Origin of the sequence: Burkholderia sp. AU28863 (genome assembly GCF_002223195.1) — a bacterium.
Lineage (GTDB): Bacteria > Pseudomonadota > Gammaproteobacteria > Burkholderiales > Burkholderiaceae > Burkholderia > Burkholderia sola.
The window spans coordinates 1-226,596 of the sequence record NZ_NKFE01000004.1; the positions used below are offsets into that span (position 1 = coordinate 1).

The 226,596-nt window shown below is 67.3% G+C and carries 210 protein-coding genes, 3 tRNA genes and 1 pseudogene (1 of these 214 only partly in view); 96 read left to right on the forward strand and 118 right to left on the reverse strand.

Annotated features, from left to right (window positions below):
• The first annotated feature begins 581 nt into the window (after positions 1–581).
• From CFB81_RS11435 to CFB81_RS11450, 4 genes are all read left to right on the forward strand, one after another.
• Entirely contained in the window at positions 582–1,799 is a 1,218-nt protein-coding gene (locus CFB81_RS11435) for a DUF2863 family protein (protein ID WP_069618183.1), read from the forward strand.
• A gap of 209 nt (positions 1,800–2,008) precedes the next feature.
• Complete coding sequence (locus CFB81_RS11440) at positions 2,009–2,851, forward strand: response regulator transcription factor (protein WP_089435380.1); 843 nt, start codon at positions 2,009–2,011, stop codon at positions 2,849–2,851.
• 76 nt (positions 2,852–2,927) lie between these two features.
• Positions 2,928–3,602: an energy-coupling factor ABC transporter permease gene (locus tag CFB81_RS11445; protein WP_089435381.1), complete on the forward strand. Its 675-nt coding sequence runs from the start codon at positions 2,928–2,930 to the stop codon at positions 3,600–3,602.
• A 139-nt stretch (positions 3,603–3,741) separates the two neighbouring features.
• Positions 3,742–4,398, forward strand: coding sequence for a BspC domain-containing protein (locus tag CFB81_RS11450; RefSeq protein ID WP_069618180.1), 657 nt, complete (start codon positions 3,742–3,744; stop codon positions 4,396–4,398).
• Between the two features lie 84 nt (positions 4,399–4,482).
• Here the strand turns inward: CFB81_RS11450 and CFB81_RS11455 are convergent, their stop codons facing one another.
• Both CFB81_RS11455 and yaaA read right to left on the reverse strand, forming a co-directional pair.
• On the reverse strand, positions 4,483–5,637 hold the full coding sequence (locus tag CFB81_RS11455) for a M14-type cytosolic carboxypeptidase (RefSeq protein ID WP_089435382.1): 1,155 nt from the start codon (positions 5,635–5,637) through the stop codon (positions 4,483–4,485).
• A 139-nt stretch (positions 5,638–5,776) separates the two neighbouring features.
• Positions 5,777–6,559, reverse strand: coding sequence for a peroxide stress protein YaaA (yaaA, locus tag CFB81_RS11460; RefSeq protein ID WP_089435383.1), 783 nt, complete (start codon positions 6,557–6,559; stop codon positions 5,777–5,779).
• Between the two features lie 57 nt (positions 6,560–6,616).
• Between yaaA and CFB81_RS11465 the strand changes: the two genes are divergently transcribed.
• Together CFB81_RS11465 and CFB81_RS11470 are read left to right on the forward strand one after the other, a co-directional pair.
• Positions 6,617–7,114: a putative toxin-antitoxin system toxin component, PIN family gene (locus CFB81_RS11465; protein ID WP_089435384.1), complete on the forward strand. Its 498-nt coding sequence runs from the start codon at positions 6,617–6,619 to the stop codon at positions 7,112–7,114.
• Between the two features lie 28 nt (positions 7,115–7,142).
• On the forward strand, positions 7,143–8,315 hold the full coding sequence (locus CFB81_RS11470) for a pyridoxal phosphate-dependent aminotransferase (RefSeq protein ID WP_069618176.1): 1,173 nt from the start codon (positions 7,143–7,145) through the stop codon (positions 8,313–8,315).
• Positions 8,316–8,354: 39 nt separating this feature from the next.
• Here CFB81_RS11470 and CFB81_RS11475 read toward each other — a convergent pair whose 3' ends face one another.
• Entirely contained in the window at positions 8,355–9,011 is a 657-nt protein-coding gene (locus tag CFB81_RS11475) for a glutathione S-transferase (RefSeq protein ID WP_089435385.1), read from the reverse strand.
• A 203-nt stretch (positions 9,012–9,214) separates the two neighbouring features.
• Here CFB81_RS11475 and CFB81_RS11480 point away from each other — a divergent pair, with 203 nt between their 5' ends.
• Positions 9,215–10,006 (forward strand): oxepin-CoA hydrolase, alternative type, encoded by a 792-nt coding sequence (locus CFB81_RS11480; RefSeq protein ID WP_089435386.1) that lies wholly within the window; start codon positions 9,215–9,217, stop codon positions 10,004–10,006.
• Between the two features lie 222 nt (positions 10,007–10,228).
• Positions 10,229–10,921: a glutathione binding-like protein gene (locus CFB81_RS11485; RefSeq protein WP_089435823.1), complete on the forward strand. Its 693-nt coding sequence runs from the start codon at positions 10,229–10,231 to the stop codon at positions 10,919–10,921.
• A gap of 47 nt (positions 10,922–10,968) precedes the next feature.
• Here the strand turns inward: CFB81_RS11485 and CFB81_RS11490 are convergent, their stop codons facing one another.
• From CFB81_RS11490 to CFB81_RS11625, 28 genes are all read right to left on the reverse strand, one after another.
• On the reverse strand, positions 10,969–11,445 hold the full coding sequence (locus CFB81_RS11490) for a MaoC family dehydratase (protein ID WP_089435387.1): 477 nt from the start codon (positions 11,443–11,445) through the stop codon (positions 10,969–10,971).
• A complete protein-coding gene (locus CFB81_RS11495; RefSeq protein ID WP_069618172.1) occupies positions 11,442–11,903 on the reverse strand; it encodes a MaoC family dehydratase in 462 nt (153 codons plus the stop codon). The genes CFB81_RS11490 and CFB81_RS11495 overlap by 4 nt, the downstream gene beginning before the upstream one ends.
• A 38-nt stretch (positions 11,904–11,941) precedes the next feature.
• A complete protein-coding gene (locus CFB81_RS11500) occupies positions 11,942–13,075 on the reverse strand; it encodes an acyl-CoA dehydrogenase family protein (RefSeq protein WP_089435388.1) in 1,134 nt (377 codons plus the stop codon).
• A 19-nt stretch (positions 13,076–13,094) separates the two neighbouring features.
• Positions 13,095–14,291: an acyl-CoA dehydrogenase family protein gene (locus tag CFB81_RS11505; protein ID WP_089435389.1), complete on the reverse strand. Its 1,197-nt coding sequence runs from the start codon at positions 14,289–14,291 to the stop codon at positions 13,095–13,097.
• 55 nt (positions 14,292–14,346) lie between these two features.
• Positions 14,347–14,769 carry a DUF1178 family protein gene (locus CFB81_RS11510; RefSeq protein ID WP_006750470.1) on the reverse strand — a complete coding sequence of 141 codons (423 nt, stop codon included), beginning with the start codon at positions 14,767–14,769 and terminating at the stop codon, positions 14,347–14,349.
• A 136-nt stretch (positions 14,770–14,905) separates the two neighbouring features.
• Positions 14,906–15,496 carry an NUDIX domain-containing protein gene (locus CFB81_RS11515; RefSeq protein ID WP_089435390.1) on the reverse strand — a complete coding sequence of 197 codons (591 nt, stop codon included), beginning with the start codon at positions 15,494–15,496 and terminating at the stop codon, positions 14,906–14,908.
• A gap of 39 nt (positions 15,497–15,535) precedes the next feature.
• A complete protein-coding gene (locus CFB81_RS11520; protein WP_006484867.1) occupies positions 15,536–15,832 on the reverse strand; it encodes a DUF2818 family protein in 297 nt (98 codons plus the stop codon).
• The gene (nuoN, locus tag CFB81_RS11525) at positions 15,832–17,286 is read right to left on the reverse strand and encodes an NADH-quinone oxidoreductase subunit NuoN (protein WP_069618169.1); all 1,455 of its coding nucleotides are present in this window, start codon (positions 17,284–17,286) and stop codon (positions 15,832–15,834) included. Before nuoN ends, CFB81_RS11520 begins: the two co-directional genes overlap by 1 nt.
• A 39-nt stretch (positions 17,287–17,325) precedes the next feature.
• Positions 17,326–18,816 (reverse strand): NADH-quinone oxidoreductase subunit M, encoded by a 1,491-nt coding sequence (locus CFB81_RS11530; RefSeq protein ID WP_069618168.1) that lies wholly within the window; start codon positions 18,814–18,816, stop codon positions 17,326–17,328.
• A gap of 17 nt (positions 18,817–18,833) precedes the next feature.
• A complete protein-coding gene (nuoL, locus tag CFB81_RS11535) occupies positions 18,834–20,894 on the reverse strand; it encodes an NADH-quinone oxidoreductase subunit L (protein WP_069618167.1) in 2,061 nt (686 codons plus the stop codon).
• A 17-nt stretch (positions 20,895–20,911) separates the two neighbouring features.
• Positions 20,912–21,217 carry an NADH-quinone oxidoreductase subunit NuoK gene (gene nuoK, locus CFB81_RS11540; protein WP_006478272.1) on the reverse strand — a complete coding sequence of 102 codons (306 nt, stop codon included), beginning with the start codon at positions 21,215–21,217 and terminating at the stop codon, positions 20,912–20,914.
• Between the two features lie 18 nt (positions 21,218–21,235).
• The gene (locus tag CFB81_RS11545; RefSeq protein WP_011545812.1) at positions 21,236–21,886 is read right to left on the reverse strand and encodes an NADH-quinone oxidoreductase subunit J; all 651 of its coding nucleotides are present in this window, start codon (positions 21,884–21,886) and stop codon (positions 21,236–21,238) included.
• 112 nt (positions 21,887–21,998) lie between these two features.
• On the reverse strand, positions 21,999–22,487 hold the full coding sequence (gene nuoI / locus CFB81_RS11550; RefSeq protein ID WP_006484869.1) for an NADH-quinone oxidoreductase subunit NuoI: 489 nt from the start codon (positions 22,485–22,487) through the stop codon (positions 21,999–22,001).
• 10 nt (positions 22,488–22,497) lie between these two features.
• Positions 22,498–23,565: an NADH-quinone oxidoreductase subunit NuoH gene (gene nuoH, locus CFB81_RS11555; RefSeq protein WP_069618166.1), complete on the reverse strand. Its 1,068-nt coding sequence runs from the start codon at positions 23,563–23,565 to the stop codon at positions 22,498–22,500.
• The gene (gene nuoG / locus CFB81_RS11560; RefSeq protein ID WP_069618165.1) at positions 23,566–25,896 is read right to left on the reverse strand and encodes an NADH-quinone oxidoreductase subunit NuoG; all 2,331 of its coding nucleotides are present in this window, start codon (positions 25,894–25,896) and stop codon (positions 23,566–23,568) included.
• Between the two features lie 85 nt (positions 25,897–25,981).
• Positions 25,982–27,304: an NADH-quinone oxidoreductase subunit NuoF gene (nuoF, locus tag CFB81_RS11565; protein ID WP_017331620.1), complete on the reverse strand. Its 1,323-nt coding sequence runs from the start codon at positions 27,302–27,304 to the stop codon at positions 25,982–25,984.
• On the reverse strand, positions 27,301–27,786 hold the full coding sequence (gene nuoE / locus CFB81_RS11570) for an NADH-quinone oxidoreductase subunit NuoE (protein ID WP_006478266.1): 486 nt from the start codon (positions 27,784–27,786) through the stop codon (positions 27,301–27,303). The genes nuoF and nuoE overlap by 4 nt, the downstream gene beginning before the upstream one ends.
• A gap of 184 nt (positions 27,787–27,970) precedes the next feature.
• Positions 27,971–29,224, reverse strand: coding sequence for an NADH-quinone oxidoreductase subunit D (locus CFB81_RS11575; protein ID WP_009694120.1), 1,254 nt, complete (start codon positions 29,222–29,224; stop codon positions 27,971–27,973).
• A gap of 9 nt (positions 29,225–29,233) precedes the next feature.
• The gene (locus CFB81_RS11580) at positions 29,234–29,836 is read right to left on the reverse strand and encodes an NADH-quinone oxidoreductase subunit C (protein ID WP_058901654.1); all 603 of its coding nucleotides are present in this window, start codon (positions 29,834–29,836) and stop codon (positions 29,234–29,236) included.
• A gap of 21 nt (positions 29,837–29,857) precedes the next feature.
• Positions 29,858–30,337: an NADH-quinone oxidoreductase subunit B family protein gene (locus CFB81_RS11585; protein WP_006398799.1), complete on the reverse strand. Its 480-nt coding sequence runs from the start codon at positions 30,335–30,337 to the stop codon at positions 29,858–29,860.
• A 62-nt stretch (positions 30,338–30,399) separates the two neighbouring features.
• Positions 30,400–30,759, reverse strand: coding sequence for an NADH-quinone oxidoreductase subunit A (locus CFB81_RS11590; protein ID WP_006398798.1), 360 nt, complete (start codon positions 30,757–30,759; stop codon positions 30,400–30,402).
• 153 nt (positions 30,760–30,912) lie between these two features.
• Positions 30,913–30,997: transfer RNA gene (locus CFB81_RS11595), tRNA-Leu, on the reverse strand.
• 110 nt (positions 30,998–31,107) lie between these two features.
• Positions 31,108–31,485: a preprotein translocase subunit SecG gene (gene secG / locus CFB81_RS11600; RefSeq protein WP_069618163.1), complete on the reverse strand. Its 378-nt coding sequence runs from the start codon at positions 31,483–31,485 to the stop codon at positions 31,108–31,110.
• A 72-nt stretch (positions 31,486–31,557) separates the two neighbouring features.
• Entirely contained in the window at positions 31,558–32,313 is a 756-nt protein-coding gene (gene tpiA / locus CFB81_RS11605) for a triose-phosphate isomerase (protein ID WP_069618162.1), read from the reverse strand.
• A gap of 141 nt (positions 32,314–32,454) precedes the next feature.
• Positions 32,455–33,474, reverse strand: a complete 1,020-nt coding sequence (locus CFB81_RS11610; protein WP_069618161.1) for an NAD(P)H-quinone oxidoreductase — start codon at positions 33,472–33,474, stop codon at positions 32,455–32,457.
• Between the two features lie 147 nt (positions 33,475–33,621).
• Positions 33,622–35,769, reverse strand: a complete 2,148-nt coding sequence (pnp, locus tag CFB81_RS11615; RefSeq protein WP_050016459.1) for a polyribonucleotide nucleotidyltransferase — start codon at positions 35,767–35,769, stop codon at positions 33,622–33,624.
• A gap of 290 nt (positions 35,770–36,059) precedes the next feature.
• The gene (rpsO, locus tag CFB81_RS11620) at positions 36,060–36,329 is read right to left on the reverse strand and encodes a 30S ribosomal protein S15 (protein WP_006398792.1); all 270 of its coding nucleotides are present in this window, start codon (positions 36,327–36,329) and stop codon (positions 36,060–36,062) included.
• Positions 36,330–36,436: 107 nt separating this feature from the next.
• Entirely contained in the window at positions 36,437–37,696 is a 1,260-nt protein-coding gene (locus tag CFB81_RS11625) for a branched-chain amino acid ABC transporter substrate-binding protein (RefSeq protein ID WP_089435392.1), read from the reverse strand.
• A gap of 166 nt (positions 37,697–37,862) precedes the next feature.
• On the opposite strand from CFB81_RS11625, the gene CFB81_RS11630 reads away from it, so the two are divergent.
• The 3 genes from CFB81_RS11630 (at position 37,863) to CFB81_RS11640 (ending at position 40,991) form a co-directional block, all read left to right on the forward strand.
• On the forward strand, positions 37,863–38,375 hold the full coding sequence (locus CFB81_RS11630) for a hypothetical protein (RefSeq protein ID WP_089435393.1): 513 nt from the start codon (positions 37,863–37,865) through the stop codon (positions 38,373–38,375).
• A 382-nt stretch (positions 38,376–38,757) separates the two neighbouring features.
• Positions 38,758–39,399 carry a carbonic anhydrase gene (locus CFB81_RS11635; RefSeq protein ID WP_089435394.1) on the forward strand — a complete coding sequence of 214 codons (642 nt, stop codon included), beginning with the start codon at positions 38,758–38,760 and terminating at the stop codon, positions 39,397–39,399.
• Positions 39,400–39,440: 41 nt separating this feature from the next.
• Positions 39,441–40,991, forward strand: a complete 1,551-nt coding sequence (locus CFB81_RS11640; RefSeq protein ID WP_069618156.1) for a SulP family inorganic anion transporter — start codon at positions 39,441–39,443, stop codon at positions 40,989–40,991.
• A gap of 74 nt (positions 40,992–41,065) precedes the next feature.
• Here CFB81_RS11640 and CFB81_RS11645 read toward each other — a convergent pair whose 3' ends face one another.
• The 6 genes from CFB81_RS11645 to CFB81_RS11675 all read right to left on the reverse strand — a co-directional run bounded on the left by CFB81_RS11645 (position 41,066) and on the right by CFB81_RS11675 (position 48,100).
• Positions 41,066–42,610: a 2-isopropylmalate synthase gene (locus CFB81_RS11645; RefSeq protein WP_069618155.1), complete on the reverse strand. Its 1,545-nt coding sequence runs from the start codon at positions 42,608–42,610 to the stop codon at positions 41,066–41,068.
• A gap of 328 nt (positions 42,611–42,938) precedes the next feature.
• Complete coding sequence (pssA, locus tag CFB81_RS11655) at positions 42,939–43,811, reverse strand: CDP-diacylglycerol--serine O-phosphatidyltransferase (protein WP_089435395.1); 873 nt, start codon at positions 43,809–43,811, stop codon at positions 42,939–42,941.
• Between the two features lie 14 nt (positions 43,812–43,825).
• Positions 43,826–44,470 carry a phosphatidylserine decarboxylase gene (locus CFB81_RS11660; protein ID WP_006478253.1) on the reverse strand — a complete coding sequence of 215 codons (645 nt, stop codon included), beginning with the start codon at positions 44,468–44,470 and terminating at the stop codon, positions 43,826–43,828.
• Positions 44,471–44,610: 140 nt separating this feature from the next.
• The gene (ilvC, locus tag CFB81_RS11665; protein WP_034190794.1) at positions 44,611–45,627 is read right to left on the reverse strand and encodes a ketol-acid reductoisomerase; all 1,017 of its coding nucleotides are present in this window, start codon (positions 45,625–45,627) and stop codon (positions 44,611–44,613) included.
• A 106-nt stretch (positions 45,628–45,733) separates the two neighbouring features.
• Entirely contained in the window at positions 45,734–46,225 is a 492-nt protein-coding gene (gene ilvN / locus CFB81_RS11670) for an acetolactate synthase small subunit (RefSeq protein ID WP_006750445.1), read from the reverse strand.
• A 111-nt stretch (positions 46,226–46,336) separates the two neighbouring features.
• Entirely contained in the window at positions 46,337–48,100 is a 1,764-nt protein-coding gene (locus CFB81_RS11675; protein WP_069618153.1) for an acetolactate synthase 3 catalytic subunit, read from the reverse strand.
• Between the two features lie 355 nt (positions 48,101–48,455).
• Between CFB81_RS11675 and CFB81_RS11680 the strand changes: the two genes are divergently transcribed.
• From CFB81_RS11680 to CFB81_RS11730, 11 genes are all read left to right on the forward strand, one after another.
• Entirely contained in the window at positions 48,456–49,019 is a 564-nt protein-coding gene (locus CFB81_RS11680) for an RNA polymerase sigma factor (protein WP_006491033.1), read from the forward strand.
• Entirely contained in the window at positions 49,016–49,450 is a 435-nt protein-coding gene (locus CFB81_RS11685; RefSeq protein ID WP_089435396.1) for a DUF3619 family protein, read from the forward strand. Before CFB81_RS11680 ends, CFB81_RS11685 begins: the two co-directional genes overlap by 4 nt.
• Before the next feature lie 26 nt (positions 49,451–49,476).
• Entirely contained in the window at positions 49,477–50,238 is a 762-nt protein-coding gene (locus CFB81_RS11690; protein WP_069618151.1) for a DUF3106 domain-containing protein, read from the forward strand.
• Positions 50,239–50,244: 6 nt separating this feature from the next.
• A complete protein-coding gene (locus tag CFB81_RS11695) occupies positions 50,245–50,751 on the forward strand; it encodes an RDD family protein (RefSeq protein WP_069618150.1) in 507 nt (168 codons plus the stop codon).
• Positions 50,752–50,977: 226 nt separating this feature from the next.
• A complete protein-coding gene (locus tag CFB81_RS11700; RefSeq protein ID WP_069618149.1) occupies positions 50,978–51,916 on the forward strand; it encodes a UDP-2,3-diacylglucosamine diphosphatase in 939 nt (312 codons plus the stop codon).
• 28 nt (positions 51,917–51,944) lie between these two features.
• A complete protein-coding gene (locus tag CFB81_RS11705; protein WP_069618148.1) occupies positions 51,945–52,979 on the forward strand; it encodes a glycosyltransferase family 1 protein in 1,035 nt (344 codons plus the stop codon).
• Positions 52,976–53,512: a diacylglycerol kinase gene (locus tag CFB81_RS11710; RefSeq protein WP_089435397.1), complete on the forward strand. Its 537-nt coding sequence runs from the start codon at positions 52,976–52,978 to the stop codon at positions 53,510–53,512. Before CFB81_RS11705 ends, CFB81_RS11710 begins: the two co-directional genes overlap by 4 nt.
• 202 nt (positions 53,513–53,714) lie before the next feature.
• Positions 53,715–54,473, forward strand: a complete 759-nt coding sequence (locus tag CFB81_RS11715) for a TetR/AcrR family transcriptional regulator (protein ID WP_069618146.1) — start codon at positions 53,715–53,717, stop codon at positions 54,471–54,473.
• The gene (locus CFB81_RS11720) at positions 54,470–55,051 is read left to right on the forward strand and encodes a TIGR00730 family Rossman fold protein (protein ID WP_006497020.1); all 582 of its coding nucleotides are present in this window, start codon (positions 54,470–54,472) and stop codon (positions 55,049–55,051) included. The genes CFB81_RS11715 and CFB81_RS11720 overlap by 4 nt, the downstream gene beginning before the upstream one ends.
• A gap of 22 nt (positions 55,052–55,073) precedes the next feature.
• Complete coding sequence (locus tag CFB81_RS11725; RefSeq protein WP_089435398.1) at positions 55,074–55,835, forward strand: SDR family oxidoreductase; 762 nt, start codon at positions 55,074–55,076, stop codon at positions 55,833–55,835.
• Between the two features lie 228 nt (positions 55,836–56,063).
• The gene (locus tag CFB81_RS11730; RefSeq protein WP_089435399.1) at positions 56,064–57,956 is read left to right on the forward strand and encodes a glycosyltransferase family 39 protein; all 1,893 of its coding nucleotides are present in this window, start codon (positions 56,064–56,066) and stop codon (positions 57,954–57,956) included.
• Positions 57,957–58,133: 177 nt separating this feature from the next.
• On the opposite strand, the gene CFB81_RS11735 is transcribed toward CFB81_RS11730, so the two are convergent.
• The 16 genes and pseudogenes from CFB81_RS11735 to CFB81_RS11810 form a co-directional block, all read right to left on the reverse strand.
• Positions 58,134–58,751, reverse strand: a complete 618-nt coding sequence (locus CFB81_RS11735) for a DUF924 family protein (protein ID WP_089435400.1) — start codon at positions 58,749–58,751, stop codon at positions 58,134–58,136.
• Positions 58,748–59,472 (reverse strand): annotated as a pseudogene (locus CFB81_RS11740) (alanyl-tRNA editing protein). Before CFB81_RS11740 ends, CFB81_RS11735 begins: the two are co-directional and overlap by 4 nt.
• Positions 59,473–59,577: 105 nt before the next feature.
• A complete protein-coding gene (locus tag CFB81_RS11745) occupies positions 59,578–59,988 on the reverse strand; it encodes a group II truncated hemoglobin (RefSeq protein ID WP_034207992.1) in 411 nt (136 codons plus the stop codon).
• 43 nt (positions 59,989–60,031) lie between these two features.
• The gene (locus tag CFB81_RS11750; protein WP_143328585.1) at positions 60,032–62,647 is read right to left on the reverse strand and encodes an ABC transporter permease; all 2,616 of its coding nucleotides are present in this window, start codon (positions 62,645–62,647) and stop codon (positions 60,032–60,034) included.
• The gene (locus CFB81_RS11755) at positions 62,644–63,261 is read right to left on the reverse strand and encodes a DUF4126 domain-containing protein (protein WP_069618140.1); all 618 of its coding nucleotides are present in this window, start codon (positions 63,259–63,261) and stop codon (positions 62,644–62,646) included. The genes CFB81_RS11750 and CFB81_RS11755 overlap by 4 nt, the downstream gene beginning before the upstream one ends.
• 217 nt (positions 63,262–63,478) lie before the next feature.
• Positions 63,479–63,799 carry a quaternary ammonium compound efflux SMR transporter SugE gene (sugE, locus tag CFB81_RS11760; protein WP_069618139.1) on the reverse strand — a complete coding sequence of 107 codons (321 nt, stop codon included), beginning with the start codon at positions 63,797–63,799 and terminating at the stop codon, positions 63,479–63,481.
• Between the two features lie 153 nt (positions 63,800–63,952).
• Entirely contained in the window at positions 63,953–64,234 is a 282-nt protein-coding gene (locus CFB81_RS11765) for a DUF333 domain-containing protein (RefSeq protein ID WP_089435825.1), read from the reverse strand.
• A gap of 152 nt (positions 64,235–64,386) precedes the next feature.
• A complete protein-coding gene (gene kdpE, locus CFB81_RS11770; protein WP_069618137.1) occupies positions 64,387–65,085 on the reverse strand; it encodes a two-component system response regulator KdpE in 699 nt (232 codons plus the stop codon).
• Positions 65,078–67,921 (reverse strand): sensor histidine kinase KdpD, encoded by a 2,844-nt coding sequence (locus CFB81_RS11775; RefSeq protein WP_089435401.1) that lies wholly within the window; start codon positions 67,919–67,921, stop codon positions 65,078–65,080. Before CFB81_RS11775 ends, kdpE begins: the two co-directional genes overlap by 8 nt.
• Positions 67,922–68,073: 152 nt before the next feature.
• Entirely contained in the window at positions 68,074–68,655 is a 582-nt protein-coding gene (gene kdpC / locus CFB81_RS11780) for a potassium-transporting ATPase subunit KdpC (protein ID WP_089435402.1), read from the reverse strand.
• 25 nt (positions 68,656–68,680) lie between these two features.
• Positions 68,681–70,765 carry a potassium-transporting ATPase subunit KdpB gene (gene kdpB / locus CFB81_RS11785; protein ID WP_089435403.1) on the reverse strand — a complete coding sequence of 695 codons (2,085 nt, stop codon included), beginning with the start codon at positions 70,763–70,765 and terminating at the stop codon, positions 68,681–68,683.
• A 54-nt stretch (positions 70,766–70,819) separates the two neighbouring features.
• On the reverse strand, positions 70,820–72,625 hold the full coding sequence (gene kdpA, locus CFB81_RS11790) for a potassium-transporting ATPase subunit KdpA (protein WP_089435404.1): 1,806 nt from the start codon (positions 72,623–72,625) through the stop codon (positions 70,820–70,822).
• The gene (gene kdpF / locus CFB81_RS11795; protein ID WP_006752209.1) at positions 72,622–72,714 is read right to left on the reverse strand and encodes a K(+)-transporting ATPase subunit F; all 93 of its coding nucleotides are present in this window, start codon (positions 72,712–72,714) and stop codon (positions 72,622–72,624) included. The genes kdpA and kdpF overlap by 4 nt, the downstream gene beginning before the upstream one ends.
• A gap of 347 nt (positions 72,715–73,061) precedes the next feature.
• The gene (locus CFB81_RS11800) at positions 73,062–74,036 is read right to left on the reverse strand and encodes a quinone oxidoreductase (RefSeq protein WP_089435405.1); all 975 of its coding nucleotides are present in this window, start codon (positions 74,034–74,036) and stop codon (positions 73,062–73,064) included.
• A 657-nt stretch (positions 74,037–74,693) separates the two neighbouring features.
• Positions 74,694–75,086 (reverse strand): methylglyoxal synthase, encoded by a 393-nt coding sequence (locus tag CFB81_RS11805; protein ID WP_006478230.1) that lies wholly within the window; start codon positions 75,084–75,086, stop codon positions 74,694–74,696.
• 52 nt (positions 75,087–75,138) lie between these two features.
• The gene (locus CFB81_RS11810; protein ID WP_089435826.1) at positions 75,139–75,918 is read right to left on the reverse strand and encodes an SDR family oxidoreductase; all 780 of its coding nucleotides are present in this window, start codon (positions 75,916–75,918) and stop codon (positions 75,139–75,141) included.
• A gap of 210 nt (positions 75,919–76,128) precedes the next feature.
• On the opposite strand from CFB81_RS11810, the gene upp reads away from it, so the two are divergent.
• From upp to rng, 9 genes are all read left to right on the forward strand, one after another.
• Positions 76,129–76,779 (forward strand): uracil phosphoribosyltransferase, encoded by a 651-nt coding sequence (gene upp, locus CFB81_RS11815; protein WP_006481871.1) that lies wholly within the window; start codon positions 76,129–76,131, stop codon positions 76,777–76,779.
• A 206-nt stretch (positions 76,780–76,985) separates the two neighbouring features.
• Complete coding sequence (locus CFB81_RS11820) at positions 76,986–77,714, forward strand: YebC/PmpR family DNA-binding transcriptional regulator (RefSeq protein ID WP_006478227.1); 729 nt, start codon at positions 76,986–76,988, stop codon at positions 77,712–77,714.
• Positions 77,715–77,818: 104 nt separating this feature from the next.
• Positions 77,819–79,099 (forward strand): phosphoribosylamine--glycine ligase, encoded by a 1,281-nt coding sequence (gene purD / locus CFB81_RS11825; protein WP_069618129.1) that lies wholly within the window; start codon positions 77,819–77,821, stop codon positions 79,097–79,099.
• Positions 79,100–79,217: 118 nt separating this feature from the next.
• The gene (gene hemF / locus CFB81_RS11830; RefSeq protein ID WP_069618128.1) at positions 79,218–80,141 is read left to right on the forward strand and encodes an oxygen-dependent coproporphyrinogen oxidase; all 924 of its coding nucleotides are present in this window, start codon (positions 79,218–79,220) and stop codon (positions 80,139–80,141) included.
• 8 nt (positions 80,142–80,149) lie between these two features.
• Entirely contained in the window at positions 80,150–80,881 is a 732-nt protein-coding gene (locus tag CFB81_RS11835; RefSeq protein WP_089435406.1) for a nicotinate-nucleotide adenylyltransferase, read from the forward strand.
• A 4-nt stretch (positions 80,882–80,885) separates the two neighbouring features.
• Positions 80,886–81,329: a ribosome silencing factor gene (gene rsfS / locus CFB81_RS11840; RefSeq protein WP_006484266.1), complete on the forward strand. Its 444-nt coding sequence runs from the start codon at positions 80,886–80,888 to the stop codon at positions 81,327–81,329.
• A gap of 18 nt (positions 81,330–81,347) precedes the next feature.
• Positions 81,348–81,818, forward strand: a complete 471-nt coding sequence (gene rlmH, locus CFB81_RS11845) for a 23S rRNA (pseudouridine(1915)-N(3))-methyltransferase RlmH (protein WP_006484265.1) — start codon at positions 81,348–81,350, stop codon at positions 81,816–81,818.
• A gap of 51 nt (positions 81,819–81,869) precedes the next feature.
• Positions 81,870–82,502: a nucleoside triphosphate pyrophosphatase gene (locus CFB81_RS11850; RefSeq protein WP_089435407.1), complete on the forward strand. Its 633-nt coding sequence runs from the start codon at positions 81,870–81,872 to the stop codon at positions 82,500–82,502.
• 8 nt (positions 82,503–82,510) lie between these two features.
• Entirely contained in the window at positions 82,511–83,980 is a 1,470-nt protein-coding gene (gene rng / locus CFB81_RS11855) for a ribonuclease G (RefSeq protein ID WP_050016390.1), read from the forward strand.
• A 79-nt stretch (positions 83,981–84,059) separates the two neighbouring features.
• On the opposite strand, the gene CFB81_RS11860 is transcribed toward rng, so the two are convergent.
• Together CFB81_RS11860 and CFB81_RS11865 are read right to left on the reverse strand one after the other, a co-directional pair.
• Complete coding sequence (locus CFB81_RS11860; RefSeq protein ID WP_089435408.1) at positions 84,060–84,440, reverse strand: DUF1493 family protein; 381 nt, start codon at positions 84,438–84,440, stop codon at positions 84,060–84,062.
• Entirely contained in the window at positions 84,433–84,873 is a 441-nt protein-coding gene (locus CFB81_RS11865) for an STM2901 family protein (RefSeq protein ID WP_089435827.1), read from the reverse strand. The genes CFB81_RS11860 and CFB81_RS11865 overlap by 8 nt, the downstream gene beginning before the upstream one ends.
• Before the next feature lie 270 nt (positions 84,874–85,143).
• Here CFB81_RS11865 and CFB81_RS11870 point away from each other — a divergent pair, with 270 nt between their 5' ends.
• The 5 genes from CFB81_RS11870 (at position 85,144) to CFB81_RS11890 (ending at position 88,709) form a co-directional block, all read left to right on the forward strand.
• The gene (locus CFB81_RS11870) at positions 85,144–85,479 is read left to right on the forward strand and encodes a YggL family protein (protein ID WP_089435409.1); all 336 of its coding nucleotides are present in this window, start codon (positions 85,144–85,146) and stop codon (positions 85,477–85,479) included.
• 111 nt (positions 85,480–85,590) lie between these two features.
• Entirely contained in the window at positions 85,591–85,782 is a 192-nt protein-coding gene (locus CFB81_RS11875; protein WP_143328586.1) for a hypothetical protein, read from the forward strand.
• A gap of 91 nt (positions 85,783–85,873) precedes the next feature.
• Positions 85,874–86,845: a PRC-barrel domain-containing protein gene (locus tag CFB81_RS11880; protein ID WP_089435411.1), complete on the forward strand. Its 972-nt coding sequence runs from the start codon at positions 85,874–85,876 to the stop codon at positions 86,843–86,845.
• Entirely contained in the window at positions 86,842–88,101 is a 1,260-nt protein-coding gene (locus CFB81_RS11885) for an MFS transporter (protein WP_069618121.1), read from the forward strand. Before CFB81_RS11880 ends, CFB81_RS11885 begins: the two co-directional genes overlap by 4 nt.
• Before the next feature lie 41 nt (positions 88,102–88,142).
• Entirely contained in the window at positions 88,143–88,709 is a 567-nt protein-coding gene (locus CFB81_RS11890; RefSeq protein ID WP_069618120.1) for an aromatic acid exporter family protein, read from the forward strand.
• 70 nt (positions 88,710–88,779) lie between these two features.
• Here CFB81_RS11890 and CFB81_RS11895 read toward each other — a convergent pair whose 3' ends face one another.
• Together CFB81_RS11895 and msbA are read right to left on the reverse strand one after the other, a co-directional pair.
• Positions 88,780–89,169 carry an RcnB family protein gene (locus CFB81_RS11895; RefSeq protein ID WP_089435412.1) on the reverse strand — a complete coding sequence of 130 codons (390 nt, stop codon included), beginning with the start codon at positions 89,167–89,169 and terminating at the stop codon, positions 88,780–88,782.
• A gap of 88 nt (positions 89,170–89,257) precedes the next feature.
• Positions 89,258–91,009, reverse strand: a complete 1,752-nt coding sequence (msbA, locus tag CFB81_RS11900; RefSeq protein WP_069618118.1) for a lipid A export permease/ATP-binding protein MsbA — start codon at positions 91,007–91,009, stop codon at positions 89,258–89,260.
• A gap of 224 nt (positions 91,010–91,233) precedes the next feature.
• On the opposite strand from msbA, the gene CFB81_RS11905 reads away from it, so the two are divergent.
• From CFB81_RS11905 to CFB81_RS11915, 3 genes are all read left to right on the forward strand, one after another.
• Complete coding sequence (locus tag CFB81_RS11905; protein ID WP_069618117.1) at positions 91,234–91,986, forward strand: glycosyltransferase family 2 protein; 753 nt, start codon at positions 91,234–91,236, stop codon at positions 91,984–91,986.
• A gap of 120 nt (positions 91,987–92,106) precedes the next feature.
• The gene (locus tag CFB81_RS11910; RefSeq protein ID WP_089435414.1) at positions 92,107–92,949 is read left to right on the forward strand and encodes a glycosyltransferase family 2 protein; all 843 of its coding nucleotides are present in this window, start codon (positions 92,107–92,109) and stop codon (positions 92,947–92,949) included.
• 132 nt (positions 92,950–93,081) lie between these two features.
• Positions 93,082–94,362 (forward strand): O-antigen ligase, encoded by a 1,281-nt coding sequence (locus tag CFB81_RS11915; protein WP_089435415.1) that lies wholly within the window; start codon positions 93,082–93,084, stop codon positions 94,360–94,362.
• A gap of 139 nt (positions 94,363–94,501) precedes the next feature.
• Here the strand turns inward: CFB81_RS11915 and CFB81_RS11920 are convergent, their stop codons facing one another.
• The 3 genes from CFB81_RS11920 to dnaE form a co-directional block, all read right to left on the reverse strand.
• The gene (locus tag CFB81_RS11920) at positions 94,502–95,680 is read right to left on the reverse strand and encodes a glycosyltransferase family 9 protein (RefSeq protein WP_069618114.1); all 1,179 of its coding nucleotides are present in this window, start codon (positions 95,678–95,680) and stop codon (positions 94,502–94,504) included.
• A 150-nt stretch (positions 95,681–95,830) separates the two neighbouring features.
• On the reverse strand, positions 95,831–96,919 hold the full coding sequence (locus tag CFB81_RS11925; RefSeq protein WP_089435416.1) for a glycosyltransferase family 9 protein: 1,089 nt from the start codon (positions 96,917–96,919) through the stop codon (positions 95,831–95,833).
• A 303-nt stretch (positions 96,920–97,222) separates the two neighbouring features.
• Positions 97,223–100,756, reverse strand: a complete 3,534-nt coding sequence (gene dnaE, locus CFB81_RS11930; protein ID WP_069618113.1) for a DNA polymerase III subunit alpha — start codon at positions 100,754–100,756, stop codon at positions 97,223–97,225.
• A 216-nt stretch (positions 100,757–100,972) separates the two neighbouring features.
• On the opposite strand from dnaE, the gene CFB81_RS11935 reads away from it, so the two are divergent.
• The gene (locus tag CFB81_RS11935; RefSeq protein WP_089435417.1) at positions 100,973–101,827 is read left to right on the forward strand and encodes a sulfurtransferase; all 855 of its coding nucleotides are present in this window, start codon (positions 100,973–100,975) and stop codon (positions 101,825–101,827) included.
• 25 nt (positions 101,828–101,852) lie between these two features.
• Complete coding sequence (gene gluQRS, locus CFB81_RS11940) at positions 101,853–102,749, forward strand: tRNA glutamyl-Q(34) synthetase GluQRS (protein ID WP_089435418.1); 897 nt, start codon at positions 101,853–101,855, stop codon at positions 102,747–102,749.
• A gap of 235 nt (positions 102,750–102,984) precedes the next feature.
• Here the strand turns inward: gluQRS and CFB81_RS11945 are convergent, their stop codons facing one another.
• From CFB81_RS11945 to purT, 4 genes are all read right to left on the reverse strand, one after another.
• Positions 102,985–104,544, reverse strand: a complete 1,560-nt coding sequence (locus tag CFB81_RS11945; protein WP_069618110.1) for a DEAD/DEAH box helicase — start codon at positions 104,542–104,544, stop codon at positions 102,985–102,987.
• A gap of 383 nt (positions 104,545–104,927) precedes the next feature.
• Complete coding sequence (locus CFB81_RS11955; protein ID WP_069618109.1) at positions 104,928–105,308, reverse strand: MliC family protein; 381 nt, start codon at positions 105,306–105,308, stop codon at positions 104,928–104,930.
• Between the two features lie 95 nt (positions 105,309–105,403).
• Positions 105,404–105,589 carry a DUF6726 family protein gene (locus CFB81_RS11960; RefSeq protein WP_089435419.1) on the reverse strand — a complete coding sequence of 62 codons (186 nt, stop codon included), beginning with the start codon at positions 105,587–105,589 and terminating at the stop codon, positions 105,404–105,406.
• 18 nt (positions 105,590–105,607) lie between these two features.
• Positions 105,608–106,822, reverse strand: a complete 1,215-nt coding sequence (gene purT, locus CFB81_RS11965) for a formate-dependent phosphoribosylglycinamide formyltransferase (RefSeq protein ID WP_089435420.1) — start codon at positions 106,820–106,822, stop codon at positions 105,608–105,610.
• A 216-nt stretch (positions 106,823–107,038) separates the two neighbouring features.
• Between purT and CFB81_RS11970 the strand changes: the two genes are divergently transcribed.
• On the forward strand, positions 107,039–107,584 hold the full coding sequence (locus CFB81_RS11970; RefSeq protein WP_089435421.1) for an META domain-containing protein: 546 nt from the start codon (positions 107,039–107,041) through the stop codon (positions 107,582–107,584).
• Positions 107,585–107,761: 177 nt separating this feature from the next.
• On the forward strand, positions 107,762–112,288 hold the full coding sequence (locus tag CFB81_RS36525) for a DNA translocase FtsK (RefSeq protein ID WP_089435422.1): 4,527 nt from the start codon (positions 107,762–107,764) through the stop codon (positions 112,286–112,288).
• A 118-nt stretch (positions 112,289–112,406) separates the two neighbouring features.
• Here CFB81_RS36525 and CFB81_RS11980 read toward each other — a convergent pair whose 3' ends face one another.
• Complete coding sequence (locus CFB81_RS11980) at positions 112,407–113,654, reverse strand: lactonase family protein (RefSeq protein WP_089435423.1); 1,248 nt, start codon at positions 113,652–113,654, stop codon at positions 112,407–112,409.
• Positions 113,655–113,820: 166 nt separating this feature from the next.
• Here CFB81_RS11980 and CFB81_RS11990 point away from each other — a divergent pair, with 166 nt between their 5' ends.
• Both CFB81_RS11990 and CFB81_RS11995 read left to right on the forward strand, forming a co-directional pair.
• Positions 113,821–115,650, forward strand: a complete 1,830-nt coding sequence (locus CFB81_RS11990) for a glycoside hydrolase family 15 protein (protein WP_069618103.1) — start codon at positions 113,821–113,823, stop codon at positions 115,648–115,650.
• 213 nt (positions 115,651–115,863) lie between these two features.
• A complete protein-coding gene (locus CFB81_RS11995; RefSeq protein WP_089435424.1) occupies positions 115,864–117,354 on the forward strand; it encodes a polyhydroxyalkanoate depolymerase in 1,491 nt (496 codons plus the stop codon).
• Positions 117,355–117,470: 116 nt separating this feature from the next.
• On the opposite strand, the gene CFB81_RS12000 is transcribed toward CFB81_RS11995, so the two are convergent.
• Positions 117,471–118,103, reverse strand: a complete 633-nt coding sequence (locus CFB81_RS12000) for a TetR family transcriptional regulator (protein ID WP_006478198.1) — start codon at positions 118,101–118,103, stop codon at positions 117,471–117,473.
• A gap of 263 nt (positions 118,104–118,366) precedes the next feature.
• On the opposite strand from CFB81_RS12000, the gene rsxB reads away from it, so the two are divergent.
• On the forward strand, positions 118,367–119,278 hold the full coding sequence (rsxB, locus tag CFB81_RS12005; RefSeq protein ID WP_089435425.1) for an electron transport complex subunit RsxB: 912 nt from the start codon (positions 118,367–118,369) through the stop codon (positions 119,276–119,278).
• Entirely contained in the window at positions 119,275–119,919 is a 645-nt protein-coding gene (gene nth / locus CFB81_RS12010) for an endonuclease III (RefSeq protein ID WP_006478196.1), read from the forward strand. The genes rsxB and nth overlap by 4 nt, the downstream gene beginning before the upstream one ends.
• A 66-nt stretch (positions 119,920–119,985) precedes the next feature.
• On the opposite strand, the gene CFB81_RS12015 is transcribed toward nth, so the two are convergent.
• The gene (locus CFB81_RS12015) at positions 119,986–120,915 is read right to left on the reverse strand and encodes a DMT family transporter (protein ID WP_069618100.1); all 930 of its coding nucleotides are present in this window, start codon (positions 120,913–120,915) and stop codon (positions 119,986–119,988) included.
• Positions 120,916–121,117: 202 nt separating this feature from the next.
• Here CFB81_RS12015 and CFB81_RS12020 point away from each other — a divergent pair, with 202 nt between their 5' ends.
• Complete coding sequence (locus tag CFB81_RS12020; protein WP_371090871.1) at positions 121,118–121,585, forward strand: DUF1841 family protein; 468 nt, start codon at positions 121,118–121,120, stop codon at positions 121,583–121,585.
• 108 nt (positions 121,586–121,693) lie between these two features.
• On the opposite strand, the gene CFB81_RS12025 is transcribed toward CFB81_RS12020, so the two are convergent.
• On the reverse strand, positions 121,694–122,053 hold the full coding sequence (locus CFB81_RS12025; RefSeq protein ID WP_006478193.1) for a cytochrome c: 360 nt from the start codon (positions 122,051–122,053) through the stop codon (positions 121,694–121,696).
• 40 nt (positions 122,054–122,093) lie between these two features.
• Positions 122,094–122,453, reverse strand: a complete 360-nt coding sequence (locus CFB81_RS12030) for a cytochrome c (RefSeq protein ID WP_006478192.1) — start codon at positions 122,451–122,453, stop codon at positions 122,094–122,096.
• A gap of 244 nt (positions 122,454–122,697) precedes the next feature.
• On the opposite strand from CFB81_RS12030, the gene CFB81_RS12035 reads away from it, so the two are divergent.
• The 5 genes from CFB81_RS12035 (at position 122,698) to CFB81_RS12055 (ending at position 127,818) form a co-directional block, all read left to right on the forward strand.
• Positions 122,698–123,540, forward strand: a complete 843-nt coding sequence (locus CFB81_RS12035) for a MoxR family ATPase (protein ID WP_069618099.1) — start codon at positions 122,698–122,700, stop codon at positions 123,538–123,540.
• 21 nt (positions 123,541–123,561) lie between these two features.
• Positions 123,562–124,737 carry a VWA domain-containing protein gene (locus CFB81_RS12040; protein ID WP_050018108.1) on the forward strand — a complete coding sequence of 392 codons (1,176 nt, stop codon included), beginning with the start codon at positions 123,562–123,564 and terminating at the stop codon, positions 124,735–124,737.
• 55 nt (positions 124,738–124,792) lie between these two features.
• Positions 124,793–126,004 carry a benzoate/H(+) symporter BenE family transporter gene (locus CFB81_RS12045; RefSeq protein WP_089435426.1) on the forward strand — a complete coding sequence of 404 codons (1,212 nt, stop codon included), beginning with the start codon at positions 124,793–124,795 and terminating at the stop codon, positions 126,002–126,004.
• Positions 126,005–126,172: 168 nt separating this feature from the next.
• A complete protein-coding gene (gene tal / locus CFB81_RS12050) occupies positions 126,173–127,126 on the forward strand; it encodes a transaldolase (RefSeq protein WP_089435828.1) in 954 nt (317 codons plus the stop codon).
• A 236-nt stretch (positions 127,127–127,362) separates the two neighbouring features.
• Positions 127,363–127,818 carry a VOC family protein gene (locus CFB81_RS12055; protein ID WP_089435427.1) on the forward strand — a complete coding sequence of 152 codons (456 nt, stop codon included), beginning with the start codon at positions 127,363–127,365 and terminating at the stop codon, positions 127,816–127,818.
• Positions 127,819–127,908: 90 nt separating this feature from the next.
• Here CFB81_RS12055 and mctP read toward each other — a convergent pair whose 3' ends face one another.
• From mctP to CFB81_RS12070, 3 genes are all read right to left on the reverse strand, one after another.
• On the reverse strand, positions 127,909–129,459 hold the full coding sequence (mctP, locus tag CFB81_RS12060) for a monocarboxylate uptake permease MctP (protein WP_069618096.1): 1,551 nt from the start codon (positions 129,457–129,459) through the stop codon (positions 127,909–127,911).
• On the reverse strand, positions 129,456–129,698 hold the full coding sequence (locus CFB81_RS12065) for a DUF3311 domain-containing protein (protein ID WP_006490660.1): 243 nt from the start codon (positions 129,696–129,698) through the stop codon (positions 129,456–129,458). Before CFB81_RS12065 ends, mctP begins: the two co-directional genes overlap by 4 nt.
• A gap of 199 nt (positions 129,699–129,897) precedes the next feature.
• Entirely contained in the window at positions 129,898–130,815 is a 918-nt protein-coding gene (locus tag CFB81_RS12070) for a spermidine synthase (protein WP_089435428.1), read from the reverse strand.
• 153 nt (positions 130,816–130,968) lie between these two features.
• Here CFB81_RS12070 and CFB81_RS12075 point away from each other — a divergent pair, with 153 nt between their 5' ends.
• Entirely contained in the window at positions 130,969–131,223 is a 255-nt protein-coding gene (locus CFB81_RS12075) for a hypothetical protein (RefSeq protein WP_089435429.1), read from the forward strand.
• Between the two features lie 410 nt (positions 131,224–131,633).
• On the opposite strand, the gene CFB81_RS12080 is transcribed toward CFB81_RS12075, so the two are convergent.
• The 4 genes from CFB81_RS12080 to CFB81_RS12095 form a co-directional block, all read right to left on the reverse strand.
• Positions 131,634–132,110, reverse strand: a complete 477-nt coding sequence (locus CFB81_RS12080; RefSeq protein ID WP_069618093.1) for a DNA-deoxyinosine glycosylase — start codon at positions 132,108–132,110, stop codon at positions 131,634–131,636.
• Positions 132,110–132,706 (reverse strand): chorismate lyase, encoded by a 597-nt coding sequence (locus CFB81_RS12085; RefSeq protein WP_069618186.1) that lies wholly within the window; start codon positions 132,704–132,706, stop codon positions 132,110–132,112. The genes CFB81_RS12080 and CFB81_RS12085 overlap by 1 nt, the downstream gene beginning before the upstream one ends.
• 8 nt (positions 132,707–132,714) lie before the next feature.
• Complete coding sequence (gene htpG / locus CFB81_RS12090; RefSeq protein ID WP_089435430.1) at positions 132,715–134,613, reverse strand: molecular chaperone HtpG; 1,899 nt, start codon at positions 134,611–134,613, stop codon at positions 132,715–132,717.
• Positions 134,614–134,771: 158 nt separating this feature from the next.
• Positions 134,772–136,232 carry a PLP-dependent aminotransferase family protein gene (locus CFB81_RS12095; RefSeq protein WP_050018117.1) on the reverse strand — a complete coding sequence of 487 codons (1,461 nt, stop codon included), beginning with the start codon at positions 136,230–136,232 and terminating at the stop codon, positions 134,772–134,774.
• A gap of 230 nt (positions 136,233–136,462) precedes the next feature.
• Between CFB81_RS12095 and CFB81_RS12100 the strand changes: the two genes are divergently transcribed.
• The 7 genes from CFB81_RS12100 to CFB81_RS12135 all read left to right on the forward strand — a co-directional run bounded on the left by CFB81_RS12100 (position 136,463) and on the right by CFB81_RS12135 (position 144,819).
• Positions 136,463–137,155, forward strand: coding sequence for a VOC family protein (locus CFB81_RS12100; protein WP_089435431.1), 693 nt, complete (start codon positions 136,463–136,465; stop codon positions 137,153–137,155).
• Between the two features lie 45 nt (positions 137,156–137,200).
• On the forward strand, positions 137,201–138,109 hold the full coding sequence (locus CFB81_RS12105; protein WP_069618088.1) for a DMT family transporter: 909 nt from the start codon (positions 137,201–137,203) through the stop codon (positions 138,107–138,109).
• 165 nt (positions 138,110–138,274) lie between these two features.
• Complete coding sequence (locus tag CFB81_RS12110) at positions 138,275–139,456, forward strand: PLP-dependent aminotransferase family protein (RefSeq protein ID WP_069618087.1); 1,182 nt, start codon at positions 138,275–138,277, stop codon at positions 139,454–139,456.
• Positions 139,457–139,499: 43 nt separating this feature from the next.
• Positions 139,500–139,958 carry a RidA family protein gene (locus CFB81_RS12115; RefSeq protein WP_006478174.1) on the forward strand — a complete coding sequence of 153 codons (459 nt, stop codon included), beginning with the start codon at positions 139,500–139,502 and terminating at the stop codon, positions 139,956–139,958.
• Positions 139,959–139,971: 13 nt separating this feature from the next.
• Positions 139,972–140,856, forward strand: a complete 885-nt coding sequence (locus CFB81_RS12120; protein WP_089435432.1) for a PhzF family phenazine biosynthesis protein — start codon at positions 139,972–139,974, stop codon at positions 140,854–140,856.
• Between the two features lie 216 nt (positions 140,857–141,072).
• A complete protein-coding gene (locus CFB81_RS12130; RefSeq protein ID WP_069618085.1) occupies positions 141,073–143,412 on the forward strand; it encodes an EAL domain-containing protein in 2,340 nt (779 codons plus the stop codon).
• 201 nt (positions 143,413–143,613) lie between these two features.
• Complete coding sequence (locus CFB81_RS12135) at positions 143,614–144,819, forward strand: chromate transporter (protein ID WP_089435433.1); 1,206 nt, start codon at positions 143,614–143,616, stop codon at positions 144,817–144,819.
• Positions 144,820–144,864: 45 nt separating this feature from the next.
• Here the strand turns inward: CFB81_RS12135 and CFB81_RS12140 are convergent, their stop codons facing one another.
• Positions 144,865–145,311, reverse strand: a complete 447-nt coding sequence (locus CFB81_RS12140) for a multidrug/biocide efflux PACE transporter (protein ID WP_069618084.1) — start codon at positions 145,309–145,311, stop codon at positions 144,865–144,867.
• A gap of 112 nt (positions 145,312–145,423) precedes the next feature.
• Between CFB81_RS12140 and CFB81_RS12145 the strand changes: the two genes are divergently transcribed.
• Complete coding sequence (locus CFB81_RS12145; RefSeq protein WP_069618083.1) at positions 145,424–146,308, forward strand: LysR family transcriptional regulator; 885 nt, start codon at positions 145,424–145,426, stop codon at positions 146,306–146,308.
• 50 nt (positions 146,309–146,358) lie between these two features.
• Here the strand turns inward: CFB81_RS12145 and CFB81_RS12150 are convergent, their stop codons facing one another.
• The 5 genes from CFB81_RS12150 to CFB81_RS12170 form a co-directional block, all read right to left on the reverse strand.
• On the reverse strand, positions 146,359–146,817 hold the full coding sequence (locus CFB81_RS12150) for a CopD family protein (protein WP_050017501.1): 459 nt from the start codon (positions 146,815–146,817) through the stop codon (positions 146,359–146,361).
• A gap of 261 nt (positions 146,818–147,078) precedes the next feature.
• A complete protein-coding gene (gene parC / locus CFB81_RS12155; protein ID WP_089435434.1) occupies positions 147,079–149,400 on the reverse strand; it encodes a DNA topoisomerase IV subunit A in 2,322 nt (773 codons plus the stop codon).
• 70 nt (positions 149,401–149,470) lie between these two features.
• Positions 149,471–151,453: a DNA topoisomerase IV subunit B gene (parE, locus tag CFB81_RS12160; protein ID WP_069618081.1), complete on the reverse strand. Its 1,983-nt coding sequence runs from the start codon at positions 151,451–151,453 to the stop codon at positions 149,471–149,473.
• Between the two features lie 220 nt (positions 151,454–151,673).
• A complete protein-coding gene (locus CFB81_RS12165) occupies positions 151,674–153,659 on the reverse strand; it encodes an ATP-binding cassette domain-containing protein (protein WP_176730195.1) in 1,986 nt (661 codons plus the stop codon).
• A 231-nt stretch (positions 153,660–153,890) separates the two neighbouring features.
• Complete coding sequence (locus CFB81_RS12170; protein ID WP_069618079.1) at positions 153,891–154,295, reverse strand: DUF4399 domain-containing protein; 405 nt, start codon at positions 154,293–154,295, stop codon at positions 153,891–153,893.
• Positions 154,296–154,493: 198 nt separating this feature from the next.
• Between CFB81_RS12170 and CFB81_RS12175 the strand changes: the two genes are divergently transcribed.
• Complete coding sequence (locus tag CFB81_RS12175; RefSeq protein WP_006478164.1) at positions 154,494–154,676, forward strand: rubredoxin; 183 nt, start codon at positions 154,494–154,496, stop codon at positions 154,674–154,676.
• Positions 154,677–154,824: 148 nt separating this feature from the next.
• Positions 154,825–154,899 (forward strand) — tRNA-Arg (locus CFB81_RS12180).
• Positions 154,900–154,943: 44 nt separating this feature from the next.
• On the opposite strand, the gene CFB81_RS12185 is transcribed toward CFB81_RS12180, so the two are convergent.
• The 4 genes from CFB81_RS12185 to CFB81_RS12200 form a co-directional block, all read right to left on the reverse strand.
• Entirely contained in the window at positions 154,944–155,660 is a 717-nt protein-coding gene (locus CFB81_RS12185; RefSeq protein WP_089435435.1) for an O-methyltransferase, read from the reverse strand.
• A gap of 107 nt (positions 155,661–155,767) precedes the next feature.
• A complete protein-coding gene (locus tag CFB81_RS12190) occupies positions 155,768–156,064 on the reverse strand; it encodes a 4Fe-4S binding protein (protein ID WP_089435436.1) in 297 nt (98 codons plus the stop codon).
• A gap of 2 nt (positions 156,065–156,066) precedes the next feature.
• Positions 156,067–156,375 (reverse strand): hypothetical protein, encoded by a 309-nt coding sequence (locus CFB81_RS12195; protein WP_069618072.1) that lies wholly within the window; start codon positions 156,373–156,375, stop codon positions 156,067–156,069.
• A 12-nt stretch (positions 156,376–156,387) separates the two neighbouring features.
• The gene (locus CFB81_RS12200; RefSeq protein WP_176730192.1) at positions 156,388–156,969 is read right to left on the reverse strand and encodes an RNA polymerase sigma factor; all 582 of its coding nucleotides are present in this window, start codon (positions 156,967–156,969) and stop codon (positions 156,388–156,390) included.
• 176 nt (positions 156,970–157,145) lie between these two features.
• On the opposite strand from CFB81_RS12200, the gene CFB81_RS12205 reads away from it, so the two are divergent.
• A tRNA-Met gene (locus CFB81_RS12205) sits at positions 157,146–157,222 on the forward strand.
• A 208-nt stretch (positions 157,223–157,430) separates the two neighbouring features.
• Positions 157,431–157,763 carry a hypothetical protein gene (locus tag CFB81_RS12210; RefSeq protein ID WP_089435437.1) on the forward strand — a complete coding sequence of 111 codons (333 nt, stop codon included), beginning with the start codon at positions 157,431–157,433 and terminating at the stop codon, positions 157,761–157,763.
• Positions 157,764–157,823: 60 nt separating this feature from the next.
• Here CFB81_RS12210 and CFB81_RS12215 read toward each other — a convergent pair whose 3' ends face one another.
• Entirely contained in the window at positions 157,824–158,564 is a 741-nt protein-coding gene (locus CFB81_RS12215) for an SDR family NAD(P)-dependent oxidoreductase (protein ID WP_069618069.1), read from the reverse strand.
• 115 nt (positions 158,565–158,679) lie between these two features.
• Here CFB81_RS12215 and CFB81_RS12220 point away from each other — a divergent pair, with 115 nt between their 5' ends.
• Positions 158,680–159,303, forward strand: a complete 624-nt coding sequence (locus CFB81_RS12220; RefSeq protein WP_089435438.1) for a TetR/AcrR family transcriptional regulator — start codon at positions 158,680–158,682, stop codon at positions 159,301–159,303.
• A 21-nt stretch (positions 159,304–159,324) separates the two neighbouring features.
• Here CFB81_RS12220 and eco read toward each other — a convergent pair whose 3' ends face one another.
• On the reverse strand, positions 159,325–159,825 hold the full coding sequence (gene eco, locus CFB81_RS12225; protein WP_089435439.1) for a serine protease inhibitor ecotin: 501 nt from the start codon (positions 159,823–159,825) through the stop codon (positions 159,325–159,327).
• A 143-nt stretch (positions 159,826–159,968) separates the two neighbouring features.
• Between eco and CFB81_RS12230 the strand changes: the two genes are divergently transcribed.
• Positions 159,969–160,283: a hypothetical protein gene (locus tag CFB81_RS12230; protein WP_089435440.1), complete on the forward strand. Its 315-nt coding sequence runs from the start codon at positions 159,969–159,971 to the stop codon at positions 160,281–160,283.
• Between the two features lie 198 nt (positions 160,284–160,481).
• On the opposite strand, the gene CFB81_RS12240 is transcribed toward CFB81_RS12230, so the two are convergent.
• On the reverse strand, positions 160,482–160,883 hold the full coding sequence (locus tag CFB81_RS12240) for a hypothetical protein (protein ID WP_089435442.1): 402 nt from the start codon (positions 160,881–160,883) through the stop codon (positions 160,482–160,484).
• 117 nt (positions 160,884–161,000) lie between these two features.
• On the opposite strand from CFB81_RS12240, the gene CFB81_RS12245 reads away from it, so the two are divergent.
• Together CFB81_RS12245 and CFB81_RS12250 are read left to right on the forward strand one after the other, a co-directional pair.
• Positions 161,001–161,381, forward strand: coding sequence for a DUF5594 family protein (locus tag CFB81_RS12245; protein ID WP_089435443.1), 381 nt, complete (start codon positions 161,001–161,003; stop codon positions 161,379–161,381).
• Between the two features lie 182 nt (positions 161,382–161,563).
• Entirely contained in the window at positions 161,564–162,931 is a 1,368-nt protein-coding gene (locus tag CFB81_RS12250; RefSeq protein ID WP_069618063.1) for an MFS transporter, read from the forward strand.
• A 30-nt stretch (positions 162,932–162,961) separates the two neighbouring features.
• Here the strand turns inward: CFB81_RS12250 and CFB81_RS12255 are convergent, their stop codons facing one another.
• From CFB81_RS12255 to CFB81_RS12265, 3 genes are all read right to left on the reverse strand, one after another.
• Positions 162,962–163,555, reverse strand: a complete 594-nt coding sequence (locus CFB81_RS12255) for an AAA family ATPase (RefSeq protein WP_069618062.1) — start codon at positions 163,553–163,555, stop codon at positions 162,962–162,964.
• On the reverse strand, positions 163,548–164,969 hold the full coding sequence (otsA, locus tag CFB81_RS12260) for an alpha,alpha-trehalose-phosphate synthase (UDP-forming) (protein ID WP_069618061.1): 1,422 nt from the start codon (positions 164,967–164,969) through the stop codon (positions 163,548–163,550). Before otsA ends, CFB81_RS12255 begins: the two co-directional genes overlap by 8 nt.
• A gap of 138 nt (positions 164,970–165,107) precedes the next feature.
• Positions 165,108–165,317, reverse strand: a complete 210-nt coding sequence (locus tag CFB81_RS12265; protein WP_089435444.1) for a hypothetical protein — start codon at positions 165,315–165,317, stop codon at positions 165,108–165,110.
• 288 nt (positions 165,318–165,605) lie between these two features.
• Here CFB81_RS12265 and CFB81_RS12270 point away from each other — a divergent pair, with 288 nt between their 5' ends.
• Together CFB81_RS12270 and CFB81_RS12275 are read left to right on the forward strand one after the other, a co-directional pair.
• Positions 165,606–166,157: a hypothetical protein gene (locus tag CFB81_RS12270; RefSeq protein ID WP_069618059.1), complete on the forward strand. Its 552-nt coding sequence runs from the start codon at positions 165,606–165,608 to the stop codon at positions 166,155–166,157.
• Positions 166,154–166,648, forward strand: a complete 495-nt coding sequence (locus CFB81_RS12275) for a hypothetical protein (RefSeq protein WP_069618058.1) — start codon at positions 166,154–166,156, stop codon at positions 166,646–166,648. Before CFB81_RS12270 ends, CFB81_RS12275 begins: the two co-directional genes overlap by 4 nt.
• Positions 166,649–166,714: 66 nt before the next feature.
• Here the strand turns inward: CFB81_RS12275 and CFB81_RS12280 are convergent, their stop codons facing one another.
• The 8 genes from CFB81_RS12280 to CFB81_RS12315 form a co-directional block, all read right to left on the reverse strand.
• Positions 166,715–167,197, reverse strand: coding sequence for a tetratricopeptide repeat protein (locus tag CFB81_RS12280; RefSeq protein WP_089435445.1), 483 nt, complete (start codon positions 167,195–167,197; stop codon positions 166,715–166,717).
• A gap of 180 nt (positions 167,198–167,377) precedes the next feature.
• Entirely contained in the window at positions 167,378–167,806 is a 429-nt protein-coding gene (locus CFB81_RS12285) for a hypothetical protein (RefSeq protein ID WP_143328588.1), read from the reverse strand.
• Positions 167,806–169,089, reverse strand: coding sequence for a PAAR domain-containing protein (locus CFB81_RS12290; RefSeq protein ID WP_218829341.1), 1,284 nt, complete (start codon positions 169,087–169,089; stop codon positions 167,806–167,808). Before CFB81_RS12290 ends, CFB81_RS12285 begins: the two co-directional genes overlap by 1 nt.
• A gap of 12 nt (positions 169,090–169,101) precedes the next feature.
• On the reverse strand, positions 169,102–169,917 hold the full coding sequence (locus CFB81_RS12295; RefSeq protein WP_089435448.1) for a DcrB-related protein: 816 nt from the start codon (positions 169,915–169,917) through the stop codon (positions 169,102–169,104).
• Positions 169,918–170,014: 97 nt separating this feature from the next.
• On the reverse strand, positions 170,015–170,701 hold the full coding sequence (locus CFB81_RS12300; protein ID WP_256121951.1) for an ankyrin repeat domain-containing protein: 687 nt from the start codon (positions 170,699–170,701) through the stop codon (positions 170,015–170,017).
• 95 nt (positions 170,702–170,796) lie between these two features.
• Positions 170,797–173,796: a type VI secretion system Vgr family protein gene (gene tssI, locus CFB81_RS12305; RefSeq protein ID WP_089435830.1), complete on the reverse strand. Its 3,000-nt coding sequence runs from the start codon at positions 173,794–173,796 to the stop codon at positions 170,797–170,799.
• A 495-nt stretch (positions 173,797–174,291) separates the two neighbouring features.
• Positions 174,292–175,629, reverse strand: coding sequence for an AAA-associated domain-containing protein (locus CFB81_RS12310; RefSeq protein ID WP_006755837.1), 1,338 nt, complete (start codon positions 175,627–175,629; stop codon positions 174,292–174,294).
• A gap of 22 nt (positions 175,630–175,651) precedes the next feature.
• Positions 175,652–177,409: an ABC transporter permease subunit gene (locus tag CFB81_RS12315; RefSeq protein ID WP_069619253.1), complete on the reverse strand. Its 1,758-nt coding sequence runs from the start codon at positions 177,407–177,409 to the stop codon at positions 175,652–175,654.
• A 498-nt stretch (positions 177,410–177,907) separates the two neighbouring features.
• Between CFB81_RS12315 and CFB81_RS12320 the strand changes: the two genes are divergently transcribed.
• Positions 177,908–178,174, forward strand: a complete 267-nt coding sequence (locus CFB81_RS12320; protein ID WP_011545926.1) for a hypothetical protein — start codon at positions 177,908–177,910, stop codon at positions 178,172–178,174.
• 42 nt (positions 178,175–178,216) lie between these two features.
• Here the strand turns inward: CFB81_RS12320 and CFB81_RS12325 are convergent, their stop codons facing one another.
• A complete protein-coding gene (locus CFB81_RS12325) occupies positions 178,217–179,536 on the reverse strand; it encodes an ATP-binding protein (protein WP_089435449.1) in 1,320 nt (439 codons plus the stop codon).
• Positions 179,520–180,245 carry a response regulator gene (locus CFB81_RS12330; RefSeq protein WP_006493394.1) on the reverse strand — a complete coding sequence of 242 codons (726 nt, stop codon included), beginning with the start codon at positions 180,243–180,245 and terminating at the stop codon, positions 179,520–179,522. Before CFB81_RS12330 ends, CFB81_RS12325 begins: the two co-directional genes overlap by 17 nt.
• Before the next feature lie 224 nt (positions 180,246–180,469).
• Between CFB81_RS12330 and CFB81_RS12335 the strand changes: the two genes are divergently transcribed.
• Complete coding sequence (locus CFB81_RS12335) at positions 180,470–181,024, forward strand: periplasmic heavy metal sensor (RefSeq protein WP_089435450.1); 555 nt, start codon at positions 180,470–180,472, stop codon at positions 181,022–181,024.
• A gap of 69 nt (positions 181,025–181,093) precedes the next feature.
• On the opposite strand, the gene CFB81_RS12340 is transcribed toward CFB81_RS12335, so the two are convergent.
• The gene (locus CFB81_RS12340; RefSeq protein ID WP_089435451.1) at positions 181,094–181,798 is read right to left on the reverse strand and encodes a pirin family protein; all 705 of its coding nucleotides are present in this window, start codon (positions 181,796–181,798) and stop codon (positions 181,094–181,096) included.
• 366 nt (positions 181,799–182,164) lie between these two features.
• Between CFB81_RS12340 and CFB81_RS12345 the strand changes: the two genes are divergently transcribed.
• The 4 genes from CFB81_RS12345 to CFB81_RS12360 all read left to right on the forward strand — a co-directional run bounded on the left by CFB81_RS12345 (position 182,165) and on the right by CFB81_RS12360 (position 185,375).
• Positions 182,165–182,947, forward strand: a complete 783-nt coding sequence (locus CFB81_RS12345) for an ABC transporter substrate-binding protein (RefSeq protein WP_027785110.1) — start codon at positions 182,165–182,167, stop codon at positions 182,945–182,947.
• Between the two features lie 230 nt (positions 182,948–183,177).
• Positions 183,178–183,867, forward strand: a complete 690-nt coding sequence (locus tag CFB81_RS12350) for an ABC transporter permease (RefSeq protein WP_006489645.1) — start codon at positions 183,178–183,180, stop codon at positions 183,865–183,867.
• Positions 183,864–184,577 carry an ABC transporter permease gene (locus CFB81_RS12355; protein WP_059576621.1) on the forward strand — a complete coding sequence of 238 codons (714 nt, stop codon included), beginning with the start codon at positions 183,864–183,866 and terminating at the stop codon, positions 184,575–184,577. Before CFB81_RS12350 ends, CFB81_RS12355 begins: the two co-directional genes overlap by 4 nt.
• An 18-nt stretch (positions 184,578–184,595) precedes the next feature.
• Positions 184,596–185,375 carry an ABC transporter ATP-binding protein gene (locus tag CFB81_RS12360; protein WP_069619257.1) on the forward strand — a complete coding sequence of 260 codons (780 nt, stop codon included), beginning with the start codon at positions 184,596–184,598 and terminating at the stop codon, positions 185,373–185,375.
• A 63-nt stretch (positions 185,376–185,438) separates the two neighbouring features.
• Here the strand turns inward: CFB81_RS12360 and CFB81_RS12365 are convergent, their stop codons facing one another.
• Complete coding sequence (locus tag CFB81_RS12365) at positions 185,439–185,936, reverse strand: GNAT family N-acetyltransferase (protein WP_089435452.1); 498 nt, start codon at positions 185,934–185,936, stop codon at positions 185,439–185,441.
• A gap of 142 nt (positions 185,937–186,078) precedes the next feature.
• Between CFB81_RS12365 and CFB81_RS12370 the strand changes: the two genes are divergently transcribed.
• Entirely contained in the window at positions 186,079–187,005 is a 927-nt protein-coding gene (locus CFB81_RS12370; protein WP_084044311.1) for a LysR family transcriptional regulator, read from the forward strand.
• 542 nt (positions 187,006–187,547) lie between these two features.
• On the forward strand, positions 187,548–188,627 hold the full coding sequence (locus CFB81_RS12375) for a porin (RefSeq protein ID WP_089435831.1): 1,080 nt from the start codon (positions 187,548–187,550) through the stop codon (positions 188,625–188,627).
• A gap of 181 nt (positions 188,628–188,808) precedes the next feature.
• Here the strand turns inward: CFB81_RS12375 and CFB81_RS12380 are convergent, their stop codons facing one another.
• A complete protein-coding gene (locus CFB81_RS12380) occupies positions 188,809–189,147 on the reverse strand; it encodes a P-II family nitrogen regulator (RefSeq protein ID WP_006398637.1) in 339 nt (112 codons plus the stop codon).
• 83 nt (positions 189,148–189,230) lie between these two features.
• A complete protein-coding gene (locus tag CFB81_RS12385; RefSeq protein WP_069619261.1) occupies positions 189,231–190,928 on the reverse strand; it encodes an NAD+ synthase in 1,698 nt (565 codons plus the stop codon).
• A 109-nt stretch (positions 190,929–191,037) separates the two neighbouring features.
• Here CFB81_RS12385 and CFB81_RS12390 point away from each other — a divergent pair, with 109 nt between their 5' ends.
• Complete coding sequence (locus tag CFB81_RS12390) at positions 191,038–192,216, forward strand: GNAT family N-acetyltransferase (RefSeq protein ID WP_069619262.1); 1,179 nt, start codon at positions 191,038–191,040, stop codon at positions 192,214–192,216.
• 73 nt (positions 192,217–192,289) lie between these two features.
• Here CFB81_RS12390 and CFB81_RS12395 read toward each other — a convergent pair whose 3' ends face one another.
• A complete protein-coding gene (locus CFB81_RS12395) occupies positions 192,290–194,536 on the reverse strand; it encodes a glycoside hydrolase family 3 C-terminal domain-containing protein (RefSeq protein ID WP_089435453.1) in 2,247 nt (748 codons plus the stop codon).
• Between the two features lie 151 nt (positions 194,537–194,687).
• On the opposite strand from CFB81_RS12395, the gene CFB81_RS12400 reads away from it, so the two are divergent.
• Positions 194,688–195,722 carry an AraC family transcriptional regulator gene (locus tag CFB81_RS12400; protein WP_089435454.1) on the forward strand — a complete coding sequence of 345 codons (1,035 nt, stop codon included), beginning with the start codon at positions 194,688–194,690 and terminating at the stop codon, positions 195,720–195,722.
• A 49-nt stretch (positions 195,723–195,771) separates the two neighbouring features.
• The gene (locus tag CFB81_RS12405; protein WP_089435455.1) at positions 195,772–196,620 is read left to right on the forward strand and encodes a GIY-YIG nuclease family protein; all 849 of its coding nucleotides are present in this window, start codon (positions 195,772–195,774) and stop codon (positions 196,618–196,620) included.
• A 54-nt stretch (positions 196,621–196,674) separates the two neighbouring features.
• On the opposite strand, the gene ppa is transcribed toward CFB81_RS12405, so the two are convergent.
• Entirely contained in the window at positions 196,675–197,202 is a 528-nt protein-coding gene (gene ppa / locus CFB81_RS12410) for an inorganic diphosphatase (protein WP_006489643.1), read from the reverse strand.
• A gap of 341 nt (positions 197,203–197,543) precedes the next feature.
• Here ppa and CFB81_RS12415 point away from each other — a divergent pair, with 341 nt between their 5' ends.
• From CFB81_RS12415 to CFB81_RS12430, 4 genes are all read left to right on the forward strand, one after another.
• Entirely contained in the window at positions 197,544–198,983 is a 1,440-nt protein-coding gene (locus CFB81_RS12415; RefSeq protein ID WP_089435456.1) for an aldehyde dehydrogenase family protein, read from the forward strand.
• Between the two features lie 85 nt (positions 198,984–199,068).
• The gene (locus CFB81_RS12420; RefSeq protein WP_069619267.1) at positions 199,069–199,827 is read left to right on the forward strand and encodes an SDR family oxidoreductase; all 759 of its coding nucleotides are present in this window, start codon (positions 199,069–199,071) and stop codon (positions 199,825–199,827) included.
• Between the two features lie 142 nt (positions 199,828–199,969).
• A complete protein-coding gene (locus tag CFB81_RS12425; RefSeq protein WP_069619268.1) occupies positions 199,970–201,274 on the forward strand; it encodes an MFS transporter in 1,305 nt (434 codons plus the stop codon).
• 43 nt (positions 201,275–201,317) lie between these two features.
• Complete coding sequence (locus CFB81_RS12430) at positions 201,318–201,683, forward strand: DUF4180 domain-containing protein (RefSeq protein WP_069619269.1); 366 nt, start codon at positions 201,318–201,320, stop codon at positions 201,681–201,683.
• A 91-nt stretch (positions 201,684–201,774) separates the two neighbouring features.
• Here the strand turns inward: CFB81_RS12430 and CFB81_RS12435 are convergent, their stop codons facing one another.
• From CFB81_RS12435 to hemC, 3 genes are read right to left on the reverse strand one after another with little or no spacing between them, the layout of a single operon-like run.
• Positions 201,775–202,962 carry a heme biosynthesis protein HemY gene (locus CFB81_RS12435; RefSeq protein ID WP_069619270.1) on the reverse strand — a complete coding sequence of 396 codons (1,188 nt, stop codon included), beginning with the start codon at positions 202,960–202,962 and terminating at the stop codon, positions 201,775–201,777.
• Between the two features lie 2 nt (positions 202,963–202,964).
• On the reverse strand, positions 202,965–204,935 hold the full coding sequence (gene hemDX / locus CFB81_RS12440; RefSeq protein ID WP_089435457.1) for a fused uroporphyrinogen-III synthase HemD/membrane protein HemX: 1,971 nt from the start codon (positions 204,933–204,935) through the stop codon (positions 202,965–202,967).
• Positions 204,935–205,939, reverse strand: coding sequence for a hydroxymethylbilane synthase (hemC, locus tag CFB81_RS12445; protein WP_089435458.1), 1,005 nt, complete (start codon positions 205,937–205,939; stop codon positions 204,935–204,937). The genes hemDX and hemC overlap by 1 nt, the downstream gene beginning before the upstream one ends.
• Before the next feature lie 208 nt (positions 205,940–206,147).
• On the opposite strand from hemC, the gene ppc reads away from it, so the two are divergent.
• Positions 206,148–209,177, forward strand: coding sequence for a phosphoenolpyruvate carboxylase (ppc, locus tag CFB81_RS12450; RefSeq protein ID WP_069619273.1), 3,030 nt, complete (start codon positions 206,148–206,150; stop codon positions 209,175–209,177).
• A 126-nt stretch (positions 209,178–209,303) separates the two neighbouring features.
• Here ppc and CFB81_RS12455 read toward each other — a convergent pair whose 3' ends face one another.
• Positions 209,304–210,056: a class I SAM-dependent methyltransferase gene (locus CFB81_RS12455; RefSeq protein ID WP_089435459.1), complete on the reverse strand. Its 753-nt coding sequence runs from the start codon at positions 210,054–210,056 to the stop codon at positions 209,304–209,306.
• Positions 210,057–210,282: 226 nt separating this feature from the next.
• On the opposite strand from CFB81_RS12455, the gene CFB81_RS12460 reads away from it, so the two are divergent.
• Positions 210,283–211,092 (forward strand): helix-turn-helix transcriptional regulator, encoded by an 810-nt coding sequence (locus tag CFB81_RS12460; protein WP_069620444.1) that lies wholly within the window; start codon positions 210,283–210,285, stop codon positions 211,090–211,092.
• Between the two features lie 7 nt (positions 211,093–211,099).
• Here CFB81_RS12460 and CFB81_RS12465 read toward each other — a convergent pair whose 3' ends face one another.
• A complete protein-coding gene (locus CFB81_RS12465; RefSeq protein ID WP_089435460.1) occupies positions 211,100–212,095 on the reverse strand; it encodes a spore coat protein U domain-containing protein in 996 nt (331 codons plus the stop codon).
• Between the two features lie 299 nt (positions 212,096–212,394).
• On the opposite strand from CFB81_RS12465, the gene CFB81_RS12470 reads away from it, so the two are divergent.
• From CFB81_RS12470 to CFB81_RS12490, 5 genes are all read left to right on the forward strand, one after another.
• Positions 212,395–212,931, forward strand: coding sequence for a spore coat U domain-containing protein (locus CFB81_RS12470; protein WP_069620359.1), 537 nt, complete (start codon positions 212,395–212,397; stop codon positions 212,929–212,931).
• Between the two features lie 6 nt (positions 212,932–212,937).
• The gene (locus CFB81_RS12475; protein ID WP_089435461.1) at positions 212,938–213,648 is read left to right on the forward strand and encodes a molecular chaperone; all 711 of its coding nucleotides are present in this window, start codon (positions 212,938–212,940) and stop codon (positions 213,646–213,648) included.
• A gap of 70 nt (positions 213,649–213,718) precedes the next feature.
• Positions 213,719–216,067 carry a fimbria/pilus outer membrane usher protein gene (locus tag CFB81_RS12480; RefSeq protein WP_089435462.1) on the forward strand — a complete coding sequence of 783 codons (2,349 nt, stop codon included), beginning with the start codon at positions 213,719–213,721 and terminating at the stop codon, positions 216,065–216,067.
• Between the two features lie 89 nt (positions 216,068–216,156).
• Positions 216,157–217,566 (forward strand): argininosuccinate lyase, encoded by a 1,410-nt coding sequence (gene argH / locus CFB81_RS12485; RefSeq protein WP_069620362.1) that lies wholly within the window; start codon positions 216,157–216,159, stop codon positions 217,564–217,566.
• Positions 217,567–217,661: 95 nt separating this feature from the next.
• Positions 217,662–218,345: an HAD family phosphatase gene (locus tag CFB81_RS12490; protein ID WP_089435463.1), complete on the forward strand. Its 684-nt coding sequence runs from the start codon at positions 217,662–217,664 to the stop codon at positions 218,343–218,345.
• An 88-nt stretch (positions 218,346–218,433) separates the two neighbouring features.
• On the opposite strand, the gene CFB81_RS12495 is transcribed toward CFB81_RS12490, so the two are convergent.
• The 5 genes from CFB81_RS12495 to apbC form a co-directional block, all read right to left on the reverse strand.
• A complete protein-coding gene (locus CFB81_RS12495; RefSeq protein ID WP_089435464.1) occupies positions 218,434–219,252 on the reverse strand; it encodes a lysozyme inhibitor LprI family protein in 819 nt (272 codons plus the stop codon).
• Entirely contained in the window at positions 219,252–221,531 is a 2,280-nt protein-coding gene (locus tag CFB81_RS12500) for an arginine/lysine/ornithine decarboxylase (protein ID WP_006497175.1), read from the reverse strand. Before CFB81_RS12500 ends, CFB81_RS12495 begins: the two co-directional genes overlap by 1 nt.
• Before the next feature lie 81 nt (positions 221,532–221,612).
• Positions 221,613–222,182, reverse strand: coding sequence for a dCTP deaminase (gene dcd / locus CFB81_RS12505; protein WP_006398615.1), 570 nt, complete (start codon positions 222,180–222,182; stop codon positions 221,613–221,615).
• 195 nt (positions 222,183–222,377) lie between these two features.
• Positions 222,378–222,914 carry a superoxide dismutase [Cu-Zn] gene (gene sodC, locus CFB81_RS12510; protein ID WP_069620365.1) on the reverse strand — a complete coding sequence of 179 codons (537 nt, stop codon included), beginning with the start codon at positions 222,912–222,914 and terminating at the stop codon, positions 222,378–222,380.
• 133 nt (positions 222,915–223,047) lie between these two features.
• A complete protein-coding gene (gene apbC, locus CFB81_RS12515) occupies positions 223,048–224,139 on the reverse strand; it encodes an iron-sulfur cluster carrier protein ApbC (RefSeq protein WP_089435465.1) in 1,092 nt (363 codons plus the stop codon).
• 354 nt (positions 224,140–224,493) lie between these two features.
• Between apbC and CFB81_RS12520 the strand changes: the two genes are divergently transcribed.
• Both CFB81_RS12520 and metG read left to right on the forward strand, forming a co-directional pair.
• Complete coding sequence (locus CFB81_RS12520) at positions 224,494–225,141, forward strand: OmpA family protein (protein WP_069620367.1); 648 nt, start codon at positions 224,494–224,496, stop codon at positions 225,139–225,141.
• 379 nt (positions 225,142–225,520) lie between these two features.
• Positions 225,521–226,596: the start of a methionine--tRNA ligase gene (metG, locus tag CFB81_RS12535; protein WP_089435466.1), read on the forward strand. Its footprint extends 1,081 nt past the window's final position; 1,076 of the gene's 2,157 nt are visible here — the first part of the coding sequence; the start codon lies at positions 225,521–225,523; the stop codon falls past the right edge of the window.

Consider the following 226,596-nt stretch of genomic DNA (forward strand, 5'->3'; position numbering starts at 1 on the left):
AAACTCTTCAGTTCAAACCTGTTACTGTTTTCGGTTCGGTTAAGAACCGGTCGCTCACTCAAAGCTGACAGGAATATGAATCACTTCATAAACCTGACTTACTTTAGTGTGAGACTCTTGATACTTTTGCTATCTGATCCGAGGATCAGCTCGCTACCATCAAGCGCCCACACTTATCGGCTGTTAATTTTTAAAGAGCATTCTGCGAGGAACTTCGTGTTTCCCGGCAGCGCTGCGTTTTCAGCAGCAGAGAAACGAGATTATGAACCGTGTTTCGCAGTTCGTCAACAACTTTCTGAACGACTTCGTTGCGACTGCCGGGCCATCTTCCTGCGCCGCCATGGCCCGCTACATCCCGAACCCCGACAGCACCGCTTCCCTTCCTCCGCGCCGCGTTTCCGTTAGCGCGAAAGAGGCGTGATTCTAAGCAGCTCACGTCGTGAGTGCAAGGGGTTCGCAGCAACTTTTTTACACACGCCGCAATTCGGCCGTCCGGCCATGCTTGGCCGCGAGACCGCTTATGGTGCAAAGAACGGACTAGAATGTGAGGTTCTTCGCCTCTTTCTATATACGTCTTTAATATGCGCCAGCGAATCGCCAAACGCCTCCCCCCCGATGCCGACAAACTGGTCGGTCTGTCACTTGCGCTCTTCGCGTCGGGCAGCCGCATCGAGGATCGCTTCTGGGAAGCGAAGCTCGATGCGCTGCTCGCCAAGATTGTCCGCAACGGCAATCAGACTACGCTCGACGCCGCGCTCGACCATCTTCAGCAGAATCATCCCGACGCCTACGGCGCGCTCGCCGACATGGCCGAGACGCACAGCGAGTCGATGGTGATCGAACACGACGGCCAACCGTACGATGCGCTGCTGGTCGCCGTCCCGGTTCTCGCCTGGACGCGCTACATGATTCCGTCGGGCCCGCTCAAGGCCGACGTTGCCGACGCGCTGCGAACGCACCTGCAGGCGCACGTACTCGCGAACGGCACCCTCGTCGGGCTCGCACCGTTCCTCTACAGCATCGACCAGTTGCCGCGGCACCACGTCGAAACCTACCGGCTGGCCCAGCAGCTCGCCCATGCGGCAATCGGACAGCACGCCCCGAAGCTGAGCTTGGGGGACCTGCCGGAAACTTCGCCGATCCTGGCCGATCCGCGCTTCCTGCTGGCGGTTGTCGCCGCGCCGGCCGGCGCGCCGCTGTTCCGCTGGCAGGAAGAAGAAAACGGCAGCCGGATCGAGCGCGGCCAGTGCCTCGAACAATGGACGGCCCAAGGCGGCCCGAACCTGTCGATCGCGCTGCCCGGCTGCGAGTTCGAATGCCTGCTTCCGGACGCGTACTACTCGGCTTGTCGCGATGCGGACGAACGCGTACGTCCGCACACCGTCCGAACGGCCATTCGTTATCTATTCGACACACTTGGTGCAGCGCCGCAAGAGCTGCGCGCGGTGGTCGCCGGCTTTGGCGAACGTCGTATCGACGAGTATCGCGTCGGCTTCACGCGACGTGCCAGCAACGACGTGATCTACGGTGTCGTGTGGCCGCTCTACGGCCGTGAAAATGGCGACGTATCGGTCGACAACGCGACGCTCGAAGGCGAAGCGCCGATCGAAGGGCCGCTCGAGGAAATCGTGAGCCTGCTGAAGGAATGCGGCGTAACCGACGTCCGGCGGCACGCGGGCCGCTTCGAACCCGAATACTGCGACGACTGCGGCGTGCCGCTTTACGCCGATCCGCTCGGCGAAATCGTCCATGCGGAAATGCCGGAAGACGCGTCGCCCGCCCAGCCACACTTCCACTGACCGCACCGCAGGTCCGGACAGCCTGCCCCGCTCAAAGCCGCTTTCGGTTCCTGCCGAAGCGGCTTTTTTCATCTCCGATGCCCGGTCGCTCAAAATTTCGAACTTTTCCTAAGCCTTTCAGCCAAGCAGACATCGTGTAAGGTCTTTGTCATTATCGGGGCCAGCTTATCCCCGACGGCAATCAATGACTCACTTCACGGAGGTTGAATATGCGGTTCTTGGTACTTAACTCAGACGCCGAACGGCGTGACGGACTGAAGACCCTGTTGCGGCAGATCGACCGGCACGCCAGCATCAACGATGCGCCTGACGGTTTCCAGGCACGCCGGCTGCTGCGCACCCAGCGTTTCGACCTCGTCGCGATCGACTGGCTGGACGTGGGCCGGATCAGCGAGCTTCAGGCACTCGGCAACGCGTGCTCGCCGACACCGGTCGCCGTCCTGGTCGACGACATCTCGCCCGAAGCCATCCAGCGCTTCTTCAATTACGGCGTCGCGGGCGTGATCCCACATTCCACGAGGCCGCACCTGATCGTGCGTGCGCTCGAGATCGTCCTGCTGGGCGGGCACTACATTCCGCCGATCGCCCTCAGCCTGTTGCCGTCCACGGCGACGACGACGGCCCGCCACGACGCCCATTTCCAGACGCTCGCCGGCTCGCTGCCCCGGCGCCCGCCGAGCGGCCTCCTGTCGCCGCGGCAAGCGCAGATCATGCGGTTCGTCCACATGGGCAGCACGAACAAGATGATTGCGCGTACGCTCGGCATCAGCGAAGGCACCGTGAAGATCCACCTCGCGAGCATCTTCCAGCAGCTCGGCGCCGCGAATCGCGCCGCCGCGGTCGCGATCTACAACGGCTGGCTGTCGCCCCATCTCGAGGTGCTGCTGGCGAACCGCAACCGCGCCCGCAAACCGGTCATCGGAGAACACGGCCCGGCTCCGCTGCGTACACAACGGCATGACCGTCCGTACCCGTTACCCATCGCGAATACCGGCACGCAGGATCTGCCGCTCGCCGCCGAGCCGCCGGCACGATTCCGGCGCGGACGCTAGGCAAACAGTCTCGATATTGCGACGGTCGGGCATGTGCAGGCTCCCACCTTTGATGCTCAACGAGTAATATGGATGCATGGGTTTTCTTTTCACACCGCTTCCGCTCTGGGTTGGCGTCGGTGGCTGGATCGCCGCCATGGCCCTGCTCGCGCTCGCGATCTGGAATCGCCCCTTCGTACGCCTGCAAGACGCTACGCTTCAGCACGTGTGGCTCGCGCTCGTCACAGCGATCGCGGTCCTGTGGGCCTCGAACGCATGGCTCGAAGATGGCATCGTCATGCATCTGCTCGGCGCAACGTTGCTCGTCACGCTATTCGACTGGACACTCGCCCTGGTGGCGATGGGCGCCGTCACGGCGATTGCCGCGGTCATCTTCGACGCGCCGTGGCAAGGCATCGGCCTGACCTATCTGATCTACGGTGCGCTGCCTGTCGGCGTGTCGGCGTTGCTGCAACGCGCCGCGCTCGCCTGGCTGCCGCACAACCTCGCGTCGTTCATCACCGGGCAGGGCTTCCTGTCACCCGCCATCGCGATCGTCGCGGTCGCCGCGGCGGCGGCCGGTGTCCAGCTCGCGCTCGCGGACGGCGTTCCCGTCGTGATTCCCGCCGGCTATCTGCTGAACACCGCGCTGCTCGCGCTCGGCGAAGCCTGGTTCACCGGCATGGCAACGGCCCTCATCGCCGTCTATCGCCCCGCGTGGGTCACGACTTTCGACGTCCGCCGGTACCGCCTCGGGGGCCCGCGCGCCTGAATTTCCTCCGCATCGGTCCGGCGCACACCCATACCGGCGGCAGTTCCGCTGCGCGCGCCGAATGCGTCACCTACTGCCGCACAACTTTTTTACGCTAAGATTGAACTCCTGTTCTTCATCGGGCATCTATACGTGCCCGATGTCTTCTTCGCTCCTCACCAATAACCAGATGGACAGCTCACCTGCCTCGCTCCGGATTTTCCGGGCGCTCGGCAAGCTGGCAGCCTGTATCGCGGGCCTGTCGCTTGCGTTTCCCGCACCGGTATTCGCCGACCTGCTCGACCAGCGTTCCGAACTGATCAACAAATTCGTCAACGAGATGCATGCCGATCCGCTCGCCGCCGATTGTGCAGCGCACGGCAGCTTCATCGCCAGCACGTCGACGGCGTTCGATCGCGTCGACTTCGCGCCGAACGCATTCGACGGCGGCAACGCGACGATCACGCCGTGGAACGACTCGTTCGACCAGGGCAAGCAGCGCGTGAAAGTCGACAACATCGTCACCGTCGACGGGCTCGGGATCCACAGCGACGGCAGCGATCCGACGCCGCTGAAATTCCGTTGCGGCTATGTCGGCCAGCAAATGCTCGCGTTCAGCTGGAACGACCCGGTTCCGCCACTGAAGCCGCGCGTCGAGCGCTCGTCGTCTTCGACGAAGAAGTTCAAGGGCAAGTCGCACCGCGGCAAAGCCAAGGCGAAGGCATCGGGGCGCACCGGCAGCAAGAAGGCCGTCGCGACGAAGAAATCAGGCGGCCAGAAAAAAGCCGTGAAGAAAAAAACCGCGAAGAAGTCCTGATACGGCGGAGCGGCGACGACAGCAGCAAAAAAGGCCGGTGCATCGCAAGATGCGCCGGCCTTTTTCATGCGACGACGGCTGCGCTTACGCGAACGTGTCGACGTGCACCAAGATCGCGGCCAGCATCGCCGCGCCGAGCGCCGCGCTACGCTCGCCGTTCCAGCCGACGCGTTCGTCGGGCAGGTTCGCGTTGTCCTTGAACGGCATTTCGAGCGTCAGCGACAGGCAGCCGAACTGATGACCAATGTACTTCGACGCGAGCTTCAGCGCATCTTCCTTGTACTTGCTCGCCGCGTAGCCATGCTCGGTCTGGAAGTCGGGGCTGGCGACCTTGAACGCGTCGATGAACGCGGCCTGCTCCTTGCCCTGCTGCTCGGTGAAGCTCGGCAGCATCTCCGAGCCGGCGACGAACACGTACGGCAAATCCTCGTCGCCGTGAATGTCGAAGAACATGTCGCAGCCGATCGCGTGGATCGCATCGCGCACGGCCAGCACTTCGGGGCTGCGCTCGGCATCGGGCGCCATCCACTCGCGGTTCAGGTTCGCGCCGGCCGCATTGGTGCGCAGGTTACCGTGCACGCTGCCGTCCGGGTTCATGTTCGGGACGATGTAGAACGTCACGCGATCGTAGAGCTTGCGCGCGACCGGATCGCCCGCCCAGTCGCCCCATCCGGCCAGACGCTTGACCAGCCCTTCGACGAACCACTCGGCCATCGATTCGCCCGGATGCTGGCGCGCGATGATCCACACCTTCTTCTTCAGCGCACCATCGGTTTCCGGCGTGCCGAGCGTCAGCAATGACATCGGACGGCCTTCGACCGTGCGGCCGAGCTCGACGACGCTCGCCTGCGGCAACTGCTGGACCGCGCCGAGAAACGCCGCGTGACGCTCTTCCGAGTACGGTTCGAAATATGCGTAATAGATGCTGTCGAACTCCGGCGTATGGTCGATGGTCATCGTCTTGCCGTCGAACGTCGTCGGCACCCGGAACCAGTCGACGCGATCGTAGCTCGCTACCGCGTGGTAGTTGCGCCAGCCCGACGGATACGCGCATTCGGCTGCGTTCTCGAACGTCATCACGCATCGTTCGCCGCGCGCACCCGTCAAGCGGTAGTAAAACCATTGCGCGAATTCCGAGCGATTGTCGCCGCGCACGCGCAGGCGGATAGCGTCGGCGCTATCGCACGACACGACGTCGATTGCGCCTGCGTCGAAATTACTGGTGATCGAAACGGCCATCTGTTTATCTCCTTTGTCGACCGGCGTTAGCGCTTTAGCGCTTACGGCGGTCCCATGCAAAGCTGTCGACCGAAGCAGGCGGCGTACCGTCCGTCCGGCCTCATGCATGCGCCGACCGTCTCGTGAACGGCCGGCTGGGTCACTCGCCGATGCGCCGGCGATATACGTAAGTCGAATCGTTCGACGCCGCCGCATCGAACGCATAGCCTTCGGTCGCGAATGCCTTCAGCGCCTTCGGGTCGGTGATACGGTTCTCGACGACAAAACGCGCCATCAGCCCGCGCGCGCGTTTCGCATGGAAGCTGATGATCTTGTAGCGGCCGCCCTTCCAGTCCTCGAATACCGGCGTGATGACCCGTGCGGCCAGCAGCTTCGGCTTGACCGACTTGAAGTATTCGGTCGACGCGCAATTGACGAGCACGCGCGCCGCGCCGCTGCGCGTCTCGAGCTGCTCGTTCAGCGCCCGCGTGATGCGGTCGCCCCAGAACGCATACAGATCCTTGCCGCGCGCGTTCGCGAAACGCGTGCCCATCTCGAGCCGGTACGGCTGCAGCAGGTCGAGCGGACGCAGCAGCCCGTACAGGCCCGACAGCACGCGCACGTGCTGCTGCGCATAGTCGAGATCGGTCGGCGACAGCGATTTCGCGTCGAAACCCTCGTAGACATCACCGTTGAACGCCAGCACGGCCTGCTTCGCGTTGGCCGGCGTGAAGGTCGGCGACCAGTCGGCGTAGCGCTGGAAGTTCAGGCGCGCGAGCGGATCGGAGATGTCCATCAGCGCCGCGATGTCCTGCGGCGACAGCTTGCGCAGGCCGTCGATCAGCTCCGACGCGTCGTCGACGAATGCAGGCTTCGTGTAAGACTGGACGTGCGCGGGCGTCTCGTAGTCGAGGGATTTGGCGGGAGAGAGAACGATTATCATAGAGGCTCGCTGGCACGCCGTGCCTTGCGGTCAGACGAAAACCACCGATTGTAACGAATGACCCGCTCTCTCGCCCCGCATGCCGCACATCGCGTCGTGCTCGACTCGAACGTCTGGATCGACATCCTCGTATTCGACGACCCCGCTACGCGCCCGATCCGGGCCGCGCTGGAGCGCGGCACGCTGGCCGCCGTGATCGACGGCCGCTGCCTGACCGAGCTCGAATATGTGCTCGACTATCCGCAGTTCCAGTCGCGCGCGATCGACAAGGCTGCCGCGCTCGCGACCGTTGCCCGGCTCGCAAGCCTCGTCGAACCGTCGCCCGTCGACACCGACGCGCCGCCGCTGCCGAAATGCAAGGACCGCGACGACCAGAAATTCCTCGAACTCGCCCGCGCCGCGCAGGCCGAGTGGCTCGTGTCGAAAGACCGCGCGCTGCTGAAGCTCGCGAAACGCACCGCACGCGACTTCGGATTCCGGATCGCGCAACCCGCGCCGTTCGTGGAAGCCTGCGCACTCGACGCCACGGCGTCCGCCACGGCGACGCCGGCCTGACGCCTCCCACCCGAATTCGACCGTATCGATGAACGCTCCTTCAGATATGCCAACGACTCCCGTTTTCCCGTCGCGCCTGCCGAACGTCGGCACGACGATCTTCACGGTCATGAGCGCGCTTGCCGCCGAAAAAGGCGCGGTGAACCTCGGCCAGGGCTTCCCGGATTTCGATTGCGATCCGCGCATCGTCGATGCGGTCGCAGCCGCGATGCGCAACGGGCACAACCAGTACCCGCCGATGGCCGGCGTCGCGCCGCTGCGCGACGCAATCGCCGACAAGATCGCGCAGGTGTACGGCCGACGCTACGATCCGGGCACCGAAATCACCGTGACGGCCGGCGCGACTCAAGCGTTGCTGACGGCGATCCTGTGCGCGGTGCATCCGGGAGACGAAGTGATCGTCGTCGAGCCGACCTACGACAGCTACCTGCCGTCGATCGAGCTTGCCGGCGGCAAGCCCGTGTTCGTCACGCTGGACGCACCCGACTACACGATCCCGTTCGACCGTCTCGCGGCCGCGATCACGCCGAAGACGCGGATGATCCTGATCAACACGCCGCACAACCCGACGGGCACCGTGTGGCGCGAGGCCGACATGCGCAAGCTCGAGGACATCGTGCGCGGCACCAACGTGCTGATCCTGTCCGACGAGGTCTATGAACACATGGTCTACGACGGCGCGCGCCATGAGAGCGTCGCGCGCTACCCGGAACTCGCCGCGCGCAGCTTCATCGTGTCGAGCTTCGGCAAGACCTATCACGTGACGGGCTGGAAGGTCGGTTACGTCGCGGCGCCCGCGGCGCTGACCGCGGAATTCCGCAAGGTCCATCAGTTCAACGTGTTCACGGTAAACACGCCGATGCAGATCGGGCTCGCCGACTACCTGCGCGACCCGGCGCCGTACCTGTCGCTCGCGGGCTTCTATCAGCGCAAGCGCGACTTCTTCCGGGCCGGCCTCGAGCGCACGCGTTTCAAGCTGTTGCCGTGCACGGGTACGTACTTCCAGTGCGTCGATTACTCGGCGATCAGCGACTTGCCAGAAGCGGAATTCTCGAAGTGGCTCACGTCGGAGATCGGCGTGGCCGCCATTCCGGTGTCGGCGTTCTATCACGAGCCGCACGAATCGGGCGTCGTGCGCTTCTGCTTCGCGAAGCAGGAAAGCACGCTCGCATCCGCGCTCGAACGGCTCGCCCGCCTGTAAGCCCGGCAGGGGCGGCCACGCGCCGCCCGTCAGAAACGCTTACGAACGCACGACGTTCGCCGCTTCGACATACGCCTTGCGCTCGGCTGCCACGCGCTGCGCGGCAGGACGTTCACTCACCGTCTTCGCGTGCGCCTTCCAGTCGATGCCGGCCTCGAGCAGGAAGTCGCGCCCGAAGACGGCCTTCGTCGCCATGCCGATGACCGGCAGATGAACCCACGCGGCAATGTCCGCGAGGCCGAACGATTCCCCGAGCACATACGGCGAAAACCGCGTCATCTGCTTGAAGGCATCGATCGCGCGCGGCAGGCGCTTCTCGACGTGCGCCTTCATCCCGTCGCTCACCTTGCCGCCGAAAAACGCTTCCGTGTACACCTCGCGCGCCATCCATTCGAGATACAGCTCGAGCGTCTCGACGAGTTCGCGCACCTTCGCCGCCGCGAACGGGCTTGGCGGGAAAATGCCCTTATCGGGATAGCGAGCCGCCAGGTATTCGATGATCGCCTGCGACTCGAACAGCGCGCCCTCTTCGGTCTTCAGGAACGGAATCTTGCCGAGCGGCGAATCGGCAAGCTGCGCCGGATCGCTGATCGGCAGACCGCACATCGCTTCCTCGAACGGAATGTCATGCTCGAGCAGGACGAACTTCACCTTGTTGTAATAGTTGGACAACGGAATACCGCACAGCTGTAGCATCGGTGTCTCCTTCGTTGCTGAAGCGCGGCCGCATCGACCGCAGGCCGCATCGGGATTCATCGCGCTGAAAAGCACGTCCGTGCTAGTCTAAAGCAAGTTGTGCGTTCGTCACGACAACATTACCTCCGCTGCGGCGTCGGCTCCGTCCGTCCGCACGACACACGCGGCGTCGCCGCCGCGCCATCCGATGGAGACACGCTCGCATGAGTGCTGAACTGCTGGCCTCGCGTCCGCCCGAGAGCGAATCGACGCTCGTCCTCACGCTGTCCAATCCCGGCGCGCGCAACGCGCTGCATCCCGACATGTACTCGGCCGGCATCGAAGCGCTCGCCACCGCCGAGCGCGATCCGGCGATTCGCGCCGTCGTGCTGACGGGCGCCGATCGTTTCTTCTGCGCAGGCGGCAACCTGAACCGGCTGCTCGAGAATCGCTCGAAGGATCCGTCCTTCCAGGCCGACAGCATTGATCAGCTCGCGGCATGGGTCACGGCGATCCGCGCGTCGACGAAGCCGGTGATCGCGGCCGTCGAAGGCGCGGCGGCCGGAGCGGGCTTCTCGCTCACGCTCGCGTGCGACCTGATCGTCGCCGCACACGATGCGAAATTCGTGATGTCGTATGCGCGCGTCGGCCTGACGCCCGACGGCGGCGGCTCGTGGTTTCTCGCCCGCGCGCTGCCGCGTGCGATCGCGGCCGAGATCCTGTTCGAGGGCAAGCCGGTCGCCGCGGAACGCCTGCATGTGCTCGGCGTCGTCAACCGGCTCGCCGCGCCCGGCACGGCCCTAAGCGACGCACTGGCTTGGGCCGACACGCTCGCCGGCATCTCGCCGAATGCGCTCACGCGCATCAAGTCGCTGCTCGACGACGCGACCGCGCAGCCACTGGACGCGCACCTCGGCACCGAGCGCGATCATTTCGTCGCGTCGCTGCATCATGCGGACGGGCTCGAAGGCATCACTGCCTTTCTCGAGAAGCGCCAGCCGCGCTACAAGCGCTGATCCGCCGCGTCGGCCTTCGAACCGACGCCGCGCCACGCCGCGTCCATCCGATGCGGCCCGTCGACGCCGCGCGCCACGCCGGCAGCGATCTCCGGCCCGGCCGCGCATGCCCGTCGGCACGCGCGTTTCGGTCGCCAGCAGCCGGTGTCGATCCATGCTCTAATGACCGCCTGTCGCGGCGCCGCCGGCGCCGTTTTCGCGCATGCCACACAGGAGTTGACGATGATCGACGTCTATAGCTGGGCGACCCCGAACGGCCACAAGGTGCACATCATGCTCGAGGAAACCGGCCTCGCGTATCGCACGCATCCGGTCGATATCGGTGCCGGCGACCAGTTCGCGCCCGAGTTCCTGAAGATCAGCCCGAACAACAAGATCCCCGCGATCGTCGATCCGGACGGCCCCGGCGGCCAGCCGATCTCGCTGTTCGAATCGGGCGCGATCCTGATCTACCTTGCGGAGAAGACCGGCAAGTTCCTGCCGACCGATCCGGCCGCGCGCTATGCGACGCTCGAGTGGCTGATGTTCCAGATGGGCGGCGTCGGCCCGATGCTCGGCCAGGCGCACCACTTCCGGCTGTATGCGCCGGAGAAGATCGAGTATGCGGTCAACCGCTACACGAACGAAGCGAAGCGCCTGTACAACGTGATGGAAAAGCGGCTCGGCGAATCCGAGTATCTCGCGGGCGACACGTACACGATCGCGGACATCGCGACGTTCCCGTGGACGCGCTCGTGGCAGAACCAGGGCATCGTGCTCGACGCGCTGCCGAACGTGAAGCGCTGGCACGAGGCGATCGCCGCGCGACCAGCCGTGCAGCGCGGCGTCGAGGTGCTCGCGTCGATGCGCAAGGCGCTGCAGGACGACAAGGCACGCGAGGTGTTGTTCGGCGCAACGCAATACGCGAAGCACTGACGAGCGTGCGACGAGCGGAGCGGCATCCGTGCATGCCGCTCCGTGCTTCAGAAGTAATGCAGCGTGATGAACTCCGCCGCGCATACCGGCAGTGGCGCATCGGGACGCTCGACCTGCATCGATACCGACCACGTCACCTGGATGCCACCGCGCGCGGCGTCGGCGGTTTCCTTCACCGCGAACAGCGCGCGCACGCGCGCCCCGACCGGCACCGGCTTCAAAAACCGCACGCGGTTCAGCCCGTAGTTCACGCCCATCTTCTGCTCGAAGCGCATCGCGTCGGTCATCAATGCAGGAATCAGCGACAGCGTCAGGAACCCGTGCGCGATCGGCCCGCCGAACGGCGACTCGCGCCGCGCGCGTTCGGGGTCGACGTGAATCCATTGATGATCGCCGGTCGCGTCGGCGAACCCGTCGACGCGCGGCTGGTCGATCTCGATCCAGCCGCTCGCGAGCGGCTCCGCGCCGACCCGCGCCTGCAATGCCTGCGCCGAGGCGATCAGCGGCAAGGTCACGTCGGTCATGGGTTCGCGCCCCCCGGATGGCGCAGCCCGAAAATCACCTTGGTATGCACGGAGATCACCGTCTCGCCGGCTTGGTTCACGCCGATCCATTCCGTCGACACGATGCCGCGGTCGGGCTTGCTCTCCGACACGCGCTTGTCGTGCACCTTCTGGTACATCGTGATCGTGTCGCCGGCGCGCACCGGCTTCAGCCAGCGGATCGAATCGATGCCCGGCGAGCCCATGCTGGTCGAATCCGGCCCGAGCTTCTGGACCAGCAGGCTCATGAACACCGAGCACGTATGCCAGCCGCTCGCGACGAGCCCGCCGAAATGCGACGCCTTCCCTGCTTCCTCGTCGACATGGAACGGCTGCGGATCGTAGCGCTTCGCGAACGTCTTGATGTCGTCCGCCTCGAACGTGTAGCGGCCCACTTCGGTGGTACTGCCGACCACCAGGTCTTCGTAGCTGATGCCCACTGATTAGTCTCCTTGTCTGGCGCGCTCGCGCGTCGCCGTCATGCTACGTCGGTCTGCGCGAAATCGGGCAGCGCCGCGATGCGGGCGAGGTGATGATCGGTATCGCCGAGCGTCGTCTCGATGATCGACAGCCGCTTGAATAAATGCGCGGCGGCCACTTCGTTGGTCACGCCCATGCCGCCGTGCAGCTGGACCGCCTGCTGGCCGACGAAGCGCGCGGCCGCGCCGACCCGCGCCTTCGCGGCCGACACGGCCTTGCGCCGCGCATCGGCATCGCCGTTCGCGTAGCGCACCGCCGCGAGATAGGTCAGCGAACGCGCCTGCTCCGCATGGATCAGCATGTCGACCATCCGGTGCTGCAGTGCCTGAAAACGCGCGATCGGCACGCCGAACTGCTCGCGTGTCTTCGTGTATTCGACCGTCGCGCGATTCAGTTCGTCGAGCGCGCCGACTGCTTCCGCGCACAGCAGGAAGGTCGCGTAATCGGCGATCTGCTCGAGCGCCGCCGCGTCGCGCGCCCCACCCGTCAGTAGTCGGCCCGGCGTGTCGTTGAACATGATCGTCGCGGCGCGCTGGCCGTCGATGGTCCGGTAGTCGACCACCTTCGCGTTGGCCGCATCGCATTCGACGACGAAGAGACCGATGCCGCCGCCGTCGACCCGCGCAGGCACGATCCACGCGTGCGCCTGGGCGCCGTGCTGAACCACCGACTTGGTGCCGGTCAGCCGGTACGTGCTGCCCTGCCCGCGCGCGTGCGTGTCGAGTTCGTACAGGGCGTATCGCGCGTGTGGTTCGTGGAACGCGACCGCCACGCGCTTGTGCCCCTGCGCGACCGCCTCCAGCAGCGCGGCATCGTCGCCCGCGCCAGAGCCGGCGATCCGCAACGCCTCGACGCCAACCGCCGTGGCCCAGTACGGCTCGACCACGAGCACACGGCCGAGCTCCTGCATTACGACCAGCATGTCGACCGGCCCACCGCCGAAGCCGCCCTGCGCATCCGGCACGGGCAACGCGGTCAAGCCCAGTTCGGTGAATGCGCTCCACTGTGCTTCCGACACGCCGGTATCGCCGTGCACGATCGCCTGGCGCGCGTCGAAGCCGTATTGCTCGCCGAGATACCGGCGCAGCGCGTCGGCGAACTGCTGCTGCTCATCGGTAAAGCTGAAATCCATGGTTGTCTCCGTTCCGTGATCACAGCCCCAGAATCATCTGCGCGATGATGTTCTTCTGGATCTCGTTCGATCCGCCGTAGATCGACGTCTTCCGGTAATTGAAGTAGTACGCGGCGAGCGGCGCCGCATCGTCGTCGCCAGCGATGCTGTGTTCGCGCTCGCCGTCGAGGAACGGCACGTCGAACGGTGCGGCCAGCGGACCGATCGCTTCGACCATCAGCTCGGTGAGCGCCTGCTGCACCTCGGTGCCCTTGATCTTCAGCATCGACGCCTCGGGGCCCGGCCCCTTGCCGCTCGTTTCGCGGCTGACGACGCGCAGCACCGTCACTTCCAGCGCCATCAACTCGACTTCGAGCGCCGCGACCTTCGCGGCAAACACGGGATCGGCGAGCAACGGCTTGCCGTTCTTGCGCTGGTTCGATGCGACGCGCTTCAGGAACGCGAGCTCCCGCTTCGACGCGCCGACGCGCGCGATGCCGGTGCGCTCGTGGCCCAACAGGTATTTCGCGTAGGTCCAGCCGCGGTTTTCGTCGCCGACGAGATTCTCGACGGGCACCTTCACGTCCTCGAAGAACACCTCGTTGACTTCGTGATCCTCGTCGAGCGTGATGATCGGGCGTACCGTGATGCCGGGCGTCTTCATGTCGATCAGCAGGAACGAGATGCCTTCCTGCTTCTTCGCGGCCGGATCGGTGCGCACGAGGCAGAACATCATGTCGGCGTACTGGCCGAGCGTCGTCCATGTCTTCTGGCCGTTAACGACGTAGTAATCGCCGTGACGTTCGGCACGCGTGCGCAGCGATGCCAGGTCCGACCCGGAGCCCGGCTCCGAATAGCCCTGGCACCACCAGTCGGTGCCGTCGAGAATGCGGGGCAGATAGTGGCGCTTCTGTGCTTCGCTGCCGTATTTCATCAGGACCGGCGCGACCATCGACACCCCGAACGGCAGTACGGTGGGCGCCCCGATCCGTGCGCACTCTTCGTCCCAGATGTGCCGCTGCGTCGCGTTCCAGCCCGGGCCGCCGTATTCGACCGGCCAGGCGGGCGCGGACCAGCCGCGCTGGCCCAGAATCCGGTGCCAGCTCGCGAAATCCTCGCGGTCGAGTCGTTTGTGATCGAGTACCTTGGCGCGCAGTGCGTGAGGCAGGTTGGCCTCGAGCCAGGCGCGGACGTCGGCGCGGAACGCGTCGTCGGCGGGGGAGTAATCCAGATCCATGCGCAGTGTCTCCTGTCCGCGACCGTCCGGCCCGGCCAAGGACACACTGCGTACGTCATTGCAGCGGTTCTTTCAGCGCGGCAGGAATCGGCAGCGGCATCACGTCGATGCCTTCTTCGACCAAGGACTGCGCATCCTCCGGCGTCGTGACGCCGCGAATGCTGCGTGCCGGCGCCTCGTTGTAATGAATGCGCCGCGCTTCCTCGGCGAAGCGCTCGCCCACGTTCTCGGTCTTCTCCAGCACCTCGCGCAGTGCGCGCATCACCTGCGCCTGCAGCGCACGCGGATCGGCCGGCTGCGCCTGCGTCGCGCCCGACAGGTTCAGGCGCGGCGCCGACGGCATCCGGTTGATCTCCGTCGTTCCGCATACCGGGCATTCGACCAGCTTGCGGGACAACTGCGCTTCGAATTCATCGGCGGAAGCGAACCAGCCTTCGAACCGATGACCGTGCGGACACTGTAAATCGAGAACCTTCATGCTGAATCAGGGCGTGTGACGAGTGTAGCGCAAAAAGCCGTTTTGTGAACGGTCGTGCTAAATCCGGATCGCGCGGCGCGAACGCACCGCGTCACCGGATTGTAACGCGGCACCCCGCCCGCCGCTGACGCCGTGCTCAGGGCGTGACGACCGGCCCGAGCGGCCACGTGCCGGACAGCACCTTGTCGAGCCACATCGTACCGATGATCGTCTTCACGTCGGAGATCTGGCCCGTGCGCACCCATTCCTGCAGGTCGGCCAGCGTCGCGGTGAAGGTTTCGAGGAATTCGCCTTCGTCGAGCTTGCGCTCGCCGGCCGTGAGCCCGCGCGCGAGGTACAGGTCGATGAATTCGGTCGAATAGGAAATGATCGGATGAATGCGGGCCAGGAACACGTATTCGCGCGCCGTGTAGCCGGTTTCCTCGCCCAGTTCGCGCGCCGCGCACGCAAGCGCGCCTTCGTTCGGGTCGAGTTTGCCGGCCGGGAATTCGGCCATCACCTTGCCGATCGGATAGCGGAACTGGCTCTCCATCAGCACGCGGCCGTCGTCGAACAGCGGAATCACCATCACCGCGCCCGGGTGCTGCACGTATTCGCGCGTGGCCTTCTTGCCGTCCGGCAGACGGACGGTGTCGCGTTTGAGCTTGAGGAACGCGCCTTCGAAGATCGCCTCGCTCTCGAGGCAGGTTTCGGTCAGTGCGGCGTCGTGATTGGGTAGTTCGGCCATCGGCGGCTCCTGAATGAGCACGACGGACGGCCGAAGCCGTCAGCGTCGTTTGACGAGATACTGGAACGTGAAGCCGGGAAACGCGAACACGACGAAGAGACTGAACGTGATCGCGTAAAACTGCCAGCCCTGTTCGAAGCGGTTGCCGGCGCGCGACTCGAGCCAGAAGCCGAGCGCGCCGACGATGAAGTACAGCACGATCAGCTCGCCGATCCGCACCCACGCGTTCTTCTTCGTCGCACCGAACGGCACGACGGCGAAGAGGCGTTGGTTCAGGAACGGCAGGTTGGCGCAGACGAGCGCCAACAGCACGATGAACCAGCCGGCTGCCGACATTACAGCGGCAGCGTGTGACGGATTGCCTGCAGGCAGGCGGTCAGCAGCGGGCTCGGGATGAGGCCGAGCACGACGACGGCCAGGCCGTTCAGCACGAGGATCGTGCGCTTGCAGAAATCGCCCGAGATCGGCGTCGAGTCCTGCGGCGCATCGAAGTACATCAGCTTCACGATGCGCAGGTAGTAAAACGCGCCGAACAGCGACGTGATCACGGCCAGTACGGCCAGCCACGTGAGACCCGCGTTGACGGTCGCCTCGAGCACGGCGAGCTTCGCGTAGAAGCCGACGGTCGGCGGGATGCCGGCCAGCGAGAACATCATGACCATCATCACGAACGCGAACACCGGGCTGCGCTTGTTGAGGCCCTTGAAGTCGTCGATCGTTTCCGCCTCGAAATCGCGGCGCGCGAGCAGCATCACCACGCCGAACGAGCCGAGCGTCGTGATCAGGTAGACGATCGCGTAGAACATCGCCGAGCTGTACGCGTTCGCCGGTGCCGTCGCGTCGCCCTTCACGATGCCGGCGAGCAGGCCGAGCAGCACGAAGCCCATGTTCGAGATCGCCGAGTACGCGAGCATCCGCTTGATGTTGCGCTGGACGATACCGGTGATGTTGCCGACGATCAGCGACAGCGCGGCGAGGATCACGAGCGCGGTCTGCCAGTTCTGCGCGAGCGGCAGCAGGCCCATCACCAGGAAGCGCAGGCCCCACGCGAACGCGGCCACCTTCGGGCCGCCGCCGACGAACAGCGTCATCGCGGTCGGTGCGCCCTGGTAGACGTCCGGCACCCACATGTGGAACGGCACGGCGCCCAGCTTGAACGCGATACCGGCGACGATGAAGACCACGCCGAACATCAGCACGGCCGCGTCGGTGTTGCCGCCGACCGCCTTGTACACCTCGCCGAGTTCGAGCGAGCCGGTCGCGCCATAGAGCATCGAGATGCCGTACAGCACGAAGCCCGACGCGAGCGCGCCCAGCACGTAGTACTTCATCGCGGCTTCGCTCGACTGGGCGGCGTCGCGGCGCAGCGCGATGACCGCATACAGCGACAGCGACATCAGTTCGAGGCCGAGGTACAGCGTCAGGAAGTTGTTGCCCGACACCATGACCAGCTGACCGAGCAGCGAGAACATGCCGAGCAGGAACACGTCGCCGCGGAACATGTCGCGATCTTCGAGGTACTTGCGCGAATAGACGAGCGACACCGCGAAACCGAACGACACGACGGCCTTCATCGTGCTCGCGAACGAGTCGACGACGACCATCTTCGAGAAGAAGTAGTACTGCTGCGGGTCGAGCGCCTGGACCGAGAACCACACGCCGGCGACGACCGACGAGACGACCGCGATCAGATAGGTCAGGCGGCGGCCGGACGCACCGGTAAAGGTGTCGTTCAGCCATGCGACGACGATGGCGGCCAGCACCAGCGCGTCAGGCAACAGGACATTCATAGGGGCGTTTTGCATGATCTTGAGTTCCTCCGCTCGCGATTACTGGGCCAGCGGCAGCTTCGACTGCGCGACGTGGGAGAGGAGGTTTTCGACGGAAACGTGCATCACGTCGGTGAAAGGCTTCGGATACAGGCCCATCAGCAGCGTGAACGCGGCGAGCACGGCCAGCATCAGGAATTCGCGACGGCCGATGTCCTTCAGCTTGGCGACGTGATCGTTCGCGACCGCGCCGAAGTACACGCGCTTGTACATCCACAGCGTGTAGGCCGCGCCGAGGATCAGCGTGAAGGCCGCGCCGAAGGCGATCCAGAAGTTGTACTGGACGGCCGCGAGAATCACCATGAACTCGCCGACGAAACCCGACGTACCCGGCAGGCCGCAGTTGGCCATCGAGAACAGCATCGCGAATGCCGCGAACTTCGGCATCACGTTGACGACGCCACCGTAGTCGGCGATCTGGCGCGAGTGCACGCGGTCGTACAGCACGCCGATGCACAGGAACATCGCGCCCGATACGAAGCCGTGCGAGATCATCTGGATGATCGCGCCTTCGACGCCGAGCTGGTTGAAGATGAAGAAGCCGAGCGTGACGAAGCCCATGTGTGCGATCGACGAATACGCGACCAGCTTCTTCATGTCGGCCTGCACCATCGCGACGAGGCCGATGTAGATCACCGCGATCAGCGACAGCGTGATCACGACCGGAGCCAGGAAGTGGCTCGCGTCAGGCGTGATCGGCAGCGAGAAACGCAGGAAACCGTATGCGCCGAGCTTCAGCATGATCGCCGCCAGCACGACCGAGCCGCCCGTCGGCGCTTCCACGTGCGCGTCCGGCAGCCACGTGTGCACCGGCCACATCGGCACCTTCACCGCGAACGCGAGGAAGAACGCAATGAACAGCAGGACCTGCGGCGTCATCGCGATCTTCGCGTTCTGCCACGTCGCGAGGTCGAACGAATGCGTCTGCGTGTACAGGTAGATCAGCGCGACCAGCATCAGCAGCGAGCCGGCCAGCGTGTACAGGAAGAACTTGAACGCCGCATACACGCGGTTCGGGCCGCCCCACACGCCGATGATGATGTACATCGGGATCAGGGTCGCCTCGAAGAACACGTAGAACAGCAGGCCGTCGGCCGCCGAGAACACGCCGATCATGATCCCGGACAGGATCAGGAACGCCGCGAGGTACTGCGCGACGTTCTCGGTGATCACTTCCCAGGCGGCGATCACGACGATCACCGTGATCAGCGCGGTCAGCACGACGAACCACATCGAGATGCCGTCGACGCCGAGGTGATACGCAATGTCGAAGCGTTCGATCCAGGTCGACTTCTCGACGAACTGCAGCGCAGCCGTGCTCGAGTCGAAGCCCGTGATCAGCGGGATCGTGACCGCGAGGCCGAGCAGCGCGCCGATCAGCGCGACCCAGCGGGCCGTCCCCGGATTTTTGTCGTTACCCACCGCCAGCACGAGGAGGCCGAAAACGATCGGCAGCCAGATCGCGGTACTGAGAATCGGAAAAGCGTGCATTAGTGTTGTCTCCCGCCTTATTTGCCGCCGAGCGTTACAAACAGGGTCAGGAGCCCCAGCATGCCGATGATCATGGCGAACGCGTAGTGATAGATGTAACCGGATTGGAGGAAGCGGATCACGCCGGCGAACCAGCCGATGAACCGGGCGCTGCCGTTGACGAGGCCGTCGATCACCACGACGTCGCCCTCCTTCCACAGGCCGCGGCCGATCGCCACCGAACCGCGGGCGAACACCACTTCGTTGATCTTGTCCATGTAGTACTTGTTGTCCAGCAGCGTGTAGATCGGGCCGAACGCGCGGCGGATCGACGCCGGCAGCTCCGGACGCTTCAGGTACAGGAACCACGCGACGACCACACCAGCGAGCGCGAGCCACACCGGCAGGCCCGACACCGAGTGCAGGCCCATGCCGACCCAGCCGTGGAACTCCTCGGCCATCTCGGCCAGCGCCGGGTGGTTTTCGCCGATGAAGATCACCTTGTCGAATGCGACGCCGTGCTGGAAGAAATCGCCGAACAGCATCGGGCTGATCGCGATCGCGCCGATGATCACCGACGGGATCGCCAGCAGGACCAGCGGCACCCACACGACCCACGGGGTCTCGTGCGGCTCGTGCGCGTGGTCGTCGTGACCGTGGTCGTGGCCATGGCCGTGATCGTCATGGCCATGTGCGGCAGCCATGCCCATCGGCGATTCCGGATGCTTCGGATGGCGGAAGCGCTCTTCGCCGTGGAACACCAGGAAGTACATGCGGAACGAGTACAGCGCCGTGACGAACACGCTCGCGACGACCGCGAAGTACGCGAAGCCCGAACCCGGCAGGTGCGACAGCTTCACCGCGTCGATGATCGAGTCCTTCGAGTAGAAACCCGAGAAGAACGGCGTGCCGATCAGCGCGAGCGAACCGACGAGCGACGTGATCCACGTGATCGGCATGTACTTGCGCAGGCCGCCCATGTTGCGCATGTCCTGGTCGTGGTGCATGCCCATGATGACCGAGCCGGCGCCGAGGAACAGCAGCGCCTTGAAGAACGCGTGCGTCATCAGGTGGAACACGGCGACCGGGTAAGCGGACACGCCGAGCGCGACCGTCATGTAGCCGAGCTGCGACAGCGTCGAGTACGCGACCACGCGCTTGATGTCGTTCTGGACGATGCCGAGGAAGCCCATGAAGAGCGCCGTGATCGCGCCGATCACCGTGATGAACGACAGCGCGGTATCCGACAGCTCGAACAGCGGCGACATGCGCGACACCATGAAGATGCCGGCCGTGACCATCGTCGCCGCGTGAATCAGCGCCGAGATCGGGGTCGGGCCTTCCATCGAGTCCGGCAGCCACACGTGCAGCGGGAACTGCGCCGATTTACCCATCGCGCCGATGAACAGGCAGATACAGGCGACGGTCAGCAGGCCCCAGTCGGTGCCCGGGAAGTGCAGGCTCGCGAGTTCCGCGCGCTTCGCGAACACTTCGCCGTAGTTCATCGAGCCGGCGAACGCGAGCAGCAGGCCGATGCCGAGCAGGAAGCCGAAGTCGCCCACGCGGTTCACGAGGAACGCCTTCATGTTCGCGTAGATCGCGCTCTCACGCGTGAAGTAGAAGCCGATCAGCAGGTACGACACCAGACCCACCGCTTCCCAGCCGAAGAACAGCTGCAGGAAGTTGTTGCTCATCACGAGCATCAGCATCGAGAACGTGAACAGCGAAATGTACGAGAAGAAGCGCTGGTAGCCATCTTCTTCCGCCATGTAGCCGATCGTGTACACGTGCACCATCAGCGAGACGAAGGTCACGACGACCATCATCATCGCGGTCAGCGAATCGACGAGGAAGCCGACTTCGAGCTTCAGCGAACCGACGTTCATCCATTCGTAGACGGTCGCGTTGAAGCTCGCGCCGCCCATCACGTCGAAGAAGACTTTCGCCGACAGGAGGAACGCGATCATCACGCCGAGGATCGTGATCCGGTGTGCGCCCTTGCGCCCGACTGCGTTCCCGAACAGCCCCGCAATCAGCGAGCCGGCCAGCGGAGCGAGCGGAATCGCCAGCAGCAGGTTTTCATTGAGTGTCGTTGACATAACAGCGTTGCCTGAAATTAACCTTTGAGCTGATCGAGATCCTCGACATTGATCGTGTCGAGCTTACGGAACAGGGTCACCAGAATCGCGAGGCCGATCGCGGCTTCCGCTGCGGCGACGGTCAGCACGAAGAACACGAAGATCTGGCCGTGCACGTCGCCGAGGTAATGCGAGAACGCGACGAAGTTGGTGTTCACCGCCAGCAGCATCAGTTCGATCGACATCAGGATGATGATGACGTTGCGGCGGTTCAGGAAAATCCCGACGATCGCGATCGCAAACAGGATCGCGCCGAGCACAAGGTAGTGAGCAAGAGTCAGCATGGTTTTCTTTTCCTCCGCTTAGCCGTTGGTGCCCGAACCGGCTTCGCTCTGCGCCGTCTCCGGCTGCGGCTTGTCCGCTTCCATCTTCACGAGGCGCACGCGGTCGTTGCGACGCACCTTGACCTGATCCGACACGCGCTGGCGCTTGCTGTCCTTGCCCTTGCGCTCGGTCAGCCCGATCGCGGCAATGATCGCGACCAGCAGCACGAGGCCGGCGATTTCGAACGCGAAGATGTAGTCGGTGTAGATCACCTTGCCGATCAGGCGCGTATTCGACCAGTTGGCCATCTCGCCCGTCGCCATCGCATGCACGGTGTGCGTGTCGCCGTAGCCGCGCCACAGGATCAGCGCGGTTTCGATCACGATGATCGCGCCGACCACGGTCGCCATCGGGACGAAGCGCTTGAAGTCGCGGCGCAGGTAGTCGATGTTGATGTCCAGCATCATCACGACGAACAGGAACAGCACCATCACCGCGCCCACGTAGACCAGAACCAGCAGGATCGCGAGGAACTCCGCTTCGAGCAGCATCCAGATCGCGGCGGCGTTGAAGAACGCCAGCACAAGGAAAAGCGCAGACGCCACCGGGTTGCGCGAAGTGATCACCTTCAGCCCTGATACCACCAGGAGCAGCGCGAAGATGTAGAACAGTACGGTCGTGAATTCCATGATTACCGGTTCATCGTTAGGCCATAGTCAGGCGCGGCTTGCGGAACTCCCGCACCCGTCGCGGCGGCTCGGCCCGTTCATCGTTCATGCCGGGCCGGCACTGCAAACACAATCAACGATACGGCGCGTCGGCAGCCTTCGCCGCGGCGATGTCCTTCTCGTAGCGATCGCCCACCGCGAGCAGCATATCCTTCGTGAAATACAGGTCGCCGCGCTTTTCGCCGTGGTACTCGAGAATCTGCGTCTCGACGATCGAATCGACCGGGCAGCTCTCTTCGCAGAAACCGCAGAAGATGCACTTCGTCAGGTCGATGTCGTAGCGCGTCGTGCGGCGCGTGTTGTCGGCGCGCGTTTCCGATTCGATCGTGATCGCCAGCGCGGGGCACACGGCCTCGCACAGCTTGCACGCGATGCAGCGCTCTTCGCCGTTCTCGTAGCGGCGCAGTGCATGCAGCCCGCGAAAACGCGGCGAAATCGGCGTCTTCTCTTCCGGGAACTGCACGGTGAACTTGCGCTTGAACGTATAGCGACCGGTCAGCGCGAGCCCCTTCAGCAGCTCGGTCAGGAAGAAGGTCTTAAAGAAGTGTTGGATAGCCGTCATGATTTCGTCCTTACTTCACCCAGATGTTCAGCGGCGACATCATCCAGAAGCCGACCACGACCACCCAGACCACCGTGACGGGCAGGAACACCTTCCAGCCCAGACGCATGATCTGGTCGTAACGGTAGCGCGGGAACGTCGCGCGCACCCAGATGAACACCGACAGCAACGCGAAGACCTTCAGCACGAGCCAGAAGATGCCCGGGATGAACGACAGGAATTCGAATGGTGCGTCCCAGCCGCCGAGGAACAGCGTCGCCGCCAGCGCCGAGATCACGATCATGTTGATGTACTCGGCGAGGAAGAACAGCGCGAACGCCATGCCCGAGTAATCGATCATGTGACCGGCAACGATTTCCGACTCCCCTTCCACCACGTCGAACGGGTGACGGTTCGTTTCGGCGATGCCCGAGATGAAGTAGACGACGAACGCCGGCAGCAGCGGCAGCCAGTTCCACGACAGGAAGTTCACGCCGTGGCCCGCGAAGAAGCCGTGCTGTTGCGAACCGACGATTTCCGACAGGTTCAGGCTGCCGGCCGTCATCAGCACGAGCACCAGCGCGAAGCCCATCGAGATTTCGTACGACACCATCTGTGCCGCGGCGCGCATCGCGCCGAGGAACGCGTACTTCGAGTTCGACGCCCAGCCCGCGAGAATCACCGCGTACACGCCGATCGACGAGATCGCCATCGCGTACAGCAGGCCCGCGTTCACGTTCGCGAGCACGGCTTCGGCCTGGAACGGGATCACCGCCCACACGGCGAATGCCGGCACGACGGTCATCACCGGCGCGATCAGGTACAGCCAGCGGCTGGCGGCGCTCGGCTGGATGACTTCCTTCAGCAGCAGCTTCAGCACGTCGGCGATCGGCTGCAGCAGGCCGCCGGGGCCGACGCGGTTCGGGCCGAGACGCACGTGCATCCAGCCGATCAGCTTGCGCTCCCACAGAATCAGGTACGCGACGCACAGCAGGATGACGACGGAGACGACGAGGATGCGCACGACGGCCCATACCGTCGGCCATGCGAAGCCGAGAAGCTGGGACCCGCCCGCGTTGATCGTATCGAACAAGCTCATTTACGCCTTCTCCACCACCAGTTCACCGGACAGGCTGCCGAGCGCTGCGCCGGCAGGCGTTGCCGCCGACACGCGAACGACCGTCTCCGCAAGATTCGCGTCGCGCACGGCCGGCAACTGCACCGCACGCTCGCCCTGGCGCACGCGCACCGCGTCGCCTTCCTTCAAGCCCAGCTTGTCGAACAGCGCGGCCGGCAGGGCTGCGGCATTCGCCGCCTTCGCGGCGGCCGTCAGGTGCAGCGCACCTGCACGGCGCACGAGCGCGTCGGCGTGATAGATCGGCACATCGGCCAGGCGCTCGAAGCCGCCGTTCGCGGCATTCGCCGCAGCGCGAACCGGCGCGACCGACGTCTGGTTCGACAGACGGCCCGCGACGCCGGCGTCGCCGAGCGCGGCGACACGCACTTCTTCCGCGGTCTCGTATTCGAAGTTCGGCAAGCCGAGCAGGCTGCCGAGCACGCGCAGCACCTTCCAGCCCGGACGCGTGTCGCCGAGCGGACGCACGACGCCGTTGAAGCTCTGCACGGTGCCTTCGGCGTTGATGAACGTGCCGGCCGTTTCCGTGAACGGCGCGACCGGCAGCAGCACGTCGGCGTAGTCGAGGCCGTGCTTGAACGGCGACATCACGACGACCATCTCCGCCTGGTTCAGCGCGGCCAGCGCCTGTGCCGGATCGGCTGTGTCGAATTCCGGCTCGACGTTCAGCAGCACGTAGCCCTTGCGCGGCTGCGCGAACGCTTCGCGTGCATTCAGGCCGCCTTCGCCCGGCAGTGCGCCCACGACGTGCGCACCGACCGTGTTCGCCGCTTCCGTCAGGAAGCCGAACGTGGCGCCGGTGTTCTCGGCGATCCACTGCGCGACGGCGTGCAGCTTCGCGAATTGCGGATGACGGACCGCGACGTTGCCGAGCAGCACCGCGCGGCGGTCGCCGTTCGCGAGCGACTGTGCGACAGCTTGCGCGGCCGGCGATGCGGTGACGCCAGCCAGCGCGTCGGGCAGCGCGACGCCGCGCAGTTGCGCGACGGCGGCGGCGATGCCGGCCAGCTCGTCGAGCCATGCGGACGGTGCAGCAACGATGCGCTGCGCGGTCGGGATCAGTGCATCGTCACCGGTCGCGTGCAGGAAGTGCAGCTTCGCGCCGTTCTTCGCAGCCTGACGCAGGCGCGATGCGAACAGCGGGTGGTCGCGGCGCAGGAACGAACCGACGACGAACGCGGCGTCCACGTTCGACAGGTCGGCGATCGGCATCCCGAGCCACGGTGCGCCCTGGACCGGCGCCGAGAAATCCTGCTGGCGCAGACGGAAGTCGACGTTCGGCGTCTTCAGTTCGCTGGCGAGCTGCTTCACAAGGAACAGCTCTTCCGCGGTGCTGTGCGCGCTCGCGAGCATCGCCAGCGCGTTCGCGCCGTGATCCGCGGCGATGCCCTTCAGGCCCTTCGCGACGTATTCGAGCGCGGTTTGCCAGTCGGTTTCGATCCACTGGCCGCCCTGCTTCAGCATCGGCTTCGTCAGGCGCTCTTCGCTGTTGAGGCCTTCATACGAGAAGCGGTCCTTGTCCGAGATCCAGCATTCGTTGATCGCTTCGTTCTCGAACGGCAGCACGCGCATCACGCGGTTGTTCTTCACCTGCACGACGAGGTTCGCGCCGACGGAATCGTGCGGGCTCACCGACTTGCGGCGCGACAGTTCCCACGTACGGGCGCTGTAGCGGAACGGCTTGCTGGTCAGCGCGCCGACCGGGCACAGGTCGATCATGTTACCCGACAGTTCGGAGTCGACCGTCTTGCCGACGAACGTCGTGATTTCCGAATGCTCGCCGCGGCCCAGCATGCCGAACTCCATCACGCCGGCGATCTCCTGGCCGAAGCGGACGCAGCGCGTGCAGTGGATGCAGCGGGACATTTCTTCCATCGAGATCAGCGGGCCCACGTTCTTGTGGAACACCACGCGCTTTTCTTCCGAGTAGCGCGACGACGACTTGCCGTAGCCGACCGCCAGATCCTGCAGCTGGCATTCGCCGCCCTGATCGCAGATCGGGCAATCGAGCGGGTGATTGATGAGGAGGAATTCCATCACCGACTGCTGCGCCTTGACGGCCTTGTCGGACTGCGTGCGGACGATCATGCCGGCCGACACGGGGGTCGCGCAGGCAGGCACGGCCTTCGGCATCTTCTCGACTTCGACGAGACACATCCGGCAGTTGGCCGCGACCGACAGTTTCTTGTGATAGCAGAAGTGAGGAATGTACGTATCCGCCTTGTGCGCAGCCTGGATCACCATGCTGCCTTCGGGCACCTCGACCTTCTTGCCGTCTATTTCAAGTTCAACCATGATGGTGAATGGTCCTTAACCTATTTCCGCCCGTTCGCGCGTTCGCCCGACCGTGCGCTCAAATTCCGCAACCGGGTGTTTCGCTTCAGGCCGCCGCAGCCGAAGCCACATGCGGCGCGTGACCGCCGACCATGCAATGCTTGTGCTCGACGTGGTACGCGAATTCGTCCCAGTAGTGCTTGAGCATCCCGCGCACCGGCATCGCCGCCGCATCGCCGAGCGCACAGATCGTGCGGCCCATGATGTTCTCGGCCACCGAGTTCAGCAGGTCCAGATCTTCCTGCCGCCCTTCGCCGTGCTCGATACGGTTCACGACGCGATACAGCCAGCCGGTGCCTTCACGGCACGGCGTGCACTGCCCGCACGATTCCTCGTAGTAGAAGTACGACAGGCGCAGCAGCGAGCGCACCATGCAGCGCGTCTCGTCCATCACGATCACCGCGCCGGAACCGAGCATCGAGCCCGCCTTCGCGATCGAATCGTAGTCGAGATCCGTCTGCATCATGATGTCGCCCGGAATCACCGGCGCCGACGAACCGCCCGGAATCACGGCCTTGATCTTCTTGCCGCCGCGCATCCCGCCGGCGAGCTCCATCAGCGTCGCGAACGGCGTGCCGAGCGGCACTTCGTAGTTGCCCGGACGCTCGACGTCGCCCGACACCGAGAAAATCTTCGTGCCGCCGTTGTTCGGCTTGCCGATCTCGAGGTAATTCTGCGGCCCGATGGACAGCAGGAACGGCACCGCGGCGAACGTCTCGGTGTTGTTGATCGTGGTCGGCTTGCCGTACACGCCGAAGCTCGCCGGGAACGGCGGCTTGAAGCGCGGCTGGCCCTTCTTGCCTTCGAGCGACTCGAGCAGCGCCGTTTCCTCGCCGCAGATGTACGCGCCGTAACCGTGGTGCGCGTGCAGCTGGAACGAGAATTCCGAGCCCATGATGTTGTCGCCGAGGAACCCGGCCGCGCGCGCTTCATCCAGCGCGGCTTCGAAGCGTCGATACACTTCGAAGATCTCGCCGTGGATGTAGTTGTAGCCGACGGTGATGCCCATCGCGTATGCGCCGATGGCCATGCCTTCGATCAGCGCGTGCGGGTTCCAGCGCAGGATGTCGCGATCCTTGAACGTGCCCGGTTCGCCTTCGTCCGAGTTGCAGACGAGGTACTTCTGCCCCGGGAACTGGCGCGGCATGAAGCTCCACTTCAGGCCGGTCGGGAAGCCCGCACCGCCGCGGCCGCGCAGGCCCGACGCCTTCACGTCGGCGATCACCTGCTCGGGCGGAATCTTTTCTTCGAGAATGCGGCGCAGCTGCTTGTAGCCGCCGCGCGCAACGTAGTCTTCGAGGTGCCAGTTCTCGCCGTTCAGACCAGCGAGGATCAGCGGTTTGATGTGACGGTCGTGGAGGGACGTCATTTCGAGAGCTCCTCAAGCAGCTGGTCGATCTTCTCGCGGCTCATGAAGCTGCACATTCTGTGATTGTTCACCAGCAGCACCGGCGCATCGCCGCACGAGCCCATGCATTCGCCTTCCTTCAGCGTGAACTTGCCGTCGGGCGTGGTCTCGCCGAAGCCGATGCCCAGCTTCTGTTTCAGGTAATCGGCAGTCGCTTCCGCGCCGCCGTGCGGGCCGAGCTGGCACGGCAGGTTCGTACAGAGCGTGATCTTGTGCTTGCCGACCGGTTTGAGCTCGTACATCGTGTAGAACGTCGCGACTTCCTGCACGGCGACGGCCGGCATGCCGAGATAGTCCGCGACGAACTGCATCAGTTCGGGCGACAGCCAGCCATGCTCTTCCTGAGCCACGGCCAACGCCGACATCACGGCGGACTGTTTCTGATCGGCGGGATACTTCGTCAACGCTCGATCGATTTCCTTCAGGCCTTCAGCTGAGATCATTTTCAGACACGACTCTTTCAATTCCTACCGAACGAACAACCTGCCGCACACTGGGGTGCATGGACGGCAGACCTGGCGCTCACTCTGTTGACAGCTTGCGAAGCCGCGCCGGTTCGGCGCATACCGCTTGTGACTCCGCGTGTGACTGACTGCTCGCCGCCCGCACTCGCGAGCGGCGCAACCATTAGCGATCGATTTCGCCGAACACGATGTCCTGCGTACCGATGATCGTGACGGCGTCGGCGATCATGTGACCGCGCGCCATTTCGTCGAGCGACGCCAGGTGCGCGAAACCCGGCGCGCGAATCTTGAGGCGATACGGCTTGTTGGCGCCATCCGACACGAGATAGATGCCGAACTCGCCCTTCGGATGCTCGACCGCCGCGTACGCTTCGCCTTCCGGCACATGGAAACCTTCGGTGAAGAGCTTGAAATGGTGGATCAAGTCTTCCATGTTGGTCTTCATGCCGACGCGCGACGGCGGGGCAACCTTGTGATTGTCCGTCATCACCGGGCCCGGATTCTTGCGGAGCCACTCAATACACTGTTTCGCGATGCGGATCGACTGGCGCATTTCTTCGACGCGCACCAGATAGCGGTCGTAGCAATCGCCGTTCACGCCAACCGGCACGTCGAAATCCAGCCGGTCGTACACTTCGTAGGGCTGCTTCTTGCGCAGGTCCCACGCGATGCCCGAGCCGCGCAGCATCGGGCCCGTCAGGCCCATCTGCAGCGCACGTTCCGGGCTCACCACGCCGATCCCGACCAGACGCTGTTTCCAGATCCGGTTGTCGGTCAGCAGCGTTTCGTATTCGTCGACGCACTTCGGGAAGCGCGTGAAGAAATCGTCGATGAAGTCGAGCACCGAGCCGCTGCGCGCTTCGTTCATCTTCGCGAGCGCCTTCTCGTTGCGAATCTTCGACGCCTTGTATTGCGGCATTGCGTCAGGCAGATCGCGGTAGACGCCACCCGGACGATAGTAGGCCGCGTGCATCCGGGCGCCGGACACCGCTTCGTACACGTCCATCAGGTCTTCGCGTTCGCGGAACGCGTACAGGAACACGGCCATCGCGCCGACGTCGAGCGCGTGCGCGCCGATCCACATCAGGTGGTTCAGCACGCGCGTGATTTCGTCGAACAGCACGCGGATGTACTGCGCGCGCTCCGGCACGTCGATGCCGAGCAGCTTTTCGATCGCGAGCACGTAGCCGTGCTCGTTGACCATCATCGACACGTAGTCGAGACGGTCCATGTACGGCACGGACTGGATGAAGGTCTTGGATTCCGCGAGCTTTTCCGTCGCGCGGTGCAGCAGGCCGATGTGCGGATCGGCGCGCTGGATGACTTCGCCGTCGAGCTCGAGCACGAGGCGCAGCACGCCGTGCGCTGCCGGGTGCTGCGGGCCGAAGTTGAGCGTGTAGTTCTTGATTTCTGCCATGACGCCCCCTTAATGTTTCAGACCGCCATAGCGATCCTCGCGGATCACGCGCGGCGTGATTTCGCGCGGCTCGATCGTCACCGGCTGGTACACGACCCGCTTCTCTTCCGGGTCGTAACGCATTTCGACGTAGCCCGACACCGGGAAGTCCTTGCGGAACGGGTGGCCGATGAAGCCGTAGTCGGTGAGGATGCGGCGCAGGTCGGGGTGGCCTTCGAACACGATGCCGTACAGGTCGAACGCTTCGCGCTCGTACCAGTTCGCCGAGGCCCAGATGTCGACCAGCGACGCCACGATCGGCAGATCGTCGTCCGGCGCGAACGCACGCAGGCGCAGGCGCCAGTTGTTCGTGACCGACAGCAGGTGCGACACGGCCGCGAAGCGCGGGCCGTCGTAGGCGCCGTCGCCGAAGGTCTGGTAGTCGACGCCGCAGAGGTCGATCAGTTGCTCGAAACGGAGCTTCGGATCGTCGCGCAGCGTCTTTGCGACTTCGAGGTAATCGCTCGCCTTCACGACGAGCGTCAGTTCACCGATCGCTTCGGTGAGGCTCACCACGCGCGCGCCGAGCGCGGCTTCGAGGTTTGCCTTGAGAGTCTCGATTTTGCTTGCCATATTGAGGGGACGCTCGGGGCTTTATTGACGGGCGATGGTATTGGTGCGGCGGATCTTCGCCTGAAGCTGGATCACGCCGTAGACCAGCGCCTCGGCCGTGGGCGGACAGCCCGGCACGTAGACGTCGACCGGCACGATCCGGTCGCAGCCGCGGACCACCGAGTACGAGTAGTGGTAGTAGCCACCGCCGTTCGCGCACGACCCCATCGAGATCACCCAGCGCGGCTCGGCCATCTGGTCGTACACGCGACGCAGCGCAGGCGCCATCTTGTTGCACAGCGTGCCGGCAACGATCATCACGTCCGACTGACGCGGGCTCGGACGGAACACGACCCCGAACCGGTCCAGATCGTAACGGGCCGCGCCCGCATGCATCATCTCGACGGCGCAACACGCGAGCCCGAACGTCATCGGCCACAGCGAGCCGGTACGCGTCCAGTTGATCAGCTTGTCAGCCGTCGTGGTGACAAACCCTTCCTTCAAGACCCCTTCGATACTCATTTGCTTTCCACTCCAGACGAGCGACCGAGCGTGGCCGCCCATGCAAACCGGCGATTAACCCATCACTCCCAGTCGAGGCCGCCTTTCTTCCAGATATAGGCAAAGCCCAGCAGGAATTCGAGCAGAAAAATCATCATTGCGATGAAACCCGGCCAGCCGATGTCCCGGAGCGCGACGCCCCACGGGAACAGGAATGCGGTTTCGAGATCGAAGATGATGAACAGGATGGCGACGAGGTAATACCGAACGTCGAACTTCATCCGGGCGTCTTCAAAGGCCTCGAAGCCGCACTCGTACGGTGCGTTCTTCTCGACGTCCGGCTTGTTGGGACCAAGGAGCTTGCCGATGCTGACCAGCGCTATACCTAAACCAGTGCCCACGAGGAGGAACAACAAGACGGGGTAATAGGCTGCGAGGTTCAAGGCAATCCTCTATCGGTTGGTTCTGAGCGTCCGGAGAATACCACTTCCGGCGGAAGGAATCATTTCGGAGTACAGGCGATCGCAAGACAACCGCAAGCCCACCCCACAAATGAAAAATGCCAGCCACTGGAAGCGGCTGGCATTGAGTAACTTTGGTGCCGACGGCGAGACTCGAACTCGCACAGCTTTCGCCACTACCCCCTCAAGATAGCGTGTCTACCAATTTCACCACGTCGGCACTGCATGCAACTCGGGTTGTGCTGCTCGTTCCCGCGAATCGCTTCAAGAATTAAATTCTAACCCGAGTTCAGGATTTGTTCAACGCACAACCGCAAAAAAATTAACTTTTTATTTCGGGACATCCTGGCCCGGCGCGCTTGCGGCCGAACCGGCCGCAGCGGACGCCGCGACCGCCGGCGCCGATGCGGCGGGCGCCGATGCCGGCGCGGTCGCTGCCATGCCGAGCACACCTGCCGACGGCGTCGACTTGTACGAACCGAGGTACGTCAGCGCGAGCGTCGCGACGAAGAAGATCGCCGCGAGAATGCCCGTCGTGCGCGACAGGAAGTTCGCCGAGCCCGTCGCACCGAACAGGCTGCCCGACGCGCCGCTGCCGAACGCGGCGCCCATGTCGGCACCCTTGCCATGCTGCAGCAGCACGAGCCCGATCACACCGAGCGCAGACAGCACCTGCACCACAATAATCAACGTCTTGAATAACAGCATCACACCCACCCGATTGGATCGGGCGACCGGACCGACCGGCCGCCGTCATGGTTCAATTCGATCTCGGACCGCTCAACGCGCGGCCCGGCAGATCGCCAGGAAATCTTCCGCCTTCAGCGACGCGCCGCCGATCAGGCCGCCGTCGATGTCCGGCTGCGCGAACAGCTCTTCCGCGTTGTCCGGCTTCACGCTGCCGCCGTACAGCACGGACACGTCCGCCGCCCCCTTCGCCGCGAGACGCGTACGCAGGAACGCGTGCACGTCCTGCGCCTGCGCCGACGTCGCGCTCTTGCCCGTACCGATCGCCCAGACCGGCTCGTACGCGACGACGATGCGGGCGGCTTCGTCAGCCGTCAGCACGGCCAGCACCGCGTCGAGCTGCGCACCGACGACCTGCTCGGTCGCACCCGACTCGCGCTCGTCGAGCGTCTCGCCGACGCACACGACCGGCGTGAGGCCTGCCGCGAGCGCGCGTTGCGCTTTCGCAGCGACCGTCTCGCTGCTTTCGCCGTGATACGCGCGACGCTCCGAATGGCCGACGATCGCATACTGCGCACCGAACTCCGCCACCATCGCGGCCGCCACCTCGCCGGTAAACGCGCCTTGCTCGTGCGCGGACACGTCCTGCGCACCGAACGCGACACGCCCCCCGCCGAGTTGCGCCTGAACCTGCGCGAGATACGGGAACGGTACGCACACGCCGATCGACGTTTCAGCCGTCACCGCGCCCGCACCCTGCACCACTTCGCTCAGCAGCGCCTGGTTGCCGGCCAGCCGGCCGTGCATCTTCCAGTTGCCGATCACTCGCTTTGTTCGTTGTTTCGACATCGTGTCTGTCTCGTCACTATCTTGTCATTAACGTGCCGGAACCCGGCCGTCAGGTTGGATCTGGCGAAGCAAACCCGCGATTTTACTGCGCGCGGCTTGAACCGGTCAAACCGCGTATGTCAAGCGCCGCTGCGCGGGCCGTCACGCGTTCGCGCCCCAATCGAGCACGATCTTGCCGATGTGCTCGCCGCTCTCCATCAGCGCATGCGCCTGCGCGGCGTCGCCGGCCGGCAGCACACGATAAATCACGGGCTTGATGCGACCGTCGGCCAGCAGCGGCCACACGCGCGCCTTCAACTGCGCGGCGATGCGCGCCTTGAACTCGACCGGGCGCGGGCGCAGCGTCGAGCCCGTCACCGTCAGCCGGCGGCGCAGGATCTCGCTCAGGTTGACCTCGGCCTTCGCGCCGCCGAGCAGCGCGATCAGCACGAGACGACCGCCGTCCGCGAGCGCGGACAGCTCGCGCGGCACGTACGAGCCCGCCACCATGTCGAGGATCACGTCGACGCCGCGATCGTGCGTCAGCGACTTCACGACTTCGACGAAGTCTTCGGTCTTGTAGTCGATCGCGCGCTCCGCGCCAAGCGCCTCGCACGCGCGGCACTTGTCGGCGGTGCCGGCCGTCGCGAACACGCGGAAACCGAGCGCATGCGCGATCTGGATCGCCGTCACGCCGATGCCGCTGGAGCCGCCCTGCACGAGCAGCGTCTCCTGCTCGCCGCCCTCGCCCGCGCCGAGCTGCGCACGGTCGAACACGTTGCTCCACACGGTGAAAAACGTTTCGGGCAACGATGCGGCCTCGATATCGGTGAGGCCCTCCGGCACCGGCAGGCACTGCGGCAGCGGCGCGACCGCGTATTCGGCATAGCCGCCGCCCGCAAGCAGCGCGCACACGCGATCGCCGAGCTTCAGGCCGAACGGGTTCAACGCCGCATCGGACACATCCCCGCCGACGATCTCGCCCGCGACCTCGAGGCCCGGCAGATCCGACGCACCCGGCGGCGGCGCATAGGCGCCCTTGCGCTGGAACACGTCGGGCCGGTTCACGCCGGCAGCCGCCACCTTGATCAGCACCTCGCCGCGCTTCGGTTCGGGGCGCGGACGCTCCGCGAGCTTCAGCACGTCGGGGGCGCCGAATTCGGTGATTTCGATGGCTTTCATGGTGAAAATCGCTCCAGGATCGGAATCGGATGGCGCACCCGTGCACGGCGGCGGGCGCCTCGCCGGCGCTGCTGCGCCGCACAACGATGCTACAGAAAAAACGGCCGGCACGCTTTCGCACTGCCGGCCGTTGGTCCGCCTGTCCGCTTACTGCTGCGGCGGCGTATCCGACTGCGCTGCCGCCGCTGCTTCATTCAGCAGCGCCTTGGCCGACAGACGCACGCGGCCCTTCTCGTCCGTCTGGATCACCTTGACCTTCACCTGCTGGCCTTCCTTCAGGTAGTCGTTGATGTCCTTCACACGCTCGTTGACGATTTCCGAGATGTGCAGCAGGCCATCCTTGCCCGGCAGCAGGTTCACGATCGCGCCGAAATCGAGCAGCTTGAGCACCGTGCCTTCGTACACCTGACCGACTTCGATTTCAGCGGTGATCTGCTCGATGCGCTTCTTCGCTTCGGCCATGCCTTCGCTGCTCGTGCTCGCGATCGTCACGACGCCATCGTCCGAGATGTCGATCGTCGTGCCCGTTTCTTCGGTCAGCGCGCGGATCACCGAACCGCCCTTGCCGATCACGTCGCGGATCTTTTCCGGGTTGATCTTGACCGTGATCATGCGCGGCGCGAATTCCGACAATTGCGTGTTCGCACCCGACACCGCCGACGTCATCTTGCCGAGGATGTGCATGCGGCCTTCCTTCGCCTGCGCGAGCGCGACCTGCATGATTTCCTTCGTGATGCCCTGGATCTTGATGTCCATCTGCAGCGCCGTCACGCCTTGCTCCGTGCCGGCCACCTTGAAGTCCATGTCGCCGAGGTGATCTTCGTCGCCGAGGATGTCGGTCAGCACCGCGAACTTGTTGCCTTCGAGGATCAGGCCCATCGCGATACCCGCGACGTGCGCCTTCATCGGCACGCCGGCGTCCATCAGCGCGAGGCAGCCGCCGCACACCGATGCCATCGACGACGAACCGTTCGATTCGGTGATTTCCGACACGACGCGGATCGAGTAGCCGAATTCGTCGGCGCTCGGCAGGCACTTGACCAGCGCGCGCTTAGCCAGCCGGCCGTGGCCGATTTCGCGACGCTTCGGCGAGCCGACGCGGCCCGTTTCGCCGGTCGCGAACGGGGGCATGTTGTAGTGGAGCATGAAGCGCTCGCGGTATTCGCCTTCGAGCGCGTCGATGATCTGCTCGTCACCCTTCGTGCCGAGCGTCGCGACGACCAGCGCCTGCGTTTCGCCGCGCGTGAACAGCGCCGAGCCGTGAGTACGCGGCAGCACGCCGGTGCGGATCTCGATCGGGCGCACGGTGCGCGTGTCGCGGCCGTCGATGCGCGGCTCGCCGTTGAGGATCTGCGAACGGACGATCTTCGCCTCGATGTCGAACAGCACGTTGCCGACCGTGGCCTTGTCGGCCGCGACCGTACCGGCCGCCAGCGCGTCTTCCTCGAGCTTCGCCGACGTCGCCGCGTAGACTTCCTTCAGCTTCGCCGAACGCGCCTGCTTGTCGCGCAGCTGGTAAGCGGCGAGCAGATCGTTCTGCGCCAGCTCGGTCACGCGCGCGATCAGCGCCTCGTTCTTCGGCGCCGGCTGCCAGTCCCACTCGGGCTTGCCGCCGTCGCGCACCAGTTCGTGGATCGCGTCGATCGCGATCTGCATCTGCTCGTGGCCGAACACAACGGCGCCCAGCATCACTTCTTCCGACAGTTGATCGGCTTCCGACTCGACCATCAGCACGGCGCGCTCCGTACCCGCGACGACGAGGTCGAGGCTCGATGCCTTGAGCTGGTCACGCGTCGGGTTCAGCACGTACGCGTTGTCGATGTACGCCACGCGCGCGGCACCGACCGGACCGTTGAACGGCAGGCCCGACACGGCGAGCGCGGCGGATGCGCCGATCAGCGCGGGGATGTCCGCCGGGATTTCCGGGTTCACGGACAGCACGTGGATCACGACCTGGACTTCGTTGTAGAAGCCTTCCGGGAACAGCGGGCGCAGCGGACGGTCGATCAGGCGCGACGTCAGCGTTTCATGCTCCGACGGACGGCCTTCGCGGCGGAAGAAGCCGCCCGGGATCTTGCCGGCCGAGTAGGTCTTCTCGAGGTAGTCGACGGTCAGCGGGAAGAAATCCTGGCCCGGCTTCGCCGACTTCGCGCCGACGACGGTTGCCAGCACGACGGTGTCTTCGACGTCGACGATCACGGCGCCGCTCGCCTGGCGGGCGACTTCACCGGTTTCGAGGCGCACCTTGTGCTGGCCCCATTGGAATTCCTTCACGACCTTGTTGAACATGGACATGGTTGCTCCTTTGTATTCATGCATTTCATTCGCCGCGCCGGCCTTCCCGCGCGGCGGCGTCCCGACCGAATCACCCGGAGCAAGGTGTGTTTTTTATGCCATTCCAGCGCGGCGCTCATGCAGCGACGCGCTGGAATGACACAAATCCTGCCCCGGTATCGGTCGTGGCGGCGGCCCCGTACGAACGCGCGGGACCGCCTGCGATGCGTGTGACGCTACGCACCGCGCAAAAACAAAATGCCTGTATCAGCGGACTGACACAGGCATCTTGCTGGCGGCAATCGCCTCGATTACTTACGCAGACCCAGCTTCTCGATCAGTGCGCGGTAACGGTCGGCATCCTTGCCCTTGAGGTAGTCGAGCAGCTTGCGGCGGCGGCTCACCATGCGCAGCAGGCCGCGGCGGCTGTGGTGATCCTTCGCGTGGGTCTTGAAGTGACCCGTCAGTTCGACGATACGTGCGGTCAGCAGTGCGACCTGGACTTCGGGCGACCCCGTGTCGTTGGTACCGCGGGCGAACTGAGCAACGACTTCCGACTTCTTGATATCTGCAACAGACATGTGATTTCCTTTCTAACTGAACAGGCGGACACGGAAGAATGGCCGTGCCGTGACTTACAACCGGCGCGCATTGTAGCACAACTCGGTGCCATTCTTGGCGCTTCCCGTCACGGGTGCGTCATCGAGCACGTCGACGGCATCTCCGTGCGTTGCGCCGGCACCGCGAGCACCGTCCGGAAGCCGTAGCCCGACCCCTCGTTGTCGAAGCGCACGCCCGGCGTGCCGGCCTTGTCCATTTCCATCACGTAAAGGGGCTGGATCAGCTGGTGATCCTGCGCGCGCATCCGCGACGCGTGGAAGCCGTCGTCGAACGACAGCCCCTCGAGCGCACGCGCGACCGCGACGGGGTCGGCCGACCCCGCGCGGCCCATCGCGGCGCCCAGCATCTGGATCATCTGGCTCATCCGCCGCACCGGGTAGTCGTCCTGCGCGGCAGGGAAACGGGTCCGGAACGCGCGGTAGAACGCGTCGGACGGGGCGCCGCCCGCGTTCGGGTGCCAGTCGGCCACCGCCACGACGCGGCCGACACCCGCGTCGCCCAAGGCCGCCGGCGCGCCGAGGCTGTTGCCGTAGAACGTATAGAACTTCGCGTTCAGCCCTTGTTCGCGCGCCGCCTTCACGAGCAGCGTGAGGTCGTTGCCCCAGTTGCCGGTCACGACGGCGTCCGCGCCGCTGGCACGGATCTTCGCGATATACGGCGAGAAATCCTTGATCCGGCCGATCGGGTGGAATTCGTCGCCGGCGATCGTCACGTCCGGGCGCCGCGCGGCCAGCGCCTGCCGCGCGAGGGTGCTGACGTCGTGACCGAAGCTGTAGTCCTGGTTCAACAGATACACCTTGCGCAGCGCCCGATCGCGCGCCATCACGTCCGCGAGCGCCGCCATCCGCATGCCGGCATGCGCGTCGAAGCGGAAATGCCAGAAACTGCAGCGCGCGCCGGTCAGCGCCGGATCGTCGGCCGAGTAGTTCAGGAACAGCATCCGGTTGTCCGGATCGCGTGCGTTCAGCTTGTCGAGCGCTGCGACGAGCGCGGCCGCGACGGCCGAGCTGTTGCCCTGCGCGACGAAGCCGACATGCCGGTCGGCGGCCGCGCGCAACTGCACGAGCGCCTCCTCCGGGCTACCCTTGCTGTCCAGCACGACGAGCTCGAGCGGATGCGCGCCGTCGCGCAGCTTCACGCCGCCCGCCGCGTTGACCTGCTCGACGCCGAAGCGCAGGTTGCGCTCGACCGCCGCGCCCGCGTTCGCGAACGGGCCCGACATCCCTTCGATCAGCGCGATCCGCACCGGCTCGCCGCCGGCAAACGCGGACGACACCAGCATCCACCCCGCGCTCCACGCGAGCGCGCATCGCTTCCATCCCTGCATCGGCCACCTGCCCTTCAATCTGCCCGAGAAGCGCGGATCATAGGCCGCCGCGCCCGTCGCCCGCAAGCGCGACGGCCCGCGATCCGCACCGATTTTTTCCGCCCGATGCGCGATCGCGCGCCGTCCGTGATAAAACGGGACTTGTTTCCGTGTTCTGGAGAATCCGATGCGCTTTCGCATTCCCGCGCGCCTGCCGGTGCTGGCCGCCTGCGCGGCCGCGCTGCTGGCCGGTTGCGCGCAACCGTGGCAGCAATACCAGGCCGGCCAGGACGAATCGGCGATCGTCGCGCGTATGGGCCCGCCGCGCGAAATCTACGACCTGCCGGGCGGCGGCAAGCGCCTGATGTGGCCGACCCAGCCGATGGGCGAGATCACGGTCGCGGCCGACGTCGACGCGGCCCACCGGATCGTCAACGTGCGCCAGGTGCTGCAGCCGAGCGAGTTCTATCGCGCGGAGATCGGCAAGTGGACAAAGACCGACGTCCTCGTCAATTTCGGACGCCCGGTCGAGACCTCCTACTTTCCGCTGATGAAGCGCGAGGTGTGGACGTACCGGTATCTCGAGGACAACGTCTGGTACATGATGTACAGCTTCTACTTCGATCCGCAGGGCATCCTGCGCACCACGCAGAAAACGCCGGACCCGCTGCACGATCCCGATCGCCGCAATCTGTTCTGACCGATTGCGCATTGACGCGCAATTGTCGCAATGGCCATTCACGAATAATTGCGTGAATGGCCATTTCATTTTTTCCGTCGCCTTATTTAATTTCACGAATAAGACGGAAAACTTTTCCGATCATTAACGTTTCGATGGCAATACCCTGAACCTCCCGTCATGCGGCGCCTGCGCATAAACAAGCATACCCCGCGCATCTCATGCGTCTCGCTGGTGCATGCAATGCACTACGCCCAGTCAATTTGAAACAATTTGTTTCAACCCACCCGGAGTGCTAGGGCATACCCCTAATATCAGTCGAAATCGAACCTTTCAACTTAGAAAGAATGTCGGTACGCCATTTCGATCGATATTTATTCGCCTTGTTCATAAAGGAGTCCTCATGAACCGCCCCAAGAGCATGCTGGTTGCCAACATTGCCTGGGCCCGCGAGACGCGCGAACACGCGCCCGGCTTCTTCGACGCGCTCGCGCGCGGCCAGAACCCGCGCGTACTGTGGATCGGCTGCGCCGACAGCCGCGTGCCGGCCGAAACCATCACGCACTGCGCGCCCGGCGAGCTGTTCGTCCATCGCAACATCGCGAACCTGTTCCAACCGGACGACGACAATTCCGCCAGCGTGCTCGAGTACGCAGTGCGGGTGCTGAAGGTCGACCACGTGATCGTGTGCGGTCACTACGGGTGCGGCGGCGTGCGCGCATCGCTGCTGCCGCCCCCCGCCGACCTGCCGCACGTCGCGCGCCGCATCGCGCCGCTCTGCGCGCTCGCGCGGCGCCATCGCGACACGCTCGACGGGCTCGACGACCTGGCCGCCGCCGATCGCCTCGCCGAGCTGAACGTGCTCGAGCAGGTGCGGCTGCTGCGCGCGTCGCCGATCGTGCGCGGCCGCGAACGGCCGCCGCTCGTGCACGGCTGGATCTTTTCGCTCGCCGACGGCCGCCTGAAGGAGCTCGATTCCGGCTATGCAGCACCGCCGGCCGAAGCCGAGCCCGAGCCCGTTGCTGCCGCCGCCGCGCTCGGTTGACCCGCGCCCTGCCTCCTCCACGCCAACGAAACCGCCCAACCATGAAACTGAACGAGCGCCTATCCACCCTGCCGCGCGACATCGTCGCCGGCATCGTCGTTTTCCTCGTCGCGCTGCCGCTCTGTCTCGGCATCGCCAATGCCTCCGGCGTCGAACCATTCGCCGGGCTCGTGTCCGGCATCGTCGGCGGCATCGTCGTCGCGCTGCTGAGCGGGTCCTCGTTGTCCGTCAGCGGGCCGGCCGCCGGCCTCGTCGTGATCGTCGTCGAAGGCATCGCGCAACTCGGCAGCTTCTCCGCGTTCCTGCTCGCGGTGCTGCTGTCCGGCGTGCTGCAATTCGGCTTCGGCATGCTGCGTGCCGGCCGCTTCGCCGCCTACGTGCCGTCGCCCGTCATCAAGGGCATGCTCGCCGCGATTGGCCTGCTGCTGATCGTGAAGCAGGTTCCGTTCGCATTCGGCATCGGCGGCACGGCCTCGCAATCGTTTGCGAACTGGCTGGCGCAGCCGACCGCATGGGCCGCCACGGCGATCGCGCTTGCGTCGCTGGCGCTGCTGATCGCGTGGGACACGCCGGCACTCAAGCGCTTCGCATGGGTACGTTCGGTACCCGCCCCGCTTGCGGTCGTCGTGCTCGGCATCGGCGCGACGCTCGTGCTCGGCATGGTCGCACCGGCGGCCGCACCGGGCGCCGCACATCGCGTCACGCTGCCCGAATTCGACTCGTTCGCGGCGCTCGCGGCATCGCTCAAGCATGCGGAACTCGGTCCGAACTTCGCGCACCTGGTCAATCCGGACGTCTGGCGGGTTGCGATCACGCTCGCGGTCGTCGCGAGCCTCGAGACGCTGCTGTGCCTCGAAGCAGTCGAACAGATCGATCCGAAGCGGCGGCCGACGCAACCCGATCGGGAACTGAAGGCCCAGGGCGTCGGCAATCTGGTCGCGGGCGCGGTCGGCGGCCTGCCGATCACGTCGGTGATCGTGCGCAGTTCGGCCAACGTCAACGCCGGCGCGCAAAGCCGGATGTCCGCGATCGTGCACGGGATCCTGCTGCTCGCGAGCGTGTTCGCGCTCACCGGCCTGATCAATCTGATCCCGCTCGCGAGCCTGGCCGCGATCTTGATCCACACCGGTCTGAAGCTCGCGAAGCCGGCGCTGTTCCGCTCGGTGATGAAGCAAGGCCCGGCCGCGTTCGCGCCGTTCGCCGCGACGATCGTCGGCGTGCTCGCAGTCGATCTGCTGTTCGGCATCGCGCTCGGCCTCGCGTGCAGCGTGCTGGCCGTCGCCGTCGCGAACCTGAAGAGCCCCGTCACGCTCGCGCAGCATGACGACCACTTCCTGCTGTCGTTCCGCAAGGACGTGTCGTTTCTGGGCAAGGTGCAGGTCAAGCACCACCTGCGGCACATTCCGGACCGGGCGGCGGTGATCATCGATGCGACGCGCGCCGACTACATCGATCACGACGTGCTCGAGCTGCTCGATGCGTTCGTCGCCGATGCGCCGCGGCGCGGGATCGCGGTCGAGTTCCGCCGTCGCCAGCCGGCGGCACGCGCGGCGGCACGCCGTTGGCTGTTCCGCGCGCCGGCCGCCGAATGAGCGGCCAATGAAAAAACGCCCCGGCGGCGCAGGGCCGCACGGGGCGTTTCGGGGCTACGTCATGCGCGCGGCGCTTACGAACGCTGCGGGTTGACCTTGTCGTCCTTCGAGTGCAGCTTGTTCAGCGCGGAAATGTACGCCTTCGCGGACGCGGCGACGATATCCGGATCGGTGCCGACGCCGTTGACGATCCGCCCGCTCTTAGACAGCCGGACCGTCACTTCGCCCTGCGCCTGCGTGCCGGTCGTGATCGCGTTCACCGAGTACAGCAGCAGCTCGGACCCGCTGCCGACTTCGCCCTCGATCGCATTGAACGTCGCATCGACCGGGCCATTGCCGCGGGCCTCGCCGGTCACTTCCTTGCCTTCGACCGCGAACACGACCTTCGCCTGCGGCTGCTCGCCCGTTTCCGAACGCTGCGACAGCGACACGAACTTGAAGTGCTCCTGCTCCTGCGCGAGCGCCGATTCCTCGGACACGATCGCGATGATGTCCTCGTCGAAGATCTCCGCCTTGCGGTCGGCCAGATCCTTGAAGCGCATGAACGCGGCATTCAATTCGGCTTCGCTGTCGAGCGATACGCCGAGTTCCTGCAGGCGCTGCTTGAACGCGTTGCGGCCCGACAGCTTGCCGAGCACGATCTTGTTCGCGGTCCAGCCCACGTCTTCCGCGCGCATGATCTCGTAGGTGTCGCGCGCCTTCAGCACGCCGTCCTGGTGAATGCCCGACGCGTGCGCGAACGCGTTCGCGCCGACCACTGCCTTGTTCGGCTGCACGACGAAACCGGTGATCTGCGACACGAGCTTCGACGTCGGCACGATCTGCGTGGTGTCGATGCCGACGTCGAGGCCGAAGTAGTCCTTGCGCGTCTTCACGGCCATCACGATTTCTTCAAGCGACGTGTTGCCCGCGCGCTCGCCGAGGCCGTTGATCGTGCACTCGATCTGGCGCGCACCGCCGATCTTCACGCCCGCGAGCGAGTTCGCGACCGCCATCCCGAGGTCGTTGTGGCAATGCACCGAGAAGATCGCCTTGTCCGAGTTCGGAATGCGTTCGCGCAGCGTCTTCACGAGGTTGCCGTAGAGTTCCGGCACGCCATAGCCGACCGTGTCGGCGATATTGATCGTCGTCGCGCCTTCGGCGATCACGGCTTCCAGCACGCGGCACAGGAAGTCGAGGTCCGAACGGCTGCCGTCTTCCGGCGAGAACTCGACGTTGTCGGTGAACTTGCGCGCGAAACGCACCGCAAGACGCGCCTGCTCGAACACCTGGTCGGGCGTCATCCGCAGCTTCTTCTCCATGTGCAGCGGCGACGTCGCGATGAACGTGTGGATCCGCGAGCTGTTGGCCGGCTTCAGCGCGTCAGCGGCGCGCTGGATGTCCTTGTCGTTGGCCCGCGCCAGCGAGCAGATCGTGCTGTCCTTCACGAGACCGGCGATCGTGTGGATCGCGTCGAAATCGCCGTTCGAGCTGGCGGCGAAGCCGGCCTCGATCACGTCGACCTTCATCCGCTCGAGGTGCTTCGCGATGCGGATTTTCTCTTCCTTCGTCATCGACGCACCCGGCGATTGCTCGCCGTCGCGCAACGTCGTATCGAAAATGATCAGCTTGTCTGTCATGGGGGGCTCCAGGGCTCTTTATACGGAAGTCAAACGTAATGAGATCGCGCCACCGCTGGCGACGCTCAACAACAGACGAGGCTTGAGACGGAGGGCGAGAACGGTCAGCGCGGCAGGCGCGCCAATGCTAGCGCGCGTAGCGGCGCACCGGCTAGAAGGAGGGAGAGGCGGGGAAATGCAGTCATGCCAAAGACTATAGCGACATTCCGTTGGCCGCGCAATCGGACGGCACCCGGGAATCGACGCGCCCGGCCCCAAAAAAGGGGCAAATAAAAACGGCGGCCCCCAAGGCCGCCGTTCCGGGCAGATCACGGATCGCGCGTCGGCGTCAGTGATCGCGCTGCGACGAGCGCGCCGGATTCGCACGCCCGCGGACGGCCATGTAGGCCCAGAACACGTAGCCGGACAGCCCGTACAGCACGAACAGGCAGAACAGCATCAGCGGCGGATCGGACGACACGAGCACGAACGCGACGACGACGAGCAGGATCGCGGCGAACGGCACGCGGTGCCGCACGTCGAGCGCCTTGCCGCTGTAGAACGGTGCGTTCGACACCATCGTCACGCCCGCGTAGATCGTCAGCACGAACGCGACCCAGGGCAGCCAGCCCAGCTTCATCGGCACGCGGTTGTCGGTCGCGAGCCACACGAAGCCCGCGATCAGCGCGGCGGCGGCCGGGCTCGGCAGTCCCTGGAAGAAGCGCTTGTCGACCACGCCGATGTTCGTGTTGAAGCGCGCGAGGCGCAGCGCGGCGCCCGAGCAATAGACGAACGCGGCGAGCCAGCCCCAGCGGCCGAGATCCTTCAGCACCCACTCGTACATCACCAGCGCGGGCGCGACGCCGAACGACACCATGTCGGACAGGCTGTCGAACTGCTCGCCGAACGCGCTCTGCGTATGCGTCATGCGCGCGACGCGCCCGTCCATGCCGTCGAGCACCATTGCCACGAAAATCGCGATCGCGGCGATCTCGAAGCGGACGTTCATCGCCTGCACGACCGCGAAGAAGCCGCAGAACAGCGCGGCGGTCGTGAATGCGTTCGGCAGCAGATAGATGCCGCGCGTCTTGAGGAACCGCTGGCGCGCGGCGCGGCGGCTTTCGAGCGGCGCCGCATCGGGCGCCATCACCTTGTTGCGGCGGAACGGGCGTGGCGTCTGGCCGGAGCCGTTACGCGGCCGACGCGGTTTGAATGCGGCCATTGTGCCCCCGCCGCTTACTGTTCGAGCTCGGCGAGGATCGTCGACGACGCGTAGACCTTCTCGCCGATCGACACCTTCGCGCGGCTGCCGAGCGGCAGGTACACGTCGACGCGCGAACCGAAGCGGATGAAACCGTAGCGCTGGCCGCGCGACAGCGGCTCGCCGGCGCGCACGTAGCAGAGGATCCGGCGGGCGATCAGGCCGGCGATCTGCACGGACGTGACGGTCTTGCCGCTCGCCGTCTGGATCACGACCGCATTGCGCTCGTTCTCGGTCGACGCCTTGTCGATCGCCGCGTTCAGGAACGCGCCCGGGAAGTACTCGACCTTGCTGATCGCGCCATCGACCGGCGAACGCTGCGAATGCACATTGAAGACATTCATGAACACGCTGATCTTCAGCGCTTCGCGGTTCGCGTACGGATCCTGCGCGGTCTCGACCGCGACGATGCGGCCGTCCGCCGGGCACAGCACCGCGTTCGGCTGCGCCGGGATCGGGCGCTGCGGATCGCGGAAGAACTGGACGACGAAAACGAGCAGCAGCCAGAACGGCCACGCGAAGCCGAAGCCCCCGACGGCATGGATCAACAGCGCGACGACGGCTGCAATCGCGATGAACGGCCAGCCTTCGCGCGCGATGATCGGATGAGGATAGTTCATGGATTCGTTCTGTGTTCGGTGAATTGCAAAGCCCGTAGCATAACAAAAGCCGCCCGGGGCACTGCTGCCTTCGGACGGCTTTTTGATGCCGGCCCTCCGCTTGAAGGGCCGGAACAGCACGTTTTGCTGCTGAACGGTGCTTAGTTCTTCGTCTGGTCGACGAGCTTGTTCTTCGCGATCCACGGCATCATCGCACGCAGCTTCGCGCCAACCTGCTCGATCTGGTGCTCGGCCGTCAGGCGGCGGCGCGACTGCAGCGTCGGCGCACCTGCCTTGTTCTCGAGAATGAAGCTCTTCGCGTACTCGCCCGTCTGGATGTCGGTCAGGCACTGCTTCATCGCCTTCTTCGTCTCTTCCGTGACGACGCGCGGGCCGGTCACGTATTCGCCGTACTCGGCGTTGTTCGAGATCGAGTAGTTCATGTTCGCGATGCCGCCTTCGTAGATCAGGTCGACGATCAGCTTCAGTTCGTGCAGGCACTCGAAGTACGCCATTTCCGGCGCGTAGCCGGCTTCGACCAGCGTCTCGAAACCGGCCTTGATCAGCTCGACGGTACCGCCGCACAGCACGGCCTGCTCGCCGAACAGGTCGGTTTCGGTTTCTTCACGGAAGTTCGTCTCGATGATGCCGGCACGGCCGCCGCCGTTCGCCGCCGCGTACGACAGCGCGATGTCGCGCGCCGCGCCCGACTTGTTCTGCGCAACCGCGATCAGGTGCGGCACGCCGCCACCTTGCGAGTACGTGCCGCGCACGGTGTGGCCCGGCGCCTTCGGCGCGATCATGATCACGTCGAGGTCGGCGCGCGGAATCACCTGGCCGTAGTGGACGTTGAAGCCGTGCGCGAATGCGAGCGCCGCGCCCTGCTTGATGTTCGCGTGGACTTCCTTCGCGTACACGTCGGCGATCTGCTCGTCCGGCAGCAGCATCATGACGACGTCCGCGCCCTTCACTGCTTCGGCGACTTCCTTGACCGACAGGCCGGCGTTTTCAGCCTTGCTCCACGACGCGCCGTCCTTGCGCAGGCCGACCGTCACGTTCACGCCGCTCTCCTTCAGGTTCAGCGCGTGCGCATGGCCTTGCGAGCCGTAGCCGATGATCGTGACTTGCTTGCCCTTGATGAGGGAGAGGTCGGCGTCTTTGTCGTAGAAAACGTTCATGATGGTTCCTTCGCTAATTCAAAAAATTCAATAATTCGTTCGGATGGAGTACTGCGGGCCGGGACATGACGGCGCACCCGGCGTGCCATTTTTGGCTATGTCGGCATCACACCTTCAGGATGCGCTCGCCGCGTCCGATGCCGGAGCTGCCGGTGCGCACGGTCTCGAGGATCGCGCTCGCGTCCAGCCCCTGGATGAATGCGTCGAGCTTGTCGCTCGCGCCCGTCAATTCGATCGTGTAGGTCTTTTCGGTCACGTCGATGATGCGGCCGCGGAAAATATCCGACATCCGCTTCATTTCTTCGCGCTCCTTGCCCACTGCACGTACCTTGATCAGCATCAGCTCGCGTTCGATGTGTGCACCGTCGGTCAGGTCCACCACTTTCACCACCTCGATCAGGCGGTTCAGATGCTTCGTGATCTGTTCGATCACGTCGTCGGAGCCAATGGAAACGATGGTGAGCCGCGACAGCGATTGGTCTTCGGTCGGCGCCACCGTCAAGGTTTCGATGTTGTAGCCGCGTGCGGAAAACAGGCCGACCACGCGCGACAGCGCGCCCGGTTCGTTCTCCAGCAGGACGGAAATGATGTGTCTCATGTTCGCTTCTTCCAGAATGTGCCGTGTCGATTCACTCGCGCCGCGCGCCGCCGCGTGCCGCACCGCCCTTCGTGAAGGCGGCCGCATCGGGCCTGAGCGCGCGTCGCGCCGTTACAGATCTTCCGATCCGAGCAGCATCTCGGTGATGCCCTTGCCGGCCTGTACCATCGGCCAGACGTTTTCGGTCGGATCGGTCTGGAAGTCGAGAAACACGGTGCGGTCCTTCAGGCGCAGCGCTTCCTTCAGCGCCGGCTCCACATCCGAAGTCTTTTCGATCCGCATGCCGACGTGGCCGTACGCTTCGGCGAGCTTCACGAAATCGGGCAGCGCATCCATGTACGAATGCGAATAGCGCTTGCTGTATTCGATCTGCTGCCACTGGCGGACCATGCCGAGGTAGCGGTTGTTCAGCGAAATGATCTTCACGGGCGTGTCGTACTGCAGGCAGGTCGACAGTTCCTGGATGCACATCTGGATCGAGCCTTCGCCCGTGATGCACAGCACGTCGTCGTCCGGGTGGGCCATCTTCACGCCCATCGCCGCCGGCAGGCCGAAGCCCATCGTGCCGAGGCCGCCGGAGTTGATCCAGCGACGCGGCTTGTTGAAACGGTAGAACTGCGCGGCCCACATCTGGTGCTGGCCGACGTCCGAGCACACGAACGCATTGCCGTCCGTCAGCTCCCACGCCTTCTCGACCACGTACTGCGGCTTGATGATCTCGCTTTCGCGGTCGTACTTCAGGCAGTCCTTCGCACGCCAGCCTTCGATGTCCGTCCACCATTGCGCGAGCGCGTCGGTGTCGGGCCCATGCTCGGCCGTCTGCAGTTGCTCGATCAGTTCCTTCAGCACTTCCTTCACGTCGCCGACGATCGGAATGTCGACCTTCACGCGCTTCGAGATCGACGACGGGTCGATGTCGATGTGAATGATCTTGCGCGGGCGCGACGCGAAGTGCGCCGGGTCGCCGATCACGCGGTCGTCGAAGCGGGCGCCGATCGCGATCAGCACGTCGCAGTGCTGCATCGCCATGTTCGCTTCGTAGGTGCCGTGCATGCCGAGCATGCCGAGGAATTTCTTGTCCGACGCGCGATAGCCGCCGAGGCCCATCAGCGTGTTCGTGACCGGGTAGCCGAGCAGGTCCGCGAACTGGTTCAGCTCGCGCGACGCGTCGGCGAGGATGATGCCGCCACCCGTGTAGATGTAGGGGCGCTTGGCCGTCAGCAGCAGCGACACGGCCTTGCGGATCTGGCCCGAATGGCCTTTCGTGACGGGGTTGTACGAACGCAGCGACACGCTCTTCACCGGCTCGTACTGGCACGGCGTCTTCGAGATGTCCTTCGGGATGTCGATCAGCACCGGGCCCGGACGGCCGGTGCGGGCGATATAGAACGCCTTCTTGACGGTTTCCGCGAGGTCGCGCACGTCCTTCACGAGGAAGTTGTGCTTCACGCACGGGCGCGTGATGCCGACGGTGTCGCATTCCTGGAACGCATCCTGGCCGATCGCGGCGGTCGGCACCTGGCCGCTGATCACGACCATCGGGATCGAATCCATGTACGCCGTGGCGATGCCGGTCACCGCGTTGGTGACACCGGGGCCGGACGTCACGAGACAGACGCCGACATTGCCGGTGGAGCGCGCATACGCATCGGCTGCGTGCACGGCTGCCTGTTCATGGCGCACCAGCACGTGCTGAATCTTGTCCTGCTTGTACAGCTCGTCGTAGATGTAGAGAACCGAGCCGCCGGGGTAGCCCCAGATGAATTCGACGTTTTCGTCGGCCAGTGCCTTCATGAGCACGGTACCGCCGATGGAGTCGCTATCGGGAGGGGAAAGGGGTTCCGACGTGGAGAATTCCGCGCTGGGCATGTTCATTTTGACCTTTCGAATTTTCGGCAAAAAATTGATCGGGTGCTCTCTGCCGGGCTTGTGGCTCGGGTTCAAGCGGCGCGTCCAGTTTGAAGGGCGGGCTTCTTGGGCCAGCCTCAAATGAGACCATCACTTCATGTTGCGAATCGCCGACAATAGCGGGTCGAAGCGGGGCCGTCAAGCAAAATATCCCGCAGCGCATCATGCGCGCCGCCTGGCGCCCGGCCGGCGCGGTTCGCGCGCAACGTGCGGCGGCCGACCCGGTGCCAAGCCGCATGAAAATTTGATAGCATCCGCGGGTTTTACGAAATTTTTCGACCTTTTACACCACGCAGCGGGCCGCAGCGCATACCTTCACGGAATGGCATCAGACAAGGAACTCGCCGACTTTCTGGCGGGCGTCGAAAGGCGCGCGTTCAAGCAGGCTGCGTACGCCGTACGTGACGACGATGCATCGCTCGACATCGTGCAGGACGCGATGATCAAGCTCGCGGAAAAGTACGGGGACCGCCCGTCGGCCGAGCTGCCGCTGCTTTTTCAGCGGATCCTGCAGAACGCGATCCACGACTGGTTCCGCCGGCAGAAGGTCCGCAACACGTGGGTGACGCTCTTCTCGTCGCTGAACAACACCGACGACGACGACTTCGACCCGCTCGAAACGCTCGAATCCGCGGACGACAACGCGGGCGTCGAGAGCAGCGAGCACCGCCTCGAAAGAGAGCAGGTTCTGGCCCTGATCGACGAAGAAATCCAGAAGCTTCCGACGCGTCAACGGGAAGCGTTCCTGATGCGTTATTGGGAAGATATGGATGTCGCCGAGACTGCCGCCGCAATGGGGTGCTCCGAGGGCAGCGTCAAGACGCACTGCTCGCGAGCCACTCACACCCTGGCGCAAGCGCTCAAGGCCAAAGGAATCACGCTATGAGCTCCGCAAACCGAGAACACGAATTCGCGCTGAAGGTGCGCCGCGCGCTGGACGAGCGCGCGGCCGCGCTGCCTGCCGCGACCACCGATCGGCTGGCCGTCGCCCGCCGGGCCGCGCTCGCGCGCAAGAAGCCCGAAGCCGCGAACGCGCCGGTGTTCGTGCCGGCCTTCGCCGGCGCGGCCGGCGCCTACGGCTCGACGCCCGGGAACCGCCCGCCCGCCGGCCGCCCGTACGCGTCGTTTGCCCGCCGCCTGCTGCGTGCGTGGCCGCTCGCGTTGCTGCTCGCGGGGCTCGTCGGCATCGCGTACTGGGAAGACATGCAGCGCACCGCCGAACTCGCCGACATCGACGCGGCGATGCTCAGCGACGACCTGCCGCTCAATGCGTATCTCGATCACGGGTTCAACGCGTATCTTTCGCGCGCTCACTAACAGACAATAACGAGGGGATCGCACGGGTGAGTCAGAAGCGCGGCCTGGCCGTATTTTTCGGATGCGTGATCGCGATCGCCGTTTCCTACGTCGCCACGTATTCCCGATTCCACCCGGCCCCCGCGACGGCACCCGTCGCGACCACCAGCCCCGCCGCGCCCGCGTCAACCGCGACCGGGCTGACCGCCGAACTCCCGCCGCTTCCCCTTCCGCTGCCGGCCGCCGCCGGCCCGCTGTCGTGGGCACGCCTTACGCCGGCGCAGCACGCGGCCCTCGCGCCGTTCGCCGACCAGTGGGACGGCTTCAGCGACGCCCGCAAGCGCAAATGGCTGAAGATCGCATCGCGTTTCGCGAAGTTGTCGCCAGATGACCAGAAGCGGCTGCAGGACCGGATGACCGAATGGGCGAAGATGACGCCCGAACAGCGCCGCGTCGCGCGCGAGAACTACCAGAGCGCGAAGGAGTTGTCCGCGCAGGCGCGCGAGCGCGCGTGGAAAGCCTATCAGCAGCTCCCCGAGGAACAGAAGGAACGGCTTGCCGCCGCCGAGCGCCGCCGCAGGCCGAGCGTCGTCAGCGCGCCGCCGACGGTCGCCGACCGTGACGTCCGCCGCCTCGTCAACTCGCACGAACATCCGGCGAGCGGCGCGACCGCCACCCCGGCGCCCGCCTCGGCCGGCGTCGTCGTGCAGCCGGTGCCTGCATCGTCGACGTCCGGCACCGCATCGGCACCGGCCGCGGTCGTGCCGGTGTCGCCCGCCGACGCGCCTTCGCTGTTCAAGGGCTCCTGAGCGGCCGTGGCGAACGCCCGCGCTCCCGAGACCCCGGCCGCCGCGCCGTCCGTGCGGCGGCGCCTCGCCGCGCTGCTCTACGAAGGCGTGCTGCTGTTCGGCGTCGTCTTCTTCGCCGGGCTCGCGTTCAGTCTCGCGACGCAGCAACGCAACGGCCTCGTTCATCACAACCTGCTTGCCGCATGGATCGCGCTCGTCGTCGGCGCGTATTTCGTGTGGTTCTGGACGCACGGCGGCCAGACGCTGCCGATGAAAACCTGGCGGCTGCGGCTCGAATCGTCAAGCGGCCGGCCGCTGAGCGCCGGCCACGCGCTCGTCCGCTACGCGTTGGGCTGGCTGTGGTTCCTGCCGCCACTCGCGCTGCACCCGCTCCTCGGCCTGTCGGTGCCCGTCACGCTCGCGCTCGCCGCCGCATGGATCGTCGTGTGGGCCGGCGCCGCCCGGTTGCACGCCGGCCGCCAGTTCCCGCACGACCGGATCGCGCGCACGCGCGTCGTCGCGATACCGCGCTGACGCGCCGCATTCGTCCGACGAAAACCGCTCGCCCGGCCCGTTCCCGATCGAGCCGAACAGCCTTGCCGGACACGCGCCGACCGTTCAGTGCGGCAGCTTACGCAACGCCCGCTCATTTACTGCTAAACACCCTTCGACGGCCGTAATAAGAACGTCTCGTGACTGTCACGGCACAGTCACGCCCGCATGGCGGAATGCCGGTAATGTCAACCGGCGCGAGTCATGCATGGGCCAGAAAACGTCCGCGACTTCATTGTTTCGTCATCCCATCGGCGCCCGCGCCGCCACAGCGTTCCTGTCCGGCTCGGGGGCAACCGACGGCGTGGTGTCGCACAAGCCGCCGGTCGCGCACACCACGCAGCACGACGACCCGGAGCCGTCCGCCCATCGCTACCGCACCATCTGGCTGTCCGACATCCACCTCGGCTCGAGCGGCTGTCAGGCGCCCTACCTGCTGGATTTCCTGCGTCACAACGACTCGGAATACCTGTACCTCGTCGGCGACATCATCGACGGCTGGCAGCTGAAAAAAGGCTGGTACTGGCCGCAGGCGCACAACGACGTCGTGCAGAAGATCCTGCGCAAGGCGCGCAAGGGCACGCAGGTCGTCTACATCCCCGGCAACCACGACGAAGGCGCGCGGCAGTTCTGCGATCTCGCGTTCGGCGACATCCAGGTGCGCGGCGAGGCGTTCCACACGACACTCGCGGGCAAACGTTTGTGGATCGTGCACGGCGACCTGTTCGACGGCGTGATCCAGCACGCGAAATGGCTCGCGTACCTCGGCGACACGCTCTACACGCTGATCCTCGTGCTGAACCGCTGGTTCAACCGGATCCGCAGCCGGCTCGGCTTCCAGTACTGGTCGCTGTCGCAATACCTGAAGCACCAGGTCAAGAACGCGGTCAACTTCATCTCGCAGTTCGAGACCGTGATGACCGACGAGGCGCGCCGCCGCGGCTGCGACGGCGTCGTGTGCGGCCACATCCACAAGGCCGAGATCCGCGACATCGACGGCGTGCTGTACTGCAACGACGGCGACTGGGTCGAAAGCCTGTCCGCGCTCGTCGAAACGATGGAAGGCGAATTGAAGATCGTCTACTGGACGGTGATGCGCACCGCGCCATCCGAGACCACGTCGCGCAAGGCCAAGGCCGCTGCCTGACACAACCCTACTTACAGGACATGCCGCGATGAAGATCATGATCGTCACCGACGCGTGGGAACCGCAGGTCAACGGCGTCGTACGCACGCTGAAGAGCACGTCGCGCGAACTCACGGCGCTCGGCCACCGCGTCGAACTGCTGACGCCGCTGGAATTCCGCACGGTGCCCTGCCCGACCTACCCCGAGATCCGCCTGTCGATCCTGCCGTATCGCAAGCTGCGCGCGCGGATCGATGCGTTCGCACCCGACGCGCTGCACATCGCGACCGAAGGCCCGCTGGGCCTGGCCGCGCGGCGCTATGCGCGCGCCCGCAAGCTACCGTACACGACCGCGTACCACACGCGCTTTCCGGAATACGTGCAGGCGCGCTTCGGCATCCCGCTGGCGGCGACCTACAAGTTCCTGCACTGGTTCCACGGCCCGTCGCTCGCGGTGATGGCGCCGACGCCGGTCGTCAAGCAGGACCTCGAGAAATTCGGCTTCACGAACGTCGTGCTGTGGACCCGCGGCGTCGACCTCGACACCTTCCGGCCGATGGACTCGAAGGTGCTCAACACCGCGCGGCCGATCTTCCTGTACGTGGGCCGCGTCGCGATCGAGAAGAACGTCGAGGCGTTCCTGCGCCTCGACCTGCCCGGCTCGAAGTGGGTCGCGGGCGAAGGCCCCGCGCTCGCGGAACTGAAATCGCGCTATCCGGAGGCGAACTATCTCGGCGTGCTGTCACAGACGGAACTCGCGAAGGTGTATGCTGCGGCCGACGTGTTCGTATTCCCGAGTCGCACCGACACGTTCGGCCTCGTGCTGCTCGAAGCCCTCGCCTGCGGCACGCCGGTGGCCGCGTATCCCGTAACCGGCCCGATCGACGTGCTCGGCGGTGGCGATGCCGGCGCGATGCACGAGGACCTGCAGGAAGCCTGCCTCGAGGCGCTGAAGATCGAACGCACGACTGCGCGCGCGTGGGCGGAACGCTTCTCGTGGCGCGCCGCATCCGAGCAGTTCGCGTCGCATCTGAAGCCGCTGCCGAAGACCGCGTACTCGCCAGCCGAAGGTGCAGCCGTTTGAAACGAGACCTGAACGACAAGATCCCGCCCCCCGCCGCGACGCCGTCACGGCACCGCCCGTTCGACGAGGAAGAGCCGCATGCCGACGCGGACGCGCACCCGCACGAGCCGCTCGGCCCCGACGACCGGCTCGCGCCGCTGCCGCCGAATCCGTACAAGCGCCACCGCGGCATCACGCGTGCGTGGTTCGCGCTCAAGCATTCTCTGAACGGCTTTCGCGTCGCGATCCGCGAGGAAAGCGCGTTTCGCCAGGAGCTCACGCTCGCCGCGCTGATGCTGCCGGTCGGCGCATTCTCGCCGGTGCCCGCCGCGTCGCGCGCGCTGCTGATCGGCTCGGTGCTGCTGGTGCTGATCGTCGAGCTGCTGAACTCGAGCGTCGAAGCCGCGATCGACCGCATCTCGCTCGAGCGCCACGAACTCTCGAAGCGCGCGAAGGACCTCGGCAGCGCGGCCGTGACCGTCGCGCTGTTCGCGTGCGTGACGACGTGGGGCTTCGTGCTCGGCCCGGTCGTCGCACGCTGGCTCGGCGTCTAGGCCACCGCCGGGCGCCTTTCGCCACGCCTGCATGCGGCGCCGCACCATGCGCCGCGCGGGGGCCGCGATCACGAAATGCCCCGGCGTGGCGAAACCCCGGTTTATAATCGTCCGCCAGACATAGAACAGCAACCCGCGCCGGACGAATCACGCAGCATCGATTGCAGCGCCCGCCAGTCCGGCACATACAGGGCCGGACGACATGGAAGCGAAACCTCCCCGCCGCACCCGCGAACGGATTCTCGAGTTGTCGTTGAAACTCTTCAACGAGATCGGCGAGCCGAACGTCACCACCACGACGATCGCCGAGGAAATGGAAATCAGTCCAGGCAACCTGTACTACCATTTCCGCAACAAGGACGACATCATCAACAGCATCTTCGCGCAGTTCGAGCAACAGATCGAACGGCGGCTGCGCTTCCCCGAAGATCACCGTCCGACGATCGACGAAACCTGGTCGTACCTGCAGTACATGGCCGATTTCATGTGGACCTACCGGTTCCTGTATCGCGACCTCAACGACCTGCTCGCACGCAACCGCACGCTCGAGACGCACTTCAAGCAGATCATCAGCCACAAGGTGCGCTTCGCGCACGACATGTGCGAGCTGCTCGTCTCCGACGCCGAGATGGTCGCGACGCCCGCCGAGATCGAGGTCATCGCGACCAACATGGCGGTGATCTCGACGTACTGGCTGTCGTACCAGTACGTGATGCATCCGCGCAAGTACAACGACCAGGACGCGATCCGCGAAGAGCTGCACCAGGTGAGCATGCACGTGATCTCGATCATGGCCCCGTACCTGCGCGGCCGTTCGCGCCAGCTGTTCGACGATCTCGTGTCCGGCAAGCTGCCCAAGCGCCAGTTCACCGACTACCTGCCGCCGCGCGACGGTTCGCCGCGCCCGGCGGGCGGCCCCGTCGCCACCGGACAGGCCTCCGCCAAGGACGCAAAGCAATGAAGGCGGTCTGCGTTTACTGCGGCTCGTCGTCCGGCGTGCGGCCCGTCTATGCCGACGCCGCGCGCGCGTTCGGCCGCGCGCTCGTCGATGCGGGCCTCACGCTCGTGTACGGCGGTGGCCGCGTCGGCCTGATGGGCGTGATCGCCGACGAGGTGATGGCGGCCGGCGGCCGTGCGGTCGGCGTGATCCCCGAGTTGCTCGTCGACAAGGAAGTCGGCCATACGGGGCTGTCGGAACTGCACGTCGTGCCCGACATGCACCATCGCAAGAAAATGATGGCCGACCTCTCCGACGCGTTCGTCGCGATGCCCGGCGGCGCCGGCACGCTCGAGGAGCTCTTCGAGGTCTATACGTGGGCGCAGCTCGGCTATCACCGCAAGCCCGTCGCGCTCTACAACATCGATTCGTTCTACGATCCGCTGATCGCGCTGCTGCGCCATACGGTCGACGAAGGCTTCATGCGGCCGGCCTATTTCGACGCGCTGTGCGTCGAATCGGAACCCGTCGCGCTGATCGAACGGCTGCGCCGCTATCAGCCGCCCGCACGCGACAAGTGGGCACCCGACGCAGCGAAGTAAACGTCACCGGAAACCGCACGCGATGACCGCACCGTCCGACCGCAAGGCTGTCCTCATCACCGGCGCGAGCCGCGGCATCGGCCGCGCGACCGCCGTGCTCGCGGCCGAACGCGGCTGGGACGTCGGCATCAACTACGCGCGCGACGCGGCCGCGGCCGAGCTGACCGCGCAGGCCGTGCGCGACGCGGGCGGCCGCGCGTGCATCGTCGCGGGCGACGTCGCGAACGAGGCGGACGTCGTCGCTATGTTCGACACCGTTGCGGCCGAGTTCGGACGCCTTGACGCGCTCGTCAACAATGCCGGCATCGTCGCGCCGTCGATGCCGCTCGCCGACATGCCGGTCGACCGGCTGCGGCGGATGTTCGATACCAACGTGCTCGGCGCCTACCTGTGCGCGCGCGAAGCGGCGCGGCGGCTGTCCACCGATCGCGGCGGGCGCGGCGGCGCGATCGTCAACGTGTCGTCGATCGCGTCTCGACTCGGCTCGCCGAACGAGTACGTCGACTACGCGGGCTCGAAAGGCGCGGTCGATTCGCTGACGATCGGCCTGGCCAGGGAACTCGGCCCGCACGGCGTGCGCGTCAACGCGGTGCGCCCGGGCCTGATCGAGACCGACATTCATGCAAGCGGCGGCCAGCCGGGCCGTGCGGCCCGTCTCGGCGCGCAAACGCCGCTCGGCCGCGCGGGCGAAGCGCAGGAGATCGCCGAGGCGATCGTCTGGCTGCTCGGCGATGCGGCGTCCTACACGACGGGCGCCCTGCTCGACATCGGCGGCGGCCGCTAAACTGACGCGCGGCGCAACAATACAGCGGTCGAAACCGCCCCTTGGTCACGGCGCCACAAATCTCCACAATTCCGTGACACTTCCAGTAAACATCCGTAACAATTCCGTGCTCTACTAGCGGCCATTCAGACAGGTGTCTCAAACACGCTGTCCGTTACCCCGGATGTAGCCCCTTATCGGTCCAGCCCATGTCGCCGGACCGGCTCGACTCGACCCGAGATCTTTTCCATGCCTGGAACCGCAGCGCCCAGCCGGCGACGCACGTCCGTGCCCGCCCCGGCCGCGCACACCCGCTCGACCGCCGATACCGACGTCATCGCGACGCTGGACGTCGCCGGCACGCCCGTCGCGGCCTCGACCGCCGCCATCAGCCCCCCGCGCGACCGCTCGCTGCTGCTCGGCTGGCGCGCATGGCTGTTCGTCGTCGCGCTGGTGTGCGCGTACACGCTGCCGGGCGTGCTCGGGCACGATCCGTGGAAACAGGACGAAACCTATACGTTCGGCATCGTCCAGCACATGCTCGAGACCGGCGATTTCATCGTCCCGACCAATGCCGGTCTGCCGTTCATGGAAAAGCCGCCGCTTTACGCGTGGGTCGCGACCAGCCTCGCGTGGCTGCTGCAGCGCGTGATGCCGCTGCACGACGCAGCGCGCCTCGCGAGCGCCCTGTTCGCCGCGCTCGCGTTCGGCTTCATCGCGCGGGCGGCCCGCGTGGCCAGCCGCGCGGACGGCTGGTTCGACCTGCGCGTGATCGGTCCGGTCGTGCTGAGCGCGGGCACGCTCGTCGTCATCAAGCACGTGCACGACATGATGACGGACGTCGCGCTGTTTGCCGGCACCGCAATGGCGTTCTGCGGGCTGCTCGAACTCGTGATGCAGCACGTCGCGCGCGCGCAGCCGATGCGTCACGGGCTGCCGGCGCACCCGGCGGGCCGCTGGGCCGCGCCGATCTTCGGCGCGGGTGTCGGCATCGCGCTGATGGCGAAGGGGCTGTTCGTGCCGCTCGTGTTCGCGGCCACGCTCGTCTGCACGCTGGTGCTGTACCCGGCCTGCCGCACCCGCGCGTTCGCGCGCGCGCTCGGCGTCGCCGCGCTCGTGTTCGCGCCGTTCGCGCTGATCTGGCCGACCGCGCTATTCCTGCGCTCGGAAACGCTGTTCATGACGTGGTTCTGGGACAACAACGTCGGCCGCTTCTTCGGCTTCTCCGTTCCCGAACTGGGCGCGGAAAACGACAAGCCGTTCTTCATCCTGCGCGCGTTCCTGCTCGTCGGCTTCCCGGTCGCGCCGCTCGCGATCGCCGCGCTCGCCCGCGGCGCATGGCGCGACTGGCGTACGCCGCGCATCGCGCTGCCCGTGCTGTTCGCCGGCATCGGGCTCGTGGTGCTGCAGGTGTCCGCGACGTCGCGCCAACTCTACATCCTGCCGTTCTTCGCACCGCTCGCGCTGGTCGCCGCGCAGGCGATCGACCGACTGCCGCGCCGGCTGCATCTTGCGTGGGATTACCTGAGCCGCATCCTGTTCGGCACGGTCGTCGTGCTCGCGTGGGCGATCTGGGCGGTGATGGCCGATCCGGCCGCGTCGCGCGCCGATCTCGCGCTGCTCGGCCGCTGGCTGCCGCTCGACTGGACGATGCCGATCCGGCCCGCGCTCGTGACCGGCGCGCTCGTGCTGACGGTCGGCTGGCTGACGCTGCTGCCGAAGCTGCGCACGACGGGGCCGTGGCGCGGCGCGCTGTCGTGGGGCGCCGGCGCGCTCGTCGCGTGGGGGCTCATCTATACGCTGCTGCTGCCGTGGCTGGACGTCGCGAAGAGCTACCGGTCGGTGTTCGACGACCTGAACGCGCATCTCGCGCTCGAATGGAACGACGGCGACTGCATGGCGAGCCTGCACGGGCTCGGCGAATCGGAAGCGCCGATGCTGTATTACTTCTCCGGCATCCAGCACACGCCGATCGACGACGCGAAGACGACGCGCTGCACGTGGATGATCGTGCAGGGCGTGCGGGCCGTCGATCCGGCGCCCGGCGACGAATGGAAGCTGTTCTGGACCGGCGCCCGCCCGGGCGACAACGACGAGTTGCTGCGCGTCTACGTGCGCACGCCCGAACAGCACCAGCAGTGACACGGGGCGGCGCGATGCGCCGCCCTGCCCGCCTTCACTTGCTTCTTCGGCACGGGCCGCCTTCATCCGTCCGACCGACCGGTGCGCAGCCTTTGCTGCAATACCGGCGCCGGCACGAACCCGCAAGCGTCCCAGGGTTCGCCGCCCCGTTCCGTCGTCTCGCCAATGGACGGAACGTCAGAACGACGAACCGGGCTCCCGCAGAAACGCCGCTTCCTCGTCGGTCGACGTGCGACCGAGAATCGCGTTCCGGTGCGGAAAGCGGCCGAAGCGCTCGACGACCGCCGCATGCAGCAACGCGTAGCGGTGATAGCTCTCGCACCCGGCCTCGTCGCGGATGCCCGCGCACAGGCGCACGGCCTCGCGCTGGCTCTCGACCGACTCGTCGTGCTCGAACGGCAGATACGCGAACGCACGATGATGTCCGCTCGGCAAGCGAGCGTCCCAGCCGGCCGCGACGACGCGGCGGGCCAGCGCGAGCGCCTTCGGATCGGCGGCAAACGCGCGCGGCGTGCCGCGATGGATGTTGCGCGAGAACTGGTCGAGCACGACGATCAACGCCAACGCACCCGACGGCGAATCGGCCCAGTGATCGCATGCGCCGTCGCATGCAGCATCGAGCAGCGCACCGTAACGCGTGCGCAGCACGTCGTCGAACGCCGCACCGCCGTTGAACCAGACCTTGCGGTTCTGCCCGAACTCGGCCGAGCCCGGCTCGCCGAACCAGAAATCGAGAATCTCCCGCGCCCGCGGATCGAGCGCCGCCTCGCCCTCTTTCCCGGTATCGATCGTCATGCAAGCTCCAGTACGAGGCGCCGTGTGCGCGCACTCTTCTTTTCCAGTTTCGCGACCCGCCGATTTCGGACGTGTTGCGCACGTGCGTGCCGCCGCACGGCTGCAGGTCGACGTTCTCGATGCGCAGCAGCCGCACGCGGCCGAGGCCCATCGGCGGCTTCACGCTCATCGTGCGTACGAGTTCGGGCCGCTCGGCCATCTCGTCGTCGGTAATCCATTCGGTCGTGACCGGATGCGCGCCGGCGACGAAACCCGCGAGGCGACGCTCGACGTCGTCGCGGTCGATCGCGTCGGACGTCGCGAAATCGAGCCGCACGTAGTCGGCCGTCACGCTGCAGCCGTCGACCGCGTACGGCAGCACCGCGCACATCAGGTGCGCGGCCGTATGCAGGCGCATGTGCCGGTAGCGGCGCGGCCAGTCGATCGCCGCGACCACGCGCATGCCGGGAGCAAGCGTCGCGACGCGCGCTTCCTGGCCCGGCGCGGGCAGATGCACGGCGTCGTCGGGCGTCGCGCCGTCGAACTTCGCCTTGCGCGTATCGGCAACCGCGATCGTGCTGCCGCCGGGCAGCGTCAGCGTGCCGGTGTCGCCCGCCTGGCCGCCGCCGAGCGGGTAGAACACGGTGCGATCGAGCCGGATGCCGTCGTCGCCGACGGCCTCGACGATCGCGTCGCATTGCATGAGATACGCGTCTTCGCGAAACAGCGCCTGTGTCGTCATCGGGATGAGCCTCGTATCGATGGGGGAAACGGCCAGTGTCGCGCCGGGCCGCACGTACGCCCAGACGCAGATCGTCCCGCGCGCGGGCAGCGGCGTACCGGTCGATCAACCGGGCCGGTTGCGCATCCAGTCGGCCGTGTCGTAGAACGAATGCATGAGCCGCTCGCGCAGCGGCTCCGGCAGCCCGACATCCTCCATCGCCCACGCCATGCAGCGCAGCCACTGGTCGCGCTCGACCGACGCGATCGGGAACGGCAGGTGCCGCGCACGCAGGCGCGGATGGCCGAACCGGCTGATGTAGTGGTCAGGGCCGCCGAGCCAGCCGCACAGGAACCAGAACAGCTTGTCGCGCGAACCGTCGAGCGACGGCGGATGCAGCGCGCGAATCTGCGCGAACTCGGGCTCGAGGTCCATCAGGTCGTAGAAGCGGTCCACCATGTCGCGCACGCGGGCTTCGCCGCCCACGAGCTCGAACGCCGTCGGCTGCGACGGCGCATCGTCATTCACATCGGTCATACGGATAGTCGGGAAACGGGATCTTCGGGGCCGCAGGCGACGCTCACGCGTCGCGCAGCGACTGCAGCGCGGGGCGCCGCAACACATTATGCAGGCTCAGCCAGCCGGCCGCACCGGCGCAGAAGACGCCGGCCGCGACGCCGGCCGGCACGAGCCACGGATCGACGGCGAGCTGGAAGTCGAACACGCGCGACGCGAGCACCCAGCCGACCGCGATCGCGCCCACCGACGCCAGCACGCCGGCCAGCGCGCCGACCACGACGAATTCCGCGCGCTGCACCGCGTTGACCTGCGCGCGCGACGCGCCGAGCGCGCGCAGCAGCGCGGCCTCGCGCACGCGCTCGTCGCGCGAGCCGGCAAGCGCCGTGTACAACACGAGCACGCCGGCCGCGAGCGTGAACGCGAACAGGAACTGCACGGCTCCGACTACCTGCAGCATCATCCGCTGCAACTGCGCGAGGATCGGCGCGACGTCGATCGCGGTCAGGTTCGGGTAGCGCGCGATCAGCGGATCGAGCAGCGCGGCGTTCGATGCGGGCAGATGGAAGCTCGTCAGGTAGACGGCCGGGAAATCCTTCAGCACCGGCGGCGGCATCAGCACGAAGAAGTTGACGCGAAACGAGCCCCAGTCGAGCTTGCGCACGCTCGTGATCGGCGCATCGACCGTCAGCCCCGTCACGTCGAAGCGCAGCGTGTCGCCGGGTTTCACGTTCAGCGTCTTCGCGAGGCCGGCTTCGATCGAGATCTGCGGCGTGGCCGCGGCGCCGAACCAGTCGCCTTCGACGATCCGGTTGTCGGACGGCAGCTCGGTCGTATACGACAGGTTGAATTCGCGATCGACGAGCCGGCGCGCCTCTTCCGACGGGTACGCGTCCGGATTCACCGGCTTGCCGTTGATCGCGACGAGGCGGCCACGCACCATCGGCGCGGGCACCGCGTCGTGCACGCCGTGCGCGGCCAGATAGGCAGCGACCTCGGCACGCTGGTCGGGCTGGATGTCGATCAGGAACTGGTTCGGCGCATCGGGCGGCGTCGACTGCCGCCAGCCCGCCACGAGGTCGTTGCGCGTGATCGCGATCAGCAGCAGGCACATCAGGCCGAGCGCGAGCGCGGTGATCTGCAGCGCGCTGGCCGTGCCGCGCCGGTGCAGCGACGCCAGCGCGTAACGCCAGCCGACGCCCGCGGCCACACGCGCATTGCGCACCGCGCGCGCGGCCGCGAACAGCACGAGCCGGGCGATCAGCGCGAACCCGACGAGCGCGCCGGCAAAGCCGCCCGCGACGATCAGGCCCAGCTTCAGGTTGCCGGCGGCCACGATCAGCAGCCCCGCGAACAGCACGACGCCGACCGCATACGCGGCCCACGCGGTGCGCGACGCGTCGCCCCATTCGCGCCGCAGCACGCGCACCGGCGGCACGCGCGTGAGCGGCACGAGCGGCGGCAGCGCGAAACCGAGCAGCAGCACGAGCGCGGCGCCCATGCCGATCAGCGCCGGCCACAACGTGGGCGGCGGCAGCGCGACGTCGATCAGGCTGCCGAGCGCGGCCAGCAGTGCCCAGTGGCCGCCGTAGCCGAGCACCGCGCCCGCGGCGCCCGATACGATGCCGACACCGGCGAATTCGAGCGCGAACAGCGCGCCGAGCGTGCGGCGGCTCACGCCGAGGCAGCGCATCGTCGCGCAGCCGTCGAGATGACGCCGCATGTAGCGCTGCGCGGCCATCGCGATCGCGACGGCCGCGAGCAGCGCGGTCAGCAATGCCACGAGCGTCAGGAAATGGCGCGCGCGATCCAGCGTCTGCCGCACCTGCGGCTGCCCTTCCTGCAACGACTCGAGCCCGACGCCGCGCAGCTTCCCGCCGTCGACGCGGGCATGCGCATAGGTTTCGAAGCGCGCGACGGCCGCTGCGTCGCCGGCGACCAGCAGCCGATACGTGACGCGGCTGCCATAGCCAGTGAGCCCCGTCGCGGCGAGCTCGTCCGCGCGCATCATCAGCCGCGGCGAAAAATTCACGAACGAAAAGCCGCGATCGAGTTCGCGGGCAATCGCCGCGGCGACCGTGAACGTGCGCAGCCCGACGCGCACCGTATCGCCCGCCTTCAGGTGCAGCGCGTCGAGCAGCGCCGGGTCGGCCCACACGGTGCCCGGCGCGGGGATCGCGGACGCCTTCTGCGCCGTGGTCGCACCGGCCGGCAGGATCTCGACCGCGCCGCGCAGCGGATAGCCGGGCGACACGGCCTTCACGGCCGCGAGGCGCGACGGCGCCGCATCGGCGGCCTGCCCGCCCGCGGCGGACGCGATCATGCTCGGGAAGATGGCGGTCGTCGCGGTACGCAGGCCGAGCGCGCGAGCCTGGCGGTCGAACGACGGATCGACGGGGCGATCGGCGCGCACGACGAAATCGGCGCCGAGCATCTGGCGCGCGTCGCGCTCGAGCCCCTGGCGCAGCCGATCGGCGAGAAAGCCGACGCTCGTCAGCGCCGCGACCGCGAGCACCAGCGCGAGGACCAGCAGCGTCAATTCGCCCGCGCGCCAGTCGCGCGCGGTCATCCGGGCAGCCTGATGGATCAGGTCGCGCAGGCCGAAGCGGCCGGCATGCGCCTGTCCGTCATGGCCGGGGTGCCCGGCCGGCGGCTGCGCCGCGTGTTGCGGCCCCTTCAATCGCGCTTCCCTCCGATCGAGTTGAGCCGCGACACCATGTGGTTCGCCATTCCGCGAAAGCCGCCCGATACGCCGCGCCACAGGCGCGGCAGCGCCCACGCCGACGCGGCGATGAACGCGGCGAGCAACACGAGGAACGCGAGCGGAACGAAGAACGCGAGGACGAGCCCGCCGACCACGAGACCATCCTCGGTCGACGACGCGAACCAGTTCGAAATCGGTTCGGGAGACAGGTTGATCAGCGCGCGCGTGCCGGCCTTCGCGACGTGCGCGGCGCCGGCGAGCGAGCCGCCGGCGAGCCCCGCGACCGCCAGCATGGCCGGATCGGCATGGCCGAGCGCGCCGGCCGCGAGCACGGCGCCCGCCGGAATGCGGATGAAGGTATGCACGGCATCCCACAGCGAGTCGAACGCGGGGATCTTGTCGGCAAGGAATTCGGTGACGGCGAGCACGGCCGCGGCGCCGATGACCCACGGCGACATCAGCACCGCCAGCGTGTCGGGCAGATGGAGCCAGCCGAACCGCGCCAGCATGCCGGCGATCAGCACCGTCAGGTACAGGCGCAGGCCGCTCGCCCACGCGAGCCCCGCGCCGAGCGAAATGGCTTCGATCATGGCCCTCTCCTTGCACTTTCCGTGCGTTTTGCCGATTGATCGGATCGGGTCGGACAGACCGGCCGCGCGGCGCATGGCGACCGGCACCGCGTGCCGCGAGCGGCACGACGGGATTCAGGCCCGAATACGTTCCATTATAGACAGGCTGGCCGGGCGACCGGCGCAATTCCGCGGCGCGGGGCGGCGCCCGGGCACATGCGCGCCCCGCATACCGTCGTCAGGCGGCCGACGACAATTTCAGGCCGACCAGCCCCGCGACGATCAGCGCCGCGCTCGCGACGCGCGCGACGCTCAGCGCCTCGCCCATCATCACGATGCCGAACACGAACGCGCCGACCGCGCCGATGCCCGTCCACACCGCGTACGCGGTGCCGAGCGGCAACTGGCGCATCGCGACCGCGAGCAGCCCGAAGCTGGCCAGCGCCGTCACGATCGTGAACACCGACGGACCGAGCTTCGTGAAGCCGTCCGACGATTTCAAGCCGGCCGCCCAGGCCACTTCCAGCAAACCGGCGATCAACAACCATACCCACGCCATCTCGACGTACTCCGTATCGGATGGGGCCGTCCCCGTTGAAGCGAATGGCCCGGGGTCGTCCCCGGGCGGCGCCGAGTATAACAAGCAGCTTACAGACTTGCCGGCGGCCGGGCATGCCGTCGGTCGATGCGCGGCGCGACCGGCCGGACGCGGTCAGTTCGCCACGCGCTTCGGCGCGCCGCCGCCGACGCAGCGGTCGTCGCGGTACAGCGCCCATTCCTCGCACACGCGGCCATCCTTGAACACGCACATGCCGACCTGCCCGCTCGACAGGTTACGAATCACGTGGCGGCCGCCGAGCTTCTCGCAGTTGACCGACGCGGGATTGGCCAGCGCCGCCGGCGCGGGCGGATGCTGCCCGGGCGGCAGCGGCTGGGCGAACGCGCCGGGCGCAACCAGCGCCAGCGCACAGATGACGACCAGACGGACGGACATTGCACGCTCCTCGATTTCGTTCGCGCAACGGTCAGGATAGCGGGGATTGCGCAGCCGGTGTGCAAGGCCGGCGCCGGTCGCGCGGCTGTCGCGCCGGCGCAACCCTGCCGGGGCGCGACGTCGCGGCCGCATGCGCGGCCGCGCACTGCCCGTCACACGGCGCCGACGAGCCGGTAGCCGACGCCCGTCTCGGTGACGATGTGCTCGGGCTGCGCGGGATCGGCCTCGAGCTTCTGGCGCAGATGCGCCATGTAGATGCGCAGGTAGTGATGGCTCTCGACGTGCGACGGCCCCCACACGTCGCGCAGCAGTTGCCGGTGCGTGAGCACGCGCCCCGCGTGACGCACGAGCGTCGCGAGCAGCCGGTATTCGAGCGGCGTCAGGTGCACGATCTCGCCGTCGCGCCAGACCTGGCGCAGCGCGAGATCGACGCTCACGCCGCCGAAGCTCACCTTCGGCGACTCGTTCGCGCCGCCCTGGTTGCGCCGGCGCAGTTGCGCGCGAATCCGCGCACGCAGTTCGGACACGCCGAACGGCTTGGTCAGGTAGTCGTCGGCGCCCGCGTCGAGCGCCGCGACTTTCTCGTCTTCCTGCGTGCGGGCGGACAGCACGATCACCGGCACTTCGGACCAGCCGCGCAGCTCGCGGATCACGTCGAGGCCGTCGGTGTCGGGCAGGCCGAGATCGACGATCACGAGGTCGGGCTTGCGCGTCGCCGCGTCGATCAGCCCCTGCTTGCCCGTCTCGGCTTCGAACACCGCGATGTCCTCCTCTTCGAGCGCGGCGCGCACGAAGCGGCGGATCTGCTTTTCGTCTTCGATCAGGACGACGGTCAGGGTGGGTTCACTCATGGTCGGGCAATGACTCGGATGGGGGCGATGCGTCCGGCAGGTCGGATTCGTCGTCGGGCACGGCCGGCGCGGCTGGCGGCGTGTCGACCGGCAGCGTGAACCAGAAGCGCGCGCCCGTCACGCGGCCGTCGGGCGCGGTGCGGTTGAGCGCGCCGATTTTACCGCCGTGCGCCTCGACGATCGCGCGGCAGATCGCGAGGCCGAGCCCGATGCCCGGCGTCGCCGATTCCTTCTCGCCGCGCGTGAACTTGTCGAAGATGCGCACTTCCATCCCGGCCGGCAGGCCCGGGCCGTGATCGTCGACGTGCACGCGCACGAATGGCTGGCCGTCGTCGGTCACGCGCTCCGCGCCGATGTCGAGCGACGTATCGGGCGGCGTGTACTTCGCCGCGTTCTCGAACAGGTTGGTGAACAGCCGCTCCATCAGCACCGCGTCCATCTGCAGCAGCGGCAGGTCCACCGGCAGCGCGACGCGCACGGGATGGCGCGCGAGCACGCGCCGGCAGGCTGCGAGCGCGGCGCCGACGGTTTCCTCGAGCAGCGACCACTGGCGCTTGAGCTGCAGGCTGCCGGCCTGCAGCCGTGCCATGTCGAGCAGGTTCGTGACGATGCCCGTCATGCGCAGCGCCTCGTCGTGAATCGCGTCGACGAGTTCGCCCTCGCGCTGCGCGAGCCGGCCGGCCGCCGCGGCATCGCCGGCCTGCGCGGCCGCGCGCCCGTTCGCGAGCATCGACGAAAAACCGACGATCGTCGTGAGCGGCGTGCGCAGGTCGTGCGAGATCGCCGACAGCAGCGAGTTGCGCAGCCGCTCGGATTCCATGTTGACGAGCGCGTCGCGCGCGATCTCGACGTAGTGCACGCGTTCGAGCGCGAGCGCGATCTGCGCGGCGAATGCGTCGAGCATCCGCTGCTGCTCGGGGACCTCGAGTTCGCGCGGCTCGCGCGACGCGACCGCGAGCACGCCGCGCGTGCGCATCGGCGCCTTCAGCGGCAGGTACAGCGCGGCCGTCGCCGGCAACGTATCCGTGCCGCGCCCGGCCGGCTTCTGCTGGTCGTACACCCACTGGCCGACGTCGCTGTCGAGCTCCGCACCCGTCAGCGTGACGGCCGCGTCGGGCTCCTCGATCTTCTGCCGCACCTGATCCGCGCTGTCGGGCAGCAGGAACGCGACGCGCGCGCGGAACACCTCGCCCACATGACGGCTGCCGATCTCGACGATCTGCTCGGTCGTCAGCGCCGCGCCGAGCTCGCGCGCCATCGCATAGATCGCGCCCGTGCGACGCTCGCGGCGCTGCGCGACGCTCGCCTGGCGCGTCAGCGTCGACGTCAGGTGGCTGATCACGAGCGACGTCAGCAGCATCCCGAAGAAGGTCAGCAGGTATTGCGTGTCGCTGACCGAGAACGACATGCGCGGCGGCACGAAGAAGAAATCGAACGCGGCCACCGACAGGAACGATTGCAGCACGCCCGGGCCGCGCCCCAGCCGCACCGCCGAAAACACCACGCCGAGCAGGTACAGCATTACGAGGTTCGTGAGGTCGAGCCGCCCGGACACGACACTCGCGACGCCGGTGATCGCCGCGCAGATCGCGGCCGCATACGCGTAGTGGCGCGGTGGCGAGCGATGCGTGCCGAACTGCGCGAACGCGTCGCGCCAGTCGCGCGCCCGCGCGTCGAGCGGCGCGGCGCGCGTCTCGTCGCTCGCGGACGCGCGGATCAGCATCAGGTCGACGTCGCCCGCGCGCTCCGCCAGCTGCTCGCCGAACGGCCGCGCGAAGCGGCGCGCGAGCCCGACCTTCGGCGAGCCGCCCGCGACGAGCTTCGACACGTTGCGCACCTTCGCATAGCCGATCAGCGCGGCGACCGCGTCGGCGCCGGCGAGCGTGGCCGTCTCCGCGCCGAGCTCGGCCGCGAGCTTCAGCGCGTCGAGCGTGCGCTGCCGCCGCGCGTCGGGCAGCCGCTGCAGGCGCGGCGTCTCGACGTATACGGCGATCCAGTCGGCCTTCAGGCTCGCGGCGAGGCGCGCCGCCGCGCGCACGAGCGTCGGCGCCTCGGCGCCCGGGCCGACGCACACGAGCAGCCGCTCGCGCGCCTGCCAGATGCGCTGGATCGAACGATCGGCGCGGTACTCGCGCATCTGCGCGTCGACGCGATCGGCCGTGCGCCGCAGCGCGAGTTCACGCAGCGCGATCAGGTTGCCCTTGCGGAAGAAGTTGCGCACCGCGCGCTCGGCCTGCTGCGCGAGATACACCTTGCCGTCGCGCATCCGCTCGAGCAGCTCCTCGGCCGGCAGGTCGACGAGCGTGACTTCGTCGGCCGCGTCGAACACGCGATCGGGCACGGTCTCCCACACGCGGATGCCGGTGATCGCGCCGACCACGTCGTTCAGGCTTTCGAGGTGCTGGACGTTGACGGTCGTATACACGTCGATGCCCGCGTCGAGCAGCTCGTAGACGTCCTGCCAGCGCTTCAGGTGCCGTGCGCCCTGCACGTTCGAATGCGCGAGCTCGTCGACGAGGATCAGTTGCGGCGCACGCGCGAGCGCGCCGTCGAGATCGAATTCGGCGAGCGGGCGGCCGCGATAGTCGATGCGGGCGGGCGGCAGCACGTCGAGGCCGTCGAGCAGCGCGGCGGTTTCGGCACGGCCGTGAGTCTCGACGATGCCGACGACGACGTCGACGCCTTCCTGCCGGCGCTGGCGCGCGGCCTGCAGCATCGCGTAGGTCTTGCCGACGCCGGCGGACGCGCCGAAGAAGATCTTGAGCTGGCCGCGCCGCTGCTTTTCTTCGTCTCGTTGCAGCTTGTCGAGGAGTTGGTCGGGATCGGGACGGTTCATGCGTCAGAAGGGCGGCGCGCCGGATGGCGCGCGAGATACAGCCATTGTGGTTCCAAATCGCCGCAAAAGGCAAAGACGGCGCGCGCGCCGTCGAAACGAAGTCGGGCCCGGCGCGCAGCCAGCCGCGCCGGGGAGCCTGCACGCACGCTCGCTCAGCGCGCGGCCTGCGCCGCGTCGAGCGCGAGATTCAGCTTCAGCACGTTCACGCGCGGCTCGCCGAGCACGCCGAACTGGCGGCCCGTCGTGTTCGCGGCGACGATCCGTGCAACCGCGTCCGGCGCCAGGTTGCGCGCCTTCGCGACGCGCACGACCTGGTACGCGGCCGCGGCCGGCGTGATCTCCGGATCGAGGCCGCTCGCCGACGCCGTCACGAGGTCGACCGGCACCGGCTTCGACAGGTCGGTGCCCGCGTCGCGCAGCGCGGCGATGCGCGCCTTCACCTGGTCGGCGAGCGACGGGTTCAGCGGGCCGAAGTTCGAGCCGCCGGAGCCGGCCGCGTTGTACGGCATCGGCGCGGTGGCCGACAGCCGGCCCCAGAAATACTTCGGCGCGTCGAACGACTGGCCGATCAGCGCGGAGCCGACGACCTTGCCGTCCTGCTCGATCAGGCTGCCGTTGGCCTGCGACGGGAACACGGCCTGACCGAACACGGTCATCACGGCCGGGTAAGCGAGCCCCGTCACGGCGGTCAGGATGACGAACAGCACGACGAGGGGGCGAATCAACGATTTCATGATGGTTCCTTCAAGGACGGCCGGCTCAGGCCCAGCCGAGCGCGGCGAGCGTCATGTCGATCAGCTTGATGAACGGGAACGGCAGCAGCACGCCGCCGAGGCCGTAGACCAGCAGGTTGCGGCGCAAGAGCGACGCGGCGCCGAGCGGCCGGTAGGTCACGCCCTTCAGCGCGAGCGGGATCAGCGCGACGATGATCAGCGCGTTGAAGATCACCGCGGACAGGATCGCGGACGCCGGCGACGTCAGATGCATGATGTCGAGCACGCGCAGTTGCGGATAGGTCGTCACGAATGCGGCGGGGATGATCGCGAAGTACTTCGCGATGTCGTTCGCGATCGAGAACGTCGTGAGCGACCCGCGCGTCATCAGCATCTGCTTGCCGATCTCGACGATCTCGATCAGCTTCGTCGGGTTCGAGTCGAGGTCGACCATGTTGCCGGCTTCCTTCGCCGCCTGCGTGCCGGTGTTCATCGCGACCGCCACGTCGGCCTGCGCGAGCGCCGGCGCGTCGTTGGTGCCGTCGCCCGTCATCGCGACGAGCCGCCCGGCCGCCTGGTGCTCGCGGATCGTCGCGAGCTTGGTTTCCGGCGTCGCTTCCGCGAGGAAATCGTCGACGCCCGCTTCCGCCGCGATCGCCGCGGCCGTCAGCCGGTTGTCGCCCGTCACCATCACGGTCTTGATGCCCATCTTGCGCAGTTCCGCGAAGCGCTCCTTGATGCCGCCCTTCACGATGTCCTTCAGCTCGATCACGCCGAGCACGCGCGCCGCCCCGGCCTGCAGGTCGGCCACGACGAGCGGCGTGCTGCCGCGGCGCGCGACGTCGTCCACCGCGCGGCGCACTTCTTCCGGGAAGCGGCTGCCGTGGGTTTCGACGTAGCGGCGAATCGCGTCGGCCGCGCCCTTGCGGATCTCGCGGCCGGGCAGATCGACGCCGCTCATCCGCGTCTGCGCGGAAAAGCCGAGGAACGTCGCATGCAGTTGCGCCATGTCGCGCTGACGGATGTTGAAGCGCTCCTTCGCGAGCACGACGATGCTGCGGCCTTCCGGCGTTTCGTCGGCGAGCGACGACAGTTGCGCGGCATCGGCCAGCGCTTCCTCGGTCACGCCCGGCGCCGGCACGAACATCGATGCCTGACGATTGCCGAGCGTGATCGTGCCGGTCTTGTCGAGCAGCAGCACGTCGACGTCGCCGGCCGCTTCGACCGCGCGGCCCGACGTCGCGATCACGTTCGCCTGCATCATGCGGCTCATCCCGGCCACGCCGATCGCGGACAGCAACCCGCCGATCGTCGTCGGGATCAGGCACACGAGCAGCGCGACGAGCGCGGTGATCGTCACCACGTGGCCGGCCTTCATCGCGTCGACCGAGAACATCGAGAACGGCAGCAGCGTCGCGGTCGCGAGCAGCATCACGATCGTCAGCGCGACGAGCAGGATCGTCAGCGCGACCTCGTTCGGCGTCTTCTTGCGCTTCGCGCCTTCGACCATCGCGATCATCCGGTCGAGGAACGCCTCGCCGGGGTTCGCGGTGACCCTGACGACGATCCAGTCGGACAGCACGCGCGTGCCGCCCGTCACCGACGAGAAGTCGCCGCCCGATTCGCGGATCACCGGCGCGGATTCGCCGGTGATCGCCGATTCGTCGACCGACGCGACGCCGTCGACGACTTCGCCGTCGGCCGGGATCACGTCGCCGGTCTCGACCAGCACGACGTCGCCTTTGCGCAGGTCGGATGCGGTCGTGATGCGGATCGGCGACTTCGGATGCGGCTCGTTGAGCTTCTTCGCCATCACGTCCTTCTTCGCGCTGCGCAGCGACGCGGCCTGCGCCTTCGAGCGCCCTTCGGCGAGCGCTTCGGCGAAGTTCGCGAACAGCACCGTGAACCACAGCCACAGCGCGATCGCGAGGATGAAGCCCGCGGGCGCCTCGGCCTGGCCGGAGAGCGCCGAGATCCACAGGATCGTGGTCAGGATGCTGCCGACGTACACGCAGAACATCACCGGGTTGCGGAACTGCGTGCGCGGCGTGAGTTTCTTGAACGAATCCACGATCGCCGGGCGCAGCAGCGCCGGATCGAACATGGACCGTGTTGCGGAATGTTGAGTCATTGCGATCTCTTCAAGCTCTTCAGTCTTTTCGGTGTGTCGCCATGCGGGCGCGCGTCACGCGCCCAGCCACATCATCAGGTGCTCGACGCCCGGGCCGAGTGCGAGCGCCGGCACGTAGGTCAGCGCGCCTACCAGCAGCACGGTGCCGAGCAGCAGCACGACGAACAGCGGGCCGTGGGTCGGCAGCGTGCCGCTCGTCACCGCGATGCGCTTCTTCGCGGCGAGCGAGCCGGCGATCGCCAGCACCGGCACGATCGTGCCGAAGCGGCCGAACCACATCGCGATCGCGGTCATCCAGTTGTAGAACGGCGTGCCGACCGTCAGGCCCGCGAACGCGCTGCCGTTGTTGTTCGCGGCCGAGCTGAACGCATAGAGGATTTCCGAGAAGCCGTGCGGGCCCGGGTTGGCGATGCCGGCCTTGCCCGCGTCCGCCAACACGGCGATCGACGTGCCGACCAGCACGAGCAGCGGCGTGAGCAGCACGACGATCGACACCATCTTCATCTCGTACGACTCGATCTTCTTGCCGACGTATTCCGGCGTGCGGCCGATCATCAGGCCGGCGACGAACACCGCGAGCAGCGCGAACACGAGCATCCCGTAGAGGCCGGAGCCGACGCCGCCGTAGACCACCTCGCCCAGCTGCATCAGCAGCATCGGCACGAGGCCGCCGACCGGCGTCAGCGAATCGTGCATCGCATCGACCGCGCCGCACGACGCGGCCGTCGTCGCGACCGTGAAGATGCCGGTCTGCGCGATCCCGAAGCGGGTTTCCTTGCCTTCCATGTTGCCGCCCGGCTGCAGCGCGCTCGCCGACTGGTCGACGTGCAGCGCGGCGAGCGTCGGGTTGCCGCCCTGCTCGGCGCTCACCTCGACGCCGGTCGCGACCGCGAACGCGACCGTCATCGCCGCGAGCACCGCGATGCCCTGCCGCCGGTCCCCGATCATGCGGCCGAACACGAGGCACAGCGCGGCCGGGATGATCAGGATCGAGAAGATCTGCAGAAAGTTCGCGAACGGCGTCGGGTTTTCGAACGGGTGTGCGGAGTTCGCGTTGAAGAACCCGCCGCCGTTGGTGCCGAGCATCTTGATCGCTTCCTGCGACGCGACCGGGCCCATCGCGAGCGTCTGCTTCGTGAGTGGCGTCGGCACCGTCACCGGGTTGCCCTTGTCGTCCTTCACCGGGTTGCCCTGCGCGTCGAGCTTCGGCGCCGCATAGGTGCTCGCCTGGAGCACCGGCACGTCCTGGTACGCCTTCATGTTCTGCAGCACGCCCTGGCTCATCAGCAGCGCGGCGACGAGCGCCGCCATCGGCACGAGCACGTACAGCGTCACGCGCGTGAGGTCGACCCAGAAGTTGCCGATCGTTTGCGCGGTGTGACGCGCGAAGCCGCGGATCAGCGCGATCACGACGACGATGCCGGTCGCCGCCGACAGGAAGTTCTGCACGGTCAGGCCCAGCATCTGCGACAGATAGCTGACGGTCTGCTCGGGCGCGTAGTCCTGCCAGTTCGTGTTCGCGACGAAGCTGACGGCCGTGTTGAACGCGCCATCGGGCGTCATCGCGCCGAACTGCTGCGGGTTGCCGGGCAGGAAGCCCTGCAGGCGCAGCAGCCCGTAGAGGAACAGCGCGCCGAGCGCGTTGAACGCGATCGTCGCGAGCGCGTACTGCTTCCAGTTCATCTCGGTGCCGGCATCGACGCCGGCGACGCGGTACAGCGCGCGTTCGAGCGGCCCGAACACGCGCAAGACGCGCGAACTGCCGTCCATTACCGCGCTCAGGTAGCGCGCGACCGGCACGGCCGCCGCGAGCAGCACGACGATGAACAGCAGCGTCTGCAACAGGTTGTTCGCGTTCATTCGATGTCCTCCGCGCGCAGCAGCGCAAAGACGAGATACGCGAACAGCAGGGCCGTCGAAGCGCCCGCCAGCCAAAGCATCCAGGTCATGCGCGCCCCCCGCGACCGTATTGCACGAGCTTGTCGCAACCGGCAAGCAAACCGAGGATCAGCGCGGTGAAGAGCACCAGTGCGCCGATGAAAACCCCATCCATTTTTTGTTCTCCGTCGTCGAAATCGGACGACTAGAACCTTATGGGAACGCGTGTAAAGGGCGGGTCAAAGCTATCGGGGCGGATGTAAAAAACGCGTAAACACGTGCGGCAGGGAACGACGGACCGAACGTGCGGCGGGACTTCGGGCGGGTCGGGAGAGCGATCGGGAGACAAGACGGGCGGCACGCCGGCGCCCGTCCGCGACGGGACGTGCCGGCGTGGCGCCGGCACGAACGGGATGCGTCAGGGAATCAGGATCGTCGAGCCGGTGGTCTTGCGCGCCTCGAGGTCGGCATGCGCGCGGCCGACTTCCGCGAGCGGGTAGCGCTGGTTGATGCTCGTCTTCACCTTGCCCGACAGGATCACGTCGAACAGCTCGGTGGCCGCGACGTCGAGATCGGCGCGCTTCGCGATGTACGAGAACAGCGTCGGGCGCGTGAAGAACAGCGAGCCGCGCGACGAGAATTCCTTCGAGTCGATCGGCGGCAGCGGGCCCGACGCGTTGCCGAAGCTGACGAAGTAGCCGAGCGGCGCGAGGCTGTCGAGCGAACCGACGTAGGTGTCCTTGCCGATCGAATCGTAGACGACCGGCACGCCCGCGCCGTTCGTGATCTCCTTCACGCGCTGCGTGAAGTTCTCGCGCGTGTAGACGATCGGATGATCGCAGCCGTGCGCCTTCGCGAGCTCGGCCTTCTCGTCGGAGCCGACCGTCCCGATCACGGTCGCGCCGAGCGCCTTCGCCCACTGGCACACGAGCAGCCCGACGCCGCCGGCCGCCGCGTGGATCAGGATCGTGTCGCCGGCCTTCACCGGGTACGTGCGGCGCAGCAGGTAGTGCGCGGTCAGCCCCTGCAGCATCACCGACGCCGCGTCGTCGTAGCTGATCCCGTCCGGCAGCTTCACGACGCGCTCGGCCGGCATCACGCGCTCCTGCGCATAGGCGCCGGGCGGCTGCCCGACGTACGCGACGCGGTCGCCGACCTTGAACGCGGTCACGCCGTCGCCGACGGCCGTCACCTCGCCCGCCGCCTCCATCCCGAGGCCGCCGGGCAGCGGCTGCGGATACAGGCCCGTGCGGAAATACACGTCGATGTAGTTGAGCCCGACCGCGTGTTGCCGGATACGGACTTCGCCCGCCTTCGGCGCGCCGACCTCGACATCGACCCACTTCATCACGTCCGGGCCGCCCGGTTGGTCGTATCGGATTGCTTTCGGCATCGTTTTGCTCCTCTTCTGTCTGGAATCTGGAAATCCGGTTCGGCGCGTGCATCGACATTGCCGCTGCGGCGATGCGTGTGAACACGGGTCGTAGCGGAGGATTCTCGCGCGTCGTGCGCGCTCACGCAGCGCGTCGTTGCAATCCCTTCACATTGGTAGGGTTTTCGCGGGAAAGGGATTGCATGGGCCGCCGTCACACTTGGTCACGTTCCTATCAGGGCCTTTGGGTCGTATGAATTTCCGCTCGGTTCGCATTGACTGAGGCCGGCCGCACCGGGGTTTGAACTCACGTTACGAATGCTCGATCGAGGGGCAATCGTAGGAGACTGGCGCTTTCAGCCAATCCTTCCCGATGGAGCATGCGTCACGGGGCATTGCGGGCTGGATCAGTCCATCTTGCCCGAACTGCTACAAGGAATCGAATCCCTTCTATCGTTCAGCGGAACGAGCCATTCACCGTAATCGAGGCCCTCGCGCGCGGAGGGACGTGCCTGGGTCTACGCCGTAGTCGGCCACCGACGGCTTCGCCGAATGCGCAAGCGCGCTCGACAGCGAAGCATTCGGCACGATCCGTCCGACACTCCGCGGCCGATCGCATACGGCAACTTCTTGAACGAAGCCCCCGACCGCTAAAGCGCGGCGCTCTTCAACAGCTGCCTAGCAAACATCCTGCATGTTCCGCGCCAGATCGTCGAGCAGCATCCGCGCGGTCGCGACGTTGGTCGCGACCGGCACGTCGTGCACGTCGCACGCGCGCACCAGTGCGGTGATGTCGGGGTCGTGCGGCTGCGCGGTCATCGGGTCGCGCAGGAACACGACGATGTCGACGCGGCCGTCGGCCAATTCCGCGCCGATCTGCAGGTCACCGCCGAGCGGCCCGGACAGCTTGCGCTCGACCTCGAGCCCGTGCGCGGCGGCGATCCGGCCGCCCGTCGTGCCGGTCGCCACCAGCCGGCATTGCGCGAGCGTCTCGCGATACTGGCCCGCGAGCGCGACGATCTCGTCCTTCTTCGCATCGTGCGCAATCAGTGCGATGCGGGGTTTGCTCATCTCCGTCTCCTTCGTCGTTCGGTTGTTGTCGTCGTGAATCGAAAAGCGCGGGTCAGAACGTACCCGGATACACGCCGCCGTCGAGCAGCCAGTTCTGCCCGGTGATGTAGCCGGCGTGCACGCTGCACAGGAACGCGCAGGCCGCGCCGAATTCGGCGCGCGTGCCGAGTCGCCCGGCCGGGATGTCCTTCGTGCGCCGCGCACGCATCTCGTCGACCGTCACGCCCTGCGCCTTCGCCGACGCGGCGAGCGTCGTCGCGATCCGGTCGGTGTCGAACAGCCCCGGCAGCAGGTTGTTGATCGTCACGCCCTGCCCCGCGACCTTGCGCGACAGCCCCGCGACGAAGCCGGTCAGCCCCGAGCGCGCGCCGTTCGACAGCGCGAGCACGTCGATCGGCGCCTTCACGGCCGAACTCGTGATGTTGACGATCCGGCCGAAGCCGCGGCCGATCATCCCGTCGACGGTCGCGCGGATCAGCTCGATCGGCGTCAGCATGTTCGCCTCGAGCGCGCGGATCCAGTCGTCGTGGGAGAAATCGCGGAAGTCGCCAGGCGGCGGCCCGCCGGCATTCGTCACGAGAATGTCCGGCCGCGGGCACGCGGCGAGCGCGGCCGCGCGGCCGTCCGGCGTCGTGATGTCGCACGCGACCGCCGTGACCGACACGTTCGCGCCGGCGCGGATCTCTTCCGCGGTTTCCTCCAGCGTGTCGCGCGTGCGCGCGACGATCACGAGGTTCACGCCCTCGGCGGCCAGCGCTTCCGCGCAGCCGCGCCCGAGACCCTTGCTGGCCGCGCACACGAGCGCGGTCTTTCCTTCGATACCGAGATCCATCGTCGCTTCCCTGGTGGCGCGCGTGCCGGCGCGGCCCGGCGTGGCCGCCGGCGAGGCGGACAAACGGGCGTGCGCGGCACGCGGATTGTCGTGAGACGTCGATAATATCCGGATCGCGCGGCGCGCCTTGGTAAAATTGCGGCCATGAGCGACGGCCGGCCCGTACCCGCCGCCGCCCCCGATCCCCTTTTGCCGCCAAGGCGCCCCGTCATGAAACAGGACAGCCGTTTCCCGAACCTCTTCATCACCGATCACCCGCTGATCCAGCACAAGCTCACGCACATGCGCGACAAGGACACGTCCACGCGCACGTTCCGCGAACTGCTGCGCGAGATCACGCTGCTGATGGGCTACGAGATCACCCGCAACCTGCCGATCACGACCAAGCGGGTCGAAACCCCGCTGGTCGCGGTCGACGCGCCGGTGATCGCCGGCAAGAAGCTCGCGATCGTGCCCGTGCTGCGCGCGGGCATCGGGATGTCGGACGGCCTGCTCGACCTGGTGCCGTCCGCGCGCGTCGGCCACATCGGCGTGTACCGCGCCGACGACCACCGCCCGGTCGAATACCTGGTGCGCCTGCCGGACCTGGAAGACCGCATCTTCATCCTGTGCGACCCGATGGTCGCGACCGGCTATTCGGCCGTGCACGCGGTCGACGTGCTCAAGCGCCGCAACGTGCCGGCCGCGAACATCATGTTCGTCGCGCTGGTCGCCGCGCCCGAGGGCGTGCAGGTGTTCCAGGACGCGCACCCGGACGTGAAGCTGTTCGTCGCGTCGCTCGACTCGCACCTGAACGAGCACGCGTACATCGTGCCGGGCCTGGGCGACGCCGGCGACCGCCTGTTCGGCACCAAGAACTGACCGCACCGAGCGGCCCGGCACGCCGCGACGGCCGCCCTGGCCATTCGGCCATGCGCGGCGGCCCCGAACCGGCGGTCGCCGCGTGATAAAATCACGATCCACTCGACACGCGCGGCCCCGCGGCTTCATGCCCGCCGACACGGCCGCCGATTCAACGACACATTGCAACAATCGCCCGCGCTGCGCGCCCGGGCACGGAGAAAGGTATGGCTGGTCATTCGAAATGGGCCAACATCAAGCATAAGAAGGCTGCGGCCGACGCGAAGCGCGGCAAGATCTGGACCCGCCTGATCAAGGAAATCCAGGTGGCGGCGCGCCTCGGCGGCGGCGACGTCAACTCGAACCCGCGCCTGCGTCTCGCGGTCGACAAGGCAGCCGACGCGAACATGCCGAAGGACAACGTCAAGCGCGCGATCGATCGCGGCGTCGGCGGTGCGGACGGCGCGAACTACGAAGAGATCCGTTACGAGGGCTACGGCATCAGCGGCGCGGCGATCATCGTCGACACGCTGACCGACAACCGCACCCGCACGGTCGCGGAAGTGCGCCACGCGTTCTCGAAGTTCGGCGGCAACATGGGCACCGACGGCTCGGTCGCGTTCATGTTCGATCACGTCGGCCAGTTCCTGTTCGCGCCCGGCACGTCGGAAGACGCGCTGATGGAAGCCGCGCTCGAAGCCGGCGCGAACGACGTGAACACGAACGACGACGGCTCGATCGAAGTGCTGTGCGACTGGCAGGCATTCTCGGCGGTGAAGGACGCGCTCGAAGCCGCGGGCTTCAAGGCCGAACTCGCCGAAGTGACGATGAAGCCGCAGAACGAAGTCGAATTCACCGGCGACGACGCGGCGAAGATGCAGAAGCTGCTGGACGCGCTCGAGAACCTCGACGACGTGCAGGACGTGTATACGAACGCCGTCATCGTCGAGGAATGAGATGCCGGCCGCCGCGTAGCTGTCGCGGTGGCGGCCCGACCGATTTCGCGGCCGGCGCGCCTGAGCGTGCCGGCCGCCCTGTTTTCTAGTCTGCGGGGAATCCCATGAAACTACTCGTCGTCGGTTCCGGCGGCCGCGAACATGCGCTGGCGTGGAAGCTCGCGCAGTCGCCGCGCGTCCAGATGGTCTACGTCGCGCCCGGCAATGGCGGCACGGCGCAGGACGAGCGTCTGAAGAACGTCGACATCACGGCGCTCGACGAACTCGCCGATTTCGCGGAACGCGAAGGCGTCGCGTTCACGCTCGTCGGGCCGGAAGCCCCGCTCGCGGCCGGCATCGTCAACCTGTTCCGCGCACGCGGCCTGAAGGTGTTCGGCCCGACCCGCGAAGCCGCGCAGCTCGAAAGCTCGAAGGATTTCGCGAAGGCGTTCATGAAGCGCCACAACATTCCGACGGCCGACTACGAAACCTTCGCCGATGCGGCCGCCGCGCACGCGTACATCGACGCGAAGGGTGCGCCGATCGTCGTGAAGGCCGACGGCCTCGCGGCCGGCAAGGGCGTCGTCGTCGCGATGACGCTCGAAGAGGCCCATGCGGCCGTCGACATGATGCTGTCGGGCAACAAGCTCGGCGATGCCGGCGCGCGCGTCGTGATCGAGGAATTCCTCGACGGCGAGGAAGCCAGCTTCATCGTGATGGTCGACGGCAAGCATGCACTGGCGCTGGCTTCCAGCCAGGACCACAAGCGCCTGCTCGACGAAGATCGCGGCCCGAACACCGGCGGCATGGGCGCGTATTCGCCCGCGCCGATCGTCACGCCGCAGATGCACGCCCGCGTGATGCGCGAAATCATCATGCCGACCGTGCGCGGGATGGAGAAGGACGGCATCCGCTTCACCGGCTTCCTGTACGCGGGCCTGATGATCGACAAGGACGGCAATCCGCGCACGCTCGAATTCAACTGCCGGATGGGCGACCCGGAAACGCAGCCGATCATGGCGCGCCTGAAGAGCGATTTCTCGAAGGTCGTCGAGCAGGCGATCGCGGGCACGCTCGACACCGTCGAGCTCGACTGGGATCGCCGCACCGCGCTGGGCGTCGTGCTCGCCGCGCACGGCTACCCGGACGCGCCGCGCAAGGGTGACCGCATCAACGGGATCCCGGCCGAGACCGAACAGGCCGTGACGTTCCATGCGGGCACGACGCTCGCCGACGGCGACAAGCTCGTGACGTCGGGCGGACGCGTACTGTGCGTGGTCGGCCTCGCCGATTCGGTGCGCGAAGCGCAGCAGCATGCGTACGACACGATCAACCAGATCAATTTCGAAGGCATGCAGTACCGCCGCGACATCGGCTTTCGCGCGCTCAATCGCAAGAGCGCGTGACGTCGCCCTCGCCGTCCCGCGCGCTCGCGGCGGCGGCCCGTCTGCCGGGGTTCGATAGAATGCCCGGCAGACGCTTTTTTTACGGCCCCCGCCCAGAGTGGGGGCAGCCAGTCCAGACATGACCGATTCGACCTACGACGTGACGCGCGTGCGCACGTACCTCCAGGGCCTGCAGACACGCATCGCCGACGCGCTCGGCGCACTCGACGGCACGCCGCTCGCGACCGACACGTGGCAGCGCGGGCCGGCCGAACGCCTGCGCGGCGGCGGCTGCACGCGGATTCTCGAAGGCGGCCGCGTGTTCGAACGCGCGGGAATCGGCTTTTCCGACGTCGCGGGCGACGCGCTGCCGCCGTCGGCGAGCGCGGCGCGCCCGCAGCTCGCGGGCCGCGGCTTCGAGGCGCTCGGCGTGTCGCTCGTGCTGCACCCGCGCAATCCGTACTGCCCGACCGTGCACATGAACGTGCGGATGCTGATCGCGACGAAACCGGGTGAAGACCCCGTGTTCTGGTTCGGCGGCGGCATGGATCTGACACCGGTTTACGGCTTCGAGGACGACGCGCGGCATTTCCACCAGACCTGCAAGGATGCGCTGGACCCGTTCGGCGCCGAGCTCTACCCGCGCTTCAAGCAATGGTGCGACGAATATTTCTTCCTGAAGCACCGCAACGAAACGCGCGGTATCGGCGGGATCTTCTTCGACGATTTCTCGGAGCCCGGTTTCGAACGCGCGTTTGACATGATGCAAAGCGTCGGGGACGCGTTCCTGCGCGCTTACCTGCCGATCGTCGAGCGCCGCGCCGGGTTGCCGTACGGCGAGCGCGAGCGCGACTTCCAGGCCTACCGCCGCGGCCGTTACGTCGAATTCAACCTCGTGTTCGACCGCGGCACGCTGTTCGGCCTGCAAAGCGGCGGCCGGACCGAGTCGATCCTGATGTCGATGCCGCCGGTCGCGAACTGGCGCTATAACTGGCAACCCGAGCCGGGTTCGCCGGAAGCGCGCCTGTATAGCGACTTCCTCGTGCCGCGCGACTGGGTCTGAGCCCGGGCATGCCGCTGCCCCAACGAAAGGACGCGTTTCTGGACACCACCGCCCGCCCCGCCCCGCTGCCGCGTCGTATCGGCTTGCTGGGCGGTACCTTCGACCCGATCCACGACGGCCACCTCGCGCTCGCGCGCCGGTTCGCCGCGCTGCTCGACCTGACCGAACTCGTGCTGCTGCCGGCCGGGCAGCCGTACCAGAAGCGCGACGTGTCGGCCGCCGAGCACCGGCTCGCGATGACGCGCGCGGCCGCCGGCACGCTGTCCGTGCCGGGCGTGACCGTGACCGTCGCCACCGACGAGATCGAGCACAGCGGCCCGACCTACACGGTCGAGACGCTCGCGCGCTGGCGCGAGCGGATCGGCCCGGATGCGTCGCTGTCGCTGCTGATCGGCGCCGACCAGCTCGTGCGCCTCGATACGTGGCGCGACTGGCGCACGCTGTTCGACTACGCGCACATCGGCGTGTCGACGCGCCCGGGCTTCGAGCTCGGCGCGGCGCCGCCGGACGTCGCACGGGAAATCGCCGCGCGGGAGGCCGGCGCCGACGTGCTGAAGGCCACGCCGGCGGGCCGCCTGCTGATCGATACGACCCTTTCGTTCGACATCGCCGCGACCGACATCCGCGCGCATCTGCGCGAATGCATCGCACGCCATGCGCAAATGCCCGACGCGTCGGCAGAACATGTGCCGGCCGCCGTATGGGCCTATATTCTTCAACATCGCCTCTACCATTCCTGAATCCATGGATATTCGCAAACTGCAGCGCGTGATCGTCGACGCCCTCGAAGACGTCAAGGCGCAAGACATCAAGGTGTTCAACACCAGCCACCTGACCGAATTGTTCGACCGCGTGGTCGTCGCCTCGGGCACCTCCAACCGCCAGACCAAGGCGCTCGCGTCGAACGTGCGCGACAAGGTCAAGGAAGCCGGCGGCGACGTCGTCAGCTCCGAAGGCGAGGACACCGGCGAATGGGTGCTGGTCGACTGCGGCGACGCGGTCGTGCACATCCTGCAACCGGCGCTGCGCCAGTACTACAACCTCGAGGAAATCTGGGGCGACAAGCCCGTGCGGATGAAGCTCGGCGGCGGCAAGGGCAACGGTTTCGCGACGGCGAGCGAAGACGACGAGGAAGAGGAAGAAGCGCCCGCACGCCCGGCGCGCAAGACGGCCGCCCGCCGCCGTTAAGCCGTCACGCATGCCCCGATGAAGCTTTTCATCCTCGCGGTCGGCCACAAGATGCCGGGCTGGATCGCATCCGGCTTCGACGAATACACGAAGCGGATGCCGCCCGAACTGCGCATCGAGTTGCGCGAAATCAAGCCTGAATTGCGTTCGGGCGGCCGCAGCGCCGAAAGCGTGATGGCGGCCGAGCGGCAGAAGATCGAGGCCGCGCTGCCGAAGGGCGCGCGCCTCGTCGCGCTCGACGAGCGCGGCCGCGACTGGACCACGATGCAGCTCGCGCAGGCGCTGCCCGGCTGGCAGCAGGACGGCCGCGACGTCGCGTTCGTGATCGGCGGCGCCGACGGGCTCGATCCGGAACTGAAAGCGCGCGCCGACGTGCTGCTGCGCATCTCCAGCATGACGCTGCCGCACGGCATGGTGCGCGTGCTGCTCGCCGAACAGCTTTACCGGGCGTGGAGCATCACGCAGAATCACCCCTACCACCGCGCATGACGTGTCGTCCTCGAGACGCGCGCCGCGCGCGCTCAACGAGATAACGACACCATGCCGTCCAGCACGTCCCCCGCGCTTTTCCCGATCCTTTACCTCGCTTCGCAAAGCCCGCGCCGCCAGGAGCTGCTGCAGCAGATCGGCGTACGCTTCGAGCTGCTGCTGCCGCGCCCCGACGAGGACGCCGAGGCGCTCGAAGCCGAACTGCCCGGCGAAGCCGCCGACGCGTACGTGCGGCGCGTGACCGTCGCGAAGGCCGAGGCCGCGCGTGCGCGCCTCGTCGCGAGCGGCAAGCCGGCCGCGCCGGTGCTCGTTGCGGACACCACGGTGACCATCGACGGCGCGATCCTCGGCAAGCCGGCCGACGCCGACGATGCGCTCGCGATGCTCACCCGCCTCGCGGGCCGCGAACACGAGGTGCTGACGGCCGTCGCCGTGATCGGCGCCGATGGCGAACTGCTGCCGCCCGCGCTGTCGCGCTCGTCGGTGCGCTTTTCAAACGCACCGAGCGACGCGTTCGCGCGCTACGTCGACACCGGCGAGCCGTTCGGCAAGGCCGGCGCGTACGCGATCCAGGGCCGCGCGGCCGAATTCATCGAGCGAATCGACGGATCCCATTCAGGTATCATGGGTCTGCCCCTTTTTGAGACTGCCGCGCTGCTGCGTACCGCACGCGTCGCCTTCTGAACCGCACCATGAACGAAGAAATCCTGATCAACCTCACGCCGCAGGAAACGCGCGTCGCACTCGTCCAGCAAGGTGCGGTGCAGGAGCTTCACGTCGAGCGGACGCTGTCGCGCGGACGGGTCGGCAACATCTATCTCGGCAAGGTCGTGCGCGTGCTGCCCGGCATGCAGTCGGCATTCATCGACATCGGCCTCGAGCGCGCGGCGTTCCTGCACGTCGCCGACATCTGGCATCCGCGCCTCGCGGGCGAGCCGCAGTCGGGCGCGCCGCACCAGCCGATCGAGAAGATCGTGTTCGAAGGCCAGACGCTGATGGTGCAGGTGATCAAGGATCCGATCGGCACGAAAGGCGCGCGGCTGTCGACGCAGGTCAGCATCGCGGGCCGCACGCTCGTCTACCTGCCGCAGGAGCCGCATATCGGCATCTCGCAGAAGATCGAGAGCGAGGCCGAACGCGAGGCCGTGCGCGCGCGCCTGACCGCCGTGATCCCGCCGGACGAGAAAGGCGGCTACATCGTGCGGACGATCGCCGAGGATGCGACGTCCGACGAACTGGCCGGTGACGTCGCGTACCTGCGCAAGACCTGGGCGACGATCGTCGCGCAAGCGCAGCGGCTGCCGGCGACGAGCCTGCTGTACCAGGATCTCGATCTCGCGCAGCGCGTGCTGCGCGATTTCGCGAACGACGACACGACGCGCATCCAGGTCGATTCGCGCGAGACCTACCAGCGCCTGTCGGAATTCGCGGGCGAGTTCACGCCGGCCGTGAGCCCGAAGCTGCATCACTACACGGGCGAGCGGCCGCTGTTCGACCTGTACAACATCGAGACGGAGATCCAGCGCGCGCTGTCGCGCCGCGTCGACCTGAAGTCGGGCGGTTACCTGATGATCGACCAGACCGAGGCGATGACGACGATCGATGTGAACACGGGCGGCTATGTCGGCGCGCGCAACTTCGACGACACGATCTTCAAGACCAACCTCGAGGCCGCGCACACGATCGCGCGGCAGCTACGGCTGCGCAACCTCGGCGGGATCATCATCATCGACTTCATCGACATGGAGAACGCCGAGCATCGCGACGCGGTGCTGTCCGAGCTGAAGAAGGCGCTGTCGCGCGACCGCACGCGCGTGACGGTCAACAGCTTCTCGCAGCTCGGACTCGTCGAGATGACGCGCAAGCGCACGCGCGAATCGCTCGCGCACGTGCTGTGCGAACCGTGCCCGACCTGCCAGGGCAAGGGCCAGGTGAAGACGTCGCGCACCGTGTGCTACGACATCCTGCGCGAGATCCTGCGCGAGTCGCGCCAGTTCAATCCACGCGAGTTTCGCGTGATCGCCGCGCAGCAGGTGATCGACCTGTTCCTCGACGAAGAATCGCAGCATCTGGCGATGCTGATCGACTTCATCGGCAAACCGGTGTCGCTGCAGGTCGAGTCGAATTTGAGCCAGGAGCAGTACGACATCGTGCTGATGTGACCGTGCGTTCTTTGGCGGTTGCGCGATTTCTGCCCGGCATGGGAGATATTTCGCGCAACCTGCATCCAATGGGGAACGGCTATTCCGCGCGGCCCCCTTCCCGTGCGAAGCGCTCGATCGCTTCGCTATCCCATCGGCCGAGACGCATCGCGTCTTCCAGCATGCCGAGTGTCAGGGGCACAAGTTCGGGGTCACGATATTTCGACGAAAACAGCCCAAGGAACGTTCTGACCATATCGAGCGTTTCCGGGCCGATGTATCGCTGATACGGGAAATGCTCTACATCGATCCCGAAGGTCTCGCCCCACTTGTCGATAAATTCGATCGCGTCGATTCCCGTGATGCGGAGATCCTCTTCCATCCGGCTTGAACGTGACAGCTTCAACGGACCACCAAAAAGCGGACGCCCTAACTCCTCCCGAGCAAATGCCTCGAGCCGATCCCATGCCGTGTCAGCCATATCGGAGCACTCTGTCTTCCGGTTTTGCAGTGCTGTTGTAGACCTGCACCGTATTCCACATGACGACTGCCGCATCCGTGGCGAGCATGACAGTGCCGACAACGGGCACTGCACGCCCGACGAATGCACCGAGGTTACGAGTCGTCGCGATCCGCATACCACCGGCACCGGCTTTCGTGATGGTCGGCATCCGAATTCCGACGTTGAACGGCAGCGCTTTGCGCGCCGCAAGCGACGCAACGGAGGTGCCGGCCACTGCGCCGCGCGGCTTGCCGGGAACCGGCACATCGTTCTGCCCCAATAGAACGGCAGCCGCAGCACCAAGGTCGTGAAAGCCAAACCGTTTGCAAACCTGATTCACGGCACCCCAGAAAAACAGATCCCCCGGCGTGAGATCCTGACGCCCCTCGTACGAATAGCGATTGTCCGACACACGGCCCTCGTGGTTGTTCGAATGACCGCAGACCTTAGCCAAGCCGAACACGCTCGCCATCCCTGTATCATTCGGTCAGGCGTGCAATAGGCCGCTTGACCAGGCCGCACGGCGAACAGCGCATCGCGCAATTGTTTAAGAACAGTTTCGAAAACGGTCCCGCGATACGCCCGCTTTCGCCGCCAGCGTCACCCATGCAGCATGTCGACAGGGCGCCCGCGCCATCCGCCGCGCTATCCTTTCTCACCTCTCATTCACTCAGCACACACCATGAGCCAAGGCCACAACCGCCGTCAGCGCAAGAAACTCCACATCGGCGAATTCCAGGAACTCTCGTTCAACGCCACCGCGCATTACCGCAACGACATGACCGACCTCGAGCGCGGCCAGTTGATCGATGCATTCATCGACTTCGTCGAAGCGAACGGGCTGCTGACCGTCGCGTCCGCGGACGAAGGCATCGGTGCGTACGTGATCTCCGGCGCGCCGCGCGGCACGACGATCGACGCCGATCGCGAACTCGTGCGCGGATGGCTGGCCGCCCGTCCGGAACTGAAGGACGTCCAGGTCAGCGAATTCGCCGACGCATGGTATCCGGACGCCTGATTTCCCGGGTTCACGCTGCTTCAGGTAGCGCCCGCCCCTGCCCGCCACCACGGCGGGCGCGGCGGGCGTCGCTTCTTCCGAACGATCATCACGGCCGCTGGCGTTGCGGCGTTGATGTCGCTGTCCGCGTACGACGGCTCGAACTCGCCGCACCAGCACACCGCCGGTAGCGGCGCCGGTGCCCGCATCGTCATCAACCACGCGCCGCCGCCGGGCCTCGGACCGGCCGCCGATCCCTTCCTTTTCCCGACGGTCCGCCTGCGATCCGCCATCGAAATCGGTCCTGAAAGCAAGACACGTTAAACTCTCACCCTCGCGTGGTGCGCCGCCCGCACCCGCCATCCATCGCCAGCCGCGTGCCCTCGGGCCGCCCCGACCCATGGAGTGAGTGTCAATGAGCGGCGGACTCCCGTTTCCCGCATCCCGCAAGTCGTTGCCGTCCTCGACGGTCTTCCTGATCGTCGCCGTCGCCGCGCTGCTGTCCGGCTGCGGGCTGCTGCCGGTCCAGAATCCGCCCGCGCCGATCAGCGAGGCGCTCGTCGAGCCCGTCGAGGAAACCGCCGGCGAGCCGCTGACGATGCCGCCCGTGCCCGCGCCGACGCAACCGGAGGAACCGGAAGCGCCGAAGAAGCCGCACCGCGAAGTGGCACGGCCTAAGCCCGTGCAGCGCCCCGAATCGCCGACCCCGCCGCCGCCTCCGCCCCCGCCGCTCGTCGCGACGCGCGCGCTCGACCGCACCCAGATCCATGCGCTGCTCGACAGCGAAGTCGCGCGCCGCAACGGCAAGGTGGTCGGCCGCGCGGTCGACATGGTGGTCGATGCGAGCGGCAAGCCGCGCGAGATGATCGTCAACCTGCAGGGCTTCATGGGGATCGGCGACCGCAAGGTCGTCTTCCCGTGGAACGTGTTCCGCTTCACGCCGGGCGGCAAACAGGAGCCGATCGTGCTCGACGTGCCGTCGGGCGATCTGCCGCCGGCCGCGCGGCCGAAGGCCGTGCCGCTGTCGGGCTCGGCCGCGGCGTCGCCGACGACGCGGCTGCCGATGCTCGACAGCGATGTCGAGCGCCCGAACGGCACGAAGATCGGCCGCATCGTCGATGTGCTGATCGACCGCGGCGCGCAGCCGCAGGCCGTCGTGCTCGACCTCGGCGGGCTCGTCAATACCGATCGCCGTTCGATCGCCGCGAGCTGGGGCGCGCTGCGCTTCGTCACGCGCGACAAGGCGCTGCACCCGCAGCTCGACCTGAACGACGCGCAGATCAAGGCATCGCCGCCGTATGCGGCCGACAAGCCGATCGTCGCGGTCTTTCCGCCCGTTGCCCCGGCGGCAGCGGTGCCGGCTTCGTCTGCGAGTGCCACCCGATGACGATCAAGCATTCCGTCAGCGTTCGCAGTCTCCGGGCCCTCGACTGGCTCAACTTTTTCGTTGCAAACGTTCAAACCGGGTTCGGTCCGTTCATCGCGTCCTACCTCGCGTCGCACAAGTGGACGCAGGGCGAGATCGGCATGGTGCTGTCGATCGGCACGATCAGCGCGATGGTCAGCCAGGTGCCGGGCGGCGCGGCCGTCGATGCGCTGAAGAACAAGAAAGGCGCGGCCGCGTGGGCGATCGCGGCCATCATCCTGTCCGCGGTACTGCTCGCGTCGAGCCCGACGATCGTGCCGGTGATCGCCGCCGAGGTGTTCCACGGTTTCGCGAGCTGCATGCTGGTGCCGGCGATGGCCGCGATCTCGTTCTCGCTCGTCGGCCGCGCCGACCTCGGCGACCGGCTGGGCCGCAACGCGCGCTGGGCGTCGATCGGCAGCGCGGTCGCGGCGGGCCTGATGGGGCTCACCGGCGAATACTTCTCCGCGCGCGCGGTGTTCTGGCTGACCGCCGTGCTGGCGCTGCCCGCGCTGTTCGCGCTCGCGATGATCCAGCCGACGCACCAGGTGATTCCGCAGTCGTCGAAACCTGACGACCTCGACGAAGCCGGCGAGCGCGAAACGCTGCTCGAACTGCTGCGCGACCGCCGGATGCTGATCTTCGCGGCCTGCGTCGTGCTGTTCCACCTGTCGAACGCCGCGATGCTGAACCTCGCGGCCGGCGAAGTCACGGCCGGGATGGGCGAGAACGTGCAGCTCGTGATCGCCGCGTGCATCATCGTGCCGCAGGCGATCGTCGCGATGCTGTCGCCGTGGGTCGGCCGTTCCGCGCAGCGCTGGGGGCGCCGCCCGATCCTGCTGCTCGGCTTCTCCGCGCTGCCGGTGCGCGCGCTGCTGTTCGCCGGCGTCAGCAGCCCGTACCTGCTCGTGCCGGTCCAGATGCTCGACGGCATCAGCGCGGCCGTGTTCGGCGTGATGCTGCCGCTGATCGCGGCCGACGTCGCGGGCGGCAAGGGCCGCTACAACCTGTGCATCGGGCTGTTCGGGCTCGCGGCCGGGATCGGCGCGACGCTCAGCACGGCCGTGGCCGGCTACGTCGCCGATCACTTCGGCAACGCGGTCAGTTTCTTCGGGCTCGCCGCGGCAGGCGCGCTCGCGGTGCTGCTGGTCTGGCTCGTGATGCCCGAAACGCGCGTCGGGAACGGCGACGCGACGGCCGACGAACCGGCGCCCGCCTCGCCCGAACAGGCGCATTGACGGCGGCGCGCCGCCGCTCCCCGCTTCTTGGCCGACGCACGATGGATACGATCAGGACACTCAACGAAGCCCGCCAGCAGATCCAGCAGTCGATCTTCGATCTGTTCAAGGGGCTGTCATTCGGCGAACGGCTCGCGCAAGGCGGGCTGATGGCGGTGCAGGCCGTCTGCGGCGCGTGCCTCGCGTATGCGATCGGCCGCGCGATGCATAGCGAGCAGGCGGTATGGGCGGCGATCACCGCAATCGCCGTCACGCAGCACAACTACTCGGACACGATGTCGCTGTCGCGCGACCAGTTCATCGGCGCGATGGTCGGCGGCGTCCTGGGCTTCGCCGGTGCGGCGTTGGGCGGCGATCGCCTCGTCGCGTATGCGATCACGGTCGCGGTCGTGATCGTCTGCTGCTGGTGCCTGAACATCGGCAGCGCGGCACGGCTCGGCGGCGTGACCGCGACGATCGTGCTGCTGTTCCCGGGCAACGGCCCGCTGTGGGACGTTCCGCTGATCCGGCTCGGCGAAGTGACGCTCGGCACGGTGTGCGCGCTGGGCGTGTGCTGGGTGATGTCGAGAATCGAGCGGCGCTGGTTCCGCCGCGCGGCGGCAAAGTGACGCGGCGCCGGGCCACGCGCCCGGCAGCCGGATGAACGATCGGAACGCTGCGTGACGATTACGGACCGGGTTACGGACCGACCCGCAGCACGATGCCCGAGCCGATCTGCACGAGCAGGTAGTCGCCGCCGACGCCGACCCAGTGATAGCCGCGCGGCGGCGCACTCAGGTGGTAGCCGCGCCAGTCGTCGACCACATACTGGCGATCGCGGAGCTCGTCCGGCAGCCGGTCCCCCTTGTGCCAGTCGCGGCGCGGCCCGTCGGCCCAGCGCGGCGGCACGTCGTCGCGATGCATCGCGTGCCCGGGCGGCACGTGTTTCGGGCCATGGCCGTGCTGCATCCCGTGGCCGCCGCGGTCGTCGCGATTGCCGTGGTTGCCGTGATCCTGCGCCATCGCCGCGGTGGCGGCGCAGCCGGCCGCGATCAGTGCGGCCAGCATCATGCCGTGCATCCTCTTCATTGTCCTTCCCTCCGTGGTGTCACGTCGAACAAGAAACGACCGGGACTGCCCGATGTAGCACACGGCATCGCGGCCGCATGACCGCGCGTCACGCCGCCTGCTGCTGGTACTGGATCCGGTGCAGGTGCGCGTAGAGGCCGCCGTGGCGCAGCAGTTCGTCGTGGCTGCCCTCTTCGACGATCTTGCCGGCCTCGAGCACGAGGATGCGGTCCGCGCGCTCGATCGTCGACAGCCGGTGCGCGATCACCAGCGTCGTCCGGCCTTCCATCAGCCGCTCGAGCGCGGCCTGCACGTGGCGCTCCGACTCCGAATCGAGCGCCGACGTCGCTTCGTCGAGGATCAGGATCGGCGCGTCCTTGTAGATCGCGCGCGCAATCGCGAGCCGCTGGCGCTGGCCGCCGGACAACCGCATCCCGTTGCCGCCGACCAGCGTATCGAGCCCGTCGGGCATCGCGGCGACCGCATCGGCGAGGTTCGCGGCCTCGAGCGCGGCCTGCACGCGCGCCCGGTCGGGCGTCTGCCCGTAGGCGACGTTCGCGGCGATCGTGTCGTTGAAGAGCACGACGTCCTGGCTGACCATCGCCATCTGGCTGCGCAGCGCGTGCAGGTCATAGTCGGCAACCGGTACGCCGTCGACCAGGATCGTGCCGCCCGTCGGGTCGAAGAAGCGCGGCAGCAGGTTCACGAGCGTCGTCTTGCCGCTGCCGGACGGGCCGGCCAGCGCGATCATTTCACCCGGCGCGACCTTGAACGAGATGCGGTCGAGCGTCGGCCGTTCGGCCGCGCCGTAATCGAACGACACGGCGCGGAACTCGATCTCGCCGCGCGCGTGCGGCAGCAGCCGCCCGCCGCCCTGCGGCTCGGCCGGCTCGTCGATCAGCCCGAAGATCAGCTCGGCGGCCGTCATTCCGCGCTGCAGCGGCTGGTTGACGTCGATCAGGTGCTTGAGCGGCGAGATCACCAGCAGCATCGACGTGACGAACGCGACGAAGCCGCCGACCGTCGTCTGGTCGTTCGACGATTGCACGACCGCGATCGTGATCACGACCGCGAGCGCGATCGACGCGAGGAACTGCGTGAGCGGCTGCGCGAGGCCGCCCGAGATCGTCATCCGCATCGCATAGCCGCGCAGGCGCTTGCTCATCGTCGTGAAGCGGTCCATCTCGTACGCTTCGCCGTTATGCACCTTGACGACCTTGTAGCCGCCGACCGTCTCCTCGACGATGTACGACAGCTCGTTGGTCAGCGTCTGGTGCTCGCGGTTCAGCCGGCGCAGCCGGCGGTTGATCTTGCTGACGAGCCAGCCGATGCCCGGCAGGATCACCGCGACGATCAGCGTGAGCCGCCAGTTCAGGTAGAACAGGTAGCCGAGCAGGAAGATCACCGTCAGCGAGTCGCGCACGAGCGTGACCATCACGCCCGTCAGCACCGACAGGATCTGGTTGACCTCGAACACGATCGCGTTGATCACCGTGCTCGCGGTTTCGCGCTGGAAGAACGACGCGCCCGTGTGGAGCATCCGCTGGAACATCTCGAGCCGCAGCTGCAGCAGGATGCGGTTCGATACGTAGTTGAGCAGGTAATTCGAGGTGTACTGCGATACGCCGCGCACCAGCGCGAGGCCGATCACCGCGATCGGCACGTACCATTTCGCGCTGTCGCTGCCGTGCGAGCCGAAGCCGTGGTCGAGCAGCGGCTTGAGCAGCGCCGGAATGCCGGCTTCGGTGGCCGCGACGACGCCCATCGTCATCACGGCGAGCACCACGATGCCGACGAGCGGCCGGATGTACGGCCACAGGCGCTTGAGGACCGTGAGCGGCGAGGTGCCGGTGCCGTCCATCGGTTTGCGAAGTGTGTTCTGGGTTTCCAAGGCAATCCTTCTTGAGCCGCGACGCGGCGCCCGGCGCGTGGCCGCCCGGGTGTGCGCCCTGTCGGGCGGGTGCCGGAAAGGGCTCAACATTATAGCCGCACCGCCCCCGCGGGCACGCCCGTCGCCGATGCGGGCCGCGACCGGGCCGAAGGTATACTGCCGCTCACCGTTTTCTCCGCCTTTCCGACGATTTCATGGCTGAACCCTCCCTCGGCGTCGCCCTCATCGCCCTCAACGCATCCGCGCGGCTTGCGCAGTGTCTCGATGCGCTGTCGTTCGCCGACGATGTCGTCGTCGTCGACGGCGGCAGCACCGACGATACCGTCGCGATCGCGCAGGCGCACGGCGCGCGCGTGATCGTCGAGCGCGACTGGCCGGGCTTTGGCCCGCAGAAGAACCGCGCGCTCGACGCGCTCGGCACCGACTGGATCCTGTCGCTCGATACCGACGAAGTCGTCACGCCGGAACTCGCGCAGTCGATCCGCGACGCGATCCGCGCGCCGGCCGCGCAGGTCTACGCGCTCGACCGGCTGTCGAGCTTCTGCGGCCAGTGGATTCATCACAGCGGCTGGTATCCGGACTGGGTGCCGCGGCTGTTCCGGCGCGGCACCGCGCGATTCTCGGACGATCTCGTGCACGAGCGCCTCGTGTTCGATACCGCCGCGCAGCGCCTGACCGGCAAGCTGATGCACTATTCGTACGAGGATTTCGAAACGGTCGTGCGCAAGCTCGACGCGTATTCGACGGCCGGCGCGCGCCAGCGCCGCGCGGCCGGCCAGCGCGGCGGCTTCGGCAAGGCGCTCGGCCGCGGCGCATGGGCGTTCGTACGCACCTACGTGCTGCGGCGCGGGTTCCTCGACGGCCGCGCGGGCTTCATGATCGCGGTGTTCAACGCGGAAACCGTGTACTACCGCTTCCTGAAGCTCGGTCACGAGCCGGCCCGCTAGGCACCCGCCCGGTGCGCGACCGGCCCGGCGTTACAATGCCGGGTTGCGCGCACCGCGCGTGCCCGCCCGGGCGGCTGCACTGCGCGCCGCCCGTCACGACGACCACCGAATCCGACCGCCATGTTCTCCATCATCATTCCGACCTGGAACAACCTGCCGTACCTCAAGCTCGTCGTCGACAGCCTGCGCCGGCATTCCGCGTACGACCACCAGATCATCGTGCACGTGAACGACGGCTCGGACGGCACGCTCGACTGGGTGCGCAACGAAGGGATCGAACACACGGCATCGCCGGCCAACATCGGCATCTGCCATGCGGTCAACCTCGCCGCCGCGCGCGCCACGCGCGACTACGTCGTCTACATGAACGACGACATGTTCTGCTGCCCGGGCTGGGACACGGCGCTCGTGCGCCGCATCGAGCAAATGCCCACCGACCTGTTCATGCTGTCGGGCACGATGGTCGAGCCGGTCGACACGCGCAACCCGTGCGTGGTCGTCAGCAATTTCGGCCGCGACGCCGAGCAGTTCGACGCGGCGGGCCTCGTCGCCGCGACCCCGAAGCTGGCGCGCGCGGACTGGCTCGGCTCGACCTGGCCGCCGACGCTCGTGCACCGCGACTGGTGGAACCGCATCGGCGGCTACAGCAGCGAGCTGTCGCCGGGCATGAGCAGCGACAACGACTTCTCGATGAAACTCTGGGACGCCGGCTGCCGGATCTTCGTCGGCGTCGGCGACAGCCTCGTGTACCACTTCCAGCAGAAGAGCACCGGGAAGATCGTCAAGAACGACGGCCGCCGCCAGTTCCTGAACAAATGGGGCATGACGCAGGCGACGTTCGACCGCTACTACCTGCATCGCGGCGAGCCGGTCGGCACGCAGATCGCGCTCGATACGCCGGCCGTGGAAGGCCGCCTCAAGCGCGCCCTGCTGCGCTCGCGGATCAAGCGCGCGTTCAGCTGATCCGCCCCCGAAAACCGCACGGAAACCCGCCCTGCTTCGCGTATACTGCGCCGTTCGTCCCGGATCGCTCACCGGGACATGCGACGCGGCGCAGATGCCCGCAAGCCGCATTCGTCCATACGACAGGTTCCGATGCTTTCGTTTTCCGCTCCCGCCACGCGGCGCCTGACCGCCGCCCGCGCATTCGCCGTCGCCGCGCTCTGCATGGTGCCCGTTTCGACCGCGCTGACCAACGTGTTCTGCGGGCTGTTCGCCGCCGCGCTCGTGATCTCCCCCGAATTCTGGCGCGACCTGCGCTCGTTCGTCGCCGACCCGGCTTCGCTCGCGGCGCTGCTGATCCTGGCCGCGCTGGCCGTGAGCGTCACCTATACGGTCGCGCCGCATCACAAGGCGTGGAACTGGGTGGCGAAATACGACAAGCTGCTGCTGCTGCCGTTCGCCGTGCTCGCGTTCCGTCATTCGAACTGGGCGCCGATCGTGCGGCGCTGCTGGTTCGGCACGCTGTGCGTGATCCTGCTGCTGTCGACGACCAACTATCTCGGGCTCACCGCGATGGGCCCGGCGTATGCGACCCAGTTGCCGCTGTCGCGCGCGTGGGTGTTCAAGAACCACATCGCGGCCGGCATGTTCGGCGCGCTGCTGTTCTACCAGGCGGCCGATCTCGCGCTGGCCGCCCGCACGGCGCTGTCGCGCGCCGCCTATGCGGGCATCGCCGCGTGGTCGCTCGTCAACGTGTTCGTGATGCTGCAGGGACGCACGGGACAGGTCATCGCGCTGCTGCTGATCCTCGTCGTCGCGGTGCGTTTCGTGCTGTTGCTGCGCCGGGAGTCCGCGCTGCGCGCAGGGCTCGCCGCCGGCGTGCTCGTATTGGCAGGCGTCGCGCTCGTGATTGCTGCATGCACGGTTCACAACGGCCGGCTGACGAAAGTCGTAACGGAAGTGCAGCAATACCGGCAAAGCGATGCGGCCACGTCGACCGGACTGCGCCTCGAGTGGTACAAGAAGGGGCTGGAGCTGTATCGGCAGCGCCCCGTGATCGGCTACGGTGCGGGCGGCCTCGAATCCGAATTCGAAAAGCTCACCGCCGGCAAGACGGCCGCCGAAGGGCAACTCACGTCGAACCCGCACAACGAATACCTGCTGATGGCCGTGCAGCTCGGTACGCTTGGCGTGCTGCTGTTCGTCAACCTGATCGTGCAGATCGCGCGCGGCAGCCGTGCGCTCGATCCGCGCTCGCGGCACTTGCTGCTCGCGTGGCTCGCGATCTTCGCGATCGGCAGTCTCGCGAATTCGCTGCTGCTGGATTTCGCCGAAGGGCACCTGATCGTGCTGCTGGCCGGCATCCTGCTCGGTTGCGGTGAACACAGCGAAGCGCTGCCGCGCGAAACGTCGGCGATCCGGCGCAGCGTGTAACGCACACCGCCCTACGTTCCGCTGCGCTGCCCGGCCCAGGTCGTCGGCAGCGGATATCCACCATCGCTGCGGGCGAGCCGCGTGACTCCCCGCGAAACAAGCCCCGTACGAACGAAGAAAAACGCGCGTTTGCCGCGTGTCAGTCGGAGCCGGCGCGGTGCAGCCGCGACGTGTCGACGATGATGTCAGCCGGGCCCGGCGGATTCAGCCCGAGCATCTCGGCCGCTGCGGCCTTCACGCGCTGCGCGCCGAGATGGACCAGGCAGTCGCTGCGGCTGTCGACATGGCGCTCGCAGCCTTCGTGCCGGCACGGCACGCAATCGCCTTCCCCTTGCAGCAGCCACACGTTACCGTGCCGGCCCGAGCCGCGCAGCGACCACGGATTCTCGGTCGCGGGCCAATGCTGCGGCCACGGCCCCCAGCGCACGGGGTCGGACGGCCCGAACAGCGCAATCGTGTCGGTGCCGGTCGCGGCCGCGACGTGCGTCGCGCCGGTGTCGGGCCCGATGAAGAGTCGCGCGCGCCGCACGAGCTCCGCGCTCTCGCCGAACGTCAGGCGGCCGACCAGGTTCAGCACGTCGCCGCCCGCCTCGGCCGCGACCTGCTCCGCATACTCGCGCTCGCGATCGGCCGGGCCGCCCGACAGCGCGACCGCGAAGCCCTGCTCGCGCAACCAGCCGATCATGTCGACCCAGCCGTCGAGCCGCCATTGCTTGTAACGGAACATCGGATACGGATGCAGCACGACCAGCGGCTTGCCGGCGCGGATCGCGGGCGACTCGGCGAGCCACGCGTCGAAACGCGCGCGCCGCGCCGGATCGTCGCCGATGCCGGGCGCGACGACCTCGGACACCGGCTCGATGCCGATCACCGGCGCAAGCGCGAGCGTACTGACGACCGTATGCGCGGATTCATGGTGATTGATCGCGATCCCGTTCAGCATCATCCGCGTGAGCCACGTGACGCGGTTCGGGTCGACGAGGCCGACCCGCTTGCGACCGGCGAACCAGCTGTAGAAACGCGGCCGGTCGGAACTCAGCGCCGCGCATGCGAGATCGTAGCGGCGCCACATCGACAACGCGTCGCGCAACCGCTCGCCGAACCCGGCGCGCTGCGCGACCACGATCACGCGCCGCACGTCCGGATTGTGCTCGAGCACGCCCTCGGTGCCGCGAAACACCAGCATGTCGATGTGCGCGTCCGGCCAACGCGCCTTCAGCGACCGTACGAGCGGTGTCGTCAGCAGCACGTCGCCGATACGGCGCGGCGCGGCAACGAGGATGGTTCTGGGCGGACGGGTGGAAGAAAACAGGGCCACGGTAATCGTCTGGCTGGCTGAACAAGGCTGGCAATGTACAGGATTTTGCAGTAGCCGGCGCGGCGTCGCGCACCCGGCCGCGCAGGCTGCCGCGATGCGGCTCCGCCAGCGGAGCGTCGCGCGGTACGCAGCCGCACGACGCGCACCGCGCTACGATGCGATCGGCGCGATCACGGGCGACGTGGCGACGGCCGGCTGCGCGAGCGCGGTACTGGCCGCGGCTTCGTCGCGACGGCCGGCCTGCGGCAGCAGGTGGCGCACCGCGCGCTCGACCGCATCGACACCGATCGCGTCGACGGTCGGGCCCGCACGCAGGATCACGTGCGGCACGCCGAGCGGATGCCAGCGCAGGTATTTCTCGGGACGGTCCTCGAACAGGGCGGCCACCGGTACGCCGAGCGCCGACGCAATATGCACGGGCGCGCTGTCGGCCGAGACGATCGCGTCGAGCAGGCTCGCGGCCGCCACCAGCTCGGCGACCGAGGAAGGCGCGACATGCCGTGCATTCACGTCGCGCCACATGTCGCCGTCGGCAGCGTGGCCGATGGCCGGATCGCGAAACACGATCACGTCGGCAACCGGTGCGAGGCGCTCGCCGAGGTCGCGCCAGCGATCGGCGGGCCAGCGCCGCTCGACCGCCTTGTTCGACACGAACAGCCCGACGCGCGGCTTCGTGCGCGCGCCGAGCAGCCGATGCCACGTTTCCTGTAGCGAGCGATCGGGATGCACCGAGAGCGCGAGCTGATCGAGATCGGCGCAACCGAGTTCGGGCACGAGCCGGAAGCCCGACAACGCTTCATGGAACATCGGACGCCGCGCGACATGCTCGGGCTTGCGATCGTCGAATTCGGTCTCCGCATCGTGCCAGCGGCAATCCTTCGCGCGAAGCTGGCGCGCGAACTGCATGCTGCTGCGATGCATGCCGCCGTTCGGCACGATCACCAGGTCGAACCGCAAGCGGCGCAGACGGCGCACGAGTCGCAGCCGGTCGAAGAATGCGCGCATCCGGCCGGGGCGGTCGTTGCGCTCGCACTGGCGGCTGTACACGTAGGTGTGGATCGTGTGCACGTCCGGGTTTCCGGCCAGCGCGGCCGCGTTGTAGCGGTTCGCGACCACATGCAGCTCCGCGCCCGGCCAACGCGCCTTCAGCGCGCCGAGAAACGCCGTCGTGCACAACATGTCGCCCAGAAAATCAATCCGGATCACGAGGATCCGCTGTGTCGGGTTTCCATTGACCATGGTCATGTGGGGGGACAATCAGTTTTTATCGTCGCGACGGGCCGTTCCACGGCATCCTGGTCCGAGGGCCTACCGTGCCGCACGCGGCACGGATCCGCCCGTGTTACGCGCGCGCTACCGCCGCTGCTTGCCGTGCGAACCCGCGGCAAACGCCGCGTTCGGACGGTTAGCGCGGGATTGTATAGCGTCCGGATGACCAGCCCAAGACCCCGGCAACCCTCGCACGTAAAAACGGCCCGTCGCACCGCACGATGGCGATGCGACGGGCCGCCTCTGCGCGACCGCCGCCGAAGTGGGGTGCGGTCAGTACGTGATTTCGACGACGCTGCCGTCGAACGCCGCGCGCAGATCCGCCAGCAGCACGTCGCTCGGCTTCACGCGCCATGCGTCGCCCAAACGCATTTCGCCTTGCGCCCGCGCGTTGCTGTAGTGGATCTGGACGGCAAGCCCGTTCGGCAGCGGCGCCTGCGGGCGCCGACCGCCATCGCGGCCGCCGCCGCGCGGCGCGGGCGCTTCGACCACGTTCGCCGCGGCCGGATCGTCCTTCGACACGTGCGGCTCGAGCACGCGGCGCAGCGCGAGCGCGTCGGCGTTGCCGTTCATCGTCAGCCGCACGGCCTGCGCATAGCGGCTGCGGGCACGTTCGAGATCCATCACGGTATCGGCGGTGAAGCGAATGCCGCCGGTGAACGCATCGTTGCGCGCCTGCCCCTGTACGATCAGCAGCTCGTCTTCCTTGAACAGCGCCTTGTTCGCCTCGAACTGCTCGTTGAAGATCGTGATCTCGCACTGGCCGGAACCGTCGTCGAGCAGCGCGATCAGCATCTTGCCGCGCTGGGTCATCTGCGTGCGCAGCGACGCGATGATGCCGGCGACGAGCTTGTCGCGTCCTTCCTTCAGGTCGCCGACCTTCTGTCGCACGAAGCGGCGCACTTCTTCGCGATACGCGTCGAACAGATGGCCGGACAGATAGAAACCGAGCGCGGCCTTTTCTTCCTGCAGGCGGCGCTTGTCGTCCCACGCGGGTTCGTCGACGAGCGCGTGCGCATGCGGCGACTCGGCGCCCATGTCGAACAGCCCGGCCTGCATCGCGTTCGCTTCGGCCTGGTCGGCCGCTTCCATCGCGAGCGGCACCGACGCGATCAACTGCGCACGGTTCGGGTTCAGCGAATCGAACGCGCCGGCGCGGATCAGGGCCTCGATCGTGCGGCGGTTGACGACGCGCCGGTCGATCCGTTCGCAGAAGTCGAACAGGTCGGTGAACGCCTTTTCCTCGCGCGCACGCAGGATTTCCTCGATCGCGTTCTGGCCGCTGCCCTTCACCGCGCCGAGCCCGTAGCGGATCGTGCGCGAGCGCTTGCCGTCGGCTTCCGCGACCGGCTCGAACCGGTAATGCGACTGGTTGATGTCCGGCGGCAGCACGGCGAGGTTGTTCACGACGCAGTCGTCGAACAGGATCTTCACCTTGTCGGTGTCGTCCATCGCGAGCGTCATGTTGGCCGCCATGAATTCCGCCGGATGGTGCGCCTTCAGCCACGCGGTGTAATACGCGAGCAGCGCATACGCGGCCGCGTGCGACTTGTTGAAGCCGTAGCCCGCGAACTTCTCCATCAAGTCGAAGATCTCGTCGGACTTCTCGCGCGTGAGGCCGTTCTTCGCCGCACCCTCGGCGAAGATCTCGCGATGCTTGGCCATCTCCTCGGGCTTCTTCTTGCCCATCGCGCGACGCAGCAAGTCCGCGCCGCCGAGCGAGTAGCCGCCGATGATCTGCGCCATCTGCATCACCTGCTCCTGATAGACCATGATGCCGTAGGTCTCTTTCAGGACGGGTTCGACGCGCGGATCCGGATAGTCGACCTTCTCGCGCCCGTGCTTCCGTGCGCAGAAGCTCGGGATCAGGTCCATCGGGCCCGGACGGTACAACGACACGAGCGCGATGATGTCCTCGAAGCGGTCGGGCTGCGCATCCTTCAGCATGCCCTGCATCCCGCGGCTTTCCAGCTGGAACACCGCGACCGTGTTGGCCTTCTTCAGGATCTGGAACGACGCCGGATCGTCGAGCGGCACCTGCGCGAGCGACCAGTCGGCCTTCGACGGATCGAGGCGGCGGATGTAGCGCTCGGCCCAGTCGAGGATCGTCAGCGTCGTGAGGCCCAGAAAGTCGAACTTCACGAGGCCGACGGCTTCGACGTCGTCCTTGTCGTACTGGCTGACCACGCCGCCGTCGTCGCCCTGCGTGTACAGCGGGCAGAAATCGGTCAGCTTGCCGGGCGCGATCAGCACGCCGCCCGCGTGCATCCCGACGTTACGCGTCAAGCCCTCGACGCGCTGCGCGAGATCGAGCAGCTGGTGGACTTCGTCCTCGTGGTCGTAGCGCTCCTGCAGCTGCGGCTCTTCCTTCATCGCGTCGGCAATCGTCACGTGCTTGCCGGGTTTGAACGGAATCAGCTTCGCGACGCCGTCGGTGAACATGTAGCCGAGGTCGAGCACGCGGCCGATGTCGCGCACGGCCGCCTTCGCGGCCATCGTGCCGAACGTGGCGATCTGCGACACGGCGTCCGCGCCGTATTTCTCCTTCACGTACTGGATCACGCGATCGCGGCCGTGCTGGCAGAAGTCGATGTCGAAGTCGGGCATCGACACGCGTTCCGGGTTCAGGAAGCGCTCGAACAGCAGGTTGTAGCGCAGCGGATCGAGGTCGGTAATGCCGAGCGCGTACGCGACCAGCGAGCCGGCGCCCGAGCCGCGGCCCGGGCCGACCGGCACGCCGTTGTTCTTCGCCCAGTTGATGAAGTCCGCGACGATCAGGAAGTAGCCGGGGAAGCCCATCTTCGTGATGGTCCCGCACTCGAATTCGAGGCGCTTGTAGTACGTGTCGCGCTGCGCGTCGCGCTCGGCTTCGACCGGATACAACTGCGCGAGGCGCGTCTCGAGCCCTTCCTTCGACAGCTGGACCAGGTAGTCGTCGAGCGACATGCCGTCCGGCGTCGGGAACAGCGGCAGTTTCGGCTTGCCGAGCTCGAGCTTCAGGTTGCAGCGCTTCGCGATCTCGACCGTGTTCGCGATCGCCGACGGCAGGTCGGCGAACAGCGCGACCATGTCGTCCTGCGTGCGGAAATACTGGTCGGTCGTGAAACGCTTCTGGCGCCGCGGGTTCGCGAGGATGTCGCCTTCCGAGATGCACACGCGCGCCTCGTGCGCGGTGAAATCGTCGTCGGTCATGAACTGCGTCGGGTGCGTCGCGACGACCGGCAGCTTCAGCGACGCGGCGAGCGCCGCGGCCTGCTGGATGTAAGCCTCGGCGCCTGGCTGGCCGTAACGCTGCAGCTCGATGTAGAAGCCGCCCGGAAACACCCGCGCCCAGCGCTCGGCGTGGCGGCGCGCGGCTTCTTCGTTGCCCGCGGCCAGCGCGAGCCCGATATCGCCCTGTTGCGCGCCCGACAGCGCGAGCAGCCCCTGCGCGAGCGCGCCGTCGAGCCAGCTCGCGTCGAGTTCCGCGCGGCCGCGGTACTGGTTCGTGAGCCACGCCTTCGACAGCAGCTCGCAGAGATTCAGGTAACCGACCTTGTCCTTGACCAGCAGCAGCAACCGCGACGGCTTGTCGCGGTCGTCGGGATTGGCTATCCAGACGTCGCAGCCGGCGATCGGCTTGATGCCCTTGCCACGGGCTTCCTGGTAGAAACGGACGAGACCGAATGCGTTGCCGAGATCGGTGAGCGCGAGCGCGCCCTGACCGTCCGCGGCCGCCGCCTTGACGATGTCGTCAATGCGCACGATGCCGTCGGCGATCGAGAATTCGGAGTGAACGCGAAGATGGACGAAGCGAGGATCTGACATGGGCGCTATTGTAGCCGCCTCGCCGCGCAGGCTGCCCAAAAAATGCCCGCTTTGGCCGTTCGGCCGATGCACGCGGCGACACGTCGCGCGGCTGGCCGATCGGCCGGATACCGATGCCCGCGCCGTTTGCGGGATAATACGGTTTTTCGAATCAACGCCCCGGCTTCGCACCCTTTTTTGCGGGCCGCCGTGCGACCGTTTTCCCGTCGGACCATCATGACCATCGTCAACCTCGCCGCCTACCACTTCGTGTCGCTCGACGCGAACGAGCAATGGCGTCCGCTCGTCACCGCCCGCTGCAACGAACTCGGCCTGCGCGGCACGATCCTGCTCGCACCGGAAGGCATCAACCTGTTCATCGCCGGCACGCGCGAAGCCACCGACGCGTTCATCGCGTACATCCGCCACGATCCGCTGTTCGAAGGCAAGTTCGCGACGTTGCAGTTCAAGGAAAGCCTGTCCGACTCGCAGCCGTTCCGCCGCATGCTCGTGCGCCTGAAGCGCGAGATCATCACGATGAAGAAGCCTGCGATCAAGCCGGAACTCGGCCGCGCGCCGTTCGTCGATGCACGTACGCTGAAGTCGTGGCTCGATCAGGGCCACGACGATACCGGCCGCCCCGTCGTGATGCTCGACACGCGCAATGCGTTCGAAGTCGACGTCGGCACGTTCGACAACGCGCTCGACTACCGGATCGACAAGTTCAGCGAATTCCCGGAAGTGATCGACGCGAACCGCGCCGACCTCGAAGGCAAGACGGTCGTGTCGTTCTGCACCGGCGGCATCCGCTGCGAGAAGGCGGCGATCCACATGAAGGAAATCGGCATCGACAACGTGTACCAGCTCGAAGGCGGGATCCTGAAATACTTCGAGGAAGTCGGCGGCGCGCACTATCACGGCGACTGCTTCGTGTTCGACTACCGCACCGCGCTGAATCCGCAACTCCAGCCCACCGAGAACGTCACGTGCTTCGCGTGCCGCGCGGTCGTCACGCCGGAAGCGCAACGATCGCCGAGCTATGTGGCCGGCCAGTCGTGCCCGGCCTGCGCACAGGCAGCCAGCGCCGCGTAACGGCGCGTCGCACCGCGCCCCGCCGATGAATCACGGCTATCGCGGCCGTTTCGCGCCGTCGCCCACCGGCCCGCTGCACTTCGGCTCGCTGGTCGGCGCGCTCGCGAGCTGGCTCGACGCACGCGCGCATGGCGGTACGTGGCTCGTGCGCATCGAGGATCTCGACAGCCCGCGCACGGTGCCCGGCGCGGCCGACGACATCCTCGCGACGCTCGCGCATTTCGGGATGACGCCCGACGCGCCGCCCGTCTGGCAGAGTACGCGCGACGCGGCCTACACGGCCGCGCTCGAGCGGCTCGTCGCGGCCGGGCTCGTGTATCCATGCGGCTGCACGCGCAAGGAAATCGCCGATTCGCTGCGCGCCGCCCATGAACGCCATACGACGCTCGCGTATCCGGGCACGTGCCGCACCGGCCTGCACGGCAAGCCCGCGCGCGCATGGCGGCTGCGCGTGCCCGACGGCGATGCAGCGCTCGTCGCGTTCGACGATCGCTGGCAGCACACGCAATCGCAGAACCTCGCGACCGAAGTCGGCGATTTCGTGCTCAAGCGCGCGGACGGCCAATGGGCGTATCAACTGGCGGTCGTCGTCGACGATGCCGACGCCGGCATCACGCACGTCGTGCGCGGCGCCGACCTGCTCGACTCGACCGCGCGCCAGATCTACCTGCAGCGCTGCCTCGGCGTGCCGACTCCCGAATACCTGCACGTGCCCGTCGTCGTCGATGCGAACGGCGAAAAGCTCAGCAAGCAGACGGGCGCGACGGCGCTCGAACGCAACGACCCGCTGCCGGCGCTGCGGGCCGCGGCCGCGCATCTCGGTCTGTCGGACGATGGCGATCTACCGGGCCACACGATCGACGCGTTCTACGCGGCCGCGACCGATGCGTGGGCACGTCGCTTCGGGCCGCGCGCCGGTTGAACCGCCTGCACGACACCGGTCCCGGCATCCGTCGTCGGCGAATCCGATCGCATGAAGGCGTGACGGAAGCCTCGGCGCCGCGTCCGCTGCGACACCGCATCGAAATATCCTGCCCCGCGCGGCAAGCTTTCGCCGCCGCGCGCACGCCCCGCCCCGATCGCGTCGCCCCATGAAAAACGGGCACATGCTCATCGCATGCGCCCGCTTGTCCGGCAGCGCTGACGCGCCGCCCGGGTTACGCCGACGGCTTGCGCGGCATCCCGAAGCCGCCGAGCAGCGCGGCGACCTGGCGCTTCGGCCCTTTCTTCTCCGGCTGCTGCGCGGGCTGCGCGTCGTCGGGCTGCTTCGCCGACGCCGACGGCTCGTACGGCTTCAGGAAGAAGTCGTCGACCGGCGCTTCGTGACGGCGATGATGGCCGCCGCGCTCGGCGCTGCCCGACCGGCGTCCCGATGCACCGCGATGCTCGTCGCGATCGCGACGACCGCCGCGTTCGCCACCGCGTTCGCCACCGCGTTCGCTGTTGCGCTCGCCGCCGCGTTCGTCGTGACGCTGGCGCGCCGGCTTGTCGAGCGTTAGCGTCTGCATTTCGAGCGGGCGCTTGATCAGCTTCTCGATATCGGCGAGCTGCTTGCGCTCGTTCGGGCTGCACAGCGACAGCGCGTCGCCCGTCGCACCCGCGCGGCCGGTACGGCCGATCCGGTGCACGTAGTCTTCCGCGCTGAACGGCAGGTCGAAGTTGATCACGGCCGGCAGTTCGGCGATGTCGAGGCCGCGCGCGGCCACGTCGGTCGCGACCAGCGCCTCGATCTCGCCGCGCTTGAACGCGTCGAGCGCCTGCATCCGCTCGATCTGCGTCTTGTCGCCGTGAATCGCCGACGCGACCACGCCGTCGCGTTCGAGATTGCGCGCGAGACGGCTCGCGCCGATCTTGCTGTTGCAGAACACGATCACCTGCTTGAGGCCGCGATCGCGCAGCAACTGCACGACGGCCGCCTGCTTGTCGCCTTCGGCGACGTCGTAGACGATCTGCGTGACGTTCGCGTTCGTCGAGTTGCTGCGCGCGACCTCGATCGTCTGCGGGTTGCGCAGGTAGGTCGATGCGAGCTTCTTGATTTCGCCCGAGAACGTGGCCGAGAACAGCAGCGTCTGACGCTCCTTCGGCAGCAGGTTCAGGATGCGCTGCAGATCGGGCAGGAAGCCCATGTCGAGCATCCGGTCGGCTTCGTCGAGCACGAGGATCTGCACCTGGCCGAGGTTCGCCGTCTTCTGCTGCACGTGGTCGAGCAGGCGGCCCGGCGTCGCGATCAGGATCTCGACGCCGCGGCGCAGTTCGGCCGATTGCGGATTCATGTCGACGCCGCCGAACACCACCGCGCTGCGCAGCGGCGTGTGCTTCGCATACGCGTGCACGTTCGCGGCAACCTGGTCGGCGAGTTCGCGGGTCGGCGTGAGGATCAGCGCCCGCACCGGGTGGCGCGCCGGGGACGCGCTCGTGTTCGCTTGCGGCAGCAGGCGCTGGATGATCGGCAGCGAGAAACTCGCGGTCTTGCCGGTGCCCGTTTGGGCGGCGCCCATGACGTCGCGGCCGGCGAGCACGACCGGAATGGCCTGCGCCTGGATCGGCGTCGGCGTCGTATAGCCCTGCTCCACAATGGCTTTCAGGATATCGGGGGCAAGGCCGAATTGATCGAAGGTTGCGTCGACGGGCTTGGCGACAGAATCGGACATGGTGGCGTTTCGCTCAAAAGGCGCGGCGGGGACATCGTGCGTCAGGCCGGCCGGGCCTGCGCTCATCACAATTCGGAAATAGACGGAGCCGCGGCGCGCCGCGCGGCGCCGCTCTGGCGCTTGGGACCGGTTCAATGCGAACGCTGGACGCCAGGCCGTGCGAACTCCGTTCGGCGCGAATGCCGGCGGAAAGGGCCGTATTGTAGCACCGTGCGGGAATCTGTCCGTGACAACGCCGCGAACGGCCGCGACGGCGATTCGCGCGGCGGGTCTGCCCGAGCCTGCGGGGGCGAGCGGCTGGCCGATCGGGGTAGCCGTATCGGCCGATGAACAATATCAGGGGCAAGATCGCGCAATCTCGCATCGGCATGCCCGCCGTCAGCCGCGCGTACCGGGCCTTCAGCCCGGCACAACCGGTCACCCGGGCGAACAGGCTCCACGCGCGCCGCTCAGCCCTTCTTCTTTTTCTTCTCGACCTGCACGCAGTCGCCCAGCAGCGGCGGCGACTTCGGGTCGGCGATCTCGTCGCGCAGCGTCGCTTCCTTGCCCTTCGTCCACCACGTATAGCGGCCGGCCTGGTAGCGCGCGCCCGACCCCGACACGGTGTCGACGAACAGCATCTGCTTGCCGTCGACCGGCACGAGCGCGAAGCTCTGGCCGTTGCCCGCGAGCCAGTACGACACGCGCACCGGGGCCTTGTGGTTCGCGCACTGGTAGACGGTTGGCTGACGCGCGTCCGCGTCGATCTCTTCGACGGTCAGTTGCGCGGCATGCGCGACGGAAACGGCGCTGCCGGCGAGAGCAAGCACGGCGAGGGTTAAGCGAATCATGCAGGTCCTCTCACGAGACGGGTGGAAGCGCGCCATCGGCGGGCGGGCGGTTATATGTTTATGAGGCTGGCCGGAAATCGCGCCGGCCGCCGGAATCAGGGATCGATCACGTCCGCGCACGCATCGGTCGGCGCCGCGGCGACATGACCGACGAGCGGCACGATCTTGAGCCCGGCCGACGCCACCCGGCACGGCGCGGCCGCGAGGCCGCAGCCCGCGAGCCCCGCGACGAGCGCCAGCGCAGCGCCCAGCTTTCCGATACGCAACCACCTCGATGCCATCGTCGTCTCCTCGTTCCGTCAGCGCGCCGACACGGGCCGCACGGCCGCGGCCGCGCGCTTCGCGCGTTCGCGGGCTTCGTCGACGGTCGCGCCGGTCGCGAGCGCAACGCCCATGCGCCGCTTCGCAAAACTTTCCGGCTTGCCGAACAGACGCAGGTCCGCGCCCGGCACCGCGAGCGCGTCGCGCACGCCTTCGAACGCGATCCCGCGCTCGTCGAGCCCGCCGTAGATCACCGCCGACGCGGCCGGCGTGCCGAGCGCCGGATCGACCGGCAGCCCGAGAATCGCCCGCGCGTGCAGCTCGAACTCCGACTGGCGCTGCGACGCGAGCGTGACGAGGCCCGTATCGTGCGGCCGCGGGCTCACCTCGGAGAACCATACGTCGTCGCCACGCACGAACAGCTCGACGCCGAACAGCCCGCGCCCGCCGAGCGCCTCGGTCACCTTGTGCGCGATCTCGCGCGACTTCCCGAGCGCCGTCGCGCTCATCGGCTGCGGCTGCCACGATTCGACGTAGTCGCCCGCCACTTGCACGTGGCCGACCGGCTCGCAGAAATAGGTGCGCGTGTCGAGCGTCGCGGGGTCGATCGCGCGCACGGTCAGTTGCGTGATCTCGTAGTCGAAATCGACGAAGCCCTCGACGATCACGCGGCCGTGATTCACGCGCCCGCCCGCCATCGCGTAGTCCCACGCGGCTTTCACGTCGGCGTCGGTCTTCACGACCGACTGCCCCTTGCCGGACGACGACATCACGGGCTTCACGACGCACGGCATGCCGATCTTCGCGACGGCCGCGCTGAAGGCGTCGAACGAATCCGCGAACGCATACGGGGAAGTCGGCAGGCCGAGTTCCTCGGCCGCGAGCCGGCGGATCCCTTCGCGATTCATCGTGAGCTGCGTCGCACGCGCGGTCGGGATCACCTCGGCGAGACCGGCCGCCTCGATCGCCGCGAGCGCGTCGGTGGCGATCGCCTCGATCTCGGGAACGATCAGGTGCGGGCGCTCGGCCTCGACGATGGCCCGCAGCGCGGCCGGGTCCGTCATGTCGATCACGTGCGCGCGATGCGCGACCTGGTGACCCGGCGCGTCCGGATAGCGATCGACCGCAATGACTTCGACGCCGAGACGCTGCAACGCGATGATGACTTCCTTGCCGAGCTCGCCCGCGCCGAGCAGCATGACGCGTGTGGCCGAGGGTGAAAGCGGCGTACCGAGCCGCTGACCGATCTGCATGTGATTTCCCGCTGGTTCTGTTGGAGGACGAAAACGGCTTCGATGTTAACACGGGCATCCGGGCCGGTTTGGGCGGTTTGGCCGCACCCGCGCCGAGTCGCACGAGGTCCGTGGGCGGCCCGCGAACGTTTTCGCACGCGAAGTGTCGGCTCGCCTGCCGCGGGGCGGGTGCGTTACTCTTACGCCTTGATCAGAATCCGAAGAGGAACGAGGCTCATGTCCCACCTGTCTGCCGCCGCACGCGCACGCACCGGCCTGCTTCGCCCGTTGCGCGCGCCGCTCTGCGCGTTGACGCTTGCCACGCTTCTCGCCGCCTGCGCGATGCCGACCCATCCCGATTCCGCCGCCCCCGCACCCGACCCGTACAACCCGGCCGCCGTCCAGCTGCTCGACGACACGAGCTGGGAACTCACCAGCTGGGTGAACGCCGACGGCACGCAACGCGCGATCCCGCACGGCGACAACGGCGAGCCGATCAAGCTCGCGCTGTCGACCGACTCGGGCATCCGGCGCGCAAGCGGGTTCTCGGGCTGCAACCGCTACATGGGCACCTACGCGGTCAAGAACGGCCTGCTGAGCTTCGGCCCGCTCGCCGGCACGCGGATGGCCTGCCCGAACACGCTCGGCGGCCAACTCGAATCCGCGTACCTCGACGCGCTCGCCCACATCGAGAAGACCGGCGTGCAGATGCGCGCGCCCCAGCAATTGCAGATCGTGACCCAGGCCGGCGCAACACTGACGTTCACGCACCGGAGTCCCTGATGCAGGGCGCGCGCGAAGGCCGACCGACCGTCTTCGCGTGGCGCGCCACGCGCATGTGCCATCCACGTGCGTCGCGCGGCGTGAATCGGAATCACGCCGCGTCAGAGTCTTGTTCGCCGGCCGGTTAAACTCGGCGGGTCGCGCCCCGCGCGCTCCGCCCCACTCCTGTTTCAAAGCATGCACACGGTTGTCTTCGGCTGGTTCGGCATCTCCGCCGTCTGGTTCCTCCTTCTCTTCTGGCGTCTCGTGCAGGCGATGCTGCCCGGCGGCGGCGGGCTCGCCGGCCGCGGCTCGATCCGCCTGTGGCTCGGCTTCGCCGCGGTATTCGTCGCCAGCTGCACGCTGACGAGCCCGCTGTCAGGCCCCGACACGAACGCGCTCGGCCATGCGTGCTCGGCCGGCTTCGCCCACGTGCTCGGCCCGATCGGCACGCCGGTCGTGATGGTCGTGCTGTTCCTCGCCGGCTTGCCCTGGCTGACCGGCATCGGCTGGCGGCAGTTCGCCGCGTGGGTCGACACGTCGTTCGGCGTCAAGCTGTCGCGCGACGGCGGCGACGACGACGCACGCGGAATCGCCGACCTGCCGCGCAGCGCGCTGCATCGCGACGACGATGTCGTACAGCCGACCACCGCACATACCGTCAATTCGATGGCGCCGCGCCAGAACGGCCGGTATTCGCGCCCGACCGTATGGAAGCCCGATCCGCACGCCCGACCGAAGCCGCGCAGCAAGACGCCGCCGCGCCCCCTTGCGGAGCCCGTCGCGCCGTCGGGCTGGCTGAAGCCGACCGCGCCGCAGCGCACGCCTGCGCCGCCCGCGCCGATCCCGGCCGGTGCGATGCCGCCGCCGACCACCGGCAGCACCGCCAGCCTCGCGCGCGCCGCGGCGAACGCGCAAGTGCCGCGCCCCGCGCCGGCTCCGCTTCCGGCCGGATTCGAACCCGTCCGGCCGCGTCCGACCGCCGCGCGGCCGGCCACCGCCGCGCTGACGCAAACGGCGCCGCGCGCCACGGTCACGCCACGACCGGCCGCTACGCAGCCGCAGCGCCCGCCGGTGCGCCCGGTCGCGGGCACGACGGCAGCCGGCCTGTCGCCGGACGCGGCCCGACGCCGCCCGGCGCCGCCCGCGCCGGCGCGCGCGCCGCTCTATGCGTGGAACGAGAAGCCCGCCACGCCGATTACACCGGCGCCGAGCGTTCACGACACGCTGCGCTCGATCGAAGCCAGCACCGCGCAGTGGGCGACGCTGGGTGGCGCGGAGTCGACCGATGCGACGCACGCGGCGACCGCAGCCGCTGCCGTGGCCGGCGTAGCCGCGGCAGCAGCCAGCGTCGCCGCGCCGGCATCGGCGGCCGCGTCGAGCGCGTTCGTCTCCACAGCGCATGGCGTCGCAGCCCAGGACGTCAATGTTCCGGCCGAATCCGCTGCCTCGCCTGCGTACGACGACGCACCGATCGTGCTCGACGCCTTCATGCCGGCGGAATCCGGCATCGCGCAGGCTTCGGTCGGCGATTTGCCCGCCCCTGCAATCGATCGAACTGAACCGAACGCGCGCACGAATCCCGGCATCGACGATGCCGCGATCCCGCATCGTGCCGACGACGAGATCCGTCACGTCGACGAAGCGTCCGCCGCGCCGTCGATCGACGCACCCATCGACCTCGCGCCTTGGGAAGACGTCGTCAGCCCGTCGGTTTCCGCGCTCGACGTGTCGACCGCAAGCCCGATCGCCGAGTCGCTGGCGCACGACGCGAAATCGGAGCCCGCTCATTCAGCCTTCGCGTCGGCACGCGATGCAGCCGCTCGCGATCTCGGCATCGGCAAGCCGACCGGGTCCGTCGATATCGACGACAAGGACGACGCACAACCGGCGCCTGCAAACGATCGCGCTGCACCGGCCTACTTGCGTCAAGGGGTTGCCGATTCGCATGCCGACGTGAAGCCGGCCGACAGCATCGTTCCGTTTGCTGCCCTCCCCTCCTCGTCGATGGCGGGAACGTCGGCGCGCGCACTTTCGGAATCCGCGTCGATTGCGGCAACGTCCGCGCCGGACCTGTCGCAGCCCGCACCGGAAGCTGCCAAGCCGGTCGAGACGGAACCCGCGGCACCGTTGTCGGCCGTCGCTCAGCACGCGACGTCCGCTACATATTGGACTGCGCCGACGACGCAGCCTGCCGCGACACAGACAACCGTCGCGGCGGAATTGCCGAAAGCGCCGGCGGTCCAGCCATTTGCCGCAGCATCGACGGCTGCGGCTGTCGCCGCATCGCCGCAGGTCGGCACGGCGCCTGATTCGACTGCCTCCGCATCGGGCATCGCGCCCGTCGCCGCCGTTTCGCCGGTCGGCGCGACCGGCACGGCGTCCGCTTCGCCGTCGCAACCGGCCGCGGCACCGCCCGTTACTTCCGCCGCGTCGGCGTCGCCTGCCGATGTCATGGGCGTTACCTACGATTCGCTGTCCCGCGCTTCGACGCCCGGATCGACCGATACGCCCGCCGTGACGCCGTCGACGACCGGCGCGTCGGGTTCGACGCTCGGTTCGACTGCGCAGGCGCCCGCAACGCCGGCGCCTGCCACCTCGACACTCGCGACTTTCACGCCCGCGCCCATCGCTGCGCCGTCTTTCGCACGGGCATCGACGCTGCCAACCGACACGGCGACCACGTCGACCGGTACGACGACCTTCGCTCCATCCGGCTCATCGGGCGCGGTCGCGCCGCTACCGGCCATCGGCCTGCCCGCGTCGCCAGCCTCGTCGGCCGCGGCGTCACCGTCCTTCGGTACGATCGCGCCGACGACCACGGCCGCCGCGACGCAGGCTTACCCGATCGCAGGCGCGCCTGCCGCTGCAGCCGGATCGCTGACGTCCATCGGTGCGGCCGCCGCAACACAGGCGCCGTCGATCACGGCCGTCCCGGCCGCGGTCGCAACCCAGACGCCCGCGACACAGCCCGCGCCTGCCGCCTCGTCGGCGAGCTGGTCCGTGTCACATGACCTGACCGCAACACCGACCGCCACACCGCCCGCGGCAACCGTTCCCGGCGCGGACGTCCCGGCCAGCCCGGCAACCATCATTTCCGCGCCGCCTCCCCTCGCGATCCCGCCCATCGGCGCACCGGCCACCGACGCAATCGAGGCGCCCGAACCGGCCCCGGCCGCTCCCGCCGCCCGCCCGCCGCGCCCGCCGCGCCCGAACGCGTTCGAATTCCACGCGCCCGCGTCGTTCAACGTCGAACTGCCGACGCTCGACCTGCTCGAGCCCGCGTCCGACGACGTCGAAACGATCACCGAGGAGCACCTCGCGCAAACCGCGCAGGTGATCGAACAACGGCTGCAGGAATTCAAGGTGCCGGTGACGGTGGTCGGCGCATCGGCCGGCCCCGTGATCACGCGCTTCGAGATCGAACCCGCGCTCGGCGTGCGCGGCAGCCAGATCGTCGGGCTGATGAAGGACCTGTCGCGCGGGCTCGGCCTCACGTCGATCCGCGTCGTCGAGACGATCCCCGGCAAGACCTGCATGGGCCTCGAACTGCCGAACGCGAAGCGCCAGATGATCCGCCTGTCGGAGATCCTCGAGTCGCGGCAGTACCAGCATTCGCCGTCGCAACTGACGATCGCGATGGGCAAGGACATCACCGGCCACCCGGTCGTCACCGATCTCGCGAAGGCGCCGCACATGCTCGTGGCCGGCACGACGGGTTCGGGCAAGTCGGTCGCGATCAACGCGATGATCCTGTCGTTGCTGTACAAGGCGACGCCGGAAGACGTGCGGCTCATCATGATCGACCCGAAGATGCTGGAGCTGTCGGTCTACGAAGGCATCCCGCACCTGCTCGCGCCGGTCGTCACCGACATGAAGCTCGCGGCGAACGCGCTGAACTGGTGCGTCGGCGAAATGGAGAAACGCTACCGGCTGATGTCGGCCGTCGGCGTGCGCAACCTCGCGGGCTTCAACCAGAAGATCCGCGACGCCGAGGCGAAGGAAAAGAAGATCGGCAACCCGTTCTCGCTGACGCCCGAGGATCCGGAGCCGCTGTCGACGCTGCCGCTGATCGTCGTCGTGATCGACGAGCTGGCCGACCTGATGATGGTCGCCGGCAAGAAGATCGAGGAGCTGATCGCCCGCCTCGCGCAGAAGGCGCGCGCGGCCGGCATCCACCTGATCCTCGCGACGCAGCGGCCGTCCGTCGACGTGATCACGGGCCTCATCAAGGCGAACATCCCGACGCGCGTCGCATTCCAGGTGTCGTCGAAGATCGACTCGCGCACGATCCTCGACCAGATGGGCGCCGAGTCGCTGCTCGGGATGGGCGACATGCTGTTCCTGCCGCCGGGCACCGGTTATCCGCAGCGCGTGCACGGCGCGTTCGTCGCCGACGAGGAAGTGCACCGGATCGTCGAGTACCTGAAGCAGTTCGGCGAGCCGCAGTACGAGGAAGGGATTCTCGACGGGCCGGCCGCCGACGGCGCGACGCAGGACCTGTTCGGCGATGCGCCGGATGCGGAAGCCGATCCGCTGTACGACGAAGCCGTCGCGTTCGTCGTGCGCACGCGGCGCGCGTCGATCTCGTCGGTGCAGCGGCAGTTGCGCATCGGCTACAACCGCGCGGCGCGGCTCGTCGAGCAGATGGAAGCCGCGGGCCTCGTGTCGGCGATGGGCATCAACGGCAGCCGCGAGGTGCTCGTGCCGGCCGCGGCCGACTGAGCATGCCGGCCGCACGGCCGCCGGCATCGATACGGGGCGCCGCGCAAGCGGCTGCACGACATACGAAGGGCGCTGCATCGGCAGCGCCCTTCTTGCATCGACCGGGAATCGGCCGCGATTACTGCGCGACCGGCACCAGCTTGAAGTCGACCGGCTTGCCGACCGCGACCTTCTGCGGATTCGCGCCGAGCTGCCCCGTTTCGACATCGCGACTGAACACGTAGAACGTGTCGCTGTCCTGGTTGCCGACGATCAGCCACTTGCCGGTCGGATCGATCAGGAATTCGCGCGGCGTCTTGCCCAGGCTCGACTGGCGGCCGACGTGCTTCAGCCGGCCGTTGGCCTGGTTCACCGCGTAGATCACCAGGTCGTTCGCGTCACCGCGGTTGCTCGCGTACAGGAAGCGGCCGTCCGGCGACAGGTGGATCGCGCCGCCGCCGACCTTGCCCTTGAAGCCAGGCGCCGTCATCGGCACCGTCTCGACCGGCGTCAGCTTGCCGTCGTGATAGCCGAACACCTCGACCGCCGCGTTGAGCTCGCTCGTCACGTACGCGAAGCGGCCGTCCGCGCCGAACACCATGTGACGCGGGCCCGAGCCGGCCTTCACCGGCGTGTAGCGCGTGTCGGTCGGGCTGATCAGCCCGCGGCTGCCGTCCACCGTGTAGCGGTAGCCGTAGATCTTGTCCGCGCCGAGATCCTGCACGAACAGATAGCGGCCGTCCGGCGAAAACACCGTCGAATGCACGTGCGCGCCGTCCTGGCGCCCCTTCACGGGCCCGGTGCCTTCGTGGTGGACCGCCAGCACGGCCGGGCTGGCCGCGCCGTCGTCGCGCAGCGGAAACACTGCGAAGCTGCCGCCCGGGTTCGCCGCGACCGAGTAGTTGGCGGTCACGAGGTACTTGCCGTCTGGCGACAGCGCGAGATAGCAAGGGTCGTTCCCTTCCGACGATACACGCTCGATGAAGCTCAGCGCGCCCGTCTTCGCGTCGAAGCGGAACGCGCTGACGCCGCCGCGCTGCGTCGCGGGACCGTCGTCGCCGGGCAGCTCGTTGACCGCATAGACGGTGCGACCGTCGCGGCTCGGCAACAGATACGACGGATTCACGGTCTTCGCCGACGATACCGGCGCGACGCTGCCGGTCTTGGTATCGAAGCGGTACACGTAGATCCCGTCGCTGCCGCCGCCCGTATAGGTGCCGACGAGCAGGTTGTAGACGCCGTCGGCCGGGGCGGACGATTGCTGCGCGAATGCGTGAGTCGCGGACAAGGACAGCACGATCGCGAAACCTTTCATCCAGTGAGCGAACCTAAGCGGGAACCCTCGTGTCGAAGCGCGAGCGTCACGCTCCCGTAAACGGTTGGGCATTGAATCCTCCTTGCATCGAGTCGCTTCAAGTGTTGAGATAGGACGAAACGCCGGCCGTTCATGCGCTCCGCCGCCCGGCCGAGTATACGGGGCGCGGCGCCCGGGCGTGAAGTCCGGGCCGCCGACGTCCGCATTGTGAACTCGAATACCCAAGGATCGCCTGCCCATGCCCGCCCTGATCGAAGACTACGCCCTCGTCGGCGACGGCCACACGGCCGCGCTGATCGCAAAAGACGGCTCCGTCGACTGGCTGTGCTGGCCCCGCTTCGATTCGGGCGCCTGCTTCGCGGCGCTGCTCGGCACGCCCGAGCACGGCCGCTGGCTGCTTGCTCCGGCCGCCGACGCCGCGATCACGCACACGACACGCCGCTATCGCGGCGACACGCTGATCCTCGAAACCGATTACGAAAGCGCCGACGGCGCCGTCACCGTGATCGACTTCATGCCGCCCGGCAACGGCTGGTCGGAACTGGTGCGGATCGTCGTCGGCCGCCACGGCACGATGAAGATGCGCATGGAGCTCGTGTTGCGCTTCGACTACGGCTTCTCGATTCCGTGGGTCACGCAACTGACCCGCGAGGACGGCATGAAGGCCATCGCCGGCCCCGATACCGTCGTGCTGCGCACGCCGGTGCCGCTCACCGGCAAGAACCTCCATACGCTCGCCGAATTCACGGTGAGCGCCGACGAGCGCGTGCCGTTCTCGCTCGGCTACGCGGCGTCGCACATGCGGCTGCCGCCGGCGCGCGACCCGCTGTCGATGCTCGCGCGCACCGAGAACTACTGGCTCGAATGGTCGGGCCGCTGCCAGGTGCAGGGCCGCTACGCGGCCGCCGTGCGGCGCTCGCTGATCACGCTGAAGGCGCTCGCGTACGAGCCGACCGGCGGCATCGTCGCGGCGCCGACCACGTCGCTGCCCGAGAAGATCGGCGGCAACCGCAACTGGGACTACCGCTACTGCTGGCTGCGCGACGCGACGATCACGCTGCTCGCGCTGATGCGCGGCGGCTACTACGACGAGGCGCGCGCGTGGCGCACGTGGCTCGGCCGCGTGATGGCCGGCTCGCCCGAGCAAATCCAGATTATGTACGGGATCGCCGGCGAGCGCCGGCTGCCGGAAATGGAGCTCGACTGGCTGCCCGGCTACCAGGATTCGCTGCCGGTGCGCGTCGGCAACGGTGCCGCGAACCAGCTCCAGCTCGACGTGTTCGGCGAGGTGATGGCCGCGCTGCACCTCGCGCGCGTGGGCGGCCTGCAGGCCGACGACACGGTCTGGTCGGTGCAGTGCGCGCTGCTCGACCATCTGGAGAAGATCTGGCAGGAACCCGACGAAGGGATCTGGGAAACGCGCGGCGGCCGCCGCCATTTCACGTTCTCCAAGGTGATGGCGTGGGTCGCGTTCGACCGCGCGATCAAGTCGGCGGAAATGTTCCGGCTGCCCGGCTCGCTCGACCGCTGGCGCGTGCTGCGCGAGCGGATCCATGCGGACGTCTGCGCGAACGCGTGGCACGAAGGCAAGCAGGCGTTCGCGCAAAGCTACGGCAGCGACGAGCTCGACGCGAGCGTGCTGCTGCTGCCGCAGCTCGGCTTCCTGCCGCCGGAGGACCCGCGCATCGTCGGCACGGTCGACGCGATCGAACGGGAATTGCTGCACGACGGGCTCGTGATGCGCTACCGCACGACCGAATACGACGACGGCCTGCCGCCGGGCGAAGGCACGTTTCTCGCGTGCAGCTTCTGGCTGGTCGACAGCTATGCGCTGCTCGGCCGGATCGACGACGCGCACCGGCTTTTCAGCCGGCTGCTCGCGCTGTCGAACGACCTGGGCCTGCTCGCGGAGGAATACGACCCGGTGGCCGGGCGGCTCGTCGGCAACTTCCCGCAGGCGTTCTCGCACGTGGCGCTCGTGCATACCGCGATGAACCTGATGCACCATGAAGACGCGATGGCGCGCGCGGCCGGCCAGCCCGCCCCGGCCGTGGCCACTGGCCGCTGAGCGGCGGCGCGGGCCCTTGTTCATAGATCGTCAAATCGCAAAAATTTGATGAAAAATCCGGGAAATGTTGCATTGCACCACCGATCGTTGTCCGATATGATCGACGAGATTGTCCGGCTGCAATGCAACATGGCCGGCCGCTGACCCACACGGCACGCCGCGACGCCTCACGCCGCCCTTGCGCACCGTCCCCCCCACGCGGGAGTAGCCTGCATGCTTTACCAACTGCACGAATTCCAGCGGGCAATGCTGAGCCCGCTCACGGCCTGGGCCCAGGCCGCGTCGAAGTCGTTCGCGAATCCGTCCAGCCCGTTCTCGCTGATGCCCGGCGCGCCGCGGATGGCAGCCGCCTATGAGCTGATGTATCGGCTCGGCAAGGATTACGAAAAGCCGGAATTCAACCTTCATCAGATCGTCAAGGACGGCCACAACATCCCGATCGTCGAGCAGACGATCATCGAGAAGCCGTTCTGCCGGCTGCTGCGCTTCAAGCGCTATTCGGACGACGCCGACGCCGTCACGCAACTGAAGGACGAACCCGTCGTGCTGGTCTGTGCGCCGCTGTCGGGCCACCACTCGACGCTGCTGCGCGACACGGTGCGCACGCTGCTGCAGGATCACAAGGTCTACATCACGGACTGGATCGACGCGCGGATGGTGCCGGTCGAGGTCGGCCCGTTCCACCTGCACGACTACATCGCGTACATCCAGGAATTCATCCGTCACATCGGCGCGCGCAACCTGCACGTGATCTCGGTATGCCAGCCGACGGTGCCGGTGCTCGCGGCGATTTCGCTGATGGCGAGCCGCGGCGAGGACACGCCGCTCACGATGACGATGATGGGCGGCCCGATCGACGCGCGCCGCAGCCCGACGTCGGTGAACTCGTTGGCCACGCAACACTCGACCGCGTGGTTCGAGAACAACGTGATCCACACGGTGCCCGCGAACTATCCGGGCGAAGGCCGCCAGGTGTATCCGGGCTTCCTGCAGCACACGGGCTTCGTCGCGATGAATCCGGAGCGGCACGCGCAATCGCACTGGGACTTCTACCAGAGCCTGCTGCGCGGTGACGAGGACGACGCCGAAGCGCACCGCCGCTTCTACGACGAGTACAACGCGGTGCTCGACATGGCCGCCGAGTATTACCTCGAGACGATCCGCGTCGTGTTCCAGGAATTCCGCCTCGCGGAAGGCACGTGGGACGTCGAGGGCGAGCGCGTGCGGCCGCAGGACATCAAGCACACCGCGCTGATGACGATCGAGGGCGAACTCGACGACATCTCGGGCAGCGGCCAGACGCACGTCGCGCACGAGTTGTGCACGGGCATCCCGCAGGACGATCGCCGCAGCCTGACCGCCGAGAAGTGCGGCCACTACGGAATCTTCTCGGGCCGCCGCTGGCGCACGATCATCTATCCGCAGCTGCGCGACTTCATCCGCGAGCATGCGCCGGAGCCGAAGCACGGCGCGACGAAGTTGCCGCTCGATGCGCAGGATGCGACCACGATCGGCGTCGTGCCGGCCGCGAAGCCGGAGCCGGAAACGGCGGTGCGCGTCACCGCCGCGAAACGCACGCGCGCGAAGGCGCCGGCCGTGACGGTCGCGCCCGCTAGGACGCCCGCCGCGAAGGCCGCGCCCGCGGCGAAACGCGCGGCAGGCAGCCCGCGCGCCAAAACCGTGCGGGCCCGCAAGGCCGCCTGACGCGCCGCGGTCCGACGCAAAAACGCCGCCGTTGCCTGGCGCAACGGCGGCGTTTTTTTATCCGGCCGCGGCCGCGGCCGCGAGCGGGCAGCTCGTCGGCTCCTGCGTTCGTCGCGTCAGCGCCGCAGCAGATAGGCGAGCAGCACCTCGGTGTTCATCCGGACCATTTCCGCACGCTCGTCGGTGTCGGTGAAGTCGCGGCCGAGCGTCGCGGCAAGCGTGAAGCGGTTCGACACGATGTAGTAGCCAAGCCCCGACAGCGTCACGTAGAAGCGCAGCGGATCGACGTCGCCACGGAACAGCCCGGCCTTCTGGCCGCGCATCAGCACGTTGCCGAGCTTCGCGACGATCGGCGACATCATTTCGCGAATCCGCGTCGACTTGTGCAGATAGCGCGCTTCGTGCAGGTTCTCGTTGTTGATGAGCCGGAGCAGCTCCGGATGGTCGCGGTAGTAGTCCCACACGAAATGCGCGAGCCGCGTGACGGCTTCGACCGGCGCGACGCCGTCGAGATCCAGCACGCGCTCGGCCTCCGTCAGCGCGGAGAACGCGTGTTCGAGCACCGCCGTGAAGAGCTGCTCCTTGCTGCCGAAGTAGTAATAGAGCATGCGCTCGTTCGTTTCGGCCCGGCGCGCGATCTGATCGACGCGCGCGCCGAACAGCCCTCCATTCGCGAACTCTTCGGCTGCCGCCATCAGGATGCGGCGGCGCGTGCCTTCAGGATCTCTTTTGATTTTTGGCTGATTCATGGTGGCGCTTTGCTATGTGAGCCGCTTGATTCGGACCGACACCCCCACCGCCTCGGCGTCGGCCGCCCTGGAACGGGCGCGCCGCGGGCGGCCGCCCTCCTGCTGAGCCCCTGCAAAAAAGCGGTTCGATTATGCGCATAGACGGCGTCCGGCGCAATGCGGGAAATCGGCGATAATCGAGCTTTGGCAAACCTTTCCGGCCGCGCCCGACGCGGCCGAGAGCCATTCGGCGCCGCTGCGCCTGTTGTCAGCCTGTCGTCACCGTGACCGATTCCAAAACACTCGCGGATCGCATCGAAGATCTGCTTCCCCAGACGCAATGCACGAAGTGCGGCTATAACGGCTGCCGTCCGTACGCCGAGGCGATCGCCGCCGGCAACGCGAACTACAACCAGTGCCCGCCCGGCGGCGCCGAAGGCATCGCGCGCCTCGCGAACCTGCTCGGCAAGCCGGTCATTCCGCTGAACCCCGTCAACGGCAGCGAGCATCCGCGCGCGCTCGCGTTCATCGACGAAAACCTGTGCATCGGCTGCACGCTGTGCATGCAGGCGTGCCCGGTCGACGCGATCGTCGGCGCGCCGAAGCAGATGCACACGATCGTCGCGTCGCTGTGCACGGGCTGCGACCTGTGCGTGCCGCCCTGCCCGGTCGACTGCATCGCGATGCTGCCGGTCACCGGCGATCGCACCGGCTGGGACGCGTGGTCGCAGGAACAGGCCGACGCCGCGCGCCGACGCCACGACCTGCGGCTCGCGCGCCAGCGCCGCGAGCGCGAGGCCGCCGAAGCGCGCGCCGCCGCCCGCCGCGCGGCCAGCGCCGCGAAGCCGGCTGCGGAACCATCGGCGGCGCAGCCCGGCTCGCAGGGCACGCCGGCCGCCACACCGGCCGACGACGCCGAAGCGAAGAAACGCGCGATCATCGCCGCCGCGCTCGAACGCGCGCGCAAGAAGAAGGAAGAGCTGTCCGGGCAAGGCGCGGGGCCGAAGAACACCGAAGGCGTGAGCCCGGCCGTCCAGGCGCAGATCGACGCGGCCGAGGCCCGCCGCAAGCGGCTCGCCGAACAGCAGGCGCAGCGCGACGCCGAAGCGGCCTCGGGCAGCAACGATCACGACAACGACGCAGGCAACGACGATCCGGACGGCTCGTCCGCGCCGCCCGACCAGAACGCTCCATGAACGCCAGCAAACGACGCGCGATCTACGAAACGCTGCAGAGCCTCAATCCGCATCCGACCACCGAACTCGAATACTCGACGCCGTTCGAGCTGCTGATCGCCGTGATGCTGTCCGCGCAGGCGACCGACGTGTCGGTCAACAAGGCGATGCGGAAAATGTTCCCGGTCGCGAACACCCCGCGACAAATCGTCGCGCTCGGCGAGGAAGGCGTCACCGAGTACATCAAGACGATCGGCCTCTATCGCACCAAGGCGAAGAACGTGGTCGCGACGTGCCGGATCCTGCTCGAGCGCTACGACGGCGAGGTGCCGGCCGATCGCGAAGCGCTCGAAGGCTTGCCGGGCGTCGGCCGCAAGACCGCGAACGTCGTGCTGAACACCGCGTTCGGCCAGCCGACGATCGCGGTCGACACGCATATCTTCCGCGTCGCGAATCGCACCGGGCTCGCGCCGGGCAAGGACGTGCGGGCCGTCGAGGCCGCGCTCGAGAAGTTCACGCCGAAGGAATTCCTGCAGGACGCGCATCACTGGCTGATCCTGCACGGGCGCTACGTCTGCAAGGCCCGCCGGCCCGAATGCTGGCACTGCGCGATCGAGCCGCTGTGCGAGTTCCGGCCGAAGACGCCGCCCCCCAACGAATGAGCATCAGCGACGGCTGACGTATCCACGCACCGCGCCGGCCCCGTTGCGGTGCCGGCGGCTTGCCGGCTACGCGTTCGACGTCGCCGTCGCGTCGTCGGCGGCCGCGCCGCCCGCGCGCACGAGCGCCAGCACGGCCGCCAGAATCGCGACGCCGCCGCCCCACTGCAGCGGCGACAACGCTTCCCCGAACAGCAGCGCCGCGAGCGCGACCGTCACGACCGGTTCGAGCGTCGACAGCATCGACGTGCGCGCGGCCCCGAGCCGCTCCAGCCCGGCGAAGAACGCGAGCATGGCGGCGACCGTCGACACGAGCGCGATCGCGAGCATCGACGCCCAGCCGCCGGCCGTCGCGGGCCAGCGCGGCGGCGCGCCGAACGCGGCCGTTCGCACGACGGCGATCGCGACGAGCGTCGCGGTGGCCGACAGGCAGATGATCGCGGTGGTCGCGAGCGGATCGACGCCGCGCGTCGCCTTCGTGCCGCCGACGATGTACAGCGAGTAGATCACCGCGGCGGCCAGCGCGAGCGCGATCCCGAGCGGCTCGCCGTGCCCGCCGCCGACCATCAGCGCCGAACCCGCGACACACAGCACCAGCGCGACGGCCTTGGCACGCGTGAGGCGCTCGCCGAGCCACCACGCGGCCAGCAGCGTGACGAACGCCGGATACAGGTACAGCAGCAGCGCGACGAGGCTCGCCTGCGCGTGCTGCAGCGCGCTGAAATAGCAGAACGACTGCCCGACGTAGCCGAGCGCGCCCATCGCGACCAGCGGCGCGAGCGCCCGCCCGCGCGGCCAAGCGACGCGGCGGTGCCGCGCGATCGCGGCGAGCACCGCGCCGCCGATCGCGAAGCGCACGATCAGCAGCCCGAGCACGTCGACGCCGGCCGCATACGCATAGCGGCCGAAAATCGCCATTGCACCGAACGCGGCGGCGGACAATGCGACGTAGAGCGCGCCCTGCAGGGCGGCGGACGATGAGCGGACGGTGGCGGTCATGATGAAAGATGAAAGCGGGCGAGCAACGCGCCGTGACGGGAATCGTCGGAGTGTAGCGGCGCGGCGGCGGCGAGCCTAGCCCGCGCTTACCCGTTGCGCGACGAGCGGCCGCAACGACCCGCGCCGGGCCGCCCGCCGCCCGCCCCCCCCAGGGCCGCCGCCAGCGCCGTCGGCCGCTCCGGCGTACAATGCGCGACGCGGCATGACGCCGCCCGAATCACGACGTTTCCCCACCATGTTCAATCCAAGCCGCGACGACGTGCGTCGCTTTTTCACCGAGACCTGGCGCAAGCAGCGCGCGGGCGAAATCCTGACGCCACTGGAAGCGATCGCAGCCGACTGGATCGTCGAGCATCCCGAATACCACGACGAACTGGCCGACGCCGACGGCGCGGCCGCGCGCAACTACACGCCCGAAGAAGGCCGGACCAACCCGTTCCTGCACCTGTCGATGCACCTCGCGATCAGCGAGCAGTTGTCGATCGACCAGCCGCCCGGCATCCGCGCCGCGCACGACAAGCTGGCCGCGAAGCTCGACTCGACCCACGACGCGCAGCACGCGATCATGGAATGCCTCGGCGAGACGATCTGGGAAGCGCAGCGCACGAACACGCCGCCCGATACCGACGCGTACCTGCAGCGCATCCTGCGCCGCGCATCGCGCGACTGAGTGGCGTCCGGGGCCGGCACATCGACCTGCGCCGGGCCGCGGACAAAAAAATACCCCGCCGCGGCGGGGTATTCTTGCTGCGCGAGGCGCCCGTGAGGCCCGTCGCGCTTACTTCTTGAACACGAGGTCGGTTTCCTTCAGCGACTCGATGTAGGACGCGATGTCCTTCATGTCGCTGACCGACAGGTTCTGTACCTGCGCCTGCATGATCGCGTTGTTGCGGCCGATCAGCGGGTTCGTCAGCCCCATCTGGTACTGGCGCATCGCCCACACGAGGTAGTCGGCGTGCTGGCCGGCGAGGCGCGGGTACTCCGCGTTGATCGGCTTGTTCAGCTGCGCGCCGTGGCAGGCCGCGCAGTTGTGCGATTCGACCAGTTCCTTGCCCTTCGAGATGTCCGCGGCGTGCGCGGTACCGATCGCGAGGCCGGCCGCCAGTGCAACCGCCGCCGTCTTGAATGCGTTGTTCATGAATGCTCCTGTCCCGCCGGAGAGATCGGCGGCGCGCGCTTTACTTGTAGGGGTTGTCCTTCGTGTCGGCCTTCTGGGCGGCGTAGTACGCCGACAGATCCGCGATGTCCTGGTCGGTCAGCGAGCCGGCGATCGCGTTCATCGACGGGAAGTGACGATCCTTCTTGCGGTAGGCCTTCAGCGCGTTCTCGAGGTATTGCTGGTTCTGGCCGCCGAGGACAGGCACCCGGTAGACCTCCGGATACGCCGCGCGGTAGTCCTGGATGCCGTGGCAACCGATGCACATGGCGGCCTTGCTCGCCCCGTCCTTCGGGTTGCCGACCACACCGGCCGCCTGCGCGCTGCCCGCGAGCGCCACGAGCGCTGCGACAACGACGTGTTTGCCGACGAATTTGTTCATAGCTCTTGTAACCTAGCTTGAGGGGAAACTGGCGCCGAAGCGGCAACGGCCCGCGCCGTTTTGCTTGTCGGTCGCCACGCAGGCCAAAAAAAACGGCCAGATTGTACCGCGTCGGCGGGGAATGCGTCCATACGGCGCCCCGGCGGGCCCCGCCACAGCCCCGCAACGATACGCGGGCGCGGCCCGCCCGGACAGCCCTTCTGACTTATACTGGGTTTTTTTCCCGTTGAAGAAGAGCGCCGCCATGCGTTTCGAAGGGTCCTCGCAGTACGTCGCCACCGACGATCTGAAGCTCGCCGTCAATGCCGCGCTGACGCTGCAACGCCCGCTGCTGATCAAGGGCGAGCCCGGCACCGGCAAAACCATGCTCGCCGAGGAAGTGGCTGCCGCGCTCGGCATGCCGCTGCTGCAGTGGCACATCAAGTCGACCACCAAGGCGCAGCAGGGCCTGTACGAATACGACGCCGTGTCGCGGCTGCGCGATTCGCAGCTCGGCGACGCGCGCGTGAAGGACATCGCGAACTACATCGTCAAGGGCGTGCTGTGGCAGGCGTTCGACGCCGAGCAGCCGAGCGTGCTGCTGATCGACGAGATCGACAAGGCCGACATCGAATTCCCGAACGACCTGCTGCGCGAGCTCGACCGGATGGAGTTCCACGTGTACGAGACGCGCGAGACCATTCGCGCGAAGCACCGTCCGCTCGTCATCATCACGTCCAACAACGAGAAGGAACTGCCCGACGCGTTCCTGCGCCGCTGCTTCTTCCACTACATCCAGTTTCCCGATCCGTCGACGATGCAGAAGATCGTCGCGGTGCATTTCCCGAACATCCGCGAGGAACTGCTGCGCGCGGCGCTCGAGAGCTTCTTCGAATTGCGCGGCGTGTCGGGCCTGAAGAAGAAGCCGTCGACGTCCGAACTGCTCGACTGGCTGAAGCTGCTGCTCGCCGAAAACATCCCGGCCGACGCGCTGCGCGGCGCGGACGCGAAGCAGATCGTGCCGCCGCTCGCCGGCGCGCTACTGAAGAACGAGCAGGACCTGAGCCTGCTCGAACGGCTCGTCTACATGAACCGGCACAACCGGTAACCCACCCGCGAAGGCCCGGCCATGCTGCTCAATTTCTTCTACGCGCTGCGCGCAGCCAAGCTGCCCGTCTCGGTGAAGGAATACCTGACGCTGCTCGAATCGCTGAAGGCCGGGCTGATCTCGCCGTCGATCGATGCGTTCTACTTCCTCGCGCGGATGACGCTCGTCAAGGACGAGCAATACTTCGACAAGTTCGACCAGGCGTTCGGCGCGTATTTCCACGGCGTGTCCGCGCTGCCGTCCGAGGCGTTCGACATCCCGCTCGACTGGCTCGAGAAGCGCCTCGAGCGCGAGCTGTCGCCCGAGGAGAAGGCGCAGATCGAAGCGATGGGCGGGCTCGACAAGCTGATGGAGCGTTTGAAGGCGCTGCTCGACGAGCAGAAGGAACGCCACGAAGGCGGCAACAAGTGGATCGGCACCGGCGGCACGTCGCCGTTCGGGCACGGCGGCTACAACCCCGAAGGCGTGCGCATCGGCGGCCCGTCGAACGGCAACCGCACCGCGGTAAAGGTGTGGGAAGCGCGCGCGTACCGCGACTACGACGATTCGGTCGAAATCGGCACGCGCAACATCAAGGTCGCGCTGCGGCGGCTGCGCCGCTTCGCGCGCGAAGGCGCGGCCGAGGAGCTCGACCTGCCCGGCACGATCCGCAGCACGGCCGCGAACGCCGGCTGGCTCGACCTGCGGATGGTGCCGGAGCGCCACAACAACGTGAAGGTGCTGATGCTGCTCGACGTCGGCGGCTCGATGGACGACCACATCAAGCGCACCGAAGAGCTGTTCTCGGCCGCGAAGGCCGAATTCAAGCACCTCGAATTCTTCTACTTCCACAACTGCGTGTACGACCACCTGTGGAAGAACAACCGCCGCCGCCACTCGGAGCGCACCGCGACGTGGGACGTGCTGCACAAGTTCACGCCCGACTACAAGCTGATCTTCGTCGGCGACGCGACGATGAGCCCGTACGAAGTGCTGCAGCCCGGCGGCTCGGTCGAATACAACAACCCGGAAGCCGGCGCCGTGTGGCTGCGCCGACTCGCCGACCAGTTCCCCCACCATGCGTGGCTGAACCCCGAGCCCGAGCGGCTATGGGAATACCGGCAGTCGGTCGCGATCATTCGCGACGTGCTCGGCCAGCGCATGTATCCGCTCACGCTCGCGGGCCTCGAAACCGCGATGCGCGCACTCAGCAAGTAACGACACCCACCTGCAGATACCCCGGCCGCGTCCGAGCGGCCACCCCGGAGAGAGCATGAACCCTTCGCCCACCGCGAGCGCCAGCCGCGCCGGCGGCCGCCGCTTTTTTGCCGATACGTCCGTGTCCACGCTCGTCGCCGGCTTCGTCGCGATGATGACCGGCTACACGAGCTCGCTCGTGCTGATGTTCCAGGCCGGCCGCGCCGCCCACCTCACCGATGCGCAGATCTCGTCGTGGATCTGGGCGCTGTCGATCGGCATGGCGCTGACGACCATCGGCCTGTCGCTGCGCTTTCGCGCGCCGGTGGTCGTCGCGTGGTCGACGCCCGGCGCCGCGCTGCTGGTCGCGTCGCTGCCCGGCGTGTCCTACCCGGAGGCGATCGGTGCGTTCGTCGTATGCGCGCTGCTGCTGACGGCCGTCGGCGTGAGCGGGCTGTTCGACACGCTGATGAAGCGCATTCCGGCCGGCATCGCGGCCGCGCTGCTCGCGGGCATCCTGTTCGAGATCGGCATCGAGATCTTCCGCGCCGCGCAGTTCCGGACCGCGCTCGTGCTCGCGATGTTCTTCACCTACCTGATCGTCAAGCGGCTCGCGCCGCGCTATGCGATTCCGACGACGCTGATCGTCGGCACGGCGGCGGCCGGCGGCCTCGGGCTGCTCGACTTCAGCCATTTCCACATCGCGCTCGCGCAGCCCGTGCTCACGATGCCCGCATTCTCGATCGCATCGATCGTCAGCATCGGCATTCCGCTGTTCGTCGTCGCGATGGCGTCGCAGAACGTGCCGGGCATCGCGGTGCTGCGTGCGGACGGCTATCAGACGCCTTCTTCGCCGCTGATCGCGACGACCGGCCTCGCGTCGCTGCTGCTCGCGCCGTTCGGCTCGCATGGCGTGAACCTCGCGGCGATCACGGCCGCGATCTGCACGGGCCCCGAAGCGCACGAGGATCGCGCGAAGCGCTACACGGCCGCCGTGTGGTGCGGCACGTTCTACCTGATTGCCGGCATCTTCGGCGCGACGATCGCCGCGCTGTTCGCGGCGCTGCCGAAGGCGCTCGTCGTGTCGGTCGCCGCGCTCGCGCTGTTCGGCTCGATCATGAGCGGGCTCGCGAACGCGATGCAGGACGTGAAGCAGCGCGAAGCGGCGCTCGTCACGTTCATGGTCACGGCTTCGGGCCTTACGCTGCTGTCGATCGGCCCGGCGTTCTGGGGGCTCGTCGCGGGCGTCGTCACGCAGGTAATCCTGAACGCGCGGCGCCCCGCGTGACGCGGCGCGCCGCCCGCCGCGGCGCGCGCCCGATGCGCCAAAACGTGCGCGACACGAATCGGGCCTAAAATGATGGATCGGAAGCGGCGCCCGGCGCCGCTTCGCTTCGCCGCCGCGCTCGCGCGGCCCGTGAGAACCCGGCGCCCCGCGCTCTTCTTCCGAATCGCCATGACTACCGCACTCGACCAGCTGAAGCAGTACACGACCGTCGTCGCCGACACGGGCGACTTCCAGCAGCTTGCGCAATACAAGCCGCAGGACGCGACCACGAACCCGTCGCTGATCCTGAAGGCCGTCCAGAAGGATGCGTACAAGCCGATCCTCGAGAAAACCGTCCGCGATCATCGCAACGAAAGCACCGATTTCATCATCGACCGGCTGCTGATCGCCTTCGGCACCGAAATCCTGAAGCTGATCCCGGGCCGCGTGTCGACCGAGGTCGACGCCCGCCTGTCGTTCGACACGCAGCGCTCGATCGACAAGGGTCGCGAGCTCATCAAGCTGTACGAAGCGGCCGGCGTCGGCCGCGAGCGCATCCTGATCAAGCTCGCGTCGACGTGGGAAGGCATTCGCGCGGCCGAGGTGCTGCAGAAGGAAGGGATCAAGTGCAACATGACCCTGCTTTTCTCGCTCGTGCAGGCCGCCGCATGCGCGGAAGCCGGCGCACAGCTGATCTCGCCGTTCGTCGGCCGCATCTACGACTGGTACAAGAAGCAGGCCGGCGCGGATTGGGACGAAGCGCGGGACGGCGGCGCGAACGATCCGGGCGTGCAATCGGTGCGCCGCATCTACACGTACTACAAGACGTTCGGCTACAAGACCGAAGTGATGGGCGCGAGCTTCCGCACCACCAGCCAGATCATCGAGCTCGCCGGCTGCGACCTGCTGACGATCAGTCCCGATTTGCTGCAGAAGCTGCAGGAGAGCAACGACACGGTCGCACGCAAGCTGTCGCCAGACACGCTGCAGGACAAGCCGGCCGAGCGCGTCGCGATCGACGAGGCATCGTTCCGCTTCCAGCTGAACGATGAAGCGATGGCGACCGAAAAGCTCGCCGAAGGCATCCGCGTATTCGCCGCCGACGCGGTGAAGCTCGAGAAGCTGATCGACGCGCTGCGCTGAGCCTGCGCGTCAGCGGCTGTCAGCAAGACCGACAACAGGCGTCAGCACACGCGCCGAAAACGGCTGCGAACTTCGCGTTCGCAGCCGTTTTATTTTTCATTCCATCGTCAAGCGCGCGCACTACAATCCACGTCACGGGTGCGACGGCCGCCTCCCGATGCGCCCTTCCCCAGTCAGTCTTGCACGACGCCACGCCAGCGCCGACGCGCCGGCATGGCACATCCCAGGAGACAACGATGCAAGTTCAACCGTACCTGACGTTCTACGGTCGTGCCGACGAAGCCCTTCAGTTCTACGAAAAGGCGCTCGGTGCGAAGACAATGTTCAAGATGCACTTCAAGGACGCCCCGCCGAATCCCGATTACCCGATGTCGCCCGAGATGGCCGACAAGGTGATGCACGCGAGTTTCACGATCGGCGAGTCGATGATCATGTGCTCGGACGGGGACTGCAGCCAGCCGGCAGGCGCCGCGCACGCCGGCTATTCGCTGTCGCTGAACCCGGCGACGGTCGACGAAGGCCAGAAGCTGTTCAATGCGCTCGCCGACGGCGGCGAAGTAACGATGCCGTTCGGCAAGACGTTCTGGGCGCTCGGCTTCGGGATGGCGAAGGATCGTTTCGGCGTGCACTGGATGGTCAACGTCGAGGATCTGTCGCAGCGCGAGGAACTCGCGAAACGCGCGCAGGGCTGACGCAAGAACGAACGCCCGCCACCTTGCGGTGGCGGGCGTTTTTCGTTGCCGCGTGGCGCGTGCGCGGCACACCGCCGCGCACGGCCCGTATCAGCCCTCGACGACGTCGAGATAATCCTCCGGCCGCGTGCGATCCTCCGCATGCGTCATCCCCATCGCGCGCACCAGCACGCTCACTACCACCGACACCACCAGGTTCACGACCAGCGACCACACGGCCGCGTAGCCGGGAATCGCGAGGCCGAACAGGTGGATCGTGAAGATCGAACTCGCCAGCTTCAGCGAGACCGCCATCCACGTGCCGCACACGATGCCTGCCGCCCAGCCGGCCAGCAGGCCGCGATGGTCGAGCACGCGCGTGTACAGGCCGAGCACGATCGCGGGCAGCGTCTGGATGATCCAGATCCCGCCGAGCAGTTGCAGCTGGATCGCGTAGGTCAGCGGCAACCCGAGGATGAACGCCACCGCGCCGACCTTCACGATCAGCGACACGAGCTTCGCGACGTGCGTTTCCTGGTCGTGCGACATGTTGCGGTTCACGAACTCGCGATGGATGTTGCGCGTGTACAGGTTCGCGGCCGCGATCGACATGATCGCCGCCGGCACCAGTGCGCCGATGCCGATCGCCGCGAACGCGACGCCGACGAACCACGACGGGAAGTACTCGAGGAACAGCGCGGGCACCGCGAAGTTCGGGCCGAACGCCTTGAAGTACGGCGCGTACTGCGGCATGTCCTTCACGCCGGAGGCGAGCGCCATGTAGCCGAGCAGCGCCAGCAGGCCGAGCACGAACGAATACGCGGGCAGCATCGCCATGTTGCGGCGGATCGAGTTGCCCGACGACGACGACAGGATCGCCGTGACCGAGTGCGGATACAGGAACAGCGCGAGCGCCGAGCCGATCGCGAGCGTCGCGTACGCGCTGTAGCCGTTCAGGCTCGCCGCGTCGGGCGCCTTCAGCAGCAGCTTCGCGGGCGGCACCGCGGAGAAGATGTGCCCGAAGCCGCCGAGCTTCGCGGGGATCACGATGACCGCGGCGGCGATCGTGACGTAGATCAGCACGTCCTTCACGATCGCGATCATCGCGGGCGCACGCAGCCCGGACGTGTACGTGTAAGCGGCGAGGATCGCGAACGCGATGATGAGCGGCAGGTCGCCGACGAAGCCGGTCGTGTCGAAGCCGAGCGCGCCGATCACCACCTCGATGCCGACGAGCTGCAGCGCGATGTACGGCATCGTCGCGAGGATGCCCGTCACCGCGATCGCCAGCGCGAGCATCCGGCTGCCGTAGCGCGCATTGACGAAATCCGCGGCCGTCACGTAGCCGTGCCGCTTCGCGATGCTCCACAGCTTCGGGAACACGACGAACGCGAACGGATAGATCAGGATCGTGTACGGCAGCGCGAAGAAGCCCATCGCGCCGGCACCGAACACGAGCGCGGGCACCGCGACGAACGTATAGGCCGTGTAGAGATCGCCGCCGAGCAGGAACCACGTAACGATCGTGCCGAAGCGGCGTCCGCCGAGGCCCCATTCGTCGAGATGGGCAAGATCGCCGCGCCGCCAGTTCGCGGCCAGGAAACCGATGATCGTGACGCCGATGAACAGCAGGACGAAGACGAAGGTCGCGCCGAGATTCATTGCGCACCTCCTTGCGTGCCGCTCGCCTTCCACGCGTTCTTGGTCTTGAAATACACGAACGCGGTAATCACCGCGCTGATGAAGACCCACAGCAGCTGGTACCAGTAGAAAAACGGAAAACCGAGCCATTGCGGTTCGATCTTGCTGTACGACGGTACCCAGACCATCGCGATCAGCGGCAGTACCAGCAGCCAGAGCCAGCGCTTGGCGGCCCGGTTGGCGTCGGCATCGTGAGCCATGACGTCTCCTCTTCTATCCCGGTTATCGATCTTGTTGAGCGGGTACGGCGCCGAGAGGAGCGGCAAAACGGGTAGGCTGCGGCTCCCCTGGCTTCGCGCCAGTATAGGAGCCGCGAGCACACGGTCAAGCGGGGGCGAACCCGAGGTGATCCGCCCCTTGTCGCGCGGTTGCACCGGCCCGTCGCCGGTGCATGCGACATCAGATCGCGAACGCGGCGTCGCGGGCGCCTGTCGTTGCTTTCAAAGCTTTCACCCACTTGCGCGCGGGCAGCTTCAGCGTGTCCTCGATCAGCTTCGCGCGGGCTTCCAGTTGTGCGAACGGCACGTCGAGCGCGGGGCCCGAGAACGCGATCGCGATCCGGTTGCCGTCGTGCACTTCGGGCAGCGCGATCACGCGGTGATCGAACGCCGCGTTCAGGTGCTTCATGTTGCGCACGAAGCTCGGATGATCGCCGAACAGGTTGATCGTCGCGATGCCGGCGTCGGCGAGACAGCCACGCACCGCGCGGTAGAACGCGACGCTGTCGAGCACGGGGCCGCGCGCGGTCGCGTCGTACAGGTCGATCTGGATCGCGCCCGTCGTGCCGCGGTTGGCCGGATCGTTGACGAAATCCCATGCGTCGGCTTCGTGCACGACGAGGCGCGCGTCGTCGGGCGGCAGCGCGAACATCGTGCGCGCGGCGACGATCACGGCCGGGTTCAGCTCGACGGCCTCGACCTTCGCGTGCGGCAGGAAACGGTGCGAGAACTTGGTCAGCGCGCCGGTGCCGAGCCCGAGCTGGACGATCCGCTCGGGCGTTTCGAGGAACAGCAGCCACGCCATCATCTGCTGCGCGTATTCGAGCTCGATATGCAGCGGCTTCGAGATCCGCATCGCGCCCTGCACCCACTCGGTGCCGAAGTGCAGGAAGCGCACGCCGCCTTCTTCGGAGAACGTCACGGGCGCGAAGCGCGGCTTGCGCGGCGCTTCGAGCACCGGCACGTCGTCGTGCTCGTCGATATCCGGGCGGCGCTTCACGCGCGGCGGCTGGAGTTTTTCGGAGCCGTTGTACGCGGACGGCTTGCGTTGCTTGAACGCGCGCGCCTCGGCGGACGCGCGCTTGATCAGTCGGGTCATGATGGTTGAATCTCGCTGGGTGATGCTGGATGACGCTGGATGAGCGGACGAGAGGATAGCATTGGTGGGGTCGGGGCCGCGCCGCGGGTCCGGCCACGCGTGACGCCGAATCCCGTCGGCGCCACGCTGCAGTCGCGGATCACAGGAGCGCGCATGACCTCGAACGACAAGAAGATCTGGTTTCCCGCGAAGCGCTACGGCTGGGGCTGGGGGTTGCCGGTGGCGTGGCAGGGGTGGGTCGTGCTGCTGCTGTTCGCGATCAGCGTCACTGCGAGCGCGTGGCTCGTGCCGCCGCAGCGTTCGCCGATTGCGTACGGTGCCTGCATCGTGGTGCTGGCCGCGCTGCTGACCGCGGTGTGCTGGCTCAAGGGCGAGAAACCGCGCTGGCGCTGGGGCAAGGACGATTGAGCGTCGCACGCAACGGCGTGTGACGAACGCCACGCGCGCCCACCGCCGGTACGCGTCGATGTTCCGGTCCGTTTCGACTGCTGATACGACGACCATCGAAATCCGCGAAACCCGCCGCCTGCCTGATCCGCGTACGTGCCGGTCCTTTACTTTCTTGCAATAAAAAGCCCGTTCGGTCGACCGAACCTATGCCAAACTGAAACGACATTCGGGGAGGCTCACGGCGGCCATGACGCATACAGCGACGGACCATGCATCGCCAGATCGCCGGGGATGGCTCTCCAGTCTGTGGCTGGTGGCGACCACCGATGATCAACTCGTCGCCGCACAAAGTCGCATTGCGTCGACCACGGGCGCCTGGCAAGGCAAGGCGAAGCCCTGACCGGGAGAGACTCGGAATCCGACGCGTCTCAGGCGCGAAGTGCGCGCCAAAGCGCCAGCTTCTGCTCGAACGACAGCATCGCATTCGCCGGGCTCGACGAAGGCAACACGAGGGTTTCATAACCCGCCGCGCCGATCACGTCGGCGAACCGCCCTGCCGTCTTGCCGTTGAAGCACACGCGCTTGAGCAACGGCGCATGCTCGCGCAGCGAATCGAAGTCGTTCGGCTGCGCGTTCCTGATCGCGGAATCGAGACTGCCCTGTCGATGGCACGCATCGAGCACATCCCAGATGCCGATGCCGTATGACAGCACACGCGCAAGCCGCGCATCGTACGGCAGTTCATGCAGCGACGGCTCGCCGAGCACCGCGCCGAGCAGCCGCCAGAACTGGTTACGCGGATGCGCGTAGTACTGCGCGGCGTCGAGCGACGCCTCGCCCGGAAAGCTGCCGAGGATCATCGTGTGCGTGTCCGGTGCGACGACCGGCGGAAATCCCCGCAACATCACGCGTCTCCGTGCGGCCCGACCGATCGCGGCCCGTCGCCGTGCGCATCGAGATGGCGCCACAGCGCCGGCAGCATGCACTCGGTGACCATCAGCGGCTTGCCGTGCCGCTGGAACACCGAGCGCCGCGCGGCAAACGCGTGCGGCGCGCGCGCGCCCTGCAATGCATGGCTCGCGAGCGCATACAGCGGATGGCCCGCGATCACGCGCCTGCTCACGAGCGCCGAGCGCTCGACCTGCGGATCGCTGTACAGCAGTTCCGCGAGCGGCCGCGTGCGCAGTCGCCGCATCGCCTGCCACACGCCCTTGCTGGCCGCGAGCGGCGCGATGCTGTGCGCGGCGACGTACGGCGTGCCGTCGACCGACAGGATCACCTCGCGCACCCACATCGGCGCGCGCGGCGAGCTCGCGAGTGCGTCGGGCTCGTCGAACCACGGCGCATCGACGGCCTCGCGCGTCACGCGCACGCTCACGCGGCCGAGCCGCGCGAGGTGCGCGGTCAGCGATCCGCCGCGCGTCAGCCAGTCGCGCTGGTCGAGCGTGCAGCCAGGCCGCGGCGTCTCGCGCCAGCCGGCCTGCGCGCCGTCGAATCGCATGCGCGCGTTCACGCGGCGCGCGACAGCAGCAGCGCGTTGGTCCGCTTCACGAAGCTCGCCGGATCGTCGAGCATGCCGCCTTCGGCCAGCAGCGCCTGATCGAACAGCAGATGGCACCAGTCGCCGAAATCGGCGCTGTCGGCGTTCAGCTGCTTCACGAGCGCGTGCTCAGGATTGATCTCGAGAATCGGCTGCATCGCCGGCGCGTTCTGGCCGGCCGCCTTCAGCATCCGCTGCAGGTAGCCGCTCATGTCGTTGTCGTCCGCGACGAGACACGACGGCGAATCGGTCAGGCGGAACGTGACGCGCACTTCCTTCACCTTGTCGCCGAGCGCTTCCTTCATCTTCTCGACGACCGGCTTGATCGCCTCGCCGGCTTGTTCCTGCGCCTTCTTCTCCTCGTCGTTCAGCTCGCCGAGATCGAGATCGCCGCGGGCCACGCTCGCGAGCGGCTTGCCGTCGAATTCGTGCAGGAACGACAGCATCCATTCGTCGACGCGGTCGGTCAGCAACAGCACCTCGACGCCCTTCTTGCGGAACACTTCCAGATGCGGGCTGTTCTTCGCGGCCTGCCACGTATCGGCGGTCACGTAGTAGATCTTGCTCTGCTCGGGCTTCATGCGCGACACGTAGTCGGCGAGCGACACGTCCTGCGCGTCGGTGTCGCCGTGCGTCGACGCGAAGCGCAGCAGCTTCGCGATGCGCTCGCGGTTCGCGTGATCCTCGCCGAGACCTTCCTTCAGCACCTGGCCGAACGCGCCCCAGAACGTCTTGTACTTGTCCTTGCCGGCATCGTCTTCCGCGTTCGCGAGTTCCTCGAGCATCGACAGCGCGCGCTTGGTCACGCCTTCGCGGATCGCCTTCACGTCGCGGCTTTCCTGCAGGATCTCGCGCGACACGTTCAGCGGCAGGTCGGCCGAATCGACGACGCCCTTCACGAAGCGCAGGTATTGCGGCAGCAGCTGCTCGGCGTCGTCCATGATGAACACGCGCTTCACGTACAGCTTCAGGCCGCCGCGATAGTCGCGGTTCCACAGGTCGAACGGCGCGTGCGCCGGCACGAACAGCAGTTGCGTGTATTCGCTGCGGCCCTCGACGCGGTTGTGCGTCCACGTGAGCGGATCCTGGTGATCGTGCGCGATGTGCTGGTAGAACTGCGTGTACTGCTCGTCGGTGACGTCGCTCTTCGAACGCGTCCACAGCGCGCTCGCCTGGTTGACGGTCTCGTCCTCGTCCTTCAGGACCATCTCGCCCTTTTCCTGATCCCACTCTTCCTTGCGCATCAGGATCGGCAGCGCGATGTGGTCGGAATACTTCTGGATGATCGACTTCAGGCGATGCGACGACAGCAGCTCGTCCTCACCTTCGCGCAGGTGCAGCGTGATCGTCGTGCCGCGCTGCGCGCGCTCGATCGCGTCGATCGTGAAATCGCCCTCGCCCGCGCTTTCCCAGCGCACGGCTTCGTTCGCCGGCAAGCCCGCGCGACGCGTCTCGACGGTGATCTTGTCGGCGACGATGAAGCCCGAATAGAAGCCGACGCCGAACTGCCCGATCAGCGCCGCATCCTTCTGCTGGTCACCCGACAGCTTCGTGAAGAATTCCTTGGTGCCCGAACGCGCGATCGTGCCGAGGTTCGCGATCGCCTCGTCGCGGCTCATGCCGATGCCGTTGTCGTCGATCGTGATCGTGCGCGCGGCCTTGTCGTAGCCGATGCGGATGCGCAGGTTCGGATCGTTCTCGTACAGCGCGCTATCCGCGAGCCCTTCGAAACGCAGCTTGTCGGCCGCGTCGGACGCATTCGACACCAGTTCGCGCAGGAAGATTTCCTTGTTGCTGTAGAGCGAATGGATCATCAGGTGGAGGAGTTGCTTGACCTCTGCCTGAAAGCTCATCGTTTCGTGTGCCATGGATGCTGTTTCCTCTTACTTGAACTGGAAAGGGATGACGCCGGCGCCCGGCGCGCGATGCCGGCGGCCCCACGAAGGACGACCGCCCGGCGCCAGCGGTTTGCGCGCGTATCTGGGGACGGCGCCGGGCATTTCAAGAGCCGGCCTGCCGCGCCGAGTCACGACGCGCGCCGCACCGCCGAGTCGATATAGCGCGCCAGCAGCCCGGGCAGCGCCGGATCGCCGCAATTCGCGACGTTGAAGCGCATCCACGTGGACGGCGATTGCTGCGGCGAGAACAGGCTGCCCGGCGTCAGCAGGAAGCCGGCCTCGTGCGCGACCGCCGCGAGCGCGTCCGAATCGACACCCGTGTCGGCCCACAGGAACATCCCGGCCGCCGGCATCGTGAAGAGCCCGAGCCCCGTGCGCTCGAGCATCCGCGCGGTCTTGTCGCGCACGCCGTCGAGCCGCGCGCGCAGCCGCTCGACGTGGCGCCGGTAATGCCCTTCGGTCAGGATCTTGTACAGCACACGCTCGTTGAGCTCGGGCGTGGTCATCCCGACCAGCATCTTCTGGTCGGTGACCGCCTTCGCGATCTCCGGCGCGCAGGCCACGTAGCCGACCCGCAGGTTCGCCGCGAGCGTCTTCGAATAGCTGCCGAGATAGATCACCCGCTTCAACTGGTCGAGGCTCGCCAGGCGCGTGGCCGGATAGCTCGGCGGGCACAGGTCGCCGTACACGTCGTCCTCGACGACGAGGAAGTCGTAGGCCTCCGCGAGCTTCAGGATCCGGAACGCCTGCGCGGCCGACAGCGACGTGCCGGTCGGGTTCTGCAGCACCGAGTTGATCACGAGCATCTTCGGCCGCCACATCTGCACCAGGGTTTCGAGCGCATCGAGGTCGGGGCCGTCGGGCGTATACGGCATCCCGACGAGCTGCGCGCCTTGCGCCGCGAAACGGCCGAACATCTGGAACCACGCGGGATCGCCGACGATCACCGCATCGCCCGGCCGCATGTAGATCCGCGAGATCAGGTCGATCGCCTGCGTGATGCCGGAAACCAGCACGATCTGTTCGGGCTTCGCACCGATCTCGACTTCGGCGAGGCGCGTCTGCAATTGCTGGCGCAGCGGCAGAAAGCCCTGCGCGGTGCCGAAGCCGAGCATCTGCGCGCCCGACTGGCGCCCGAGCGCGCGCAGTGCGCCGGTGATGAGCTCGCCGTCGAGCCAGCGGCCCGGCAGGTAGCCGAGGCCCGGGCCCTTCTCCGGGCTGACGGTGTGCAGCATGTTGCGCAGCAGCCAGACGACGTCGATCGTGTTGTGCACGGGCGCGGCCTCGGCCGTGCGCGCGACGCCGTCGGCCGGCTGCGGGCCGGCGCCCGTGCGCTCGCGCACGTAGAAGCCGGAGCCGCGCCGCGAGTCGAGGTAGCCCTGCGCGACGAGCCGCTCGTAGGCCTCGACGACGGTGAAGCGCGACACGCTCTTGTCGAGCGCGAGCTTGCGGATCGACGGCATGCGCATGCCGGGACGAAACACGCGTTCGTCGATGCGTCGCCGCGCCCACTGGACCAGCTGGTCGACGAGTGTGAGCGTGGCCGTGTCGTGCGGCGCGGGAATCTGGGCGAGTGGGACGGTGGACATGGGCGGCAGCTCCAACTGTACCGAAGGCTATCGTGCCGATTGTACCGTTACTGTGCCGGTAGCGACGATTACAGTTGACCGGAATGGCGATCGTGCGGCCATCGGTCCGACCCGGCCGCACATGGCGCTGCGCCCGCGGGCCCGCGTCGCGGCCGGTGCGCCGGCCGGTCCGGCCTCCACCCGGCCCGGCGCCCGCCTACCATGACACTTTCGCTTCCCGACCGACGCTCATGCCAGCCCGCTCCCTGACACTCGACCATCTCGTGATCGCCGCGCGCACCCTCGACGAAGGCGTGCGCCATGTCGCCGACGCGCTCGGCATCGAACCGGCCGGCGGCGGCCGCCACCCGCTGATGCGGACCCACAATGCGCTGTTCGGTGCGTGGGGCGGGCTCTACCTCGAAGTGATCGCGATCGACCCCGACGCACCCGCGCCGGGCGACGATGCAAAGCCGCCGCGCGCGCGGCTGTTCGGGCTCGACGCCCCGTCGATGCACGCGCGACTCGCGCAAGACCCGTTTCTCGCGCACTGGGTCGCGCGCGTCGACCGCCCGCGCCAGCTCGCGCTGTGGCAGCGCCAGTACCCGGCCCGCATCGCGCCCGTCGTCGCAATGCGACGCGGTGATCTGAGCTGGGGCCTCACGGTGCCCGACGACGGCAGCTTCCCCGCGTGGCAGGGCGCGGGCGACGGCCTCGTGCCATCGCTGATCCAGTGGGACAGCCCGCGCCATCCGGCCGAATCGCTGCCGAACGGCGGCGTCGCGCTGAAGGCGCTCGAGGGCGTCCACCCGCGTGCGGATACGATCCGCGAGCAGCTCGACTGGCTCGGCGCCGCCCACCTGCTCGACGTCGAATCCACCAACGGCGCGCCGGCCCTCGTCGCCGAATTCGATACGCCGCACGGCGCGCGCACGCTGCGCTGAGCGCCCGCCCGATTCCCCACCCTGCAATACGGAGACACCCAGTACATGAATTCGCGCGAAACCCGGGGCATGCTGCTCGGCCTCATCGGCGTGATGATCTTCAGCCTGACGCTGCCGATGACGCGGATCGTCGTATCCGAACTCAATCCGCTGCTCAACGGGCTCGGCCGCGCGCTCGCCGCCGCCGTGCCGGCCGGCCTGCTGCTGTGGTGGCGCCGCGAGCCGCTGCCGACCCGCGCGCAACTGAAAAGCCTCGCGATCACGTCGGCCGGCGTGATCATCGCGTATCCGGTGTTTTCCGCGTGGGCGATGAAGAGCGTGCCGGCCTCGCACGGCGCGGTGGTCAACGGTCTGCAACCGCTGTTCGTCGCGCTGTACGCGGCATGGCTGTCGCACGAACGGCCGTCGAAGGCGTTCTGGGCCAGCGCGGTGGCCGGCAGCGCGCTCGTGATCGCGTTCGCGCTGCGCGACGGCGGCGGCGCCGTGCAGGCCGGCGACGCGCTGATGCTCGTCGCGGTGGGCATCGGCGCGCTCGGCTATGCGGAAGGCGCGCGCCTCGCGCGCCAGATCGGCGGCTGGCAGGTGATCTGCTGGGCGCTCGTCGTGTCGGCCCCCTTCCTCGTGCTGCCGGTCGGCTGGCTCGCCTGGATGCAGCACGCGGCGCATCCGGGCCCGCTCGCGCCGCGCACGTGGCTCGCGTTCGGCTACGTGACCCTCTTTTCTCAATTCATCGGCTTTTTCGCGTGGTACGCGGGGCTCGCGATGGGCGGCACCGCGCGCGTCGGCCAGGTGCAGCTGCTGCAGATATTCTTCACGATCGCCTTTTCCGCGCTGCTGTTCGGCGAAACGGTCACGTCGTCGACGTGGCTGTTCGCGGCCGCGGTGATCGCGACCGTGGTGCTCGGGCGCCGCTCGGCGGTGGCCACGGCGCCGCGCGCCGCTCGCGCCGGCTGATGAGGTGCGCCATAATGAACGTTTTGCCTGATCGGTTTTGCCTGACTGGCCGTGCTTACCCAGCCGCGAAGGCTTCATCGTGCCGGCGCTGCCCACCCGGCAACGTCGAAGCGATGCGCCCGAACGACCTTTCTTGACTGACCACGATATCCGAACGAGGAGACTATGAATCCGAACGACCTGCATCCGCCGCACTGGCAGCTTTCCGAACGCGCCCGCAAGCTGACGAGCTCCGCGATCCGCGAGATCCTGAAGGTCACGGAACGCCCCGAGGTCATCTCGTTCGCCGGCGGCCTGCCCGCCCCCGCGACGTTCCCGGCGGAACGCATGCGTGCCGCCGCCGACCGCGTGCTGCGCGACGCGCCGGCCGCCGCGCTCCAGTACAGCGCGACCGAAGGCTACCTGCCGTTGCGCGAATGGATCGCCGAGCGCTACAGCGTGCGCGTGTCGCAGGTGCTGATCACGACCGGCTCGCAGCAGGCGCTCGACCTGCTCGGCAAGGCGCTGATCGACCCGGGCAGCCCGATCCTCGTCGAAACGCCGACCTACCTCGGCGCGCTGCAATCGTTCTCGCTGTACGAGCCGCGCTACGTGCAGGTGCCAACCGACGAGCAGGGCCTGCTGCCGGAAGGCCTTGCCCCCGAACTCACGCAAGGCGCGCGCCTGCTGTACGCGCAGCCGAACTTCCAGAACCCGACCGGCCGCCGCCTGCCCGTCGAGCGCCGCCGCGCGCTCGCCGCGTTCGCGCAGTCGAGCCCGTTCCCGGTGCTGGAGGATGATCCGTACGGCGCGCTGAACTACCAGGGCGAGCCGCTGCCGACGATGCTGTCGATGGCGCCCGACCACGTCGTGCACCTCGGCACGTTCTCGAAGGTGCTCGCGCCGGGCCTGCGGATCGGCTACATCATCGCGCCCGAGGAACTCCACTTCAAGCTCGTGCAGGCCAAGCAGGCCACCGACCTGCACACGCCGACGCTCACGCAGCGCATCGCGCACGAAGTGATCAAGGACGGCTTCCTCGACGAGCACATCCCGACGATCCGCGAGCTGTACAGCGCGCAATGCGACGCGATGCTCGGCGCGCTTGCGCGCCACATGCCGGAAGGCGTCACGTGGAACCGCCCGGAAGGCGGGATGTTCATCTGGGTGAACCTGCCCGCGCAGATCGACAGCATGACGCTGCTCGCCGCGGCCGTCGACAATCACGTCGCCTTCGTGCCGGGCGCGCCGTTCTTCGCGGAGAACGCGCAGCAGAACACGCTGCGCCTGTCGTTCGTGACGGTGCCGCCCGAGAAGATCGAGGAAGGCGTCGCGCGCCTCGGCAAACTGCTGCGCGAGCGCCTCTGATCCCCTTTTTCCCTGTCACGACTCTCTACGAGGAATCGAACGCATGGCTAACGTCTACGACAAACTGAAGTCGCTCGGCATCGAGCTCCCGACCGCCGGCGCACCGGCCGCGGCCTACGTGATGAGCGCGCAAAGCGGCAACACGGTCTACCTGTCGGGCCACATCGCGAAGAAGGACGGCAAGGTCTGGGCCGGCAAGCTCGGCGCGGATCTGCAAACGGAAGACGGCAAGGCGGCCGCCCGCTCGATCGCGATCGACCTGCTCGCGACGCTGCACGCGCATACCGGCGACCTGAACAAGGTCACGCGCATCGTCAAGCTGATGAGCCTCGTCAACTCGACGCTCGACTTCACCGAACAGCACGTCGTGACGAACGGCGCGTCGGAGCTGATCGCCGAAGTGTTCGGCGACGCGGGCAAGCATGCGCGCTCGGCGTTCGGCGTCGCGCAGATCCCGCTCGGCGCGTGCGTCGAGATCGAGCTGATCGCCGAAGTCGCGTAACGGGCGCCGCGCGATGCCCGGCCGTTTCGTTCGCTTCAAGCAGGTCGACGTGTTCACGTCGGTGCCGTTCAAGGGCAATCCGCTCGCCGTGGTGTTCGACGCCGATTCGCTCGGCGACGACGCGATGCTCGAGATCGCCCGCTGGACGAACCTGTCGGAAACGACGTTTCTCTGCACGCCGACCGATCCGGAAGCCGATTACCGCGTGCGGATCTTCACGACGGGCGGCGAACTGCCGTTCGCCGGCCATCCGACGCTCGGCACCGCGCACGCGTTCCTGGAAAGCGGCGCGCGGCCGCGCACGCCGGGCCGGCTGATCCAGCAGTGCGGGGTCGGCCGCGTCGCGCTGCGCGAGCAGGCCGACGGCTGGGCGTTCGCCGCGCCGCCGGCACGCGTCACGCCGCTCGACCGTTCGGACTACGCGGTACTGGCCGCCGCGCTCTGCAGCGACGCGCTCGACCTGGACGCCGAGCCGTGCGCGGTGGACAACGGCGCGCCGTGGCTCGTCGTGCGGCTGAAGTCGGCCGACGCGTGCATCGGCCTGTCACCCGATCCGGCCGCGCTGGCGGCGCTGACCCACCGCTACGGCGTGGACGGCCTCGCCGTCTACGCGCCGCATGCCGAAGGCGGCCCGGCGACGTTCGAGATCCGCTGCCTGATGACGGGCGGCAAGTTCGGCATCCCCGGCGAGGACCCCGTCACCGGCAGCGCGAACGCCGCGCTGGCCGGGCTGCTGACGCGGCAGGAACGCCGCCCCGGCTCGTCGTATACGGCCCGCCAGGGCACGGCGATCGGCCGCGACGGCCGCGTCTTCGTCAGCTACGACGCAGACGGCACGACCTGGATCGGCGGCCACGTCGTCACGGTCGTCGACGGCACGTTCCGCTCGCCCGACTGACATTTCGCGATGTGCGATGGCGCCGGCTCGTCCGGCGCTCCGCGCTTTGCCCAGCTATCGCAAAAACGTTCCAGCCAGTAATATCGGGCCTAATCCGTTGTTTCGGAGGTCTGTCCATGGTTGCGCGTCCCGCGAACGAACAGACGTCGGGACAATCCGAACCATAGCCGGCCATCCAGACGGATGGCGCATGCGAGCAGGACGCCGCCCTCTTCGATGAGTTCCGCCCGGTCCAACCATACGCCGCCGAACCGACCGCTACGCGCGCCGCGCAAATCGCGCCGGCGTGCGCTGTTTGCCATCCCGCTGCTCGGGATGCTGGCGCTCGCGCTGCTGTGGGCCGTGATCATCGCGCGGCTGTCCGTTGAAAAGGACAGTGCGTACAAGGAAGCAGCGGCCTCCGCGGCGATCCTGTCGTCCGCGCTCGAGCAGCATACGGTCAAGGCGATTCACCAGGTCGACCAGATCACCCGCTTCGTCAAGTTCGAATTCGAGAAGTCGCCGGCGCGCTTCAATCTCGCGAGCGCCGTCGAGAAAGGCGTCGTGCCGAGCGACACGCTGATCCAGGTGTCGCTCGTCAACGCGAAAGGCATCCTGTTCGCGAACACCGCCGAACTCCATCCGCAGCCGATCAACCTGTCCGACCGCGAGCACTTCAAGGTCCACCTCGCGCACAACGACGACCGCCTCTTCATCAGCAAGCCGGTGTTCGGCCGCGTGTCGAGCCACTGGACGCTGCAGATGACGCGGCGCCTGAACAATCCGGACGGCAGCTTCGCGGGCATCGTCGTGGTGTCGGAAGACCCGAGCTACTTCACGAACGATTTCTACAACAACGCGGCCATCGGCAAGGAAGGCGTGATCGCGGTCGTGTCCGACACGGGCGCGGTGCTCGCGCGGCGCACGGGCTCGGTCAACAACGCGCCGGGCGCGTTTTCGGCGTCGGGCGTCTACCCGATCGCGGAGCGCGTGACGGGCACGATCGTCGATCCGATCGACGGCGTGACGCGCATCGTGTCGTACCGCCACCTCGACGGCTACCCGCTCGCGGTGATGGTCGGGCTGTCGCAGACGGAAGAGTTCGCGGACTACACCCACACGCGCAACGTCTACCTGCTGATGACGAGCTTCATCACGCTCGCGATGCTCGCGTTCTTCGGCGTCGCGACGGGGCTGATCGGCAAGCTGCTCGGCCGCGAGCGCGAAATGACGCAGCTCGCCGAATACGACCTGCTCACCGGCCTCGCGAACCGCTATGCGACGCTGCGCGGGCTGCGCAACGACGTGTCGATGCCCGCGAGCCTCTCACGGCTCGGCCTGCTGTTCATCGATCTCGACAACTTCAAGACCGTCAACGACACGCTCGGCCACAACGCCGGCGACATCGTGCTGCAGATGACCGCGTCGCGTCTGGCCGATGCGGTCGGCGACGAAGGCTCGCTCGCGCGCATCGGCGGCGACGAGTTCGTCGTCGTGATGAAGGGCGACGACGTCGAGCGGCGCGCGGTGCGGCTCGCGGAAGCGATCATCCGGATGTTCAGCGAGCCGTTCGACGTACGCGGCAGTTCGTTCGTGCTGCATGCGAGCATCGGCATCGCGCTGCACACCGTCGCGAACGAAAGCGAGATCGACCTGCTGAAAAAGGCCGACCTCGCGATGTACAGCGCGAAGGATGCCGGCAAGAACTGCTACCAGTTCTATGCGCCGCACCTGTCGCACCGCGCCGACCACCTGATGCGCTGGGAACAGCAATTGCGTGTCGCGCTCGCCGAGGGGCAGCTGTTCCTCGCGTATCAGCCGAAGATCGACCTCACGCACCGCTATATCACCGGCTTCGAGGCGCTCGCACGCTGGGATCATCCCGAACACGGCGTGATCTCAGCGAACGAATTCATCTCGATCGCCGAATCGACCGGCCTGATCGTGCCGATCGGCGACTTCGTGATCCGCACCGCGTGCGAGCAGATCGCGCGCTGGCGCGATGAAGGCCACGACACGCTGACGCTCGCGGTCAACATCTCGCCCGTGCAGTTCTGGCGCGGCGACCTGATCGAGACGATCTCGCAGGCGCTGCAGGACACCGGCATCGACGCGAACCGGCTCGAGATCGAGATCACCGAAACCGCGATGATGGAATATCCGGAACTCGTGTCCGAGAAGATCGTCGCGCTGAAAAAGCTCGGCATCCGGATCGCGCTCGACGATTTCGGCACCGGCTATTCGTCGCTGTCGTACCTGCACCGCTTCTCCGTCGACACGCTGAAGGTCGACCGCTCGTTCGTGCAGGCGATTCCGACCGATCGCAGCGTGTGCGTGATGGTGTCGTCGATCGTGCATCTGGCGCGCTCGCTCGGGCTGACCGTCGTCGTCGAGGGCACCGAAACCGAGGAGCAGATCACGTGGCTGTCCGCACTCGGCGAAATCGAGGCACAGGGGTTCCTGTTCTCGCGCCCGGTGCCGGCCGATGCGATTCCCGCGCTGATCGCACGCTTCGGCGTGCGCGGCGATCATCCGAACGTCATCGCGCATCGCGCGACCGGCAGCACGGGCGGCTGAGCCGCACCGCTGCAGCCGCGGCGCGCGTTGCGCACCGCCGCAATTGTTACGTTTTCCGATCCGGTCGTTTAGTTCATTAACTAGCGTTTTCGCGCATGGTAGTGTCACGATGCGCGGCGGACAATCGGGAGGGCCGACGTGTCGGCGGGCCGTCGCCACGGCCTTACGCGAGAGATCTGGCCCCGCGCCAACCACACAATCATGACAACCGTCGAAGTCGAAGCGACCGCGCGTGTCGAAGAGGCACCGGCCTCCCTATGGACCTTGTTCAAGGTCGTCGCCAGCATTTCGGCCGTCTCGTGGGGCGGGCTTTCGATGATGGCGCAGCTCGAACGCCATTACGTGGAGCGGCTGCAGCGCATCGAGCCGCAAGTCTTCGGCGATCTCGTCGCGCTCGCGTGGCTCGTACCGGGCCCCGTCGGCTGCAATGTCGCCGTGCAGGTCGGCCAGACGTTGCATGGCCGCGCCGGCGCATGGATCGCCGGCATTGCGAGCGTGCTGCCGTTCTCGGTCCTGATGACGCTGTTCGCGATCTTCTATCAGACGCCGCTCGTCCGCTCGCTGGCCGCGCCGGTGCTGATCAATCACTTCGGGATGGTGCTCGCCGCGCTGATCGGCGTCACGTGGGTCAAGCAGTTGCGCTCGCTCGCACGCACGCGGCTCGAACAGGCGATCGCCGCGTTATCGACGATTCTGCTGGCTTTCGCGCATAGTCCGGCCGCTTTCGTCGGGATTCTGTTCGCCGCGTTTGCAGCGGGCTGGCTGACGGGGCCGTCGCAACGCGACGCGGTCGATTTCACGCTGCCGAAGCGCGATCGCGGCCTGCTCGTGCTGCTCGGCGTGCTCGTCGTGCTGTTCGCAGTGCCGCTGCCGGGCGATTACCAGGCGGATCTGCTGTGGCCGCGCCTCGCGGGCGCCGGCATGACGCTGTTCGGCGGCGGCTTCTCCGCGCTGCCGGTGCTCAAGACGCTGTTCGTGTCGCCGGCGACGGGCATCTCCGATCACGACTTCACGCTGGCGTTCGCGCTGTCGCCGGTCGCACCGGGGCCGTTGCTGAACGTCGTGCCGTTTCTCGGCTACCTGACCGACGGGTGGGTCGGTGCGCTGCTCGCCACCGCCGCGCTGTTCATTCCATCGGGGTGCCTCGTCGTATTCGCGCAGAACCATCTGCTCCGGCTCAAGCGCCATGCGCGCTTCGAGCACGGGATGCGCCTGCTGCGCGCGGCGACGACGGCCTTTCTCGTGGTCGCCGTCGTGAAGATCCTGCATCGCGAACCGGCCGACCCGGTTTACTGGCTGACGGGCGCGTTCGCGACGCTGTGCTTCACGCGCTTCAAGGTGCCCGTCTATGCCGTGTACGGCGTGGTCGCCGCCGTGTGCAGCGTGTGGCTGTGGGTCGCGCACTGACGAGCGGCGGCCGTCACCCTGCTCGCGCTGGCCGGCCTGACTCCGTCAGCCGGCCTGCACCGCGACGCGGCGCGCGATCCAGCGGGCGCGCAGCGCGTCGTACGCCAGGTTGAAGCAGAACGTGTAAGGCAGGAAGAACAGCACGATGCCGAGGTCGAGCAGCAGCGCCTCGACGAGGCTCACGTTCAGCCACCACGCGGCAACCGGCACCACCATCGCGACGAGGCCGAGCTCGAACGTCACCGCGTGCGCGACCCGCATGCCGAGCGTGCGCGACAACCCGGCCCGCCGCTCGAAGCGGTCGAACAGCGTGTTGAACGTCATGTTCCACGCCATCGCGATCAGCGACACCATCACCGTCAGCACGCCGACGTGCGACACCGGCATGTCGAGCAGCCACGCGCCGATCGGCGCGCACAGTGCGATCGCCACCAGTTCGAACGTCAGCGCGTGCAGCAGGCGTTCCGTCACCGTTTTATTCGTCTGTTTCATGATGCCCTCCGATGCATTGTTTGATCCATGTCGGGCATTCTGATCGGCGGTACCGTGCGAATCCAGTTTGATATCATCGGTTTTACCGATATAACGCTGCGAGGAGCCCTGCATGCACCACGCCCCGGAAGCCCTGCTCGCATTCGCCGAAGCGGCGCTGCTCGGCTCGTTTACGGCCGCCGCCCGCAAGCTCGGCAAGCGTCAGTCAACCGTGTCGGAAGCGATCGCGAATCTCGAGATCGATCTCGGCGTGCAGTTGTTCGACCGCTCGACGCGCACGCCGACGCTCACCGATGCCGGCCGTGCGCTGCTGCCGCAGGTGCAGCGGGCGCTCGAGGCCAGCGCGGCGATCGACCGCACGGCCGCCCGGCTCGCGCACGGCGAGGAAGCGCGGCTCACGCTCGTCGTGTCCGATACCTACCAGTCGAAGCGTTACGAGGAAACGTTGATGGCGCTCGAACGGCGCTTTCCGGCGCTCGAGCTCGAATGCCAGATCGCCGAGCACGACGACGTGCTCGACCTGATCCAGCAGGGTCGCGCGCAACTCGGGCTGATGGCCGCGCGCGCGGCCTACCCGGCCGATATCGGCGCGGCGACGGTAGCCGAGGAATCGGAGATCGGGCTGTTCGTCGGCCGCACGCATGCGCTCGCCGAATACGGCGACGCCGAGGTGCCGCACGCCGCGCTGCGCGACGTGCGCGAACTGCGGCTCAATACCTACGTGAAAACGGAAGGCCGCGGCACCGACGACCGGATCGTCGTCGGCACGCAGCACTGGCTGGCGCCGAGCTACCTGATGCTGCTGGAGATGGCCGTACTCGGGTTCGGCTGGGCGGAACTGCCGCGCTGGATGGTCGAGCATTTCGCGCGCGACCGCCTGTGCGAGCTGCGCGCGCGCGGCTGGCCGCGCCGTGTACGGGTGGATGCGGTCTGGTCGCGCAACCGGCCGCTCGGGCCGGCCGGCTCGTGGCTGCTCGACGCGATGCTGGCCGCGTAGCGGCGCGTGCCGCCGGGCCTACGCCGAAGGCAGTAGCCTGCGCCAGCCAGTCAGAAACCGCGCGACAGCACGGCCGCGCCGATCGTGACGACGCCGAGCACGAGGTTCACGACGACGAGCAGGCGCACCGCATTCACCGCGCGCGCGCCGTCCGGCCAGTTCTGCGCCTGCACCGCACGGCGAATGCGCGGGAACAGCGCGAAGCGGATGTGCCCGAAGATCAGCATCATCACGACGCCGAGTCCGGCCATCGCGTGCAGCGACCACGTCGCGTGCGCGCCGCCGAAGCTCATCAGCAGGAAGCCGCCGGACAGCAGGATCACGATCACGGCCCCGGACACCCAGTTGAAGAAGCGGCCGAACACGCCTTCGATCAGCGGCAGCCGCAGCTGCGGCGACAGGTCGGACAGCGCGGGGCGCAGGCAGAAGTGCGCGAAGACCATCCCGCCCACCCACACGGCGACGGCCAGCAGATGAAGAAACAGCGCGACGGCAACGGCGTGGGACATGGGGACGATCCTGTGATGAGTGGGGTGCAGCGAACGGCCGCGTCGCACGCGGCATCAAGCGACGTTCGACCCGCCAGCCGCGCGGCGGTTCGGACCCTCGACGCGATTTCACACTATTTTGCAAATTCCGCGTGACAGCGCCACGCTTGCTTACCCGCATCCGCGCGCCAGAAAGAAAAAGCCGCACGCCCGCGGAAGCGGACGTGCGGCCTTCGATCGCGGCCGAACCGGCGATCCGGCGATCCGGTCGACCACGCGGCGTCAGCCGAGCAGCGGACGCAACTCGGTGACGACCTTGAGCTTCGTGTCCGGCGCGCGGCCCTTGCGGGCGCGCTTGCCGATGTGCGGCGCGAGCCCGGCATACGACAGCGTGTCGTCCTGCACCTTGCCGCCACGGCCGGTGCCGATCAGCACGACGCCGGCCGGATCGATCGCCAGCGCCTGCACGAGCGTTTCCTTGTCGTCGAGCGCCATCAGGATCACGCCGCGCCCGCCGCCGGACAGCGTCTTCATCTCGTCCATCCCGAACACGAGCAAGCGCCCGCCGCTCGACAGGCACGCGACCTGCGTCGCGTTCGGCAGCACCGGCATCGGCGCGAGCGGCACCGCACCCGCGTCGATCGTCATGAACGACTTGCCGGCCTTCAGGCGGCTCACCATGTCCCCGACCTTCGCGAGGAAGCCGAAGCCGTTGCTCGACGCGAGCAGCAGTTGCTGGTCGGCCGGCGCCGCGTAGTAGTGCATCAGGTGCGAGCCCGATTCGAGCTCGATCAGCGACGTGACCGGCACGCCGTCGCCGCGCCCCCCCGGCAGCACCGACACGTCGACCGAATACACGCGGCCGCTGCTGCCCCATGCGATCAGGCGATCCGGCGTGCGGCACTGGAACGCGGCGTACAGGTGGTCGCCCGCCTTGAACGTGAAGCCTGCCGGGTCGAGCCCGTGACCTTTCAGCGCGCGCACCCAGCCCTTCTGCGACACGACGACCGTCACCGGCTCGTCGACCACCTTCGCCTCGAACGTCGCGCGCTTTTCCTGCTGGATCAGCGTGCGGCGATCGTCGCCGTACTGCTTCGCGTCGGCCTCGATCTCCTTGATCATCAGCCGCTTCATCGCGCTTTCGTTCGCGAGCAGTTCCTCGAGCTTCGCCTTCTCGTCGCGCAACGCTTCGAGTTCCTTCTCGATCTTGATCTTCTCGAGCCGCGCGAGCTGGCGCAGCCGGATTTCGAGGATGTCCTCGGCCTGCCGCTCGCTGAGGCCGAACGCGCTCATCAGCGCGGCCTTCGGCTCGTCCGACTCGCGGATGATGCGGATCACCTCGTCGATGTTCAGGAAGACGATCATCCGCCCTTCGAGGATGTGGATGCGGTCGTCGACCTTCGCGAGACGATGGCGGCACCGGCGCGTCATCGTCAGCTGGCGGAACTTCACCCATTCGTCGAGGATCGTCAGCAGGCCCTTCTGGCCCGGTCGGCCGTCGGCGCCGATCATCACGAGATTCAGCGTCGCGTTCGATTCGAGGCTCGTGTATGCAAGCAGCGTGTTCACGAATTCCGTCTGGTCGATCGTGCGCGACTTCGGCTCGAACACGAGCCGCACCGCCGCTTCCTTGCCCGACTCGTCGCGCACCGCGTCGAGCAGGTCGAGCATCGCCTTCTTCGTGTTCAACTGCTCGGGCGTCAGCGTCTTCTTGCCGAGCTTCAGCTTCGGGTTGGTCAGTTCCTCGATTTCCTCGAGCACTTTCTGACCCGACGTGCTCGGCGGCAGCTCGGTCACGACGAGCTGCCACTGGCCGCGCGCGAGATCCTCGATCTTCCATTTCGCGCGCACCTTCAGGCTGCCGCGGCCCGTTTCGTACGCCGCCGCGATTTCGGTGTCGCTCGAGATGATCTGGCCGCCGCCGGGGAAATCCGGGCCCGGAATCAGGTTCATCAGCTCGGCATGCGTGAGCTTCGGATTGCGGATCAGCGCGACCGCCGCGGCCGCGACTTCGCGCAGGTTGTGCGACGGGATTTCGGTGGCGAGGCCGACCGCGATGCCCGACGCGCCGTTCAGCAGCACGAACGGCATGCGGCTCGGCAGCGTCTTCGGCTCCTCGAACGAGCCGTCGTAGTTCGGCATGAAGTCGACCGTGCCCTGGTCGATCTCGTCGAGCAGCAGCTTCGCGATCGGCGTGAGGCGCGCTTCCGTGTAACGCATCGCCGCCGCGCCGTCGCCGTCGCGCGAGCCGAAGTTGCCCTGCCCGTCGATCAGCGGATAGCGCAGCGAGAAATCCTGCGCGAGACGCACGAGCGCGTCGTACGCCGACTGGTCGCCGTGCGGGTGGTATTTACCGAGCACGTCGCCGACCACGCGCGCCGATTTCACCGGCTTCGCGTCGGGCCCCAGGCCCATTTCGTTCATCGCGAACAGGATCCGGCGCTGCACCGGCTTCTGGCCGTCGCACACATCGGGCAGCGCGCGGCTCTTCACGACGCTGACCGCGTAGCTGAGATACGCCTGTTCCGCATAGTTGCCGAGCGTCAGCGCGTCGCTCTCGGGCGCGTCGGGGCTGGCAAAGAGATCGGAAGTATTGTCGTCCATCTGAATTCCGTATTCGTAAGTGGCGTGAGGCCGGGCCGGGCGTCATGCCCGGCCGCGCGGAAGCGGTGCACTAAATATCCGCTTCGACGTCGTTGCCCTTTTCCTCGAGCCAGCCGCGCCGCGCGGCTGCCTCGCCCTTGCCCATCAGCATCGTCATCCGCGCGACGGTCGCCTCGTAGTCGAGTTCGCCGAGCTTCACCGGCATCAGGCGGCGCGTGTCGGGGTTCATCGTCGTGTCCCACAGCTGCTCGGCGCTCATTTCGCCAAGGCCCTTGAAGCGGCTGATGCTCCACTGCGTGTCGCGCACGCCGTCCTTGCGCAGCTTGTCGAGGATCGCCTCGAGCTCGCCGTCGTCGAGCGCATAGAGCTTCTGCGCGGGTTTCTTGCCGCGCGCGGGCGCGTCGACACGAAACAGCGGCGGGCGCGCGACGTACACGTGGCCGCGCTCGATCAGCTGCGGGAAATGCTTGAAGAACAGCGTGAGCAGCAGCACCTGGATGTGCGAGCCGTCGACGTCCGCGTCCGACAGGATGCAGATCTTGCCGTAGCGCAGGTTCGACACGTCGACGGTATCGTCCGGGCTATGCGGATCGACGCCGATCGCGACCGAGATGTCGTGCACCTCGTTGTTCGCGAAGAGACGATCGCGTTCGGTTTCCCACGTGTTCAGCACCTTGCCGCGCAGCGGCAGGATCGCCTGGTATTCCTTGTCGCGGCCCATCTTCGCCGAGCCGCCCGCCGAGTCGCCCTCGACGAGGAACAGTTCGTTGCGCGCGATGTCTTCCGTCTCGCAATCGGTCAGCTTGCCCGGCAGCACCGCGACGCCCGAGCTCTTGCGCTTCTCGACCTTCTGGCCCGCGCGCGTACGCGCCTGCGCCTGCTTGATCACGAGTTCGGCGAGCTTCTTGCCGTGCTCGACGTGCTGGTTCAGCCACAGTTCGAGCGCCGGACGTGAGAACGACGACACGAGCTTCACCGCGTCGCGGCTGTTCAGCCGCTCCTTGATCTGCCCCTGGAACTGCGGATCGAGCACCTTCGCGGACAGCACGAACGACACGCGCGCGAACACGTCTTCCGCGAGCAGCTTCACGCCCTTCGGCTGCAGGTTGTGCAGTTCGACGAAGCTCTTCACCGCCTGGTAGAGGCCGTCGCGCAGGCCCGACTCGTGCGTGCCGCCGGCCGGCGTCGGGATCAGGTTCACGTACGACTCGCGCACGAGCGAGCCTTCCTCGCTCCATGCGACGACCCACGACGCGCCCTCGCCTTCGGCGAAGGTTTCGTCGGTCGAGCGCGAATCGGCGAAACGCTCGCCCTCGAACAGCGGAATCAACAGCTCGCTGCCGTTCATTTCGTCGAGCAGGTAGCCGCGCAGGCCGTCTTCATACTTCCACGCCTGGCGCTCGCCGGTCTTTTCGTTGACGAGCACGACCTCGACCCCCGGCAGCAGCACGGCCTTCGAGCGCAGCAGGCGCTGCAATTCGCCGAGCGGCAGGTTCGGCGAATCGAAGTATTTCGGATTCGGCCACACCTGCACGCGCGTGCCGGATTTCTTCTCGCCACGGCCCGCGCCTTGCGTGGACAGCGGCTTCACGACGTCGCCGTCGGCGAAGCCGAGTTCGGCGATCTTGCCGTCGCGCCATACCGTCACGTCGAGACGCGTTGCAAGCGCGTTCGTCACCGACACGCCGACCCCGTGCAGGCCGCCCGAGAACGTATACGCGCCGCCCGCGGCCTTGTCGAACTTGCCGCCCGCGTGCAGGCGCGTGAACACGATCTCGACGACCGGCACGCCCTCTTCGGGGTGCATGCCGAACGGGATGCCGCGGCCGTCGTCTTCGACCGAGACCGACTGGTCGGCATGCAGCGTGACCGTGATCTGCTTGCCGTAGCCGCCGAGCGCCTCGTCGGACGCGTTGTCGATGACTTCCTGGATGATGTGCAGCGGATTCTCGGTACGGGTGTACATGCCGGGCCGCTGCTTGACCGGCTCGAGACCCTTGAGCACCTTGATCGATGCTTCGCTATAGGCCGCGCTGGGTTTCTTTGTTGACATAGGCGCTGAATTTCGTCATTCATCGGGACGTTGTCCACACCTCGTGTGGATAACGTCGTGGACAAAACGTTGAGTTCCGTAAAAAAGCGAATCGAAACAACGGTGTGCTTGGACTGCTCCGAAAGCGGGCGCGCGGCGTGTGCGGCGCGACCCTGGACGCGCGGTATTTTACTGGTTCCGCGTGGCGCGCCAATCGCGGGATCGGCGCGCACCGCGCGCGTCACACCGGCTTGCGCTTTGCCTCGAGCGTTTCCCACCGTTCGAGCGCGGCGAGCAGTTCGTCGTCGATCGCCGCGAACCGCTCGGTCAGGCGCGTGCCTTCTTGCGGATCCTTCGCGAAAATCGCGCCGTCCTCGAGCTGCGCATTGATCGCCTTCTGCTCTGCTTCGAGCGCGGCGATCTTCTCCGGCAGCGAATCGAGTTCGCGCTGCTCGTTGAACGACAGCTTCACCGTACGCTGCGCGTTGCGGCCGGCCGCGCTCTTCGCCGGTTCGTCCTTCGCGGGCGCCGCTTCCTTGACCGCGCGCTTCGCCGCTTCCTGCTGCGCGAGCTGCTCCGAGCGCTCGCTCTGGATCTGCCAGTCGGTGAAGCCGCCGACGTATTCGCGCCACTTGCCGTCGCCCTCGGCCGCGATCACCGACGTCACGACGTTGTCGAGGAACGCGCGATCGTGGCTGACCAGCAGCACCGTGCCGTCGTAGTCGGCCAGCAGTTCTTCGAGCAGTTCGAGCGTCGGGATGTCGAGATCGTTGGTCGGTTCGTCGAGCACCAGCACGTTGGCCGGGCGCGCGAACAGGCGCGCGAGCAGCAGCCGGTTGCGCTCGCCGCCCGACAGCGACTTCACCGGCGAACGCGCGCGTTCCGGCGCGAACAGGAAATCGCCGAGATAGCTCATCACGTGCTTGCGCACGCCGCCGATCTCGACCCATTCGCTGCCGGGGCTGATCGTGTCGGCCAGGCTCTTCTCCTGGTCGAGCTGCGCGCGCATCTGGTCGAAATACGCGACCTGCAGGTTCGTGCCGGTGCGCACCGTGCCTTCGTCGGGCTTCAGGTCGCCGAGGATCAGCTTCAACAACGTGGTCTTGCCGGCGCCGTTCGGGCCGACGAAGCCGATCTTGTCGCCGCGCATGACCGTCGTCGAGAAGCGGTCGACCACCGTGCGGCCGCCGTAGCGCTTCGTCACGTCGGTCAGCTCCGCGACGATCTTGCCGGACTTCTCGCCCTGCGCGACGTCGAGCTTCACGTTGCCCTGCGCATTGCGGCGCTCCGCGCGCTCGTTGCGCATCTGCACGAGCCGCGCGATGCGGCCGACGCTGCGCGTGCGGCGCGCTTCGACGCCCTTGCGGATCCACACTTCTTCCTGCGCGAGCAGCTTGTCGAACTTCTCGTTCTCCACGCGTTCGACTTCGAGCTGCTGCGCCTTGCGCGTCTGGTACGCGGAGAAATTGCCCGGATACGACAGCAGCCGGCCGCGATCGAGCTCGACGATGCGCGTCGCGACGCGATCGAGGAACGCGCGATCGTGGGTGATGAACAGCAGGCCCGCGCGCTGCGCGACGAGCAGCTCTTCGAGCCAGCGGATGCCGTCGAAATCGAGGTGGTTGGTCGGTTCGTCGAGCAGCAGCACGTCGGGCTGCAGCACCAGCGCGCGCGCCAGCGCGACGCGCTTCTGCATCCCGCCCGACAGCGCGTCGACGCTGGCGTCGCCGTCCGTCAGGCCGATTTGCGCGAGCGTCATCGACACGCGCGTGCGCCAGTTCCACGCGTCGTGCGCATCGAGCGACGACTGCAGTGCGTTCATCCGCGCGAGCAGCGCATCGTGCTCGGCGCCTTCCGGGATCTCCGCGAGGCGGTGCGCGATCGAATCGTATTCTTCGAGCAGTTCGCGCGTATGCCCGAGCCCCGACGCGACCGCGTCGAACACCGTCGCGCCCGGCTCGAATTCGGGCTCCTGCGGCACGTAGACGGTCACGAGCTCCTGCTGGCGCGTGATCAGCCCGTCGTCGGGCTTCGCGAGATCGGCGACGATCTTCAGCAGCGACGACTTGCCCGCGCCGTTGCGGCCGATCAGGCCGACCCGCTCGCCGGCTTCCAGCGAGAAATCCGCGTGATCGAGCAACGCGACGTGACCGAACGCGAGCTGCGCGCCGGTAATGGAATAGAGCGACATGGGGAGACGGCGAAGAGAGAAATCGGAAGCGCCCATTGTACCGGGCGCGGAGGCCGGCATCGGCTCGGCTGGATGGACGAGTGCCGTAGAGCGCGTTTGATGGACGCTGGCGCGGTATCGTGGGCGCGGTGTGGCCGACCTCCGGTTTTGGACGCCGGCTACGGTTTGCGTGCCCGCATGAGCACGCGCATGCCGGCCGGATGCCCGCGGCCGGCCGATCGGCATATCCCGCGCGCGGCGCATCGGGCGCGGGCGCGGGATGTACGGTTATTTCACGTTGACCGTGATCGTCGAGCTCAGTTCGGGACCGTACGAACGGTGTGCGCCGTCACCGAGCTGCAGCGTCAGCGTGTGCTGGCCGGGCGGCAGCTTCACGTCGGTTTCGGTCTGGGCCTTGCCGAAATGCAGCGAACGTTCGCTCGCCGGGATCACGTCGCCCTTCGGCACCGGCTTGCCGTCGATCAGCAGGTGATGGTGACCGGTATCCGGGGTCATGTCGCCGGCCGGCTTCAGCGCCATGCCTTCGAGACCGAACTTCACGTGCACGGGATTCGACACCGTCGCGCCGTCCTGCGGCTCGACGAAGAACACACGCGCTTCGGCGCGCGCGAGCGTCGACACGGCCAGCGCCGCGACACAAACTGCACCCGCGATCCACTTTCTGTTGAGCATCGTTTCCTCCTTCAGATTGACAGGCTCACGAAGCATACACTGCATGCCCGACCGACGCGATGACGCTGGTTGTTCGCGATGCGTACGTTTAAAACGACGTTGCGCAGGCGTTCGGCGAAATTCCGGTAACATTGCGCCTTTCGTCCGCCGGCTACGCTGCGGACGGCATCGCCGAATTTTCATTATCCCGAGCGCAACATGAGCGAAGTAACCGAATACCAGAGCTGGGTCTGCCTGATTTGCGGGTGGGTCTACAACGAAGCGGAAGGACTGCCCGACGAAGGAATTCCGGCCGGCACCCGTTTCGCCGACATTCCCGCCGACTGGCGCTGCCCGCTGTGCGACGTGGGTAAGGAAGATTTCGTCGTCGTCGACTTCTGATTTTCTGTTTCGATCGCGGGTGATCTCGCGATAGCCGCGTCGCGGGTGCATTCCGCCCCGCCGACGCGCCGCGCGTTTGCTATACTCTGCGCGCTGTCCACACCGCCCGTCCGGTTCGCGTTTTTTGCGCGATTGCCCGGACTTGGCTCTCCCCGTAGTTCAATGGATAGAACAAGCGCCTCCTAAGCGCTAGATACAGGTTCGATTCCTGTCGGGGAGACCAGCCAAGCCCCAAACCTCCCCCAAGATTCGCAAGAAACTCCCCGCTCAAGCAACAACAACCGTAAACTCCACCCCCGACTCAAAATCCAGCGTCGCGGTCGAAAACCGCGGATCCTCGTCGAGGTAGTGCTTGTACGGTCGAACGGCGTCCTCGGCCGTGTACATGTTGTCGGCCAGCACGACCGATCCTGGTCGTAGCAAGGGCTCGATCTGCTTGAACAGATTCAGATAGGCGTCGGCCCATACGTCGATAAACACCATGTCGACAGTACCGCCCAGTTCGGCAACCGTCTCGAATACATCGCCTTCGCGCAAGTCGACATAGGTATCCAGGCCCGCTGTTTCGACGTGAGCCCGCAAACGCGCGCACTTGAGCGCATCGCATTCGGTCGCGATGACCACACCACGGCCCAGCGTACGCAACGCGTCGGCGAAATACAGAGTCGACACGCCGCAGGAACTGCCGAGTTCAAGGATTCTGGTCGGCCGTTGCGCCAGCACCATGTTGCGCAGGAGCCTCCCCGTTTCCGCCGACACGGCCAACGATAAAGCACTGCCGTCCGAGGACTCAAAATCTTCGGTGAACAAACCGAATGTTTCGAGAAAACGCCCTCGCAGCCGAGGGGCGAGTGTTTCGTATTCGTCGACGAGCGTCGGAAACGCCTCAGTCGGCCCCTGGAACTGCGCGCGGGCGCGGGCGATGATTTCGCTCCGGCTTTCTTCATGAAGCCGTTGCAGAAGAACATGAGTAGTTGAAGCCAAGTGCGTTCCTTCATGAGGTTGATCACGTAGACGGCGTATCCAGCAAGCGCCAATCCACCGTCAGGCTCAGCGAGTTGCCGTTCCACCATCGGCGCGAACGGACGACGCTATGCCCTTCGAGCAAGCGTGATTGCGCGCTCAGGACACGCCGTCACGCAAAACCCGCATGATCTGCACGCGTCCGCATTCGGCGTGTACGCGACCTTCATTCCATGCACGCGCAGTTTCAACCGATGCATCAAACCAAGATCGAGGTAATCGGCCTGATCGATACGCCGGATCTCGAACACGTCTTCAGGGCAAACGGTCACGCAATCCCCCTTCCCTTCGCAACGTTTCAGATCGACGACCGGCGCGATCACGCCCGCCTTCTGCTTGCAGTCGGTCGTTGATTTCTCGCGCATGTTCACTCCTCGGTAGGCCGCTTGCCACCCGATCGCCATGCGGCCCGGAATTGCTCGCGCTCTTCGGGCGTCATGGCTTCCCACTTGCGCCAGTGGCGCCGGCCGTGCCAGCCACGGTGTCCGCGGAATCCGCCGAACAGAATCCGGCTCAACACGAGCAAGCCCAGCGCATGGGCGAAATCAATCGTCCGGGCGCCGACGAATAACCCCGGCATCACCCAATTCCAAAGCATCATGACGACCCATCCGAGCACGCCGATGGCAACCACCACGAGCAGCGCTTTGCCCGCACATCTGATTCGAAAATTCATCCGTCGACTCCTCTAGATATCCAGTTCGTCATAAATGGGTTGCAGTCGCGCACGCAGATGCAGGACCGCATAGCGTTTGCGCGCGAGCAGCGTGTTGAGCGCGACGCCGCTTTGCGCGGCCATCTCCTTGAAGGACGCCCCTTCCAACTCGTGCGCGATAAAAACCTCACGCTGATTCGCCGGCAATTCGTCGAGCGCATCCTGCAACGCCTTGAGCAACAGCGTGCGAGCGTAGAGCGCTTCAGGGCCGGCATCGTGCGACGGTAGCGCGAGGTCGAGGCGATACTCGCTGTCCGCGTCGTCGTCGGCATCGAGCAGATCGGCCAGCGGCTGCTCCTTCTTCTTGCGAAAACGATCGATGATGCGGTTGCGCGCCGTACGGAACAGCCACGCACTCGCCTGTTCGATTGGCGCAGGCAGCCGATAAGCCTGCACGAATTCGTGAAGCACATCCTGCAGAACGTCCTCGGCATCGTCCGGGTCGCGGATCCGGCGCCGAATGAAGTTCCCTAGCCTCGTTCGTTCACGCATCACTGTCGCAGTGATGTCGCGGTCTGGGTCGGTCATCGTTTGCGAAGTGGGTGGCGGTTCCATGCGTCTGAAGACGTATCAGGCGCGCGAATATTGTGGGGGGATGTGAAAATTTTGCGGCGGTACGCGTCCGCTTCACTGCGTTGCAGGCGTTTCAAGGAACAGGCCCGATATGGCATCGGGGCTGCCGTCACACGAATCGATTGACTCCCGGCATCAACCCGAAGTACACTTCGCGCCGCGGGGTGGAGCAGTCTGGCAGCTCGTCGGGCTCATAACCCGAAGGTCGTAGGTTCAAATCCTACCCCCGCAACCAAATGCCGAAGCCCGCTTTGCGAAAGCAAGCGGGCTTTTTGCTGTCCGGAAGATGTTGCCGCGCATGCGGCGCAGCACACGAAGATGGGTAATCGCCCGTTCACCGCGACGTGCGACACGCGATCGCACCTCGTCCGTTCTCCGCCGACATGCAGCGAACACTGCGTAGAATTCCGAACCTTCTTCGGTTCAGCATACGGACTTCTCGAATGATTCGAACGATCGCGGCGCTCGCCGCGCTTTCAGCGATGACCGCCACGGCCAACGCCGCCGACACCGGCACGGCCCCTGCCAAGCAACGCTACGTCAGCCCGGGCATCGCCAACGTCACCGCTTCGGCAGCCCCACGCGCGGAAAGCACCTCCGCCGACGCGCGGTGCCGGGAACTGGCCGCCGGCATCGATGCGCTCACGCACTCGCCCGATCGCGGCCACCGAGTCGTGCGCGGGATGGGCCCGGACGGCAAGCCGCGCAACGAACTGCACGCCTACGACAAACGGGCCGATCTGGAAACCGAGCACCTGCGCCTCGGCTGCCAGTAACGAACCACGACGAGCGATGAACGCACCGTTACCCGGCCCACTCACGCCGGGCATCGGTCTTTACGCGTTCGCGCCGCCGTCGATCGTCAATCCGGTGCCGTTGATCGACCGCCCTTCCGGCCCGACGACGAACGCCACGAGCGCGGCCACGTCATCGGCCTTGCCGTACTGCTGAATCGCCATCCGCGAACGTTGCGCATCGGCATGCTCGCCATCGGCGGGGTTCATATCGGTATCGGTGGAACCCGGATGCACGATGTTGACCGTGATGCCGCGCGAGCCGAGATCGCGCGCGAGCCCCTGCGTCCAGCCGATCAATGCGGCTTTGCTCGCCGCATAGAGGCTCATCCCCGCATCGGGCACGCGCGTCGCGAGGCAGCTGCCGGTCGACACGATGCGCCCGCCTTCCCCGAGATGCCGCGCCGCCGCCTGCGACGCGACGATCACCGCGCGCACGTTCACGTTCAGCGTCGCGTCGATATCGTCGAGCGTGAGGTCGTCCAGCGCGCCGGCCCGGAAAATCCCCGCGTTGTTGACGAGAATGTCGAGGCCGCCGAACGTCTCCGCAGCGCGATCGACCGCGTTGCGCACGGCGACGGGATCGGCGCTATCGGCCTGGATCGCAATGGCGCGACGGCCCAGCGCCTCGATGCCGGCGACGACGGCCTGCGCCCGCTCGGCCGATTTTTCATACGTGATCGCGACGTCCGCGCCATCGGCCGCCAGCCGTTTCGCGATCGCCGCGCCGATGCCGCGGCTGCCGCCCGTGATGAGTGCACGTTTGCCCTGAAGTCGATTCATGTCGATTCCTTTCCTCATTTATGTAACGACCGACACAGAATGTGGGAAGTTGCGCCTCACAGTCAATTGATTTATTTTATCGATCGATACAGATATCGACGAAGGGACGGGCGCAATGGCTGAACGAGGCCGACCGAGAAGCTTCGACAAGGAAGCAGCGCTGGATCGCGCGATGGAAGTGTTCTGGCGTCTCGGCTACGAAGGCGCGTCGATGACGGACCTGACGGCCGCGATGGGCATCGCATCGCCGAGCCTGTATGCGGCCTTCGGCAGCAAGGAAGCGTTGTTCCGGCAAGCGCTCGAGCATTACCGCGCAACCGAGGGGCGAGAAATCTGGGGCGGTGTCGAACGGGCAGCCAGCGCGCGCGACGCCGTGCAGAGCTACCTGATGGATACCGCACGCGTGTTCACGCGGCGCTCGAAGCCGGCCGGCTGCCTGATCGTGCTGTCGGCGCTGCATCCGGCCGAGCGTTCCGATATGGTCCGGCAAACGCTGATCGCGATGCGCGAGGGTACGGTCGACGCGCTGAGGGAACGCCTCGCGCAAGGCGTCGCGAACGGTGAAATATCGGCGCACGCGAACGTCGACGCAATCGCACGCTACTACGTGACGGTTCAGCAGGGCATGTCGATCCAGGCGCGCGACGGCGCGAGCCGCCGCGATCTGGTGGCCGTCGCGCAAGCCGCGCTGGCCGCATGGCCGGCGCTCGTCGGCACGAGCAGCGCGGCCCGTGGGTAGCGGCAGGACGCCGCGGAGAGATTACTGCTTCACGGCTTGCTGCACGTCCTTCGACGCATGCCACACGCGATAGCGCACGTCGAAGCCGTCGGGTACATACACGACGAGCGGCAGGCGGCTGTTGTAGCGCAGCAATTGACCGTCACTGCGCACCTGCACGAACCGTTGCTGCGGCGCCTGGCCCGGGCACGCCATCAGCGTCGATGCCGGCCCCTTCACGTCGGTGAGCCGGTAGTACGTATAGCCCCAGCCCTTCACATCCTCGGCAGTCAGCTCGCCGCCGAACCACTGCTGGTTGCAGTCGGTCTGCAGCGTCTTGCCGATCATCAGCTCGACGCGCGCATCACCCTCGTTCTCGAGCGCCGGCAGCGCGATCACGACGCGCTGCTGGCCGGTCGCTGCCTGCGGAAACATCTTGATCGACTCGGCCGACACGGCGGGCGCGGAGGCCGGCGCGGCCGCGCATGCGGCGGCCGTTGTCAGGCAGAAGGCGGCCAGCGCGGCCCGGATCGCGAATTTCATCGATGTGCTCCTGAAAAACAAATGAGCCCCGGATGCTAACACTTTCGTCACAGGACCTTACGAGGCTGTAATTTGGCGACACAATTGCAAACAGCCGGCAATCGCGGGGCGCGGTACTTATAGCGGAACCAACGGAGAACATCATGCTGAAGCTCATTGCTGCCGCCGGCGTCGCCACCCTGCTGGCCGGCTGCGTCGTTGCCCCGGACGCCGGATACGGCTACGGGCAGCCTTACTATTCCGATCCCGGCTATGCGTACGCCCCGTCTCCCGTGTACGGCACGGTCAACATCTGGGGCGGTGGCGGCGGACGCGACTGGGATCGCGGCCGGCGCGACTACCATCGCTGGGACGGTGATCGCGGCGATCGCGGCAACCGCGGGAACGGCTGGGGACGCGGCGGCGGACACCGCGGCGACTGGAACGGCGGCGGTGGCGGCGGCGGTCATCGCCACTGACGCGCAATTGCAACCGTTTGTATCCGCGCACGGCCCGCCGAAGGCCGGCGGCGCATCACTCCGGCCGACGAACCGGCCGCACAAAAAGGCAAAGGCCCTCGCATCGAGCGAGGGCCTTTCGTCGTCCGGGCCGGCGAAGCAATCGTCGACGATGCCCGCGCATCGGCCCCGCACGTGCTCGCGCGCAGGCGCCGCCGCTTACCAGCCGGCCGACCGCGCGTAACCGCCCTGCACCGGCGCACCGCACACGTACGCGCGCTGATAGCGGTCGTAGCAATAGTTCGGGCCGTCGTCCTGGTACTGCGCCTGCTGATAGGTCGGGTAGGCAGGCTGCTGGTACGCGGGCGCCTGGTAGTACGTCGGCGGTTGATAGGCCGGCGCCTGGTACACGGGCGCCTGATACGCGACAGGCGGATTCATCGCGGACGTCACGATCGCGCCCAGCACCGCGCCGCCGATCAATGCGCCGATGACGGCGCCGCCGTCGCGGCCATGCGCGGACGCCGGGCCCGCGACCGCGAGCGAACCGGCAAGGACACACACTGCGGCAATCTTTTTCATGATGGACTCCCACGCGAAGTGGTACTGGATGCGATGCATTGTGGCGGGAGGCGGCCGTAATAGATGCAGCAAGTGGTAACGCGCGATTACCGGTATCGCTCGCGCCGAAACGCGTCGTCGCCGTGCTACGATTTTCGGCCGACAGGAGACGCCTTCATGCAGCCCGACACTGCCCGCCGTTTCGATACCGAATTCGCGCCGCGCATCGCGCAGGCGATCGCCGCATTCTTCGCCGATCACGTTCAGACCGACGTCGTCCCCTATGGCGGACACGGGCATCCGACGCGCGTGCAGATCCGCAGCGCGCCACACGAGCACGTGAGTGGCTTCGCGCATCCGCTGAATCTCGAACTGACCTGGGACACCGACGAAATCGAGCGGCTGATGGAACCGGACGGCCCGCAGCGCTTCGAGCACTACCTCGCCGCGTTGCCGAAAAAGCTCGGCGCATGGGAGAGCGCACGCGACATCGATCTCGCGTCGCGCACGCAGGCCGGCCCGCTCGTGCGGCTCGGCGGCCTCGACTTCGAAGGCTGAATGCGCGCGCCAGCCGGCCACCGCGCGGCTTGGCGTCGCGCGATGCGGCCCGGTGATACACTCGACCGGCCCCGTTCCGGCGCAGCCGCGCTGGCCGGGTCGTTCATCGCCACCGCCCCTGCACATGGTTGCGCACGCAACCGGCAAGCGGGCGCGCGAACAACCACGCTCTCGCTCCCGTCATGAACGCCGATACCGGCCTGCCGCTTCCGCAACGCTACTGGGCGATCGTCTGCGTCGCCCTGGGCATCACGCTCGCCGTGCTCGACGGCGCCATCGCGAACGTCGCATTGCCGACCATCGCGCGCGACCTGCACGCGTCCGACGCCGCGTCGATCTGGATCGTCAACGCGTACCAGCTCGCGGTCACGATCACGCTGCTGCCGCTCGCGTCGCTCGGCGAACGCGTCGGCTATCGCCGCATCTACATCGCCGGCCTCGCGTTGTTCACCGCCGCTTCGCTCGGCTGCGCGCTCGCCGGCTCGCTGCCGATGCTGGCGGTGATGCGCGTGATCCAGGGGTTCGGCGCGGCCGGCATCATGAGCGTCAACGCGGCACTCGTGCGGATGATCTACCCGTCGTCGATGCTCGGGCGCGGGCTGTCGATCAACGCGATGGTGGTCGCGCTGTCGTCGGCGATCGGGCCGACGGTCGCGTCCGCGATCCTGTCGTTCGCGTCTTGGCCGTGGCTCTTCGCGGTCAACGTGCCGATCGGCATCGCGGCCGTGCTCGGCAGCGTGCGCGCGCTGCCGGCCAACCCGCTGCACGACGCGCCGTACGACTTCGCGAGCGCGCTGATGAACGCGTGCGTGTTCGGCCTCTTGATCACGGCCGTCGACGGGCTCGGTCACGGCGAAAGTCATGCGTACGTCGCGGCCGAACTGGCCGTCGCATTCGTGATCGGCTACTTCTTCGTGAAGCGTCAGTTGTCGCAGCCCGCGCCGCTGCTGCCGGTCGACCTGATGCGCATCCCGATGTTCGCGCTGTCGGTCTACACGTCGACGGCGTCGTTCACGTCGCAGATGCTCGCGTTCGTCGCGCTGCCGTTCTGGCTACAGCATTCGCTCGGCTTCTCGCAGGTCGAGACGGGCCTCTACATGACGCCGTGGCCGCTCGTGATCGTGTTCGCCGCGCCGCTCGCGGGCGTGCTGTCGGACCGCTATTCGGCTGGCATCCTCGGCGGGATCGGGCTTGCGCTGTTTGCGGCCGGACTGCTGTCGCTCGCGACGATCGGCGCGCACCCGGGCACGGTCGATATCGTGTGGCGGATGGCGCTGTGCGGCGCGGGCTTCGGGCTGTTCCAGTCGCCGAACAACCGCGCGATGCTGTCGTCGGCGCCGCGCGAGCGCAGCGGCGGCGCCGGCGGCATGCTGAGCACTGCGCGCCTGACCGGCCAGACGCTCGGCGCCGCGCTGGTCGCGCTGATTTTCGGGCTCGCGCCCGACCGCGGGCCGACGCTCGCGCTGTATGTCGCCGCGGCGTTCGCGGCGGTGGCCGCGGTCGTCAGCCTGCTGCGCATCGCGTCGCCGCGGCCGGACGCGACGGCCTGACACCGTCGTCCGCCGTACACGCGGCGGCCATCATGCGGCGTCGAGCGTGTCCATCACGAAGCGCACACGCGCCTTCACGCTCACGCGCGGCAACTCGATCAGCCGATAGCCGTACGACGTATAGCACTCGACCATCGCGTCATGGGTCCGCACCGCTTCCGCGAAATCCTGCCGGCGCTCGGTGTCCTGCACATAGATGTCGGGCCAAGGCGGCGCGATGAACACGCGCCGGTGATAGCGGAAACGCCGCGCCGCGGCTTCCGCGTGCGCGGGTACCGCCAACCCGGTCAGCTTCAGATAGCCGATCACGTCCGGCACGCCGCGGTCGAAGAACACCGGCCCGCGCGCCTGCCGGGCGAGATGGTAGGACCGCATCTCCCAGCCCAGCATCAGCTCGGCGAACGCCGCCGGGTCGCGCCACGGCAGCGCCGGGCCGTCGACGGCCATCTGGTCGCGGATCACGCCGCGCCCGGCCTCCTGCGAGCGTGCGAACCCGGCGCGCTCCAGCGCATCGAGCAACGTGCTCTTGCCCGAACCTGGGCCGCCCGTCACGACGAAGAAGCGGCCGGCCGTATCGCCCGCCGTTTCGTCGTCGCTGCCGGCGCCCGGCACGCACTCACGCATGCGCGACCCGCCGGCCCGCGCGCTGCGTGACCGACGCCGCCGCGGCGACACTGCGCAAGTCGGCGACGAACGTATCGCGCCAGACCGACAGGTCGTTCTCGCGCAACCGCGCGAGGTTCTCCTCGTGACGCGCCTGCCGCTCCGCGAGCGGCATCGACAGCGCGCGCTCGAGCGCCTCGGCCATCTGCGACAGGTCGTACGGATTGACGAGCAGCGCGCCGGTCAACTCGGCCGCCGCGCCCGCGAACTCCGACAGCACGAGCACGCCCGGATCGGCCGGATCCTGCGACGCGACGTATTCCTTCGCGACGAGATTCATCCCGTCGCGCAACGGCGTCACGTAGCCGACCTGCGACATCCGGAAGAACGCCATCAGCAGGTTGCGCTCGTACTTGCGGTTCAGGTACTGGATCGGCGTCCAGTCGAGCTGCGAGAAGCGGCCGTTGATGCGGCCGGCCTCGCCTTCGAGCGTTTCGCGGATGTGCTGGTAGGTCTGCACGTCGGAACGCGTCGGCGGCGCGATCTGCAAGAGCGACACGCGCCCCTGCCAGCCCGGCGCATTCGCGAGCATCCGTTCGAACGACTGGAAGCGCTCGACGAGCCCCTTCGAGTAATCGAGGCGGTCGACGCTCATCACCAGCTTGCGGTCGCCGAGCGCCTCGCGCAGCATCTTCACCGGCTTGCGCGTGCCGTACTGGACGGCCGCCTGCGCGATCGCGTCCGGATGCACGCCGATCGGATAGGCGGCGACCTTCACGACGCGGCCGTGCGCATGCAGCATCCCGTCGTCGCTCGCCGTGCCGATGCCGCGCCGCTCGATGTAATCGGTGAATGCCTGCTTGTCGGCCTCGGTCTGGAAGCCCGCCACGTCGTACGCGCACATGAACTTCACGAGCTCCTCGTGCGGCGGCACGAGGCGCAGCATGTCGGGCGACGGAAACGGGATGTGCAGGAAGAAGCCGATCGGGTTCTTCACGCCGAGCTCGCGCAGGCAGTGCGCGAACGGCAGCAGGTGGTAGTCGTGCACCCAGATCAGGTCGTCGGGTCGCAGCAGCGCGGCGAGCTGCTTCGCGAGCATCGCGTTCACGCGCAGATAACCGGCGTACTCCTGGCGGTCGAAGCGCGCGAGATCGCCGCGGTAATGAAACACCGGCCATAGCGTCGCGTTCGAGAAGCCGCGGTAGTACTGGTCGTAGTCGCGCCGGGTCAGCCCGACCGTCGCATACGTCACATTGCCGTCCCGCTGGATCGCGGGCTCGGCATCCGGCGCACCGACGATCTCGCCGTTCCAGCCGAACCAGACGCCGCCGGTTTCCTTCAGCGCGTCCATCACGCCGACGGCCAGGCCGCCCGCGCTCGGGCGCGTGTCCTCGCCGGCGGCGACACGATTCGATACCACGATCAATCTGCTCATGCGACTTCCCCTCCTCGATTCGATTGGCTGGCGCGCGACGCACGCCAAAGCAGGCGCGGCGGCCCGAAGGCGGCCGCGCGGCGACTCAGTTCCGAGAATTGCAATGAAATACGGCGATGGAATGCGGCGACGACCGCATCAGGCGTCCTGCTCCTGGCCGAGGTCGCGCTGATAGTCGAGCCCTTCCGGGCGCGCCCCGCCCTGGTTGTGATCGCCGTCCGACGGCGTCTCGTCCGGCGTGCCCGCAGGCGGTGCCGAAGGCGCGTCGGTCCGCGGGCGCGGCGGTGCTTCCGGATGGTCGGCCGCCGCGATGGGCGGCCGGTGTGACAACCGTTTCGAACGGCGCATGGCTGGGTGTCTCATATGCGGCGCGGCTCGAGGCCGTTGTAGAAACATTCCATAGCAAAACAGTCTAGGTCGCTTGATCGCATCCGAAGGTAACAATTACCTTCAATTTGTAACGTTTCGACCCCTCTCCGATCTTCTATCCGACAATAACGCCGCCCGCGCGCACGCGGCCCGCCGCACGGCGATTTGTCAAAGCTTTGCAGTTTTCCTATGACAATTGCGAAACAATGACGCGGCATCAGGACGTGCATGCGTCGCCGCTCACCCAGACAGGACTTGCACTCAGGGATGAACATTCGTTTCGAATCGCCGCGCCGGGCCACGCCGGCGCGCGTCGCGCTGGCCGTGATCGCCACGGCCGCACTGCTGTCCGGCTGCAATTCGCTGTACAGCGAAGGGGCGACGGCCGGCGCCGGTATCGCGGGCGCCGCGATCGCCGCCAAGGTCACCAACAATGCCGCCGTCGCGACGGGCATCGGCCTCGGCGCCGTTGCCGGCGCGCGGGCCGGCGTCCAGTACTCGCAACGCGTCGCGCACCGCTACACGCAGGAGCAGATCGCGAAGGCGGCCGGCCCGCTCGACGTCGGCGGCGTCGCGCCGTGGTCGACGCACCATTCGTTCCCGATCGAGGACGACGAGCAGGGCCGCGTGACCGTCAGCCGGATGATCAGCGTCGGTCCGCTCGACTGCAAGGAAATCGTGTTCGCGGTCGATACGCCGGCGAAGGCCGACAAGGCCGCACAATCGGCGTTCTACGTCGCCACCATCTGCCGCGACGGGCCCGTGTGGAAATGGGCGTCGGCCGAACCGGCAACCGAACGCTGGGGCGCGCTGCAATGAGCGTCGCGTTCCGTATCGCGGCGATCGGCGCACTGTGCGCGGCGACGCTCGCGCTGTCGGGCTGCGGCTCGGTCGGCGCGGCGAGCGGCGCGCTGGCCGGCGCGGCAACGGGCCTCGTCACCGCGAACCCGGCGGTCGGCGTCGGCGTCGGGATTGCCGTGCAGGCGGCGACCGACGAGGCCGTCAACCGCACGATGAAGCAGCTCCATCAGAATCAGCAGGACGCGATCGCGAAAACGGCCGGCAGTCTCGCCGTCGGCGAAGTGAAGCCGTGGAAGGTGAAGAACACGCTGCCGCTCGAAAACGGCGAAGGCGAAGTGCGCGTCACGCGCGCGTATTCGTCGGCGCTCGCGCTGTGCAAGGAATTCGCGTTTTCGGTAAAGGACGGCGACAAGGCCGACTGGTATTTCGCGAATGCGTGCCAGCAAGGCACGCACTGGAAGTGGGCGTCGGCGGAACCGGCTGTTGATCGGTGGGGGAATTTGCAGTAATCGCGCGATGCGCCGTACACCGTGCGCGGCGCCCGCGTCGTTCAGCGTACTCGCGAGCTGCCGTGGTTACAGATGCGTGCGAAGCTGCGCCACCCTTTCCTTGATTTTCGCGGACAGCGCATCGTCCGGGTTGTAAGTCAAGCACCGCTCGAGATCGGCGATCGACGCGTTGATATCGCCCAGCGTCTCGTATGCCCGGGCGCGATTGAAATAGACGAAAGGCTGGTCGGGATTGAGCTTCAGCGCCTTGTCGAAGTAATCGAGCGACTTCTGGTAGGCGCCGCCTTCGAGGTAAATCGTCGCGAGCGTGCAATACGCCGACGGGTCCGTGTAGCCCAGCTCGATGGCCCGGTTCAGATCGTTCAGCGCGAGATCCGTCTTCTTGATCATCGCGAAGGTCGTGCCGCGATCGGCATACGTCGCCGCGTCTTCCGGCGCCACTTTCAGGATGTCGCCGTACAGTCCAAGCGCATCCTCGATGCGGCCTTGCGCCACGAATCCGCGAGCCCGCATGCGCATCGGTGAAAAATCGGGGTTCTTGTCGGTCATTCAATTCAGCACCAAAAACTTCGGACACGCATTATCCGCTTCGCTGTCCGGAAACTGCTCGGCACCCGGCCCTCGCGATCAGGTCTTTCGGGCAGCGCTACAGCACACTGACGCCAAAGCCTGAAGCCGGAACGGATCATCGATCAAGGGCGGCCCAAAAATAGGCCAGGCTCATGCTGCCTAGCGACTCCAGACATCGATCAAAGATCGCTGCAATTCCTTGTTTTTGGCCAAGCTCGCGATATAGGCGAAATGATCCTCGTCTTCATCGAGCTCTGGCAGATTCGGATCAAATGTTTCATCGCCCACCCACCAGGCGGGATACTGAATCGCATCGCCATCGATGGAAAAAGTCGTCACCCCGCGGTGGAAGTCGTGTTCGTACTTGACGTTGTGTCCGAGATCCGCGAAGTTCCAGCGTTTTTTGTTCCATTGAAGATAAAGCTGCCCATCCGCCGCGAAGACAGCGACTTCCTGGCCCTCGACAGCAATGTAATTCCCCCGCGCCACATGTCCGTCTCCGACCAGCGCGGAAAACACGCCTGTCTCCACATTCAGCTCGACGAAGCTCGACGGGCGGTTAATCACGCCGAGTTGCACGTTCTTCATCATTTTCCAACCTTCGCGATGCCAGTAAGAATGTCCATTGTAGGGTTGCTACGTGTCCCCGCGGCGATCACCCCCTCCGGGCTACCATATTTCTGCAGCAGTGCTTCATACGTCGGGCCATACTTGTTTCCGTATTTCGCCATATTGCGCTCATACAACACCGGCAGTTTGTCCTCGGCGTATTTCGACATCCGGGTTTGATTTCGCATGTCGACGATCTGCCGCCCGATACTTTCTTGGCTGGCGCCGCTGGCGCGCATGTCGGCTATCCATGCACGCTCGTCAGCCAGGCCCTGATGGTATTCCAGCCGCACGTTCCGGGCATTGGCAACTTGCTCCGGATTCGTCCAGTCGACCGGCCACTTGGGCGCCGCAAACTCGGATCCTTCTACCGGCGTGTACCCGTAGACACCCTTTGGATTGCTGACGAGGTCCGCCGGCATCGTATCGACCACGTAATCGAAAGGACTCGTCGCGCCGGCCTTGGGCAGCGTGCCGGCAAGCGCATCGGCGGCGGTCTCCCCCGCGGAGATCTCGCCGGCAACGGACCCGGCGCCTTTCGCACCGCCCACGAGCCCAGCCCCCTTTGCCGCGCCGGCCCCTCCCAGGAGGCTGCCGCCCAGCATCGACCACTTCTGCCCGTCCGACCCTTCTCCAAACACCTTACCGCCGATCCATGAACCGACTTCCCCGCCGACGAACCCGCCGGCCGCGCCCAGGATCGCGATCGCCGGCCCGGCGAGCACGGCGGTCGCCGCCACGCCGACCGCCAGCATCGTCCAGTTCACCCACGCCGGAATTTCCGGATTGAACTCCCCGACCGCCGGGCCACCGATGAACACGTTCGGCGATCCGTCGTTGATCAACGCGCCGCACATCATCCGGTCTTCCTTGCGGCTCGCCGGCTGGCTGTTGATGAACACCGTCGACGAACCCTGCGCGACCACCTGCGGCGGACCCGCGTGGTCGCTGCACAGCCCGAGACTCAAAATGGCCCGTATCGCTGGGCGACTGTTGATGAAGACGTTGGGTGAGCCCTTTATCAGGCTTCCGGTGACGTGCCGCGGCGCCCACGACATCGTGCCCAGCACCTCGCCCAGCCCGCCCCCCGCGGCGGCACCCGCGGCGACCGCGGCAATCACCGTCAACGCCGCACCGCCGGTTGCGACCACCGCCACGGCGCCGATCACCGCGCCGGCAATCATCCCGGCGATCATCCATCCCTTCGACGCCGTATGCGCGATCGGATCGCCGAATCGCGCAGCAGCAAGCAATGTATCCACGCGCGTTCCCCGTCAGCCCGCGTTCGCAACCGCAGTCAGATAAGCCCGTACGGCCTCGACGTTCTGCATGCCGACCATGCCTTTCACCGCTGCCACATCACCCAGCCGGTCGGCCAGCGACGCGTGCTCGCGCGCGTCCGTCGTCCATAGCGCGAATTGACGGCCATCCACGGCTCGCCACGCCGGCTTCCCGTGCGGCGCAGGCTGAAGCGCCAACGGCTCGCCGCCCGGGCCGAAGAACGCGGTGTCGTCGAACATTTCCGTGACGTCGTGCCGGTACAGTTCGGCCATGCCGGTGAGCGCGTACAGCGTCGCGCTCGGCTCGTGCAGCACGAACACGATGCCGGCCTCGTCCTGGCCGAGCGCCCTCGGCGCGAAGGCCGCCCGCTCGGGCCGCGCCAACACGACACTCGCGAGCAGGCTCTTGTATTCCTTGCTCTTGTCCTCCGTGAACGACTTCGGACAGGTACCGATGAAGCTGATCGCCATGCGCTCGCGCCCCGCCTTCGGCGACATCACGACCGTCTGGCGCTGATGCAGCGGCGAGCCTTCCGACACCCACTGGTAATCGATTTCGCGCGCCGTTTCGCCATCGATCTCCCGGTTTTCCAGATGCTTCAACTCGAAACGCGGCAGCGACTTGCGCATCTCCGAGACCAATCGCGTCACGAACGTATCGACCGTATCGTCCGGCTCCATCGGCGCGCGCGACACCACGAAGGTAAATCCGCTGCTTCCTGCTTCGTCGACCGTGAACAGGTGGATCGTCTTGTCTTTGAAGTGCGCCGGCAACTGAATGACGGCATCGTTCATCTGATATTCGGACATGCTCTTCTCGGTTCGGCCTGCTCATTCGAGCAGGCGCCGGATTGAAACTGTTCGCCGGCGACACAGGCGCCGCCGACGCATCCGTCAGGCGGCAGCGTTACCGTACGCCGGCCGTGACCAGACGCTTGTGAATGGCCTCGATGCGACCCAGTTGCGGCGAGCCTTTCGGCGTCTGTTGCAGTTCGTCGCCGAGGACTTTCGCATACGCGAGACCGTTGTCGTTCTTCACCGACGGATCGGCGCCATGCTCGAGCAGATAATCGACGACGTCCCACTGCCGCAGGCGCGTCGCTTCGTAGAGCGCGGTTTCCTTCATCGAATCCCGCAGGTTGACGTTCGCCTTGTGCTCGACCAGCACGCGCATTTGCGGCAACAGCGTGTCCTTGCAGGTGGCGAAGAGCAGCGGCGTATCGCCGTCGTACTTGAGATCCGGGTTCATGCCGCCGGCCAGCAACGCCCGCAGCAGGTTCGGCGTGTCGGCCCGCGCAGCCAGATACGCGACGTTCGCGCCATTCTCGCCGAACGGCTGTTCAGGCTTGGCGCCGTCCCGGACCAGTTCGCTGATGATCTGAAGGCGCACGTTGGTCGCATCCGTCTTCACCGGCACGGCTTCCTGCACCGCGAACGACAACAGGCTGGCCTTCTTGTTGCCGAGCGCAGCGAGATCCGTATGTGTCGCAAGCGCCTTGACCTGCTCCAGATTCCCGTCGCGAATGGCACGCGCCAGCTCGAGTTGCTGTCCCGTGAAAAAATCTTCGGGCGGGTAACGTTTGAAGTCTGCCATTTTCGTTTCCTGTGCATGAGTCGGCCACCAGAACGGCGACGACAACCCGATTACCGCGACAACCGCGCCCGCGGCGATGACCTTGTTGTATTTCATCAATGTCCCTGAAGTTGACTCAGCAGCGACGATTGCTGCTCGGCGACGGTCGTATTCAGCCCGCTCGTCACCTGGCCCATCATGTGCCGCTGGACCGTCGTCACGCTGGTGCCCGGAATGGTGATCTGCTCACCGACCGCCTTGGGCATCAGTTGCGACGTCACATCGCTGATCGGGCCCAGCCCACCCTCCTGCGCGCCCGTCAGGATGTCGCCGTCGACGCGATAGTTCGTGATCGACGACGATCGCGGCGTGGCCCCGTACAGCGGCAGCGTTTCAGGATTGAGGCCCGCCGCGTTGAAAGTCGTCGCGCCGGCGCCGCTCGCCTGCGATGCCGCCGACGCCAACCCGCCGCCGAGCGAATGGCCGGTGAGGTCGAGGCCGCCCGCATTTCCCGAACCGTAGACCTTCTTGCCGAGGGTCACGGCGCGATCGTAGTACGGCGAATTGTCGCCGAGCCCCTGGCTGAGGTTGTTCGACCAGTCCTCCTTGACCGTCGGCTGCGTACCCTTGAAGGCCAGCGTCGGCTTCATGCTGTCGCCGAACACCGCCGGATCGGGCGCATAGACCTGTGCGCCGAAATTGCTGCCGGGAATCTGCAGGTCCTGCGGTCGCATGCCGAATTTCTTCAACGCTTCCGGATCGTTCGACACGTTCTTCCATCCCGGCGGCGCCGTGCCCGGCGTGTACACGGCCTCCGCAAGCTTGGCCAGTTGCTGCGCCTTGACCGTCGCCTGAAGCTTGCGTGCCGCGGCCTGCACCTTCGGATCGGCCGAGGCGAGACCCGCCGCGATGATCGCCTGCTGATTGGCCCACTCGATCGCCATCGCCTGCTCGGGCGTCACGAACAGCCCCTGGTTCAGGTGAATCACCGGGCCATCGAGGAAGATGCCGCTCTGATTGATCAGGATGCTCGATGCGCCATGGGACAGCTTGATGCTGTCCGGCTTGAGCGTCACGATGCTGGCGCCGACCCGATGCTCGATCTCGTCCGTCGCCTGATAGCTCTGCTTGCCCGGTCCGGCATCGCCGGCGAGCGCCTGCACGCCGACGGTGTTGGCCGTCGTGAAGCGCGCCTTCGCGATCTTTTCCGACAGGCTGCCTTCCGCGACATGCTTGCTCTCGTCGCCTTTCAGCACCGACACGTTCCGGGCGCCGGATTCCACCGTGTGCGATTCGCTGTCCTTGACGATCGTCTTCATGTCCTTCTGCGCATGCAGAAAGACTTCCTGCGCGCCGTTCACGTCCGAGAACCGAAGCTCGTTGAAGCCCTCGCCCTTGTGCGTCTGGCTGCGCATCCCCATCGTCTGGCCGCCGCTGCCGTGATACGGGTTGCCCGAATCGCCGTTGAACACACGGCCGACGACGATGGGGTTGTCCGGATCGCCCTGATTGAACGAGACGAGCACCTCCTGGCCGATCCGCGGGATCGCCGAGCCGCCCCAGCCCTTGCCCGCCCATGGTTGCGATACACGCACCCACATCGAATCGGAACCGTCGAGCTTGCCGCGTCGGTCCCACAGGAAATGCAGCTTGACCCGGCTGCCGTCGGTGTGAATTTCCTCGCCCTTCGGCCCGACCACGATCGCCGACTGCGTACCCTGCATGTGCGGCTTGGGCGTACGCCGCTCGGGCCTGAACGGGATGTCGATCGGCAGGCACGTAAACGTGTTGTGGTACGGCAGTTTCGAGGTCTGCTGGGTATAGTCGTTCGCCACCTGGTGACGCACACGAAGGATCACGAAGTCCTTGTTGTTGTAGGCGGACGTGCCGTGATTGACCAGCGTGAAGCGCCCGCTCGTCGTCATCCCGTGCGCGTGACCGGCGCCGTTGAAACGATGCGCGAGCGCTTCTTCCGCTTCCATCGCGTAGCACGCGTAACGCTGCCCGTCGTCGCCGTGGTCATACAGCGAATGGAATTGATAACGCTCGGTCGTCTGGATGTTCGGGTGCTTCAGATTGACGGTCGGCACCTCGACATGCATCAGTTGCGACGACGGCTGGTTGTAGTTGAAGTCCCGGTACGTGATCTTGCCGACGCGGAAACTGAACGCCTCGTCCCATCGATCGATGCCGTTCTGCTCGCTGGCGGCGCTGCTGGCTTCGTACGGAATGGTCTTCAGGTTCGGAATCGGCTGGAACACCGCGTTGGTGTCGCCGATCACGAGGACGTGCTTGTCCTGTTCGTAGCGGATCGTCCAGATCAGCCCTTCCTGCTCCATCAGGCGCGAGCAGAAACTGTAGTACGACTCGTCGTACATGACGATGTATTCGAGTTTCGGACGTTCACCCTGCATCGTGAACTCGAAATCCGAAAAACCCATCTCGCGGAAAATGTCGCTCAGGATGTCCTGCGGCGTCTGGTTCTGGAAAATCCGGCAATCGGTCGAGCGCGTGAGAAACCAGAACCACGGAACGACCGACATTTCGTAGCGGGTCACCGAACCCGATTTTCCGACACGGCCGAACGACGCAACGTAACCGTCGAAATATCGTTTCGTCTCGGTATCCGCCGCCGACGTCACGACGCGCGTCAGACTGAAATTGCGGCTCTGCGGCTCGAGCGTGATCTTGACTCGCTGCCCGACGATTTCCTGCGGTTCGATATTGTTGCGATGGGAAAGCAGGTCGAGATGGGTTTCAGTCAGCTGATTGACGTGCTCGTCGATGACCGCCGCGCTGACCAGCAGCACGTCCGGGCCGAGCGGCGTTTCGATCGTGATGAAGCGATTGTCCTGGGTCAGGCGCGGAAGCGCGCCCGTCAGGCCGTTGATGGCCTCGGCGATCGATTCGGGGGCCTTGCCCATCAGCGACAAGCCGGTTTGCGCCAGTTGCACCGCGCTCGCGGCACCGCCCAGCAGCCCCGCGCCCGGCATACCGGTCAGCGCGCCCAGCTGGCCCGCCATGCCGGCAAGCGAACCCAAGTTGCTCAAGCCGCCGGCCAAGGCCGCACCGCCCCCTCCCATTCCGTCAGGGTTTCCGTTTGCTGCGAAACTCATCATTAACCTCGTTCTTTTTTGTCGGGCGGACCCGCCGCGATCTGGACGCTATCGCACCACCAAGGCGCTCTCAGCCGCCTGGGTGGCGCCAAATATATCAAACCGTAGGGAAATTCATAAGCGTTTGTCAGCATTTAGTAGTCGGCGCCGAAAAACAGCCGCAGTCGATCGGTCGATCGATCCCCAATATCTATTGCTGACGGGGGCTGCGGCCGCGCCGATCGAAGCGCACCGCACCGAGTCGGCATTCAACGCGTAGTGAAGTAGAGGACGGCGGCGGAAGTGAACGAAGCGTGGCCGCCGAAAAGAGAAACCGGGCGCGACATCCTCGGCGAACGTCATCCGCAGCGCTTCCGGCAGCAGCGCGACCCGACAATCGGGTGATCCATGACTCGGCGCTCGTTGCAAACGCCTGGGTCGGGCCGCAGCAGCCGAATCAAGCTGCTGGGGGCATCGGGGCGACGCCAGCGGGACGCGTCGGACGCGCCGATCGCTTCAGGACTCGACGTCCTCGAGGCTGAAGATCTCGGTCTGGTCGTTGTACGAGAAGATCTCGCCATAACGGCCCCAGTCGATCACCGCGTCGAGCGTTTCCTCGGCCGCGCCGTCCGACAGGAAATCCTCCAACTCCTGCTCGAAGCGCACACGCGGCGCGCGATGGCCCGGCCGCTCGTTCAGCACCTTCTTGATCCGCGCGGCGAGCGGCACATGCTTCAGCAGGTGATCCGCGAACATCAGCTTGCGTTCCTGCGTGCCGAATTCCGCGAACACGCGCCCCGGCGGCGTCAGGAACACGTCGCCTTCGCGCACGTCCGCGAAGCCGAGGTACTGCAGCACTTCCGCGATCGGGAACAGGTCGTCGACTTCCAGATGCAGCGTGCGCGCGATTTCCGGCATGTCGGCGCGACCGTGGTACGGCGCCATCGCGAGCGTCTCGATCAGGCCGGCCATCAGGTTGGTCGACACCTGCGGCAGCCAGCTGCCGAGCTCCAGCCCCTTCTTCGTCGCTTCGCCGGTCTGGCGTGCGGTCATCTTCGCGTAGATGTCGTCGACGAGCTTGCGGAACGCCGGGTCCAGACGATTGCGCGGGTGCTTGAACGGCACCTTGATCTCGGCAATCACGCGGCCCGGGTTCGACGACAGCACGAGGATCCGGTCGCACATGAACACCGCTTCCTCGATGTTGTGCGTGACGATCAGCACCGACTTGATCGGCATGCGGCCCTGCGTCCACAGATCGAGCAGGTCGGTACGCAGCGTCTCGGCCGTCAGCACGTCGAGCGCGGAGAACGGCTCGTCCATCAGCAGAATGGTCGGATCGACGACGAGCGCGCGCGCAAACCCGACGCGCTGGCGCATCCCGCCCGACAGCTCCCGCGGGTACGCGTTCTCGAAGCCGTCGAGACCGATCAGGTCGATCGCGGCGAGCGCACGCTCGCGCCGCTCGCGCGCGCCGACGCCGAGTGCTTCGAGCCCGGCTTCCACGTTCTGCAACACGGTGAGCCACGGGAACAGCGCGAAAGTCTGGAACACCATCGCGACGCCTTCGGCCGGGCCGCGCAGCGGCTTGCCGAGATAGGTCACCTCGCCGCCGGTCGGCTCGATCAGCCCGGCGATGATCCGCAGCAGCGTCGACTTGCCCGAGCCCGAGCGGCCGAGCAGGCCGACGATCTCGCCTTCGCGCAGCGACAGGTTCGCGTCGTCGAGCACGAGCAGTTCGCCCTGCGTCTTGTTGAAGCCGCGGCAGACGTGATCGACGCGCAGGATTTCTTCGCCGAGGCGCGGCGGCTGGGACGTCTGGACGGGGGCGTTTACAGCATTCGGATTGTGCATCGCGTTTCGCTCTCAATCGGTCTCAGTCGAGCCGCAGCTTCGCTTCGGCGAAGGCATACAGCGGGCGCCACAGCAGGCGGTTGAACAGGGTGACGAACAGGGACATCACGGCGATGCCCAGGATGATCTTCGGGAAATCGCCGGCGGCGGTGGTCCGCGCGATGTAGGCGCCGAGGCCGTGCGCCTCGATCCGGGTGCTGCCCCACTGTACGGCTTCCGACACGATGCTCGCGTTCCACGCGCCGCCCGATGCGGTGATCGCGCCGGTCACGTAGTACGGGAAGATGCCGGGCAGGATCGCCTGACGCCACCACTGCCAGCCGCGGATGCGGAAGTTGGTCGCCGCCTCGCGATAGTCGTTCGGGTAGGACGTCGCGCCCGCGATCACGTTGAACAGGATATACCACTGCGTACCGAGCACGATCAGCGGCGACAGCCAGATGTCCGCATTCAGGTGGAAGCGCGCGATCACGATCACGAACACCGGGAACAGCAGGTTCGCGGGGAACGCGGCGAGGAACTGCGCGAGCGGCTGCAGCTTCTCGGCCAGCTTCGGACGCAGCCCGACCCACACGCCGATCGGCACCCAGATCACCGACGCGATCGAGATCAGCACGACCACGCGCAGCAGCGTGATGAGCCCGAGCACGAGCACGTGGCCGACTTCGGCCATCGTCACGCCGGTCGCGACGAAGCTGACGACGCGCCACACGATATAAGCCGTGCCGAGCAGCACGAGCCCCGCCCACGCGATGTCGACCGTGCGCGACGCCTTCTTCTCGACTTTCGGCAGCGAGAAGCGCATCGCACCCGACAGCGGCAGGCGCAGCGGGATCCGCGCGGCCTTCGCGAAGAACCAGCCGGCCGGCACGAGCAGCTGATGGATCAGCCGCGTGCGGCGCACGAGGTCGAGCAGCCACGATTGCGGCGCATCGCCCGACGCGGTGTTCTCCATCCGGAACTTGTCGGCCCACGCGATGAGCGGGCGGAACAGGAACTGATCGTAGGCCAGGATCACGACCGTCATCGTCAGGATCACCCAGCCGATCGCGCCGAAGTTCTTGTCCGCGATCGCCTGCGCGAGATACGCGCCGATGCCCGGCAGCGTGATCGTCTGGTTGCCGACCGTGATCGCCTCCGACGCGACGACGAAGAACCAGCCGCCCGACATCGACATCATCATGTTCCAGATCAGGCCCGGCATCGAGAACGGCACTTCGAGCTTCCAGAAGCGCTGCCAGGACGTCAGGTGGAAGCCGCGCGACACTTCGTCCAGGTCGCGCGGCACCGTGCGCAGCGACTGGTAGAAGCTGAACGTCATGTTCCACGCCTGGCTCGTGAAGATCGCGAAGATCGCGGCCAGCTCGGCGCCGAGCACGCGGCTCGGGAACAGCGCGAGGAAGAACGTGACCGTAAACGAGATGAAGCCGAGCACCGGCACCGACTGCAGGATGTCGAGGATCGGGATCAGCACCATGCCCGCGCGGCGGCTTTTCGCGGCGAGCGTGCCGTAGACGAGCGTGAACGCGAGCGACGCGACCATCGCGGCGAGCATCCGCAGCGTGGTGCGCAACGCGTATTCGGGCAGGTTCGACGGATCGAGCGAGATCTTCTGCGTCTGCAGCACGCCGATCGGCGCCATCGTTTCGTGAAAGCCGACCACCGCCATCGCGATCAGGCAGATGATCAGCGGAAATGCGATGAAGTCCCACCGGTTCGGCAACACGCGCCACGCGGATGCGTTGGCGGTCCGGTTCGGATTGAAGAATCCGACGTTCATCAGGCGCCCTCCCCGGTAAGGCCGATCGAAGCCGGCAGTCGATGTTGATTCATGGCAAAGCGCACGGGCGCGGTAATTCGATTGACTGGCGATCTCGCGCACGCGGCGCGCCGTGCGTGCGCTGTCGCGGCCGGTCGAGCCGGGCCGCGACGGCACGACACTACACCAACCTGTATTTCAGGTACAACCGTCCGGGGACGGCGCAGGCAACGCATGGATCGTGCCCGGCGCGTGGACGGATGGCGGGCGCGCGGTACGGGACAGCCTGGCCGCAGTCCTGCGGCCGGCACGCAGGCCCGAATTATGCCGTGATCCGGCCCGGCCGTGAACCCGCCCGCCGCAAGCGGGCACAAACCGTGTCCGGGATCAGCAGCCGGATACGGCGAAGCAGGTATGATCGGGGCTAGCCCCCGGGTTCGTTTCGGCCGTGTCGCCGCAATGCGCACGCGCGCGGTGTCAACCGGCCCCGGGGATAGACCGACGAGCGGGAGGAAGGGAATGGCAGGAAACTTGGTGATCGTCTGTCGCGATCAGGATGCCGACGCGTTCTATGAACTCATGCAGGAGTACGGGTCGTTCCAGACCCGGCTGTCGTCCACGGCGTGGTACCTGAACATGAACGTCGTGCCGGAATCGCTGCAGGAGGAAATCCTGGAGCGCCTCGGCCGGTATACGACCGTCTATATCTTCGAGGCCACCACGGTGACCTACAACACGATCGACAGCAACGCGGCCGAGACGCTCGGCACGCTGTTCGGCGAATGACACCGCGCGGCGCCAGCCCGGCCGGGCAGGCGCCGCAACCGCTCATGCGGCCTTTGCGTGGGGTTCGTCGTCCTTCGGCACGACGTCGAACGGGAACGTCATCGACACGCGCAGGCCGCCTTCGGGGCGATTGCCGATGTCGCACGCGCCGCCCAGCCTGAGCACGAGCCGCTCGACGATCGCGAGCCCGAGCCCGCTGTGGCCGTTGCCGCCGCGCGCGGGATCGAGCCGCACGAACGGCCGCGTGGCGGCCGCGAGGTCGCGCGGCGCGATGCCGCCGCCGCTGTCGCTGACCGACAGCACGTAGCCGGCCGGCGTGCGCGCCGTCTCGACGAGCACGGGCGGCGCACCGTACGCATGCGCGTTGTCCAGCAGGTTCGACAGGATCCGGTCGAGCGTCGCCGTCGGCAGCCGGAAGCCGGGATCGGCCTCTAGCCGCGTCTGGACCGCGGGCGCGTTCGGCGCGACCGCGCGATAGCTGCGCGCGATCCGCTCGCACGCGTGATCGACCGGCACCGGCTCGCTGCGGTCGACCCCGCCATGCGCAAACACCAGGAACTGGTCGACGATGTGCGACATCGAGTCGACATCGCGCACGACGCCGTCGCGCAGCCGCGCGTCGTCCATCATTTCCGCCCGCAGCCGCATCCGGGCGAGCGGCGTGCGCAAGTCGTGCGCGACGCCGGCCAGCATCACCGCGCGATCGCTGTCGGCCTGCGACACCTGCTCGACCATCTGGTTGAAGCCGTGCGTGAGCTGGCGCAGCTCGCGCGGCCCGCGTTCGCGCAACGGCGGCACCGGCTGCCCGCGGCCGAAACGCGCGACCGCGCGGGCGAGCGAGCGCAGCGGCTGCTGCAACTGCCAGGCCGCGAACAGCGCGGCGATCACGCCGGCCGAGAAGATCGTGCCGAGCCACAGCAGCATCCGGTCGAGCGAGCGCGGCGGCCGCAGCGGCTGCACGGGCACCACGATCCAGTTGCGGTCGGCCGGCTCCTTCACCCACAGCACGGGCGGATGGCCGGGCGTGCCGATCTCGACCTGCGTGCCGGGCGGCATGCGCTCGCTCACATCGTCGCGGAACCGCTTCAGCGGCGGCGGCAACCCCGCGTCGCCGCCCTTCGGCACGTCGGCGCTGTCCGGCGACACGAGCCGCACGCGCGACGGCAGCGGCTGGTCGGGCGTGCGCGCGACGTGCTGGCGCACCGCGTCGACGAGGAACGCGGCCTCCTCGACCGCATAGCGCGTCTGCATCTGGTTGCGCTCGAGCCGCATCGCGAAGAACCACGCGAAGTGCGACAGGAGCAGGACGCCGACGACGAGCAGCGCCAGCCGCCCGAACAGCGAATCAATGGGTTTGCGCATGGGCCTCGCCGTCGGGCACGAACACGTAGCCGCGCCCGCGGACCGTCTGGATGAAGCGCGGCGTCGACGGATCCGTTTCGAGGATGCGGCGCAGGCGCCACACCTGGACGTCGATGCCGCGGTCGGTGCCGTCGTACTCGGGCCCGTGCAGCAGCTCGAGCAGCCGCTCGCGCGTGAGCGTGCGCAGCGCATGGTTCACGAAGATCTTCAGCAGCGCGAATTCGCTGCTCGACAGCGTGGCCGGCTTGCCGTCGACCGACAGCGTGCGCGCCTGGAAGTCGAGCAGGAAGCGGCCGAACGCGAACGGCTCGCGCTGCTCGGGCGCGGCCGCCGACGGCGTCGCGCGGCGGCGGCGCAGCACGGCCTGCACGCGCGCGAGCAGCTCGCGCGGGTTGAACGGCTTGCCGAGGTAGTCGTCCGCGCCGAGCTCGAGCCCGACGATGCGGTCGACGTCGTCCGCCCGCGCGGTCAGCATGATCACGGGGATGTCGTCGCCGGCCGCGCGCAGCTGGCGCAGCGCGGTCAGGCCGTCCACGCCCGGCATCATCAGGTCCAGCACGATCAGGTCGGGCCGCTCGCGCTCGAGGCGCTTCTCGAGCGTCGCCGCGTCGTGCAGCACGGACACTTCCATCCCCTGGCGCACGAGATAGTCGCGCAGCAGGTCTCGGAGTTCTTGGTCGTCGTCGACGATGAGGATCTGGGTAGTCATGGCTCGAAGTTTACCGCGCGAGGGCGGAGTCGAAGAACGAAACAAAGGAGCGAAAGGGTTACTGCGGGTTACCGCGCAAGGGAACTGTAATGCACGGTAACCGGGCCGCCGCCCCGCGTAACACCCGCCGGAGCCTGCATCGCTAACCTGCGTCTTACCGGATGCGGTACCCGACTTTTCCCGGCACCGCATCGCCGGACCCTCTGGATACAGGAGTTTCTGAAATGTATAAGAAGACTTCCCGCGTGGCCATCGCGGCCGCCACCGTACTCGCTCTCGCATTCGGCGCCGCGCATGCCGCGCAGCCCGACGACATGCCGCCTCCGGGCGGCCCCGGCATGCACCGGATGCACGACGGGCACGAAGGCGGACCGTTCGGCGCGATCATGAAACTGCACGACCAGTTGAAGCTCAACGCGTCGCAGGAACAGCAATGGCAGGCGGCCGTCAACACGATGAAGCAGAATCGTGACGTGATGCGCAAGAGCCACGAGCAGATGCGCGAGCAATTCAAGGCGCAGCAGAACCAGCCGATCCTCGACCTGAGCGCGATGCATTCGGCACGCCAGCAGGCGGAGGCGCAGAACGCTCAGCTGCGCGAGCAGACGTCCGCCGCGTGGCTCACGTTCTACAACGGGCTGAACGACCAGCAGAAGACGATGGTCAGCACGGCGCTCAAACAGCAGTTCGCGAAGATGGAGCAGCGCCACGAGAAGATGAAGGCGCGCTGGGAACAGCATCGCGCGGCCGCCAAGGGCGCGTCGGCGCCGGCGCAGTAAGCCGGCGGGCCGCTCCCGCAGCGGCGCCGAAGGGGGACGCAGGCACCGGCCTGCGTCCCCCTTTTCGTTTCAGGCGACGTCGAACAACAGCACCTCGGCCGTGCGGCCGCGCGCGAACGCCACCGCGTCCACGCCGCCGATCCGCGCGCCGTCGCCGGCGGCCAACGCGCGGCCGTTGACCTCGACCTCGCCGCGCGCCATGTGCACATAGACGCTGCGCCCGGCCGGCACGTCGAACGCCGTCGTCTCGTCGCCGTCGATCAGCCCCGCGAAGATGCGGGCATCCGCCCGCATCGACAGCGCGCCGTCGCCGCCGTCGGGCGCCGCGACGAGCCTGAGCCGGCCGCGCTTCTCGTCGTCGGGGAAACGCCGCTCCTCGTAGCCGGGCCGCCCGCCCCGCTCGGCCGGCTGCAGCCAGATCTGCAGCAGATGCAGCGGGCGGTCGCGCGACGCGTTGGTTTCGCTGTGCATGAGCCCCGTGCCGGCGCTCATCCGCTGGATGCCGCCGGTCCGGACGATCGCGCCGCAGCCGAGGCTGTCGCGGTGCGCGAGCACGCCATCCATCACGTAAGTGACGATCTCCACGTCGCGGCGCGGCTGCATCCCGAAACCGCGCGTCGGCGCGATCCGGTCCTCGCTCAGCACGCACAGCGCGCCGACGGACGGACGCACCGGCGCATGCGCGGCGGGGCAGGCAGACGAAAAACTGTGACTCGATTCGAGCCAGCCGTGGCGCGTGTGCCGGCGGTCTTCGGCGCGCAGGATCTGGAACATTGGGGTGGACGCTCGGGGGCGCAGATGTTCTGTTCGGGTTTACCTCCACTGTAGGAGGAGGCCGACAGCGCCACAATCCGCCGCCCGCGCACCGCATCGTTGCAGTCACGGAACCAATAGCCGAAATATTCGTTGCGAATGCCACGATTACCGCAACAGCAAAATCGAGGAATCGGTCGACCGTGCCGGATTGCCGTTTTCCGGGTATCGCGTTCGGGTAAAATACCGCCCTTTTGGCGTTCGCCGTTCCGGCGGCCGCCAACGCCAGAGCGCCGATCGGCGATTTTTGGCCGTCTAGAATACGCCGCGGCGCCCGGTTCGACCGGCCGCGAGCGCCCCCGGAAAGTCAGCAACAGAAGGATGGAAATGAAGAAGGCCGCCCTGTGCGCCGCCCTCGCCCTCGTGGCGGGCAGCGCCTTCGCGAAGGAGTGGAAGACCGTGCGGATCGGCGTCGATGCCAGCTACCCGCCGTTCGAGTCGACCGCGCCGAGCGGCGAGATCGTCGGTTTCGACGTGGATCTCACCAAGGAAATCTGCAAGCGGATCAACGTGAAATGCGTGTGGGTGGCGCAGGACCTCGACGGGATCATCCCGGCGCTGAAGGCGAAGAAGTACGACGTCATCGTGTCGTCGCTGACCGTCACGGACAAGCGTCGCGAACAGATCGACTTCTCCGACAAGGTGTATGACGCACCCGCGCGGATGATCGCGAAGACCGGCTCGCCGCTGCTGCCGACGGTCGCGTCGCTGAAAGGCAAGCGCGTCGGCGTCGAGCAGGGCTCGACGCAGGAAACCTACGCGAAGGCGTACTGGGAACCGCAGGGCGTGACGATCGTTCCTTACCAGAACCAGGACCAGGTCTATACCGATCTCGGCTCGGGCCGCCTCGACGCGACGCTGCAGGACGAGCTGCAGGCCGACTACGGCTTCCTGCGCACGCCGCGCGGCAAGGGTTTCGCGTTCGCCGGGCCGGAAGTGAAGGATCCGAAGACGATCGGCGACGGCACCGCGATCGGCCTGCGCAAGGAAGATACCGACCTGAAGCTCAAGATCAACCGGGCGCTGGCCGACATGCACAAGGACGGCACGTACGACCGGCTGTCGCACAAGTACTTCTCGTTCAGCGTCTATTCGGCGCCGGCCCGCTGAACGCCGATCAAGCAGAAGCAGCGGATGCGGGGGCGGCCCCGCGTCCGGGCAGTACAGGCAGTCAACCACGCGCCGCCCGCCCCCTTGCCCGCCGCTCACGCGACGGGCAGGCCCGGCACCGTTGCCGGGGCGGACGGTCATGATACGCACGGGGCGTTCCGCGCAGCTTGGCGGACGCGTGTTTCGCGGCGCACCGCGTGCGCCCTCAGGGACCACACCAGGGACCCCATATGTTTCTACAAGGCTACGGCCCGCTGATCCTCGCCGGCACCTGGCAAACCGTCAAACTGGCGGTGCTTTCGCTTGCGCTGTCGTTCCTGCTGGGGCTGCTCGGCGCCGGCGCGAAGCTGTCGCGCAACCGCGTGACGAACGGCGTCGGCACCGTCTACACGACGCTGATCCGCGGCGTGCCCGATCTCGTGCTGATGCTGCTGCTGTTCTACAGCCTGCAGATCTGGCTGAACATGGCGACCGACGCGCTCGGCTGGGACCAGATCGACATCGACCCGTTCCTCGCCGGCGTGCTCGTGCTCGGCTTCATCTACGGCGCGTACTTCACCGAGACGTTTCGCGGCGCGTTCCTGTCGGTGCCGCGCGGCCAGCTCGAAGCCGGCAGCGCATACGGAATGACGAACTGGCAGGTGTTCACGCGGATCATGTTCCCGCAGATGATGCGCTTCGCGCTGCCGGGCATCGGCAACAACTGGCAGGTGCTCGTGAAGTCGACCGCGCTCGTGTCGATCATCGGCCTGGCCGACGTCGTGAAGGCGTCGCAGGACGCCGGCAAGGGCACGCTGCGGTTCTTCTTCTTCACGCTGATCGCGGGAGCGGTCTACCTCGCCATCACGACGATCTCGAACTTCGTGCTGATGTGGCTCGAAAAGCGCTACTCGACCGGTGTCCGCAAGGCTGACCTATGATCGAACTCATCCAAGAATACTGGCGCAACTATCTCTACACCGACGGCTATCGCATCACCGGTGTCGCGATCACGCTGTGGCTGCTGGTCGTGTCGATCGGCCTCGGTTTCTGCCTGTCCGTGCCGCTCGCCGTCGCGCGCGTGTCGAAGAAGAAGTGGCTGTCGGGCGCCGTGTGGCTGTACACGTACGTGTTCCGCGGCACGCCGCTCTACGTGCAGCTGCTGCTCTGCTATACGGGCCTGTACAGCCTGCAGGCCGTGCGCGGCACGCCGATGCTCGATGCGTTCTTCCGCGACGGGATGCATTGCACGCTGCTCGCGTTCACGCTGAACACCTGCGCGTACACCACCGAAATCTTCGCGGGCGCGATCAAGGCGACGTCGTACGGCGAAATCGAAGCCGCGCGCGCGTACGGGATGTCCCCGTTCACGATGTATCGCCGCGTGATCCTGCCGTCGGCACTGCGACGCGCGCTGCCGCTGTACAGCAACGAAGTAATCCTGATGCTGCACGCGACGACGGTGGCCTTCACCGCGACCGTGCCGGACATCCTGAAGATCGCGCGCGACGTGAACTCGGCGACCTACATGTCGTTCCACGCGTTCGGCATCGCCGCCCTGCTCTACCTCGTGATCTCGTTCACGCTCGTGTGGCTGTTCCGCCAGGCCGAGCGCCGCTGGCTCGCGTATCTGCGCCCGCAAGGCAAGTAAGTTTTCGCAGGACTATTGATGAACTCCCAGACCCAGAAGCTTTTCGTCGACGATCTCCACAAGCGGTACGGCGACAACGAGGTGCTCAAAGGCGTGTCGCTGAAGGCCAACTCGGGCGACGTGATCAGCGTGATCGGCTCGTCCGGCTCCGGCAAGAGCACGATGCTGCGCTGTATCAACTTCCTCGAGCAGCCGAACGCGGGCCGCATCTTCGTCGACGGCGAGGAAGTGCGCACCGCGCTCGACAAGACGGGCGCACTGCGCGCGGCCGATACGAAGCAGCTGCAGCGCGTGCGCACCAAGCTGTCGATGGTGTTCCAGCACTTCAACCTCTGGTCGCACATGAACGTGATCGAGAACGTGATGGAAGCGCCGGTGAACGTGCTCGGCATCCCGAAGAAGGAAGCCGAGGAGCGTGCGCGCGAGTATCTCGAGAAGGTCGGCCTCGCGCCGCGCGTCGAGAAACAGTATCCGTCGCATCTGTCGGGCGGCCAGCAGCAGCGCGTGGCGATCGCGCGGGCACTCGCGATGCATCCCGACGTGATGCTGTTCGACGAGCCGACCTCCGCGCTCGACCCTGAACTGGTGGGCGAAGTGCTGAAGGTGATGCAGAAGCTGGCCGAGGAAGGCCGCACGATGATCGTCGTCACGCACGAGATGGGCTTCGCACGCAACGTGTCGAATCATGTGATGTTCCTGCACCAGGGCCGCGTCGAGGAACAAGGCGTGCCGGCCGAAGTGTTCGCGAACCCGAAGAGCGACCGCCTGCGCGGCTTCCTGTCGGGCAGCCTCAAGTAACGCCCGTCACGCGCCACGCCCGAACGGGCGCCCGCGGTTTGCCGCGCGGCGCCCGTTTTGCGTTTACGCGGCGCTCACCGGCGTGCCGTCGGCGAACGCGCGCAATTCGTCGCCCGCCAGCCGGTAACGCACCCATTCGCTCTGCGGCGCCGCGCCGACGCTCTCGTAGAAACGGATCGCCGGCTCGTTCCAGTCGAGCACGCTCCATTCGAAACGCCCGCAGCCCGAGTCGACCGCGATCCGCGCGAGCGCCTTCAGCAACCGCAGCCCCGCGCCGGCGCCGCGAAAGCGCGGCGACACGTACAGATCCTCCAGATACAGCCCCTGCCGCGCGAGCCACGTCGAATACGAGAAGAAATACACGGCGAAGCCGGCCGGCTCGCCGTCGATCTCGCACATCAGCGCGCGCGCCGGCGAGCCTTCGCCGAACAGGCTGCGTTCGAGCGATTCGGGCGTCGCGACGACTTCGTGCGCCGCCCTCTCGTAGACGGCCAGCTCGGTGATGAAGCGCAGGATCAGCGGCACGTCGGCGACGGTGGCGGAACGGATATCGATTTGCACGGGTTGAGCCCTCCTCCGGCCCCGGATGTGAAACGGGAAAGCGGCGCCGCGCAGCCCGCGGCCGCGCTGGCGCCGTTCAAACCGTCATGCTACGTTCGCGCGATGCCTGCAGGAAGTGCAGTTTCTTCATCCGGACCTGAACATGATGCATCCCGATCTGCGCCGCCTCGACCTGAACCTGTTGCTCGTGTTCGACGCGCTGTACCGCCACCGGTCGGTCGCGGCGGCCGCGCACGAACTCGCGTTGAGCCCGTCGGCGTTGAGCCATGCGCTCGCCCGGCTGCGCGACGCGATCGGCGATGCGCTGTTCGTGCGGCTCGGCAACGAGATGCAGCCGACCGTGCGCGCCGACGACATCGCCACGTGGGCCGGCGACGCGCTCGACGCGATGTCGAAGGGGCTCGCCCGCGCGCGCCGCTTCGATCCGGCGCAAAGCGACCGTACGTTCGTGTTCGCCGCGACCGACTACACGGCGTTCGCGGTGCTGCCGCCGTTCCTCGCCCGCATCCAGCACGTGGCGCCGCACCTGCGGATCCGCGTCGTCCATTCGGACCGCAAGATTTCCGTCGACGAGCTCGCAGCTGGCCGCATCGACTTCGCGCTCGGCTACCACGAGGAATCGGCGGCCGACGCGCCGGGCATCGAGGATTTCGACTGGTTCTCCGACGACTACGTCGTGATCGCGAGCGCCACGCATCCGGGCATCCGCCGGCGGCTGACGCTCGACCAGTACCTGGCGGCCCGCCACGTGGTCGTCACGCCGTGGAACGAGTCGCGCGGCGTCGTCGACTACGTGCTCGACCGGCTCGGCCTCGCGCGGCACGTCGCCGTGCAGTTGCCGTCCGTGCTGGCCGCGCCGTTCGTGATCGCGGAATCGGCACTCCTGATGACCGTGCCGAACCGCGCCGCGCAGGCGCTGCGGCACGCGGCGCCGATCCGCATCTTCCGGGCGCCGTTCGAGATCCCGCGCTACACGGTGAAGGTCTACTCACACGCGAAGCATGCGCGCACCGATGCGCATCGCTGGATTCGCGCGCAGTTGCTCGACGCGCGACCGGGCCCGGACTAAGCGCGGCGCGTTGCAGGACGAGCGTTTCAGACGTCGATCGGCGAGGGCGGCAATCGCCCGGATCATTACGAAATACTTACCCATTTCGCGACTTCCGCGCCTACGCCGGCACCTTTGCAACGTCAATAGTGGCAATCCTTGACCCCTCCCCGCGGAATCCATGTCTCCCTTGTGGGACAAGGGTTTTCCGGTAATCGAGAACCCTTGGGGCTCCGGTTGCGCACCGTGTTGCATGGCAATTTGGCGACAGCGGTTAGTCAAACAACGATTTCCGTCGCCACAAATTTGTATTTTTGCTAAATTAGTAACCAAAGTAGCAAAACGAAGTTCGTGAAATGTAGTTTAGCTTCACGACACAACAAGGAGACCCCGCAGGCCGACCCGGCTGCGCGGGACCGCTCAACGGTTTTCCGTCTGCTTGCCCGCGTGCCGCGCTTACCGGCCCTGCACGAGGTCTCCCTGGTTATCCCGCTTTTGCCCGGCGCTCGCGCTCCGGGCATCTCGTGCAGTCTGGGTTGACTTTTTGACAGGGTATGGAGGAGATGATGAAGAAAGCTTTGGTCGCGGCCGCGCTGATGGCTGCTGGGGTGGTGACGGCGCACGCGCAGAGCAGCGTCACGCTGTATGGCCGCCTGGATGCAGGTATCGAGTACATGAACGGCCTGCAAAACGGCCACCAAGTGCGCGCGGAAAGCGGCGACTGGGGCACGAGCCTGTGGGGCTTGAAGGGTAGCGAGGACATCGGTGGCGGCAACAAGGTCCTGTTCCACATCGAAGGCGCGTTCAACACGATGACGGGCGGCTTCAGCGGCTCGATCTGGGATCGTTTCGCGACCGTCGGTATCTCGAACGACCGCTACGGTACGCTGCTGCTGGGTCGCGAGCTCGCGATCGCCAACGGCGTGTGGGACTTCGACCCGTTCGGCCAGTCGGCCTGGTCGACGGCCTCGCTGGTGCGCGGCCGCAACTGGAACAAGACCAGCAACAACGTGTCGTACCAGTCGCCGTCGCTGTACGGCCTCGACTTCTACGGCCAGTTCTCGTTCTCGAATTCGACCAGCTTCAACGGCAACACGACGGCCGGCCAACCGGGTCGCGCGATGGGCGGTCAGGTCACCTATACGAACTCGCTGTTCCAGTTGCGCGGCATCTACGACGAAACGCGCGACAGCAACGGCCGCTTCTCGGACGTGTTCAACTACTCGCGCGAATACTTCGCGGGCGTGAACGTGTTCCTCGGCCAGTTCAAGGTTCAGGCGGCCTACCAGGCATCGCGCGCCGACGGCAGCGGCGGCCCGGCAGTGAACGCCGGCGTGACGGGTACGCAGCAGGTGTGGGGCGGCGTGACGTGGCAGGCGACGCCGGCAGCGGCGCTGATCGCGGCCGTGTATCACGTGAACGCGAACCACGGCGGCGGCAACGCGAACATCTACACGGTCGGCGGCTCGTACAACATCTCGAAGCGCACGCTGTTCGACGTGCAGGTCGCGACGGTGCGCAACAGCTCGACGGCCAACTTCGGCCTGAACGCGAACGGTGCAGGCACCGCCGTGTCGACGGGCAACCCGCATCCGGGCGGCAGCCAGACCGGCGTCTACGCCGGCATCCAGCACCTGTTCTGATCAGGCGCCGTCAAAGAACGATTCGACAACACTTTCCACGCTGCTGCGAGAGGCGCGTATCGGTGCGGTACCCAACCGGGTATCCGCACCGTTTTTTCTTGGGGGGGGGCCGGGTTCGTGCGACCCGTGGCCCGAGCGGCCGAAGCGGCCGGGAAGTGATCGAACGGCGCGAACGCGGCGCTCAGACGGCCGCTTCGTTCTCTTCGCCGGTGCGGATGCGGATCACGCGCTCGACGTCCGACACGAAGATCTTGCCGTCGCCGATCTTGCCGGTGCGCGCCGCACCGATCACCGCGTCGATCACCTGATCGACCTGCGCTTCCGCGACGACCACCTCGATCTTCATCTTCGGCAGGAAGTCGACCACGTATTCGGCGCCGCGATACAGCTCGGTATGCCCCTTCTGGCGGCCGAAGCCCTTCACTTCCGTCACGGTCAGGCCCGTGAGACCCACTTCGGCGAGCGCTTCGCGGACTTCGTCCAGCTTGAACGGCTTGATGATGGCGGTGATGCGTTTCATGATGGTTGTCCCTCAATGCTCGTTTGGATGAAAAATCGCGTTCCCGATTGTAAGCCGGCGGGCCGCCTCCGGCCCAGCACCGGTCAATCGAGCCGTTCGGTGAAGCGCGACGTGATCGGGTAGCGCCAGTCGCGCCCGAACGCGCGATGCGTGACGCGGATGCCGATCGGCGCCTGGCGGCGCTTGTACTCGTTGATCTTGATGAGCCGCGTCACGCGCTCGACGTCGGCCTGCGCGTAGCCGGCCGCGACGATCTCGGCGAGCGGCCGGTCTTCTTCCATGTACATCCGCATGATCGCGTCGAGCACGTCGTACGGCGGCAGGCTGTCCTGGTCGGTCTGGTTCTCGCGCAGCTCGGCCGACGGCGCACGCGTCAGAATCCGCTCGGGAATCACGTCGCGCAGCGCGTAATCGGTCGTTTCGTTGCGGTAGCGGCACAGTTGGTACACGAGCGTCTTCGCGATGTCCTTGATCACCGCAAAACCGCCGGCCATGTCGCCGTACAGCGTGCAGTAGCCGACCGCCATCTCGCTCTTGTTGCCGGTCGTCAGCACGATCGAGCCGAACTTGTTCGACAGCGCCATCAGCAGCGTGCCGCGGATGCGCGCCTGGATGTTCTCCTCCGTCGCGTCTTCCGCGCGACCCGCGAATTCGCCCGCGAGCGCGGTACGGAATGCATCGAACATCGGCGCGATCGCGATCTCGTCGTAGCGCACGCCGACGCGCCGCGCCATCTCCGCCGCATCGGTGGTCGAGATGTCGGCCGTGAAGCGCGACGGCATCATCACCGCACGCACGCGCTCGGGCCCGAGCGCATCGCACGCCACGGCCAGCACCAGCGCCGAGTCAACGCCGCCCGACAGCCCGATCAGCACGCCGGGAAAGCCGTTCTTGCCGATGTAGTCGCGCACGCCGGTCACGAGCGCGCGGTACACCTGCGCGTGCGTCGACAGCTCGGGCGCGACCGCGCCGGGCAGCGGCCGCGCGCCGTCGAATTCGACGATCGCGTGCCCTTCGTCGAACTGCGGCATCTTCGCGACGAGCGCGCCGTCGCCGTCAAGCACGAACGATCCGCCGTCGAACACGAGTTCGTCCTGGCCGCCGACGAGGTTCACGTACACCATCGGCAGCCCGGTCTCGCGAATCCGCGCGCGCAGGATGTCGATGCGCACCGCTTCCTTGTTCATGTGATACGGCGAGCCGTTCGGGATCAGCAGCACCTGCGCGCCGGCCGCCTTCGCGATCTGCGCGGCCGACGCATGCCACGCATCCTCGCAGATGATCACGCCGTATTTCACGCCGTTCAGCTCGAACACGAGCGGCTCGGTGTCGGTCGCGAAATAGCGCTTCTCGTCGAATACCTCGGCGTTCGGCAGATCCTGCTTGCGGTAGGTGCCGACGATCTCTCCGTCGACGATCAGCGACACCGCGTTGAAGGTATCGGTGGGCGGCACGCCGCGCTCGATCGGGCGGTTTGCATTACCATCGACGGCTGACGCGCCGCCCGCACCGCGCAGCGGATGGCCGACCAGCACCGCGAGCCCGTCGAACGCCTTCAGCGCGTCGGCGAGCGCATCGAGCGCGGCGGCCGCCGCCGCGTAGAACGCGGGTCGCAGCAGCAGGTCTTCGGGTGGATAGCCGGACAATGCGAGTTCGGGGGCGACCATCAGTTGCGCACCATCGTTGTGCGCGGCGCGCGCGGCCGCGACGATGCGCGCGACGTTGCCGGCGAAATCGCCGACGGTGACGTTGATCTGGGCGAGAGCGAGTCGGGTCTTCATGGCGGGATCGGCGCAACCCGGCGGCGCGCCTTGAACGGCTGACGAAATCGATTCGGGCGCGGGCCACGGCGGCCCGCGTCCGGCAACATCCAACGGTACGGATTCACGCTTGAAACACGAACGCATCGATTATCGCACGGGCATCCTGTCGTCCCCCGCCGAGGTGCCGGCCGACGAATGGAACGCGCTGCTCGCGGGCGACGCGCAGCCCACGCCGTTCCTGCGCCACGAATTCCTCGACGCGCTGCACGTCGCGCGCTGCGCGGTGGACGACACCGGCTGGTCGCCGCACTTCGTCACGCTGACCGACGCGCGCACCGGCCGGCTCGCGGCCGCCGCGCCCGTCTACGCGAAACAGCATTCGTACGGCGAATACGTGTTCGACTGGGCGTGGGCCGACGCATATCAACGCAACGACCTGCCCTACTACCCGAAGCTGCTGTGCGCGGTGCCGTTCACGCCGGTGCAGGGCACGCGGCTGCTCGCGGCCGACGACGACGCGCGCCGCCGGCTCGCGGCCACGCTGCTCGCGTTCGCCGAGCAGAGCGACGTGTCGTCGCTGCACGTGCTGTTCCCGACCGGCGACGAAGCGCGGCTGCTCGAATCGATGGGGATGATGCTGCGCGAAGGCGTGCAGTTCCACTGGCTCAACGACGGCTACCGCCACTTCGACGATTTCCTCGGCACGCTCGAGCAGAAGAAGCGCAAGAACATCCGCGCGGAGCGGCGCAAGGTACACGACGCGGGCGTGACCTTCCGGCGGCTCACTGGCGATCAAATCACCGACGCCGACTGGCGCTTCTTCTCGCGCTGCTATCGGCAAACGTACCGCGAGCATTATTCGAGCCCGTACCTGAACCTCGACTTTTTCCGCACGATCGGCGCGACGATGCCCGAGAACCTGCTGCTCGTGATCGCGGAAGCCGACGGCCGGCCGATCGCGAGCGCGCTCGCCGTGTACCGGCGCGGCGAGCACGGCGGCGGCACGCTGTACGGCCGCTACTGGGGCGCGATCGAGCACGTGCCCTGCCTGCATTTCGAAACCGCCTACTACCAGCTGCTCGAATTCTGCATCGAGGCCGGGCTCGACACGTTCGAAGGCGGCGCGCAGGGCGAGCACAAGCTCGCGCGCGGTTTCCTGCCGACCGTCACGCACTCCGCGCACTGGCTCGCGCATCCGGCGTTTTCCGATGCGGTCGCGCGCTTTCTCGAACGCGAGACCGAGCATATCCACGCGTACGTCGACGAACTGCGCGAACACGATCCGTTCCGGCGCAACACCGGCTAGCGTCGTCCGGCGCGCCGCGCACGCGGCGAAGCCACGCAAGGGCCCCGCCGCCTGCCGTCCGGCCGCCGCGCGTTCAGTGCGCGGCGAGCGTCACGGTCTGCGACAGCGCCTGCGGATCGCGCGACGACGCGGCCGCCGACAGCCCGTAGCTGCCCGCGCCGATCCGCCATGCGTGCGCGCTCGCATCCCACACCGCGAAGCGCTGCGCCGGCACCGCGACGCTGACCGTGCGCGCCTCGCCCGGCTGCAGCGCGACCTTGGCCCAGCCGACGAGCCGCTTCGGCGGCTCGCCGAGCGACGCGGGCAGCGCCGCGTAGATCTGCACCGTATGCGTACCGGCGCGCGCACCGGTGTTCGTCACCGTCACGCCGACCGTCACGTTGCCCGCGGCGTCAGCCTGCGCGGACATCGCCGACAACGCATACGTCGTGTACGACAGCCCGTAGCCGAACGGGAACAGCGGCTCGATCGCCTTCGCGTCGAACCAGCGATAGCCGTACGCGAGCCCTTCCGCGTAAACGTTTTGCAGGTTCGACGGATCGATCGTCGGCTGCGGCAGGTCGGCCTCCTGCTTCGGGAACGTGAGCGGCAGCCGGCCCGACGGGTTCGCGTCGCCGAACAGCAGGTCTGCGATCGCCTGGCCGCCTTGCGCGCCCGGATACCACACGTCCAGCACGCCATGCACGTTCGCGAGCCACGGCATCAACACCGGGCTGCCGTTCTCGAGCACGACGATCACGCGCCTGGCCTTCGCGGCGACCGCGGCGATCAGCGCGTTCTGGTCGTATTGCTGGTTGTACGGGTCCGCCTTCGCATCGGGCAGCGACAGGCTCGCGAGGTCGAGCCCTTCCGTCTGCCACTGCGTGGCGAACACGATCGCGACATCGGCCTGTGCGGCCGCGCTCGCCGCGGCATTCGCGTCGGTCCCGTCGAGATAGCTGACCGACGCGTTCGGCGCCTTCGCGCGAATCGCGGCGAGCGGCGCGGACTTGTACCAGGTCGCGCACCCGCCGAACAGCATGCCGGCCGGTTGCTGGCAGGACGTCACCGCGTTGCCGTCGATCGCCGGCACCGCGCCCGAGCCGCCGCCCGACAGCACGCCCGCGTCCGCATGGCCGCCGATCACGACGACCGACTTGAGCGCGCCGGCGGCGAGCGGCAGCACCGGCTGCGTGTCGCCCGGCGCGGCCGCGTTCTTCAGCAGCACCGCCGCTTGCCGTGCGATCGCGAGCGCATCGGCGTTGCCGGCGGTTTCGTCGATCGCGCCGCCCGGCTTCGGCGGCGCGTCCATCACGCCGATGCGAATCAGCGTGCGCAGCTTGCGCTGCACCATGTCGTTCAGCCGCGCGACCGACACGCTGCCGGCCTGCAGCGCCGCGCGCAGCTTCGAATTGAAGTACGAGCCGAGCGGCGCGTTGCCGTCGTCGGCCGCGCCGGGCTGTTCCTCGTCGAGCCCGGCCTGCACCGCCGCGACCGTCGAATGCGTCGCGCCCCAGTCGGACTGCACGACGCCCTTGAAACCCCACTCGTTCTTCAGCACCGTCGTCAGCAAATAGGGGTTCTCGCACGCATACACGCCGTTCAGCTTGTTGTACGAGCACATCACGTTGCCCGGCTGGCCCTCCTTCACGCCGATCTCGAACGCGAGCAGTTCGGCCTCGCGCATGGTTCGCTCGTCGACGACCGAATCGACCGTCATCCGGTTGGTTTCCTGGTCGTTGAACGCGAAATGCTTGATCGTCGCGATCACCTTCTGCGCCTGCGTGGCCTGCGTGCGCGCGGCGCTCAGCGTGCCCGCGAGCACCGGGTCCTCGCCCATGTATTCGAAAGTGCGGCCGTTGCGCGGCTCGCGCGCGAGGTTCACGCCGCCGCCGAGCCCCTCCGCGAAACCCAGCGCGCGCAGTTCGAGCGCGATGCGCGTGCCGTAGGCACCCGCGAGCGCCGGGTCCCACGTCGCCGCGAGCGCGACCGGCGCGGGCAGCGCGGTCACGCGCGCATTCTTCACGTTCACGCCGCCCGCCGAATCGGCGCTGCTGACCGCCGGAATGCCGAGCCGCGGCACGCCCGGGATGTAGCTCGCGCCGTTCAGCGCGTCGTCCGGAAACGGGCCGCCCAGGCTGAGCGCCGGCATGCCGGTGCCATGCACGAGCTGCAGCTTTTCGTCGGTCGTCAGTTGCGCGACGAGCGCGGCCGCGCGCTGGTCGGCGGCCGCGTCGGGGTCGGTCGGGGCGTGAATGTCGTCGCCGCCGCACGATGCGAGCAACACCGTGAGTGCACACGCGGACGCAATCGTCGAACACCGGAACAGCGAAGTTTTCATTGATCCTCCAGAATCGTTCTGTTGTACTTGTCGCCTCACTCCAGCGTCCGATTCTAAAAATCGACCGGTCACCACGCTTGACCGGCAGGAGCATGCGTTGACCTCTCGCAGCGGGGACAAACCCGAACGGCATGACGACAGGGAGACAGACATGGAGTTGCAACAGAAATCGGTATCCGTCCGGATCTACCGCTGGCTGTGCGAGGACGCGCGCGTGAACGGCATCGATCCCGCACCGCTGTACGAGACGCTCGGCATCGGGCCGGCCGAACTCGCCGACGACATGCGCCGCATCGCGGGCGACCGGCACGTGGCCGCGATGCGGCTGACGAGCGGCTGGCCGCTGTCGTGGCGTCGCCCGCCGCCGCAGGTCGTGCCGTGGCTCGTGCAGTTTCCCGAACTCGCGGGCGTCACGTGCAACGCGGCGACGCTGCGGAGCGCGCTGCACGGCTATCTGCACTATCGCGAGCTGATCGGCAACGTCGACTGGGTGTTCGCCCACGAAAACGGCGACGCGATCGCGCTCGAGTACGTGAACGAAGGCGACGGCCGGCACGCGGGCAGCGCGTTCACGAACCTCGCGATCCTCGCGGCGCTCGCACGCCTGTACGACCCGCACGCGCGCATCGACGACGCCGAATTCGCCGGTCGCGCGTTCGCGCCCGTTGCCGCGCTGCGCGACATGCTCGGCGCACAGGTATCGTTCGACGCCGCGCACAACCGCCTCGTGCTGCGCTCCGCGCACTTCGATACGCCGTTCGAGCGCTACAACGCACCGCTCGCCGGCATCCAGCGGCATGCGGCCGACGCCGTGCGCGAGCGCGTGCGTGCACGTTCGACGTTCGGCTCGTCGGTCGAGCAATGTGTGCGCGACTGGCTGCGCACGTCCGACGACGCCGACGTACCGACCGATACGCTGATGCAGCACGTGTGCACGCGCTTCGCGATGTCGCGCTGGACGCTGCGCCGGCGGCTGCATCGCGAAGCCGTCGGTTTCCATGCGCTCGTCGCGCAGGCACGGCTCGGCGAGGCGCGCGACCTGCTGCTCAATACGCAGTTGCCGATCGGCGAAATCGGCGCGCGCGTCGGCTTTCGTTCGACGAGCGCGTTCACGCGCTTCTTCACGCGCGAACTCGGCGCGGCGCCGAGCCGATTTCGCGACGGGCACGGCGACCGGCGGCGTTGACGCGCGTTTTTTCTGAGACACTGGCGGCTTCGCATCCCACCGCCCTGCCATGTCCTGGTTTCTGTATCTGATCGAATGCGCCGACGACAGCGTCTACACGGGCATCACGACCGACGTCGCCGCGCGCTTCGACGAACACGCGTCCGGCAAGGGCGCGCGCTACACGCGCTCGCGCAAGCCGCGCGCGGTGCTCGCGTCGTTTCCGTTGCCAGACCGGTCGAGCGCGTCGCGCGCCGAATACTGGGTGAAGCGGCTCACGCCCGCGAAGAAGCGCGAGCTGGCGGCCGGGTTGCGGACGCTGGAATCGGTGTTGCCCGTGGTGATCGCGCTCGACGAGAGCGGCGACACGGCCGCGACGAAGGCGATGGTGCGCGGGCGGAAGAAGGGGAAGGCGGAAAAGGTCGACGATGCGGCGGAAACGGCTGCAACGGAACAGGTTGCCGGGAAAAAGGTGAAGACGGGGAAAGTTGTCGGGTCTGCAACGGCGACGAAAACGGCGAAGCCTGCGAAGCACAAACAAGCGTCGAAGTCGACGAAGGCAAATCAAGGCGCGCCGGACGCGAAACGTGCAAAAGCCGACGGCGATGCAACTGCAAAAACGACCTCGCCGCGTCTCACACCGGTAAAGAAACCCGACCTGCACGCATCCGCGTCGTCAAAAAGGAAGGCGCCGGCCGCCGCCGGCAAACCCGCCGCGAACGTACGCGAAGACGCCGCTTCCGCACCGGCCCGCCGCCGTCCAGCGGCCGCGCAAGCCGCCGAAGCGACCGCTCCGTCCGTTGCCGCGCCCCGCGCCGGACGCGCGAAGAACGCCCCGGCCACCGCGCGCCCGCCCGTCTCCGCTTCCGCCCGCCGGAAAACCGCGCGCGCAAAACAAAACCGCGCGGCCTCCTCCTGAGGAGACACGCGCGGTTCGCGTTCCGTACGAGCCGGCCGTCGGCCGGCACGCCGCTTACTTCTTGTAGTTCGCGGCGCCGTCGGTGATTTCCTTGTGCGCGGCTTCGATGCCGGCCCAGCCTTCGACCTTCACCCACTTGCCCTTCTCGAGCGCCTTGTATTGCTCGAAGAAGTGCTTGATCTGGTCCTTCAGGTACTCGGGAACGTCGTCGATCGTCTTCAGGTTCGCCGTCATCGGGCAGATCTTGTCGTGCGGCACCGCGACCAGCTTCGCGTCGACGCCCGACTCGTCGGTCATCTGCAGCATGCCGAGCACGCGCGAACGCACGATCGAGCCGGCCAGCAGCGGGAACGGCGTGATCACCAGCACGTCGACCGGATCGCCGTCGCCCGACAGCGTCTGCGGGATGTAGCCGTAGTTCACCGGGTAGCGCATGCCCGTGCCGATGAAGCGGTCGACGACGAGGAGGCCCAGTTCCTTGTCCGCCTCGTACTTCACCGGATCGCTTTGCGCGGGAATCTCGATGATCACGTTGAAATCTTGCGGCAGGTCCTTGCCGGCCGGAACATGATTGAAGCTCATGAGCACTCTCTGTAGGTCGATGGGAATTCGGGACAGGGCGCCGCGGCCGATGCACCGCCGCGGGCGTCCCCCAAAAAGGAATGCGCCATTATAGCCAATCGACCGGTGGCGTCCGGATGACGATCGGCGCGATAATCGTTCCGGATGTCCGGCCGTCGAACCGGCGGCGGCGTGGCACGTCGATTACAAAGCATGGCACCCGGGTAAGCACTGAAGCGCCAACGTGGGTCGACCGCTATGCATGGGACCCAGGTAAGCGCTAAAGCGCTAACTTGGGTCGACCGCTATGCATGGGACCCAAGTAAGCGCTAAAGCGCTAACTTGGGTCGACAGGAGGAGGCATGGAAGAGGCGAAGCACTTCATCGCGGGCGAATGGACGTTGCCCGCGCAACTGGAAACCATCGCGGTCGTCGATCCGTCCGACGGCCAGCCGTTCGCGACGATCGCACGCGGCACCGCGCCCGACATCGAGCGCGCAGTCGCCGCGGCCCGCGACGCGTTCGCGGGCCCGTGGGGCGCCGCGAGCGCCGCCGAACGCGGGCGCGTGCTGATGCGGCTGTCGGCGCGCGTGGCCGATTCGATCGAGGAACTCGCCGCGATCGAGGCGCGCGACACCGGCAAGCCGCTGAAACAGGCACGCGCCGATGCAGCCGCGCTCGTGCGCTACTTCGAGTTCTACGCGGGCGCCGCCGACAAGCTGCACGGCGAAACCCTCCCCTACCAGGCCGGCTACACGGTGCTGACGGTGCGCGAGCCGCACGGCGTCACGGGCCATATCGTGCCGTGGAACTACCCGATGCAGATCTTCGGGCGCAGCGTCGGCGCGGCGCTCGCGGCCGGCAACGCATGCGTGGTCAAGCCGGCCGAGGACGCGTGCCTGTCCGTGCTGCGCGTCGCCGAGCTGGCCGCCGAGGCCGGGCTGCCGGCCGGCGCGCTCAACGTCGTCACCGGCTACGGCCATGAAGCGGGCGCCGCGCTCGCCCGCCATCCGGGCATCGATCACATCTCGTTTACGGGTTCGCCAGCCACCGGCAAGCTGGTCACGCAGATGGCGGCCGAGAACCACGTGCCGGTCACGCTCGAACTCGGCGGCAAGTCGCCGCAAATCGTGTTCGCCGACGCCGATCTCGACGCGGCGCTGCCCGTGCTCGTGTCCGCGATCGTGCAGAACGGCGGGCAAACGTGCTCGGCCGGCAGCCGCGTGCTGATCGAGCGCGCGGTGTACGAGCCGCTCGTCGAGCGCCTCGCCACCGCATTCAACGGGCTGCGCGTCGGCCCGAGCCGCGCCGATCTCGACTGCGGCCCGCTGATCAACGCGAAGCAGCAGCAGCGCGTGTGGGATTTCCTGTCCGACGCGCAGCACGACGGCATTCCGATGGCCGCGCACGGGCAGGTCGTCGCCGACGCGCCCGAAAGCGGCTTCTACCAGGCGCCCGCGCTGTTGCGCGACGTGCCGCCGTCGCACCGGCTCGCGCAGGAGGAAGTGTTCGGTCCCGTGCTCGCGGCGATGCGTTTCGTCGACGAGGACGAAGCCGTCGCGCTCGCGAACGGCACGCCGTACGGCCTCGTCGCAGGCATCTGGACACGCGACGGCGCCCGCCAGATGCGGCTTGCGCGGCGCCTGCGCGCGGGCCAGGTGTTCATCAACAACTATGGCGCGGGCGGCGGCGTCGAGCTGCCGTTCGGCGGCGTCGGCCATTCGGGCCATGGCCGCGAGAAAGGTTTCGAGGCGCTGTACGGCTTCACCGCGCTGAAGACGATCGCAATCCGGCACGGCTGAACGCGCGGCGCGAGACATGCGGCCGGCCGCGCCCGGCCGCCTATCGACACACGACGACTCTCGTCACCGGCACAGGAGACACACCATGCGGTTGAGCGGCAAGACGGCCATCGTCACGGGCGGCGGGTCGGGATTCGGCGAAGGCATCGCGAAGACGTATGCGCGCGAAGGCGCGAACGTCGTCGTCAACGACCTGAACGGCGCGGCGGCCGAGCGCGTCGCGAGCGAGATCGCGCTGGCGGGCGGCAAGGCGATCGCGGTGGCCGGCGACGTGTCGAAGGAGGACGACTGGCGCGCGCTGCTGCAGGCCGCGCTCGACGATTTCCATTCGGTGCGGATCGTCGTGAACAACGCGGGCACCACGCACCGCAACAAGCCCGTGCTCGACGTGACGGAGGCCGAATTCGACCGCGTGTACGCGGTCAACATGAAAAGCCTGTTCTGGTGCGTGCAGACCTTCGTGCCGTACTTTCGCGCGCAGGGCGGCGGCGTGTTCGTGAACGTCGCGTCGACGGCCGGCGTGCGGCCGCGCCCGGGCCTCGTCTGGTACAACAGCACGAAGGGCGCAATGATCACCGCGAGCAAGTCGCTCGCGGCCGAGCTCGGCGCCGACCGCATCCGCGTGAACTGCATCAACCCGGTGCTCGGCGAAACCGCCCTGATGACCGAGTTCATGGGCTGCGAGGATACGCCGGAAAATCGCCGCCGCTTCCTCGCGACGATCCCGCTCGGCCGCTTCTCGACGCCGCAGGACATCGCGAACGCCGCGCTGTACCTTGCGTCCGACGAAGCCGAATTCATCACCGGCGTGTGCCTCGACGTCGACGGCGGACGCTGCATCTAGTCGTACCGGGCCGCACGATTGTCCGTCTTGCTTCACACGAAACCGGATCGGACGCGCCGCTGCGTCTGCGCCGGCCAACTACAACGACAGCGGTACACGGGATCCAGGTAACCGCTACGCGCTAACTTAGACAGGAGACAACATGGCAACATCGACGCAATCGCTGCCGGGCTCGTCCGGCGCATTCGAGGAAGCAACCTATCGCAAGGTGTCGTGGCGGCTCCTGCCGCTGCTGCTGCTGTGCTACGTGGTCGCGTATCTCGACCGCGTGAACGTCGGGTTCGCGAAGCTGCAGATGGCGAGCGACCTGAACCTGAGCGATACCGTGTACGGGCTCGGCGCGGGGATCTTCTTCTTCGGCTATTTTCTGTTCGAGGTGCCGAGCAACATCATCCTGCACAAGGTCGGCGCCCGCGTGTGGATCGCCCGCATCATGGCGACGTGGGGCGTGATCTCGATCCTGACGATGTTCGTCACGACGCCCGCGATGTTCTACGTGATGCGCTTCCTGCTCGGCGTCGCCGAAGCGGGCTTCTTCCCCGGCGTGATCCTCTACCTCACCTACTGGTATCCCGCGCACCGGCGCGGCCGGATGACGACGTTCTTCATGACGGCCGTCGCGCTGTCCGGCGTGATCGGCGGACCGATCTCCGGCTTCATCCTGAAGGCGTTCGACGGCGTGAGCGGCTGGCACGGCTGGCAATGGCTGTTCCTGCTCGAAGGCATTCCGTCGGTGCTCGCCGGCGTGCTCGTGTTCTTCGCGCTCGACGAGCGGATCGTGAAGGCGACGTGGCTGACCGACGAAGAGAAGGCGCTGCTCGCCCGCAACGTCGACGCGGAGGAAGCCGCCAAGGAAGACCCGCCGCTCGGCGCCGTGATGTCGAGCCCGCGCGTCTGGCTGATGGCGCTGATCTATTTCTCGTTCGTGATGGGGCTCTACGGCGTCGGCTTCTGGCTGCCGACGATCATCAAGGCGACGGGCGTGACCGACACGCTCATGATCGGCCTGCTGTCGGCGATTCCCTATGCGGCCGCGGTGGTCGCGATGATCCTGATCGCGCGCAGCGCGGACAAGCGCCGCGAACGCCGCTGGCACCTCGCGATTCCGGCCGCGATCGGCGCGCTCGGCCTCGTGCTGTCGGTGATCTGGGCGCACCAGACTGCGCTCGCGATGCTCGGTCTCACGCTCGCGACGATCGGCATCCTGACGACGCTGCCGCTGTTCTGGAGCCTGCCGACCGCCTTCCTCGGCGGCACGGCCGCCGCGGCCGGCATCGCGATGATCAACTCGATCGGCAACCTCGCGGGCTTCCTGAGCCCGTACCTGATGGGCTGGCTCAAGCAGGCGACGAGCACCAACGATGCGGGCATGTACATGCTGGCCGGCTTCCTCGTGCTCGGCGGGCTGCTGGCGCTGTCGGTGCCGAAGCGGCTCGTCGACAAGTGACGACGCGCGGCGCGTAACGATCATGTCGACGGAGTCAACCCGCATGCCCCACCGAATCGTTCAGGTAGCCGGCAGCCGTGTGCTGGTCCGCGATCCTTCCGCCGGCCTCGTGCAGCGGGAAAGCGACGCGCTCGATCTCGTCGCGCTCGCACACGAGCATGAAGCCGACTGGATCGCCGTTCCCGCCGACACGCTGCACGACGACTTCTTCCGGCTCGACAGCAGGCTGGCCGGCACCGTGCTGCAAAAGCTGGCCAACTACGGCGTCCGGCTCGGCGTCGTCGGCGACATCGACCGTTGGCTCGCGCACAGCGAAGCGCTGCGCGCGCTCGTTCGCGAGTGCAATCGCGGGCAATCGGTCTGGTTCGCCGCAAGCGAGGACGACCTGCTGCGCAGGCTCGGCGCGTAACGCGCCGCGCGCCCCGCTGCCTCGCGACGGACGAAAAAAAGCCCCGAAGGCCGATCGGCGTTCGGGGCTTTTTGCGCGGCGCGGCGCAGCGTCACACCACGGTGATCGCCAGCGCGCTTTCGCGGTAGTGCTTCGCGGCCTTGTCGGTTTCGCCGAGCTGCTCGAACAGGCGGGCGAGCGCGCGATGCGCGCGCACCTTCAGCGCCTCGTTGTCGGCCAGCTTCAGCGCCGACTCGAGGAACGACTGCGCCTTGCCCCACAGCTGCTGCTGCTGGCAGAGACGGCCGAGCGCGAACAGCAGGTCGGCATCCTCCGGATGATCCTTCTTCCAGCCTTCGGCCCTCTGGATCAGCGGCAGCGCATCGGCGCCGGCCGTGTCCGGGTAACGGCGCAGCAGGCGCGCATCCCAGTTGTGCGCGAGCGCGTCCTCGACGATGCGGCGCGCTTCGTTGCGGCGCTCGAGCGGCACGAGCAGTTCGGCCGCGAGATCGGCCAGGCGCGGCGACTGGCGCTCGACCGGCGACAGCGACTGCCACACTTCGAGCAGCGCATCCGGGTCGTGCCGGCGCTCGCGCAGCAGGTTTTCCGCCGCCTGCTGGCGCAGCCGCACGGCCGCGGCCGGATGCAGCGCCTCGCGCTTCTCGAGCGCCTTCGCGAGCTTCAGCACCTCGGCCCAGTTCTTCAGTTGCTGCTGCGCCCGCAGCGCGACCTGCTGCGCATGAATGCGCTTGCCGCCGGCCTGCATGTCGGCCAGCGCGGCGAGCGCGCCGTCGGCGTCGCGCGCATCCGCGCGCATGTCGGCCGCGGCAAGCAGCCGCGCATCCTGCCATTCGGGCGCGTCGACCTTCGACAGCCAGTCGTCGCGGCGCGTGTACTCGTGCATCCGGTGCGCGGCCGTGGCGCCGACGAGACTCGCGGCGCCCAGGTTCGCATCGACGGCCAGCGCTTCACGCGCGGCCTTCTCCGCACGCGAGAAGCGGCCCGCGTACAGGTTCGCGATCGCATCGCGCAGCGACGCCTGCGCCTTCTCGTTGCGCGAACGCGCCCGATACGCGGCGACCCGCTGCGGCATGCGCCAGATGTTGCGCACGATGCGCAGCAGCGCGTACACGACGATGAACAGCACGACGATGGCGATCACGAACAGGTTCAGCGACACGTCGATCCGGTACGGCGGATAGACGAGCAGCACCTGCCCCGCGTCGAAACGGCCGACGGTGGCGAGCGCCGCGGCGATCGCGAACAGGACCGCGAGCCAGACGATTCCTCGAAGCGTCATCGTTACCCCCGGCTCTTGAACTGCTGAACGGCGTTCAGGCTCGTGTTCAGGTTCGGCACCGCGACCGTCAGCGATGCGCCGTCGACCTGCCTGAGCAGATCCTCGACGATCTGCGTGTCCTTCGACGCCTGATCGAAATACTTGCCCAGCGACGCCTGGGCGGCGTGCAGGTCGGCCTTCATCGCGCTGTCGTTGCGCGCCAGCAGCGACAACCGCGCGGTGAGCAGGCGCAGCTTCACATTCTCGCGCACGAAGTAGCCCTGGTCGGGCGACGCGAGCATCGCGTCCGCGTTGTCGATCCGGCGCACCTGCACGAGGCCCTTCAATTGCTGGCCGAGGCCGGCCGAGAAGTCGTGCCACCACACCTTCCAGCGCGGCTCGCCGGCCGCGACCGACGACGCGGTGTCGTCCGGCGCGGCCTTCGGCGCCGCGTGCGGCACGATCGCCTCGCCGGACAGCGGCAGCGCGTCGATTTTGGCGATCGCGTCGTCGAGCTTGATCGCGAGGCCGGTGAGATCGGCCGCGGGCGCGGCCTTCAGCTTCTCGATGTCCTGCGCGAGCGCCTTGCGCACCGTGACGGCCTGCGCGCTCTGCGACGTCGCGAGACGCGCGTCGGCGTTCTGCAGCGCGATCAGCGCGAGCTGCGTGTTGCCGGTCAGTTGAAGCTGCTGGCTCGCGCTCGACAGCATCTGGTCGACTTCCTCGAGCATCCACGCATCGCGGTTGCGCGACAGGTCCTGGTATTGCTGCTGCAGCGCCTGCTGCGCGCTCTGCGCATCGGCGAGCTTGCCGTCGAGTTGCGCGAGTTGCGTGTCGACCTGGTGCGTGCTGGCAAGCGCCTGCTCGGTCTTCGTCCGCGTTTCGGCCACTTGCGCGTCGAGCGCCTTCTGGCGCACGACGAACGTGCCGTCGAGCCGGTCGATCTTGCGGTTCAGCGCGTAGCCGCCGACACCCGCCGCGCAGCCGAGCACGACGACGACGAACCACAGCACCGCGCTGCCGCCGCGGCGCGCACGCGGTTCGGGCGCGAGATAAGGAGGGCTGGACGGCGGCGCGGATGCAGCGGCCGGCTGGGAAGCGACGCTTTTGGAATCGTTGGTATCTGTCATGCGTTTAGTCACCGGTGCGGCTGTCGCCGGTTGGACGGCCTCGTCGGCCATCGTTCGAAACGCGCGGACGATGCGCTCATCGCCCGCGCCGGTCAGCGTAATCCTATCAAAACCCAATGCACGCGCGGTCTGCTCGATCCGCGGGTGCGGCGTGACGAGCGGCGCATGCTTCAGCGCGTCGATCTCGGCATCGTTCAGGTGGGCCCGCGCGAGCTCGTGCAGGTTGCGCACGCCTTCCGAACTCGTGACGAGCCACGCGTGCGGCTGGCCGTCGAGCAGCGCGTGCACGCGCTCCCACGCGCCGACGCGCGGCTCCGGCACGACGCGCCGGTACGCGGCGACGAGCGTGACGTCCGCCCCGGCCTCGCGCAGGCGCTCGGCGAGCCATTCGCGCCCGCCGTCGCCGCGCACGATCAGTACGCGCTTGCCCGCCAGCGCCTGCGCGCCGCCGAACGCGGCCTCGATGCTCGCGAACAGGCTTTCCGAATCGTAATGGGGCACGCCGCCGTCGGCCGGCGCCTGCGGCGCGATCACGCGATGCGCGGGCGCCGCGATGCCGCGGCGCTCGAGCGCCGCGACACTGCCGGGCCCGACCACGCCGACCGGCAGCGCGTTCGGCCAGATCGCGTCGTACCGTGCGAGCGCGCGGTCGATCGCGTTCGGCGACACGAAAATCACCAGCGCATAGTCGGCCAGCGCCGCGAACGCGGCGTCGAGCGGCGCCGGATCGTCGACCGGCGCGATATCGATCAGCGGGAATTCGAGCACGTCGCAACCGGCGTCGGCCAATTGCGACGCGAGCGCGTCGGACTGCCCGTCCGGACGCGTCAGGACAGCGGTGAACGCGCGCGCGCCGCCCGCCATCAGGCGTCGCCCTTGCCCGCGGCCTGCGAGCTCGCGAGCAGCGCGTGGACGATGTCGAGCGCGCCTTGCGCCTCGAGTTCGTCGGACACCGCGCGGCCGAGCGCGAGCGCATCGGCGACGGTCATGACCGCGCCGCACGCGTCGGCCGTCAGCACGCGCTTGCCGTCGGTGGTCGACACGCGGCCCGTGAGGTACAGCTCGCCCGCGCGCCACACCGCGTGCGCGGCGAGCGGCACCTCGCAACTGCCGCCGAGCGCGCGCGACACCATCCGCTCGGCCTCGACCGCAAGCGCGGTCCGCGGGTCGTGCAGCGGCGCGAGCCACGCGGCGACATCGCCGCGGTGCGCGGCGATCTCGATGCCGAGCGCGCCCTGGCCGGCTGCGGGCGGGCTGGCTTCGACGTCGAGCAGCGCACGGATCCGCGTTTCGAGGCCGAGGCGTTTCAGGCCGGCGGCCGCGAGGATGATCGCCGCGTAGTCGCCGCGGTCGAGCTTCGCGAGGCGCGTGTCGAGGTTGCCGCGCAGCGGCAGGACATCGAGATGCGGGTAGCGCGAACGCAGCATCGCCTCGCGGCGCAGGCTCGACGTGCCGACGACCGCGCCGGCCGGCAGCGCGTCGAGCGACGCGTAGTCGTTCGACACGAACGCGTCGCGCGGATCTTCGCGTTCCATGATCGCGGCAAGCGAGAAGCCGTCGGGCAGCGCCATCGGCACGTCCTTCAGCGAATGCACGGCGAGATCGGCGCGGCCGTCGGCCAGCGCGGCCTCCAGTTCCTTCACGAACAGGCCCTTGCCGCCGACCTTCGACAGCGTGCGATCGAGAATCTGATCGCCGCGCGTCGTCATCCCGAGGATTTTCACGTCACAAGCTGGATATAATTTGCGCAGCGCATCACGCACATGTTCGGCTTGCCACATCGCCAGGCGGCTCTCGCGCGAAGCAATCGTCAACGTCGCGGGCGGCTGTGCCTGCTGCGGCCCGGCCGCGGGGGTCTCGGAATTCATTGCTGGAACATCGAAGGACGGGATTGAAGATCGAACAATGGTAGCACGCACGCCCCGGCCCGCCCGGGCCCGGAGCCTGCGCCCGGCCTGCTTCCGCGCGGGTCGCGGCGCCGTTGTGCGGATGTGCCGCACGTAGCTGGTTGCTTGACCGCAGTTCCCGCAGTTTCCGCAGTTCCTTTTGACTCGAGCTTTCCCAAGGAAACCCATCGTGAAGTCTTCCGGATCGGCGCGTACGGCGCGCCGCAATGCTGCCTTGCCCTCCCCCGATGCCTCGACGGGCACGCTCGCCACCGCCGCGAACGGCCGTGCGAAAACGGCAACGAAACCCACGGCAACGAAACCGAAAGACCCGATACGTCAGACAAAACGCGCGACGAAAGCCCCCGGCCCCGCCGCCCGCAATGCCGTCGCGCCGAAGGCCGGCACCCGCACGCGCGACGACAAGGATCGCCCGCTGTTCGAGGACATCCGCTTCCTCGGTCGCCTGCTCGGCGACGTCGTGCGCGAACAGGAAGGCGATACGGTGTTCGACGTCGTCGAGACGATCCGCCAGACCGCGGTCAAGTTCCGCCGCGAGGACGACAGCGAAGCCGCGCAGACCCTCGAGAAGAAGCTGCGCAAGCTGACGCCCGAGCAGACGGTGAGCGTCGTGCGCGCGTTCAGCTATTTCTCGCACCTGGCGAACATCGCGGAAGACCGTCACCACAACCGCCGCCGCCGCATCCACGCGCTGGCCGGCTCCGCGCCGCAGCCCGGCACGGTCGCATATGCGCTCGACCAGCTGAAAACCACCGGCAACGCGTCGAAGCGCCTGCTGCAGCGCTTCTTCGACGATGCGCTGATCGTGCCGGTGCTGACCGCGCACCCGACGGAAGTGCAGCGCAAGAGCATCCTCGACGCGCAGCACGACATCGCGCGCCTGCTCGCCGAACGCGACCAGGAGCTGACCGCGCGCGAGCGCCAGTACAACGAAGCGATGCTGCGCGCACGCGTGACCGCGCTGTGGCAGACGCGCATGCTGCGCGACTCGCGCCTGACGGTCGGCGACGAGATCGAGAACGCGCTGTCGTACTACCGCGCGACGTTCCTCGACGAGCTGCCCGCGCTGTACGGCGATATCGAGGCCGCGCTCGCCGAGCACGGCCTGTCGGCCCGCGTGCCCGCGTTCTTCCAGATGGGCAGCTGGATCGGCGGCGATCGCGACGGCAACCCGAACGTGACGGCCGCGACGCTCGACGAGGCGATCAACCGCCAGGCCGCGGTGATCCTCGAGCATTACCTGGAACAGGTGCACAAGCTCGGCGCCGAGCTGTCGGTATCGAACCTGCTAGTCGGCGCGAACGACGCGGTGAAGGCGCTCGCGGCCGCATCGCCCGACCAGTCGCCGCATCGCGTCGACGAACCGTATCGCCGCGCGCTGATCGGTATCTACACGCGGCTCGCCGCGAGCGCGCGCGTGCGTCTCGGCGAAGGCACGGTGCCCGTGCGCAGCGCGGGCCGCGGCGCGCCGCCGGTGCGCGCGATCCCGTATGAGGATTCCGAAGCGTTCGTCGCCGATTTGAAAGTGCTGACCGCGTCGCTCGACGAACACCACGGCGCGTCGCTCGCCGCGCCGCGCCTCGCGCCGCTCGTGCGCGCGGCCGAAGTGTTCGGCTTCCATCTCGCGAGCATCGACCTGCGCCAGAGTTCCGACATCCACGAGGCGGTGGTCGCCGAGCTGTTCGCGCGCGCGGGCGTCGAGGCCGACTATGCGGCGCTCGCCGAGGAAGACAAGCTGCGCGTGCTGCTCGCCGCGCTCGCCGATCCGCGCCCGCTGCGTTCGCCGTACCTCGAATACTCGGCGCTCGCGCAGAGCGAGCTCGGCGTGTTCGAGAAGGCGCGTGAGGTCCGCGCGCAATTCGGTGCGCGTGCGGTGCGCAACTACATCATTTCGCACACGGAAACCGTCAGCGACCTCGTCGAGGTACTGCTGCTGCAGAAGGAGACGGGCCTGCTCGAAGGCACGCTCGGCGCGCCGGGCAGCGACGCGCGCAACAGCCTGATGGTGATCCCGCTGTTCGAGACGATTCCCGACCTGCGCGACGCGTCGCGCATCATGCGCGACTACTTCGCGCTGCCGGGCATCGACGCGCTGATCGCGCACCAGGGCGCCGAGCAGGAAGTGATGCTCGGCTACTCGGACAGCAACAAGGACGGCGGCTTCCTCACGTCGAACTGGGAGCTGTATCGCGCGGAACTCGCGCTCGTCGACCTGTTCCGCGAGCGCAAGATCACGCTGCGGCTGTTCCATGGCCGAGGCGGCACGGTCGGCCGCGGAGGCGGCCCGACCTACCAGGCGATCCTGTCGCAGCCGCCGGGCACCGTGAACGGGCAGATCCGCCTGACCGAACAGGGCGAGGTGATCGCGAGCAAGTTCTCGAACCCGTCGATCGGCCGGCGCAACCTCGAGACGGTCGTCGCCGCGACGCTCGAGGCGTCGCTGCTGCCGCAATCGAACGCACCGGCACAGTTGCCCGCGTTCGAGGCCGCGATGCAGACGCTGTCCGATTCGGCGATGGCCGCGTACCGCGCGCTCGTCTACGAAACCCCGGGCTTCACCGACTACTTCTTCTCGTCGACGCCCATCACCGAGATCGCCGAGCTGAACATCGGCAGCCGCCCGGCGTCGCGCAAGCTGCAGGATCCGAAGCAGCGCAGGATCGAGGATCTGCGCGCGATTCCGTGGGGCTTCTCGTGGGGCCAGTGCCGGTTGCTGCTGACCGGCTGGTACGGCTTCGGCAGCGCGGTGAGCGCCTATCTCGACGGCGCGCAGGACGACGCCGAACGCGCGAAGCGCGTGACGCTGCTGAAGAAGATGAACAAGACCTGGCCGTTCTTCGCGAACCTGCTGTCGAACATGGACATGGTGCTCGCGAAGACCGATCTCGCGGTCGCGTCGCGCTATGCGCAGCTCGTGTCCGACCGTAAGCTGCGCAAGCACGTGTTCGGGCGGATCGTCGCGGAATGGGAGCGCACGTCGCAGGCGCTCGCGGAAATCACCGGGCAGGAAGGCCGCCTCGCGAACAACCCGCTGCTCGCGCGCTCGATCAAGAACCGCTTCCCGTATCTCGATCCGCTGAACCACCTGCAGGTCGAGCTGATCAAGCGTCACCGCGCGGGTGACACCAACGCGCGGCTGCGCCGCGGGATTCACCTGACGATCAACGGGATCGCGGCCGGCCTGCGCAACACCGGCTGATCCGCAGGCCGCGCGGGCGCCGGGCGTGTTCGGCGCCGGCCGGAATAGCGAAAGCCGCAATACGCGTTCCTGCGTATCGCGGCTTTTTTCATGCGCCGACGCAACGGTGCAGCGCGCGCCGCATGCTCAGTGCGCGTCGATCAGCAACGCATCGTGCTCGAACGACCCGTCGGCCCGCACCGCGTAATAGCCGCGCACCTCGTCCGGCGCATGCGCCCACAGCGCGCGAATCCCGGCGACGCTGTCGGCCGGCGTGCGGATGCGCGCGACCCACGTGTCGAAATCGATCGGCAGCCGCCAGCGGCTGTGCACCTGCGCGTCGAAACCCGCTGCGCGGAACATCGCGAGCCATTCGTCCGCGCGGTAGTCGCGCACGTGCGACGCGTCGCGCAGCACTTCCGCGGCCTGCAGGTACGTATCGAGCAGCGGATGGTCGTTGCCGGCGATGTCGATCATCAGCACCCGGCCGCCCGGCTTCAGCACGCGGCGCACCTCGGCGAGCGCCGCGCGCATGTCGTGCCAGTGATGCGCGCTCATCCGGCTCACGACCCAGTCGAACGTCGCGGTGTCGAACGGCAGCCGCTCGGCCGGACCCTGCTGCGTGCGGATGTTCGCGAGCCCGCGTTCGCGCGCGGCCGCGTCGACGGTCGCGAGCATCGGCGCGGCGAGGTCGTACGCGACCACGGCGCGCACGTGCGGCGCGACCGCGAAGCTCGCGTGGCCGGCGCCGCAACCGAGGTCGAGCACCACCGCATCGGGCGTCGCACGCACCGCGTCGGCGAGCGTCTGCAGGTCGGCGCCCGTCGCATGAACCGTGCTCGTCAGATAGGCGGCGGCCGTCGTGCCGAATGCGTCGGCGACCTGGTCGTGGTGTTTCATCGTTCGCTCCTTTCCGGGATGCAGTCGGCCGAACCCGGCGCATCAGCGCGCGATCCGGCCCCGTGCAACGTATTGTGGGGGACGCCCGCTGCCCTGCCAGCGCGCGAGCCGCTACAATAGGCCTGCGCTTGTACCAGTACAAGTTAAGCAGTTATTCTGGTATTCGATCCACCTGTCTGATCGTTTGATCGTTGCCGCGTTTTCGCTTCCACTTCGCCGCTTCCGCATGAGCCAACCCTCCTCCGCCCCCGTCCCGCCGCTCGACGCCACGCCCGCCCGCGCGCTCGGCGAATTCATCCGTGCCCATCGCGAGCGGCTGTCGCCGCAGGCCGTCGGCCTGCCGCCCGGCCCGCGCCGCCGTACGCCGGGACTGCGGCGCGAGGAAGTCGCGCAACTGTGCGGCGTCAGCCCGACCTGGTACACGTGGATCGAACAGGGCCGGCCCGTGTCGGCCTCGGCCGACGCGCTCGCCCGGATCGCCGTCGCCTTGCAGCTGTCGAAGGCCGAGCGCGCATATCTGTTCGAGCTGGCCGCGCAGCGCGACCCGGCCGAGCCCGACGTCGCGGGCGGCGACCTGCCGCCGACGCTCGCCGCGACCGTCGCGGCGATCGCGACGCCCGCCTACGTGCTCGACCGCCAGTGGAACGCGCTCGCGTGGAATGCGCCCGCCGCCGCGCTCTTTTCCGGCTGGCTCGACGGCGAGCACGACCGCAACCTGCTGCGCTTCACGTTCATGTCGCCGGCCGCCCGCACGTTGATCGTCGACTGGGAAACCCGCGCCCGGCGGCTCGCCGCCGAATTCCGCGCCGATGCGATCCGCCACCTGACCGATGCGCCGACGCGCGCGCTGATCGACGCGCTGACGGCCGGCAGCGACGCGTTCGCGCAGTACTGGGCGTCGCAGGACGTGTTCGAGCGCGAAGGCGGGCGGCGCGAATTCGACCATCCGGCCGACGGCCGCCTCGTGTACCAGCAGATCACGCTGAAGCCCGCGCACCGCGAGGACTTGAAGCTGGTCGTGCTGGTGCGCGACTGAGCGCGGCTCAGAAGCTGATCGTCGCGGTAATCGTGTCGCTGTAGTTGCCGGGCGCCGGCGTCGCTTGCGCGGGCACGCGGCCGTACACGGTGATCGCCTGCGCGAACCCGCTGCCGGTGCCGGTCGCCATCGACGTGCCGGCGGTGCCGTCGCCCCATGGCTGCGTGAAGCCGCTGTCCTGATAGAGCTGGTAGCTGACCGACCCGCCGCCCGCGCGCTGCATCGTACGTGCGGCGACGTTGCCGCTGCCGCCGCCGTTCAACGCGATCCGGAATGCGTCGCCGTTCGTGCAGCGCGCGCTGATCGAGCCGCTCGCGGTCAGCGCGGACGCCAGCACGCCTGCGGGCGGAAACGCGACGCCGGTCGCGCTGATGATGCAGTTGTTGACGACGGTGGCGGTCGTGGTAACCGTCATCGTGCCGGCCGTCGACTGCGACACACAGGGTGTCGGCAGCACGCCAAGCAGCGAAAAACTGTAGCTGTATGCGGCCTGGTTGCCGCTGAAACTCTGCGTATAGACGGTGCTGTCGTTGTTCACGGTCGGCACGGTCGGCTGGTTGGGCGCGATGCGGCCATAGATGGTCACGTTCGCACTCGCGGACGTGCCGAGCACCGGTTTCGTCAACGTCAGCGATATCGGCGTCGTGCCACTGCTCACGGCGCCCCAGGCCTGCGAATAGCCCGCGTCCTGATACAGGTCGTACTGCATCTGGTTCGTCCCGTTGCTCAGGTAGCGCGGACTGGTGCCGCCGAGGTTCACGCACACGAGCACGCCGGTGTTCAGGCTCAGCGTGTCCCACGTGCAGTTCACGGTCATCGTGGCGGTCGTCGTGTAGGCCTGTTGCGTGATCGGACTGACCGAGCCGAAGCTCGGCACCGGCGGCGTCACCGTGCACGTATCCGCACGCGCCGGCATCCACGGCATGCCGAGTACCGCTGCCAGCAGCAGGCACGATAGCGCGCGCATCCAGCGGCGCGCCAGGTCGAAGCCGTCATCCGCCATGCGTTTCCCCCGCAAAAAAACGCCCGCCCGACCGGGTTCGCGGATCGGGCCGCGCCGTCATCGTATCGGTCCGTGCATCGATCGTTCGCACTGTTACTTGATCCATGTCAAATAGGCCAATGGAATCCGTCCGCCCCTCCCGGACAACGCACGCCGGGTCGGCGTTTTCTCCATTGCGCGCGACCGAACCCGTGGAGTAGTCTTCCACCAACGACAGAGCGGTAACGGCGACCGGCGACAGACCACGCGGCAGGCACTCCGCGGCCGGGCGACCCCTTGAACGGCAGGAGACAATCATAATGATAGATTCCCGACGTCGTGTTTTTTCAGCCATGCTCGCAGCCACGTTCGCCTTCGCGCCGGTGCTGCAGCCCGTCACCGTTGCCGCAGTCTATTCGAACGGCACGGCCACCGCGCAATTCAACGTCACGCTCACGATCCAGGCGAACTGTACGATCGCCGCGAACCCGCTTGCATTCGGCACGACCGGCGTGCTCGCGTCGACGCTCAACCAGCAAACGACCCTCTCCGTCACCTGCACGAACTCGACACCCTACAACGTCGGGCTCGACGCCGGCGCGGTCACCGGCTCGACCGTCGCCAGCCGGCTGATGGGCGGTACCACCACCGGCAATACCGGCACGACGGTCGGCTACCAGCTCTACCAGGACTCGGGCCACTCGACGATCTGGGGCAACACGCAGGGCACCGACACGGTCGGCGGCACCGGCACCGGTTCCGCGCAGGTGTTGAACGTGTACGGCCAGGTGCCCGCTCAGGCGACGCCGAAGCCTGACACCTACCAGGCCTCGGTCACCGCCACCGTCTATTTCTGACGGGCCGTGCGATTGTTCCCGCGCGCCTTGGCCGCGCTGTGCGTCGGATGGGCGACGACGGTTTCGCATGCCGCCACGCTGCAGATCACGCCCGTGACGATCGAGCTGCCGCCGTCGGCGGCGGCCGCGAGCATGACGCTCAGCAACCCGGGCGGGCGGGCGATCTACGGCCAGGTCCGCACCTATCGCTGGACGCAGGAAAACGGCACCGACGTGATGACGCCGACCGACGCGCTCGCCGCGTCGCCGCCGCTGCTGCGGATCGACGCGAACGCCGAGCAGTTGATCCGGCTCGTGCGCACGAGCCGCGGCACGCCGGCCGCAGAGGAGAGCTATCGCGTGCTGATCGACGAACTGCCCGCGCCGGGCACGCCGGTCGACAACGGCGTGACGATCCGGCTGCGCTATTCCGTGCCCGTATTCGTCGAGCCCGATGCCGCGCCAGCGTCCCCGCGCCTCGACTGGCGCGTCGAGCCCGACGGGACCGGCATGCGGCTCGCGGTCGACAATCGAGGCGGACGGCGGGCGCAGATTTCCGCGGTCCGGCTGGTCGATGCGCGAGGCGGCGTCCACGAGGTCACGCGCGGGCTGCTCGGCTATGCGCTCGCGGGCAGTACGCGACGCTGGCCGCTCAAGCTCGACGCCGGCGCGCCGTTCGTCAAGATCCGGGCGACCGTCAACGCGCAGCCGGTCGAAGCCCGGCTGACGGCGCCCTGAGCCACCCGAGCAGGGTCGCACGACGTTGCCCGTGCCGATGCCGAGCAAGACCCTCCGGGCCGACCGCCCCATGCGACACGCCGGGCCGGGCCGGCCCACCGCCGCGCCGCTTGCGCTGGCGCTGATACTGGCGCTGCACGCGCTCGCCGTATGCGCGCAACCGGCGCCGGCGCCGATGCCACCCGCCGCCGTGTCCGAAGCCGCGGCGCAAGCCGACGGGCTGTATCTCGACGTGTCGGTCAACGGCGAACCGACGCATCGGATCGCCGGGTTCCGGCAAATCGACGGGCGGCTGTACGCGGCGTCCGCCGACCTGAACGACCTGGGCATCGCGACCGGCGGCCCCGCGAACGCGCCGTCGAACACGCTCGTCGCACTCGATACGCTCGCGGGGCTGCACTACGATTACGACGCCGGCCGGCAGACGCTCGACCTGCGCGTACCCGACGCACTGCGCATTCCGCACACGTTCGATACGCGCGCGCTCGCCGCCGCGCCGCCGGCCACGTCTGGCCGCGGCTTCGTGCTGAACTACGACGCCTACGCGCAAACCGTCGCGCGCGCACCGCTCGCGGTCTGGAGCGAGGCGCGCTATTTCGATCCGGCCGGCGTACTCAGCAGCACCGGCATCGCGTATCTGTACGACGACCGCCGGCGCTACGTGCGCTACGACACGTCCTGGACCCGCTCGAATCCCCGCACGCTCACGACGACCCAGGTCGGCGACACGATTTCGTCGTCGCTGTCCTGGACGCGCTCGCTGCGCCTGGGCGGCGTGCAGTGGCGCAGCAATTTCGGCCTGCGCCCCGACCTCGTCACGTTTCCCGTGCCCGCGCTGTCCGGCAGCGCGGTCGTGCCGACGTCGGTCGACCTGTACGTGAACAACGTGCGCCAGTTCAGCGGCGACGTGCCGAGCGGGCCGTTCGTGATCAACAGCGTGCCGGGCATCACCGGCGCGGGCAACGCGACGGTCGTCACGCGCGACGCGCTCGGCCGCTCGATCGCGACGTCGATTCCGCTGTACGTCGATACGCGCCTGCTCGCGCCCGGCCTCGCCAGCTATTCGGTCGAAGCCGGTTTCCTGCGCCGCGCGTACGGCACCGATTCGTTCGACTACGCGCGCACGCCGGCGGCGAGCGGCTCGCTGCGCTACGGGATCAGCGAGCGGCTGACCGTCGAAGCGCACGGGGAAGCGACGGCCGGCGTCTACAACGCCGGCGCCGGCGTGCTCGCGCGCCTCGGCGAGCGCGGCGTGGCGAACGCGTCGCTGGCGCTCAGCGCGCCGGGCAGCACCGGCGTGCAGGCGGGCGTCGGCTACCAGTACGTGACGCCGCGCTTCTCGATCGACGCACAGACGCTGCGCGCATTCGGCGACTACGTCGACCTGGGCAGCCGCGAAGGCGTGCCGGTCTCGCGCGCCACCGATCGCGTGACGGTGTCGTTCCCGTTCCTGCGCGCGCAAACGCTGTCGTTCAGCTATCTGGCACTCAAGTATCCGGGCGTCGCCGCATCGCGGATCGGCTCGATCGCTTACCTCGTCAATCTCGGCGGCTTGACCTCGATCACGTTCAGCGGCTTCCAGGACTTCCGGCGACGCGATGCGCGCGGCTTCTTCGTGAGCCTGAGCATCGGGCTCGGCGGCAACACGTCCGTCTCCGCGAACGCCGGGCGGCAGAACGGCGAATCGACCTACACGCTCAATGCATCGCGGCCGCCCGACTACGGCGGCGGCTTCGGCTGGAACGTGCAGGCCGGCGCCAACGCGGGCACCCGCTACGGGCAGGGCCAGCTGCAGTATCTCGGCCGCGCCGGTCAGCTCACGCTGCTCGCGCAATCGTTCGACGGGCGCGGCAACGCGGCGGTCGACGTCACGGGCGCGTTCGTGCTGATGGACGGCCGCGTGATGACGGCGCGCCGCGTCGACGACGGCTTCGCGCTCGTCTCGACCGACACGGGGCGCGTGCCCGTGCTGCACCAGAACCGGCTGATCGGCGCAACGGACCGGGCCGGCTACCTGCTGGTGCCCGACCTGAATGCGTACCAGAGCAATCGCGTCGCGATCGACGGCAGCGCGCTGCCGGCCGACGCGCGGATCGCCGACACGACGCTCGACGTCGTGCCGCAGGCCCGCTCCGGCGTGCTCGCGCACTTCGCCATCACGCGCTACAGCGCCGCGTCGATCGTACTGCACGCGTCCGACGGCACGCCGCTTCCGCCGGGGCTCGAGGTCCGCCACGTCGAAAGCGGTCAGCGCACGATCGTCGGCTACGACGGCCTGACCTTCGTCGACGGCCTCGTCGAGAACAACCACCTGGAGATCTCCGGCGGCGGCCGCGACTGCACCGTCGAATTCGCGTACCGGCGGCCGGACGACGGCACGCTGCCGCGCATCGGCCCGCTGGCCTGCGGCCCGCGGTAGCGCGCGCCGGCCGTCCGCTGCGCGAATGTTAGAATCGCGGGATTCCCTCGGCGGCGCACGGCCGCCCAACTCCCCTTCGAAGAATCGCCATGACGTCCCAACTGCACAAAAAGGGCGAGGCCTGGTCGGCCCGCTTCTCGGAACCGATGTCGGAGCTGGTCAAGCGCTACACGTCGTCGGTGTTTTTCGACAAGCGCCTCGCGCTCGTCGACATCGCCGGCTCGCTCGCGCACGCGAACATGCTCGCCGCGCAGAAGATCATCAGCGCCGACGACCTGGCCGCGATCGAACGCGGGATGGCGCAGATCAAGGGCGAGATCGAGCGTGGCGAATTCGAATGGCAGCTCGACCTGGAAGACGTCCACCTGAACATCGAGGCGCGCCTGACCGCGCTGATCGGCGATGCCGGCAAGCGCCTGCATACGGGCCGCTCGCGCAACGACCAGGTCGCGACCGACATCCGCCTGTGGCTGCGCGGCGAGATCGACCGCATCGGCGGCCTGCTGAACGACCTGCGCGGCGCACTGATCGACCTCGCGGAACAGAACGCCGACACGATCATGCCGGGCTTCACGCACCTGCAGGTCGCGCAGCCGGTCACGTTCGGCCACCACCTGCTCGCGTACGTCGAGATGTTCACGCGCGACGCGGAACGCATGCGCGACTGCCGCACCCGCGTGAACCGCCTGCCGCTCGGCGCGGCCGCGCTCGCGGGCACCAGCTACCCGATCGACCGTCACGCGGTCGCGAAGACGCTCGGCTTCGACGGCATCTGCGCGAACTCGCTCGACGCGGTGTCGGATCGCGACTTCGCGATCGAATTCACCGCGGCGTCGGCGCTTGTGATGACGCACGTGTCGCGCTTCTCCGAAGAACTCGTGCTGTGGATGAGCCCGCGCGTCGGCTTCATCGACATCGCCGACCGCTTCTGCACCGGCAGCTCGATCATGCCGCAGAAGAAGAACCCCGACGTGCCCGAGCTCGCGCGCGGCAAGACCGGCCGCGTGAACGGCCACCTGATGGCGCTGCTCACGCTGATGAAGGGCCAGCCGCTCGCGTACAACAAGGACAACCAGGAAGACAAGGAACCGCTGTTCGACACGGTCGACACCGTTGCCGACACGCTGCGGATCTTCGCGGAAATGGTCGCCGGCATCACCGTGAAGCCGGACGCGATGCGCGCGGCCGCGCTGCAGGGCTTCTCGACGGCCACCGACCTTGCCGACTACCTCGTGAAGCGCGGCCTGCCGTTCCGCGACGCGCACGAAGCCGTCGCGCACGCGGTGAAGATCTGCGACGACCGCGGGATCGACCTCGCCGACCTGACGCTCGACGAAATGAAGCAGGAGCTGCCGAACGTCGCGCACCTGATCGGCGACGACGTGTTCGGCTACCTGACGCTCGAAGGGTCGGTCGCGAGCCGCAACCATCCGGGCGGCACCGCGCCCGACCAGGTGCGCGCGGCCGTCAAGGCCGCCCGCGCCGCGATCGGCAAGTAACGGCCCGCCGTCCCGGACGGACGCCTTCGGCGTCCGTTTTTCATTCGGGCGGCCGTCGCGCCGCCCGTCGCCTTCCCCGCTTCACGGATGCCCCGATGACCTTTTCCGCCGCGCTCTTCGACATGGACGGCCTGCTCGTCGATTCCGAGCGGACCATCATGAACACGTGGATCGACGTGTCGAACGCGCACGGCGTCGTGCTGACCGAGATCGATTACCTGCAGATCGTCGGCCGCTCGTTCGCCGAAGGCCAGGTGATCCTGGCGCGGCTGATCGGCGACGCCGATACGTTCGACGCGGTGCGCATCCGCGTGCGCGAGCAACTCGCCGCCCCCGAACCTCATCCGAAGTTTCCGCTGAAGTCGGGCGCGCTCGCGCTGCTCGAAACGCTCACGCAGGCCGGCATTCCGTGCGCGGTCGCGTCGTCGTCCGCGCGCGACGTGATCCGTGCGCGGCTCGACGCGGTCGGCGTGTTGCCGTTCTTCCGCGCGATCGCGGGCGGCGACGAAGTCGCGCGCGGCAAACCCGATCCGGCCGTCTACCGGCTCGCGGCCGAGCGTCTCGGCGTGCCGGCGCACGCGTGCGTCGCGTTCGAGGACAGCGACTTCGGCGCGCAGTCGGCGGCCGGCGCCGGCGCCGCGGTCGTCACCGTGCCCGACCTGAAGGCGCCGACGCCCGACATCGTCGCACTGAGCCTGCACGTGCTCGCGTCGCTCGACGACGCGGTCGCGCTGGTGCCGTCGTGGTTCGGGCGTCTCGACACGCAGCAGCCCGCGTAAGCGGCGCACGCGCCGCCCCAATGCAAACGGGCACCCGAGGGTGCCCGTTTTGCGTTGCCGTGCCGGATCACCGGCATCGCGGCGATGCCTACCGATTGCCGGCCGTCTCCGACAGCCGCTTCATCGTCGCGATGCGCGCACCGATCAGGTCGACGCGTCCGTCCTCGCCGACGAGCGGCGCCGTCGCATCGCGGAACGCCACCCAGGCGCGCTGCGCGCGCACGAGCGTCGCGGCCGAATGCGCGGGCATCTTGCGGTGCAGCTTCTGGTAATAGCGGTTCAGGTCGAACAATGCGTGTTCGCACGCGGCGTCCTGCACGCACGGCCGCACGCGACGGATCGCCGGATCGCGCGGCGCATTCGCCGGCTTGGCGCCGGCCGGCGCGACCACGCCGGCACCGCCCTGCGCACCGCTCGTCGCCGCGACCGGCACGGCGGCAGGCGGCGGCGCATAGCGATCGGCCGCCCCACGCAGCGCCAGCGCGCGGTCGCGCACCGGCTGCAGCTGCAGGTCGGCGCTCGACATCGCATACGCGGTGCCGCGCGTCGTGTCGTACACGGCCTTCAGCAGCAGCACTTCGTCCTTGCGCCACGTGAGCCAGCGGCGCTGGCTGTCCTGCCAGCCGCGCTTCGCGTCGGCCGGCGCATCCTTCAACAGGCGCTGGTACGCGCCGTCCATCACGGCCTGCCACTGCTGCTGCGCTTCGCCCATGCACTGGATCTGCCCGGCCGGCGACGACCGGTCGCGCCGCGCGAGGCATTGCCGCATCGCGACGTCGATCGGGTCGGCCGCCGCGACTTCCGCATGGGCGACACTCGCGCCCCCGAGCGCCGCCCATCCTGCCGCCCCGACGACGAGCGCGGCCAGCGCCGCGCGCATCGTCCGGAATCGTCCGTGCGCCGCCATCAGTCGCGCACGCAGTCGACGAAGTACTCGACGCGGCCGTTCACCTCTTCCGCGACGAGGCCGTGGATGTCGGTGTGGAAGCCCGGGAAGCGCTCGTTGAAGTCGCGCGCGAACCGCAGGTAGTTCACGATCGTCTTGTTGAAGCGCTCGCCCGGGATCAGCAGCGGAATGCCCGGCGGGTACGGCGTCAGCAGGATGCTCGTCACGCGGCCTTCGAGCTCGTCGAGCGGCACGCGGTCGATCTTGCGGTGCGCGAGCTTCGCGAACGCGTCCGACGGCTTCATCGCCGGCTCCATGTCCGACAGGTACATCTCGGTCGTCAGGCGGGCGATGTCGTTCGCGCGGTACACGTCGTGGATCTGCGTGCACAGGTCGCGCAGGCCGACGCGCTCGTAGCGCGGATGCTGCGCGACGAATTCCGGCAGCACGCGCCACAGCGGCTGGTTGTTGTCGTAGTCGTCCTTGAACTGCTGCAGCTCGGTCACCATCGAGTTCCAGCGGCCCTTCGTGATGCCGATCGTGAACATGATGAAGAACGAGTACAGGCCGGTCTTCTCGACGATGATCCCGTGCTCGGCCAGGTACTTCGTCACGATCGCGGCCGGAATGCCGGTCTCGCCGAACTCGCCGTCGACGTCGAGCCCCGGCGTGATGATCGTCGCCTTGATCGGGTCGAGCATGTTGAAGCCTTCCGCGAGCGGGCCGAAGCCGTGCCAGTGGTCGTTCGGCTTCAGCATCCAGTCTTCGCGCGAACCGATGCCTTCCTCGGACAGGTTGTCCGGGCCCCAGACGCTGAAGAACCAGTCGTCGCCGTATTCGGCGTCGACCTTGCGCATCGCGCGGCGGAAGTCGATCGCCTCGGCGATCGATTCCTCGACGAGCGCGGTGCCGCCCGGCGGCTCCATCATCGCGGCCGCGACGTCGCACGACGCGATGATCGCGTACTGCGGGCTCGTCGACGTGTGCATCAGGTACGCCTCGTTGAAGCGGTGCTTGTCGAACGTGCGGTTCTCCGAATCCTGCACGACGATCTGCGAGGCCTGCGAGATGCCCGCGAGCAGCTTGTGCGTCGAGTGCGTCGCGAACACGAGCGCGCCCGTCCGCGGACGGCCGTCGCCGATCGCGTGCATGTCGCGGTAGAAATCGTGGAACGTCGCGTGCGGCAGCCACGCTTCGTCGAAGTGCAGCGTGTCGAGCAGGTCGCCGAGCAGATCCTTGATCATCTCGACGTTGTAGACGACGCCGTCGTACGTGCTCTGCGTGATCGTCAGGATCCGCGGCTTCATGTCCGGGTTTTCGCGCAGCGCCTCGCGCGCGAACGGGTTCGCCTCGATCTTCTTGCGGATGTTCTCCGGCTTGAATTCGTCGCGCGGGATCGGCCCGATGATGCCGAAATGGTTGCGCGTCGGCGTGAGGAACACGGGGATCGCGCCCGTCATCGTGATCGCGTGCAGGATCGACTTGTGGCAGTTGCGGTCGACCAGCACGATGTCGCCCGGTGCGACCGTCGCGTGCCAGACGATCTTGTTCGACGTCGACGTGCCGTTGGTCACGAAGAACAGGTGGTCCGCGCTGAAGATGCGCGCCGCGTTGCGCTCGGACGCCGCGACCGGGCCCGTGTGGTCGAGCAGCTGGCCGAGTTCGTCCACCGCGTTGCAGACGTCCGCGCGCAGCATGTTCTCGCCGAAGAACTGGTGGAACATCTGGCCGAGCGGGTTCTTCAGGAACGCGACGCCGCCCGAGTGACCCGGGCAGTGCCACGAGTACGAGCCTTCGTCCGCGTACTTGACGAGCTCCTTGAAGAACGGCGGCGCGAGCGAATCGAGATAGACCTTCGCCTCGCGGATGATGTGGCGCGCGACGAACTCCGGCGTGTCCTCGAACATGTGGATGAAGCCGTGCAGCTCGCGCAGGATGTCGTTCGGCAGATGCCGCGACGTGCGCGTCTCGCCGTACAGGAAGATCGGGATGTCCGCGTTGCGGCGGCGCACTTCGGTGACGAACGCGCGCAGCTCGATGATCGCGGTCGCGAGCTCGGGCAGCTCGCCGTCCGGGCCGGTTTCGCCGAGCATGAGTTCGTCGTCGTCGATCGACAGGATGAAGCACGACGCGCGGCTCGATTGCTGCGCGAACGACGTCAGATCGCCGTAGCTCGTGAGGCCGAGGACTTCGACGCCCTCCTTCTCGATCGCTTCGGCCAACGCCCGGATGCCGGAGCCCGAGATGTTCTCGGAGCGGAAATCTTCGTCGATGATGACGACGGGGAAACGAAACTTCATGGGCGATTCTCCAAAAAGAACGACCGCGGCGCGTCACGCGCAGCGGTCACCCGGAAACTGGTGAGACGTTATGCAACCAGATCAGGTTTTCGGCAGCGTGACACCGCGCTGCCCCTGATACTTGCCGCCGCGATCGGCGTACGACACGTCGCACACTTCGTCGCTTTCGAAGAAGAGCACCTGCGCGACGCCTTCGTTCGCGTAGATCTTCGCGGGCAACGGCGTGGTGTTCGAGAATTCCAGCGTGACGTAGCCTTCCCACTCGGGTTCGAACGGCGTCACGTTGACGATGATCCCGCAGCGCGCGTAGGTCGACTTGCCGAGGCAGACGGTCAGCACGGTGCGCGGGATGCGGAAATATTCGACGGTGCGGGCCAGCGCGAACGAGTTCGGCGGGATGATGCACACGTCGCCCTTGAAATCGACAAACGAACCCTCGTCGAAGTTCTTCGGATCGACGATCGTCGAGTTGATGTTCGTGAAGATCTTGAATTCGTCCGCGCAGCGGATGTCGTAGCCGTAGCTCGACGTGCCGTAGCTGACGATCCGGCGGCCGTCCTCGGACGCACGGACCTGATCGGGCACGAACGGCTCGATCATCTTGTGCTCTTCGGCCATGCGCCGAATCCATTTGTCGGACTTGATGCTCATGCCAGCCTCCGCAGGGCCGTCCCAAGGGGGCTGGCCGTCCCGTCGGGGGACAGCGAACAAAGTGAGCGTTGGGGTCGTTTCATATTGGGGCGCCAGGAAACGCTGCGTGACGGAAGACGAAGGCCGCCGGTTCAGGGCGGCGGCCGGGAAAGGCGGACATTTTACGCGATCATCGGCCCGCGCACGCGGCGGCCGTCAACGGATCACGCCGCAGGCCAGCGCGGGCCCGGCGCCATGCTGCGCAAACGCCGGGTCGCTCGCGTCGCGGTGCACCAGCGCCGCGCGGTTCATCGCCGAGCGCACGCCATCGAGGGCCAGATCGGGCGCGACGATGAAGCCGGCCGCGACGCCGTTCGCATCCGCATGGATGTTGCCGAGATCGCCGGCGACGCGCGCGCCCGCGCGCAAGCGGTCGGCGGCCGGCGCGAACACCGGGCCGGCGCTCGAGCCGTCGCCCGCGTTGCAGTCGCCGCGCTCGTGCACCTGCAGCGCGTGATCGCTGTTCGGCGGCAGGCCGACCAGGTTGTAGGTGACCTGCACGCCGTCCGGGCGCTCGACGAACGTCACCGCGCCGCGCGCCTGCGAGCCGACCGTCGGCTGCAGTTGCGCGTCGGCCCGTTTTTCGTGCGACGTGGAAAAGGAGGTACAGCCGGCCAGCAGGCCCAGCGCGGCGGCGGCCAGCAGCGCGCGCTGCGCGCGGCCGGCGCGCACGCCGTGATGTCGTTGTTTCATTCGATCCTCATGCCGGCTGGCGGCCGTTTGAGGCGACGGCCGCGCCGGGCGGGTAAAGGGACCCGGGAAAAGTCGCCATGATACCGCGCCTCGCAGCGCCGCAAACAGCGTGAGGCCCCGCCCCGCAAGGGTTTTACGTATTTTGAACAACGATCGACGGGAACTTCGACGTCATGTCGCGCGATCGCTCGGCAATCGCCAGCGCCACCCCGCGCGCGATGTCGCGGTAACGACACGCGAGCGCGCCTTCGGGATCGGCCGCGACCGTCGGCGTGCCGCTGTCCGCGCGCTCGCGGATCGCGATGTCGAGCGGCAGGCTGCCGAGCACGGTCACGTCGTAATCCTTCGCCATCCGCTCCGCCCCGCCGGCGCCGAAGATGTGTTCTTCCTGGCCGCAGTTCGAGCAGATGTGGATGCTCATGTTCTCGACGATGCCGAGGATCGGAATCCCGACCTTCTCGAACATCTTCAGCCCCTTCTTCGCGTCGAGCAGCGCGATGTCCTGCGGCGTCGTGACGATCACCGCACCGGTGACGGGCACGCGCTGCGCGAGCGTGAGCTGGATGTCACCGGTGCCCGGCGGCATGTCGACGATCAGGTAGTCGAGCTCGCGCCAGTTGGTCTGGCGCAGCAGTTGCTCGAGCGCGGACGTCGCCATCGGGCCGCGCCACACCATCGGATTGTCTTCCTCGATCAGGAAGCCGATCGAGTTCGCCTGCAGCCCGTGGCCGACCAGCGGGTTCATCGACTGGTTGTCCGGCGATTCGGGGCGCTGGCCGTGGATGCCGAGCATCGTCGGCAGCGACGGGCCGTAGATGTCGGCATCGAGAATGCCGACCGACGCGCCTTCCGCGGCGAGCGCGAGCGCAAGGTTCACGGCCGTCGTGCTCTTGCCGACCCCGCCCTTGCCCGACGCGACCGCGACGATGTTCTTCACATTCGGCAGCAGCTTCACGCCGCGCTGCACCGTGTGCGCGACGATCTCCTGCGACACGGCGACGCGCGCATCGCGCACGCCCGGCACGGCCCGGAGCGCCGCGGCGACGCGCGCGCGCACGTCGTCGTGCTGGCTGCGCGCCGGATAACCGAGCACCACGTCGAGCGCCACGACGTCGCCGTCGATCGCGACGTTGCGCACGCCCTTGTTCGCCGCGTACGGGCGGCCGGTATTGGGGTCGACGACTGCCGCCAGCGCGGCGTCGACTTGGGCCCGGTCAATGCTCATCGAAACTCCATGAAAACGTTTTTCTCGCGCGCAAAACGTCAAAAAATATCAAATTTCGCGGCGAAATTCGGGAAAAGTGAAAGAATCTGTTGCACGCCATTGCGCGAACGCGCGACCCGGCGCACTCTTCGCGTGCGGCATGCTATAGGGCCAAATCGGCCACTCACCGCCTATATTGTAGAGGCTGACGCGTCGCGCTGCCCGAACAGCCACGCTGACGGACAGGGCATGCGACCGCCTCGGCGGCTGCCGCGAGTGCCGGGCCGGCCTTCCTTTTTCGGACGGCCCGCGCAGGGAGCCATAACTGTTGTTTGTCGTCGTTGTCGACTCGTTCAACCAAGAGAGGAATCCAAGATGAACATGAAAATCGCGACTCGCCTGTCCGTCTTCGCACTCGCCGGCGCGCTGCTGGCAGGCTGCGCCACGCAGCAAGGTAACAACACGGCCGTCGGCACCGGCACGGGTGCGGCGCTGGGCGCGGGCATCGGCGCACTGGCCGGTGGCGGCAAGGGCGCGGCGATCGGCGCGGGCGTCGGCGCCCTGGTCGGCGGCGTGACGGGTTACAACTGGCAAGCGATCAAGAACAAGCTCGCGCCGTCGGCAGCACAGACGGGCACGCAGGTCACCGAGCAGCCGGACGGCTCGCTGAAGCTGAACGTGCCGAGCTCGGTCACGTTCGCGACGAACCAGTACGCGATCACGCCGGCGTTCACGCCGCTGCTGAACGACCTGGCGACGACGCTGAACCAGAACCCGCAACTGACGGCATCGATCGTCGGCTACACGGACAGCACGGGCTCGGCGCAGCTGAACCAGACGCTGTCGCAGAACCGCGCGCAAAGCGTCGTGAACGCGCTCGTGCAGCGCGGCGTGAACGGCGGCCGTCTGTCGGCGCAAGGCATGGGCCCGTCGAACCCGATCGCGGACAACGCGACCGAAGCCGGCCGCGCCCAGAACCGCCGCGTCGAGATCTATCTGCGCGCGCCGCAACAGCGTCAATAAGCGCGACCACAAGAGGAAACGTGCGGGCGCCGCGCCCGCACAACCCCGCCGGACAAGGCTTTTGGCGGGGCCGGTAACAAATCGAAAAAATTTTCGAACTTCTGTCGCAGGCCGTGGTCAGTATTTACGGTACGCGGCTGGTGTTGCCGGCGCGTCACCATTCTCCTCTTGTCGTTGTTGCTCCGGGGCCGTATCCGCCCCGGTTTTTTTTGCCCGCAGAATTCGTGTTGCGTCGCAGCACAACGCCGCCGGGCACGCCGCGTGTGCGGCCCCGCCCGTGCCGGCGCCCGGTCCGCGGCGCCCGCCCGCCGCGCTGGCCCGCGCCCCTGCTAGAATCGCGGTTTCCCGTCGTTTTTCCCGCTGTTCTTCTCCAGACCCTATGTCCGCATCCGACCTCACTCCCGTGCAGGCTGCGGCGCCGCAAGGCAGCCGCCAGATCCTCGTTACGTCCGCACTGCCCTATGCCAACGGGCAGATCCACATCGGCCACCTGGTCGAGTACATCCAGACCGACATCTGGGTGCGGACGCTGCGAATGCATGGCCATGAGGTCTACTACATCGGCGCCGACGATACGCACGGCACGCCGGTCATGCTGCGCGCGGAGAAGGAAGGCCTGACGCCGAAGCAGCTGATCGACCGCGTGTGGACCGAGCACAAGCGCGACTTCGACAGCTTCGGCGTGTCGTTCGACAACTTCTACTCGACCGATTCGGACGAGAACCGCGTGCTCAGCGAAAAGATCTATCTGGCGCTGCAGGAAGCCGGCCTGATCGCCGAGCGCGAAATCGAGCAGGCCTACGATCCGGTCAAGGAAATGTTCCTGCCGGACCGCTTCATCAAGGGCGAGTGCCCGAAGTGCCACGCGAAGGACCAGTACGGCGACAGCTGCGAAGTGTGCGGCTCGACGTACCTGCCGACCGAACTGCTGAACCCGTATTCGGTCGTGTCGGGCGCGACGCCGGTGCGCAAGACCTCGAAGCACTACTTCTTCCGCCTGTCCGACCCGCGTTGCGAATCGTTCCTGCGCGAATGGGTGAGCGGCCTCGCGCAGCCCGAAGCGACCAACAAGATGCGCGAATGGCTCGGCGACGCCGGCGAAGCCAAGCTCGCCGACTGGGACATCTCGCGTGACGCGCCGTACTTCGGCTTCGAGATCCCGGGCGCGCCCGGCAAGTATTTCTACGTGTGGCTCGACGCGCCGGTCGGCTACTACGCGAGCTTCAAGAACCTGTGCGACCGTAACGGCATCGATTTCGATGCGTGGATCCGCCCGGGCTCGAAGGCCGAGCAGTATCACTTCATCGGCAAGGACATCCTGTACTTCCACACGCTGTTCTGGCCCGCGATGCTCGAGTTCTCGGGCCACCGCACGCCGACCAACGTGTTCGCGCACGGCTTCCTGACCGTCGACGGCGCGAAGATGTCGAAGTCGCGCGGCACGTTCATCACCGC

Bases quoted from the DNA above. Each gene is read 5' to 3' on its own strand.
- CFB81_RS11435 (WP_069618183.1), top strand. From the start codon at position 582: ATGCGCCAGCGAATCGCCAAACGCCTCCCCCCCGATGCCGACAAACTG.
- CFB81_RS11440 (WP_089435380.1), top strand. From the start codon at position 2,009: ATGCGGTTCTTGGTACTTAACTCAGACGCCGAACGGCGTGACGGACTG.
- CFB81_RS11445 (WP_089435381.1), top strand. From the start codon at position 2,928: ATGGGTTTTCTTTTCACACCGCTTCCGCTCTGGGTTGGCGTCGGTGGC.
- CFB81_RS11450 (WP_069618180.1), top strand. From the start codon at position 3,742: ATGTCTTCTTCGCTCCTCACCAATAACCAGATGGACAGCTCACCTGCC.
- CFB81_RS11455 (WP_089435382.1), bottom strand. From the start codon at position 5,637: ATGGCCGTTTCGATCACCAGTAATTTCGACGCAGGCGCAATCGACGTC.
- yaaA (WP_089435383.1), bottom strand. From the start codon at position 6,559: ATGATAATCGTTCTCTCTCCCGCCAAATCCCTCGACTACGAGACGCCC.
- CFB81_RS11465 (WP_089435384.1), top strand. From the start codon at position 6,617: ATGACCCGCTCTCTCGCCCCGCATGCCGCACATCGCGTCGTGCTCGAC.
- CFB81_RS11470 (WP_069618176.1), top strand. From the start codon at position 7,143: ATGAACGCTCCTTCAGATATGCCAACGACTCCCGTTTTCCCGTCGCGC.
- CFB81_RS11475 (WP_089435385.1), bottom strand. From the start codon at position 9,011: ATGCTACAGCTGTGCGGTATTCCGTTGTCCAACTATTACAACAAGGTG.
- CFB81_RS11480 (WP_089435386.1), top strand. From the start codon at position 9,215: ATGAGTGCTGAACTGCTGGCCTCGCGTCCGCCCGAGAGCGAATCGACG.
- CFB81_RS11485 (WP_089435823.1), top strand. From the start codon at position 10,229: ATGATCGACGTCTATAGCTGGGCGACCCCGAACGGCCACAAGGTGCAC.
- CFB81_RS11490 (WP_089435387.1), bottom strand. From the start codon at position 11,445: ATGACCGACGTGACCTTGCCGCTGATCGCCTCGGCGCAGGCATTGCAG.
- CFB81_RS11500 (WP_089435388.1), bottom strand. From the start codon at position 13,075: ATGGATTTCAGCTTTACCGATGAGCAGCAGCAGTTCGCCGACGCGCTG.
- CFB81_RS11505 (WP_089435389.1), bottom strand. From the start codon at position 14,291: ATGGATCTGGATTACTCCCCCGCCGACGACGCGTTCCGCGCCGACGTC.
- CFB81_RS11510 (WP_006750470.1), bottom strand. From the start codon at position 14,769: ATGAAGGTTCTCGATTTACAGTGTCCGCACGGTCATCGGTTCGAAGGC.
- CFB81_RS11515 (WP_089435390.1), bottom strand. From the start codon at position 15,496: ATGGCCGAACTACCCAATCACGACGCCGCACTGACCGAAACCTGCCTC.
- CFB81_RS11520 (WP_006484867.1), bottom strand. From the start codon at position 15,832: ATGTCGGCAGCCGGCTGGTTCATCGTGCTGTTGGCGCTCGTCTGCGCC.
- nuoN (WP_069618169.1), bottom strand. From the start codon at position 17,286: ATGAATGTCCTGTTGCCTGACGCGCTGGTGCTGGCCGCCATCGTCGTC.
- CFB81_RS11530 (WP_069618168.1), bottom strand. From the start codon at position 18,816: ATGCACGCTTTTCCGATTCTCAGTACCGCGATCTGGCTGCCGATCGTT.
- nuoL (WP_069618167.1), bottom strand. From the start codon at position 20,894: ATGTCAACGACACTCAATGAAAACCTGCTGCTGGCGATTCCGCTCGCT.
- nuoK (WP_006478272.1), bottom strand. From the start codon at position 21,217: ATGCTGACTCTTGCTCACTACCTTGTGCTCGGCGCGATCCTGTTTGCG.
- CFB81_RS11545 (WP_011545812.1), bottom strand. From the start codon at position 21,886: ATGGAATTCACGACCGTACTGTTCTACATCTTCGCGCTGCTCCTGGTG.
- nuoI (WP_006484869.1), bottom strand. From the start codon at position 22,487: ATGACGGCTATCCAACACTTCTTTAAGACCTTCTTCCTGACCGAGCTG.
- nuoH (WP_069618166.1), bottom strand. From the start codon at position 23,565: ATGAGCTTGTTCGATACGATCAACGCGGGCGGGTCCCAGCTTCTCGGC.
- nuoG (WP_069618165.1), bottom strand. From the start codon at position 25,896: ATGGTTGAACTTGAAATAGACGGCAAGAAGGTCGAGGTGCCCGAAGGC.
- nuoF (WP_017331620.1), bottom strand. From the start codon at position 27,304: ATGACGTCCCTCCACGACCGTCACATCAAACCGCTGATCCTCGCTGGT.
- nuoE (WP_006478266.1), bottom strand. From the start codon at position 27,786: ATGATCTCAGCTGAAGGCCTGAAGGAAATCGATCGAGCGTTGACGAAG.
- CFB81_RS11575 (WP_009694120.1), bottom strand. From the start codon at position 29,224: ATGGCAGAAATCAAGAACTACACGCTCAACTTCGGCCCGCAGCACCCG.
- CFB81_RS11580 (WP_058901654.1), bottom strand. From the start codon at position 29,836: ATGGCAAGCAAAATCGAGACTCTCAAGGCAAACCTCGAAGCCGCGCTC.
- CFB81_RS11585 (WP_006398799.1), bottom strand. From the start codon at position 30,337: ATGAGTATCGAAGGGGTCTTGAAGGAAGGGTTTGTCACCACGACGGCT.
- secG (WP_069618163.1), bottom strand. From the start codon at position 31,485: ATGCTGTTATTCAAGACGTTGATTATTGTGGTGCAGGTGCTGTCTGCG.
- tpiA (WP_069618162.1), bottom strand. From the start codon at position 32,313: ATGTCGAAACAACGAACAAAGCGAGTGATCGGCAACTGGAAGATGCAC.
- CFB81_RS11610 (WP_069618161.1), bottom strand. From the start codon at position 33,474: ATGAAAGCCATCGAAATCACCGAATTCGGCGCCCCCGACGTGCTGAAG.
- pnp (WP_050016459.1), bottom strand. From the start codon at position 35,769: ATGTCCATGTTCAACAAGGTCGTGAAGGAATTCCAATGGGGCCAGCAC.
- rpsO (WP_006398792.1), bottom strand. From the start codon at position 36,329: ATGTCTGTTGCAGATATCAAGAAGTCGGAAGTCGTTGCTCAGTTCGCC.
- CFB81_RS11625 (WP_089435392.1), bottom strand. From the start codon at position 37,696: ATGCAGGGATGGAAGCGATGCGCGCTCGCGTGGAGCGCGGGGTGGATG.
- CFB81_RS11630 (WP_089435393.1), top strand. From the start codon at position 37,863: ATGCGCTTTCGCATTCCCGCGCGCCTGCCGGTGCTGGCCGCCTGCGCG.
- CFB81_RS11635 (WP_089435394.1), top strand. From the start codon at position 38,758: ATGAACCGCCCCAAGAGCATGCTGGTTGCCAACATTGCCTGGGCCCGC.
- CFB81_RS11640 (WP_069618156.1), top strand. From the start codon at position 39,441: ATGAAACTGAACGAGCGCCTATCCACCCTGCCGCGCGACATCGTCGCC.
- CFB81_RS11645 (WP_069618155.1), bottom strand. From the start codon at position 42,610: ATGACAGACAAGCTGATCATTTTCGATACGACGTTGCGCGACGGCGAG.
- pssA (WP_089435395.1), bottom strand. From the start codon at position 43,811: ATGGCCGCATTCAAACCGCGTCGGCCGCGTAACGGCTCCGGCCAGACG.
- CFB81_RS11660 (WP_006478253.1), bottom strand. From the start codon at position 44,470: ATGAACTATCCTCATCCGATCATCGCGCGCGAAGGCTGGCCGTTCATC.
- ilvC (WP_034190794.1), bottom strand. From the start codon at position 45,627: ATGAACGTTTTCTACGACAAAGACGCCGACCTCTCCCTCATCAAGGGC.
- ilvN (WP_006750445.1), bottom strand. From the start codon at position 46,225: ATGAGACACATCATTTCCGTCCTGCTGGAGAACGAACCGGGCGCGCTG.
- CFB81_RS11675 (WP_069618153.1), bottom strand. From the start codon at position 48,100: ATGAACATGCCCAGCGCGGAATTCTCCACGTCGGAACCCCTTTCCCCT.
- CFB81_RS11680 (WP_006491033.1), top strand. From the start codon at position 48,456: ATGGCATCAGACAAGGAACTCGCCGACTTTCTGGCGGGCGTCGAAAGG.
- CFB81_RS11685 (WP_089435396.1), top strand. From the start codon at position 49,016: ATGAGCTCCGCAAACCGAGAACACGAATTCGCGCTGAAGGTGCGCCGC.
- CFB81_RS11700 (WP_069618149.1), top strand. From the start codon at position 50,978: ATGGGCCAGAAAACGTCCGCGACTTCATTGTTTCGTCATCCCATCGGC.
- CFB81_RS11705 (WP_069618148.1), top strand. From the start codon at position 51,945: ATGAAGATCATGATCGTCACCGACGCGTGGGAACCGCAGGTCAACGGC.
- CFB81_RS11715 (WP_069618146.1), top strand. From the start codon at position 53,715: ATGGAAGCGAAACCTCCCCGCCGCACCCGCGAACGGATTCTCGAGTTG.
- CFB81_RS11720 (WP_006497020.1), top strand. From the start codon at position 54,470: ATGAAGGCGGTCTGCGTTTACTGCGGCTCGTCGTCCGGCGTGCGGCCC.
- CFB81_RS11725 (WP_089435398.1), top strand. From the start codon at position 55,074: ATGACCGCACCGTCCGACCGCAAGGCTGTCCTCATCACCGGCGCGAGC.
- CFB81_RS11730 (WP_089435399.1), top strand. From the start codon at position 56,064: ATGCCTGGAACCGCAGCGCCCAGCCGGCGACGCACGTCCGTGCCCGCC.
- CFB81_RS11735 (WP_089435400.1), bottom strand. From the start codon at position 58,751: ATGACGATCGATACCGGGAAAGAGGGCGAGGCGGCGCTCGATCCGCGG.
- CFB81_RS11745 (WP_034207992.1), bottom strand. From the start codon at position 59,988: ATGACCGATGTGAATGACGATGCGCCGTCGCAGCCGACGGCGTTCGAG.
- CFB81_RS11755 (WP_069618140.1), bottom strand. From the start codon at position 63,261: ATGATCGAAGCCATTTCGCTCGGCGCGGGGCTCGCGTGGGCGAGCGGC.
- sugE (WP_069618139.1), bottom strand. From the start codon at position 63,799: ATGGCGTGGGTATGGTTGTTGATCGCCGGTTTGCTGGAAGTGGCCTGG.
- CFB81_RS11765 (WP_089435825.1), bottom strand. From the start codon at position 64,234: ATGTCCGTCCGTCTGGTCGTCATCTGTGCGCTGGCGCTGGTTGCGCCC.
- kdpE (WP_069618137.1), bottom strand. From the start codon at position 65,085: ATGAGTGAACCCACCCTGACCGTCGTCCTGATCGAAGACGAAAAGCAG.
- CFB81_RS11775 (WP_089435401.1), bottom strand. From the start codon at position 67,921: ATGAACCGTCCCGATCCCGACCAACTCCTCGACAAGCTGCAACGAGAC.
- kdpC (WP_089435402.1), bottom strand. From the start codon at position 68,655: ATGAAATCGTTGATTCGCCCCCTCGTCGTGCTGTTCGTCATCCTGACC.
- kdpB (WP_089435403.1), bottom strand. From the start codon at position 70,765: ATGACTCAACATTCCGCAACACGGTCCATGTTCGATCCGGCGCTGCTG.
- kdpA (WP_089435404.1), bottom strand. From the start codon at position 72,625: ATGAACGCGAACAACCTGTTGCAGACGCTGCTGTTCATCGTCGTGCTG.
- kdpF (WP_006752209.1), bottom strand. From the start codon at position 72,714: ATGACCTGGATGCTTTGGCTGGCGGGCGCTTCGACGGCCCTGCTGTTC.
- CFB81_RS11800 (WP_089435405.1), bottom strand. From the start codon at position 74,036: ATGCCGAAAGCAATCCGATACGACCAACCGGGCGGCCCGGACGTGATG.
- CFB81_RS11805 (WP_006478230.1), bottom strand. From the start codon at position 75,086: ATGAGCAAACCCCGCATCGCACTGATTGCGCACGATGCGAAGAAGGAC.
- CFB81_RS11810 (WP_089435826.1), bottom strand. From the start codon at position 75,918: ATGGATCTCGGTATCGAAGGAAAGACCGCGCTCGTGTGCGCGGCCAGC.
- upp (WP_006481871.1), top strand. From the start codon at position 76,129: ATGAAACAGGACAGCCGTTTCCCGAACCTCTTCATCACCGATCACCCG.
- CFB81_RS11820 (WP_006478227.1), top strand. From the start codon at position 76,986: ATGGCTGGTCATTCGAAATGGGCCAACATCAAGCATAAGAAGGCTGCG.
- purD (WP_069618129.1), top strand. From the start codon at position 77,819: ATGAAACTACTCGTCGTCGGTTCCGGCGGCCGCGAACATGCGCTGGCG.
- hemF (WP_069618128.1), top strand. From the start codon at position 79,218: ATGACCGATTCGACCTACGACGTGACGCGCGTGCGCACGTACCTCCAG.
- CFB81_RS11835 (WP_089435406.1), top strand. From the start codon at position 80,150: ATGCCGCTGCCCCAACGAAAGGACGCGTTTCTGGACACCACCGCCCGC.
- rsfS (WP_006484266.1), top strand. From the start codon at position 80,886: ATGGATATTCGCAAACTGCAGCGCGTGATCGTCGACGCCCTCGAAGAC.
- rlmH (WP_006484265.1), top strand. From the start codon at position 81,348: ATGAAGCTTTTCATCCTCGCGGTCGGCCACAAGATGCCGGGCTGGATC.
- CFB81_RS11850 (WP_089435407.1), top strand. From the start codon at position 81,870: ATGCCGTCCAGCACGTCCCCCGCGCTTTTCCCGATCCTTTACCTCGCT.
- rng (WP_050016390.1), top strand. From the start codon at position 82,511: ATGAACGAAGAAATCCTGATCAACCTCACGCCGCAGGAAACGCGCGTC.
- CFB81_RS11860 (WP_089435408.1), bottom strand. From the start codon at position 84,440: ATGGCTGACACGGCATGGGATCGGCTCGAGGCATTTGCTCGGGAGGAG.
- CFB81_RS11870 (WP_089435409.1), top strand. From the start codon at position 85,144: ATGAGCCAAGGCCACAACCGCCGTCAGCGCAAGAAACTCCACATCGGC.
- CFB81_RS11880 (WP_089435411.1), top strand. From the start codon at position 85,874: ATGAGCGGCGGACTCCCGTTTCCCGCATCCCGCAAGTCGTTGCCGTCC.
- CFB81_RS11885 (WP_069618121.1), top strand. From the start codon at position 86,842: ATGACGATCAAGCATTCCGTCAGCGTTCGCAGTCTCCGGGCCCTCGAC.
- CFB81_RS11890 (WP_069618120.1), top strand. From the start codon at position 88,143: ATGGATACGATCAGGACACTCAACGAAGCCCGCCAGCAGATCCAGCAG.
- CFB81_RS11895 (WP_089435412.1), bottom strand. From the start codon at position 89,169: ATGAAGAGGATGCACGGCATGATGCTGGCCGCACTGATCGCGGCCGGC.
- msbA (WP_069618118.1), bottom strand. From the start codon at position 91,009: ATGGACGGCACCGGCACCTCGCCGCTCACGGTCCTCAAGCGCCTGTGG.
- CFB81_RS11905 (WP_069618117.1), top strand. From the start codon at position 91,234: ATGGCTGAACCCTCCCTCGGCGTCGCCCTCATCGCCCTCAACGCATCC.
- CFB81_RS11910 (WP_089435414.1), top strand. From the start codon at position 92,107: ATGTTCTCCATCATCATTCCGACCTGGAACAACCTGCCGTACCTCAAG.
- CFB81_RS11915 (WP_089435415.1), top strand. From the start codon at position 93,082: ATGCTTTCGTTTTCCGCTCCCGCCACGCGGCGCCTGACCGCCGCCCGC.
- CFB81_RS11925 (WP_089435416.1), bottom strand. From the start codon at position 96,919: ATGGTCAATGGAAACCCGACACAGCGGATCCTCGTGATCCGGATTGAT.
- dnaE (WP_069618113.1), bottom strand. From the start codon at position 100,756: ATGTCAGATCCTCGCTTCGTCCATCTTCGCGTTCACTCCGAATTCTCG.
- CFB81_RS11935 (WP_089435417.1), top strand. From the start codon at position 100,973: ATGACCATCGTCAACCTCGCCGCCTACCACTTCGTGTCGCTCGACGCG.
- gluQRS (WP_089435418.1), top strand. From the start codon at position 101,853: ATGAATCACGGCTATCGCGGCCGTTTCGCGCCGTCGCCCACCGGCCCG.
- CFB81_RS11945 (WP_069618110.1), bottom strand. From the start codon at position 104,544: ATGAGCGCAGGCCCGGCCGGCCTGACGCACGATGTCCCCGCCGCGCCT.
- CFB81_RS11955 (WP_069618109.1), bottom strand. From the start codon at position 105,308: ATGATTCGCTTAACCCTCGCCGTGCTTGCTCTCGCCGGCAGCGCCGTT.
- CFB81_RS11960 (WP_089435419.1), bottom strand. From the start codon at position 105,589: ATGGCATCGAGGTGGTTGCGTATCGGAAAGCTGGGCGCTGCGCTGGCG.
- purT (WP_089435420.1), bottom strand. From the start codon at position 106,822: ATGCAGATCGGTCAGCGGCTCGGTACGCCGCTTTCACCCTCGGCCACA.
- CFB81_RS11970 (WP_089435421.1), top strand. From the start codon at position 107,039: ATGTCCCACCTGTCTGCCGCCGCACGCGCACGCACCGGCCTGCTTCGC.
- CFB81_RS36525 (WP_089435422.1), top strand. From the start codon at position 107,762: ATGCACACGGTTGTCTTCGGCTGGTTCGGCATCTCCGCCGTCTGGTTC.
- CFB81_RS11980 (WP_089435423.1), bottom strand. From the start codon at position 113,654: ATGCCCAACCGTTTACGGGAGCGTGACGCTCGCGCTTCGACACGAGGG.
- CFB81_RS11990 (WP_069618103.1), top strand. From the start codon at position 113,821: ATGCCCGCCCTGATCGAAGACTACGCCCTCGTCGGCGACGGCCACACG.
- CFB81_RS11995 (WP_089435424.1), top strand. From the start codon at position 115,864: ATGCTTTACCAACTGCACGAATTCCAGCGGGCAATGCTGAGCCCGCTC.
- CFB81_RS12000 (WP_006478198.1), bottom strand. From the start codon at position 118,103: ATGAATCAGCCAAAAATCAAAAGAGATCCTGAAGGCACGCGCCGCCGC.
- nth (WP_006478196.1), top strand. From the start codon at position 119,275: ATGAACGCCAGCAAACGACGCGCGATCTACGAAACGCTGCAGAGCCTC.
- CFB81_RS12015 (WP_069618100.1), bottom strand. From the start codon at position 120,915: ATGACCGCCACCGTCCGCTCATCGTCCGCCGCCCTGCAGGGCGCGCTC.
- CFB81_RS12020 (WP_371090871.1), top strand. From the start codon at position 121,118: ATGACGCCGCCCGAATCACGACGTTTCCCCACCATGTTCAATCCAAGC.
- CFB81_RS12025 (WP_006478193.1), bottom strand. From the start codon at position 122,053: ATGAACAACGCATTCAAGACGGCGGCGGTTGCACTGGCGGCCGGCCTC.
- CFB81_RS12030 (WP_006478192.1), bottom strand. From the start codon at position 122,453: ATGAACAAATTCGTCGGCAAACACGTCGTTGTCGCAGCGCTCGTGGCG.
- CFB81_RS12035 (WP_069618099.1), top strand. From the start codon at position 122,698: ATGCGTTTCGAAGGGTCCTCGCAGTACGTCGCCACCGACGATCTGAAG.
- CFB81_RS12040 (WP_050018108.1), top strand. From the start codon at position 123,562: ATGCTGCTCAATTTCTTCTACGCGCTGCGCGCAGCCAAGCTGCCCGTC.
- CFB81_RS12045 (WP_089435426.1), top strand. From the start codon at position 124,793: ATGAACCCTTCGCCCACCGCGAGCGCCAGCCGCGCCGGCGGCCGCCGC.
- tal (WP_089435828.1), top strand. From the start codon at position 126,173: ATGACTACCGCACTCGACCAGCTGAAGCAGTACACGACCGTCGTCGCC.
- CFB81_RS12055 (WP_089435427.1), top strand. From the start codon at position 127,363: ATGCAAGTTCAACCGTACCTGACGTTCTACGGTCGTGCCGACGAAGCC.
- mctP (WP_069618096.1), bottom strand. From the start codon at position 129,459: ATGAATCTCGGCGCGACCTTCGTCTTCGTCCTGCTGTTCATCGGCGTC.
- CFB81_RS12065 (WP_006490660.1), bottom strand. From the start codon at position 129,698: ATGGCTCACGATGCCGACGCCAACCGGGCCGCCAAGCGCTGGCTCTGG.
- CFB81_RS12070 (WP_089435428.1), bottom strand. From the start codon at position 130,815: ATGACCCGACTGATCAAGCGCGCGTCCGCCGAGGCGCGCGCGTTCAAG.
- CFB81_RS12075 (WP_089435429.1), top strand. From the start codon at position 130,969: ATGACCTCGAACGACAAGAAGATCTGGTTTCCCGCGAAGCGCTACGGC.
- CFB81_RS12080 (WP_069618093.1), bottom strand. From the start codon at position 132,110: ATGTTGCGGGGATTTCCGCCGGTCGTCGCACCGGACACGCACACGATG.
- CFB81_RS12085 (WP_069618186.1), bottom strand. From the start codon at position 132,706: ATGCGATTCGACGGCGCGCAGGCCGGCTGGCGCGAGACGCCGCGGCCT.
- htpG (WP_089435430.1), bottom strand. From the start codon at position 134,613: ATGGCACACGAAACGATGAGCTTTCAGGCAGAGGTCAAGCAACTCCTC.
- CFB81_RS12095 (WP_050018117.1), bottom strand. From the start codon at position 136,232: ATGTCCACCGTCCCACTCGCCCAGATTCCCGCGCCGCACGACACGGCC.
- CFB81_RS12100 (WP_089435431.1), top strand. From the start codon at position 136,463: ATGCCAGCCCGCTCCCTGACACTCGACCATCTCGTGATCGCCGCGCGC.
- CFB81_RS12105 (WP_069618088.1), top strand. From the start codon at position 137,201: ATGAATTCGCGCGAAACCCGGGGCATGCTGCTCGGCCTCATCGGCGTG.
- CFB81_RS12110 (WP_069618087.1), top strand. From the start codon at position 138,275: ATGAATCCGAACGACCTGCATCCGCCGCACTGGCAGCTTTCCGAACGC.
- CFB81_RS12115 (WP_006478174.1), top strand. From the start codon at position 139,500: ATGGCTAACGTCTACGACAAACTGAAGTCGCTCGGCATCGAGCTCCCG.
- CFB81_RS12120 (WP_089435432.1), top strand. From the start codon at position 139,972: ATGCCCGGCCGTTTCGTTCGCTTCAAGCAGGTCGACGTGTTCACGTCG.
- CFB81_RS12130 (WP_069618085.1), top strand. From the start codon at position 141,073: ATGAGTTCCGCCCGGTCCAACCATACGCCGCCGAACCGACCGCTACGC.
- CFB81_RS12135 (WP_089435433.1), top strand. From the start codon at position 143,614: ATGACAACCGTCGAAGTCGAAGCGACCGCGCGTGTCGAAGAGGCACCG.
- CFB81_RS12140 (WP_069618084.1), bottom strand. From the start codon at position 145,311: ATGAAACAGACGAATAAAACGGTGACGGAACGCCTGCTGCACGCGCTG.
- CFB81_RS12145 (WP_069618083.1), top strand. From the start codon at position 145,424: ATGCACCACGCCCCGGAAGCCCTGCTCGCATTCGCCGAAGCGGCGCTG.
- CFB81_RS12150 (WP_050017501.1), bottom strand. From the start codon at position 146,817: ATGTCCCACGCCGTTGCCGTCGCGCTGTTTCTTCATCTGCTGGCCGTC.
- parC (WP_089435434.1), bottom strand. From the start codon at position 149,400: ATGGACGACAATACTTCCGATCTCTTTGCCAGCCCCGACGCGCCCGAG.
- parE (WP_069618081.1), bottom strand. From the start codon at position 151,453: ATGTCAACAAAGAAACCCAGCGCGGCCTATAGCGAAGCATCGATCAAG.
- CFB81_RS12165 (WP_176730195.1), bottom strand. From the start codon at position 153,659: ATGGGCGCTTCCGATTTCTCTCTTCGCCGTCTCCCCATGTCGCTCTAT.
- CFB81_RS12170 (WP_069618079.1), bottom strand. From the start codon at position 154,295: ATGCTCAACAGAAAGTGGATCGCGGGTGCAGTTTGTGTCGCGGCGCTG.
- CFB81_RS12175 (WP_006478164.1), top strand. From the start codon at position 154,494: ATGAGCGAAGTAACCGAATACCAGAGCTGGGTCTGCCTGATTTGCGGG.
- CFB81_RS12190 (WP_089435436.1), bottom strand. From the start codon at position 156,064: ATGCGCGAGAAATCAACGACCGACTGCAAGCAGAAGGCGGGCGTGATC.
- CFB81_RS12195 (WP_069618072.1), bottom strand. From the start codon at position 156,375: ATGAATTTTCGAATCAGATGTGCGGGCAAAGCGCTGCTCGTGGTGGTT.
- CFB81_RS12200 (WP_176730192.1), bottom strand. From the start codon at position 156,969: ATGGAACCGCCACCCACTTCGCAAACGATGACCGACCCAGACCGCGAC.
- CFB81_RS12210 (WP_089435437.1), top strand. From the start codon at position 157,431: ATGATTCGAACGATCGCGGCGCTCGCCGCGCTTTCAGCGATGACCGCC.
- CFB81_RS12215 (WP_069618069.1), bottom strand. From the start codon at position 158,564: ATGAATCGACTTCAGGGCAAACGTGCACTCATCACGGGCGGCAGCCGC.
- CFB81_RS12220 (WP_089435438.1), top strand. From the start codon at position 158,680: ATGGCTGAACGAGGCCGACCGAGAAGCTTCGACAAGGAAGCAGCGCTG.
- eco (WP_089435439.1), bottom strand. From the start codon at position 159,825: ATGAAATTCGCGATCCGGGCCGCGCTGGCCGCCTTCTGCCTGACAACG.
- CFB81_RS12230 (WP_089435440.1), top strand. From the start codon at position 159,969: ATGCTGAAGCTCATTGCTGCCGCCGGCGTCGCCACCCTGCTGGCCGGC.
- CFB81_RS12240 (WP_089435442.1), bottom strand. From the start codon at position 160,883: ATGCATCGCATCCAGTACCACTTCGCGTGGGAGTCCATCATGAAAAAG.
- CFB81_RS12245 (WP_089435443.1), top strand. From the start codon at position 161,001: ATGCAGCCCGACACTGCCCGCCGTTTCGATACCGAATTCGCGCCGCGC.
- CFB81_RS12250 (WP_069618063.1), top strand. From the start codon at position 161,564: ATGAACGCCGATACCGGCCTGCCGCTTCCGCAACGCTACTGGGCGATC.
- CFB81_RS12255 (WP_069618062.1), bottom strand. From the start codon at position 163,555: ATGCGTGAGTGCGTGCCGGGCGCCGGCAGCGACGACGAAACGGCGGGC.
- otsA (WP_069618061.1), bottom strand. From the start codon at position 164,969: ATGAGCAGATTGATCGTGGTATCGAATCGTGTCGCCGCCGGCGAGGAC.
- CFB81_RS12265 (WP_089435444.1), bottom strand. From the start codon at position 165,317: ATGCGCCGTTCGAAACGGTTGTCACACCGGCCGCCCATCGCGGCGGCC.
- CFB81_RS12270 (WP_069618059.1), top strand. From the start codon at position 165,606: ATGAACATTCGTTTCGAATCGCCGCGCCGGGCCACGCCGGCGCGCGTC.
- CFB81_RS12275 (WP_069618058.1), top strand. From the start codon at position 166,154: ATGAGCGTCGCGTTCCGTATCGCGGCGATCGGCGCACTGTGCGCGGCG.
- CFB81_RS12280 (WP_089435445.1), bottom strand. From the start codon at position 167,197: ATGACCGACAAGAACCCCGATTTTTCACCGATGCGCATGCGGGCTCGC.
- CFB81_RS12285 (WP_143328588.1), bottom strand. From the start codon at position 167,806: ATGAAGAACGTGCAACTCGGCGTGATTAACCGCCCGTCGAGCTTCGTC.
- CFB81_RS12295 (WP_089435448.1), bottom strand. From the start codon at position 169,917: ATGTCCGAATATCAGATGAACGATGCCGTCATTCAGTTGCCGGCGCAC.
- CFB81_RS12300 (WP_256121951.1), bottom strand. From the start codon at position 170,701: ATGGCAGACTTCAAACGTTACCCGCCCGAAGATTTTTTCACGGGACAG.
- tssI (WP_089435830.1), bottom strand. From the start codon at position 173,796: ATGAGTTTCGCAGCAAACGGAAACCCTGACGGAATGGGAGGGGGCGGT.
- CFB81_RS12310 (WP_006755837.1), bottom strand. From the start codon at position 175,629: ATGCACAATCCGAATGCTGTAAACGCCCCCGTCCAGACGTCCCAGCCG.
- CFB81_RS12315 (WP_069619253.1), bottom strand. From the start codon at position 177,409: ATGAACGTCGGATTCTTCAATCCGAACCGGACCGCCAACGCATCCGCG.
- CFB81_RS12320 (WP_011545926.1), top strand. From the start codon at position 177,908: ATGGCAGGAAACTTGGTGATCGTCTGTCGCGATCAGGATGCCGACGCG.
- CFB81_RS12325 (WP_089435449.1), bottom strand. From the start codon at position 179,536: ATGCGCAAACCCATTGATTCGCTGTTCGGGCGGCTGGCGCTGCTCGTC.
- CFB81_RS12330 (WP_006493394.1), bottom strand. From the start codon at position 180,245: ATGACTACCCAGATCCTCATCGTCGACGACGACCAAGAACTCCGAGAC.
- CFB81_RS12335 (WP_089435450.1), top strand. From the start codon at position 180,470: ATGTATAAGAAGACTTCCCGCGTGGCCATCGCGGCCGCCACCGTACTC.
- CFB81_RS12340 (WP_089435451.1), bottom strand. From the start codon at position 181,798: ATGTTCCAGATCCTGCGCGCCGAAGACCGCCGGCACACGCGCCACGGC.
- CFB81_RS12345 (WP_027785110.1), top strand. From the start codon at position 182,165: ATGAAGAAGGCCGCCCTGTGCGCCGCCCTCGCCCTCGTGGCGGGCAGC.
- CFB81_RS12350 (WP_006489645.1), top strand. From the start codon at position 183,178: ATGTTTCTACAAGGCTACGGCCCGCTGATCCTCGCCGGCACCTGGCAA.
- CFB81_RS12355 (WP_059576621.1), top strand. From the start codon at position 183,864: ATGATCGAACTCATCCAAGAATACTGGCGCAACTATCTCTACACCGAC.
- CFB81_RS12360 (WP_069619257.1), top strand. From the start codon at position 184,596: ATGAACTCCCAGACCCAGAAGCTTTTCGTCGACGATCTCCACAAGCGG.
- CFB81_RS12370 (WP_084044311.1), top strand. From the start codon at position 186,079: ATGATGCATCCCGATCTGCGCCGCCTCGACCTGAACCTGTTGCTCGTG.
- CFB81_RS12375 (WP_089435831.1), top strand. From the start codon at position 187,548: ATGATGAAGAAAGCTTTGGTCGCGGCCGCGCTGATGGCTGCTGGGGTG.
- CFB81_RS12380 (WP_006398637.1), bottom strand. From the start codon at position 189,147: ATGAAACGCATCACCGCCATCATCAAGCCGTTCAAGCTGGACGAAGTC.
- CFB81_RS12385 (WP_069619261.1), bottom strand. From the start codon at position 190,928: ATGAAGACCCGACTCGCTCTCGCCCAGATCAACGTCACCGTCGGCGAT.
- CFB81_RS12395 (WP_089435453.1), bottom strand. From the start codon at position 194,536: ATGAAAACTTCGCTGTTCCGGTGTTCGACGATTGCGTCCGCGTGTGCA.
- CFB81_RS12400 (WP_089435454.1), top strand. From the start codon at position 194,688: ATGGAGTTGCAACAGAAATCGGTATCCGTCCGGATCTACCGCTGGCTG.
- CFB81_RS12405 (WP_089435455.1), top strand. From the start codon at position 195,772: ATGTCCTGGTTTCTGTATCTGATCGAATGCGCCGACGACAGCGTCTAC.
- ppa (WP_006489643.1), bottom strand. From the start codon at position 197,202: ATGAGCTTCAATCATGTTCCGGCCGGCAAGGACCTGCCGCAAGATTTC.
- CFB81_RS12415 (WP_089435456.1), top strand. From the start codon at position 197,544: ATGGAAGAGGCGAAGCACTTCATCGCGGGCGAATGGACGTTGCCCGCG.
- CFB81_RS12420 (WP_069619267.1), top strand. From the start codon at position 199,069: ATGCGGTTGAGCGGCAAGACGGCCATCGTCACGGGCGGCGGGTCGGGA.
- CFB81_RS12425 (WP_069619268.1), top strand. From the start codon at position 199,970: ATGGCAACATCGACGCAATCGCTGCCGGGCTCGTCCGGCGCATTCGAG.
- CFB81_RS12430 (WP_069619269.1), top strand. From the start codon at position 201,318: ATGCCCCACCGAATCGTTCAGGTAGCCGGCAGCCGTGTGCTGGTCCGC.
- CFB81_RS12435 (WP_069619270.1), bottom strand. From the start codon at position 202,962: ATGACGCTTCGAGGAATCGTCTGGCTCGCGGTCCTGTTCGCGATCGCC.
- hemDX (WP_089435457.1), bottom strand. From the start codon at position 204,935: ATGGCGGGCGGCGCGCGCGCGTTCACCGCTGTCCTGACGCGTCCGGAC.
- hemC (WP_089435458.1), bottom strand. From the start codon at position 205,939: ATGAATTCCGAGACCCCCGCGGCCGGGCCGCAGCAGGCACAGCCGCCC.
- CFB81_RS12455 (WP_089435459.1), bottom strand. From the start codon at position 210,056: ATGAAACACCACGACCAGGTCGCCGACGCATTCGGCACGACGGCCGCC.
- CFB81_RS12460 (WP_069620444.1), top strand. From the start codon at position 210,283: ATGAGCCAACCCTCCTCCGCCCCCGTCCCGCCGCTCGACGCCACGCCC.
- CFB81_RS12465 (WP_089435460.1), bottom strand. From the start codon at position 212,095: ATGGCGGATGACGGCTTCGACCTGGCGCGCCGCTGGATGCGCGCGCTA.
- CFB81_RS12470 (WP_069620359.1), top strand. From the start codon at position 212,395: ATGATAGATTCCCGACGTCGTGTTTTTTCAGCCATGCTCGCAGCCACG.
- CFB81_RS12480 (WP_089435462.1), top strand. From the start codon at position 213,719: ATGCGACACGCCGGGCCGGGCCGGCCCACCGCCGCGCCGCTTGCGCTG.
- argH (WP_069620362.1), top strand. From the start codon at position 216,157: ATGACGTCCCAACTGCACAAAAAGGGCGAGGCCTGGTCGGCCCGCTTC.
- CFB81_RS12490 (WP_089435463.1), top strand. From the start codon at position 217,662: ATGACCTTTTCCGCCGCGCTCTTCGACATGGACGGCCTGCTCGTCGAT.
- CFB81_RS12495 (WP_089435464.1), bottom strand. From the start codon at position 219,252: ATGGCGGCGCACGGACGATTCCGGACGATGCGCGCGGCGCTGGCCGCG.
- CFB81_RS12500 (WP_006497175.1), bottom strand. From the start codon at position 221,531: ATGAAGTTTCGTTTCCCCGTCGTCATCATCGACGAAGATTTCCGCTCC.
- dcd (WP_006398615.1), bottom strand. From the start codon at position 222,182: ATGAGCATCAAGTCCGACAAATGGATTCGGCGCATGGCCGAAGAGCAC.
- sodC (WP_069620365.1), bottom strand. From the start codon at position 222,914: ATGAAACAACGACATCACGGCGTGCGCGCCGGCCGCGCGCAGCGCGCG.
- apbC (WP_089435465.1), bottom strand. From the start codon at position 224,139: ATGAGCATTGACCGGGCCCAAGTCGACGCCGCGCTGGCGGCAGTCGTC.
- CFB81_RS12520 (WP_069620367.1), top strand. From the start codon at position 224,494: ATGAACATGAAAATCGCGACTCGCCTGTCCGTCTTCGCACTCGCCGGC.